The organism is Photorhabdus stackebrandtii (genome assembly GCF_011189495.1).
Classification (GTDB): domain Bacteria; phylum Pseudomonadota; class Gammaproteobacteria; order Enterobacterales; family Enterobacteriaceae; genus Photorhabdus; species Photorhabdus khanii.
Genome location: NZ_PUJV01000006.1, coordinates 57,672 through 220,994, shown reverse-complemented (window position 1 = coordinate 220,994; position 163,323 = coordinate 57,672). Strand labels below are relative to the sequence as shown.

The 163,323-nt window shown below is 43.8% G+C and carries 151 protein-coding genes, 1 tRNA gene, 1 other RNA gene, 7 pseudogenes and 1 riboswitch (1 of these 161 cut by a window edge); of the genes and pseudogenes, 79 read left to right on the top strand and 81 right to left on the bottom strand.

What is annotated here, in order from left to right; translation table 11 throughout:
• Nucleotides 1-306 precede the first annotated feature (306 nt).
• Nucleotides 307-978 (top strand): DedA family protein, encoded by a 672-nt coding sequence (locus tag C5470_RS07580; RefSeq protein WP_036842303.1) that lies wholly within the window; start codon nt 307-309, stop codon nt 976-978.
• 290 nt (nt 979-1,268) lie between these two features.
• On the top strand, nt 1,269-2,123 hold the full coding sequence (dkgA, locus tag C5470_RS07575; protein ID WP_166287360.1) for a 2,5-didehydrogluconate reductase DkgA: 855 nt from the start codon (nt 1,269-1,271) through the stop codon (nt 2,121-2,123).
• 108 nt (nt 2,124-2,231) lie between these two features.
• On the opposite strand, the gene ftsP is transcribed toward dkgA, so the two are convergent.
• The 7 genes from ftsP to nudF form a co-directional block, all read right to left on the bottom strand.
• Complete coding sequence (ftsP, locus tag C5470_RS07570; protein ID WP_036842299.1) at nt 2,232-3,653, bottom strand: cell division protein FtsP; 1,422 nt, start codon at nt 3,651-3,653, stop codon at nt 2,232-2,234.
• A gap of 380 nt (nt 3,654-4,033) precedes the next feature.
• Entirely contained in the window at nt 4,034-4,777 is a 744-nt protein-coding gene (locus C5470_RS07565) for a 1-acylglycerol-3-phosphate O-acyltransferase (protein WP_036842298.1), read from the bottom strand.
• Nucleotides 4,778-4,832: 55 nt separating this feature from the next.
• Nucleotides 4,833-7,094, bottom strand: a complete 2,262-nt coding sequence (gene parC / locus C5470_RS07560) for a DNA topoisomerase IV subunit A (RefSeq protein WP_036842296.1) — start codon at nt 7,092-7,094, stop codon at nt 4,833-4,835.
• Nucleotides 7,095-7,137: 43 nt separating this feature from the next.
• Nucleotides 7,138-9,033: a DNA topoisomerase IV subunit B gene (parE, locus tag C5470_RS07555; protein WP_036842295.1), complete on the bottom strand. Its 1,896-nt coding sequence runs from the start codon at nt 9,031-9,033 to the stop codon at nt 7,138-7,140.
• Between the two features lie 72 nt (nt 9,034-9,105).
• On the bottom strand, nt 9,106-9,714 hold the full coding sequence (gene yqiA, locus C5470_RS07550; RefSeq protein WP_036842294.1) for an esterase YqiA: 609 nt from the start codon (nt 9,712-9,714) through the stop codon (nt 9,106-9,108).
• A gap of 131 nt (nt 9,715-9,845) precedes the next feature.
• Entirely contained in the window at nt 9,846-10,685 is an 840-nt protein-coding gene (gene cpdA, locus C5470_RS07545) for a 3',5'-cyclic-AMP phosphodiesterase (RefSeq protein WP_166287357.1), read from the bottom strand.
• A 99-nt stretch (nt 10,686-10,784) separates the two neighbouring features.
• Entirely contained in the window at nt 10,785-11,426 is a 642-nt protein-coding gene (nudF, locus tag C5470_RS07540; RefSeq protein WP_166287354.1) for an ADP-ribose diphosphatase, read from the bottom strand.
• Nucleotides 11,427-11,643: 217 nt separating this feature from the next.
• Between nudF and tolC the strand changes: the two genes are divergently transcribed.
• The gene (gene tolC, locus C5470_RS07535; RefSeq protein ID WP_166287351.1) at nt 11,644-13,035 is read left to right on the top strand and encodes an outer membrane channel protein TolC; all 1,392 of its coding nucleotides are present in this window, start codon (nt 11,644-11,646) and stop codon (nt 13,033-13,035) included.
• A gap of 121 nt (nt 13,036-13,156) precedes the next feature.
• On the opposite strand, the gene C5470_RS07530 is transcribed toward tolC, so the two are convergent.
• A complete protein-coding gene (locus C5470_RS07530) occupies nt 13,157-13,558 on the bottom strand; it encodes a DUF2628 domain-containing protein (RefSeq protein ID WP_036842289.1) in 402 nt (133 codons plus the stop codon).
• A 431-nt stretch (nt 13,559-13,989) separates the two neighbouring features.
• Here C5470_RS07530 and C5470_RS07525 point away from each other — a divergent pair, with 431 nt between their 5' ends.
• The 3 genes from C5470_RS07525 (at nt 13,990) to C5470_RS07515 (ending at nt 16,463) form a co-directional block, all read left to right on the top strand.
• The gene (locus tag C5470_RS07525) at nt 13,990-14,703 is read left to right on the top strand and encodes a DUF1190 family protein (protein ID WP_166287348.1); all 714 of its coding nucleotides are present in this window, start codon (nt 13,990-13,992) and stop codon (nt 14,701-14,703) included.
• Between the two features lie 6 nt (nt 14,704-14,709).
• On the top strand, nt 14,710-15,870 hold the full coding sequence (locus C5470_RS07520) for a glutathionylspermidine synthase family protein (protein ID WP_152962581.1): 1,161 nt from the start codon (nt 14,710-14,712) through the stop codon (nt 15,868-15,870).
• A 113-nt stretch (nt 15,871-15,983) separates the two neighbouring features.
• Entirely contained in the window at nt 15,984-16,463 is a 480-nt protein-coding gene (locus C5470_RS07515) for an Hcp family type VI secretion system effector (RefSeq protein ID WP_021324148.1), read from the top strand.
• A 134-nt stretch (nt 16,464-16,597) separates the two neighbouring features.
• Here the strand turns inward: C5470_RS07515 and C5470_RS07510 are convergent, their stop codons facing one another.
• The 3 genes from C5470_RS07510 to C5470_RS07500 all read right to left on the bottom strand — a co-directional run bounded on the left by C5470_RS07510 (nt 16,598) and on the right by C5470_RS07500 (nt 18,108).
• Complete coding sequence (locus C5470_RS07510) at nt 16,598-16,963, bottom strand: hypothetical protein (RefSeq protein ID WP_166287345.1); 366 nt, start codon at nt 16,961-16,963, stop codon at nt 16,598-16,600.
• 206 nt (nt 16,964-17,169) lie between these two features.
• Entirely contained in the window at nt 17,170-17,517 is a 348-nt protein-coding gene (locus C5470_RS07505) for a hypothetical protein (protein ID WP_051477055.1), read from the bottom strand.
• Between the two features lie 66 nt (nt 17,518-17,583).
• Complete coding sequence (locus C5470_RS07500; protein ID WP_166287342.1) at nt 17,584-18,108, bottom strand: hypothetical protein; 525 nt, start codon at nt 18,106-18,108, stop codon at nt 17,584-17,586.
• An 81-nt stretch (nt 18,109-18,189) separates the two neighbouring features.
• Between C5470_RS07500 and C5470_RS07495 the strand changes: the two genes are divergently transcribed.
• Complete coding sequence (locus C5470_RS07495; RefSeq protein ID WP_152962584.1) at nt 18,190-18,435, top strand: CopG family ribbon-helix-helix protein; 246 nt, start codon at nt 18,190-18,192, stop codon at nt 18,433-18,435.
• Between the two features lie 106 nt (nt 18,436-18,541).
• On the opposite strand, the gene C5470_RS07490 is transcribed toward C5470_RS07495, so the two are convergent.
• The 3 genes from C5470_RS07490 to ribB all read right to left on the bottom strand — a co-directional run bounded on the left by C5470_RS07490 (nt 18,542) and on the right by ribB (nt 20,642).
• Entirely contained in the window at nt 18,542-18,775 is a 234-nt protein-coding gene (locus tag C5470_RS07490; protein WP_131601384.1) for a hypothetical protein, read from the bottom strand.
• A gap of 233 nt (nt 18,776-19,008) precedes the next feature.
• Nucleotides 19,009-19,794, bottom strand: a complete 786-nt coding sequence (ygiD, locus tag C5470_RS07485; protein WP_166287340.1) for a 4,5-DOPA-extradiol-dioxygenase — start codon at nt 19,792-19,794, stop codon at nt 19,009-19,011.
• A 194-nt stretch (nt 19,795-19,988) separates the two neighbouring features.
• Nucleotides 19,989-20,642 carry a 3,4-dihydroxy-2-butanone-4-phosphate synthase gene (ribB, locus tag C5470_RS07480; RefSeq protein ID WP_166287338.1) on the bottom strand — a complete coding sequence of 218 codons (654 nt, stop codon included), beginning with the start codon at nt 20,640-20,642 and terminating at the stop codon, nt 19,989-19,991.
• Nucleotides 20,643-20,795: 153 nt separating this feature from the next.
• Nucleotides 20,796-20,973, bottom strand: a riboswitch (FMN riboswitch).
• 135 nt (nt 20,974-21,108) lie between these two features.
• Here ribB and ubiK point away from each other — a divergent pair.
• The 5 genes and pseudogenes from ubiK to C5470_RS07455 all read left to right on the top strand — a co-directional run bounded on the left by ubiK (nt 21,109) and on the right by C5470_RS07455 (nt 23,567).
• Nucleotides 21,109-21,396, top strand: a complete 288-nt coding sequence (gene ubiK / locus C5470_RS07475) for a ubiquinone biosynthesis accessory factor UbiK (protein WP_152962587.1) — start codon at nt 21,109-21,111, stop codon at nt 21,394-21,396.
• 483 nt (nt 21,397-21,879) lie between these two features.
• Nucleotides 21,880-22,065: a hypothetical protein gene (locus C5470_RS07470; protein WP_036842267.1), complete on the top strand. Its 186-nt coding sequence runs from the start codon at nt 21,880-21,882 to the stop codon at nt 22,063-22,065.
• Nucleotides 22,066-22,067: 2 nt separating this feature from the next.
• Entirely contained in the window at nt 22,068-22,436 is a 369-nt protein-coding gene (locus C5470_RS22695) for a hypothetical protein (RefSeq protein WP_241826121.1), read from the top strand.
• A pseudogene (locus tag C5470_RS07460) lies at nt 22,321-23,291 on the top strand (type VI immunity family protein). Before C5470_RS22695 ends, C5470_RS07460 begins: the two are co-directional and overlap by 116 nt.
• Before the next feature lie 3 nt (nt 23,292-23,294).
• On the top strand, nt 23,295-23,567 hold the full coding sequence (locus tag C5470_RS07455) for a PAAR domain-containing protein (RefSeq protein WP_166287335.1): 273 nt from the start codon (nt 23,295-23,297) through the stop codon (nt 23,565-23,567).
• A 1,403-nt stretch (nt 23,568-24,970) separates the two neighbouring features.
• On the opposite strand, the gene hldE is transcribed toward C5470_RS07455, so the two are convergent.
• From hldE to C5470_RS07440, 3 genes are all read right to left on the bottom strand, one after another.
• The gene (gene hldE, locus C5470_RS07450) at nt 24,971-26,395 is read right to left on the bottom strand and encodes a bifunctional D-glycero-beta-D-manno-heptose-7-phosphate kinase/D-glycero-beta-D-manno-heptose 1-phosphate adenylyltransferase HldE (protein ID WP_166287332.1); all 1,425 of its coding nucleotides are present in this window, start codon (nt 26,393-26,395) and stop codon (nt 24,971-24,973) included.
• Between the two features lie 84 nt (nt 26,396-26,479).
• Nucleotides 26,480-29,323 carry a bifunctional [glutamate--ammonia ligase]-adenylyl-L-tyrosine phosphorylase/[glutamate--ammonia-ligase] adenylyltransferase gene (gene glnE / locus C5470_RS07445; protein ID WP_166287329.1) on the bottom strand — a complete coding sequence of 948 codons (2,844 nt, stop codon included), beginning with the start codon at nt 29,321-29,323 and terminating at the stop codon, nt 26,480-26,482.
• Between the two features lie 16 nt (nt 29,324-29,339).
• Entirely contained in the window at nt 29,340-30,290 is a 951-nt protein-coding gene (locus C5470_RS07440) for a CYTH domain-containing protein (RefSeq protein WP_207626922.1), read from the bottom strand.
• Nucleotides 30,291-30,557: 267 nt separating this feature from the next.
• Here C5470_RS07440 and C5470_RS07435 point away from each other — a divergent pair, with 267 nt between their 5' ends.
• Nucleotides 30,558-31,178: a TIGR04211 family SH3 domain-containing protein gene (locus C5470_RS07435; protein ID WP_166287326.1), complete on the top strand. Its 621-nt coding sequence runs from the start codon at nt 30,558-30,560 to the stop codon at nt 31,176-31,178.
• A gap of 14 nt (nt 31,179-31,192) precedes the next feature.
• On the top strand, nt 31,193-32,419 hold the full coding sequence (locus C5470_RS07430) for a multifunctional CCA addition/repair protein (protein ID WP_166287323.1): 1,227 nt from the start codon (nt 31,193-31,195) through the stop codon (nt 32,417-32,419).
• 93 nt (nt 32,420-32,512) lie between these two features.
• On the opposite strand, the gene bacA is transcribed toward C5470_RS07430, so the two are convergent.
• Together bacA and folB are read right to left on the bottom strand one after the other, a co-directional pair.
• On the bottom strand, nt 32,513-33,331 hold the full coding sequence (gene bacA / locus C5470_RS07425; RefSeq protein ID WP_132355347.1) for an undecaprenyl-diphosphate phosphatase: 819 nt from the start codon (nt 33,329-33,331) through the stop codon (nt 32,513-32,515).
• Between the two features lie 178 nt (nt 33,332-33,509).
• Entirely contained in the window at nt 33,510-33,860 is a 351-nt protein-coding gene (gene folB / locus C5470_RS07420; protein WP_166287372.1) for a bifunctional dihydroneopterin aldolase/7,8-dihydroneopterin epimerase, read from the bottom strand.
• 106 nt (nt 33,861-33,966) lie between these two features.
• On the opposite strand from folB, the gene plsY reads away from it, so the two are divergent.
• On the top strand, nt 33,967-34,623 hold the full coding sequence (plsY, locus tag C5470_RS07415) for a glycerol-3-phosphate 1-O-acyltransferase PlsY (RefSeq protein WP_166287320.1): 657 nt from the start codon (nt 33,967-33,969) through the stop codon (nt 34,621-34,623).
• A gap of 69 nt (nt 34,624-34,692) precedes the next feature.
• Here plsY and tsaD read toward each other — a convergent pair whose 3' ends face one another.
• On the bottom strand, nt 34,693-35,706 hold the full coding sequence (gene tsaD / locus C5470_RS07410; protein WP_166287317.1) for a tRNA (adenosine(37)-N6)-threonylcarbamoyltransferase complex transferase subunit TsaD: 1,014 nt from the start codon (nt 35,704-35,706) through the stop codon (nt 34,693-34,695).
• Between the two features lie 306 nt (nt 35,707-36,012).
• Between tsaD and rpsU the strand changes: the two genes are divergently transcribed.
• From rpsU to C5470_RS07380, 6 genes are all read left to right on the top strand, one after another.
• Nucleotides 36,013-36,228 carry a 30S ribosomal protein S21 gene (gene rpsU / locus C5470_RS07405; protein ID WP_001144069.1) on the top strand — a complete coding sequence of 72 codons (216 nt, stop codon included), beginning with the start codon at nt 36,013-36,015 and terminating at the stop codon, nt 36,226-36,228.
• Between the two features lie 121 nt (nt 36,229-36,349).
• Nucleotides 36,350-38,095 carry a DNA primase gene (gene dnaG / locus C5470_RS07400; protein ID WP_166287255.1) on the top strand — a complete coding sequence of 582 codons (1,746 nt, stop codon included), beginning with the start codon at nt 36,350-36,352 and terminating at the stop codon, nt 38,093-38,095.
• 170 nt (nt 38,096-38,265) lie between these two features.
• On the top strand, nt 38,266-40,113 hold the full coding sequence (rpoD, locus tag C5470_RS07395) for an RNA polymerase sigma factor RpoD (RefSeq protein WP_166287252.1): 1,848 nt from the start codon (nt 38,266-38,268) through the stop codon (nt 40,111-40,113).
• Between the two features lie 325 nt (nt 40,114-40,438).
• A tRNA-Ile gene (locus tag C5470_RS07390) sits at nt 40,439-40,515 on the top strand.
• Nucleotides 40,516-41,093: 578 nt separating this feature from the next.
• Nucleotides 41,094-41,294 carry a hypothetical protein gene (locus tag C5470_RS07385; RefSeq protein WP_166287249.1) on the top strand — a complete coding sequence of 67 codons (201 nt, stop codon included), beginning with the start codon at nt 41,094-41,096 and terminating at the stop codon, nt 41,292-41,294.
• A 30-nt stretch (nt 41,295-41,324) separates the two neighbouring features.
• A complete protein-coding gene (locus tag C5470_RS07380; RefSeq protein ID WP_166287246.1) occupies nt 41,325-41,645 on the top strand; it encodes a helix-turn-helix domain-containing protein in 321 nt (106 codons plus the stop codon).
• Between the two features lie 27 nt (nt 41,646-41,672).
• Here C5470_RS07380 and C5470_RS07375 read toward each other — a convergent pair.
• From C5470_RS07375 to dinQ (C5470_RS23595), 4 genes and pseudogenes are all read right to left on the bottom strand, one after another.
• Nucleotides 41,673-41,825, bottom strand: a pseudogene (locus C5470_RS07375) (transposase); the annotation flags it as partial.
• 12 nt (nt 41,826-41,837) lie between these two features.
• Nucleotides 41,838-42,863 (bottom strand): annotated as a pseudogene (locus C5470_RS07370) (IS630 family transposase).
• A gap of 55 nt (nt 42,864-42,918) precedes the next feature.
• Nucleotides 42,919-43,533: pseudogene (locus C5470_RS07365) on the bottom strand (IS5 family transposase); the annotation flags it as partial.
• Nucleotides 43,534-44,027: 494 nt separating this feature from the next.
• The gene (dinQ, locus tag C5470_RS23595; RefSeq protein ID WP_369293964.1) at nt 44,028-44,099 is read right to left on the bottom strand and encodes a damage-inducible type I toxin DinQ; all 72 of its coding nucleotides are present in this window, start codon (nt 44,097-44,099) and stop codon (nt 44,028-44,030) included.
• Here dinQ (C5470_RS23595) and C5470_RS07360 point away from each other — a divergent pair.
• Nucleotides 44,092-44,304: a hypothetical protein gene (locus C5470_RS07360; protein WP_132343608.1), complete on the top strand. Its 213-nt coding sequence runs from the start codon at nt 44,092-44,094 to the stop codon at nt 44,302-44,304. The genes dinQ (C5470_RS23595) and C5470_RS07360 overlap by 8 nt on opposite strands.
• Nucleotides 44,305-44,561: 257 nt before the next feature.
• On the opposite strand, the pseudogene C5470_RS07355 reads toward C5470_RS07360, so the two are convergent.
• From C5470_RS07355 to idi, 4 genes and pseudogenes are all read right to left on the bottom strand, one after another.
• Nucleotides 44,562-46,211, bottom strand: a pseudogene (locus C5470_RS07355) (hypothetical protein).
• A pseudogene (locus C5470_RS07350) lies at nt 46,211-46,626 on the bottom strand (baseplate complex protein); the annotation flags it as partial. The pseudogenes C5470_RS07350 and C5470_RS07355, both read right to left, overlap by 1 nt.
• Nucleotides 46,627-46,792: 166 nt before the next feature.
• A complete protein-coding gene (locus tag C5470_RS07345) occupies nt 46,793-47,737 on the bottom strand; it encodes an SAM-dependent methyltransferase (protein WP_166287243.1) in 945 nt (314 codons plus the stop codon).
• Nucleotides 47,738-47,872: 135 nt separating this feature from the next.
• Entirely contained in the window at nt 47,873-48,406 is a 534-nt protein-coding gene (gene idi / locus C5470_RS07340) for an isopentenyl-diphosphate Delta-isomerase (protein WP_166287240.1), read from the bottom strand.
• Between the two features lie 545 nt (nt 48,407-48,951).
• Here idi and C5470_RS07335 point away from each other — a divergent pair.
• Entirely contained in the window at nt 48,952-49,878 is a 927-nt protein-coding gene (locus C5470_RS07335; protein WP_242687831.1) for a VirK/YbjX family protein, read from the top strand.
• 59 nt (nt 49,879-49,937) lie between these two features.
• Here the strand turns inward: C5470_RS07335 and C5470_RS07330 are convergent, their stop codons facing one another.
• On the bottom strand, nt 49,938-50,537 hold the full coding sequence (locus C5470_RS07330) for a GNAT family N-acetyltransferase (protein ID WP_036842168.1): 600 nt from the start codon (nt 50,535-50,537) through the stop codon (nt 49,938-49,940).
• A gap of 259 nt (nt 50,538-50,796) precedes the next feature.
• Here C5470_RS07330 and C5470_RS07325 point away from each other — a divergent pair, with 259 nt between their 5' ends.
• Nucleotides 50,797-52,818: an NADPH-dependent 2,4-dienoyl-CoA reductase gene (locus C5470_RS07325; RefSeq protein WP_166287234.1), complete on the top strand. Its 2,022-nt coding sequence runs from the start codon at nt 50,797-50,799 to the stop codon at nt 52,816-52,818.
• A 132-nt stretch (nt 52,819-52,950) separates the two neighbouring features.
• Here C5470_RS07325 and sstT read toward each other — a convergent pair whose 3' ends face one another.
• A complete protein-coding gene (gene sstT / locus C5470_RS07320; RefSeq protein ID WP_166287231.1) occupies nt 52,951-54,198 on the bottom strand; it encodes a serine/threonine transporter SstT in 1,248 nt (415 codons plus the stop codon).
• 289 nt (nt 54,199-54,487) lie between these two features.
• The gene (locus tag C5470_RS07315) at nt 54,488-55,450 is read right to left on the bottom strand and encodes a TerC family protein (protein WP_166287228.1); all 963 of its coding nucleotides are present in this window, start codon (nt 55,448-55,450) and stop codon (nt 54,488-54,490) included.
• Between the two features lie 90 nt (nt 55,451-55,540).
• On the opposite strand from C5470_RS07315, the gene C5470_RS07310 reads away from it, so the two are divergent.
• From C5470_RS07310 to C5470_RS07285, 6 genes are all read left to right on the top strand, one after another.
• Entirely contained in the window at nt 55,541-55,699 is a 159-nt protein-coding gene (locus C5470_RS07310; protein ID WP_166287225.1) for a hypothetical protein, read from the top strand.
• Nucleotides 55,700-56,054: 355 nt separating this feature from the next.
• Nucleotides 56,055-56,726: a DedA family protein gene (locus tag C5470_RS07305; protein ID WP_166287222.1), complete on the top strand. Its 672-nt coding sequence runs from the start codon at nt 56,055-56,057 to the stop codon at nt 56,724-56,726.
• Nucleotides 56,727-56,918: 192 nt separating this feature from the next.
• A complete protein-coding gene (locus C5470_RS07300; RefSeq protein WP_166287219.1) occupies nt 56,919-57,224 on the top strand; it encodes an ElaB/YgaM/YqjD family protein in 306 nt (101 codons plus the stop codon).
• A gap of 1 nt (nt 57,225) precedes the next feature.
• The gene (locus C5470_RS07295) at nt 57,226-57,627 is read left to right on the top strand and encodes a phage holin family protein (RefSeq protein WP_166287216.1); all 402 of its coding nucleotides are present in this window, start codon (nt 57,226-57,228) and stop codon (nt 57,625-57,627) included.
• Nucleotides 57,620-57,892: a YqjK-like family protein gene (locus C5470_RS07290; RefSeq protein ID WP_166287213.1), complete on the top strand. Its 273-nt coding sequence runs from the start codon at nt 57,620-57,622 to the stop codon at nt 57,890-57,892. The genes C5470_RS07295 and C5470_RS07290 overlap by 8 nt, the downstream gene beginning before the upstream one ends.
• A 204-nt stretch (nt 57,893-58,096) precedes the next feature.
• Nucleotides 58,097-58,492 (top strand): DoxX family protein, encoded by a 396-nt coding sequence (locus C5470_RS07285; protein WP_166287210.1) that lies wholly within the window; start codon nt 58,097-58,099, stop codon nt 58,490-58,492.
• Between the two features lie 1,061 nt (nt 58,493-59,553).
• Here C5470_RS07285 and C5470_RS07280 read toward each other — a convergent pair.
• A complete protein-coding gene (locus C5470_RS07280) occupies nt 59,554-60,450 on the bottom strand; it encodes a LysR family transcriptional regulator (RefSeq protein WP_166287207.1) in 897 nt (298 codons plus the stop codon).
• Between the two features lie 110 nt (nt 60,451-60,560).
• Here C5470_RS07280 and C5470_RS07275 point away from each other — a divergent pair, with 110 nt between their 5' ends.
• A complete protein-coding gene (locus C5470_RS07275; protein ID WP_166287204.1) occupies nt 60,561-61,262 on the top strand; it encodes a pirin family protein in 702 nt (233 codons plus the stop codon).
• Between the two features lie 43 nt (nt 61,263-61,305).
• On the opposite strand, the gene rnpB is transcribed toward C5470_RS07275, so the two are convergent.
• Both rnpB and rsmI read right to left on the bottom strand, forming a co-directional pair.
• An RNA gene (gene rnpB / locus C5470_RS07270) (RNase P RNA component class A) lies at nt 61,306-61,681 on the bottom strand.
• Between the two features lie 77 nt (nt 61,682-61,758).
• The gene (rsmI, locus tag C5470_RS07265; RefSeq protein WP_166287201.1) at nt 61,759-62,625 is read right to left on the bottom strand and encodes a 16S rRNA (cytidine(1402)-2'-O)-methyltransferase; all 867 of its coding nucleotides are present in this window, start codon (nt 62,623-62,625) and stop codon (nt 61,759-61,761) included.
• A 63-nt stretch (nt 62,626-62,688) separates the two neighbouring features.
• On the opposite strand from rsmI, the gene C5470_RS07260 reads away from it, so the two are divergent.
• Genes C5470_RS07260 through dolP form a run of 4 tightly spaced genes read left to right on the top strand, consistent with a single transcriptional unit; the run spans nt 62,689 to nt 66,079 of the window.
• Nucleotides 62,689-64,437 carry a penicillin-binding protein activator gene (locus tag C5470_RS07260; RefSeq protein ID WP_166287198.1) on the top strand — a complete coding sequence of 583 codons (1,749 nt, stop codon included), beginning with the start codon at nt 62,689-62,691 and terminating at the stop codon, nt 64,435-64,437.
• 60 nt (nt 64,438-64,497) lie between these two features.
• A complete protein-coding gene (locus C5470_RS07255) occupies nt 64,498-64,878 on the top strand; it encodes a YraN family protein (RefSeq protein WP_036842150.1) in 381 nt (126 codons plus the stop codon).
• A gap of 24 nt (nt 64,879-64,902) precedes the next feature.
• The gene (diaA, locus tag C5470_RS07250) at nt 64,903-65,493 is read left to right on the top strand and encodes a DnaA initiator-associating protein DiaA (RefSeq protein WP_036842149.1); all 591 of its coding nucleotides are present in this window, start codon (nt 64,903-64,905) and stop codon (nt 65,491-65,493) included.
• A gap of 10 nt (nt 65,494-65,503) precedes the next feature.
• Complete coding sequence (gene dolP / locus C5470_RS07245) at nt 65,504-66,079, top strand: division/outer membrane stress-associated lipid-binding lipoprotein (RefSeq protein ID WP_166287195.1); 576 nt, start codon at nt 65,504-65,506, stop codon at nt 66,077-66,079.
• A gap of 143 nt (nt 66,080-66,222) precedes the next feature.
• Here the strand turns inward: dolP and mtgA are convergent, their stop codons facing one another.
• The 3 genes from mtgA to arcB form a co-directional block, all read right to left on the bottom strand.
• Complete coding sequence (gene mtgA, locus C5470_RS07240) at nt 66,223-66,948, bottom strand: monofunctional biosynthetic peptidoglycan transglycosylase (protein ID WP_166287192.1); 726 nt, start codon at nt 66,946-66,948, stop codon at nt 66,223-66,225.
• A 4-nt stretch (nt 66,949-66,952) separates the two neighbouring features.
• A complete protein-coding gene (gene elbB / locus C5470_RS07235) occupies nt 66,953-67,606 on the bottom strand; it encodes an isoprenoid biosynthesis glyoxalase ElbB (protein WP_166287189.1) in 654 nt (217 codons plus the stop codon).
• 236 nt (nt 67,607-67,842) lie between these two features.
• Complete coding sequence (gene arcB, locus C5470_RS07230; protein WP_166287186.1) at nt 67,843-70,185, bottom strand: aerobic respiration two-component sensor histidine kinase ArcB; 2,343 nt, start codon at nt 70,183-70,185, stop codon at nt 67,843-67,845.
• A 745-nt stretch (nt 70,186-70,930) separates the two neighbouring features.
• On the opposite strand from arcB, the gene gltB reads away from it, so the two are divergent.
• The 3 genes from gltB (at nt 70,931) to C5470_RS07215 (ending at nt 77,555) form a co-directional block, all read left to right on the top strand.
• Nucleotides 70,931-75,388, top strand: a complete 4,458-nt coding sequence (gene gltB / locus C5470_RS07225) for a glutamate synthase large subunit (RefSeq protein ID WP_166287183.1) — start codon at nt 70,931-70,933, stop codon at nt 75,386-75,388.
• 9 nt (nt 75,389-75,397) lie between these two features.
• A complete protein-coding gene (locus C5470_RS07220) occupies nt 75,398-76,816 on the top strand; it encodes a glutamate synthase small subunit (protein WP_166287180.1) in 1,419 nt (472 codons plus the stop codon).
• A gap of 226 nt (nt 76,817-77,042) precedes the next feature.
• Entirely contained in the window at nt 77,043-77,555 is a 513-nt protein-coding gene (locus tag C5470_RS07215) for a hypothetical protein (protein WP_166287177.1), read from the top strand.
• Between the two features lie 57 nt (nt 77,556-77,612).
• Here the strand turns inward: C5470_RS07215 and sspB are convergent, their stop codons facing one another.
• From sspB to zapE, 5 genes are all read right to left on the bottom strand, one after another.
• Entirely contained in the window at nt 77,613-78,119 is a 507-nt protein-coding gene (gene sspB / locus C5470_RS07210; RefSeq protein WP_166287174.1) for a ClpXP protease specificity-enhancing factor, read from the bottom strand.
• A gap of 3 nt (nt 78,120-78,122) precedes the next feature.
• Nucleotides 78,123-78,764 (bottom strand): stringent starvation protein SspA, encoded by a 642-nt coding sequence (sspA, locus tag C5470_RS07205; protein ID WP_021323579.1) that lies wholly within the window; start codon nt 78,762-78,764, stop codon nt 78,123-78,125.
• Nucleotides 78,765-79,055: 291 nt separating this feature from the next.
• Nucleotides 79,056-79,448, bottom strand: a complete 393-nt coding sequence (gene rpsI / locus C5470_RS07200; protein ID WP_012990148.1) for a 30S ribosomal protein S9 — start codon at nt 79,446-79,448, stop codon at nt 79,056-79,058.
• A 15-nt stretch (nt 79,449-79,463) separates the two neighbouring features.
• Complete coding sequence (rplM, locus tag C5470_RS07195) at nt 79,464-79,892, bottom strand: 50S ribosomal protein L13 (RefSeq protein ID WP_112878885.1); 429 nt, start codon at nt 79,890-79,892, stop codon at nt 79,464-79,466.
• A gap of 255 nt (nt 79,893-80,147) precedes the next feature.
• A complete protein-coding gene (gene zapE, locus C5470_RS07190; protein ID WP_166287171.1) occupies nt 80,148-81,278 on the bottom strand; it encodes a cell division protein ZapE in 1,131 nt (376 codons plus the stop codon).
• Nucleotides 81,279-81,498: 220 nt separating this feature from the next.
• On the opposite strand from zapE, the gene zapG reads away from it, so the two are divergent.
• From zapG to C5470_RS07170, 4 genes are all read left to right on the top strand, one after another.
• Nucleotides 81,499-81,903, top strand: coding sequence for a Z-ring associated protein ZapG (zapG, locus tag C5470_RS07185; protein ID WP_166287168.1), 405 nt, complete (start codon nt 81,499-81,501; stop codon nt 81,901-81,903).
• 241 nt (nt 81,904-82,144) lie between these two features.
• Complete coding sequence (gene degQ, locus C5470_RS07180; RefSeq protein ID WP_166287165.1) at nt 82,145-83,521, top strand: serine endoprotease DegQ; 1,377 nt, start codon at nt 82,145-82,147, stop codon at nt 83,519-83,521.
• Between the two features lie 1,376 nt (nt 83,522-84,897).
• On the top strand, nt 84,898-85,959 hold the full coding sequence (gene degS / locus C5470_RS07175; protein WP_036842132.1) for an outer membrane-stress sensor serine endopeptidase DegS: 1,062 nt from the start codon (nt 84,898-84,900) through the stop codon (nt 85,957-85,959).
• 130 nt (nt 85,960-86,089) lie between these two features.
• On the top strand, nt 86,090-87,007 hold the full coding sequence (locus C5470_RS07170; protein WP_166287162.1) for an Rpn family recombination-promoting nuclease/putative transposase: 918 nt from the start codon (nt 86,090-86,092) through the stop codon (nt 87,005-87,007).
• Between the two features lie 491 nt (nt 87,008-87,498).
• Here C5470_RS07170 and murA read toward each other — a convergent pair whose 3' ends face one another.
• From murA to mlaF, 7 genes are all read right to left on the bottom strand, one after another.
• Nucleotides 87,499-88,752, bottom strand: coding sequence for a UDP-N-acetylglucosamine 1-carboxyvinyltransferase (gene murA, locus C5470_RS07165; protein WP_166287159.1), 1,254 nt, complete (start codon nt 88,750-88,752; stop codon nt 87,499-87,501).
• Nucleotides 88,753-88,803: 51 nt separating this feature from the next.
• On the bottom strand, nt 88,804-89,058 hold the full coding sequence (gene ibaG / locus C5470_RS07160) for a BolA family iron metabolism protein IbaG (protein WP_036842129.1): 255 nt from the start codon (nt 89,056-89,058) through the stop codon (nt 88,804-88,806).
• A 141-nt stretch (nt 89,059-89,199) separates the two neighbouring features.
• Nucleotides 89,200-89,493 carry a lipid asymmetry maintenance protein MlaB gene (gene mlaB / locus C5470_RS07155; protein WP_166287156.1) on the bottom strand — a complete coding sequence of 98 codons (294 nt, stop codon included), beginning with the start codon at nt 89,491-89,493 and terminating at the stop codon, nt 89,200-89,202.
• Between the two features lies 1 nt (nt 89,494).
• Nucleotides 89,495-90,124, bottom strand: coding sequence for a phospholipid-binding protein MlaC (gene mlaC / locus C5470_RS07150; protein ID WP_166287153.1), 630 nt, complete (start codon nt 90,122-90,124; stop codon nt 89,495-89,497).
• 22 nt (nt 90,125-90,146) lie between these two features.
• Entirely contained in the window at nt 90,147-90,662 is a 516-nt protein-coding gene (gene mlaD, locus C5470_RS07145; protein ID WP_166287150.1) for an outer membrane lipid asymmetry maintenance protein MlaD, read from the bottom strand.
• Nucleotides 90,663-90,666: 4 nt separating this feature from the next.
• A complete protein-coding gene (mlaE, locus tag C5470_RS07140; RefSeq protein ID WP_166287369.1) occupies nt 90,667-91,449 on the bottom strand; it encodes a lipid asymmetry maintenance ABC transporter permease subunit MlaE in 783 nt (260 codons plus the stop codon).
• Between the two features lie 10 nt (nt 91,450-91,459).
• Nucleotides 91,460-92,263, bottom strand: a complete 804-nt coding sequence (gene mlaF / locus C5470_RS07135) for a phospholipid ABC transporter ATP-binding protein MlaF (protein ID WP_166287147.1) — start codon at nt 92,261-92,263, stop codon at nt 91,460-91,462.
• A gap of 228 nt (nt 92,264-92,491) precedes the next feature.
• On the opposite strand from mlaF, the gene C5470_RS07130 reads away from it, so the two are divergent.
• From C5470_RS07130 to rnk, 12 genes are all read left to right on the top strand, one after another.
• Complete coding sequence (locus tag C5470_RS07130; protein WP_166287144.1) at nt 92,492-93,466, top strand: calcium/sodium antiporter; 975 nt, start codon at nt 92,492-92,494, stop codon at nt 93,464-93,466.
• 23 nt (nt 93,467-93,489) lie between these two features.
• Nucleotides 93,490-94,458: an arabinose-5-phosphate isomerase KdsD gene (kdsD, locus tag C5470_RS07125; protein ID WP_166287141.1), complete on the top strand. Its 969-nt coding sequence runs from the start codon at nt 93,490-93,492 to the stop codon at nt 94,456-94,458.
• A 15-nt stretch (nt 94,459-94,473) separates the two neighbouring features.
• A complete protein-coding gene (gene kdsC, locus C5470_RS07120) occupies nt 94,474-95,037 on the top strand; it encodes a 3-deoxy-manno-octulosonate-8-phosphatase KdsC (RefSeq protein ID WP_166287138.1) in 564 nt (187 codons plus the stop codon).
• A 20-nt stretch (nt 95,038-95,057) separates the two neighbouring features.
• Nucleotides 95,058-95,636, top strand: a complete 579-nt coding sequence (lptC, locus tag C5470_RS07115) for an LPS export ABC transporter periplasmic protein LptC (protein ID WP_166287135.1) — start codon at nt 95,058-95,060, stop codon at nt 95,634-95,636.
• Entirely contained in the window at nt 95,617-96,150 is a 534-nt protein-coding gene (lptA, locus tag C5470_RS07110; RefSeq protein WP_166287132.1) for a lipopolysaccharide ABC transporter substrate-binding protein LptA, read from the top strand. The genes lptC and lptA overlap by 20 nt, the downstream gene beginning before the upstream one ends.
• A 6-nt stretch (nt 96,151-96,156) precedes the next feature.
• The gene (lptB, locus tag C5470_RS07105) at nt 96,157-96,882 is read left to right on the top strand and encodes an LPS export ABC transporter ATP-binding protein (RefSeq protein WP_166287129.1); all 726 of its coding nucleotides are present in this window, start codon (nt 96,157-96,159) and stop codon (nt 96,880-96,882) included.
• Between the two features lie 27 nt (nt 96,883-96,909).
• Complete coding sequence (rpoN, locus tag C5470_RS07100) at nt 96,910-98,349, top strand: RNA polymerase factor sigma-54 (protein ID WP_166287126.1); 1,440 nt, start codon at nt 96,910-96,912, stop codon at nt 98,347-98,349.
• 23 nt (nt 98,350-98,372) lie between these two features.
• Nucleotides 98,373-98,660: a ribosome hibernation promoting factor gene (gene hpf, locus C5470_RS07095; RefSeq protein ID WP_036842110.1), complete on the top strand. Its 288-nt coding sequence runs from the start codon at nt 98,373-98,375 to the stop codon at nt 98,658-98,660.
• 123 nt (nt 98,661-98,783) lie between these two features.
• A complete protein-coding gene (gene ptsN, locus C5470_RS07090) occupies nt 98,784-99,251 on the top strand; it encodes a PTS IIA-like nitrogen regulatory protein PtsN (protein WP_036837490.1) in 468 nt (155 codons plus the stop codon).
• Nucleotides 99,252-99,328: 77 nt separating this feature from the next.
• Nucleotides 99,329-100,180 (top strand): RNase adapter RapZ, encoded by an 852-nt coding sequence (gene rapZ, locus C5470_RS07085; RefSeq protein ID WP_021323560.1) that lies wholly within the window; start codon nt 99,329-99,331, stop codon nt 100,178-100,180.
• Nucleotides 100,180-100,452 carry a PTS phosphocarrier protein NPr gene (gene npr, locus C5470_RS07080; RefSeq protein ID WP_132355327.1) on the top strand — a complete coding sequence of 91 codons (273 nt, stop codon included), beginning with the start codon at nt 100,180-100,182 and terminating at the stop codon, nt 100,450-100,452. The genes rapZ and npr overlap by 1 nt, the downstream gene beginning before the upstream one ends.
• A 185-nt stretch (nt 100,453-100,637) precedes the next feature.
• Nucleotides 100,638-101,048, top strand: coding sequence for a nucleoside diphosphate kinase regulator (rnk, locus tag C5470_RS07075; protein ID WP_036842109.1), 411 nt, complete (start codon nt 100,638-100,640; stop codon nt 101,046-101,048).
• Nucleotides 101,049-101,215: 167 nt separating this feature from the next.
• On the opposite strand, the gene dinQ (C5470_RS23590) is transcribed toward rnk, so the two are convergent.
• The 3 genes and pseudogenes from dinQ (C5470_RS23590) to pmbA all read right to left on the bottom strand — a co-directional run bounded on the left by dinQ (C5470_RS23590) (nt 101,216) and on the right by pmbA (nt 104,064).
• A complete protein-coding gene (gene dinQ, locus C5470_RS23590) occupies nt 101,216-101,299 on the bottom strand; it encodes a damage-inducible type I toxin DinQ (protein WP_422631058.1) in 84 nt (27 codons plus the stop codon).
• Between the two features lie 452 nt (nt 101,300-101,751).
• Nucleotides 101,752-102,610, bottom strand: a pseudogene (locus tag C5470_RS07070) (hypothetical protein); the annotation flags it as partial.
• Between the two features lie 113 nt (nt 102,611-102,723).
• Nucleotides 102,724-104,064 carry a metalloprotease PmbA gene (gene pmbA / locus C5470_RS07065; RefSeq protein ID WP_166287123.1) on the bottom strand — a complete coding sequence of 447 codons (1,341 nt, stop codon included), beginning with the start codon at nt 104,062-104,064 and terminating at the stop codon, nt 102,724-102,726.
• 201 nt (nt 104,065-104,265) lie between these two features.
• Between pmbA and yjgA the strand changes: the two genes are divergently transcribed.
• A complete protein-coding gene (yjgA, locus tag C5470_RS07060; protein ID WP_166287120.1) occupies nt 104,266-104,805 on the top strand; it encodes a ribosome biogenesis factor YjgA in 540 nt (179 codons plus the stop codon).
• Between the two features lie 110 nt (nt 104,806-104,915).
• On the opposite strand, the gene tldD is transcribed toward yjgA, so the two are convergent.
• The 8 genes from tldD to mreB form a co-directional block, all read right to left on the bottom strand.
• Entirely contained in the window at nt 104,916-106,361 is a 1,446-nt protein-coding gene (gene tldD, locus C5470_RS07055) for a metalloprotease TldD (protein ID WP_166287117.1), read from the bottom strand.
• A 12-nt stretch (nt 106,362-106,373) separates the two neighbouring features.
• Nucleotides 106,374-107,225: a deaminated glutathione amidase gene (gene nit1 / locus C5470_RS07050; protein WP_166287114.1), complete on the bottom strand. Its 852-nt coding sequence runs from the start codon at nt 107,223-107,225 to the stop codon at nt 106,374-106,376.
• Nucleotides 107,222-111,028: an AsmA2 domain-containing protein YhdP gene (gene yhdP, locus C5470_RS07045; RefSeq protein ID WP_166287112.1), complete on the bottom strand. Its 3,807-nt coding sequence runs from the start codon at nt 111,026-111,028 to the stop codon at nt 107,222-107,224. The genes nit1 and yhdP overlap by 4 nt, the downstream gene beginning before the upstream one ends.
• A gap of 47 nt (nt 111,029-111,075) precedes the next feature.
• Complete coding sequence (rng, locus tag C5470_RS07040) at nt 111,076-112,545, bottom strand: ribonuclease G (RefSeq protein ID WP_166287110.1); 1,470 nt, start codon at nt 112,543-112,545, stop codon at nt 111,076-111,078.
• Nucleotides 112,542-113,129: a Maf family protein gene (locus C5470_RS07035; protein ID WP_166287108.1), complete on the bottom strand. Its 588-nt coding sequence runs from the start codon at nt 113,127-113,129 to the stop codon at nt 112,542-112,544. Before C5470_RS07035 ends, rng begins: the two co-directional genes overlap by 4 nt.
• Nucleotides 113,130-113,348: 219 nt before the next feature.
• Nucleotides 113,349-113,837 carry a rod shape-determining protein MreD gene (gene mreD / locus C5470_RS07030; protein ID WP_166287106.1) on the bottom strand — a complete coding sequence of 163 codons (489 nt, stop codon included), beginning with the start codon at nt 113,835-113,837 and terminating at the stop codon, nt 113,349-113,351.
• Nucleotides 113,837-114,871 carry a rod shape-determining protein MreC gene (mreC, locus tag C5470_RS07025; protein ID WP_166287104.1) on the bottom strand — a complete coding sequence of 345 codons (1,035 nt, stop codon included), beginning with the start codon at nt 114,869-114,871 and terminating at the stop codon, nt 113,837-113,839. Before mreC ends, mreD begins: the two co-directional genes overlap by 1 nt.
• 110 nt (nt 114,872-114,981) lie before the next feature.
• Nucleotides 114,982-116,025, bottom strand: coding sequence for a rod shape-determining protein MreB (mreB, locus tag C5470_RS07020; protein WP_036842097.1), 1,044 nt, complete (start codon nt 116,023-116,025; stop codon nt 114,982-114,984).
• 645 nt (nt 116,026-116,670) lie between these two features.
• Between mreB and acuI the strand changes: the two genes are divergently transcribed.
• From acuI to fis, 10 genes are all read left to right on the top strand, one after another.
• The gene (gene acuI, locus C5470_RS07015) at nt 116,671-117,648 is read left to right on the top strand and encodes an acrylyl-CoA reductase (NADPH) (protein ID WP_166287102.1); all 978 of its coding nucleotides are present in this window, start codon (nt 116,671-116,673) and stop codon (nt 117,646-117,648) included.
• A gap of 208 nt (nt 117,649-117,856) precedes the next feature.
• Nucleotides 117,857-118,309 (top strand): type II 3-dehydroquinate dehydratase, encoded by a 453-nt coding sequence (gene aroQ, locus C5470_RS07010; RefSeq protein ID WP_166287100.1) that lies wholly within the window; start codon nt 117,857-117,859, stop codon nt 118,307-118,309.
• 29 nt (nt 118,310-118,338) lie between these two features.
• Entirely contained in the window at nt 118,339-118,809 is a 471-nt protein-coding gene (gene accB, locus C5470_RS07005; protein WP_166287098.1) for an acetyl-CoA carboxylase biotin carboxyl carrier protein, read from the top strand.
• A 12-nt stretch (nt 118,810-118,821) separates the two neighbouring features.
• Nucleotides 118,822-120,171: an acetyl-CoA carboxylase biotin carboxylase subunit gene (accC, locus tag C5470_RS07000; protein ID WP_166287096.1), complete on the top strand. Its 1,350-nt coding sequence runs from the start codon at nt 118,822-118,824 to the stop codon at nt 120,169-120,171.
• A gap of 1,647 nt (nt 120,172-121,818) precedes the next feature.
• On the top strand, nt 121,819-121,959 hold the full coding sequence (locus tag C5470_RS22690) for a hypothetical protein (protein ID WP_242687830.1): 141 nt from the start codon (nt 121,819-121,821) through the stop codon (nt 121,957-121,959).
• A gap of 237 nt (nt 121,960-122,196) precedes the next feature.
• Nucleotides 122,197-122,439 (top strand): YhdT family protein, encoded by a 243-nt coding sequence (locus C5470_RS06990; RefSeq protein ID WP_036844437.1) that lies wholly within the window; start codon nt 122,197-122,199, stop codon nt 122,437-122,439.
• Entirely contained in the window at nt 122,429-123,874 is a 1,446-nt protein-coding gene (gene panF / locus C5470_RS06985) for a sodium/pantothenate symporter (protein WP_166287094.1), read from the top strand. The genes C5470_RS06990 and panF overlap by 11 nt, the downstream gene beginning before the upstream one ends.
• A gap of 41 nt (nt 123,875-123,915) precedes the next feature.
• Nucleotides 123,916-124,806 (top strand): 50S ribosomal protein L11 methyltransferase, encoded by an 891-nt coding sequence (gene prmA / locus C5470_RS06980; RefSeq protein ID WP_036844444.1) that lies wholly within the window; start codon nt 123,916-123,918, stop codon nt 124,804-124,806.
• 284 nt (nt 124,807-125,090) lie between these two features.
• Entirely contained in the window at nt 125,091-126,056 is a 966-nt protein-coding gene (dusB, locus tag C5470_RS06975; RefSeq protein ID WP_036844721.1) for a tRNA dihydrouridine synthase DusB, read from the top strand.
• A gap of 25 nt (nt 126,057-126,081) precedes the next feature.
• Nucleotides 126,082-126,378: a DNA-binding transcriptional regulator Fis gene (gene fis, locus C5470_RS06970; RefSeq protein ID WP_010847912.1), complete on the top strand. Its 297-nt coding sequence runs from the start codon at nt 126,082-126,084 to the stop codon at nt 126,376-126,378.
• A gap of 118 nt (nt 126,379-126,496) precedes the next feature.
• Here the strand turns inward: fis and C5470_RS06965 are convergent, their stop codons facing one another.
• Both C5470_RS06965 and C5470_RS06960 read right to left on the bottom strand, forming a co-directional pair.
• Complete coding sequence (locus tag C5470_RS06965; RefSeq protein WP_166287092.1) at nt 126,497-127,105, bottom strand: hypothetical protein; 609 nt, start codon at nt 127,103-127,105, stop codon at nt 126,497-126,499.
• A gap of 9 nt (nt 127,106-127,114) precedes the next feature.
• Nucleotides 127,115-127,726 carry a papain-like cysteine protease family protein gene (locus C5470_RS06960; protein ID WP_207626919.1) on the bottom strand — a complete coding sequence of 204 codons (612 nt, stop codon included), beginning with the start codon at nt 127,724-127,726 and terminating at the stop codon, nt 127,115-127,117.
• A 714-nt stretch (nt 127,727-128,440) separates the two neighbouring features.
• Between C5470_RS06960 and C5470_RS06955 the strand changes: the two genes are divergently transcribed.
• Nucleotides 128,441-128,614 carry a type II toxin-antitoxin system TacA family antitoxin gene (locus C5470_RS06955; protein ID WP_166287090.1) on the top strand — a complete coding sequence of 58 codons (174 nt, stop codon included), beginning with the start codon at nt 128,441-128,443 and terminating at the stop codon, nt 128,612-128,614.
• A gap of 57 nt (nt 128,615-128,671) precedes the next feature.
• Here the strand turns inward: C5470_RS06955 and livF are convergent, their stop codons facing one another.
• The 5 genes from livF to C5470_RS06930 form a co-directional block, all read right to left on the bottom strand.
• Entirely contained in the window at nt 128,672-129,373 is a 702-nt protein-coding gene (gene livF, locus C5470_RS06950) for a high-affinity branched-chain amino acid ABC transporter ATP-binding protein LivF (RefSeq protein ID WP_036844727.1), read from the bottom strand.
• 2 nt (nt 129,374-129,375) lie between these two features.
• Entirely contained in the window at nt 129,376-130,149 is a 774-nt protein-coding gene (gene livG / locus C5470_RS06945; protein WP_166287088.1) for a high-affinity branched-chain amino acid ABC transporter ATP-binding protein LivG, read from the bottom strand.
• The gene (locus C5470_RS06940; protein ID WP_166287086.1) at nt 130,146-131,432 is read right to left on the bottom strand and encodes a high-affinity branched-chain amino acid ABC transporter permease LivM; all 1,287 of its coding nucleotides are present in this window, start codon (nt 131,430-131,432) and stop codon (nt 130,146-130,148) included. The genes livG and C5470_RS06940 overlap by 4 nt, the downstream gene beginning before the upstream one ends.
• Entirely contained in the window at nt 131,429-132,355 is a 927-nt protein-coding gene (gene livH / locus C5470_RS06935) for a high-affinity branched-chain amino acid ABC transporter permease LivH (protein WP_036844460.1), read from the bottom strand. Before livH ends, C5470_RS06940 begins: the two co-directional genes overlap by 4 nt.
• Before the next feature lie 61 nt (nt 132,356-132,416).
• Nucleotides 132,417-133,529, bottom strand: coding sequence for a branched-chain amino acid ABC transporter substrate-binding protein (locus C5470_RS06930; RefSeq protein ID WP_036844463.1), 1,113 nt, complete (start codon nt 133,527-133,529; stop codon nt 132,417-132,419).
• A gap of 389 nt (nt 133,530-133,918) precedes the next feature.
• Between C5470_RS06930 and panM the strand changes: the two genes are divergently transcribed.
• On the top strand, nt 133,919-134,317 hold the full coding sequence (gene panM / locus C5470_RS06925) for an aspartate 1-decarboxylase autocleavage activator PanM (RefSeq protein WP_166287084.1): 399 nt from the start codon (nt 133,919-133,921) through the stop codon (nt 134,315-134,317).
• Here the strand turns inward: panM and C5470_RS06920 are convergent.
• The 5 genes from C5470_RS06920 to ftsY form a co-directional block, all read right to left on the bottom strand.
• On the bottom strand, nt 134,305-135,444 hold the full coding sequence (locus tag C5470_RS06920) for a glycerate kinase (RefSeq protein WP_166287082.1): 1,140 nt from the start codon (nt 135,442-135,444) through the stop codon (nt 134,305-134,307). The genes panM and C5470_RS06920 overlap by 13 nt on opposite strands.
• Before the next feature lie 109 nt (nt 135,445-135,553).
• Complete coding sequence (gene rpoH, locus C5470_RS06915) at nt 135,554-136,411, bottom strand: RNA polymerase sigma factor RpoH (protein ID WP_166287080.1); 858 nt, start codon at nt 136,409-136,411, stop codon at nt 135,554-135,556.
• A 247-nt stretch (nt 136,412-136,658) separates the two neighbouring features.
• Nucleotides 136,659-137,633 carry a permease-like cell division protein FtsX gene (gene ftsX, locus C5470_RS06910; protein ID WP_166287078.1) on the bottom strand — a complete coding sequence of 325 codons (975 nt, stop codon included), beginning with the start codon at nt 137,631-137,633 and terminating at the stop codon, nt 136,659-136,661.
• A complete protein-coding gene (gene ftsE, locus C5470_RS06905) occupies nt 137,626-138,291 on the bottom strand; it encodes a cell division ATP-binding protein FtsE (RefSeq protein ID WP_046975244.1) in 666 nt (221 codons plus the stop codon). Before ftsE ends, ftsX begins: the two co-directional genes overlap by 8 nt.
• A 5-nt stretch (nt 138,292-138,296) precedes the next feature.
• Nucleotides 138,297-139,517, bottom strand: coding sequence for a signal recognition particle-docking protein FtsY (ftsY, locus tag C5470_RS06900; protein ID WP_166287076.1), 1,221 nt, complete (start codon nt 139,515-139,517; stop codon nt 138,297-138,299).
• Nucleotides 139,518-139,745: 228 nt separating this feature from the next.
• Here ftsY and rsmD point away from each other — a divergent pair, with 228 nt between their 5' ends.
• Both rsmD and C5470_RS06890 read left to right on the top strand, forming a co-directional pair.
• On the top strand, nt 139,746-140,330 hold the full coding sequence (gene rsmD, locus C5470_RS06895) for a 16S rRNA (guanine(966)-N(2))-methyltransferase (RefSeq protein WP_166287074.1): 585 nt from the start codon (nt 139,746-139,748) through the stop codon (nt 140,328-140,330).
• A gap of 23 nt (nt 140,331-140,353) precedes the next feature.
• Nucleotides 140,354-140,617, top strand: a complete 264-nt coding sequence (locus tag C5470_RS06890) for a DUF1145 family protein (protein ID WP_166287072.1) — start codon at nt 140,354-140,356, stop codon at nt 140,615-140,617.
• 121 nt (nt 140,618-140,738) lie between these two features.
• Here the strand turns inward: C5470_RS06890 and C5470_RS06885 are convergent, their stop codons facing one another.
• The 3 genes from C5470_RS06885 to C5470_RS06880 all read right to left on the bottom strand — a co-directional run bounded on the left by C5470_RS06885 (nt 140,739) and on the right by C5470_RS06880 (nt 142,962).
• Nucleotides 140,739-141,929: an MFS transporter gene (locus C5470_RS06885; RefSeq protein ID WP_166287070.1), complete on the bottom strand. Its 1,191-nt coding sequence runs from the start codon at nt 141,927-141,929 to the stop codon at nt 140,739-140,741.
• Nucleotides 141,908-142,168, bottom strand: coding sequence for a hypothetical protein (locus tag C5470_RS22685; protein ID WP_242687829.1), 261 nt, complete (start codon nt 142,166-142,168; stop codon nt 141,908-141,910). The genes C5470_RS06885 and C5470_RS22685 overlap by 22 nt, the downstream gene beginning before the upstream one ends.
• 83 nt (nt 142,169-142,251) lie before the next feature.
• On the bottom strand, nt 142,252-142,962 hold the full coding sequence (locus tag C5470_RS06880; RefSeq protein WP_242687828.1) for a HesA/MoeB/ThiF family protein: 711 nt from the start codon (nt 142,960-142,962) through the stop codon (nt 142,252-142,254).
• A gap of 425 nt (nt 142,963-143,387) precedes the next feature.
• On the opposite strand from C5470_RS06880, the gene C5470_RS06875 reads away from it, so the two are divergent.
• Nucleotides 143,388-145,661 carry a zinc/cadmium/mercury/lead-transporting ATPase gene (locus C5470_RS06875; protein ID WP_166287068.1) on the top strand — a complete coding sequence of 758 codons (2,274 nt, stop codon included), beginning with the start codon at nt 143,388-143,390 and terminating at the stop codon, nt 145,659-145,661.
• A gap of 96 nt (nt 145,662-145,757) precedes the next feature.
• Here the strand turns inward: C5470_RS06875 and tusA are convergent, their stop codons facing one another.
• Entirely contained in the window at nt 145,758-146,012 is a 255-nt protein-coding gene (gene tusA, locus C5470_RS06870; RefSeq protein ID WP_166287066.1) for a sulfurtransferase TusA, read from the bottom strand.
• Between the two features lie 191 nt (nt 146,013-146,203).
• Between tusA and C5470_RS06865 the strand changes: the two genes are divergently transcribed.
• Both C5470_RS06865 and C5470_RS06860 read left to right on the top strand, forming a co-directional pair.
• A complete protein-coding gene (locus C5470_RS06865; protein WP_166287064.1) occupies nt 146,204-146,878 on the top strand; it encodes a 7-cyano-7-deazaguanine/7-aminomethyl-7-deazaguanine transporter in 675 nt (224 codons plus the stop codon).
• Nucleotides 146,879-147,126: 248 nt separating this feature from the next.
• Nucleotides 147,127-148,227, top strand: coding sequence for a glycerol dehydrogenase (locus C5470_RS06860; protein WP_152962675.1), 1,101 nt, complete (start codon nt 147,127-147,129; stop codon nt 148,225-148,227).
• A gap of 124 nt (nt 148,228-148,351) precedes the next feature.
• Here the strand turns inward: C5470_RS06860 and C5470_RS06855 are convergent, their stop codons facing one another.
• The 3 genes from C5470_RS06855 to C5470_RS06845 form a co-directional block, all read right to left on the bottom strand.
• Nucleotides 148,352-148,783 carry a DUF29 domain-containing protein gene (locus C5470_RS06855; RefSeq protein WP_036844492.1) on the bottom strand — a complete coding sequence of 144 codons (432 nt, stop codon included), beginning with the start codon at nt 148,781-148,783 and terminating at the stop codon, nt 148,352-148,354.
• 70 nt (nt 148,784-148,853) lie between these two features.
• Nucleotides 148,854-149,027, bottom strand: coding sequence for a hypothetical protein (locus C5470_RS06850; RefSeq protein WP_166287062.1), 174 nt, complete (start codon nt 149,025-149,027; stop codon nt 148,854-148,856).
• Nucleotides 149,005-149,436, bottom strand: a complete 432-nt coding sequence (locus C5470_RS06845) for a DUF29 domain-containing protein (protein WP_132355466.1) — start codon at nt 149,434-149,436, stop codon at nt 149,005-149,007. Before C5470_RS06845 ends, C5470_RS06850 begins: the two co-directional genes overlap by 23 nt.
• 553 nt (nt 149,437-149,989) lie before the next feature.
• Between C5470_RS06845 and glpT the strand changes: the two genes are divergently transcribed.
• Nucleotides 149,990-151,342 carry a glycerol-3-phosphate transporter gene (gene glpT, locus C5470_RS06840; RefSeq protein WP_166287060.1) on the top strand — a complete coding sequence of 451 codons (1,353 nt, stop codon included), beginning with the start codon at nt 149,990-149,992 and terminating at the stop codon, nt 151,340-151,342.
• A gap of 181 nt (nt 151,343-151,523) precedes the next feature.
• Complete coding sequence (gene glpQ / locus C5470_RS06835) at nt 151,524-152,600, top strand: glycerophosphodiester phosphodiesterase (RefSeq protein WP_166287058.1); 1,077 nt, start codon at nt 151,524-151,526, stop codon at nt 152,598-152,600.
• A gap of 41 nt (nt 152,601-152,641) precedes the next feature.
• On the opposite strand, the gene epmA is transcribed toward glpQ, so the two are convergent.
• Nucleotides 152,642-153,619, bottom strand: a complete 978-nt coding sequence (gene epmA / locus C5470_RS06830) for an elongation factor P--(R)-beta-lysine ligase (protein WP_166287056.1) — start codon at nt 153,617-153,619, stop codon at nt 152,642-152,644.
• Between the two features lie 1,911 nt (nt 153,620-155,530).
• Here epmA and frdA point away from each other — a divergent pair.
• From frdA to C5470_RS22450, 5 genes are all read left to right on the top strand, one after another.
• Nucleotides 155,531-157,324 (top strand): fumarate reductase (quinol) flavoprotein subunit, encoded by a 1,794-nt coding sequence (frdA, locus tag C5470_RS06825; protein ID WP_166287054.1) that lies wholly within the window; start codon nt 155,531-155,533, stop codon nt 157,322-157,324.
• Entirely contained in the window at nt 157,317-158,051 is a 735-nt protein-coding gene (locus C5470_RS06820; RefSeq protein WP_166287052.1) for a succinate dehydrogenase/fumarate reductase iron-sulfur subunit, read from the top strand. The genes frdA and C5470_RS06820 overlap by 8 nt, the downstream gene beginning before the upstream one ends.
• Nucleotides 158,052-158,067: 16 nt before the next feature.
• Nucleotides 158,068-158,460 (top strand): fumarate reductase subunit FrdC, encoded by a 393-nt coding sequence (gene frdC / locus C5470_RS06815; protein ID WP_166287050.1) that lies wholly within the window; start codon nt 158,068-158,070, stop codon nt 158,458-158,460.
• Nucleotides 158,461-158,480: 20 nt separating this feature from the next.
• Entirely contained in the window at nt 158,481-158,834 is a 354-nt protein-coding gene (gene frdD / locus C5470_RS06810) for a fumarate reductase subunit FrdD (RefSeq protein WP_166287048.1), read from the top strand.
• A gap of 328 nt (nt 158,835-159,162) precedes the next feature.
• The gene (locus C5470_RS22450; protein WP_207626918.1) at nt 159,163-159,339 is read left to right on the top strand and encodes a hypothetical protein; all 177 of its coding nucleotides are present in this window, start codon (nt 159,163-159,165) and stop codon (nt 159,337-159,339) included.
• Here the strand turns inward: C5470_RS22450 and mcf are convergent.
• Nucleotides 159,319-163,323, bottom strand: partial view of an insecticidal toxin MCF gene (gene mcf, locus C5470_RS06805; protein WP_207626917.1) — the 3' end only. 4,791 nt of this gene lie beyond the right edge of the window; only the last 4,005 of its 8,796 coding nucleotides appear in the window; its start codon lies beyond the right edge, outside the window — the gene reads right to left on this strand; the stop codon is at nt 159,319-159,321. The genes C5470_RS22450 and mcf overlap by 21 nt on opposite strands.

Sequence of the window (163,323 nt, the reverse complement as noted above, 5' to 3'; positions counted from 1 at the left end):
GCGGTAGCTCTGATATTATGGGTGATGTTTAGCCTGTTATTCGGACAAATAACAGGCACTAAAGAAGGGGAGCTGGATTCAATTTGACGCGTTGAAAAAATGACCTCAACCCTTTTGCGACACCCTCTAAAGAGGGTGTCGCAAAAGGCGAGGGTTTACGGCGGGTCTTGCTAAATTTATTAATGAACACCAACCATAAGTTTTCCCCAGCAAGAGATCAATCAAGCTATGCTCAAAATTTTGCGGTAAACTGACTTTTATAATGCAATTGCAATAAATTCACTTATAACAGTCACAGGATAAACAATGGAAGTACTAAACGAGATCATGCAAGCATTATGGCAGCATGATTTTTCCAAACTTGCCAACCCCGATGTTCTCTGGATTATCTATGGCATTCTGTTTGTAACACTGGTTCTGGAAAATGGTTTATTACCCGCCGCTTTTCTGCCCGGTGATACGCTATTAATCCTCGCCGGCGCGTTGATTGCCAAAGGGGTAATGAGTTTTATCCCAACCGTTTTCATACTGACAGCTGCGGCAAGTATCGGTTGCTGGCTCGGCTACCTTCAAGGACTATGGCTTGGTGATACAAAACGGGTTAAAGGTTGGCTGGCGCAACTTCCTATTCAGTACCGCCAACGGGCCAATATGCTGTTTTTCAAACATGGTCTGGCCGCTTTGTTGGTTGGCCGTTTTCTGGCTTTTGTCCGTACTCTGTTACCAACACTGGCAGGTATATCCGGACTCAACAGTAAACGTTTTCAAATTTTTAACTGGCTCAGTGGCTTACTATGGGTAGTCATCATGGTCGGTTTTGGTTATCTCCTCAATCAGATCCCGTTTATTAAAAACCACCAGGATCTGGTGATAAACATTTTGATCATTTTACCCATCGTGCTGTTGTTAAGTGGTTTAATCGCCTCTCTGCTGATGTACTGGTGCCACAGGAAAACCACCGCAGCAAAACGTAAATAAAAGTCATTATGGTTTACAAGCCGCAACAGGATTTTTATTCTTAACTTAATGCGTCAATATTATGTGAACTGCGGCCCAGTCAATGGGTGATATTCCTGGTGTCGCCGCTCCATAAAACCGGTCAATTCATGTATTGAGCCATATCTTAGTCAAAATGCATGGCTTAGATCACGCCTGTCGTATTACTTTCTTCAATTACCTTTAACATCAACTTAATATCAACCACCCTGCTATGAGGCTACGTTATTAATTTTAGCTGATATTTTAAATCTATCTTTTAGGAGGTAGTCATGGACAACCAACCAATCATCAGACTCGCTGATGGAAACCATATGCCACAATTGGGGCTTGGGTCATGGGCCGCAGATAATCAACAGGTAATTACCACAATCCATGCTGCTCTGGATATCGGTTATCGGGCAATTGACACCGCCGCTATTTACAATAATGAGGAAGGAGTAGGCAAAGCGCTACAAGAAACAGATATCCCCCGTGAAGATATCTTTGTCACAACCAAATTGTGGAATGACCGGCATGGTGATGTTCGCGCCGCGTTGACAGAAAGTCTGGAAAAATTGCAACTGGATTATATTGATCTTTATCTGATGCACTGGCCTGCACCACCACAAGATCAATATGTAGAAGCCTGGCAGCAATTTATTGAATTACAGAAAGAGGGGCTTATCCGCAGTATCGGGGTTTCTAACTTCCACACCGAGCATCTCCAACGGCTGATCAATGAAACTGGCGTTCATCCCGTGATTAATCAGGTCGAATTACACCCACTACTGCAACAACGCCAGCTTCATGCCTGGAATGCCACTCATAATATTGTTACCGAATCCTGGAGCCCGCTGGCACAAGGTGGTGAAGGCGTATTTGATAATCAATTGGTTCAACATCTGGCACAAAAGTACAGCAAGACACCAGCTCAGATAGTTATCCGCTGGCACATCGATAACGGTATGATTGTGATCCCAAAATCAACCACATTATCAAGACTCAGAGAGAATTTTGAAGTGTTCGACTTCAAATTGGACAAAGAAGATCTGACCACGATGACAACACTGGATATCGGCAAACGTCTGGGGCCAATCCCTGAGACATTCGTTGATTTCAGTGAATTCAGTCATCTCCTTGATTAATTGATTTCAATGATTAATGCTGAAAGGTGACTAAAAAATCCATATAGCGATAATAGACCATAAGAATTAAAACGTGCGCGGCATTAATACCGCGCACCAAATTTTGATTTACTGATTGGCAGGTATGGTCACTAACTGCCCCACAGAGCCGCGATCGGCCATTTCCAGGATCTGGCTGTAATACAGGAATGGGAAGTGTTCATAAGATGGCTGGTTCATATAAACCAGTAATTCCACGCGCCCATTAACCCAGACGGTATCCTTCCAACCATAATCCTGTGGCTGAGGTGTCTCACCATTGTGATTTATCACTTTAAACTGCACACCGCCAATATGGAACGGCTGTGGGAAGGTTGCATTTACGATCCAACGCTCCCATGTTCCCTGCTGGCTGGTAATATCTACCCGGTTCATATCCCACAACACACCATTAATTCCCGGCGTATTACCATCAAGATAAATTTCCCGGTTACGGATTACGTTAGAAACCGGCATAACATCATCGACCAGACGGGATGGCAAGGCATCTGTCACCAAAGATAACAAACCTGTCGGTTTAATGGTCAGAACTGTGCTGGAAATCAGCATAGTAGAGGGTTCAAACAACCCACGCAGCCTGTCAAGTATGCCGGCTGATTCACCCGCGGTAACAGAAACTTCATCCCCTTCAGACATATCAATCAATACTTCACGCCGTTCACCTGGCGCAAGGGACAGTTGCGGAACCGCTACCGGCGCAGGTAATAACCCCAAATCGGTGCCTATCATATAGAAAGGACGACCATCACTGATCTGTAGCTGATATCGGCGGGCATTGGATGCATTCAGTAAACGCAGACGGATCCAACCACGGGATACTTCAATAAAAGGATTTTGTACGCCATTAACCAACAATGTATTACCGATAAACCCACCACCCGCGACGGGTTGATACTCAGGAACACCAAAATTATCCAGCCGTTTATCCTGCAAAATAACCGGAAGGTCATTAACACCATAATGTTTTGGCAACGGCAAATGACGGCTGGTTTCATCTTCCACCAGCCACATTCCCGCCAAGCCATTATAAACATGCGGTGCCATCCGGTTAGGGGTATTGGCATGATACCAGCAAGTCGCCGCCTGCTGACGAATAGGCAACACCGGCGACCAGTCAGCCCCCGGAGAAATCTGACGGGCTACCCCACCAGTCAGCGTTCCCGGTAATTGCAATCCGCTGACGGTCATCGAAACCGGCTCCGCTAACCGATTACTGTATATCAGTTTGACGTCATCGTTTTTATGAACCCGGACAGTCGGACCAAGATATTGACCATTAATCCCCCACACACTGGTTTTATATTGTCCATCAAACGTCCAGTGGGCTTTTTGTAAAGTCAGAAATAGTGGCTGCCCACCACGAGATTCCAATAAAGGGGGAATCGGCAAGGCAGTTTGCTGATTTTTGCTGGCCCCAACCACAAAAGGAGCGGCTCCGATACACATTGCCAAGCCTGATGTCTGAATAAATTGGCGCCGACTAAATGACATATTTTCTCCGCAACAAGCCCAATTAAATTCCGGGTATTATGTGCCTCAGAAATACCTGAAATATTGCAATCATTCATCTGGAAGCTAATAACTCATTATTGAAGTTATTAAAGTTTATTATCCTTTTGATTGCATTTAACAAGAATATTATTTATCAAGCGCTCATCATAACGCGAATAGGCAGAGAATTAAACTATCTGAATGCATTACACGAATCTATCTCTGTAAGCGATCAGTACATATCATTTCTATCAATACATTGTGGACACGGACAACAGGCAAAAATCCTCACATACACCAGATATGTGAGGATTAAAGTACGTTCGCTTTTGTCAAGCCCACCCTTAATTACAAAAAAGACGGCAAACAAAAATAACCTATTATGAGTACTTACCCTGCTCCTTCATTGCAGCTAATTCCTCATCCAGCGCGTCTATTTTGTCTTTCATTATCTGATGACAATATTCTGCCAATTCACGCACCTGCTCTTTGGTATATCCGGAAGTATCAATGGGCGGCAACATTTCCACAATAACGGTGCCATTATCCCAGCGATTCAACTTAATATTGCCATTCGTGATGGAAGAGACACAAACCGGGACAATCGGCACTCCCGCAGAGATAGCGGCATGGAAAGCACCGGTTTTAAACGGCAGCAAGCCACGGCCACGGCTGCGCGTCCCTTCCGGAAACATCCAGACAGAAATATCGCGTTCTTGAATCTGCTCGACAACCTGGGTAATAGTGCCGTGTGCTTTAGCACGGTTATTTCGATCAATCAGAATATTACCTGTCAGCCAATAAAGCTGACCAAAAAACGGGATCAGCACCAGACTTTTTTTACCTACCGTCACCGTACCCGGCTGAACCGCATTGGACATGGTTATCATGTCATAGTTGTTCTGATGGTTGCCTATATAGATACTCGGACCATAATTTTTGGCGTCAGCAGGAATACGCTCAATTATTTTAATGCCAAATATTTTCGACAACCGACCAAACATATTACCAAATACCATGACATGGTCCGGATGACGGGGTCTGAATAAACAGTAAATACCACCGAGTACACACACCACAATCGAAAACAGGATAACAATAATGCCACGAATAATAGCTAACATAGCTGCCTCTTGTTTAACGGGCCTCACTCAAGCCCGTTAGTTTCATTTAATTCCACTATTTAGTTACACCGATCGCAGAGAGAGGTGTATCAACCTGAACCCGCTCAATACGTTGTAACCCACGAGGTAGAGATGTTCCTTTACGCCCACGCTCTGCACGGAATTTCTGTAAATCCTCAGGACGCAGAGTCAGTTTACGTTTACCAAAGTAAAGTGTAATTGACGATTGTGGCGGTAGTATCAATAACCAACTCAATAGATCATTTTCTGACGCTGACTGAACAGAGATGATCTTATTTCCTTTCCCTTTGGAAAGCTGAGGTAAATCCGCAACCGGAAACATTAACATCCGGCCTGCACTGGTGATTGCCAGCAGCATATCATCCTGCGCGTTATTTATTTCCAGCGGCGTCATGACGCCAGCCTTTTCCGGCAATGTAATCAGTGCCTTACCCGCCCGGTTTTTGGCTACCAGATCACTAAAAGTACAGATAAAACCGTAACCGGCATCAGATGCCATCAAAAATTTCTGTTCATCAGGTGCCATCAGTACATGTTCTACCGTCGCACCCGCGGGCAGGGTCAATTTCCCCGTCAGTGGCTCCCCTTGACCTCTGGCAGAAGGCATATCCCGCGGATCAAGCGAGTAGCTACGGCCCGTTGTATCAATAAAAACCACCGGCTGATTGCTCTTACCACGAGCCGCGCCACGGAAACTGTCGCCCGCTTTGTAATTCAGCCCGGCCGGATCGATCTCATGACCTTTCGCACTGCGCACCCAACCCATCTCTGACAGTACGATGGTCACTGGCTCACAAGGTGTGATGTCGTGCTCGCTCATGGCTTTGGCTTCATCACGCTCTCTCATTGGAGAACGACGTTCATCGCCATAAGTCGCCGCATCAGCAATAATCTCTTTCTTTAATAACGTGTTCAGCTTACGCTCAGAACCTAAAATTGCCTGTAACTTATCACGCTCTTTTGCCAATTCATCCTGTTCGCCACGGATTTTCACCTCTTCCAATTTAGCTAAGTGACGTAATTTCAGTTCCAGAATGGCTTCCGTCTGAGTCTCACTTAAACCAAAACGTTCCATTAACACCGGTTTTGGCTCATCCTCACTACGAATAATGTGGATGACCTCATCAATATTGAGAAACGCGATCAATAGACCTTCCAGCACATGCAGGCGTTTAAGGACTTTTTCCAGACGATGGTTCAAACGCTTACGTACCGTTTCCCGGCGAAATACCAGCCATTCGGAAAGGATCTCAACCAAACCTTTTACGGTCGGGCGGTTATCCAATCCGATCATATTCAGGTTGACGCGATAACTCTTTTCCAGATCGGTTGTCGCAAACAGGTGGTTCATTACCTGCTCCACATCCACCCGGTTTGTCCGGGGAACAATCACCAGACGGGTTGGATTTTCATGATCAGATTCATCACGTAAATCATCAACCATCGGCAATTTTTTAGCCCGCATCTGGTTGGCGATCTGTTCCAGTACTTTGGCACCAGAAACCTGATGTGGCAGCGCAGTGATCACCACATTGCCATCTTCTTTTGACCAAACTGCACGCATTCGTACCGAACCGCGGCCACTTTTATAAATTTTACGGATATCTTCATGCGACGTGATGATCTCCGCTTCGGTCGGATAATCAGGACCTTTAACATGTACCATCAGCTCATCAAGGGAGCTTTGTGGCTTATCCAGCAGCGTTATCAGTGCATTAACCACTTCACGCGCGTTATGAGGCGGGATATCTGTCGCCATCCCTACCGCAATACCGGTGGTACCATTCAGGAGAATATTGGGTAAACGCGCCGGCAGCATTTTCGGTTCCTGCAATGTGCCGTCAAAGTTCGGTACCCAGTCAACAGTGCCGTGCCCTAATTCCGTCAGCAGCAACTCTGCATATTTGGACAAACGGGATTCGGTATAACGCATCGCGGCGAAAGATTTAGGATCATCCGGCGCCCCCCAGTTCCCTTGTCCATCCACCAGTGGATAACGGTAAGAGAATGGCTGCGCCATCAGCACCATCGCTTCATAACAGGCACCATCACCATGTGGATGGTATTTACCCAATACATCACCTACAGTACGGGCGGATTTCTTAAATTTAGCGGTATTGTTCAGCCCAAGTTCTGACATGGCATAAACAATACGGCGCTGAACCGGTTTCAAACCATCACCGATAAAAGGCAGCGCCCTGTCCATGATGACGTACATGGAGTAGTTCAAATAGGCGTTTTCAGTAAACGAGTGGAGCGGCAAACGCTCCACACCATCGTGAGTTATCTCACTCATTCGTTAATTTCCTCAGAATCTTCTTTGACTATCCCTGTGGGCGTTACACTTCAATTTCCACAGTATCACCCTTATCTTGCAGCCAGTTACGGCGATCTTCTGAACGCTTCTTCGCCAGAAGCATATCCATCACAGAGAAGGTTTCCTGGTAGTTTTCATCATTGATAGTCAATTGCACCAGACGGCGGGTGTTCGGGTCTAACGTCGTTTCACGCAGTTGCAGTGGGTTCATCTCACCCAACCCTTTAAAGCGCTGTACGTTAGGCTTACCCCGTTTGCGGCTTAGGCGATCCAGCACCGCGATCTTTTCCTCTTCATCCAATGCGTAATACACTTCTTTGCCCAAATCGATACGATATAAAGGCGGCATTGCCATATAAACATGGCCATTCTTAACCAATGTTGGGAAGTGGCGGACAAACAATGCACACAACAGCGTCGCAATATGCAAGCCATCTGAGTCGGCATCCGCCAGAATACAGACTTTACCATAGCGTAACTGGCTGAGATCGTTGCTATCCGGGTCGATGCCAATAGCAACTGAGATATCATGGACTTCCTGTGACGCTAACACTTCATCCGAAGAGACTTCCCAGGTATTCAGAATTTTTCCTTTCAACGGCATGATCGCCTGATACTCACGATCACGGGCCTGTTTCGCCGAACCGCCCGCAGAATCCCCTTCCACCAAAAATAACTCGGTGAGATTCAGATCCTGTGATGTGCAGTCAGCTAATTTTCCCGGTAACGCAGGGCCACTGGTCAGTTTTTTACGCACCACCTTTTTCGCGGCGCGCATTCTGCGCTGTGCGCTGGCGATCGCCAATTCAGCCAATTGCTCTGCTTCCTGAACATTCTGGTTCAACCACAAGCTGAAAGCATCTTTGACGACACCAGAAACAAAGGCAGCGGATTTACGGGAAGAGAGACGTTCTTTCGTCTGACCGGCAAATTGCGGGTCCTGCATTTTTACAGACAGAACGTAAGCACAACGATCCCAGATATCATCGGCAGAAAGCTTCACACCGCGTGGCAGGATATTGCGGAATTCACAAAATTCACGCATGGCATCCAGTAACCCTTGACGCAGCCCGTTTACATGGGTACCGCCCTGCATCGTCGGGATCAGGTTCACATAACTCTCAGTCAGGAGATCCCCCCCTTCAGGCAACCAGAGCAGCGCCCAGTCAACCGCTTCAGTTTCACCGCTGAAAGTACCGACAAAAGCGGCTTGCGGCAATGTTATCAAGCCATTAACCGCCGCCATCAGATAGTCGGTCAGACCATCGGCATAACACCATTTTTGCTCGGTATCGTTGATTTTATCTTTAAAAACAATTTCCACCCCCGGACACAAAACCGCCTTCGCTTTCAGCAAATGCGTCAGACGAGAAACCGAGAAACGTGGGCTGTCAAAGAAACTTTCATCAGGCCAGAAGTGAACACTGGTACCGGTATTGCGTTTACCACAACTGCCGATCACCACCAGCTCCTGCACTTTATCGCCATTCTCAAAAGCGATTTGATAAACCTGGCTATCACGGCGGACGGTAACTTCAATCCGCTTAGACAAAGCGTTAACCACCGAGATCCCCACACCGTGAAGGCCCCCGGAAAACTGATAGTTTTTATTAGAAAATTTACCACCGGCATGTAAGCGGCTCAGGATCAATTCAACCGCTGAAACCCCTTCTTCCTGATGAATATCAACCGGCATACCACGGCCATCATCAATGATCTCCAGTGACTGATCGCTATGAAGGATCACTTCAATATGTTTAGCGTGACCCGCCAAAGCTTCATCCACGCTGTTATCGATCACTTCTTGTGCCAAATGGTTCGGACGAGTTGTATCAGTGTACATTCCCGGACGACGGCGAACCGGCTCCAGACCACTGAGAACTTCAATGGCATCTGCGTTGTAACTAGATTGAGTCATGTTGTAATTCTGTCGGTTGCTTCTTGATTAAAGGGCTAATCAGTTTTGTATACTGTTGATAATACCAGTCGTTCAAACATTTTTGGCAAGTTTTTTCTCGCCATCACTGGAAAACCCAAGAAAGTTGATGATTTGTGGGAAATAGTGCTCAAACCCGATAAAAGTGTGACTACCACCAGATTCAATAGTTTGCTTACATAATACAAGATAGGCAACGGCCTGACGATAATCCAGCACCTCGTCCCCGGTTTGCTGCAATAACCAGATAAGATCCGGTGACTCTAGCGGTTCAATATGCATGATTTTGAGATCATGGATATGGCGCTGTTCAAAAGTATACCGTTGATTGGTATAGGGGTTAATATTTTCCCCAAGATAATCCCGCAGTAACTCAAACGGGCGAACAGCCGGATTGACAACAACTGCGGGTAAACTGAAACATTGTGAAAGCCATATCGCCAGATAACCGCCGAGAGAAGAGCCAACAATCCCCAAATTATCCCCGGCACGTTCCACCACCAGATTTTCCAGCAGTTCAGCCGCTTCTTCAGGATACGGCGGTAACTGAGGCACCAACATGTCAATGTCAGGATGATGCTGATGCAGCCACTTTTTCAGGGCATTCGCTTTTGCAGATTGCGGGGAACTGTTAAAACCATGCAGATAGAGTAATGTTGGCATCAGGCTGTGTCCCTCAATTGTGCGTAAATACCACTGGCCGCTATGTTCCTATGCGATAAGCCACAAATGGTGAGGCTTGGCAGGCCCAATAAGCAGAGAGTAACACAGCGGCACAAGGAGACAAACACAACCTAGTATCCATCCGAATCTAAATCAGGGCAGAATTCATTGCTCTCCAGTCTATGGACCTGAGTTGTCAAACCAAATTCGCCACGGTCAGAAATAGATAATTCGAGATAACGCCATCCCGGCGCAACCGTATCAAGCGTAAAATTAGTGCAGTGTGGCTTGAATTGCACGCTTGTTGATGGTGTCGCCATCATACGAATGCCATTCCAGTCCATATCCACCTCCTGATGGATATGCCCGCAAAGCATCGCCTTAACCCGAAAATAACCTTGCAGGTACTCAGCCAAGATATGTGAATTACGCAAGCTATGCTGATCCAGCCAGATGCAACCCGATGGTAATGGATGATGATGAAGCAAGATCACCGTGTAACGCTCAGGATATATATCCAGGCACTTTTTCATCCATTCAAGCTGATATTCCGACAGCTCTCCGTGCGGAACACCTGCTACCTGACTATCAAGCATCAGGAGTTGCCAATGCTCACCGACCAAAATCTGTTTCGACGGAGAAACACCCGCGGCCGCCAGAGCATCCACCATAGCAGGCTGGTAATCATGATTACCGGGCAACCAGACACAAGGTGCCGGCAAACGGGCAATACCATCGGCAAAATGCCGATAGGCTTCCAGCGACTGATCCTGTGCCAAATCACCTGTCGCAACGATTAAATCAATATCAGCATTTTGTTTGAGGATGGCATCCAGCACCGCGTGGTAACTGCGATAAGTATTAATACCCAACAAAGTCTCTTCTTTGCCGGCAAAAAGATGCGTATCTGTTATTTGCAATATTTTGGCTGTGGTTCCTTCTACCACAGGCAGTTTAAACTGGCTTTCCAAATGGTTTCCTTGTCCTATAAATCATTGGCGAGCATCATAACCCGTTTTAACGCAAGAGATCTGCTGACTGGCACACACTTCCCTTTTCTCGGTTAAAAATCAGGAATTATCTGAATTCCACGCTTTTTTTAACTTTTCATGGTGCAATGCTAACCATTGTATCGCAATCACTGAAGCGGCATTATCAATAATTCCCTCTTCCATCCATTGATAAGCCTGCTCACGGCTGACCACATGCACCCGAATATCTTCATGTTCACCCGACAATCCATGAATACCGGCAGCTTTAGTGACATCAACTTCCCCCACCATCACAGAAATACGTTCAGTTGTTCCTCCAGGGCTGGAGAGGTAACTTAACACCGGTTTACAACGTTTAACTTCAATTCCCGCCTCTTCCATCGCTTCACGGCGCACCACACGCTCTACATCTTCGCCCTCTTCAATCATACCGGCAATAATTTCCAGCAACCACGGCGTTGCTTTAGTTTCTATCGCCGGAATTCGTATCTGTTCGATCAACACAACTTCATCGCGGCGTGGATCATAAGGCAACAGAGCCCCCGCATGTCCCCGTTCAAAAACTTCGCGACTGACCTCTTCGCTCCAACCACCAGCAAACAGACGATGACGGAAGCGGTAATTTGTCAATTTGAAGAATCCTTTGTACAAACTCTTTTTCGCGATAATTTCCACATCTTGTTTATTCAGCATGACTGGCATTGACAGCTTTTTATTCATAAAATTCTCCTGATATACTTCCTTACTTGCTAGCCACTAAATGATATTAATCAAGCAGAGTTAAAAAATTCACCTTTTGGTGGTGTAAAGTTAAGCTAAATTAAGGCAATATGGCACAAACGGCTACCTTCGACTGATAGCATACTCTGCTAGAATCAGTGATATTTCGTTTTTCATCAAGGCAACAAGCAAAATAGCTGCACAACAAGGAATGCAAATGAAGAAACTGCTCTCCCTTTTTATCGCTATGAGCCTAGCGGGATTTAGCTCTGTCAGTCAGGCTGAAGATCTTTTGCAGGTTTATAAGCAAGCAAAAGAAAGTAATCCTGAACTACGTAAATCAATGGCTGAGCGTAATGCGGCTTTTGAAAAAATTAATGAATCCCGTAGTCCATTATTACCTCAGTTGGGATTAAATACGGGATATACCTACAACAGTGGTTACCGCGATACACGTGACACAGAAAACAATGCCTTAAGCGCGACGCTTAAGCTGACTCAAACCATTTTTGATATGTCTAAATGGCGCCAGTTGAACTTACAAGAAAAAACGGCGGGTATTGCTGACGTTACCTACCAGAGCAGTGAACAAAAACTGATTTTGGATAGTGCAACGGCTTATTTCAAAGTACTGCGCGCTATTGATTCACTCTCTTACATTGAAGCGCAGAAAGCAGCTGTTTACCGCCAGTTGGATCAAATCACTCAGCGTTTTAATGTCGGTCTGGTCGCAATCACTGATGTCCAGAACGCCCGGGCTAACTACGACAGCGTGCTCGCTCAGGAAGTAGTCGGCCGCAATGATCTGGATAATGCATTAGAGGCTCTGCGTCAGGTAACCGGTACTTATTACCCTCAGTTATCTTCGCTGAATATTGACCGTTTCAAAACGCATAAACCAGAAGCCGTGGATATTCTGGTGAAAGAGGCGGAGAAACGTAATTTAAGCCTGTTATCTGCACGTTTAGGTCAGGATCTGGCTCGTGAGCAAATCAAAGCAGAACAAACCGGCCATATGCCAAAAATTGATCTAAGCGCCTCTACCGGCGTTTCAAACGTCCAGTCTCACGGCTCCGGCTATGAGCCAGGCAGAAAACCCGGCAATGCCTATAATGGCGAAAACAGTGTTGGTCTGACACTCAGTCTGCCAATTTACAGCGGCGGGGCAACCAGTTCCCGAGTTGAACAGGCACAATATGGTTTTGTCAGCGCCAGCGAACAGTTGGAAAGCACCTATCGCAATGTTGTACAGGTTGTCCGTTCCTCTTTTAACAACATATCTGCCTCCATCAGCAGTATCAACGCCTACAAGCAGGTTGTTGTTTCCGCGCAAAGCTCACTGGATGCAATGGAAGCCGGTTATCAGGTCGGTACACGTACCATTGTTGATGTGCTAAATGCGACGACAACGTTGTACGATGCCAAACAAAAACTGTCCAACGCTCGCTATGATTATCTGATTAATCAACTGAACATTCAGCACGCACTTGGCACGCTTAATGAGAACGATTTAGCAGCTCTGAATAATACGCTGGATAAACAGATCTCAACATCAGCCAGCAGTATTGTTCGGGAAACAGACGCACCAGTAACATCTGGCCGTAATTAATTCAGCCCTTCACCTTCACTAATTAACGGCCCGCCATAAAGCGGGCTGTTTTATTGCCTGCCAACGACAATCTACTCTGTAAGAAAATCTGATATTTACCTTAGTGCAGAAAATATATAAATCAGAAAAATCCTTCAAATGGGTTCCAACTCTGACTATTCACCTTTTCTTTTAGATAATAAGCATAGTTAGCGGTTATTCCCCATATTGCCGCGAAAGCACAGTTAATACTCATGCTAACAACTGGAGAGATCTCAATATTCAGAATACTTTCAATAATCCCTAATAGTATACCCACTACAACAGCGATACCGAATAAAGCCAGATTTTTACGCCATAAACCTAAAACAAAGAAGTAAATAAAACCAAAAAAGAAGGCGATAAAATTCATGTTCAACAAGATACGGCGTCCAAAAGATTCCGCTTTTATAGCAGCGCTATACTCAGATGCCTTAGGAGCACCATGTTGTTCAAAGAATGTAAAACGCGCTTGCCATTTTTTTGAATATTGACTTTTATCCATACTACTTAAGCTCCTTAATTAAAATAGAAAATACAACAATAATAATATAATAACAATTAGTGACTAATTTAAGATTATATTACCGAGATTATTTGCTGACGCTATAACAGCAGATAATATAATTAGTAGATTTATTTACTTCATAACGTTACCCGTTTAATTATCCTTAATTTACTAGAACTTATACGGGCAGGATTAATACCACAAAATGTCAATTACAGCACTGTTTTTTAAAATTCACATATCTATTTCACCACATTAAAACCAGATTTAACGGAATACCAGACAATCAATATCCAGCAACCGCTTTGTCAGACAAAAAATTAGGCTATCAATTCGAAGGTTTATGCTTTAATTTTGCTCATCTTTCCCCTATCCTTAGAGCTATTTCATTAAAGCATCACAGACACTTAAAATCTGGGTATACGACTATGACAATAAAGCGGACCAAAAATATTAATCACGACACATTCCGTAAAGCCTGGCGCAGTTATCGCCTTGCGCCTGTGGCAATGGCTGTCAGTGCGGTTTTCATGTTATCTGCCTGTGAACAGAGTGATGAAACCGTCTCTCTTTACATGAATGCAGATGATTGTTCTCAGGCAAACCCATCACAAAGTGAACAATGTAATCTGACTTACAACAACGCGTTGAAAGAAGCGGAAAAAACAGCGCCTAAATATGCGACCAAAGAAGACTGCATCGCTGAGTTTGGTGAAGCACAATGTACTCAGGCTCCGGCACAGGCGGGCCTTGGCAGCAGTGCATCGGATGGCTCCAGCACAGCTGCGAATAGCAATGCACAAGCCCAACCGCAGCAAAGTGGCAGCTTCTGGATGCCTCTGATGGCAGGTTTTATGATGGGGCGTCTGATGGGCGGCGGCGCAGCACCATCACAACCGCTGTTTAGCTCCAAATCTGCCACCAGCCCGGCAAACGGTAAATTTGTTGATGCGACAGGCAAAAGCTATGGCCCTGCTACTGCTGGTGGCCGTTCCATGACGGTTCCTAAAACCGCTATGGCGCCAAAACCCGCCACGACAACAACTGTCACCCGTGGCGGTTTCGGTGACTCTGTTGCAAAACAGTCAACCATGCAACGCAGTTCCTCTTCTGGCTCCACTTCACGTTCAATGGGGGGCTAATCACGGATGAAACGCATTGCTATTACTGAGCGCCCGGACTGGCGCGAGAAAGCGACAGAATATGGTTTTAATTTTCACACCATGCATGGCGAGCCATACTGGTGTGAAGATGCTTATTACCAGTTTTCTCTTGCTCAAATTGAAGAAATCGAGAATACCACTGCCGAGTTGCATCAGATGTGTTTGCAAGTGGTAGAAAAAGTCATCGACAGTGAAGAGCTGTTGACTAAATTCCAGATCCCAAAACATTGCTGGGATTTTGTCCGCAGTTCCTGGATTACCAGCCAGCCGTCACTCTATTCCCGGTTGGATTTGGCTTACGATGGTAAAAGCCCGGCAAAACTGTTGGAAAATAATGCCGATACGCCAACTTCACTGTATGAATCTGCTTTTTTCCAATGGATCTGGTTGGAAGATCAGATGAATACCGGTTTGTTGCCAGCACATGCCGATCAATTCAACAGCATGCAAGAGCAGTTGATTGAACGCTTTGCTCAGTTGCGTGATGAACATGGTTTTGGCTTACTGCACATGGCCTGCTGTCAAGATACGCAAGAAGATCGCGGTACCATTCAGTACTTACAGGATTGCGCGCTGGAAGCCGGTGTCCCGACTGAATTCTTGTTTATCGAAGAGATCGGTCTGGGTGAGAAAGGCCAGTTTACTGATCTGCAAGACCAGGTGATCAGCAATCTGTTCAAACTCTATCCTTGGGAGATGATGTTTCGTGAGATTTTCGCCACCAAACTGGAAGATGCCGGCGTTCGCTGGTTAGAACCTGCCTGGAAGAGCATTATCTCTAACAAAGCATTACTGCCAATGTTATGGAAGATGTTTCCGAATCATCCAAACCTGTTACCCGCTTATTTTGCTGATGATAACCATCCAGCAATGGACAGCTATGTTATTAAGCCACTGTTCTCACGGGAAGGGGCGAATATCCGTATCATTGAGAATGGTAAGGAAATTGCCAGTGCTGATGGTCCTTACGGTAAAGAAGGCATGATCGTTCAGCAATTCCATACACTGCCAAAATTCGGTGACAGTTATACGTTGATTGGTAGCTGGTTGGTCAATGATCAGCCTTGTGGTATTGGTTTGCGTGAAGACCGTGAACTGATAACCCAGGATTTATCCCGCTTCTATCCGCACATTATTTTGGATTAATATCCAGACAAGGGAGGAATAAGAAAGATCGTAAAATACCGCAAATTCCTCCCTTGAAAATCCGATGAAAAAACATTGTACCCTTACAAGCTTATAAAAAAAGGATAAATAATATGGCGAACACAATATATTTAACCATCACAGGTAAAAAGCAAGGGCTGATATCCAGCGGTTGTTCTACCTATGATTCTATCGGCAATAAATATCAAACTGGTCATGAAAATGAAATTTATGTCTACTCATTTGACCATGATATCAGCAGAGAACAAAATGTTAATCACTCACCTATCTCAATCACTAAGCCAATAGACAAATCCTCGCCGCTATTAGGCATAGCAATATCAGAAAACGAATCAATAAATTGCAGATTAGATTTTTACAGAACATCAAATAATGGTTCTCAAGAAAAATATTATTCAATTGAAATCATGCATGCATCGATAACCAATATATCTACCCATTATCCCAATTCACTTACCCATAATGATGCACAACCCTATGAGATTATATCCATTGCCTATGGAAATATAACTTGGAAACACCATATCGCAGGTACATCAGGATATAGCATATGGGATGAAAGGGTTAGTTGAAATTAATATTTTGGGGAGTAATCCCCAAATAATCCAAATCATTTTATTTCTTTTGAAAAGGCCAATACCAAACATTCTTGATTAAAAACATTAATTCCTTAATAATATCTGTTAATAACCAGAGCTTATTAAAGTCATTTAACACTTTCAGAAAAGGTCAATCCTAAGCAATTCTCTTTCTTTTCACTTCCAACTACAGGCGATTTTGACAGCATAAAAGCATCGTCATATATAGTTTCAGCGCCTTTTATATACCATATGTTATCATTATTTACTGTATAACCAGTTGATTTTATATAATTAACGATTTCATTATAGTTATTCGCCATACGTTTCAAATCACAAAAATAAACAGAGCTATATATAGGTGATGATTCATCATTCGGATAATATTCAAAAAAATAATCCAGAGAAATACGCGGGACTTCTTTTATTTTTTTATGCGTAAGCAGATGATATTTTAAGAAGTCATTTTCTTTATAAATAACATTAGGCATCATAAATAAACACTAATAAAAGTAAATATTATCACCGTTATTACCACTGTTAACTTATTCATAATTTCGACCCATAAAAATTTTATATCCATAATTAATTATAAAAAACCTTAATAAAACCACTATATTACATCCATCATAAAACACCATGTATAAAATAAAATCGCTCGTTAAAATTATAACTTATAAAACAAAAGAAATAATTAAAATTATTTAATCTCTTTTGAAAAGATCAATTCTAAACATTCCTTTTTATTAAAAATAACTTTATCCAAGATAAAATACACATCATCTTTTGAGCTATCTTTATATAACAACGAATTATTTCTTGATATAAAAAAACCATTTTCATTTATATAATGAACCAGTTCATTATAACTGGAGTTTATATCTTTTAAATCACAGAAATAAATGGTGCTTCTTTGTGGTGATGTTTCATCATTCGGCGAGTATTCGAAAACATAATTTTCTGATACACGGGGAGAGTTCCTTATCTCATTATAAGTTAATAAATTATATTTAAAAAAATCTTTCTCACTATAAAATACATTAGGCATTGATAAAAACCACCACCCCCAAAAGATAAGAACGAAGAAAAAAAATACGAAAAAAAAATAATGTTCTCACAACTTAACCTCATAAGAAGCTATTGGCTTTACATGACTTATAACAATATTTTTCTCATAAGAAGAAAAAGGTTTAATTGTATTTAAATAATATGGCAAATTCTTCTTATACGGAAAAGCATTGTTAGGGTACCTCTCCGGATCAGGAAAAACCCAAGGTCTTAACTCTTTATTCTTATACTTACCTACAGGACCGTAATAATCCCATATTTTATATGCATACTCTTTAGATTTGGGTTTTATTAAAGACATATAATCCCTTGGTTGCACTGATTTATAAAAACCCAATAAATTTGAAATTAAATCTTCACAACTAAACCCACTGTCAGTAATATTTGAAAAAACAAAATTTGACTGTAACTCTTCGAACTCTAACGATACACAATACATCATTGAAAATGCAATGGATTTTTTCACTTCAATAGGCAACCCTTTTTTTACCATCCATTGAGCATGAATTGATGATTTAAAAATGTATTTACTCATACCTTGAGCATAATTAACCAGAAAGTACCCTTTCATAAAAGGAGAACTACTTTTCTCAGCAAAGAATCTGACTATTATTGATGCCATAGTGGTCAATAACGATTATTGGAAGTTCTTATGTCCATATCAGCAAAACAGACGATTACCGCGCAGATACCTATCAAACTAGCTACAGCCATAAACGATTTAGCCAAAGAGTTAGACCGCTCAAAGTCGCGGATCATTAAAGAGGCTCTTACCTCAATGATTGAGGAACGTGAACGTCGCCACCAAATGATTTTGTCTGGCCTTACGGATGTCGATACAGGCCGTATTGTTAGCCATTCAGATGTTATTAATTTCACATCCAAGCTGAAAACATGATAAGCATGGAAGTTTATTGGACACTTAAAGCTCAAGATGATTTGGAACGTATCTACCTCAACAAAGCCTACATCCATTAATTTATGGCTGATATATCGGTCTTATATCAATCCGAGAATATCAGGTTTCTCCGTTGTTGATGCCAGCGCCAACAAGCTTGACCTCCCATAATAAGCACACCTCCCAACCAGCGATCCAGAGGAAAACTCTCTATCCAATCCCGCTTATTAGCCAGTAATTCCCGGCCAAACTGCGTCAGCATCAATGTTGAAGACGCAGAGTCAAAATATATTGCCGGTTCTGGTGCAAGGCACAGATTATCAATAATGACATCAAGCATAATATCGCCCAGCCACGGCAGAGGTTCATTATGCTCAGTGAGTTGCTGAAATAATTGCTTATTTGTATGAGGCTGTTCTGCCAGTCAGACAGAAAAGGGAAAGCCATACGGCATACCGTTTCAATGATCATGGGCGCAGCCCTTTCCGCGGACAAGGTGGCGATGATCTCGCCACCGGGGATCCTAACAAAAGGGTAAAAAACTTCAATCAATACAGCACAAAAATTGACTATTTAACCAACCCGTACAGATAACATACTCAATGACCCGGACACAATGCCATCGACAGGAATAGAAACCACCTCTTTTCTATCCCACGTTCCCATGACATACAGCAATGGCAAAAAGTGTTCAGGAGAGGGATTGGATAACTGACCATCTTCTCTGTCCAATGCATGAACCAAAGGATAAGGCTGCTCATTGCTGGCAAGGTTATCACGCACATAATGGTTAAATGTTTCTGCCCAAGGGTACGGTTCAGCATTAGGTTCCTGCCGCTTCATGGCACGAAGGTTGTGTACCACATTACCACTTCCCAGGATCAACACACCTTCATCTCGCAAAGTAGCCAGCTTTTTCCCTAATTCATAGTGATACGTCGCTGGCTTAGCGTCATCTATACTCAACTGCACCACAGGAATATTGGCCTGAGGATACATCTTAATCAGAATGCCCCAAGTCCCGTGATCTAATCCCCATTGATGGTGATCGGCATAAACCGCCACAGGTTCCAGTATTTCTTGCACTAAAGCGGCCAGCTCAGGTAATCCCTTTGCCGGATACTGAGTTTCATGCAATTCCTGTGGAAAGCCACGAAAATCATGGATAGTCTTCGGCTGAGTCATGGCAGTTACAACAGTGCCATTAGTGTACCAATGAGCAGAAATCACCAGAATCGCTCTGGGGACAGGCAACCTTTCGCCAAGCTCACGCCAGGCGTTGGTATAACGATTTTCTTCCAGTACATTCATTGGGCTGCCATGACCAACAAACAGAGCTGGCATTCTGGAAATATTCATACGACCTCCCATACCAAATATAGATAATTTTAATACTTGCAGAGAGATTACGCCTTTCAGACAGGCAAAACAGTGTGCCAATGGTGATGGATTTATTCAAAAAAACTGAAAACCACAGCTTGTGCAAACTGTGGTTTAGGTAAATATATGTGCGTTATAACCGATATTTCAGCCGATTATCAGATGATTACGTTTCAACTGGCTTTCTGATCTACTGCCTGACGATAAGCCACCAAATCTTCAATGGTTACCACCGGCATATTATGCAATTTCGCAAATTGGACCACTTCAGGAGTACGCGCCATTGAACCGTCATCATTGGTCAATTCACACAACACACCTGCTGGCTTGAAACCTGCCAAACTGACCAAATCAATTGTCGCTTCAGTATGTCCCTGACGGGCCAGGACACCACCAAGCTGTGCGCGCAGTGGAAAAACATGGCCCGGACGGTTCAAATCACTTGGCTTCGCATGATCCGCAATCGCTGCACGAATGGTTGTGATACGGTCAGCCGCAGAAACACCAGTTGTCACACCCTGAGCAGCCTCAATGGTTACAGTAAAAGCAGTCTGGAACGGACTGGAATTATTTTCCACCATCATGGGCAATTGCAATTGCCGGCGGCGGTCCTCTGTCAGGCACAAGCAGACAATACCGCTGCCATGACGGATAGTCAGTGCCATTTGCTCTACGGTCATCGTTTCGGCCGCAAAGATAATATCACCTTCATTTTCACGATCTTCATTATCCAGCACCATCACACCGCCGCCATCCCGTAAAGCGTCGATAGCGCGTTCAACACGTTCTGATGATGTGCCGTATTCAGAAAGTAGCGTCTGATTCATGGTAAAAAACCTCATTAAAATTTATGGATTACCAGAATCAGGGCAGTCTTGAGGAGTTCTCACTATGACACCACATCGTAACATTAATATTATTAATATAACGTTCGCATACCATAGCCGGAACAACAGGCGGGCAAAAAGCCCGACAGATGCCGTTATTCTCTCCCATCCGGACTATAACCGTCGGCTCCAGAATTACACTGGATCTGCTGACCTCCGATTTATCATAAAGATAACTACAAACGGAGCGCTCGCGGGCTTCACCTAGTCACCCGTAAGATGACCTGATGTTTACCGCCGGTGGGGACTTTCACCCCGCCCTGAGATAAGCCAGCAAACTATAACGCTAATATTTACCGGGGGCAATCAACAAAATCAGATGTGAAACCTGGCTCACAATGGTTTGTGGTTTTACCATCTGGTATTACACTATCGGAGATTATTTATGTCATAAAAAGGATTCATCATGCTCGATCCCAAAAAAATTGAACAAATTGCCCGCCAAATCCAGGATTCCTTACCAAAGGGAGTTAAAGAGTTTGGTGACGATATAGAGAAGAAATTACGGATGATTTTGCAATCCCAGCTTGGCAAACTTGATTTAGTTAACCGCGAAGAATTTGATATTCAAACTCAGGTTCTGCTGCGTACCCGTGAAAAATTAACGGCGATGGAGCAGCGTTTAAATGAATTAGAGGCGAAGCTTGAAGATAAGAATACGCCATATGGTAATAACTTAATAAAAGAAGAGTAATGGGCAAGTTAATTGCTAATTAACTTCGACACCATTTTATCTCATTGCCATTCAATTAAAGGTGATCGTTAAAACGGTCACCAAATTCAAATAGAAACACGCAAAGCATATATCGTCAGCCCAAATACACCTGATTGATATCTTGACGCTTCTGGGGTTTTAGATTTCTCCCGAATTAGGCGAAAATTTACGGCGACTTTTATTAATTCCATGCATTGAGAGCGATTAATTGGCTATTTTATGTGATGCGAATCACATTTTTGTCATGTTCATATGATAAATATCGTGATCTCATGGTCATAAAATACAGAGTGCGAAATGCTCTGTTATTCATTTCCTCTCGACTCAACGGGAAGTTGTTTATTGTTCTCTCAAATGCCACGTATTAAGTGACTGGGTTTTCCGCTTGCATTTTTTACTACGGAACAGGCTGGCACTGTCTTTGTATTCAGCGCCATCAGGTTGAAACACCGGCTCGGTAATATGAAGAAGCGTTTTGCTGCGCGATTAAAAAAACAAAACGTGATTACTCACTTAATGGCCGCTGTCGTCATTACCCCGTTTCAGAATTATGCAAGGGTTCAAATATGGATGGATCAGTCTTTACCTGTCGGATTGGCTCACTATCCCAAACAACCTTTCAGTGTTATGGAGTTTAAGGAGAAATAAGTATGGCAATATCCAACAGCGGCAAGATGTGCCCGGCCGTCACCTCAATTAACTGTACGATGGAAATCGGGATCTTTCCCGCCGATGAAGACCCCTGTTATCTGGCGGAAAAAGCTGAATATGCCCTGCGTCTGCCGGCAATGATTATCACTAAGCAGGGTGCCATCCGTTTTCTTAATCAAATCATTATGAGCGGGTTGATTAATATTGGCGAGTGTGAAATTGGCTACCGCCTGATAATTCACGGAGAAAATGATGAAAACTGTAGATTACTTTGCCCGGTTGAGATCACAACTGACCTCTTTTCTTTTTATCAATGGCGATGGACTGACCGTTTCCCGCCTGGGTCTCTCAATTACCCTGTTTTTTAAACAGGGTTACACGCAGGAGAAAAAACAGTGCGTTCTGGCCTGTTACCGCCGCTTTCGGGAGGAGTTTGGTACTCACCTGCGTTTTCACCGTCATGAGCTGAAAGGGTTAAAAAAATATTCACCGGAAAATATTGCCAAAGTGGAAGAGGGCATGACCCGATTTATGGCATGGCTGGACTTTCTGTGTGAACAGCTCGAACCCGACAGTGGAGACTGTGGTTACTGTTCGATCTTACCCAAAGATTACTATGACTATTTTCCCCTGGAGTACCAGTTAGCGCAACGCTACCCCTCCCTGCAAGTGAACTCGGCAGTGCATACAGCCAAATTACAGTATGAACATTCCATCCGTGGCATTAAAATTGGATCACTCTGCTGTCCAAACGCTTTGTAGGGAAATTGGGTGGGGAACATTGGATACGCGCAATGCTGGCCCGCTACACCGATGTGGTCATTAGCTCTTACCGCGATGGTCTGATGATACGCGCAGGGAAATATCCGGATCTGACCCCGCTGCCGGGCAGTGTCCCGGAGAGTTATTTTGCCATTAACCAGCTGATACGCCCGATACGGGTGAGTCCCCGTGAAGGGCATTCTCTGCATTTTTATGGTGCCGGTCATTTTACTACAGCGTCCACACTGGCCTGGTATGCCCGCTATGACCGTGGACCTTTGCATGTGACCCCACTGAGAGGCGGCAATCCTGCGCTAGTCAGCGGATTCTGGCGAACCGACAGCATTCCTGGCAAGCAATATTTCTTTGCTCAGGGCGCGATGGCTTTTGATGTTCAGGGCGCGGAGTCAGGCACAACGATTTGGCATTTAATACGCGAAGCGGAAAATACAACGGAGTAAATAATGCGAAGTATAGTAGAAGGAAAAAAAATTATCCTTAAAGGTGATACCACAACAACCGGAGGCGATGTTTTAAATGGTTCCGGCTTAGTCAACCAACAACTGGCGGTTGCCCGTAAAGGCGATCCGGTATTTTGTCCCGCCTGTAAACAAACCGGGGCTATTGCGGAAGGCTCCAATTTGTTCAATATACAGGGAATACCTGTTGCACTGGAGGGACACCGGGTTAATTGTGGTTGTTCGACCGGTGCCTGCCGATTAAAGGTGCGGTCATAAATATCACATTCTCAGGCCCTTAATTGAAATACCCATAAAACCAGAGCAGGTTTCAAACTGTGATTAAAAGCTATTGTTTTAATTTATGGTTTCTAATCGGTATAACGTTTTCACCGTTGTTTTTACCGCTTTTAACACCTGCTTTTTATTAAGTTTAATCATCATTAGCGATCGTGTTTTACGTTTAACAAATGCTAATCATATCCACTTTTTATCTTTACTGACGCTGTTTTACCCGCAGTTTTAATAAGTCACCACCCTTTATTTTGTCTTCATAAATCAATAAGTAAATAGCCTGATGAGATAAAAACATCCCTTGTTTTTTCTCGGATAATCCACCTCATTTTCAGAGCTTAAATCCTGCTGGATTAACCGTTTTATCCCTTTTTTATTACATTATTTTTTCAGTTTTCTTCATAAAATAACCGGCGAGAAAACGTTTTAATACCCGTTTATTCGGGTAATACTCTTCTCCATGCGGATTTATTTTAAACTCATTTTTAATGGCCAATGATTTTCGATTAAACTCAATTAACTCTCCTGCTGAAAAGTTTCATTGAGTTAAATCCGATTTTAATATTAAAGCCTTAATGCTTTTGTATTCGCGCTTTTAAATAATTATGGAAAATGGAATCCTGCCCTGAGTTTTATGATAGGCAGTGTTTAAACTGTTATTAAATGCTATTGTTTTAATTTATGGTTTTAATCGGCATAACGTTTTCACCGTTGTTTTTACCACTTTTAATACCTGATTTTTATGAAGTTTAATCATCATCGGATATTGTGTTTTCCCTTTTTTCATCACCGTCATATCGTTTACGATTAAGATTTACTGGCAATCCTGAGTGGTTTTCATCGGTTAATCCTTTTTATTTTTTCTCCATAAATCAACCAGTAAATAACCTGATGAGATAAAAATACCCTTGCTTTTTCTCGGATAATCCGCCCCATTTTCAGGGTTTAAATCCTGCCGGATTAACCATTTTATCCCTTTTTTATTACATTATTTTTTCAGTTTTCTTCATAAAATAACCGGCGAGAAAGCGTTTTAATCCCCGTTTATTCGGGTAATATTCTTCTCCATGCGGATTTCTTTTCAACTCGCTTTTAATGGTTAATGATTTTCGATTAAATGCCATTAACGCTCCTGCTGAAAAGTTTCATTGAGTTAAATCCGCCTTTGATATTAATGCTTTTATATTCGCGCTTTTAAATGATTATGGCAAATTAGGTAAATGTAAAATAAGTGGAGTATAAAATGGCTGCTAAATGAATTAAAAAACAAAGTAAAATCCCGCCCTGTACAAAACCATGCCGCTGGAGTGTCGCTAATTCTTCACTCCAATCGGCATACTCCTGCCAGTACCTTATTTCCCAGCAAACTCCGTTTTATAAAACATTATTCACTGCTTTTTAATCGCGTTAATGATATTGGTTGTTGAAATACCGTTTTCAAAGTTCAGCACTTTGACTTCACCACCCGCAGCCCAAACTTCTTCACTGCCAGCAATCTCTTCAAGCTTATAGTCTCCACCTTTCACCAATACATCCGGCAGAACATCCGTAATCAAACGGCGTGGTGTATCTTCTTCAAACGGAACAACCCAATCCACAGCCCCCAGCGCCGATAGCACTATCATTCGTTGTTCCAGTGGATTGACAGGACGGGTTTCACCTTTCAGCCGCTTAGTTGATGCATCACTGTTAACGGCGACAATCAACCGATCACCCAGTTTACGAGCATGTTCCAAATAAGAGACATGACCCGCATGTAGAATGTCGAAACAGCCATTAGTCATCACAATCTTTTCGCCACGCTGGCGAGCATAAGCCACTGCCTGCTTAAGCTGAAATTCACTCATAACACCAAAACCGGTTTCAGCACGGCCACGGACAGCATTCTCCAGTTCAACCGGCGAAACCGTTGAAGTCCCCAATTTGCCAACCACAACACCTGCGGCAGCGTTCGCCAGGAAACAGGCTTCATTCAGTGGCTTTCCAGCCGCCATCGCCGTTGCCAACACACCAATCACCGTATCGCCGGCACCAGTCACATCAAACACTTCCTGCGCCAGTGTTGGCAAATGCAGTGGCGGATGATCAACACTCAACAAACTCATCCCCTGTTCGGAACGGGTAATCAGTAATGCCTGAAGATCCAAGTCCTTAACCAGTTTAGTGCCCTTATCAATCAGTTCGTCGTTATCTTTGCAGTGGCCTACCACCGCTTCAAATTCAGACAAATTCGGCGTTAGCAAAGTTGCGCCACGATAGCGTTCAAAATCACTCCCTTTCGGATCGATTAACACCGGTACGTTGGCATCATTTGCCAGTTTGATCATCTTTTGAACCTGACTCAACGCGCCTTTAGCATAGTCAGACAGAACCAATGCGCCGATATGAGGTAACGCTTGTTCAATGCGCTCAAGTATCGGTTGCGCATCAACGTTATCGAAACCTTCTTCAAAATCCAGGCGGATTAACTGCTGGTTACGGGAAAGTATCCGCAGTTTGGTAATTGTCGGATGAGTCGGCACAGCAACAAAATTACAGCGCACTTTAAAACTACTCAGTTTTTCATCCAACGCACGCGCCGCATCATCAATCCCCGTCAAACCAACCAAATGTGAATTCGCCCCAAGGGCAGCAATATTCATAGCAACGTTAGCCGCCCCTCCCGGACGTTCTTCAATGGTATTGACTTTGACGACAGGTACCGGGGCTTCCGGTGAAATCCGGCTGGTTGGTCCATACCAATAGCGGTCTAACATCACATCTCCGACAACTAAAACTTCTGCACGGTGAAAATCCGGGAGTGTCACTTTCATCCTTTGCTCCAAATATCAGATATCAACAGGTGCCAAATATTACCATAAGCCAGTAAAATCCATGCACCAAACCGCTATAACCCGTTATTGTTCACCCAACCATTGTTGCCAGCTATGACCTATCTGTTCCTGCTGCTTACTGAAACAATTGGCTGATACCCGGCTGGAAAATTCCTGTAACGCCAAATGATGCAATTCATCACGCATGGAGACATAAGCCTGAGTCAACGCGGCAGCTTCATCTTCATCCATAATTCCATAAGTCGCCATTAACTCAAAAATCCGCACATTATCCGACCAACGCGTCAAGCGTTCATTTTCAGGGGCGTAACGCAGTACCAGATACTGAGCAATAAATTCGATATCCGTGATCCCGCCAGGATCGGCTTTAATATCAAATTGATCTGAATAGCGGTTTCCCAAATGTTTATGCATCTTTTCTCGCATTTCCCGAACTTGCTGACGTAATAAAGCCGGTTCTCGTCCTGTGCATAATGTCTGATGGCGTATCCGTTCAAAATCCTGATGCAAATTTTCATCACCAAATACCATCCGGGCGCGTACCAATGCCTGATGTTCCCAAGTCCACGCTTCATTCTGCTGATAATCAGCAAATGCTCCGATGGTACTGACTAACATTCCTGATTCGCCCGAAGGTCGCAGGCGGACATCGACGTCATACAACACACCAGAGGAAGTTCGGGCACTGAACAGATGCATAATGCGTTGGGCAAGACGCAAATAAAATTGCCGGGCATCAATCGATCGATCACCCTCGGTCATGACATCCATTGGGCAATCCAACAAGAAAACCAAATCAAGATCAGAACCGTAACCCAGTTCCCATCCCCCTAGTTTGCCATAACCAATCACAGCAAATCCCAACCCTTGCCGCTGATTCAGATGTGATGGAACACCATAACGTTTTGCCATTTGTCCCCACGCCTGTTGAACCACCGCCTCAATAATTGCCTCTGCCAAATAAGTGAGATGATCACTCACTTTCATCACCGGCAACACGCCGGTGATATCCTCCGCCGCAATTCTCAGTAATTGCGCCTGTTTAAACTGGCGAAGAGCCTCTAATTGCTGCTCTTCATCATCTTCCGGTATTCGCAACAAATATTGCCGCAGTTCATCTTTATAGGCATTCAGAGGCAGCGGCTTATACAGAAATTGGGGATCAAGCAGCTCATCCAGCAACAAGGGGTGACGGGCAAGCTGAGTAGCAATCATCGGTGAAGCCGCACACAGTCGGATAACGTGTGTCAGTACGGCTTCTGATTCCAACATCAGTTCCAGATAAGTTGTGCGGCTGACAATACTCAACAACAATGGAATAACTCGCTCCAACACTGTATTGGCATCTTGTCGCAAACAGATTTTTACCAACAAACGTGGCATCAGATGATCGAGTACATCACGTCCACGAGGGCCAATGGTTCTTTTTCCCACATCCTGACGGAATAGAGCAATGACGTGTAATATCTGCTGTGCAACCAATTCATCCAGATGCGGAGCCAGTATGATTAACTCTTCTTTTTCGAGATTTTCCAGCCATAAGCTCTTAAATGGCACATGACCAGCTTCTTCTTCATTATTATCACTGTCATCACCAATTAATTGCGTGAAAATAATCCGAACAGCGCCCATCCTGCTGTTCAATTCAATCATCAACTCATCCCAGCTTTCAAATCCCATTCCCCACGTCAACCGTGAACGGTTCAGTTCATCTTCTGGCAACGTCTGAGTTTGCTGATCGTTAATTGACTGTAAAAGATTTTCCAGCCGCCGTAAAAAGAGGTAACTGTCAGCGAGTTGTTCTACCTGTGATGACGGCAAAAGTTCCAGTTTTTCTATTTTTTGAAGCGTGGGTAACAGAGCCGGAGATTGCAGACACCATTCACGGCCACCCCGAATAAGCTGGAATACTTGAGTGATAAATTCAATTTCACGGATACCACCCGCACCCAGTTTGATATTGTCTTTCAAACCACGGCGACGAACTTCACGTTCAATCATCCCTTTCATGTTTCTCAGGGACTGAATCACACTGAAATCAATATAACGGCGGAAGATAAACGGCCTTAACATCCGGCGTAATTCTTCGCAATACGATTCACTACCCGCGCCCATAATTCGCGCTTTAACCATCGCATAACGTTCCCAGTCACGCCCCTGTTCCTGATAATAATCCTCCAATGCGGCAAAACTGAATACCAGTGGACCACTGTCACCAAATGGACGCAAACGCATATCAACCCGATAAACAAAACCATCTACCGTTTGCTGATCGAGCACTTTGATAAGACGCTGCCCCAGACGGGTAAAAAACTGAGCGTTGTCCATTTCACGGCGGCCACCGCGGGTAATACCATTTTCAGGATAGGCAAAAATCAGATCAATATCGGAAGAGAAATTCAGCTCGCCACCACCCAGTTTCCCCATGCCCAGAATTAACAGAGGTTGTGGTTCGCCCTGCTCATTGCAAGGGGTTCCCCAATCACGACAGCAACGCGGATACAACCCGTCGCGAGCGGCAATAATCAGCGTTTCAGCCAACATACTGAGCTGTTGCAATGTCTCCTGAGTCGTACTGGTGTGCAGCACCTGTGACCAGGCAATTCTGACGAGAATTTTGTTCCGGAACTGACGCAAAACCCGCATCAGGGTATTTTCATCCTCTGCGGATGAAAGTACCTGTTGCAACCATTCAGCGTATTGATGCCACTCCCGCGCTTGCGGTGGATTCTGGCGGATTTCAGTTAACCATTCAGGGTGAATTTTAAGGTTTTCAGCAACAAAATCACTCAGTGATAACACAGCCTGCTCATGAGGAGCAAAAGCTTCAACACACAAAGCCAGCTCCTGAAAATGCTTAGTCACACTCGGTAACTGAGCCAAAAGCGGGGTTGAAAGTGGCAACATAGAGAATTCCTGTTATTCAAGCGGAGAGATGGATCAACCATATAGTCAGCGCCAGCTTACATTGCAAATAGCCTGAGCTGTAACACAGCGTTTCAGCCGTTGTTTCCGCTGCTGATAATTTCTGGTTGATCGCCGCTAATTGACCATCCAACTGTTCCGGCCTGCTTGCCGGCTCATTGCAATATTCAAACGCCCGCTGAACTAAAGTCAATACTTGCTGCAAGCCATCCCGATTTTCTGACAAGCCAGTCAGCCAGCGCTCTTCCTGCTCTTGCCAATGAGCCAATATTGACGAAAGTACAGAAGGTAATGACTGCTGCATATCAATTTCTACCGGTACTTGAGGCAAAACTGTTTTTGGTTTTCCTTGGGCTAACTGATAGCCACGAGCAGCTTTACTTTTATTTCCCTGTCGCAAGCCGTCTGATTTTGCCAACTCAACGGCCAACACTAATACATCCGCTACAGTTCCTTGTTTCAGCTCCAATTCAAACTCACAAATGGGTTCTTTGCGGCCTGCCGCGATGATTTCTCCCTGATCGAGCACAACTTCAATCTCACTTTGCCCGTAAGTAACCACCCACTTCTCCCGCATAAAGTCAGTGCTGAATAACGCATTTAAACGGGATTGCAACGCTTCCACATCACAGTTTTCAGGCCAGATATGAGGTGGAAACAACGTCAACGCCAGTTCCGGCTTTAACAATGGCACATTATATTCCGGCCGTTGATGCAACCCGCCGATCACTTCCCCCGCTGTTTTGATTGTCATCTCATATTGATCATCAAAACCACGGATACGCAGCCCCATATCAAGACCGCGCAGTTGGTTATCCGCTGTTTCAAAATAGATATTGGTCAGTTTCTGAGGAGCAAAGTAGTGATGAGGTAATAACAATAATTGCTGACGAATGACAGGAATAGCCAGCGGTCTGGCGATAAGTTTTAATTCAATTTCTACACTCATTATCTGCACCATTGATGACAATTTTTGGTCATCATCTTACCGCGATTTCGCTTTTTTCTACGACTGCGTGAAAAAATTAAAATTTTCTCTTTGCTGAAAGTTATGATAGTAATTGATAAAACATGCTCTGTTAAACAAACAACCAGTAAGCCCCGTATTCGACCCGTTAAGATAGTTCCTATTTTGGTTTACTGTTTGCTCTAGCAAATTTAACTCTTTACTATCAAATTCTAAACTCACCATAGATAAAGAATAGTTGAAATCACAATGCGAAAATTACCTTTACTTCTTACGGCGCTATTAAGCCTAAGCTTTTCGCTTACTACCCAAGCGGAAGAAAAACGCTATGTATCTGATGAGTTATCTACCTACACGCACGCTGGACCAGGTAACAAATATCGCATCACCGGCACGCTGAATGCCGGTGATGAAGTCACATTGATAAGTGTCAACCGGGACAGTAATTACGCTCAGGTGAAAGATGATAAGGGCCGTATTGTCTGGCTGCCTGTTAACCAGCTCAGTGATAAACCAAGCTTGCGCACCCGCCTCCCGGAGATGGAGCAAGAAATCAAAATACTAACGGATAAGTTAGCCAATATAGACAATAGCTGGAATCAGCGCACTGCCGACATGCAACAAAACGTTTCAAACAGTAGTGACATTATTGCAAGGCTGAAAAAAGAAAATGAGCATTTAAAAAATAAACTGATTGTGGCAGAGAAAAAACTTGATGCTGCAAATCTGCAACTTGATGACAAACAACGTAATATCATTCTGCAATGGTTTATGTACGGCGGCGGTGTTGCAGGTGCGGGTTTAATTTTAGGGCTGTTACTACCACATATGGTTCCGCGCCGTAAACGTAATGACCGTTGGATGAATTGATAAGGAATATTCAGGTGAGAATCTATCTGGTTGGCGGCGCAGTACGCGACCGCCTACTAAACTTTCCTGTGAGAGAACGGGATTGGGTTGTTGTTGGTGGGACACCGGAAGAATTATTGTCTCAAGGATATCAGCAAGTTGGCAGAGATTTTCCGGTGTTCCTGCATCCCAAAAACCATGAAGAGTATGCGCTGGCACGCACTGAGAGGAAATCCGGCCCGGGATATACGGGTTTTACCTGTTACGCCGCACCAGATGTCACACTGGAAGATGATTTGTTGCGCCGTGATCTGACCATTAACGCGATTGCTCAAACATTCGAAGGCGAACTTGTCGATCCTTACCGAGGGGTTGATGACTTAAATAATCGTATCTTGCGCCATGTTTCCGATGCTTTCTCTGAAGATCCACTGAGAGTATTACGAGTAGCCCGCTTTGCGGCCCGTTTCGCCCATGTGGGATTTACCATCGCACCAGAAACATTAACGTTAATGTCAAAAATGACAACTAACGGAGAGTTATCAGCACTCACACCGGAACGTGTCTGGAAAGAGACAGAAAAAGCCCTTTCCACCCATTCACCACAAGTTTTTTTTCAGGTTTTGCGTGATTGTGGTGCATTGGCGGTATTGTTTCCTGAAATTGATAATCTGTTTGGCGTTCCCGCACCGGAGAAGTGGCATCCTGAGATTGATACCGGTATTCACACATTGATGGTACTGAAAGTTGTCGCTGATCTGACAGACGAAATAGATAGCCGTTTTGCTGCCTTATGCCATGATCTTGGCAAAGGACTGACACCGCCAGAACAGTGGCCTCATCATTATGGACATGGCCCCGCAGGCGCTAAATTAGTCGATCAATTATGCCAACGTCTGCGTGTTCCTCATTCCGCCCGTGATTTGGCAAAACTGGTCGCTCAATATCATGACTTAGTGCATACCATCGATCAATTGCGGCCAAAAACATTGCTTAAATTGTTTGATTCCATTGATGCATGGCGTAAACCTCAGCGAATAGATCAGTTAATTATCACCAGCGAAGCAGATGCACGGGGTCGTACCGGTTTTGAAAATACCCCCTATCCACAAGGTCATTATCTGCAACAGGCATTTAAGGTTGCCAGCCAGGTCCAGGTGAAAAGTATTGTAGACAACGGCTTACGTGGTGCGGATATTGGTGATGAGTTACGACGCCAGCGTCAGCAAGCATTGGCTGAATGGAAGCAACAACAAGATTAATACTGTTGTCTGAAAGATCAAATATTCTGTGCATCCCCTGATATCAAACGTTGAATGATATCCGAATTAAATCGATATCAGGGGAATCATTCACTACATAAATACCCAGTAAACAGCGGCGGCGACAATAAAGCGGTAGATAGCAAATGGGATGAAAGACATACGCTTAATCAATGCCAGGAAGGTTTTAATTGCAATCAATGCGACAATAAATGCAGTAATAAAACCAACAGCAAACATTGGGATATCAGAAGCAGTCAAAAAATGCAGGCTCTTATATAAATCCAGCCCGCTCGCCCCCATCATCATCGGTACAGCCAGAATAAACGAGAACTCTGATGCGGTATAACGGTTAACCCCCATCAGCATTCCACCCGAAATTGTCGCGCCTGAACGGGAGAATCCCGGCCACAATGCCAGACACTGGAAGCAACCAATCATAAAAGCCTGGCGATAAGTAATATCATCCAGCCCTTCTGCTTTCGGTGTCTTAGGTTTCAGAATTTCTGCGATAATCAGTAACACACCGCCAATAATTAAGGCGTACATAACGCTCTGTGGGTTAAACAGCGATTTAATAGTATCGTGGAACAGCAATCCAAGCGTTACCGCAGGTAACATCGCCAAAAGAATGTGGCTCAGTTTCAGCTTGCCGTTGGTTTTACCTTCGTGAGGAACTTCACCAAAGTGAATACCAATTAACCCAAACAAACGACGCCAAAATACCACTACCACGGCAAGAATCGATCCAAGCTGGATAATAACTTCAAATGTTTCCGCTTTATCGCCGGTAAATCCCAGTAAATGACCCACGATGATCATATGACCCGTTGAGGAAACAGGAAGAAACTCAGTCAGCCCTTCAACAACACCAAGAATAAATGCATGAAACAAGGTAGAAAGGTCAGTCATATAGCGAGATCGCACTCCATTAAACAAATCTCCAAAACAGGTAACACAGATGAATCCAGCTACCATTTTTCCATTGCCATTAATCAATTGACATAATTATCACGCCTGGCAATGACGCATGCCAGCCTATGCAAGAATAATGACAATAATATGACAACTGAATTCACTGCTGATCGGATTATTTTTTTCTCTCAATAATAACACCAACCTGACGGGCCTGTGCCACCGCCCCCGGCTTACTGACTTTTATCCGTACCCACGGCGAATTAAAACGGTTTAATAACAGATTGGTCACCTCTTCCGCCACTCTTTCAACCAGAGCAAAACTCTGACTTTCTACGTGGTTGATAACCGCTTCGCTAACTTTAGCGTAATCCAGGCAATGTTCGACATTATCGCTGGAAGATGCGCGTTTATTATCCCATCCCATTTCGATATCGAACACTAACTTCTGTTTAATGGTCTGTTCCCAGTCGTAAACACCAATGGTGGTAATGACCGTTAATTCCTCAATAAATACGATATCCATCACGTCGCTTTCCTGTTTTTCAACTTGTCGGATACCACTTCCGACTAAATATGCGTATTATCCATGACTAGGCTAAGAAAACGACCATTATTATTGGAGAGACATTATGAGTGCTATCGCGCTTGGTATGATTATCTTCGCGTATCTTTGCGGTTCAATCTCCAGCGCAATACTTATCTGTCGGCTGGCTGGGCTGCCGGATCCCCGCCAGCATGGCTCAGGTAACCCAGGAGCGACAAATGTATTACGGATTGGTGGCCGCAGTACTGCGGCAGTGGTACTGATTTGTGATGTTCTGAAAGGTATGGTCCCAGTCTGGCTGGCTTATCAGCTTAATGTTCCCCCTTTCTATCTGGGAATTACGGCAATAGCTGCTTGTCTCGGCCATATTTATCCGATCTTTTTCCATTTTAAAGGCGGTAAGGGAGTAGCAACGGCTTTTGGTGCGATTGCCGCAATTGGCTGGGATCTGATGGGTTTGATGACAGGTACCTGGCTGTTGACGGTATTATTGAGTGGTTATTCCTCTCTAGGCGCAATTGTCAGCGCCTTGATAGCACCTTTCTATGTCTGGTGGTTTAAACCTGAATTTACTTTTCCGGTTGCTATGCTCTGCTGTCTGGTATTACTCCGTCACCATGATAATATCCAGCGCCTATGGCGCGGCCAGGAAAGTCGTATCTGGAACAAGCTCAAAAAGAAAAAAGAGATGACTGAAGAAGAAAAAATTCAGGCAGAGAAAGAGCAAGAAAAAGAAGATTAACGACATCGCCAAATAAAAAACCAGCTACTGATTAAGTGACTGGTTTTTTATTTCCACTATATAAAAGATTTATAATGCAGGTAACTCAGACAGTGGCCAGCGGGCTTTAACCGTCACACCAAGAGAGTCACTTACTCCGCTTTTCAGGCGTATCATACCGGCAAGCGCAATCATGGCTCCGTTATCTGTACAGAATTCAGGACGCGCATAAAATACTTCGCCGCCCAATTTTGCCATGACCTCTTTCATCCTGGTACGCAACGTGAGGTTGGCGCTGACGCCACCTGCCATTACCAGCCGCTTGAACCCGGTCTGCTCAAGCGCCCTTTTACATTTAATCGCTAATGTATCAACAACCGCATCTTCAAAAGCACGGGCAATATCCGCTCTGGTTTGCTCATCATCACTGTTGCTGCGAATCGTATTAGACGCAAAAGTTTTTAGTCCTGAAAAACTGAAATCCAGCCCTGGGCGATCTGTCATCGGACGAGGAAACACAAAACGTCCGGCTTCCCCTTTCTGAGCCATCTTGGAGAGTAACGGACCTCCCGGATAATCCAGACCCAGTAATTTAGCGGTTTTATCAAATGCTTCACCCGCGGCATCATCTATCGATTCACCAAGCAGCTCATATTCACCGATACCGGTTACGCTAATAAGCTGAGTGTGACCACCGGACACCAGCAAAGCCACAAACGGGAATTCAGGGCTATTATCTTCCAGCATCGGAGCCAGTAAATGCCCTTCCATATGATGGACAGGAATCGCAGGAACATCCCAGGCAAATGCCAGAGAACGGCCAATAGTCGCCCCTACCAACAATGCGCCAACCAGACCAGGACCCGCGGTATAAGCCACCGCATCAATATCTTTACGGGTTAATTCTGCCTCTTCCAAAGCCGCCTGAATCAAGGGAACTGTTTTGCGGATATGGTCACGTGAAGCAAGTTCAGGCACAACACCGCCGTAATCAGCATGCAATTTAATCTGACTGTATAATTGATTTGCTAATAAACCGGCTTGATCGTCATAAATTGCAATTCCGGTTTCATCGCAAGACGTTTCTATACCTAAAACTCGCATTACACTACCTATATTCCACAGAAGGGAGCCAGTTTATCATTAATAAGATAATTTGCGCGGTTTACATGCTGACTATTTTTACTGTTTAGTCTATAATCAGCGCCCTACGTAAAATCCCTGTGTGGTTATCTTCAATATTACGGAACTGACTGGCAAATTTCGCTGTAAGTCACCATGGTAATGTTGTTGTTTCAATTTGCTGCGGCGCTTTACAAAGCCGTGTTCATTGAAGTAAAATTCCGCACCATTTTAAGATGGCTGGCATCCCACGCCAGCAAGACCGATTTCTATTGAGGTGAGAGGCACATGCCGGTAATTAAAGTACGTGAAAACGAGCCATTCGACGTAGCACTGCGTCGCTTTAAGCGTTCCTGCGAAAAAGCAGGTGTATTAGCAGAAGTTCGCCGTCGTGAATTCTATGAAAAACCAACGACTGAACGTAAACGCGCTAAAGCTTCTGCTGTAAAACGTCACGCTAAAAAGCTGGCTCGTGAAAACGCACGCCGCACTCGTCTGTACTAATCCTTGCGGTTGACCCGCATAGTGATTGAATTTGCAGACAACAGTAGTTGCAGATAAGGGCCGTGCTTTCCGAAAGGGAGCGCGGCTTATTGTCGTTCATCAACAGGCGTAAAAAGGGCTTATGGCTGGACGAATTCCGCGCGCATTTATCAATGATTTATTAGCTCGTACCGATATTATCGACCTGATCGATGTTCGTGTGCCACTTAAAAAACAGGGTAAAAATCACCACGCGTGCTGTCCGTTTCATAATGAAAAGACACCTTCGTTTACTGTTAATAGCGATAAGCAATTTTATCATTGCTTTGGTTGTGGCGCTCACGGCAACGCTATCGATTTTCTGATGAATTACGATAGACTGGAGTTTGTCGAATCTATTGAAGAATTGGCTGCTATGCACGGGCTGGAAGTCCCTTATGAAACAGGTTCCGGCAGCAGTCAGATAGAACGCCACCAAAGACAAAATCTTTATCAACTGATGGATAAGCTCAACAGCTTCTATCAGAATTCACTAAATAGCCCCGCTGCACAGCAAGCCCGGCAATATCTGGCTCAACGTGGACTTAGTGAAGAGATTATCCACCGTTTCTTGATTGGCTTCGCTCCCGCTGGCTGGGATAACGCTTTGAAACGGTTTGGCCGCAGCACGGAAGATCGTCAACAGTTAAATGATGCCGGTATGTTGGTGTCAAATGATAATGGCCGTACTTATGACCGTTTCCGTGAACGAGTCATGTTTCCGATCCGTGACCGCAGGGGGCGCGTGATTGCATTTGGTGGACGGGTTCTGGGGGATGCGATCCCAAAATACCTCAACTCACCAGAAACTGAAATTTTTCATAAAGGCCGCCAGCTATACGGCCTCTATGAAGCACAACAAAATCACAGTGAACTTTCACGGTTATTAGTGGTTGAAGGTTATATGGACGTGGTGGCTCTGGCGCAGTTTGGTATTGATTATGCCGTTGCCTCGTTAGGTACTTCGACGACATCGGAGCATATTCAGTTACTTTTCCGCGCTACTGACAGCATTATCTGTTGTTACGATGGCGACAGAGCGGGACGTGACGCAGCATGGCGAGCCTTGGAAACAGCGCTGCCTTATCTTAATGATGGTAGGCAGTTACGTTTTATGTTTTTGCCTGATGGCGAAGATCCTGATTCACTAGTTCGTAAAGAAGGCCGTGAAGCATTTGAACAAAGAATGGAACAATCTCACACATTGTCTGAATTTCTGTTCGAATCGTTACTACCACAAGTTGACTTGAGTAATCCTGAAGGGAAAACAAAACTCAGTTCACTTTCTGTACCATTGATTAACCAGATCCCGGGAGAAACGCTGCGTCTCTATATGAGGCAAGAACTTGGCAATATGTTAGGTATTCCCGATGCAGTACAGTTGGAACGTTTATTACCACAGCGTCTGGAAAGTGGGAATAATTATCAGATGCCGCAGCTAAAACCGACAACTATGCGTATACTTATAGGACTGTTAGTACAAAACCCACACTTAGCCGCTTTAGTTCCCCCGCTACAGGGAATTATGCAGGCCAAAATTGCAGGCTTGCCATTGTTTATGGAGCTTGTAGAGGTTTGTCTTACTCAGCCAGGGCTGACAACTGGGCAGTTGCTAGAGCAATATCGTGACAATAAATTTAGTAAACAACTTGAAAAATTAGCTGCATGGAACGATATACAAATAGAAGAAATAGCAGAAAATACATTTCGTGACGCGTTGGATCATCTCGTTGATTCAGCATTGGAAGAACGTTTAGACATTCTTATCGCCAGGGCAAGAACCGAAGGCCTGACACCGGAAGAACGCGAAGAAGTTCGCTTGATTAATGAATCCCGTGCCAGAAAGTAAACACTGAATTCACGGCTTAAGTGCCGCATTAGGTAGGGAAATAACCCTACATTTTGCCGCTATAAGTGGGCAGCGGCAATACAACGAAAACGCCCCTAAAAGTTATTGTTGGCAGATTAGTTTCGCCGACCGACACCAACCCAAATACTCTGAAGTGTGGATACCGTCTTATGGAGCAAAACCCGCAGTCACAGCTAAAGCTACTTGTCACCCGTGGTAAGGAGCAAGGCTATCTGACCTATGCTGAGGTCAATGACCATCTGCCGGAAGATATCGTCGATTCCGATCAGATCGAAGATATCATCCAGATGATCAATGACATGGGCATTCAGGTAATGGAAGAAGCACCTGATGCCGATGATCTGATGCTAGCAGAAACCACTAATGACACAGATGAAGACGCTGTGGAAGCTGCTGCGCAAGTCCTGTCTAGCGTTGAATCTGAAATCGGGCGTACCACCGACCCGGTACGTATGTACATGCGTGAAATGGGTACCGTTGAGCTATTGACCCGGGAAGGTGAAATTGACATTGCTAAACGCATTGAAGATGGCATCAATCAGGTGCAGTGCTCTGTTGCTGAATATCCTGAGGCAATCACCTATTTACTGGAACAGTATGATCGCGTAGAAGCAGGTGAAGCTCGTCTGTCAGATCTTATTACCGGTTTTGTTGACCCGAATGCAGAAGAAGACCTCGCGCCTACCGCCACTCACGTTGGTTCTGAGCTCCCACAGGAAGAACTTGATGATGATGAAGACGAAGATGAAGACAGTGATGACGATAGCGATAGTGATGATGACAACAGCATCGATCCGGAATTAGCTCGCCAGAAATTCCAGGAACTGCAAGAGCAGTATGAGATCACTCGTCAGGAAATTAAGAAAAATGGCCGTAACCATCCAAATACGGCTGCTGAAATCTTAATGCTCTCAGAAGTTTTCAAACAGTTCCGTCTGGTGCCAAAACAGTTTGATTATCTGGTCAACAACATGCGTTCTATGATGGATCGCGTTCGCCTTCAAGAACGCCAAATCATGAAAATGTGTGTTGAGCAGTGCAAAATGCCGAAGAAGAACTTCATCACTCTGTTCTCCGGTAATGAAACCAGTGACATTTGGTTCACTGCGGCAAAAGCAATGAACAAACCGTGGTCTGAAAAATTACTTGAAGTTGAAGAGGAAGTACAACGTAGTCTGAACAGACTTCGTCAGATTGAGGAAGAAACCGGTTTAACCATTGAGCAGGTGAAAGATATCAACCGTCGGATGTCCATCGGTGAAGCAAAAGCTCGCCGTGCGAAAAAAGAGATGGTTGAAGCCAACTTACGTTTGGTCATTTCAATCGCCAAAAAATATACCAACCGAGGCCTGCAATTCTTGGATCTAATCCAGGAAGGTAATATCGGTCTGATGAAAGCGGTTGATAAATTTGAATATCGTCGTGGTTACAAGTTCTCAACTTACGCTACATGGTGGATACGTCAAGCAATTACACGTTCAATCGCCGACCAGGCTCGTACCATTCGTATTCCCGTTCATATGATTGAGACAATCAACAAACTCAATCGTATTTCCCGTCAGATGTTGCAGGAAATGGGACGTGAACCAACACCGGAAGAACTGGCGGAACGGATGTTAATGCCGGAAGATAAGATCCGTAAGGTACTGAAAATCGCCAAAGAACCTATCTCAATGGAAACCCCGATTGGTGATGATGAAGATTCACATTTAGGTGATTTTATTGAAGATACAACGCTGGAACTGCCGCTGGATTCTGCAACTTCAGAAAGCCTGCGTTCAGCAACCCACGATGTTCTGGCTGGCCTGACTGCCCGTGAGGCAAAAGTGCTGCGCATGCGTTTCGGTATCGATATGAATACTGACCATACATTGGAAGAAGTCGGTAAACAGTTCGATGTCACCCGTGAACGTATCCGTCAAATCGAAGCGAAAGCATTACGTAAACTGCGTCACCCAAGCCGTTCTGAAGTGCTGCGTAGCTTCCTTGATGAATAATCAGTAATTTTTAATTCATGCTAACTGAAAAGCGTTTGCTTCGGCGAACGCTTTTGCTTTTTTATAAACGGAGATGATTAATATAATCACATATAAAAATATATTGATCATCGGAATAATAATATGACCCGATAACGCCAAAGATCTTATTAAAAATTAATCCAATGATTTATAAAAACGTTAAATAAGCCGTAAAAACAACCAATATATACCGCTATCCCCTTCTACTACTTAATAAAAACTTAATTTTGTATACAAAGTGATCATACGAGCTTACAAAGCTAGACCACGAGCAAAACTGTACGTATAATCTTTCCTATCCAACGGCCCCTTAGCTCAGTTGGTTAGAGCAGGCGACTCATAATCGCTTGGTCACTGGTTCAAGTCCAGTAGGGGCCACCAGATTTTAGCTGTGAAAACAGATAGATAGACCACTCAACAACGAGTGGTTTTTTTATGTCTTTTAGTCAGTGTCCCCTTTTTGTCCCCTGAGAAAATTTTCTTGTCCCTGTTGTGCCATTGTTCATACACAAGGAAGATTATTTTTTGACCGAATGAACCAAACGCGAAAAAAATTTCTGCCAATGAAAATATATTTACTTAACTTAATTGATTTCAATTTTCTAATAGCCACGAGACCGCGCTATTACTGTGTTTTGAAATTTCCTTCGGCTTATCTTCGTGATCTTACTTCTTACGTAAAATAGAAATATTCCCTTACTATCATTGCGTTAATCTTTCTGCTGTGATCCTTCCTGGATCTACAAACTGAAATTTCCTGAAAATCTTTTCAAACCTTTCAGTTTATGATTTCTCTCACACCGCCAATTCTGGCGCGGTTTGGCAGTTTGCCTTGTAGGATTTTAAAACTGAAAAAATTTTTTGATCCAAGGCGTGCAGGCGGGTGCGGTGTAGTGCCGTTTTCACCATAAGCTCGTTTATTTCGTGTCATAAGCGTAATAGGACGAGCTATCTGAGCCTTGGGTCAGATAATACAATCAGTTAAAGTAGTATCGCCATCGGCGAAATCCGATGGTCAAGGGGTCGCAGCCTTGGATTCATCAACACTGGTAAAGACTATTTACCAGTGTGCCTGCTATCGCACCTTCTATGGCGGTTCAGGCAGGGGAGGCTATGCCTCACCGGATTGGATGTTCTCCGGTACTGCGAACCCTGTTTGAATCGCCACCATCAAAGCGGTAAGCAGGAATATGAAAAAAGACTGGCGTACCGCCGATATTATCGCTGCAATACGTAAGAAGAATAAAACGCTGGCATCATTATCCAGAGAGCACGGTTTAAGCTCTTCAACATTAGCAAATGCTTTAACGCGGCCCTGGCCCAAAGGGGAATTGTTGATCGCTCAGGAAATTGGTGTAACCCCTGCTGAGATATGGCCCAGTCGGTATTTTGATGAAAATAAGCAGCCTATCAAACGAACCGTCCGAAATGATTTACCAAACAATTCTGATATCACATCAGTTATTTCTATATCCGAAAAAGTAACGACAACGTTTAAACCACTAAACTAGGGGCTGTTTACCTTTCGGGTACCTAATTTATTCAGCCCACATAGGCAGCAAGATGAGGATAAAACCCAGAGCTAGCATACTGGCGTAATTACGTTCCAACTTATCGTATCTTGTTGCTATTGCGCGAAAATGTTTAATTCTGGCAAACGCATTTTCCACCAAGTGGCGGTAACGATATATACCCAAGAAACTTCAAGATGCAGTTTTTAGCACCTGAAAATGGTCGTTAATTCTAGACATCAGCGAGTCCGCTATATCAGGTAGCGTTGTGGTGAAAAATTTGAATACTTTGTCTCGAAATTCATGTTTATTAGCGAAATAACGGTTATTTCGAACATGTTCATTCATGACCTTCCATAATCGCTCTATCGGGTTTAAATTTGGGCTGTATGGCGGAAGGTAATGTCACTCAATATTGCTAACATAAGCCCACTCCTTCACAAGATGAGCTTTGTTATAACCCGCCCCATCCACAATAAGATGAATTTTTTGATGATAGTCAGGATAAGACTTTCTTATTTCATTGAAAAAACAGCAAATGTTGTCATCATTGATGGTTTGATATTCCTGGAACACCGTACGACCAATGGCATTCAGGTTGAGGGCGCCCAATAGATTCAGACGAGTTCGGCTTCCCGTTGTTTTGACTGTTTTTTTCTCGCCTTTTCGCATCCAACCATAACCGAGTTTAGTGCCTTGAGTCGGGTGAACCGCGTCAAGAAAGAGGATGGGTTCGTCTTTCGCTGTGACTTTAAGATTTTCATAATATTCAATAAATTGTCTCTGTTTTTCTGCATCGAATTTATGAGGGACACCACACGGTTTTTTATAAGAAAACCCCTGACGGTGTAGCCATTTATTCATGCCTGGAATGCTAAAGGTAATATTCCAGAGCTGAGCAACATAGGCCACGATTTCATGTGTGTGATGGAAAAGATTTTGAGATAAGTGGTTGATTAAAAAATCAGTTTGTTCTTGAGAAAGTAAACTATCAGACCCCCCATTATCAGATTGAAGTTTCCCCTGATTGAGGTCATCACCGATATGGCGGTCAACGGTGGTCTGATGGAGTCGCAATGCCTGGGCTATCATCACAGAACTCCACCCTTCAGAAGCCAGAAGGATAGCTTTTATTCTGTCTCGTACTTGGCCATCACGAGTGGTGTCGTGAAGACGTTCAAGTTTGGTTTTTTGTTCTGATGTGATAAATATTTTCATGGCGAGAATAATGATCTCCATTTCGGATAAAATCAAGCACCTTCAATGATTACGGGTATAAACATTTATCAACACGCTTATCGGCTTTTCGACGGTTTTTCTTGTCGGGAATGACCGACGTTGCGCCTTGTTGTTTCACGGTAAGCCTGAAGGCTTCACTATCGTAACCCTTATCCGCAATCACAAAATCCGATGGCGGTGACTGCGACACAAGACTTTCACCATGAACGATGTCATGTGTTTGACCATTGGAAAGCTCAAAATGCACAGGTAAACCGTAGCTGTCCACGACCAAATGGATTTTGGTTGAACGTCCACCCCGACTTTTTCCTATCGATTCATTTTCTTTAGAAGCCGCGCCAGCACTGTGTTGATGAGCCCGCACAATACTGCCATCAATGAACAGCCACTCTGTGTCAGAATATTCAGATAACAATTTGAATATTAAATTAAAAATGTCTTTCTTTGCCCATTCGCTAAATCGTCGAAAGACGGTATTCTATTTCCCAAATTCGGGGGGTAAGTCACGCCAGGGACAGCCGGTTCTCATACGGTAAAGGATACCTTCAAAGGTCAGGCGATGTTCTTCTTTGTGATAAATAAGCCCACTTTGTTTCATGAATACAGCTAGCGTATTCCATAGGGTTTTTGATAACATGGTTCTCGGCATGATGGTAAGGCATGGTTGGTTTTTGGCGAAAGCAATTATACCCAATCATCATGCTGTTCAATAATTCCTCTCAAAACGTCAACAGCCCCTAATATAACACTCTGAATTATCAGTTTTTTATTACACTCATTGACCATTCTTTAATATCAGAATTGTATTCATAGCTCTATGAAGGTGTAAAAAAGCCCGCATGTTGCGGGCGAGATAATTTTATTTCAGACCATCAGAACACAAACCAGTAGCGCTGATTGATACCGCATTTAAGAAAGGTGTCCCAGTGTTATTATGTGTATGACTCGCGGTAAGCTGCAAATTGTTTAACCACATAAGACACTTAATTTATTAATTTTATTACATTAATCTGTTAATCACCCTCCCATACTACCAGAGCAATGAAGGGTAGAAATTATAAAACACAGTAGCTTGATCAAAAGCGGTAAATGTTAAAGGCCACCGGGAGGTTACCCCGATAGCCTTAGCTACGTTTCCGTTATCTATTTCAGAAATGCACGGATCAGCTCTAAAAGCGCGATTAACGCTTTGAGAACGATGATAGCAGTGTCAATAAATGCTTTCACCCGTTTGCTCCAGTTAGGAGCACGACTTAACCAGCCATTGCCTTTACGCTGCCTGTCCGGCTGGCCTTCATCTGTGTTAGCAGGAGAATATCGCGCTCTGACCGAGGCACTGAATCAGCACCACCTGTACTCAGCCAGGACTTACGAAAACTTGCGTCAGAGATACACAAGCCAGAGCGCTACCCCAAACTAACAGCCGTTGATTATAGGTTTATTTTCAGATGATTCAATCAATTAAAACAATGAGTAGATAAAAATAAAAAAACCAACCGGTGAGGTTGGTTTTTTTGCTTTTACCCTTGGATAGGGCGGTTTGTCTTTGTGCTATACGAGATTGGTAGCCTCGGTTCTAGCGCGACATTCTCCTGCTAACACAATCAGTCTACACCTTAAAAAAGGTGTTATCAACCTATGGCATAGCGTAAAGGACCTCACACAAATGGACAATATTCACCCAATCAGTGGCAAATATTTCTGTTTCAACCCATCCGATTTATAGGCCATATTCCTTATTGCGCTGGCGTTTTCCGGCGTGCCTGTGTTGTGGTGCATATGCGCGGCGGTCAGTTCAGCTAATTCCTTAACCACATCCAGCGTCTCTAACATCAAGGTCATGACGTTGATTTGCTGGCTGCCCACCCAAACCACTGGCGCGACGATTTCTTGCCTGGCTCCGGCGATACTCTGCTTAAGCAAGCCAATTTTCTCTATCAGATTTTGTCCGATTTCGATATTGGCCTCTTTCCCTACACTGGTAACGAAATTCGATGATGTCGCCATACTATAGTCACCGTCTGCGATTTGCTGAACAGCGCCCGCCAACAGCGTAGACGTGCCCAAAACCGTGGTTTTATCCGTGGCCTGAATCGTGGTTTCCCGTGCAACTACGGTACGTGTTTCCGTGTCTGCCCTGACTTCACGGTGCATAGACGATTCATTAATGGTCTGGTCAGTCTGACGAATCCAATCCCCTTCCTGAGTCACCCTCTGCGAGACTTCCGCCCGCTGCTGCTGCAATTGCTCGCCTGGCCTGATATCCGGTAAGGTGTTGCCCTGGCTTAATGTCTGCCGGATAAAGGGCTTGTCCGGCCTGCCTGCCTCAAAAACGATTTCAACCACCGTTCCGACTGGCGGATATTGAAACATACCCGATTCACTGCCCGCCATCGGCAAAGGCAGCGGGACAGCGTGGTAAACAGGAACGGCAGTATCGCTACCGTCATCAGCCAATAATTGCACATCAACGGCATAGCGCGGTCGGAATGGATCGGAAATATCACCGCAGACCGTGCTTTCGGTGTGTGCCTCAATACGGGCGAATTTGGGTAAGTGCAACCCTGCCGATAATTCGGGGTAGGCGGCATCAATCTGGCGCGGCATGGGCGTTCTGGTCTGAGACTGACCGGTCAGTTCGTTGACGGCTTCCCATGTAATGACTATGTTTTCATTGTTCAGATTGACCTTGTTCAGCCGGTGCTGATTGATCACTACGCCTGGGCGCAACGATGGGATCATGGGAATGGTCATGGCATTGCCCGCCGTCTGGCGCTGGCTAAATTCATTGGGGATCTTTACCGGTTTTCCAATAAATATCGAATGCGCCCAACTGCCGACATAAACCGAGCCATCCGGCAACTAATACCAGATATAATCCTCAATCGAAAAAACCTGCCCAAAATTAGCCAGCAACTGATAGCTGGTACCACGATGGGTAAAATACGGGATGGGTATATCAGTATAAGGGGCAGCCGGCAATGTGAAGATGAGTCCGCTGTGCTCCTGCAACCAGCCAACAATCTGGTTCAGTGTTGGATGCTGAAATGAACACGGCCACAATCGGTCAAACACACCAACCAGTTCACGCACAAAAAGACACTGATAACCGTTCTGAGCTGGCTGTGAGCGCTCCACATAGCCCGTGAACCAGCGCAACACTAAATCCGTGTAACCGACATCCAGCCGCACGAGTTTTCCGGTATAGTCCGTTGTCGTTTCCGCCGTGATAAAGCCACGACCACAGGATGACAGTTCCAGCATAATATTGGCGTCAGCCAGGTGAATTTCATCACCGGAAAGATAGAGCCAGTTAATCAGTGTCATTATCTAGCGGGTCCTATTTTGTCATTAATCGGTTTCAATACTTTTCTTTTTCAAACCAGCTTAATTTTTCCGGCTCTTCTTCTGCTGCAGCTGCGCCCTGTGCTGTTTGCTTTTTAGCCTGAATATTATCAGCAGTACGGGCATCATGTTTTTCAACAACAGATAAATGTTCACGCAAAGTAAATGTGACCTGCCATGCCTGTTTACCGTCGATTTTGCTGGCATCAAGGGTATGGGTGAATGTCCCGATACGAAAATTGATGGCCTGTGCGGTGAGGTTGGCGACACGGTAGCGTTCTAGGTTGCCGCCGTCTTTCGCTTCCGCCAGGGCAAACAGACGTGACAGCATTTTTTGTTCAGTAAAGGGAATGATCCCCGTAATGTGCAACGCTTTAGGCTTAATCGCTTGGTCACTGGTTCAAGTCCAGTAGGATCCACCAGATTTTAGCTGTGAAATCAGCGCATTAGGCCACTCTATGACGAGTGGCTTTTTTGTTTCTAGTAGTCAGTGGCGACAAAATGGCGGCAGAAATTTTCTTAACAGATTTACTATTCAATCCAAAAAGCAAACAAGCTGCTTGTTAAAGTTTCTGTGCGATAACGCTATAGACCGACACATAGTTTTTCACCAACGCGATTGAAAAATTTTCAGCCATCACACGCAGCTCCTCCAAAGTACCACTCACACCTTCCGGAAAGTTCCGCTCGATATTAGCCTTAATATCCAGAAACCAATGCACTGTATCAATATTGGACGGCAACACCCTCATATCCTTGATAGTGAAACCACTTCTCTCCAGCACTTGTCTGAAATAAGCAGGTGTTTTGCGATTACTACAGGCAAGGCGATCGATGATGTCGGGAATATCCGATTTATAGCTATCCAGTTCCACATTATAGAGGTTGTCAGAAATAATCACCCGGCCACCAACCCGTACACGTTTGAACAGCGCGTTCATGGCTTTTTCATACAATGAGTTAGGAAAATGTGAAATAACACCACGGATAATCACCAAGTCATAAAGTTCCTGTGGGTCAGGCAACAGATCAATATCCTGCGCATTACACAGGTACAGATTAATACGCTCGGCCAACCCATGTTCTGCGTGAAACTTGGCACAATACCTCAACTGTTGATCGCTGATATTCACTCCGTCCAAGCACGCGCACTCAGGAAAATATTCAGCCAGATATTTCAGGATATAGCCCCAGCCACAACCGATATCCAGTATTCGCCGAACCGATGGCCGCTCGATTCTTGTCTCCAAACCAGCCAACAGCAGTTGACGATCAAAATAACGAATACCTGATTCACCCAACGAAATGGGTGGCTTTGAGGCAGGATCATCGTAAATACCAGACTGGAATAACAGCGTATCGCCAATCGCTTTACGCCAGCGTTCAGGATCTTCGCAATAAGCCTGTACCACTTTGTTTTCGTAGTCGTTGGTATTTTCCCCCCGAATGATGTGATAAGGAGGAGCAGACTCAACACCAGTGTAAAACACACTATTAAAACTACTCATGAGGTTTTCCTTGTTAAATGGTTTTAAAAGGTGCCGCAACCTTATTTTTCAGGATTTGCAGCATATTGGTAAATTTCAATGAGGCATTCATATCTAATAATTAAATTCTGTGATTATCGATAAATTACATTACCATCAGAGCTGCCTTTGCCAATCCTTAATGTCTTGATTCGAAAGACCATCAATGATTTTTTTAAACCAAACTGTATACTCCCCAGGGGCCTTATTAATTAAATCCCTCAATTTCAATGGATTAACCCATTTGTAATCGGATACCTCGTCAGCATTAATTATCGGTTCTTTATCAAATTGACCGATAAAAACATGATCGTATTCGTATTCAATCAGAGTATTAGGAAGTGAGGCATAATAAATAAATGACAAAATTTTTTTCAATGGACAATCAAAGCCCATCTCTTCACCAAGACGCCGATGTGCTGCGGTATCCAGTGCTTCGCCAACCCGAGGATGGCCGCAACAACTGTTGGTCCAAAGCCCAGCCGAATGATATTTTGTTGCTGCCCGCTTTTGCAGTAGTAAATTTCCTTTTTTATCAAAAATAAATATAGAAAAGGCCCGGTGTAACATACCTTTCTGGTGAACATTCATTTTCCCCGCTGAACCAATGGGATTGTCATATTTATCAACAAGAATAAGCATTTCATCCATTATTAATGGCCTTTCTATGAAGTAAACTAAAACATAAATATTAATCAATCATAAAATCGAAATACATACCCTGCAAGTGTCAAATTAATTTCATAATAAAATGATATAAATAATAAAATACGAAATCATCCAACCATCTTATTATGATGTTAATAACAAGCATCAAATAGATAACATTAATTTCCCTAATAATAAAATTAAACTAATTCCAAAACGAACATATCCAATATGATTTATTTACAACTAATATTAGCCTGCTGAATTCGTTACAGAGCATGTATCACACTAATCCATAGCCGCTCCTTTTATATTCTTTAGCATACTTTTACAGCTAAAAAACGTCACAGAAAACTAAATAAATAATAAACAAACAAGAAAAATATCATTAATTGCTAAAATTTTATTAAAAAATCATTATTTTTTATCTTAAAAAACAAAAAGAGACATCTGTTGAAGTACCGTTTAATACCAAAAGAGTATACTCGGAGAGTTTAAATCATCTTCCCTCCCGTGTTTTTTAGAACTAGATTAAAGAAATGGAATATATGTATCAACCCGCCAACTCAGGTATTCGACTGTTCACAGATTTAGTCGGAAAAAAAATCAGCCCCAGTCCCCACTGGTATTCTGCACAGAATCGCACTAAGTTTGCTTTGCGTAGCGCTCTGATGCCAATATCGACGCTAAAATTATTAAACCAGATAGTTAATACACCGTTTTATCTGGATATTTTGAAGAAACAACCTTGTTTGCCTTCTAAACTACATCGTCCTTATCTGAGTATTAACTTCAACAAAGGGCAAACGTTGCGCGCAATAAATGAACATTATCAGTTGTTATTTGCCGGGCTAAATAAGTCTATTGTGAATAAAATATTTTGTTCTAATGCATATCCATTAGCCGTTATCAATGGTAAGAGTGGAACTTATACTATTTTTGTAGATTCCATGGACTGTTTTAATAAAGAGGGCGAGCTTACCTTATTTATTGGAACAGAAGATAACAAGACTCTGGCAAGATGTGCCTTTACACTACTAACGATTGCCGGCAAAAAAACACTATTTATTGGTGGGCTACAAGGTTCTAAAGAAGATACGACCCTTGAAATTATCCGTAATGCCACGAAAGATTGTTATGGATTATTTCCAAAACGTTTACTGCTTGAATCTGTTTGCCGTTTTGCTGCCCATTTTGGTTGTCAGCAAATTCTGGCTGCCAGCAATGATACACACATCTATAAAAGCCTGCGCTATTGGCATAAAAAGAAAGACAAATTAGTTGCTGATTACGATTCTTTCTGGGAATCATTAGGTGGAGCAAGGGGAAAAAATAAAGATTTCCATCTGCCATTAGCCATTGCAAGAAAATCTCTTGAAGATATCGCCAGTAAGAAACGAGCTGAATATCGTCGCCGTTATCAATTACTGGATGAACTGGATAATGGAATACGGGATTCTCTGCCTTCAAATTAAATCAGGATTCAGAATCAGGCCACCACTCAGTGTGGTATAGCCTGATCTTAAAATGGCTTCTATCTTGGTTTAATCATTTGCCATTCAAGATGGCTTTTAACCGCAGACCATTCACAATTGATAATGCTATAAACACAAGTATCCCTGACACTACCATCTTTAGATAAAGTATGACTCCGCAAAACTCCATCAAGTTTCGCACCCAGCCGTTCTATCGCTTTGCGGCTCTGATGATTAAGAAAATGAGTACGAAATTCTACGGCGATGCAACCCAATTCCTCAAAAGCATATTTTAATAGCAGATACTTCGCTTCTGTATTGATATGTGTCCGCTGGACATAACGCGCATACCAGGTAGAACCGATTTCCATCCGGCGGGCATGAGAATCAATATTCATATAAGTAGTCATTCCAACTGCTTTGCCTGTCCGGTGGTCAACAACAGCAAAAGGCAGCATGGTGCCTCTCTCATACAAAAATAAACGGCGATCAATCTCTTTACTCAGATCAGCCGGTGAAGGAATGTTGGTGTACCACAATCTATGTAGCTCACCCTCTTCAATTGCCCGTACAAATTCATCATGCCGCTGGTGCGTCAAAGGTTCAAGAATAACCCCTTTCCCTTCCAGAGTTACCCATTCAGTCATCTGTTTTTTCATAATACTCGTTGGCGTTAATAAATAAGTTAAGAATAGAAGACACTATCCTATCCTCCCACCCCCTTTGCTTATCAACTTTATGACTGAGAGAGATTTTATGATACACATCACATTCGTTTAACATTTTTTTCCCAATTAACCTTATTCCGTCTAGATTTGAACCACCATCTCATCCGACCACCTGATGTTTTTACCTCATGGTTTCGGACACAATAACAATAATCTGGTTATGATTGACAAACACCCGACGGAGATTGCAATGAGCCACTACCCTCACCTGTTCACCCCTTTAGACCTGGGGTTCACCACACTGAAAAACCGCATTCTGATGGGATCAATGCACACCGGGTTAGAAGAACATCCCGATCGCGCCCAAAGACTTGCCCGCTTTTATGCTGAACGGGCAGCCGGAGGCGTGGCATTGATTGTCACAGGCGGTATTTCCCCAAATAAACAAGGTGTTATAGGAAAAGGCACAGCATTTCTGGTAGATGAAAAAGACCTTATCCATCATAAAGTTATTACAGATGCGGTTCATCAAGCTGGTGGAAAAATTGCAATGCAAATCCTGCATACCGGCCGTTACAGCTATCAGCCGAATCTTGTCGCCCCTACTGCCATTCAGGCCCCGATTAACCCATTTATGCCCCGTGAAATGACAGAAGAAGACATTCAGCAAACTATTGCTGACTTCGCTCACTGTGCACAACTGGCACAAAAAGCAGGTTATGACGGTGTGGAAATCATGGGCTCTGAGGGTTATCTGATTAACCAATTTCTGACTACCCGAACCAACCACCGCCAGGATAAATGGGGTGGAAGTTTTGAAAATCGAACTCGTTTTGCCGTGGAGATTGTCAAAGCGGTCCGCCAGGCAACTGGACGGGAATTTATTCTGATTTACCGGCTTTCAATGCTGGATTTAGTCGAAGAGGGTTCTGATTGGCAGGAAATCGAACAATTAGCCGTCGCCATTGAGCAAGCAGGAGCATCTATTATCAATACAGGTATCGGCTGGCATGAGGCACGAATTCCAACTATTGCCACAATGGTTCCCCGCGCCGGATTCAGTTGGGTAACACAAAAGCTGATGGGGAAAGTTTCAATCCCATTGATCACAACAAATAGGATTAATGATCCAAAAATTGCAGAGAAAGCACTGGCACAAGGTTGCGCAGATATGGTTTCCATGGCGCGGCCTTTTCTGGCAGACGCTGAATTCGTTCTGAAAGCCCAACAAGGACGAGCTGATGAAATAAACACCTGTATTGGCTGTAATCAGGCATGTCTGGATCAAATTTTTGTCGGTGAAATAGCCTCCTGTCTGGTTAATCCCCGTGCCTGTCACGAAACAGAAATGACAGCTGAACCGATTACCGTGCCGAAAAAACTGGCTGTTATCGGTGCAGGACCTGCTGGATTATCATTTGCCGTGACGGCTGCTAGCCGTGGTCATCACGTCACACTGTTTGAACGTCATGGGCAGATTGGCGGGCAATTCAATATTGCCAAACAGATCCCCGGTAAAGAAGAGTTTCATGAAACATTACGTTATTTTCAGCGTCAATTAGAAATCCATCATGTTGATGTGCGGTTGAACCAGACCGCAACGGCAGAAATACTCTCAGATTTCGATGAAGTGATCATCGCCAGTGGCATTGTACCCCGACAACTCACTATTGATGGTATTCACCACGAAAAAGTACTGAGCTACTTAGATGTACTCAGGGATAAGAAAAATATCGGTCAGAGTGTGGCTATCATTGGCGCAGGGGGAATTGGTTTTGATACCGCAGAATATCTGAGTCAACCAGAAAAAAGCACTAGCCTTGATCGTACCGCTTTCAGCGAAGAGTGGGGCATTGACCAGAATCTGATACATCGTGGTGGTTTATCTCCTGAAGGCCCGAAACCAGAACCATCCCCCCGAAAAATTTATCTGTTACAACGTAAACCGACTAAAGTTGGCGAAGGATTAGGTAAAACAACAGGTTGGGTACACAGAACCAGTCTGCACATGCGCGGCGTGAAAATGCTCAATAATATGCAATATCTGAAAATAGATGATCAGGGATTACATATCAGCTGTAATGGGGAACAGAGCTGTCTTGCCGTAGATAACGTCGTTATTTGTGCCGGACAAGAGCCACTGAGAGAATTGTATCAGCCGTTACAACAAGCAGGAAAAATCGTACATCTTATTGGTGGCGCAGATATTGCTGCTGAACTGGATGCCCGACGGGCTATCAATCAAGGCACCCGGTTAGGGCTTAAGATCTGATAATAAATAATGGCAGTCACAAGCAAACCGTAAAGATGCATAAACACTTAAACCGCGCCATTCCTGGCGCGGATGTTTTATTCTTCTTACCTATTACTACCTTTTTAACTTCAACTGTAAAACTTCAGTCAATCAATTACGCCGAGTTAGCTGATCCGATGCCAGACGGTCATCCTCAGCCTGACAAACAGCGGCGGTGAACAATACATCGGTAGAAGAATTCAAGCTGGTTTCTGCCGAATCCTGCAATACACCGATAACCAAACCTACTGCCACAACCTGCATAGCAATTTCATTGGAAATACCGAACATACTACAGGCCAGAGGGATCAACAGTAAGGAACCGCCCGCTATACCAGAAGAACCACATGCACAAATGGCAGAAACCACGCTTAACAACAATGCCGTAGGCAAGTCAACAGGTATCCCAAGCGTATTTACCGCAGCCAAAGTCAACACCGGGACAGTCACCGCAGCGCCCTCCATATTGATCGTTGCCCCTAACGGGATGGAAACAGAATAAGTATCTTCATGCAAATTCATACGGCGGCACATAGCCATATTCACCGGAATATTCGCAGCCGAACTACGGGTGAAAAATGCTGTCACACCACTTTCACGCAAGCAATCAAATACCAGTGGATAAGGGTTACGACGAATTTTCCAGTAAACGATCAGCGGGTTTACAACGAATGCAATAACCAGCATACAACCCAGTAACACAACCAGCAGTTGGGCATATCCCAGCAAAGTATTAAAACCGGTTTCTGCGATAGTTGAAGACACCAAGCCGAAGATACCAACAGGCGCACAACGGATGACTACCCGAACAACCTGAGTAACCGCTTCTGACATATCATGAATCAGAGACTTAGTTGAATCTTTCGCGTGACGCAGTACGATACCCAAACCAATCGCCCAGGCAAGAATACCGACATAATTACCATTCAGTAACGCATTCACCGGATTATCGACAACATTAATCAATATCCCTTTCATCACCTCCATAATGTTTTCAGGAGGAGACATCTGAGCATTATTTACAACCAGCACCAGTTGTGACGGAAACATAGAGCTACCGACCACGGCAACTAAAGCGGCGGAAAAAGTACCCAGAATATAGAGAACAAGAATTGGACGTATATTGGTTTTCTGGCCTTCTTTATGGTTAGCAATAGAAGACATAACCAGAACCCATACCAATACCGGGGCTATCGCTTTCAAGGCACCAACGAACAACGTCCCAAGCAAGCTGACTGACTTAGCAGCCGAAGGCGCCAACCACGCTAATAGTATCCCTGCAATTAAACCTACCAAAATCTGTTTAACCAGGCTCCCTTGTGCAATGTAATGCACGAAACCACGCTTTTGTTTTTCCATAACTGACCCATTTTATTAACAATTCTGCTGAACCTGTATTTTCTGTGTTTGCTGCCTCAGTATAGGGAAACCAAGAATGGTGGAAAGCAGAAACAGTTAAAATATACAACCTTGTCAGCACTTATTAACAACACATTCACATTTATGTGATCAAAATGGCAATTTATACATTTACAAAGCACAATTATTTGTTTTTATGTTTAACCATTTTTCAGTAAGTTAAGACCAGAAAAAACCCTATATTCCTGTTCAGGAAAATAGGGTTATCTGTTAAAAAATAGTTACCTGATTACTGGATTTCTTTAGCTTTATACTTATTTACCCAAACATTAATAATCATTGTTATTGTCAAAATACTCGCAATAGTCCCCAGAGAAACGCCCATAGGAATATGATAAACATCCATTAACAGCATCTTAATACCGATAAATACCAGAATGACTGACAAACCATATTTCAGCATTGTGAATTTCTCTGCTACACCTGCCAGCAGGAAATACATTGCACGTAATCCTAAGATAGCGAAAAGGTTAGAGGTCAAAACAATAAAAGGATCTGTCGTTACTGCAAAAATAGCAGGAATGCTGTCTACAGCAAAAATAACATCGCTGATTTCAATCATAATCAAAACCAGAATCAATGGCGTCGCATATAACAAACCATTTTTTCTAATAAAAAAACGTTCTCCGTGCAGATTATCCGTCATACGAATATGCGATCTTAACCAACGAACAAAAGGTTTATCACCTACCGGAGCATTATCCTCTTTTGCCAACGCTATCTTAACGCCGGTAACCAACAGAAAGATGCCAAACAAATAGAGTATCCAACTAAATTGAGAAACCAGCCAGCTCCCAGCAAAGATCATCACAGAACGCAGCACAATTGCGCCTAAGACACCGTAAATAAGCACCCGGCGTTGCAAATTTGCCGGAATGGCAAAATAACTGAACAGCATCAGCCAGACAAACACGTTATCAACAGCAAGTGCTTTTTCAAGTAAATAACCCGTAAGAAAAGCCATTGCCTGATTATTGGCAACAGCTTCCCCCACAGTTTCTCTGAAATACCACCATAATCCTAATGCAAATAAAAGCGACAGACTTACCCAAATTACGCTCCAGACAGCAGCTTGACGAAATGACATTGCCTGCTCTTTCTTACGCCCTTGTAAAAGCAGATCCAGTAACAGCATAATCGTAATTAAAACGGCGAAACTTCCCCATAAGACAGGGCTACCCACTGAGTTCATTTTCTTTCTCTACATAAATAAAAACGGCTGAAGTCTCAGAAGACGCCAGCCGTTGCTATATTTCTTCCCCACTCAATGGAGATGAATGTATTGCAAGCAACCCTCGCCTTCTGGCAAGGTCTCACTTACAACACAGAAAATGTACCACAAGGTATCAGTTCAAGGTTGCCCGGCTACCGGATGCTATTGCACCGTAATGACGATAAACCGGCAAGGAAGTTACTCCCCTTTGCTGTGGGTGAAAAGTAAATCAAATTTACGCAAGAATCAATCTACCATTGAAAAAATATTGGTTCATAAACAGTCGCCAATAAACGGTAAATAAAACAGCGACAGAATAGCGATTCATTTAAATTAAAAATCTAATAAACTGATCTCATTGGACCAATTTACTATTCCATTCCTTTCAATGTTCAATTGATCACCAAAATTTTCTGTTTAGTCACTCTTGATTTTGTTACAGTGTCGCAGGCCGCGCCATTTGCCTCTTTCAACGGATTGAAAAGGCATTATAATCGGCCAAATAACTAAAACAGGATGCAATTTAATCAGTTTAGCCCCGTGCTTTCAGGATGAACGAACAAAGGCATTTTAGGAATACCAGATGGAAATAGTAAAAGAACTTATATATGCACTTTGGCACCAGGATTATGAAACTCTGGCCAATCCATCCCTATCATGGGCCATTTATATCATGCTATTCTTGATCCTCTTCCTTGAAAATGGCCTGCTTCCCGCTGCATTTTTACCTGGAGACAGCTTGCTTATATTGGTTGGCGTATTAATTGCCAAAGGTGCAATGAGTTTCCCTGTAACGCTTGTTATATTGACCACTGGAGCAAGCTTAGGTTGCTGGGTTGGGTATCTTCAGGGGAAATGGTTAGGAAATACCAGGATAGTACAAGGTTGGCTTTCCCACCTCCCAGCTCATTATCACCAGAGAGCTTACAATCTTTTTCACCGCCACGGCCTATCTGCTTTACTTATTGGCCGTTTCCTCGCATTTATAAGAACCCTGCTACCAACACTTGCGGGCCTGACGGGTCTGCAAAATAGTCGTTTCCAGTTTTTTAACTGGCTCAGCGGTTTCCTGTGGGTCATTATCCTGACCTCTTTGGGCTATGCACTCGGTAAGACCCCCATTTTTCGTCAGTACGAAGATCTGGTTATGAATTTCCTGATATTACTACCACTTGCTTTACTAATTATTGGTTTTAGCGGTAGTTTGTTAGTTGTATTACGTAAAAAAACGTGCCAATCCCCTCAAAAAAAGTAATTTCTTCTGAAAATTTCTTAAATCTCCTTCTGCCGCAAACAAAAGTATCGTTTGCGGCATAATAGTGAAATAACGCTAATGTTTTTCATTCACCTTCCAAAATATAAGCTATATTTAAGGATAGTCTTTTCCAGCCTCTGGAAAATCGACTAACTAAGTCAAATATACACACCTACATAAGGAGTCATTTACATGGTACAGAACAAAACCGCTGAAGACTTACGCATTGAATTAAAATCCCTCTCTAAAACACTAGAGGAAGTGATCAAAAATTCTGGTGATAAATCCGATATCGAACTGGAAAAAATTCGTAGCAAAATAGAAAGCGTACTCCAAGAAACCCGCATGAAACTTGGCACTGTCAGTGACAAAGTCGTTATGCAAACTAAAGAGATGGCCCGTCATGTTGATGATTACGTTCACGACAAACCGTGGACAAGTATCGGCATCGGTGCAGTAGCAGCTGTCGTATTAGGTGTACTATTGGCTAAACGCTAATATGAACCACCCATCCAAATCTCAAGGCCCCGGTAAAGGGGTCCTTGATTCTCTTCAACGCATTGCCATCATCGTTATCGGGATGGTAGAAACCCGCTTACAACTGATCGTTGTAGAACTGGAAAAGGAAAAGGCAACGCTAATACAACTGATATTAATGACCGGTCTGACATTGCTGTTTACCGCTTTTGGCCTAATGTGCCTGCTTGCTCTGATTTTTTGGGCTGTCGATCCAGCCTGGCGTCTTACTGCATTAGCCATCACCACAGGCACTTTGCTGATCCTGGCGCTCATTGGCCTGATATGGACCATCAGGAAATCCCGTAATTCCACATTACTCAACGCAACCCGCGAGCAATTAAAGATTGATAGAGAGATGCTGGAGGATCACAGTAATGAGTAAACAGAGCCAAAAAAGAAAACTGAAAAAACAGCAATTACTCAAAAGTATCCTGTTACAACGGCTGATACTTTCTAACGATGCTCAGCACTGGCGAAATATCACTGAGCCTTATGACAAAGGCTGGCAAAAGCTTTTGTCATTAAAACCTTATCTGCTACTCGGAGCCAGTACCCTCTCTTTATATGGTCTTCGTCACCCAGTGAAATTCTATCGCTGGACCCGCCGAGTCATTGGTGCATTGAAGATACTGAAAAGGAAGAAGTAATAATTCTTCATAATATATCTTATTGATTATCAACTACATTACTTACATTCAAAAACTTTGTATAAAATTGTTAATAATCCTTGCTTACAACTAAGCTCTCCTCTCTTTAGTATACATTCCATTCGTTAATGATTAGCAAATTGTGCTATTTCAAGTTAGTACCGACTAATCATCACTACCTTACCTGTATCCCTGGAGTTGTTAATGAAAAAATTTGAAGATAGAACCTTGCTATTAGCCCGTATTTTAATGTCAATCCTGTTTATCGTTGCAGGTTATGGAAAATTAGGCGATGCCTATGTTGGCACTCAACAATATATGGAAGCAATGAGGATTCCTGGCTTTTTATTACCTCTGACTATCTTGCTTGAACTGGGTGGCGGCCTGGCCGTTCTGTTCGGTTTCTTAACCCGTACAACCGCACTATTTACCTTTGGTTTCTGTATTCTGACTGCCTTGCTTTTCCACAGCAATTTTGCCGAAGGCATGAACCAGACTATGTTTCTAAAAAACCTGACTATCGGCGGTGGCTACCTGTTACTGGCTATCATCGGTCCAGGTAAATTCAGTATTGACCGCTTGATGAATAAAAACTGGTAATATACTGTTGTTGCTGTTCTGAATCTGAGAAATAACAGTTTTAGGTAAAGAGTAAAACCATCAAACTCCCACTTTGCTCAATTATCCTATTAGATAACGATCTCATATTAAGTTTCAATATAAATAGCTGACCGGAAAATCTAGCAGATTTTTCGGTTTTTTTTATTTAATCAATAGAGCCAACTTTTATTAAAGCATCGTAGCTCCGATAAAACATTAATGACAGCACTAAAAAGCGCAATCAATTCATATAATAGCAAAATATATTTTCATAGAATTCATCATCAATGATTTTATACATTTTTTACCCTTTAATATAACCAGATAAAAATTTCATTTATCTTATAGTTAAAGATCTAAAAGCAGTTTAAGCAGTTTAAGCAGTTTAAGCAGTTTAAGCAGTTTAAGCAGTTTAAGCAGTTTAAGCAGTTTAAGCAGTTTAAGCAGTTTAAGCAGTTTAAGCAGTTTAAGCAGTTTAAGCAGTTTAACATACAGGATATATAATATAAAACCAATTCAGCACTTAGTGATAATCAAGTTAAAAAATAACATTAAAATTTCAATACATTTCTAAATAAACCCAATAAAAACATTATTTAATGCATTTTCTCACAAAACAAATCGAAATAAAAAAGTATTTTCAACTGGAGTTAAAATCATTCATTAAAATATCCAAAAACACATATTTAACATTATTAACAAATAAAAAAATTAAAATGTATATTATCATTTATCCATTATTTTACACCATTAAAAAACTGAGAAATAAAAACATAAAAAATTGATTTTATTAAAAATAACATTTAATCCATTAAAGCAGAATAATCATTAACAACAACACAAACTTTTCATTGTTAAACCTTACAATCATCTTTTATCCTTAATTATTCAACACTCTATTTAATCCAATGATCTTAATGAATGCCATCACATTAATACATTTAATCCCACATCATCTATATAATAATAAAATAATATCATTCTGGCTTGGTAAGAATATTCTCACTGTAGATAACAAAGCCGGAAGATCATGGCGGATTTTTCCGGCTTTTTCATCTATCTTAGCGGTTAGCAAACAATTTAGGGATTTCCCGCAAACACCAGGATTTAGCTTCCCCCATACTATCTCGTCGCCATGCCATAATGACATTTGTCTCGTGGCTGTATTCAGAGCTAATCACCCGTAAACGACCAGCCGCAATATCTTGCTCCACCATAGGATAAGGCATCGTGGCAACCCCTAACCCGGCCAAAAGAGCCCGACGTTTATCTTCCAGCGAACTCACCGTTAGACGTTGCTGCTTATCTAATAACTGAACCGTCAATACCGGGCGCTCCCTTGCTGTATCTGCCACAGCAATACCACGATACTTCACCCTCGTTACATCAGACAAAGGCTCCGGCTCTTGATGAATAGGATGATCAGGGCTGGCAACATAGACATTGGTAATGCTGTAAAGCTGACGTGAATTCACTTCTGCCGATGCGCGGAAATGCATATCTGGCGCAATAACAATATCCGCCCGGCCTGTTTCCAACCGCTCCCATGCACCAGCTAAAACCTCAGTCAATAAAGAGAGCTGGGTATTCGATTTCTGAGCAAGTTTACCCACCAATGGGAACAATGAAGAAGCAGGGACCAGTGCCTCACAAACGATTGTCAGGTAAGTTTCCCAACCTCGCGCTAATGCCTCTGCGTCAGCGGTTAATTTATCCGCAGCTTCAAGCAATTGACGTCCACGCTCAAGCAACATTCGGCCAACGTTGGTGAATTTAGTCCTGTGACCCGAACGGTCAAACAGCACCACATCCAGCTCCTCTTCCAGCTTTTGCATCGTATAGCTAAGTGCAGAAGGAACACGGCCAAGCTCATCAGCTGCCGCTGCAAAACTTCCCCGCCGGTCAATTGCATCCATGACCCGTAGAGATTCCAGTGTAAGCGCTCGTTCTTTGCTCATATTTTTCTCAATCAGGAAATTTGAATATGGTGACCAGATTAACTGGCTAACATTTCGCCGTCCAGATAATTACTATCGTTAGTGTGTGTTTTTTGGAGGTAACCGCCATCATGATTATAAATAGAACAGCAAAGCAATGTGGAAAAGCTGACTATGGTTGGCTACAGGCTCGTTATACATTTTCATTTGGTCACTATTTTGATCCAAAGTTTTTAGGTTATGGCGCTCTGCGTGTACTGAATCAGGAAGTTATCGCACCAAAAGCCGCTTTTCAGCCTAAATCTTATCCACATGTGGATATACTGAACATTATTCTGCGAGGTGAAGCAGAATATCGTGACAGTGAAGGCAATCATGTCAGAGCTTGCAAGGGAGAATGTTTACTGTTTTCTACCCGTCAAGGCATCAGCTATAGCGAACATAATATCAGTGCGAATAAGCCACTGACCCGCTTACAACTTTGGCTAAATGCCTTTCCTCAGCAGGAAAGCTTACCGTTGCAACGGATGGCATTACCAGAGCAACCATTGACTATGCTTGCCTCTCCAACCGCAGAAGATGGCAGTATGCAATTACGCCAGCAAGTGTGGGTTAATCATATTTCTCTTAATAAGAGCCAATCTCACCATCTACAATTGAAAGGAAAAAATGCTTATCTGCAATCCTTGAACGGCAATATAAAAATAAAAGGCAATTCGAAGGATAACGCGTTGATTAAATGTGGAGATGGCGCTTTTATTCATGAAGAAGATTATCTGGTTTTAAAAGCAGATACTGAATTTCAAGGGTTGTTAATTGATCTAGCCGCCTGAGAAAATGAAAACCCCATCAAGGCTAAACCTGATGGGGCTAAATTGGTGAAGTTAACCGATAAGCCGGGTTCTGTCGTGGACAATCATTCATCTAGGCCAGCACTTGCGCACTGGCTCAAGCAGCCTACCCGGGTTCGATACGGGCCGTACCTAGTGAACCCCTATTTGGCCTTGCTCCGGGTGGAGTTTACCGTGCCACGGACTGTTACCAGCCGCGCGGTGCGCTCTTACCGCACCCTTTCACCCTTACCTGATCCTGCATAAGCAGGCCATCGGCGGTTTGCTCTCTGTTGCACTAGTCGTGGGCTTTCGCCCCCCAGACGTTATCTGGCACCCTGCCCTGTGGAGCCCGGACTTTCCTCTCCCCTACCTCTCGTCCAAAAGGACGGTGATAAAGCAGCGACTGTCTAGTCAACTCCGCGGCGGATTATAAGAGGTTTAACAAACGATGTATAGGCGTATACTCATTATCTGCCTTGTTTATCAACAATTGTTGTTATTCGTCATGCTCTCCCAGAGCATGACGATAAAGCGCGTTTTTCTTCACACCATGGATCTCTGCCGCCAAAGCAGCCGCTTTTTTCAACGGCAATTCTTGCTGAAGGAGCGCCAATGTTCTTAATGCCTCTGGCGGTAAAGTATCGTTATCCGGTTTTTTATAACCTTCAACAATCAATACCATTTCACCACGGCGACGGGTTTCATCTTCCTTAACCCATGCCAAAAGTTCACCTGTCGGCATCCCCTGAATTGATTCCCAAGTTTTTGTTAATTCCCGTGCCAGAACGACATAACGTTTAGTTCCCCACACGTCAACCATATCTTCTAAACTATCGATGAGGCGATGAGTGGATTCATAAAAAATTAACGTCCGCGGCTCCTGCTCCAAAGCCCGTAAGGTATCTTTCCGGCTTTTACTTTTAGCTGGCAAGAACCCTTCGTAACAGAAACGATCTGATGGCAGACCAGCGGCAGACAATGCGGTTATCGCCGCACAAGGCCCAGGCAGAGGAACAACATGAATACCCGCTTCACGACAACGGCGAACCACATGATAGCCAGGATCATTAATCAGTGGCGTTCCCGCATCAGAGACTAATGCAATACTCTGCCCCTGCTGAAGTTTTGTAATTAATTGATCTGCTTTCTGCTGTTCATTATGATCATGAAGTGCGAACATGCGCGCATTAATGGCAAAATGTTGAAGCAACAAGCCGGTATGTCGCGTATCTTCGGCCGCAATCAGATCGACATGCTCAAGAACTTCAAGCGCACGCTGAGTGATATCACCCAGGTTTCCAATGGGGGTTGGCACAACATATAGCGTGGATGTCGTAACCACTGCTCGATTGGGTTGATTCATTGTTTCATCCGAATGACCGATTTAAAATTGAGCATCTTTGAAAAAAACATCGCTGGATACAGTATGCTTTCCTCAATTTTTGTGCGTATCAAAACTGGTTTAGTCTGTTCAGCTATGCTGGCAGTTATGATCATCGCAGGGTGTACCGTGCCTGACCAACAGGGACAGCAACCTTTGCAAACTCAGGACAAAGTCAGTACAGAAATCGCCCGTTATCAATCCATCATTGATGCCGCTAATGGCGAACCTTCTCTGGATGTCATCCGTGCTTATATCGCTCAGGAACCACTTCTGAAAGACAATGCCGCTCATCAAAAAAATATTGATGATACCTGGCAAATGCTAACCCGTCTTTCACCACAAAATCGCAGTGGGTTGGTCATCAACGCTGATGAAAATATTCTGCAAGGCTGGCTGGACTTACTCAGTACCTATCAGGATAACAAACAGGACTCTGACAAACTACAAGCAGCTGTCCTTGACTGGAAAATTCGTTATCCACAAAACCCAGCCGCGCAGTCACTCCCAACCCAGTTACAACCAGCCGCCATCCAATCTCAAGGCACTGACATCCGTATTGCACTGTTCCTGCCATTAAGCGGCCAGGCAAAAGTATTCGGCGAAGCAATTCGTCAGGGTTTTCTTGATGCTCAGGCTGGTTTGCCAACCCCATCTCTGCCAACAGAAAACCCGGCAAATTTATTATCTACAGCAACCAACGATAACAACACGTCAGATACAATGGTTTCTGCCGATGCCTTGCCAAATGCAGCGGCTCCTGTTGAATCAACAACACTAGCCGTTCAGCCAGTGCCCGTCATCGCCAATGTGCCGGTTAACACACAACAGGTCAAAATCTATGATACGGCAAGCCAGCCACTGGAAAATTTATTGATTCAGGCTGAACAAGATGGCGTGAATTTGGTTGTCGGGCCGTTATTGAAACCAGATGTGGTTAAACTGGTTCAGATGAATACTTCATTAAACATGCTGGTGCTGAACGAGTTAGATAATGCACAGCCCCGGCCCAATATCTGTTATTTCTCTTTATCACCAGAGGATGAAGCGAAAAATGCCGCGGAGCATATTTGGCAGCAACAGAAACAGAATCCTCTGATACTCGTTCCCCGGGGTACTTTTGGTGACCGGATTGCCAAGGCATTTGCACAGGAATGGCAAAAACAAGGTGGGCATACCGTTCTGCAACAAACCTTTGGTTCTTCCACCGAACTGAAACAGTTAATTAATAGAGGTACAGGTATTCGCCTGACAGGAACAGCCATTAGTGCAACAAACAATCAACCTGTATCAACCACTATTGGTGATCTGGAAATTCCCCAGATAAATACAGATGTTGTTCCTACTTCTGCCGGCGGCTCAGTGGACGCGGTTTATATTGTTTCCACTTTGGATGAACTGACTCTGATTAAGCCGATGATTGATATGGCAATCAGTTCCCGTAATAAACCAGCCCTTTATGCAAGTTCTCGCAGTAATCAGGCTGGTGCCGGTCCTGATTTCCGTCTGGAAATGGAAGGAATGCAATTCAGCGATATTCCATTAATCGCTGGCGCTAACCTGCCACTGATGCAACAAGCAGCCGGTAAATTTGCCAATGATTACTCTTTGATGCGCCTTTACGCTATGGGTATTGATGCCTGGTCATTAGCAAATCAGTTCAGTCAGGTTCAACTTCAAAGTGATTTCCATCTCAATGGTGCTTCGGGGATGCTGTCTGTTCAGGATAACTGCGCGATTTTTAGGCAACTCTCTTGGATGCAATATTCTCAGGGACAAATCACTGCCATTTAATTAAGCATTAATTGCCGCTTGTTATCAGGCGGCAATTAAATTCAAATAACGCTTTTCAGGATGAAAATAAAAAAGCCGACAAGTTATTTGCTGGGACGTAACTACGAAACACAGGCAAAGTTGTTTTTGCAAAAACAGGGGCTAACTTTTATCGCTGCGAATGTGAAAGTTCATGGTGGTGAAATTGACCTGATAATGAAAGACAAACAAACCTGGGTTTTTATTGAAGTCCGTTTTCGCAAACAAGGGCAATATGGCGATGCACTGGCGACCGTGACCCGCAGCAAGCGTAGAAAATTATTGCACGCTGCCGCAGTATGGCTGTTTCAACGAGGTGAGTGTTTTGAAACCACTTCTTGTCGCTTTGATATTTGTGCTATTACTGGTCAACAATTTGTGTGGTTGCCAAATGCTTTCAATCAAGATGAGTTCGCTCGCTAAAATGATACTGGGTAGGTTATAAACGTGCTGGATAGAATTAAAGTCTGTTTTACAGAAAGTATTCAAACTCAGATTGCAGCCGCAGAAGCATTACCTGATGCTATCTCCCGGGCCGCAATAATGATGGTTCAGTCATTGCTGAATGGTAACAAAATCCTTTGCTGTGGTAATGGCGGCTCTGCTGCAACTGCCCAGCGGTTTGCTGCCAATATGATCAACCGGTTTGAAACTGAACGCCCGAGTCTGCCTGCATTGTCACTTAACGCAGACAATGTGGTGATAACAGCGATTTCAAGTAGTAAACAACATGATGAAATTTACGCTAAACAGGTACGGGCATTAGGTCAGCCAGGCGATGTGTTATTGGCTATTTCCACTCATGGAAATAGCCGGGATATTGTTAAAGCCGTTGAAGCGGCTGTAACCCGCGATATGACGATTGTCGCGCTTACCGGCTATGATGGTGGTGAACTTGCTGGCTTGTTAGGGCCACAAGATGTGGAGATTCGTATACCATCTCATCGCAGCACCCGAATTCAGGAAGTTCATATGCTGACAGTTAACTGCCTATGTGACTTAATCGATAATACACTCTTTCCCCACCAGGATGACTAAGGAACCAATAATGCGATTTTTTCCCCTATTAGCTACGGTTTGTGCCGCAGTCATGTTACAAGGATGTATTGGTGCAGCCGTGGTAGGTTCTGCCGCTGTAGCGACTAAAAGCGCAACCGACCCCCGTACTATTGGTCAACAGGTTGACGATGGTACGCTGGAAGCACGTGTCAGTAATGCACTTAACAAAGATAAGCAGATCAAAGAGCGTATCCGTGTTATTACCACCGCCTATCAAGGGAAAGTTTTGCTGACAGGCCAAAGCCCGGACTCAAGCCTTACAGACCGTGCAAAACAGATAGCGTCCCGTGTTGATGGAACTCATGTTGTGTACAATGAAATTCGTCAGGGGAAACCTGTTGAATTAAGTACGGCTTCTAAAGATACCTGGATTACCACTAAAGTACGCTCAAAAATTCTGGCTAGTGACTCAGTTAAGTCTTCCAACATAAAAGTCGTTACAGAAAACGGTGAGGTCTTTTTGCTGGGTATTCTGACTAAACAAGAAGGTAACGCCGCAGCGAAAATTGCCAGCGAAACTGACGGTGTTAAGCGGGTAACAACTGCGTTTACTTATCTGAATTAAGCATATTACTGAGGGTGATAACACTATAAATTTACCCTGAATATATTAAGCCGCGTCATTCTTTGACGCGGGCGCTTTCCTTTTTTACTTACTATCCAATGCCAAATATCCAACGTCAAACCGGGGGACTTTCCATTCTTCCCTCAATAACTTTTCAATAACTCGTTTTCCTTAAGGTAATTCACCCCGCCCAACAACCGCATTTGTCGCAAAATCCATTGTTGACGCTGTAAAACATACGCCGAAGGAGCGTTAACTTTATAACGGTGCGGGTTAGGCAATACAGCAGCGAGTAAAGCAGCTTCTGATGCAGTCAATTTACTGGCTGATTTATGAAAATAGTGTCTGGATGCCTCTTCAACACCAAAAATACCCTCACCAAATTCTACAATATTAAGATAAACCGTCAAAATTCGGCTTTTTGACCATGCCAATTCAATGGCAAAGGTCATTCCAGCTTCCAGCCCTTTTCTCAACCAGCTACGTCCATCCCACAAAAATAAATTTTTGGCCGTTTGCTGAGAAATCGTTGAAGCGCCCCTCAACCTGCCAGAGTTATTTTGATGATGCTCAAGGGCATTTTCAATAGCGTCAAAGTCAAATCCCCAATGCTGTGAAAATTTTTGATCCTCAGCCGCAATAACAGCCAATGCAATATTTGGGGATATTTGTTCATGCCCTACCCAAGCAGAACGGGATACGTAAGAAAAATTAACTGATAGCCAAGCGTTAATTTGGCGCTCAACCATAATCATAGAAAATGGCACTGGCAAAAATGAAAACGCAACAACAGAAACTATCCATAAGATAATAACTGAGATTACGATTTTTTTAAGCCAGCACCATAAAAATTGCACAGGATTTCTCATCCAGTTACTCAGTCATTTCCAATACTTTTCTGACAAGTTTATCAATTCCCTCCTCTGCCTGAGAAATAGATTCAGCAAGCATATAGGCTGGAGTTGTAACAATTTTGTTTTCCAAATCAACAACAATATCATTTACCTTGCAAACTATATGGATCCCTCCCATTTCCTCCACCTGAGCAGCAGTTTCAGGATCATTACCAATCGTTAGTTTCACCGGTGTATTAAGTAGTTTTGGCAACATAACCGGTGCAATACACATAAACCCCATAGGTTTATGTTGTTTATGCATAGCCCTCACTAAACTTAATAAATCTTTATTTATTTCGCAATCAACTGTCTTAGCAGCAAAGTCACATAAATTCTTTGCAACACCAAATCCCCCAGGAATGATCAGGGCATCAAACTCATCTGCATTTGCTTGTGACAAAGACTTGATTTTTCCCCTTGAAATACGGGCTGACTCCTGTAGAACGTTACGTTCTCCGTCTGTTTCTTCACCGCTAATATGATTAATAACATGAAGTTGTGGCGCATCAGGTGCCAAAAAGCTCGTTTTAACACCTAAACGATCTAAAGAAAGCATAGTTAATACTGATTCATGAATTTCACTACCATCGAATACACCACATCCACTTAAGACAACCGCAACTGATTTCATAGCTCACTCCATTTGTAGTAGATTATTGCTTAACCCTTTAGGGGGTTAAACACCAATCTTCATCACAGATTTTAATGAATCTTGTAACAAAAAATCTTATCTTTGCTATGTTGGTACTTGTATGATGTACGGAGAATTCCCCATTTACTCGCCGCAACAAAGATGCATCAGATAGGCGGGTAAAAAGTTTTCCCTGGTGTTGGCGCAGTATTCGCGCACCCCAACCTCGGTTGGGGTTATTTTTTTTCAGCGCCTGCCAACCATTCCCCTAAAATTTCCGTATCGTTTCTCCATTCTTGCTTTAACTCATCAACCCATTCCTGAACATTGTCCCACCATGCAGGTAAATCAGGTGATTGAATCTGTTGAGCCAGTTGTTGTAAATGAAGTAATCCAACCGACCCCGCCGCACCTTTTATCTTATGTGCTTCCTCCGTGATGCCTTTCTGGTCTTTAGCTGTCATATTCGATTCCAGCACAGACAGGTACCCCGGCATCATCTTCTCAAATACATTCAGGCTATCGCGAATCAACTGAGGTCCAACCAGTTCGATGTATTGATTAAGCATTTTTGTATCAAGTAAATCTTCATCTTTCATCAATCCTGACTCCTCTTCTTCTGGCTTCATATGATGCACAGACTGTTCTCCCCAGAATTGTTCAATAATGGCCGTTAAGGCATTCACAGACAGCGGTTTACTCAGCACGCCATTCATGCCCGCATCCAGATATTCTTTTTTGTCCTTTAAGACATTTGCCGTCAGCGCAATAAGTGGGGGCAGATCCTTTTTGGCATATCGCTTACGTAATTCCCGGGCGATGTCTAATCCGGTCATATCAGGCAACTGAATATCAAGTAATACCAGATCGAACTCCCCTGGCTTGAACACTTCCAGAGCATCCTTACCATTCATAACGACTTCTACGCTGTTACCCAATTTTTCCAGTACTGAACGAGCAACGATCACATTCAGCTCAATATCTTCTACCAGCAAAATATGCAAAGCCGGAAGTGGGCAATCTTCTGTATCTTCTCTGCATGGCAGACTCTCTTCCATAGCAGGAGCAATAATAGAGAGTGTAAATCGAGAACCTTGTCCCGGCTCACTTTCCACCAAAATATTGCCGCCCATACTTTGCGCTAAACGTTTGGATACAGCCAGTCCAATACCTGTTCCCGTTGCCGGACAACCACCATGACTGCCTTTCACCTGATAATACATCGCAAAGATCTTCTCTTGCTCATCAAGTGGAATACCAATCCCCGTATCCGTGACTTCAAACAACAAACGCTCACCCTTTTCATACCAGATTCGAACATTAATCTCGCCTTTTTGAGTAAATTTCACTGCATTGCCAATCAAGTTCCACAGAATTTGGCGCAAGCGAGTACCATCTGTCATGATTCTGGCAGGTAATGGCAGCTCGGGTTCCATCACAAATTTAATCCCTTTCGGCTGTACCAGCAGCCCAGAGAGGTTTTCCAGATCGGACATAAAACCGGTAAAGTCAATTGGCTGATTATCAAGCTGGACTTTACGCCGCTCAATTTTGTCCATTTCAATAATGTCATTGAAAATATTGCCAAGCGTGATAGCACTGACATGTATCGTTTTCAGATATTTATTTTGTTCAGAGGTCAGTTCAGTATCAAGTAGAATACGGCTCAAACCAACAATGCCATTTAAAGGAGTACGAAGCTCATGGCTAATCGTTGAGATAAAAGTCGTCTTATCCCTACTTGCATTCTCCAAAGCGTCCTGATAACGCTTACGCTCCGTTATATCGCGCCCAAATCCCATAAGCCCGTGTCTTTTTCCTACCCGATCATAAAAAGGGACTTTCCGCAGTTCAAAACAGGCTTTTCGTCCATCGGGATAAACCAGCCATTGTTCATAAGTTAGGGCAACATTATGACGGAACACTTTTTCATCCGTTTTCATCACCTTGCGGGCAACTTCTTTATCATAAACATCATTTGGTGTTAGCCCGACAAGTTGTTTCTGGCTTTTACCCGTCAGCAATTCCATCGCCCGGTTACAACCAGAGAACTCATTATCTTCATTACGGTAATAGACCAAATCAGGAGAAGCATCGAGAAAAGACTTCAGTAATATAGATTGCTGTTCCAATTCAATCTGGGTCTGCTCACGGTGCTTCATCTCTTCTTTTAGTTTATCCAGCAATATCAGATGCGCCTGTTCAGCTTTTTCTCTTTCTGAGATTTCCTGATTCAGCTTAATAATATTGTCTTTTAATTGCTGATTAAGTTCCCGATCACGCTGACGCATCACTTCTAATTTTTCAACTAATTTGGATAATCGTTGGCGGGATTCTTCAAGCTGTTCAACAACAACCGAAAGGAAATAGACTGCCCAGGGAGTAATTAACAAACCAAAGAAAATTGAGCGAACTAAATCAATACTTTGCACTCCTCCCTGAAGCAGAAAAGTGACGACCATCTGCACACTCATAGCAAGAACAACTAACGCAGATGCAAGCAGTAATGAGAAGCGTACTAGCCCCAATTTCATCATTAAATCAACATAATATTGGGCCAGGCCCCTAAGCAGCTTCATTTCATAAAGACTCCCGTTAAATATGACCAATCCGAATCATACCGTAAAAAGTCCGCTACTTCGTTGAAGGAATACAGAAATTGTTGATCGAGTAAAACAATAGTATTATTTAATAGTTTTGATGAGGACTTCCCAAACATTATTCTGGCTTTTTACCCCTGCCGGTCTTTTCGCACAATCTAAGCATGAATAAATAATCAAATTCATTGACAAAATAAGCATAAAATTCTTTTTCACTCTTTTAATAACCACAAAAAGATAAAACTTTATTCTTATAAAAAAATAAAAATATATATTAATTCCATTTAGTTTATATTTGTCGGAACTTAAATCCAAAAAATAAACATTTAACAGTATATACAAAACAGATATTACACTAATATTAGTGATATAACTCACATTAAAATTCTAACATGATCTATATCACACAACTTTCATATTAATTTTTTTATTTATAAATCATATGATTAACTCTATTTTTTGCCTGTATTTACCTTATCCCAGCTATATTTGACCTGATCTGCATTTCTCGTTAACTTGAGAAGTCACTAGAAATCATCCGTCAGATCCTCATCTGCACCATAATTATGCAGTGACACAATACCATTTCAGTACCGCCTGTTCATAGTCAATAGACAGGTGGCAGTTGATTGAGGGCGCAATTCAGACGCCTGTAAAAATATTCATCTCACAAATTTCTGTGAGTTTCTGTGAGAGTCGGACAGAACCTGGGGAGGTTCACACTATGCTGTATAACAAATCTCAAGAAAAGGATAACTGTGGCTTTGGACTGATAGCCCATATTGAAGGGGAGCCAAGCCACAAAGTAGTCCGTACCGCTATCCATGCACTGGCACGAATGCAACATCGTGGCGCAATTCTGGCAGATGGTAAAACCGGCGATGGTTGCGGTTTATTGCTGCAAAAACCCGACCGTTTTTTTCGGATGGTCGCACAAGAGCACGAATGGCGTTTAGCCCGCAATTATGCAGTCGGTATGCTATTTCTCAGCCAGGATCCTCAGATTGCCCAAAACTGCCGGGAAATAGTCGAACAGGAGCTGCAAAATGAAACGCTGTCAGTCGTTGGCTGGCGTGAAGTACCGACCAACAGTGATATTCTCGGCGAAATAGCCCTTTCCAGCCTCCCCCGTATCGAACAGATTTTTGTTAATGCTCCTGCTGGCTGGCGTGCCCGTGATTTAGAACGCCGTTTATTCGTTGCCCGCCGCCGGATAGAAAAACGCATCAGCGACAGTGATTTTTATGTTTGTAGTTTGTCCAATCTGGTGACCATCTATAAAGGGCTGTGCATGGCGGCAGATTTACCCCGTTTCTATCCTGATCTGGCTGATTTACGATTAGAATCAGCAATCTGCCTGTTCCATCAGCGTTTCTCAACCAATACCGTACCACGTTGGCCATTGGCACAGCCTTTCCGCTATCTCGCTCATAATGGTGAAATAAATACCATTACCGGCAACCGCCAGTGGGCACGGGCAAGAGCCTATAAATTCAAAACCCCGCTTATCCCTGATCTGCAATCTGCGGCTCCTTTTGTCAACGAAACAGGATCAGACTCCAGCTCGCTGGATAACATGCTGGAGCTGTTTCTCAATGGCGGAATGGATTTAATCCGTGCTATGCGGTTGCTGGTCCCGCCGGCATGGCAGAACAATCCTGATATGGATGAGGATCTGCGCGCTTTCTTTGATTTCAACTCTATGCACATGGAACCCTGGGATGGTCCTGCCGGTATCGTCATGTCAGATGGCCGCTATGCTGCCTGTAATCTGGATCGTAATGGCTTACGCCCGGCACGTTATGTCATTACTAAAGATAAGCTGATCACTTGTGCTTCCGAAGTCGGCATCTGGGATTATCAGCCTGACGAAGTCGTAGAAAAGGGACGAGTCGGCCCCGGCGAACTCATGGTGATTGATACCCGCCAAGGCCGTATCCTTCATGCAGAAGAAACAGACAATGACCTGAAAAGCCGCCATCCCTATAAAGAATGGATGGATAAAAACGTCAAGCGCCTGATCCCATTTGAAGAATTACTGGAAGATCGGGCGGGTCACCGGGATCTGAACGATCAATCACTGGCGGTTTATCAAAAACAATTTGCCTACAGTAATGAAGAACTGGATCAAATTATCCGGGTCTTGGGAGAGAATGGTCAGGAAGCGACGGGATCAATGGGTGATGATACGCCGTTTGCTGTACTTTCCAGCCGTCCACGGATTATTTATGACTATTTCCGTCAGCAATTCGCTCAAGTCACTAACCCGCCAATTGATCCACTACGCGAAGCGCATGTTATGTCTCTCACCACCTGCATTGGACGGGAGATGAACGTATTTTGTGAAGCTGAGGGACAGGCGCATCGGTTAAGTTTTAAATCCCCTATTCTGCTCTACTCTGATTTTCATCAATTAACAACACAGCAAAGTCCGCACTATCGTGCAGAACACGTAGACTTAACTTTCAATCCGCAGGAAACTCATCTGCAAAATGCGCTGTTTGCATTGTGTGACCAGGCTGAACAGCTCGCCAGAGATGGTGCAGTATTGCTGGTATTATCTGACCGCAATATTACGCCGGAGAAGTTACCCATACCGGCTCCTATGGCTGTCGGGGCCATTCAGCACCGTTTGGTGGAAAAAAACCTGCGCTGCGATACCAACCTGATAGTAGAAACTGCGAGTGCCCGTGATCCACATCATTTCACTGTGCTGCTGGGATTTGGTGCAACCGCTATCTATCCCTATCTGGCTTACGAATCACTGGCCAAAATGGTCGATAATGGCACGATTAATAAACCCTATGCTGATGTCATGCTCAACTACCGCAATGGCATTAATAAAGGGCTATATAAAATCATGTCGAAAATGGGCATCTCGACTATCGCCTCCTATCGTTGCTCTAAACTGTTTGAAGCTGTCGGCTTACATTCTGAATTAACTGAGCTTTGCTTCAATGGTGTTGTCAGCCGGATTGGCGGTGCTAACTTCAGCGATTTTGAGCAGGATCTGCGAAACTTATCCAAACGCGCATGGCTTCCCCGCCATCCAGTTGATCAGGGAGGGTTACTGAAATATGTACATAACGGCGAATACCACGCTTATAACCCAGATGTCATCAGCACTCTGCAATCTGCAGTTCACAGTGGCGAATACAACGATTATTTGAAATATAGCCGCTTGGTTAATCAGCGCCCTGTGACCACAATCCGTGATTTGCTGGCGATAAAAACAAAAGATGAACCTATCCCCATTGAAGAAGTAGAACCCGCCGAAGCGCTGTTTAAACGCTTTGATACCGCCGCAATGTCGATTGGAGCATTAAGCCCTGAAGCACATGAAGCTCTGGCAGAAGCAATGAATACGCTGGGTGGCTTTTCCAACTCCGGTGAAGGCGGAGAAGATCCCGCACGTTATGGTACAAAAAAAGTTTCCCGTATCAAGCAAGTTGCTTCCGGCCGGTTCGGTGTAACACCTGCCTATCTGGTCAACGCTGATGTGATTCAGGTTAAAGTGGCCCAAGGTGCTAAACCTGGAGAAGGCGGGCAATTACCGGGTGATAAGGTCACACCGTATATTGCAAAACTACGTTATTCCGTACCAGGCGTAACACTTATTTCTCCACCACCGCATCACGATATTTATTCTATTGAAGATCTGGCTCAGTTGATTTTCGATCTAAAGCAGATCAATCCCAATGCGCTGATCTCAGTAAAACTGGTTTCAGAGCCAGGCGTTGGTACGGTTGCAACGGGTGTTGCCAAGGCTTATGCCGATTTAATTACTATCGCAGGTTACGATGGCGGTACTGGCGCCAGTCCATTGTCATCAGTGAAGTATGCCGGATGCCCCTGGGAATTGGGATTAGTGGAAACTCAACAGGCTCTGGTTGCCAACGGATTGCGCCATAAGATCCGTTTACAGGTAGATGGCGGGTTGAAAACCGGCGTGGACATTATCAAAGCAGCCATTCTTGGTGCTGAAAGTTTCGGTTTCGGCACCGGCCCCATGGTTGCCCTTGGGTGCAAATATCTGCGTATCTGCCACCTGAATAACTGTGCGACCGGTGTTGCAACGCAAGATGAGAAATTACGCCGCGACCATTACCACGGATTGCCTGAGCGGGTAATAAATTACTTCCATTTTATCGCCCGTGAAACCAGAGAGATCATGGCGGAATTAGGGATCAGAAATCTGACTGATTTAATAGGCCGAACTGAACTGTTGGAAGTATTGGAAGGTATTTCAGCAAAACAGAGCAAATTAAATCTTGAGCCGCTATTGGCAACAGCTGAACCACATCAAGGTAAAACGTTATATTGCACTGAAAATAACCTGCCATTTGATAATGGCACATTGAATAAAAATTTATTGGTTCAAGCCTCCAGTTATATTGAAAGCCAACAAAGTAAAACTTTCTATTTTGATATCCGTAATACCGATCGTTCAGTTGGGGCTTCTCTTTCCGGCTTTATCGCTACCCGATATGGTAATCAGGGCGTCGCAGCTGCCCCAATAAAAATTCATTTCAATGGTACTGCCGGTCAAAGTTTTGGTGTCTGGAATGCTGGCGGTCTGGAGCTGACACTTATCGGTGATGCCAATGATTATGTTGGTAAAGGTATGGCCGGTGGTCGCATCGTAATACACCCCCCTGTCGGTTCTGCCTTTAAAAGCCATCAGGCAACCATCATTGGCAACACATGCCTGTATGGAGCGACCGGCGGCAAGCTGTACGCCGCTGGACGGGCCGGAGAACGCTTCGCTGTTCGTAATTCAGGTGCTATTACGGTTGTAGAAGGTATCGGAGATAATGGCTGTGAATATATGACAGGCGGTATCGTCTGCATTCTCGGACGCACCGGAATCAACTTTGGTGCAGGTATGACCGGCGGTTTTGCCTATGTTCTGGATGAAAATGATGATTTCCGTAAACGGGTTAACCCAGAGCTGGTAGAAGTACTGGCAGTAGAGACCTTAGCTATCCACGAAGAACATTTGAGAGGACTTATCACTGAACACGTTCTCCTGACCGGTTCCCAGCGCGGGGAAGATATTCTTGCTAACTGGCAACAGTGGTTGAGCAAATTTGCGCTTGTGAAACCAAAATCCAGTGATGTGAAAGCCCTGCTGGGACATCGTAGTCGTTCTTCCGCAGAGTTGCGAATTCAAGCGCAATAAGGAGCCCAGATGAGCCAGAATGTCTATCAGTTTATCGACTTACAACGCGTCGATCCGCCTAAAAAACCACTGAAGATCCGCAAAATAGAATTTGTGGAAATCTATGAGTCGTTTTCAGCAATTCAGGCACAAACACAGGCAGATCGCTGCCTTGCCTGCGGTAATCCGTATTGCGAATGGAAATGCCCTGTCCATAACTACATACCCAATTGGCTTAAACTTGCCAATGAAGGGCGTATCATGGAAGCCGCTGATTTATCCCATCAGACAAACAGCCTGCCGGAAGTTTGTGGTCGCGTTTGTCCACAGGATCGCCTCTGTGAAGGCGCCTGTACCCTAAATGATGAGTTTGGTGCAGTCACTATTGGTAATATCGAACGCTATATCAACGATAAAGCGATTGCTATGGGCTGGAAGCCCGATATGTCACAAGTTCAGCCAACGGGCAAACAGGTTGCGATTATTGGTGCAGGCCCCGCAGGGCTGGCCTGTGCTGATGTATTAGCCCGTAATGGTGTAAAAGCAGTCGTTTTTGATCGCCACCCGGAAATAGGCGGATTACTCACTTTTGGCATACCTGCGTTTAAACTGGAAAAAGAAGTGATGATACGCCGGCGTAAAATTTTCTCTGAGATGGGAATTGAATTCCGGCTCAATACTGAAATAGGCAAAGATATCGCCCTATCTGAACTGACAGAGCAGTTTGATGCAATATTTCTTGGTGTAGGAACCTATCACTCAATGCGCGGGGGACTGGCAAATGAAGATGCTGATGGCGTTTATGATGCACTGCCATTTCTGATTGCCAATACCCGGCACTTGATGGGGTATCCCCCTCAGCAATCACAGCCTTTCATTGATATGCAGAATAAACGAGTCGTGGTGCTCGGTGGTGGCGATACAGCGATGGATTGCGTCAGAACGTCTATTCGCCAAAAAGCGGCTTCTGTTACCTGTGCTTATCGCCGTGACGAAGTTAACATGCCAGGCTCCCGCCGCGAAGTGAAAAATGCCAGGGAAGAAGGTGTAGAATTTCTGTTTAATCTGCAACCTCTCAGCATTGAAATCAACAGTTCAGGTCAAGTTTGTGGCATAAAAATGGTACGGACCCAATTAGGTAAACCTGATGAAAATGGACGCCGCCAGGCTGAAATTATCACCGGCTCCGAACATCTGCTCAAAGCTGATGCCGTGATTATGGCATTTGGTTTTAAACCACATACAATGAATTGGTTAAATAACCATCAAATAGCGCGGGATAAACAGGGGCGTATCGTTGCTCCTGAGTTCTCAGACATGCCGTTCCAGACCAGCAATCCTCAGATATTTGCTGGCGGAGACGCCGTTCGTGGTTCAGATTTGGTTGTAACTGCAATTGCCGAAGGGCGTAAAGCTGCACAAGGCATCCTTGATTACCTCAATATCTAATAAACAAAGGGAGCTTTCCAGCTCCCAAACCTTCCTATTACCAGCTCAATAATTTATATTAGCTGGACTATTTTTATATAAAGAGCGAATGTATTTAATGAACATTCCGTACTTACTTCTGTCATAATTAACATTTTGGTGTATTTCATCTTATCAGAGTGGATTTTACCAACTACCTAGCTAAGATAGCACTATGCTTATTCAACCATAAATTCTGGAAATATTAATGAAATTAATTAAAACTATGATTTTGTTATTTTTGGCATTGCTTACTGGTACTAGTCTTCCGGTGCTTGCGTTGTCACGACATGTTACACCCGATAATATTAATAAAGAGATTATCAATAGAGGTATCAACTCTGTCGTTGCAGAATTAGGGGAAACAGGAGCCAGACAAGAGATCACTCACAAAATTACTACTGGTGACCATGACTGGATAAAACTGGCTTTTAAATTAACGCAAAGTATACATCTGGATTTTTCCAAAGAGATACGTTACGCATTATCTATGGCATTAATTAATAATCCCGTTGATGTCCTTACTACTGCCGATAAAGAAAACAATATATCATTGGCTGATATCTGTACAATCCCGCCAGAACTTGAGACCAGAGAGAATAAAATAGAATTTATCAATCAAGTCAGAAAGAGCTTAGGGGCCATCACAGACTACGAAGCTAAAAACAGAGTAGAAGAATGTTTCTGGGAGTTAGAGAAAGCCTACAATGTGGAATTTTAATCAATAAATTTGAAAAAAATAAGGAGGCAAATCGCCCCCTTTTTAGCGCTTATTTTACTACTTTACTACCCGTAAAGCAGGACGCCCTCTTGTCGGTTTTGGTGGCTCATCATCGGGTGAAGTTCCACTATTATCTTCAGCATCATGGAGGGTATCCGTAACTAATACCAAGTTATCTGCCGCAGAAGCGTCAGCTTTATCATGCCCTGAAAACTCAAAAAGATATTCATCTTTATAAGCTGCTTCAGGCTCAAACATCATTCCTGTCCCATTTTCACGGCTATAAATAGCGAGAACCGCCGCCATTGGTACATTAATCTGACGGGGCATACCGCCAAAACGGGCATTGAAGCGTACTTCATCATTGGTTAACTCAAGATTACCAACAGCTCTCGGCGCTATATTCAGCACAATTTGCCCATCACGGGCATATTCCATTGGTACATTTACTCCACGTAAAGTCACGTCTACAGCCAGATATGGAGTCATATCATTATCTAGTAACCACTCGTAGTGAGCACGCAACAAATAAGGGCGACGAGGAGACATTTGAGACAGCTCCATAAATCAGTTCCTGGATTGCAAGCGCATTTCACGTTCAGCTTCGGTTAATGAAGCCAGGAATGCATCACGTTCAAAGACACGCTGCATGTAAATTTGTAAATCTTTGGTACCAGAACTTGGTAACTCTATACCCAGTTCAGGTAAACGCCATAGCAAAGGGGCAAGATAGCAATCAACCAAACTAAATTCTTCACTCATAAAGAAGGGCATTTCTTTAAATATTGGCGCCACTGCCAGCAATTCTTCTGCTAATCGTTTACGGGCAGCATTGGCTTCCTGAGAATTACCTTTCTCAATAGTGTGCATCAGGGAATACCAGTCTTTCTCAATACGGTGCATCATCAAACGACTGGAACCACGGGCAACCGGATACACTGGCATTAATGGCGGATGAGGAAAGCGCTCATCAAGATATTCCATAATGATGCGGGAGTCATACAGCGTCAGCTCACGGTCAACCAAAGTCGGAACTGTCTGATAAGGGTTCAGATCGATAAGGTCCTGTGGCAAATTACCTGCCTCAACCTGTTCAACTTCAACACTGACACCTTTTTCCGCCAGTACAATTCGCACTTGATGGCTAAAAATGTCGGCCGGGCCTGAAAACAGAGTCATTACCGAACGTTTGTTGGCAGCGACAGCCATGAAAACCTCCAAGTTTATCTAAAAAAGGAATGAATAGTCCCACGCTATAACGACTATTCCTACTCATTCATTCTCACCCCTTATGTTCCTGCGCCGCAACGGTGAATACGGAATGCGCTACTCGACACAATGGCCTATCGTTCAGATAGTAGGCAGATAAATGGATGAGGCAAAAATTGGCACTAGTTTACCAGATTTTGTACATTTTGGGGGAAGTGTATAGATAATTAAGTAAAAAACCCGCCATAAAGACGGGTTTGAACATTAAGTAATTGCCATAGAGACAAAAAATTAACGTTTGGAGAACTGTGGACGGCGACGTGCTTTACGCAGACCAACTTTCTTACGTTCAACTTCACGAGCATCGCGGGTAACGAAGCCAGCTTTACGAAGATCAGAACGCAGAGTTTCGTCGTATGCCATCAGTGCACGGGTGATACCGTGACGGATTGCGCCTGCCTGACCAGAAATACCACCACCTTTAACGGTGATGTACAGATCCAGTTTACCCAACATATCAACCAGCTCGAGTGGCTGACGAACAACCATGCGTGCTGTTTCGCGGCCAAAGTAAACTTCGAGGCTACGTTGATTGATGACGATGTTACCGCTACCTGGCTTAATAAAGACACGTGCGGAAGAGCTTTTGCGGCGACCAGTGCCGTAGTATTGATTTTCAGCCATTGCCTATGATCCCGATTAAATGTCCAGAACTTGCGGTTGCTGTGCCGCATGGTTGTGCTCGCTACCTGCATAAACTTTCAGTTTACGGTACATCGCACGACCCAGTGGCCCTTTTGGCAGCATGCCTTTAACCGCGATTTCAATTACACGCTCAGGACGGCGGGCAATCATCTCTTCAAAGGTCGCTTGCTTGATACCACCGATGTGACCAGTGTGGTGATAGTAGATTTTATCAGAACGCTTGTTACCGGTTACTGCAACTTTTTCTGCGTTAACGATGATGATGTAATCACCAGTATCAACGTGCGGAGTGTATTCCGCTTTATGCTTGCCGCGTAGACGACTAGCCACTTCAGTTGCAAGACGGCCTAAAGTTTTGCCATCTGCGTCAACAACATACCAGTCGCGTTTTACGGTTTCTGGTTTAGCTGTAAAAGTTTTCATTAAAGCTTACCCAATAATAAGTTACACGTTGGTGAACACTCAAGGTTCAGAAACTGCTGAGGTTCACACGACTCTTGTCCAGCAAACCTACCCCTTCGAATAGCCTATGCCGGCACTATGCAAGTTTTTTGGGAAAAAAAACATTGCTGTAACGTGGGGTCGCAAGATTATAGAGAAGTCAAAAATAAAAATCGACCCCAATTTGAATTATTTAAACCCAGCTTTAAATCCGAAATATACAGGATAAGCACAAAATTAAGGCAAATGAGGTAATTTCAGATACTCTTCGCTTTGCATTTCCTGTAAACGGGACAAGCAACGCTGGTATTCGAAAGTCAGCAAAACCCCTTGGTAAATCTGTTCCATCGGTACCGCGGCATTAATTATCAGTTTTACCCGACGCTCGTAGAATTCATCAACCAGCGCCAGGAAACGTCGGGCGGCATTTTCATTTCCGGACATTATCGCCGGAACCTGATATAACAAAACGGTGTGATAAAGTTTTGATAAAACAATGTAGTCCATCTGACTACGGGCATCTTCACACAAAACTTTAAATCCAATTGCCAATACACCATCGGCGCTACGAATTACCGGCATCTGCCGATGATTAATTTCCAACACCGGGGCTTGCTCACTGCTTTTACCCGCCAAACGGATAAATATTCGATCCATAGCCCGTTCATTATCTTCATTCAGCGGTGTGAAATAGAGATGAGCCTGTGTCAAAGTACGCAGCCGGTAATCAATACCTGAATCCACATTCATCACGTCACAATATTTTTTAATCTGCTCAATCGCAGGTAAAAAACGAGCTCGCTGTAAACCATTACGGTAGAGCTCATCAGGAGGAATATTGGACGTTGCAATTAACGTGATCCCCCTGACAAACAGAGCTTCCAACAATGTACCCAGGATCATGGCATCCGTAATATCAGAAACAAAGAATTCATCAAAGCAGAGCACATCGGTTTCTGCTTTAAAACCATCCGCCACAATATCCAGCGGATCCTCATGCCCTTGCAACTCCTTTAATTCTTCATGCACCCGCAGCATAAAGCGATGAAAATGCAAACGCAGTTTTCTTTCACCCGGCAAACTCTGGTAAAACATATCCATTAACCACGTTTTCCCTCTGCCAACACCACCCCACATATAGAGCCCTTGAACAGGTATACAGGTCGTTGCAGCCTGCTTGCCTAATAGTTTACTCAGGCGCCATTTCAAGCTTTTTCGCTTCGCTGGATTGCCGGGAGAAGTATTAATCAAGGCATAGTGAATAACATCCAATTGAGCGACAACATGACGTTGGACATCATCTGGCTGGTATTCCCCCCTAGAAAGGGCTTTCTGATAGAATGACGAAGGGATAATCAATGATGGCATGACAAAAAAATCCTTAAAAAATAATTTCCCGTTTTTTATCGTTTTTATGATTCGGATTGACCTTATCACCGGATCAATTGTCTACAATAAGGTTCAGAATAAGGTCTACAAACAATATGTAAATCATGATCAATATTCCACTCTAACTAGATTAACGGTTATAGTGACGATAATTAAGTGAAACATTCTGCTGAACAACGATGTTGATGAAGGAGTAGCTATGACTTGGGAGTATGCACTGATTGGATTAGTAGTTGGTTTTGTTATCGGAGCGCTAGTCATGCGCTTTGGTAACACTAAGCTGCGCCAGCAGGGAGCCTTACAAACTGAACTGGAGAATAATAAATTAGAACTGGAAGAGTATCGTAAAGAATTAGTCGGCCATTTTGCCCACAGTGCAGAATTACTCGATAATATGGCCCGCGATTATCGTCAGTTGTATCAGCATATGGTCAAAAGCTCTCACGAGCTGATGCCAAATATGCCAGTACAAGAAAACCCATTCAATTATCGACTGACTGAATCAGAAGCAGATAACGATCAGGCTCCGGTTAAAATGCCACCAAAAGATTACTCTGATGGCGCTTCCGGCCTGTTCCGTCCGGTTAATGAAAAAAGCCAGTAACTATTTCTGCTGTGGCATGTTTTGTGCCACAGCATTAATTCCAAATTTGAGCGCTACTCTTTCACCTGCAAAAAGTTTTGTTTTTTATTCTTCAATCATGTAAATACCTGTAAAAAAGTGTGCCAGACCTGTTTGCCAGATGAACTTTATTTAATAATTAATAGTCATAGAGTAATCATGGCAATTTGCCCGAATTAACTTATTAGCCTTCTGGCTTAGGCATACAAGAGAACGAAATCAGATGAAAAGAAAAAACTTATTCCTTAGTGCGTTAGCAATCAGTATCGGGTTATCCGTAGCTTCCGTTCCTGCTATCAGTAGCGCTGCTTTACCTGCTGCTATTGCCGGTCAGACGTTGCCAAGCCTTGCTCCAATGCTTGAAAAAGTATTGCCAGCGGTTGTCAGCGTGCATGTTTCCGGTACTCAGGTACAACAGGAGCAGAGTATACCTGAAGAGTTCAGGTTCTTCTTTGGCCCGAATCTGCCAATGGGCCGTGAAAGCACCCGCCCATTTCAGGGGCTTGGCTCAGGTGTCATTATTGACGCTGATAAAGGTTATATATTAACCAATAATCACGTTATTGAGAATGCGGATAAAATCCGAGTGCAATTAAACGATGGACGTGAATATGAAGCTAAACTGTTAGGTCGCGACGCTCAAACTGATATCGCCTTGCTGCAACTGAAAGATGCCAAGAACTTAACGGCAATTAAAATAGCCGATTCCGATAAGCTCCGGGTTGGTGATTTTGCTGTCGCGGTGGGTAATCCGTTCGGTCTTGGTCAAACTGCGACTTCAGGAATTATCTCGGCGTTAGGACGCAGCGGTCTGAATCTCGAAGGGCTGGAAAATTTTATCCAAACCGACGCCTCGATTAACCGAGGTAACTCCGGTGGTGCACTGGTTAATTTGAATGGCGAGTTGATTGGTATCAACACGGCAATTCTGGCTCCAGGCGGCGGTAACATCGGTATCGGCTTTGCCATCCCAAGTAATATGGTAAAAACCCTGAGTGAGCAGCTTATCGCTCATGGCGAAGTCAAACGCGGTATTCTCGGTATTAAAGGTACTGAAATGAACGCCGATATCGCCAAGGCATTCAATATTGATGCCCAACGCGGTGCATTTGTCAGTGAAGTATTGCCAAAATCTGCGGCAGCGAAAGCAGGCATTAAATCCGGTGATATTCTGGTGTCTGTTGATGGTAAGAAGATCAATAGCTTTGCTGAGCTGAAAGCCAAAATTGGTACAACTGTGCCAGGTAAAGAAATTAAAATTGGCTTATTGCGTAAAGGCAAACCAATGGAAGTTTCCGTTATTCTGGAAAACAGTGAAGGTCAAACCACCAAAGCTGGAAACTTAACGCTTGCCCTGCAAGGCGCAACTCTGAGCAATGGCGAAGTGAAAGGCACTCTCGGTGTGAAAATCGATAGTGTCATGCAAAACTCACCTGCGGCGATGTCTGGTTTACAGAAAAGTGACCTGATTGTTGGGATCAATAATGAACGGGTACAGAACATTAACGAACTGCGCAAAGTTATTGATTCTAAACCTCCGGTAATAGCGCTGAATATTCTTCGCGGTGACGAGAGTATCTATCTGTTACTGAGAAATTAAGACTTTTAGGTTGAAAAACGCTATCTAGCTCCAGCATAAGACACTGTATAATGCAGTGTCTTATGCAAAAGGAGTTTGCGATCGTCAAAAAAATGAAAGTGAACAATGTGAAAAATATGATAAGCCTGTAAGACGATTATCATTCCGAAGGCTTTCCTATTTTCTTAATTAAAAATTCATTTAACGAAACTGCGGAATTCTCCCCCTAAACGCGGAAGTTAAAAGAATTGGGGTTGGATGTAATAAGAAAGTACCTCCAACCTTATCGCGATTTTCTGGCATTTAATACATCTCATTCCCCATTATCAGGATTAAACAACCAGACGTTGATCACATTTCATACCATCCATTCAGACAGATAAATAATCTCTTGTGAAAAACATGAATAACATAATCCGCAAATAAATGATTTAACTGAATACGAACTAGATTATTTTCGGCGTTATTATGTTGCATTTATCATGCAACACATTAAACACACCCATTTAAACTTGTTTTATATTATTTTATCCAGCCCAATAACATTACCTTTCTATGGTATAAAAATCATTTCTATTTTTATACCGTTAATGTGATTTAACGCTTAAATACCCATTTAATCATTATAACCTTTCTGACTGATTAATTCTCGATAATTTTCACTATTGTAAGTGTAATAAATCGTTATTAAATTAATTTACCGTTCGATTTAAACAGATATAGGAGGATGGCGTTAAGTGAAAATCATATGAAGATCCTATTTTAATAAATAAACGATTTTATTTTGACAACAAAAACCTTTTTAAAATGATATTCACTAAATGCACATGCCATTTATTACTCTAAAATAGCCATTTTATTAAAAACAATACAAAAACCATAAAATGGTAAAAAACCGCCAAGTGTACAGTAAATCTATTGCTAAAAAATTTTTATTTAAAACGGTGCTTTAAACAATAAAATGAATAGAATCCCGCCCTGTGCAGTTAATCTCATATTCTCGTTTAACTTTATCACCTTATTAATAAAATTAAAACCCACTTTCCCTAATGTTTTCTCTTCCAATGCCAGTATCGCATCGGATTTTGTATCCACTTTAAAAAATCCTTAATCAATTATTTTTACCTTTATTGATTAAAGTTTTTACCTGTTTTTTCATGATACGCTTACCATCTTTTTCAGATTTTAAAACCAAGCTGACAGACAAAATAATGGCTTTTCTCAACTGCTAGTTTTATCACTTTAAGATAAAGCATATCTAATCTTACCTTAATGAAAACTCAGCAGTGATAGTCGGGGTGCTAAAAGTCAGCAACCTGAGATACAGCGTAATGCTGTGTTTGTTAATTTCGTATGTTATCCTACAGTTATTCATTAACTCACACTGAATAATATCCATGTTTGCCAAGTTACTGCGTTCTGCTTTTTTGGGATTACTTGTCGCTGTCATTTTGCTAATTACCGTTCCATCACTGCGCCCTACCGGGCTGGTATCCGCAATGTTCAGCAATCATAATGATGAAGTTCCATTCAGCTTTAATCAAGGTGTCCGCAAGGCAGCACCCGCAGTAGTTAATGTCTATAGCAGCAATATGGGCAGTTTTTCTCATGAAGGCAGAGAAAACCATACCCTCGGTTCCGGCGTCATCATGAGTGATAAAGGTTATATTCTCACTAATAAACACGTCATTAATAATGCAGGGCAAATTATTGTTGCATTACAAGATGGTCATTTTTATGAAGCCCTGGTCATAGGTTCTGACAGTTTAACGGATCTTGCAGTCCTGAAAATTGATGCCGAGAATCTGCCTGTCATTACTATCAATCCAGATAGAGTGGCCCATGTGGGGGATATCGTTCTGGCTATTGGTAACCCTTACAATTTAGGTCAAACTATTACCCAAGGGATTATTAGTGCTACCGGCCGCGTTGGATTAAGCCCTACCCGACGTCAAAACTTTCTCCAGACAGATGCTTCCATTAATCAAGGTAACTCCGGCGGTGCGTTGATTAATACCCTTGGTGAACTGGTGGGTATCAACACATTATCATTTGATAAAAGTGAAAACGGTGAAACACCAGAGGGGTTGGGTTTTGCTATTCCTACTGAACTCGCCACAAAGATTATGCAGAAACTGATTCGTGACGGACGGGTTATCCGGGGCTTTATCGGCATAACGTCACAGGAACTCCCACATATTCGTTCTTATAACGGCAATATTAATCAGATTCAGGGGCTACGGGTATTCCAGGTTACCCCAAATGGACCCGCCCAAACAGCTGGTATTAAGGTTGGTGATATCATTATCAATGTAAATAACAAACCTGCTATTTCTGCGGTTGAAACAATGGATCAAGTGGCTGAAATACGCCCAGGCAGCGTTGTTCCTGTAACTTTATTACGCAATGGGAAGATGCTGTCACTGCAAGTGACGATTGCAGAATTTGATGAATATTAATTAACCTGAACTTCGCTTAAGAAGGAAATTAAAGAATCTGAGATACGATCAAAGTTTTTGTCAAAGAAAATCCAAGACATCTCAGTCCGCTTGGTTTTTTGCTTAATATTCCTTCAATATAAAAGAAAGTATGCTACTATTCGCCGATGAAGAAAAAAATACACCAACGCCACATGACGCTGTTTTTAAACAGTTTTTAAGTCATATTGATACCGCCAGAGACTTTTTGGAGATTCATTTGCCTGCGACATTACGGGCAGTTTGTGATCTGGATACATTGCGGCTGGAATCAGGGTCGTTTATTGAAGACAATCTGCGGGCGCATTATTCCGACATTTTGTATTCATTGAAAACGGCGCAGGGTGACGGTTACGTGTATTGCGTGATCGAGCACCAAAGTTCCCCGGACAAAATGATAGCATTCCGGTTAATGCGCTACAGTATTTCAGCAATGCAACGGCATCTGGAGCAGGGACATAAAAAATTACCGCTGGTTATTCCGGTGTTGTTCTATCACGGAAAAATACAGCCGTATCCGTGGAGCACCCATTGGCTCGACTGCTTCGATGCTCCGGCCCTGGCGAAGGAGATCTATTCCGGCGCATTCCCACTGGTAGATGTGACGGTAATCCCGGATGATAAGATCCTGACGCACAAACGGGTTGCACTACTGGAAATGGTGCAAAAACATATCCGGCAGCGTGATATGGCGGAACTGCTGCAAGAATTGGTTACGCTGCTGACGTATGATTACTATACGGATGAGCAGCTAAAAAGCGTGCTAAACTACTTATTACAGGCGGGAGATACCGCCGATCCAGAGGGTTTTATCCGGCGACTGGCAGAACAGTCCCCGAAGTATGAGGAGGTACTGATGACTATAGCGCAGAAACTGGAGCAGAAAGGACGTCAGGAGGGACGTCAGGAAGGGCGCCAAGAGGCAACTTTAAAAATTGCTCATGCATTGCTAAATAGCGGAATCGACCGTGAAACGGTGATGAAAACCACCGGTCTGAGCGAGAACGAACTTGAGCAAATACGCCACTAACTTGTGCTGAAAGTTCTTAATTCGTATTCAACGATGCCTGTTAAGAGAGGATCTTACGGTGACTGTCAGACCAGTCACCGAAGTATGAGTATCGACCGTGAAACAGTGATGAAAATTACCGGGCTGAGCCAAAGTGAACTTGAACAAATGTCCGACAAACTTACTGTTGATACGTTATCGGCATAAAAATGCGTGAGTAAATGCACGAAACTCATAGAAGCGGCACATTTACATTCCAAGCGATAAGATGGAGTCTGAATCTACGTGCTTCTGAAATCTCTGTTCTTAAGCAGAGCTGAGATTAATTACTCAGTAAAATTTTCAATCACGGTCGTTAATGATGGGTAGATCGTAATAGCACATAAATGTTTTTTATCGGCTTGAGCCATGCACCCTACGGATACACTTTACTTCTCTACCCATCATCAACCTGGTTTTTTAAGCTACACCGCTTCCTGTTTCTAAATAAAGAAACAAAATCACTTTTCCGCTTATTTCACTCGTTCAATATCCGCACCAAGCCCGCGCAGTTTATCTTCGATATGTTCATAACCACGGTCAATATGATAGATACGGTCAACAACCGTCACCCCTTCCGCAACGCAACCCGCCAGAACCAGACTCGCAGATGCGCGTAAATCAGTCGCCATTACTTGAGCACCAGACAACTTTTTGACACCATGACAAAGCACGGTATTGCTTTCAATTTCCGCATGAGCCCCCATACGGATTAATTCAGGGATATGCATGAAACGGTTTTCGAAAATAGTTTCAGTGATCATACCAACCCCTTCAGCAACCAAATTCAGCAAGCTGAACTGGGCTTGCATATCTGTCGGAAAACCGGGATGGGGAGCAGTACGTAATGTCACAGCTTTGGGCCGTTTACCGTGCATATCAAGGCTTATCCAATCTTTACCAATTTCAATATCAGCACCCGCCTCACGCAATTTAGCCAATACTGCATCCAGCGTATCAGGCTGAGCATGACGGCAAACAACCTTACCACCGGATATCGCAGCCGCAATTAGAAATGTACCTGTCTCAATACGATCAGGTAATACTCGGTATACACCACCACCAAGACGTTCTACGCCTTCAATGATGATATGATCAGTACCCGCCCCTGTAATTTTTGCCCCCAAGGTATTGAGAAAATTGGCGGTATCTTCAATTTCAGGTTCGCGTGCCGCATTCTCAATAATCGTTGTCCCTTCTGCCAATGTTGCCGCAGTCATAATCGTGACTGTCGCCCCGACACTGACTTTATCCATCACAATGCAGGCCCCTTTCAGACGACCATTAACGGAAGCTTTAACGTAGCCCTCTTCCAGAACAATTTCAGCACCTAGCTGTTCCAGGCCACTGATATGCAGATCAACCGGACGTGCGCCGATAGCACAGCCACCAGGCAAAGAAACTTGCCCCTGACCAAAACGCGCGACCAAAGGGCCTAACGCCCAAATGGAGGCACGCATCGTTTTTACCAGATCGTAAGGCGCGCAATATTGATTCACACTGCGGGCATCCACAAAGACAGAACCATTACGTTCAATTTTGGTCCCAAGGCAATTCAATAATTTGATAGTAGTATCAATATCTTTCAGTTCTGGAACATTTTGCAATTCAACAGGCTCTTCAGCCAACAACGCGGCGAACAGGATTGGCAGTGCAGCATTTTTTGCCCCGGAAATAGAAACCTCACCCGACAGACGAGTTGGTCCCTTCACACGAAATTTATCCATCTGTGATGACTCTCTTAATATAATTTGCTGTTCGCAGCGAGGCAAACAGCATTAAAAACCGTTGAGCTTACGATCCCGTTTCCAATCATCCGGTGTATAGGCTTTAATTGACAGAGCATGAATACGATTGTCAGCAATGTATTCCATCAAAGGCGCATAAACGGCTTGCTGCTGTTTTACCCGGCTCATGCCGGCAAACATTTCACCAACCACAATAACCTGGAAATGGCTGCCATCTCCGTTAACGATGACTTCATCCAGTGCTAATTTATCCATCAGCACGTGTTTAATCTCATTAGTATCCATAATTGCTCAATTCTGTAGTTAGAAATAATAGACCGTCGTCCATCCTAATAGAATCCGACTTATTCTTAAACTATGAAAACGCCCTTGTAACATTTCTGCTTACAAGGGCGCTGATTATACAGATAATTATAAGATTATCGGCTAGCTATCAATGATAATTTCTTGCAGATCGTAAAGTGTAATCAAGGTACTAAGCCGTTCACTGACGCCGGAAAAGAGCAATTTAACCCCTTCCTTTTGCATATGATGTTTAAAACGGACTAAAAGAGCCAACCCGGTAGAATCCACATGCTCAAGCTGTGACACATTGATACAGTCGATATCGGCCATTAACTTTTCTTTTTGCTGCCAGAGAGGAAGCAAAGTGTCACGATCCAAAATACCTTTGAGGATCAATATCTGCCCTGTTTTTTCCCAGCTCAGACTCTCATTCATCTTACTTGTTCTCTTCCAGCGTGATTGGCTGACGAGCGCTGATTTCAAGTTGCTTAGTCAAACCATCAATACCTTGCTGACGTAAGATAGAAGCCCACTCACTCTGCTTAGTTGTAATCATACTGACGCCTTCTGCAATCATATCGTACGCCTGCCAGTAACCTGTTTTACTGTTTTTACGCCACTGAAAATCAAGGCGAACGGGCGGACGACCATTCGAATCAATGATAGTGACACGAATCGCAACGATATTGTTGTCTCCTAATGGTTTTTCAGGATCAATCTGATAAGTTTGATTGTGGTACATTGCCAGAGCCTGCCCATAAACCTGCTCAAGGTAAGATTCAAATGCAGTAAAATAAGCCTCGCGTTGCGCCGGCGTCGAATCTTTATAGTAGCTCCCCAGAACTAATGCCCCTGCATATTTAATATGTACATAGGGCAGTAATTCTTCTTTCACCACCTGGCGCAAATAATCTGGATTTTGACGAATTTGTGATTGACTATTCTTCAAACGGGTAAAAGTCTTTTCTGCCGCATCCTGCATCAACTTGTAAGGGTTCGTCTGATCAACGGCGCTAGCGAATGGCGCTACCACCAACAGCGCCACCATTAATAATCTCTTCAACATAATTGGTTCCTCTTAATGATATTCAATTGCGGGTTGGTGCTGGAGTATGTTCTGCTCCACTCAGGGAGTTATCGCCCCCCTTATACAAGAACTGACCAATCAGATCCTCAAGTACCATCGCTGATTTGGTATCCTGCACACGATCCCCCTCTTTCAGGATGCTGGTTCCCATATCTGGATCTTCAAACCCCATATTCAGAGCAATATATTGTTCACCCAATAGACCAGAAGTGCGGATGGAAAGAGAACTGGTATCAGGGATACGGTCATATTGCTTCATGATATCCAGTGCCACCTGCGGTGTATAAGTTTTTTCATCAAGAGAGATATTTGCAACACGACCAATCACCACTCCACCAATTTTTACCGGTGAACGCACTTTAAGACCACCGATATTGTCAAAAGTTGCGTACAAACGGTAAGTCGGTTGGTTACCGACCGATTTAATATCTGCCACTTTCAGGCATAAAAAGACAATTGCAACCAGTGCAATCAAGATAAAAAACCCAACCCAAACTTCAATTTTCTTGCTTTGCATTGACTTAATTCCCAAACATGAGTGCTGTCAGCACAAAATCCAAACCTAAAACGGCTAACGACGCATGAACTACCGTTCTGGTCGTTGCCCGGCTGATCCCTTCTGAGGTGGGGATCGCATCATAACCATTAAATAAAGCAATCCAGGTCACGGTAATGGCGAAAACGACACTTTTAATAAAACAGTTAAGTAAATCTTTCTGCCACTCTATAGCAGACTGCATTGCAGACCAGAAAAAACCGCTGTCGATCCCTTTCCAATCAACACCAACCACCGCACCGCCCCAAATACCTACAGCCACAAAAATCAAGGATAATAACGGCATACTGATAAACCCAGCCCAAAAACGGGGTGCTATCACACGCCGTAATGGATCTACCGCCATCATCTCCAGACTGGAAATTTGTTCCGTGGCTTTCATCAACCCTATTTCGGCGGTTAGCGCTGATCCTGCACGGCCGGCAAACAACAGTGCAGTGACAACCGGACCCAGTTCACGTAACAGAGACAGCGCCACCATCATGCCAAGACTGGCTTCTGCGCTGTATGTTGTCAGTATCAGATACCCCTGTAAACCGAGCACCATGCCAATAAACAACCCTGAAACCATGATAATCAACAATGACCGAACACCCACGCTGTAAAGCTGTTGTCGAAGTAATGGCCATTGTCTGGCAGGTTCTGGCTTGCCAATTATCGCGCTAAAAAGCATAAAACCTGCACGGCCAAAAGAGGCAAATACCTCAATGGCCCGCCTGCCAAGTGCCGCCAGCGCCTGTGTGAACATTAACATTCCATTATCCTAATAACTCAGTTTTATAATCCCCTGCCGGGAAACGGAAAGGTACCGGGCCGTCAGCAATACCATCAAGAAATTGCCGTACCCGCCGATCAGAATTAGACTGCAACTGTTGAGCCGTACCCTCTGCAATAATCTGTTGTTCAGCCATAATATAAGCGTAATCTGCAATGCTCAGAACTTCCGGCACATCGTGGGAAACAACCACACAGGTCACACCAAGCGCCTTATTCAGTTCATCAATAAGTTTCACCAAAACCCCCATCGTAATCGGGTCCTGACCAACAAAAGGTTCATCAAACATAATCAGATCAGGATCAAGTGCAATGGCACGAGCCAGAGCAGCACGCCTTGCCATACCACCGGAAAGTTCAGAAGGCATCAAATTCGCGGCGCCACGTAACCCAACTGCCTCCAATTTCATCATGACCGTCGTCTGTATAATTTCTTCAGGCAGATTCGTATGTTCACGCAGCGGAAAAGCGACGTTCTCAAAAACATTCAGATCAGTGAATAATGCCCCGGACTGAAACAACATACTCATCTTCTTACGGGCAGCATACAAACGAGAGCGGGATAAAGCAGGAATATTATCGCCATCAAACCAGATCTCTCCCCGTTCAGGACGCAACTGACCGCCAATCAACCGTAATAGTGTTGTTTTCCCTATCCCAGAGGGCCCCATAATTGCAGTGACTTTTCCTTTGGGTACCGCCAGATTAATATCAGCAAAAATCGGACGGTTACCACGGGTAAAATACATGCCACGGATCTCGATAAGATTTGCTGTTTGTTGGCTCATTATTGATAGACCTTAACGGTTAATAAATTGGCTTTATATTTGGTTCATATATTAATCACATATACTACAAAAAAGCGGGAGAATTTTCGCTACCAAAGTTGTGACAAATTTTACTTTTCCATCCTCCGCCGTCAGAATATACCCCATCTAATTGAACAAACAATTTTTGTTTAAGAAATCAACCAACGTTAATATTAAATTCGGAATATACCTTACAAAGGACGCTTCATGCTTCTGACCTTTTTACTCTTAATTACCGGGTTGATTCTACTGGTATATGGTTCCGATAGATTAGTATATGGTGCTGCAATTTTTGCCCGTACTCTGGGACTGCCTCCCTTTATTATTGGCGTTACCATTGTTGGCATTGGAACATCTCTGCCCGAATTAATGGTTTCAGTTACTGCCATGCTGGACGGCCAACCCGATATGGCTGTTGGTAATGTTATTGGCTCCAACATTACCAATCTGCTGCTGATAACCGGTGCCGCCGCATTTATTCGTCCTATGGAAGTAAAATCAGATATGCTACGGCAGGAGCTGCCTTTAATGCTGCTGATCACCGCTTTCTGTGGTTATTTGATGAGTGATAACTATCTCAGCCGGATGGACGGATTAGTATTACTGGCTTCTGCCATTGCGTATATATTACTGATGATAAAAATGGCTGCTCTGCCACGCTGTGCCAACGCTGATATTTACACACAAGAGCAGGTTTCTGAATTACCGCGGGAAGGCAATAAACGCATTGCCCTGCTTTGGATACTATTAGGATTGATTATTTTACCTATGGCGACTCGTATGGTTATTGATAATGCAACTGTTATTGCCCGCATTTATGGTATTAGTGAGTTAGTTATCGGGCTGACTGTGCTTGCGGTCGGCACCAGCCTGCCAGAACTGGCAACCTCTATTGCAGCCGCGTTCAAAGGAGAAGACGATATTGCATTCGGGAATATTATAGGTTCGAATATATTCAATATATCAATTGTTTTGGGCCTTCCCGCATTACTCTCACCAGCAACCATTTCCCCAGAATCTTTCCACCGTGATTTTTGGGTCATGATGATAGCCAGCACAATATTTGCAGCATTTTGTCTGGGTCGTAAACATCGATTAAACCGATTTAAAGGTGTCCTGTTATTAAGTTGCTTTATCGCTTATTTTATTGTGCTGTTTATTTTCAATTACAGCATTGAATAAACACGAATTAGTAGGAAAAAGAAATGTCCAGGATTGATTTTCAGCAAGCGGGTAAGAAAGTATTACAGATAGAACGTGATGGGTTGGCAGAACTTGAACGATATATCAATGAAGATTTTGCCCACACCTGTGAACTGATGTTCAACTGCGAAGGTAAAGTTATTGTCATGGGGATGGGCAAATCCGGCCATATCGGGTGTAAAATTGCCGCAACTTTCGCCAGTACCGGTACACCATCCTTTTTTGTTCATCCGGGGGAAGCCAGCCACGGCGATCTCGGTATGGTTACACCTAAAGATATCGTTTTGGCCATCTCAAATTCGGGTGAATCCAATGAAATTCTGTCATTGATCCCCGCAATGAAACGCCAAAAAATTCCCCTTATCTGCATGACTAACAATTACAACAGCAGCATGGGCAAAGCCGCGGATATTCACCTGTGTATCAAAGTCCCGCAGGAAGCCTGTCCGTTAGGTTTAGCGCCAACAACCAGTACCACTGCAACATTGGTTATGGGTGATGCTTTAGCGGTTGCATTGCTCCAGGCGCGCGGCTTTACCGCTGAAGACTTCGCATTATCACACCCAGGTGGCACACTTGGGCGCAAACTCCTGCTGCTGGTGAGTGATTTAATGAATACAGGCGATGATATCCCAAGGGTGAATCGTGATGCCTCTTTACGTGAAGCACTCATCGAAATCACCCGCCAAAAACTGGGTATGACCGTCGTTTGCGATGAAAATATGTATATTGATGGTATTTTTACCGATGGTGACTTACGGCGAGTGTTTGATATGGGGCTTGATTTGTATAATGTCAAAATTTCAGATGTTATGACCGCCGGCGGTATCCGTATCAAACCGAATGCCCTTGCCGTTGATGCATTGAACTTAATGCAGTCACACCATATCACTTCCTTACTGGTTACCGAGGAAAATAAATTGCTGGGTGTATTACATATGCATGACCTGCTACAAGCGGGTGTAGTTTAACCTGAGAACATATTAATGAACCAATTAGTTTATCTGGACACCTGTTATGGCCCAGTTAATAAAGACATTATTGAAAAAGCCAATAGAATCCGTCTGCTCATTTGCGACGTTGACGGTGTGATGTCTGATGGCCTGATATATATGGGTAATAACGGCGAAGAACTGAAAACGTTTAATGTTCGTGATGGTTACGGGATTCGCTGCCTAATTACTTCAGGAATCGAAGTCGCTATTATTACCGGCCGTAAGGCAAAACTGCTGGAAGATCGAGCAAACACACTGGGCATTACACATCTTTACCAGGGACAAAGTGATAAGGTTTTGGCGTATAGAGAACTGTTAGATAAACTGGGGCTAACACCAGAACAGGTTGCTTACATCGGTGATGATCTGATTGACTGGCCAGTCATGGAACAAGTGGGCTTATCTGTCGCTGTGGCAGATGCGCATCCACTGTTATTACCAAAAGCGCATTATGTCACCCAAATTGCAGGAGGACACGGCGCGGTAAGAGAACTTTGTGATTTGGTGCTTTTCGCTCAGAATAAGCTGGAAGAGGCCAAAGGATTATCAATATAGTAGGTTGAAGCGAAACGAGAATGGATAAAATCAAATCCTGGCTGGCTATAATACTAGCGTTAATCACCCTGGCGTTAATTGGCTGGAACTTATCTGATTCAGACGAGACTAACTCATCTTCCGCTACAGATAACAGTCAGCCAACATACCAAAGTCAGGAAACCATAACTTTTGTCTATGATCCTACTGGTAAGCTGACGTACAAACTGGTCGCTGATGACGTCCAGAATTATGCTGAATCAAAACTTACCTGGTTTACTAAGCCGGTATTAATTACATATGACTCAAATGCCATTGCTACATGGACAGTTCGTGCTAACAAAGCCAAACTGACCAACGACAGAATGCTCTATCTTTACGGAGATGTGCAGGTTGACAGCTTGACTGATACGGCACAATTACAGCGTATTACCACAGAAAATGCTATCGTCAATCTGGTCACTCAGGATGTTTCATCTGACGATCAGGTCACACTGATTGGCGTAGGGTTGAAATCCGTCGGTATGAAAATGCGTGGCAATCTGCGGAACAAAACCGCTGAACTGATTGAAAAGGTTAACACCTACTATGAAATCCAACATGAACAACAGAATCTGTAATACTCTTATTGCCTGTGCCATTTTTACAGTCAGTCTTCCGGCTCTGGCACTGAAAGATGACACCCAGAAACCAATTTCTATTGATTCTGCTAAGCAATCCCTTGACATGACCGGGAACACTGCCACATTTACAGAAAATGTGATCGTTAAACAGGGCTCTATTGATATCCACGCCGACAAAGTTGTTGTGACTCGCCCTGATGGCGATTCTAAGAAAATGGTTATTGAGGCATTTGGTAATCCAGTAACTTTCTATCAGCTACAGGACAACGGCAAACCAATCAAAGGCCGCGGCGCCAAAATGCGTTACGAAATGGATAAAGAACTGGTTACTCTCACTGGCAACGCCTATCTGGAACAGTTAGACAGCAATATAAAAGGCGACCGTATCACTTACCTAGTCCCAACCCAGCAAATGGAAGCGTTCAGTGACAAAGGTAAACGAGTGACAACCGTTTTGTTACCTTCTCAATTACAAGAAGAAAGCCCTGCGGTTAACAACAAGAGTAAATAACGAGATATGGCAATACTAAACGCAGAAAACCTAGCAAAAGCTTACAAAGGCCGTAAGGTCGTTGAAAATGTCAGCTTAAACGTGAACTCCGGTGAAATTGTTGGTCTGCTTGGTCCGAACGGTGCAGGGAAAACCACGACTTTTTATATGGTTGTAGGTATTGTTTCACGGGATGCCGGGACAATTACCATTGATAGCGAAGATATCAGCCTGCTGCCGCTTCACGAACGGGCGCGCCGTGGTATTGGCTATTTACCTCAGGAAGCTTCTATTTTTCGTCGTCTGAGCGTATTCGACAATCTGATGGCTGTATTGGAGATCCGTCAGGATCTGACTCAGGAGCAACGGAAGGAACGTGCCGCAGAGCTGATGGAAGAGTTCCATATCAGCCACCTACGTGACAATCTTGGTCAATCACTTTCCGGCGGTGAGCGTCGCCGCGTAGAGATTGCCCGCGCGCTGGCAGCCAACCCTAAATTTATTTTGCTGGATGAACCTTTCGCCGGCGTAGATCCAATCTCAGTTATCGATATCAAAAAGATTATTCAACATTTGAGAGATTATGGGTTAGGCGTCCTGATCACAGACCATAACGTCCGTGAAACATTGGATGTATGTGAGCGCGCTTACATTGTCAGTCAAGGGCAGCTGATTGCTCACGGCACACCGCATGATATTCTCAATAATGAACAGGTGAAGCGCGTTTATTTAGGCGAAGGTTTCCGGCTCTAATTCAGCCAGGAGAATTGATTTAACGCTATGAAGCAAAGTTTGCAACTCAGGCTCAGTCAGCAACTGGCGATGACACCACAGCTCCAACAAGCCATTCGTTTGTTGCAACTTTCTACGCTTGAACTTCAACAGGAAATACAGCAAGCGTTAGAAATGAATCCTTTGCTTGAGCAGGATGAAGATCATCAAGAAATCAGTCATCAGGAATCTCCTGACAACGAAACCGACGTTATGGATACGCTTGATGCCCTACAACAAAAAGATATGCCAGATGAGTTGCCACTGGATGCCAGCTGGGATGAAATTTACACCGCGGGTACGCCTTCCGGTACACGTAATGACTATAGTGACGACGACTTGCCACTTTACCAAGGTGAAACAGTCCAAACCCTGCAAGACTATTTAATGTGGCAAGCAGAGCTGACCCCTTTCACAGAAACAGATGCAGCAATTGCTACATCAATTATTGATGCCGTAGATGATACAGGCTACCTTACTGTACCACTGGAGGAGATCCTCGCCAGCATTGGCGACGATCAACTGACTCTGGCAGAAGTGGAAACCGTGCTCAAACGGATACAACATTTTGATCCCATAGGTGTCGCTGCCCGTGATCTGAAAGATTGTCTACTGATCCAGCTATCCATGTTTCCACCAGAAACACCTTATCTGAAAGAGGCGAAACTGATCGTCTGCGAACATCTGGAGTTACTGGGTAATCGGGATTTTCGCAATTTAATCCGCTTAAGTCGCTTAAAAGAAGATACACTGAAAGAAGTGATTGATTTAATTCAGTCACTTGAACCAAGACCTGGCCTGGCGGTAAACACAGGTGAATCAGAGTATGTCATCCCTGATGTGCTGGTTCGAAAAGAGAGTGAACACTGGCAAGTAGAATTAAATACAGATAGCATTCCCCGTTTACACATTAATCAGCAGTATGCGGAACTTGGGCAACATACACACAATGAAAATGATAGTCAGTTTATCCGCAATAACCTACAGGAAGCTAAATGGCTTATCAAAAGCCTGGAAAGCCGAAATGATACTCTACTGAAAGTTACGCGCTGCATTGTAGAGCAGCAACAGGAATTTTTTGAACATGGCGAAGAACATATGAAGCCCATGGTTTTGGCAGATATTGCCTTCCAGGTTGATATGCATGAATCTACCATTTCCAGGGTGACTACCCAGAAATTCCTGCACAGCCCACGTGGCATTTTCGAATTGAAGTATTTTTTCTCCAGCCATGTTAATACAGAAAGTGGAGGCGAAGCCTCTTCAACTGCAATACGGGCTTTGGTGAAAAAACTGGTAGCAGCGGAGAACTCCGCCAAACCATTAAGTGACAGCAAACTGACGAGCATGCTAGCCGATCAAGGCATTATGGTTGCCCGACGGACTGTCGCAAAATATCGAGAGTCGTTATCCATTCCGCCATCAAACCAACGTAAGCGTTTGGTTTGAAATGAACAGAGAAGGAAGACAATATGCAACTCAAAATAACTGGTCACCATATTGAAATTACTGATGCATTACGCGACATTATCACTGCAAAATGCAGCAAACTGGATCAATATTTCGACAGGATCAACCTGATTCAGGTAATCCTCCGTGTGGAAAAGGTACAACAAATCGCCGAAGCCACGATACATATTAACGGAGGCGAGTTGCACGCATCCTCAGAACATGAAGATATGTATGCAGCAATTGATGGACTGGTCGATAAACTAGCTCGTCAGTTAACCAAACATAAAGATAAACTGAGACAACATTAACAGTTATTTAACAATAGCTGTAGTAAAAACAGCGGAGTCTTGCTGTAAAACAGTGCACAAATACCGGATGCCACAGATAACCTATGGCATCCGGTATCAATAAGCACCTAAGCGAATAGAAAAATGAATAACCAAGCAGATTTACTACTAAGCTCTGTACTTTCCCTCGAATGTACACGCAATAATGTACATTGTTCGAGCAAAAAACGGGCTTTAGAGATTATCAGTGAGCTGGCATCTAAACGGCTTAAATTACCCGAGAATATCGTATTTGAAGCAATATTAACCAGAGAAAAAGTAGGCACTACTGGAATTGGCAGTGGTATTGCTATCCCTCACGGTAAGCTGGATGAAGAAAGCTCAGATCAAGCTGTTGGCGTTTTCCTCAATCTGGAGCAACCCATTGCTTTCGATGCCATTGATAATCAACCAGTCGATTTGCTGTTTGCTTTACTGGTTCCAAACGATCAATGCCAGACACACTTACACACATTGTCATTAATTGCCAAACGCCTTGCAGATAAAAATCTCTGCCGTCGTTTAAGATCGGCACAAAGTGATGAAGAACTTTACGCAATTATCACTGAATAGCTGTTGCAATGAATGGAAAGCAACAGATAACAGTGGCTCATAATAATAACCACTGAGAAATTAAGGGGAGTCGTCTCATGGTGCTGATGATAGTCAGTGGCCGTTCCGGTTCGGGTAAATCCGTTGCCTTGCGCGCACTGGAAGATATGGGTTTTTATTGTGTAGACAACTTGCCGGTAGTGTTGCTGCCGGAATTAGCAAATACACTGGCTGACCGCGATATTTCTGCTGCTGTCAGTATTGATGTAAGAAACATGCCGGAATCCCCCGAAGTTTTCGAAGAAGCCCTGACTAAACTACCAGCCAGTTTCTCACCGCAATTACTGTTTCTTGATGCTGACCGTAATACGCTAATCCGCCGTTACAGCGATACCCGCCGTCTCCATCCACTATCAAGCAAAAACCTTTCTCTGGAAAGCGCAATTGATCAAGAAAGCGATCTGCTGGAGCCACTTCGTTCAAGAGCAGATCTAATTATTGACACTTCTGAAATGTCAGTCCATGAACTGGCTGAGATGCTAAGGACCCGTCTGCTGGGTAAACGGGAACGTGAGCTGACAATGGTCTTTGAATCTTTCGGCTTCAAACATGGTATTCCAATTGATGCCGACTATGTTTTTGACGTACGTTTCCTACCAAACCCACACTGGGACCCAAAACTGCGACCAATGACAGGTCTTGATCGTCCCGTCGCCGCTTTTCTCGACCGCCATACGGAAGTGCATAACTTCATCTATCAGACCCGCAGTTATCTTGAACTTTGGCTACCCATGCTTGAAACCAATAACCGCAGTTATCTGACCGTGGCTATTGGCTGCACCGGTGGTAAACACCGTTCTGTTTACGTGGCAGAGCAGTTGGCCGACTATTTCCGCTCCCGTGGCAAAAACGTACAGTCGCGCCACCGTACTCTTGAAAAGCGGAAATAATGACGGTCAAGCAGAAGCTTGAAATCAAAAACCGGCTGGGAATGCACGCCCGGCCAGCAATGAAGCTGTATGATCTGGTACAGCTCTTTGAATCTCATGTCGTCTTGCGCAATGATAGCCATGTTGAAGCTGAAGCCAGCAGCGTGATTGCTATGCTAATGCTGGATTCAGAAAAAGGCAGCTATATTGAAGTTGAAGCCAGTGGCCCAGATGAAGCACAGGCTCTTGCCGCTATCATTAATCTATTTGATTCAGGATTTGACGAAGAATAACGCCCTCCACTCCTCTGGCTTATCATGTTCTTAACTGCTTTCATTAGCAACACAAAACAGTTCGTGATCATGATCTCTTTCTTTTCCAGTAAGAACAGCCTACTATCAGGTTAATCATTTTAAATAACACCCCCTCCTCACGGTGCGGGGTGTTATTTTGTGTTGGATTCCATTTGGAGTGTGGTATGACTAAACCAGCAATTATCATCAACGAATTAGACGCAGAACGTTTAGATTCCCTGTTGGAACAGCCAGCGTTTGCAGATACTAGTATCGCTGACGCTTTGAATGAGGAGCTGGATCGTGCAGAGATTGTACCTCCAGCAGAAATTCCATCAGATGTTGTGACTATGAATAGCCGGGTTCGTTTCCTTGATCTGACAAGCAGTGAAGAGCGAGTGCGCACTCTGGTTTACCCTGCGTCACTGCAAGACAGTTCAGACCAGCTTTCTGTTATGGCTCCTCTGGGAGCTGCATTATTGGGCCTTCGTATCGGCGATGAAATCAGTTGGAAATTGCCAAATGGCGAAGAAACCCGGGTCAAAGTATTAGAATTACTTTATCAACCAGAAGCTGCCGGTGAATATCACAGATAAAACCCTATTAAATCAATACAAAAAACCACTATCTCACAAGTGGTTTTTTGTCTTTGATAGCCAAATGGCGACAGGAATTTTATATCTTCAAGGAGGTTGGATAATACTTTCTACTACAAGTGGTACAAGTCCAGATAACTATCCTATTCACTCAGTTTTATTAGGTTTCATTCCTTAACAACTAATTTCAGCTCTAAAAGCGCGATTAACGCTTTGAGAACGATGATAGCAGTGTCAATAAATGCTTTCACCCGTTTGCTCCAGTTAGGAGCACGACTTAACCAGCCATTGCCTTTACGCTGCCTGTCCGGCTGGCTTCCATCAAATCAGTTAAGGAATATCGCGCTCTGACCGAGGCACTGAAGCAGCACCACCTGTTCTTCAGCCAGGACTTACGAAAACTTGCGTCAGAGATACACAGGCCAGAACGCTACCCCAAACTAACAGCCGTTGATTATAGGTTTATTTTCAGATGATTCAATCAATTAAAATGATGAGTTGGTAAAAACAAAAAAACCAACTGGTGAGGTTGGCTTTTTTGTTTTTACCCATACAGGGCGGGGGTATCTTTTGTGCTATTACCGAGATTAGTAGCCTCAGTCCTAGCGCGATATTCCTTAACTGACGTAACCAGTCTAATACCTATAGCATAAAATATCAACCTAGGGTACAGCGTAAAGGACCTCACACAAATGGACGATATTCACCCAATCACTGGAGAATATTTCTGTTTCAGCCCATCCGATTTATAGGCCGTGTTCCTTATCGTGCTGGCGTTCTCCGGCATACCTGTGTTTGTAGTGCGTATGCGCGGCTGTCAGTTCATTAACCACATCCAGCGTTTCTAACATCAATGTCATGATATTGATTTGCTGGCTGCCCACCCAAACCACTGGCGCGACGATTTCTTGCCTGGCTCCGGCGATACTCTGCTTAAGCAAGCCGATTTTCTCTATCAGCGTTTGTCCGATTTCGATATTGGCCTCTTTCCCTACACTGGCAACGAAATTTGATGATATCGCCATACTATAGTCACCGTCTGCGATTCGCTGAACAGCACCCGCCAATGGCGTAGACGTGCCCAAAACCGTGGTTTTATCCGTAGCCTGAATCGTGGTTTCCCGCGCGACTACCGTGCGTGTTTCCGTGTCTGCCCTGACTTCACGGTGCATGGATGATTCGTTAATGGTCTGGTCAGTTTGACGAATCCAGCTACCGTCCTGTGTCACTCTCTGCGAGACTTCCGCCCGCTGCTGCAATTGCTCGCCCGGCTTGATATTCGGTAAAGTATTGCCCTGGCTTAATGTCTGCCGGATAAAGGGCTTGTCCGGCCTGCCTGCCTCAAAAACGATTTCAACCACCGTTCCGACTGGCGGATATTGGAACATACCGGATTCACTGCCCGCCATCGGTAAAGGCAGCGGGACAGCGTGGTAAACAGGAACAGCGGCATCCTTACCATCATCATCCAATAATTGCACATCAACGGCATAGCGTGGCCGGAATGGATCAGAAATATCGCCGCTGGCCGTGCTTTCAGTGTGTACCTCAATGCGGGCAAATATTCACAGGATTAGAATGACTTTACCAACCAGAAACTGCCGGTGAGCTCCACCGTTAATTCAGCCAGCCCATTTCAATAAGGCTGGTCACTGTAACCGAATCTGAGTATCCCTTATTGACCAGCGATACTCATTTCTGGCAGTAATACCGAACCACATTGGATATTACTGCGAGTTTCAATATCATTCCCAATAGTGACCATATTGGCCCACATCTCTTTCAGATTACCTGCAATAGTAATCTCGCTGACAGGATACTGAATCTCACCATTTTCTACCCAGAAACCGGCGGCACCACGGGAATAGTCACCAGTTACTGCACTAACACCCTGCCCCATCAGTTCAGTAACCACTAATCCCGTTCCCATCTGACGCAGTAAACCAGTAAAATCTTCACCTTGCCCTGCAATGCACCAATTATGGATCCCACCAGCATGGCCTGTACTTACCATTCCCAATTTACGGGCAGAATAATTTGTCAGAAGCCAGGTCTGTAATACACCATCTTTAATAATATCCCTGTTACTGGTGCACACACCTTCGCTATCAAATGGAGAAGATGCCAGCCCTGCCAGCAAATGTGGACGCTCTTCAATCGTCAGCCATGATGGCAGGATTTGTTTGCCCAGATGATCAAGCAGGAAAGAGGATTTCCGATAAATACTGCTACCACTAATAGCACCCACCAAATGACCGAAAAGACCTGTTGCAACTTCCGCAGCAAACAGCACAGGTGCTCTCATAGTCGGTAATTTACGTGGAGATAAACGGGATAACACACGGCGAGCACACTCATGCCCAACCCACTCTGGCGATTTTAAATCTTCAATACGACGACTAATGGTATACGCATAATCCCGTTCCATATCGCCATTAAATTCAGCAATCACACAGCTCGACATCGAATGACGGCTAGAACAATAACTTTGCAACATACCGTGACTGTTGCCAAACACCCGGATACCATAATGGCTGTTGAAACTACCGCCCTCAGTATTGGTAATACGTTTATCTGATTGTAATGCCGTTTGTTCCGCGCAGGCCGCCAGTTCAATTGCTTTATCAGTATCCAATTCTGTTGGGTGGAACAAATCAAGATCCGGCGCATCAAACGCCAGTAACGCTTTATCCGCCGGACCAGCACAGGGATCCTGAGAAGTATAACGGGCAATATCGATCGCAGCCTGAACAGTACGGGCAATAGCACCCGGACTTAAATCTGTTGATGAAGCACTCCCTTTACGTTGCTGATGGTATACGGTGATCCCTAGCGCACCATCACTATTAAATTCTACATTTTCTATTTCACCAAAGCGGGTACTGACACCAATACCCGTTGTTTTATTAACAGCAACTTCCGCAGCATCACAACCCGCTGTTGCCAGTTCTAATGCTTGTGAAACTGCATTTTCCAGTTGTTTGCGTTGTTCCGCAATTTGATCAGTGATTTTCATTAATTACCCGTAATTTGATGAATAAAGGGAAAATCTGTCAGGAAAATAGAACCATTTTATCCACAAAAGTAATGCCGAGTGGTAATCAGGCGTTTTTCCCAGTTACAATACCCAATATTAGGATGTTAACACCCACCGGGCTACAGGTCATGCTCCAAAAATCAACCTGTCAGATCCGGCCTTTTTAAAAGGAAAACCACCATGGCAAAGCAGCCTGAAGATTGGCTCAATGATTATCCTGCTGAAGAGGAAGAAGAAGAAATAATTTGGGTCAGTAAAAGCGAAATTAAACGTGATGCAGAAGCATTGAAAAAGCTGGGTGCAGAATTAGTTGATCTCAGCAAAAATGCGCTTGAACGTATTCCGTTGGATGAGGATCTGCTGGCAGCCATTGAACTTGCACAGAAGATAAAAAGAGAAGGACGCCGTCGCCAATTACAATTAATTGGTAAAATGCTGCGTGCCCGGGATGTCGAACCAATTACCACTGCAATTGATAAACTGAAAAATCGTCACAATCAGCAAATCGTTCTGTTTCATAAGCTGGAAGAATTACGTGATAAATTGATTGATGGCAATGATGATGTTATTGATGAAGTGGTGGAATTATTCCCACAAACCGATCGCCAGCAATTGCGCACACTTATTCGCAATGCTAAAAAAGAAAAGGCAGCTAATAAGCCACCTAAATCTTATCGTCAGATTTTCCAGTATCTTAAAGATATGGCCGAATCAGCGTGACTATCTAAAACATACAAGACACTAATTCTGTTAGGGGAAAATTTTAAAGCCAAGTTCCCCTTCCAGTTCCTCTTCCGCGTCTTCAAACAAGAGTATTAACCAGCCAAAAATCAGGCTGTTCCTCCAACGGTCAAGTTGTCCAGCTTCAAAGTAGGCTGACCAACACCAACCGGTACGCTCTGGCCCTCTTTGCCACAAACCCCAACACCTTTATCCAGCTCAAGATCGTTTCCTACCATAGAGATCTGCTGCATAGCCTCAATACCGGAACCGATAAGGGTCGCACCTTTCACCGGCTTGGTAATCTTGCCGTTCTCAATCAGATACGCTTCAGATGTCGAGAATACGAATTTACCGGAAGTGATATCCACTTGGCCGCCACCAAAATTTGGCGCATATAAACCATTTTCTACACTACCGATGATCTCTTCCGGTGTGGAATGACCCGCCAGTAAATAGGTGTTAGTCATACGAGGCATAGGCAGATGGGCATACGATTCACGGCGGCCATTGCCCGTCGGCGCAACCCCCATCAGACGTGCATTCATTTTGTCCTGCATGTAACCTTTAAGAATGCCATTCTCAATCAATACATTGTATTGCCCAGGAACACCTTCATCATCAATTGCCAATGAGCCACGGCGACCTTTTATCGTGCCATCATCAACCACCGTACAAAGTTCAGAAGCGACTTTCTCACCAACCTGACCAGAGAATACGGAAGTACCACGGCGGTTAAAATCGCCTTCCAGGCCATGACCAACAGCTTCATGCAGTAACACACCCGGCCAACCCGCACCCAGAACAACCGGCATAGTACCCGCCGGTGCAGCAACAGCAGAAAGATTTACCAGCGCCATACGAACTGCTTCACGCGCAAATTGTTCTGCACGGATCTGATCACTCATCATTTCCAGAAAATATTCATAACCATAACGGCCACCACCGCCGCTGGTACCATGTTCACGTTTACCATTATCTTCCACCAGCACCGTGACAGATAAGCGAACAAGAGGACGAATATCAGCAGCTAAAGTCCCATCAGTTGCCGCAACCAATACCCGTTCGTAGACCCCTGTCAGGCTGGCATTCACTTCCTGTACTCTCGGATCTTCGGCACGAGCGACTTGATCCACTCGATGCAATAACGCAATCTTCTCTTCACGGGAGAAACTTCGCAGCGGATCGATTGCCGCATAAAGTTGAGAACAAGCCACTTCGCCGAAGGTATGGATTTTACCATTTCCTGTTTCATGGACGATGCTGCGGGCAGCCTGTGCGCTTTGCTGTAACGCATTCAATGTGATCTGGTCTGCATAAGCAAAACCGGTTTTTTCACCACTGATAGCCCTAACACCAACGCCCTGATCAATATTATAGGAGCCATCCTTAATAATCCGATCTTCCAGCACCCAAGATTCATGATAACTGGACTGAAAATAGAGATCGGCATAATCCAGCCGACGTTCAGCCAATTGACTAAGTACTGAAAACAGATCTTGATGGCTTAATTTATTTACAGCCAGTAGATGTTCACTGACAGAAGTTAAACTCATAATTGATACTCTTTAATTTGCTTTATTCTTTTCAATCAGGGAAGTCAACTGTGGCTGGAAGCGGTTATGTTTCACCACTTTCATCTGCTCACGCATAATCTTCAGGCTTTCCGCCCTGACATTCAGTTGTAATGCACTGACTGCATCTGGGTTTTTCTTAATCACTTTCCCCCAGCCGTCTACCACCATTGAGTGGCCCCATGTTTGACGAGTTCCATGTACACCAACCTGAGCGGGTGCCAACAGAATACACTGATTTTCAATAGCACGGGCCCGTAACAGTGGCTCCCAATGTGCTTTTCCTGTTAACCGGGTAAATGCCGCAGGAACAGATATCAACTCAGCGCCTTGCTCACGCAATGCCTGAAACAACCCTGGGAAACGCAGATCATAACATATGGTCATACCAAGACGACCAACAGGTGTATCCACAACGGTAATATGTTCCCCACGCTGGAAAACAGACGATTCGTTATATGATCCATGTTCATCATCAATATTGACGTCAAACATATGGATTTTATCGTAACGTGCGCGGATCTCACCCTGATCATCAAACAACAGACTGCTGCTGGTGATCCGTTCAGGATTTTCACGGCTGATAAGCGGCATAGAACCAATTAATAACCAGACACCATAACGACGAGCGATCTCACTGACAGCTTGCTGCAAAGGCCCTTTTCCCTGCTGTTCTGCATGATTACGATAACTGACAGCATTAGCAAACAACAATGCATTTTCCGGGGTCATCACAAGCTTGATAGTATTCGGCAACTGTTTAATTTGTTGTTCAATTTGCGCCAAATTATGTTTGATATTCTCACCGCTACATAGCTGCAAGAGTGCAACATTGACGTTTCTCATGTTCCTCTATTCTCCTTAAGCTGACGCAGGACTTCATCAATTTTCGGTTGTTCAAGATTACCGGTAATCCGGTAACGAATAACCGATATCTTATTCCATAATGGCCCCAAGACCTTGGTTGCCGCAAATAATGCGGCGCCTGCTACCGGATTGATAACAAAAGCCGTTGCTACACCGACAGTAGCAGAAATTTCTGGTGTGACGATGGCTTCTATATTGATCTGTTGGCGAACAAGATCGATCTCTCCCTTCGCTATCACATCAGCAATCAGTCCATCGATCCGTAAATTTTTAGTCTTGAGTATCCCATTTTTTACTGAAACATCACCACGAATTGAGTCAAATTCAAAATCCTGACTAAAAGTATCACTGAAATCGAGCTGCAATTTACGCAACAGAGCATCAAAACTGATCAATTTTAGCAACTGACCGGCACTTCCCCCTCCCAATTTTTCAATAGCACCTTGACCTAAATCGATTTTAAGATTGCCATTCAGTATCTGTAAATCGGGTTTCCACGGTGTATCCAACCAGCTAAAATCAAAACGGAAGTTAAATGGCGACTTAACAATTGGCACGACGATACCAAGGTAAGATGCCATCTCATCAAACTTTTCACCGGAGAATTGTCCCATAAGATGAGTATTATTCTCTCCAGCACTTTCCTGCCAACGACCAGCCAAATTGAGTTTACTGACGCTGTTTTCCACCATTCCATCTCTTAATACAAGCGAATGACCTTCGGGTATCAAGGAACCAGACACTTTCCCAAGTTTCAACCCCATAATCCAGCACTCAGAACAGACAATATCTAATGAAGGCCATTGGTTCAGCAAATAACGCTGAGTTGTACCTGTTTGAGATTGCTTAGATAAATCTGATTCAGGTTGCTGAGAGCTATATTGCAGAGGGTTATAGTAAAGACGGCTCAAATTCAGCTGCCATGGGCCACTATTAGGAATATTAAGCTTACCGTTAATTTCCTGACTATTAGCACTAATTTGCGCTCCCCAGGGCTGTTGTTCTACCTCTAACGATAACTGATTCCAACGCTGTCCCCCCACATCCAGTGACGGAAGTGCCACACGCAGATGCTGTGGCAAGAGTGTCTTTCCTGAAAATGAAGAACTTGAAGTCAAAGGCGCAATTAGCCCTAACCACTCTTCTCCCTCAATTGCCGGAAGATTCAATTCCAATAACGATTTTTCAGGTAAGTCAGGAACTTTATCACTGTTACTTTGTAAAATTCCCCGTGACAGTTGAGTACTTTTCTCTGCCAAACGCCATTGAGTATTAAACGCATACTGCTTACCTAAAGTCCCTTTTACTCGCAGCTGATCCATATCACCATCAGCCAAAATATGAAGCGCTTTCAGTTTACGCAATTCATCTGCTTTCAAGACAGATAAATGGCTATCTACTTGTGACAAGTCAGCGTCGATTTTCACATCATATTGGGCCTTACCCTGAAACGGTAAACTAATACCCACTTTCCCTTCCCAGTCAACAGAACCAGAAAGCGTTTTGGCTACTGCTGGTGGTAGTTCAGGTAATTTCGCAGCAGCCCAATGAGCATTCAAACCAACATCTACCCGATAGTTTTTTGATAACTTCTTGGTAGAGAAATTAGCAGTGACAGGCTGTCCAAACCATTGCATTGATAATTTGTCACTTTGTAAGTTACCATTATCAAAGCGGAACCGACCACTGACATTTTTCATTTCGCTGCCCAGCGGCTTAATCAACAAACGGTTATCTTTTAAAGTGACCTCACCACTGGCATCCACATTGCCGCCATTGAGTGGAATATCCAAATGCAAATTACCCGCAACCTGACCACCAATCTGTAACGTATTAAGCGTTTCACCAACAGAATCCGCTAACGGACTACGGGTAAAATATTCATGAATATCTTTACCATCCCCCAGAATATTGGCATCAAGTAACAATTTCTTTCTACTATAATCAGAAATTACCGCTGAAACATTATTCGCTTTCACTTTGCCAAGCGCAGTTTGTGCAGCCAGCATCCATAAACCGTTATTATGGAAATTAAGATCAATATTAAGATCCAGCAGCGCCGGCCAATCTGGTTGATATTGGAAAGTAGCATGACGCAATGGGGCGAAAACCTGAAACTGACCATTATTCTTTACAAATGGGAAATCTTTGGGATTGCCTTGAAAAACAAAAGTTGCGTTTTCTATTTGCCCTTTAATAATTGAAGCGGTCAGATAGTCAGTCAGAGATGTCCCCATCAAAGGCTCAGGAAAATATCTCCAAGCATCACCCGCATTATAAACCCGAACTCCCGCCAGAATACTCAGCGCCGGAGGCTGCTCTTTTGGTTGTTGATAACGAAAATCACCATTGACCCACAATGATTTCGCCTGCAAGTCCAACCCCTGACTCCAAAGTTGTAAACCTCGCTTATCCTGCTGCCAGAATATTTCTCCATGACTTTGGGATATCTCAAGCGGTGCTAGGAACACATCCCGATAATCAGCTACGCTATTTTTCAATCCAAAGCTAAATTCGCCTTGCTGCAAGCTGCCGTTGAGAGAACCAGAGAAATTATCAATAGAAGGCAGCGCCTGCCAGCGCTGCCAACTCACATTCTGCCATTGCATATTCATTCGGAAATCATCTGCAATTTCCGGTGTAATATCGAGAGCAAGATGATTTACCAACCCTTGCGGCTGGCGATGTTCCCAATCTCTTACCAAGTCAGGGGTCAAAAAAGAGAAAGTGGGTAAGATGCTGCTCAACCGTTCAAGTTGAAGATTTTTCGCCCGGATACGCCAGTGATCTTTACCCTCATACTTCTTCGCTTCCGGTAGATAGAGCACGGATGCTTTTCCTGATGGCCATTGCTGACCGTCAGTAGCCAGGCTTGCCAATTCAGGTGCATCAAACAACCAACCATTATCCTGACGGCGCATCCGTAACACCAGATCACTGACAGAAAGACGGTGAAATTTGTCAGCAACTTTCCAGTTAGCTTCTCCCTGCCGTAATTGCAATTGACCGCCATCAATTCGCCCATCTTTCAGCATAATCCAGCTAGACAAACTAAATTCAGCCTCTTTCAGTCCGGTATTATCCTGCAACCAATGACTCAACCATGGATGCATATCAACATTATCTGCCTGCAAATAAATAGTACCGTTATCCAATACGCCATGAGTGTCACGCAAATCAAACTTAACCTGGACATTTCCACGCTGATTATTGATAGAAGAAAGGCTAATTTCCCCCTGAGCACGATGACGGTTATTTTTATTCAGCCAGGTTAATTGTGGTAATAACAGATCAGCCCGTTCGCCGGAGGGGGTAAGAAAAGTAACGCGGCTATCTTGCAGATTAAAATGATCAAATTGTTCGAGAAACAGATTAGAAAGCGTATCTGATTGGGAAAACATATTATCGCTTTGATTATCAAACAACGGTTGATGGTAATCCACCTGTAATTGATAAAAAGTCAGATCACGAAAATTCCAGCTCATTCTCAGCAAAGATAACCAGATATCCAATGCAACTGTGATTTTTTTTGCTTTCACATCTGCACTGGCAGTTTTCACATTGATATCACGTAATTCAAGAACAGGCCCGAAGGATTCCCATTTTCCTGCAATATATCCAACATCAACAGGTACACCGGCAATTGACTCAACTTTAGCGAGCAATTGCGGGCGATAACCATTAATATGCGGTAGTAGAAAACGTAACCCACTGACAAGCAAAGCCATAATAATAATGACTATTGCGGCTGTCGCTAATAATACTCCCGGCAGTCGCCTCACACGCATCTCCTTGGTTGCCAGCGCTGTTATGCCAGCAAACCAGACAATTACATCATAACTACGTCAAACTGCTCCTGACTGTAGAGCTGTTCTGTCTGAACTTTTACCTGCTTACCGACAAAAATCTCCACTTCCGCCAGTGCATGAGATTCTTCCCCTCTCAGTGCTTCAACCACTGCCGGTGAGGCATAAATAAGGAAGCGATCTGCATCAACTGCCCGGTGAACACGCACAATTTCACGCATAATTTCATAACAGACAGTTTCAACAGATTTTACAGTCCCCCTTCCATTACAGGTAGGACAGTCGTCGCAGAGTATATGCTCGATACTCTCACGGGTCCGCTTACGCGTCATCTCCACCAGCCCGAGTTGTGAAAAACCATTAATCGTTGTTTTAACACGATCTTTACTCAGGGCTTGTTCAAGAGAAGCTAATACCCGTCGGCGGTGATCTTCACTACTCATATCAATAAAATCAATAATGATAATCCCCCCCAAATTACGTAGCCTTAATTGCCTGGCAATAGCCTGCGTCGCTTCAATATTAGTATTAAAGATAGTCTCTTCCAGATTACGGTGCCCGACAAATGCACCAGTATTAATATCAATTGTGGTCATCGCTTCTGTTTGGTCAATAATCAGATAACCACCTGATTTCAATTCAACTTTACGATCGAGTGCCCGTTGGATCTCATTTTCTACATCAAACAGATCGAAAATAGGTTGATTACCACTATAAAGTTCCAATTTGGCGGTCATTTTAGGAATATATTCACTAATAAATTCCTGTAACTGATTAAACGTCAGACGAGAATCCACACGAATACGATCAAGGGCTGCTCCGGCGAAATCGCGCAAAATACGATGGGCCAGAGCCAATTCGCCATAAAGTTTATTTTTAGTGATATTACGCTTTTTACGCTCTATCACCTTACTCCATAATCGTTTCAAGAAAGCCGCATCCTGAGCTAATTCTTCGTCACCAACTCCCTCAGCAGCCGTTCTGATAATGAAACCACCATGCTCATCACAATAGTCAGCAACAATATTTTTCAAGCGATTACGCTCTTCTTCACTTTCGATACGTTGTGAAACCCCAACATGAGAAGCGCCGGGCATAAACACAAGATAGCGGGAAGGTAATGTAATATCCGTAGTTAACCGGGCTCCTTTGGTACCAAGTGGATCTTTCACTACCTGAACCATCAAATCTTGCCCCTGACGAACCAATTCAGCAATATCTCTGACATGGAAGTTCTTGCGTTCTTCGCCGGCAATACATTCCGTGTGGGGCATAATGTCTGAAGCGTGAAGAAAAGCCGCTTTTTCCAGCCCAATATCAACAAAAGCCGCCTGCATTCCTGGTAACACCCGGCTTACACGACCTTTGTAAATATTGCCGACAATCCCCCTTTTGACTTCCCTTTCAATATGGATTTCCTGCAAAATCCCACCATCAATGTAGGCAACGCGCGTTTCTGATGGTGTTATATTGACTAATAACTCTGCTGTCATGTGTTCCTCTTTCCATCAACTAACGCAAAAAACTTTGTGATTAATTCATGCGTTTCCACTAATGGCAGACCAACCACTGAGTGATAACTCCCATTCAGCGTTTTGACAAAGCAACCTGCTTTTCCCTGAATACCATAAGCACCCGCTTTATCCATTGGTTCACCAGTCGCTACATACTCCAAAATTTCCTGCGTAGATAATTGGCGAAAGGCCACATCTGTAACAACTATATCACTTAAAGTACTCTGACTATCTGATAAAGCAATCGCGGTAATTACCTGATGACACTGCCCGGAAAGTGCACTAAGCATTTCAACGGCATGTTGTTCACTACGGGGTTTTTCCAAAATCCTATCATTCAATATAACAATAGTATCCGCTCCCAACACTGGAAAATCCTCTGGCGCAATAACAACCCCCGCCAGAGATTTATCTTTTGCTAATCGGCTGACATATTGACGCGGAGTTTCACCCTCTTGCCATTGCTCCTTTACCTGAGGAGAAAGAATTTCAAATTTAAAGTCCAATAATTCAACCAGCTCACGCCGCCTTGGTGAACCGGAAGCCAAATAGAGGGTTTTCATGATGATATTGTCCTTACTACTTATCTCATTAGGGCTTTATTATTTGCCGTTCTTATAATAAAGAGCGAACGAAACGAATCATCCTTACATACTATATGTACGTTTCGGGTTATGTACGCTGTCCGTATCCACGATTTATCGGCAAGAATAGCCTGCTTCAATAACGTCTACCGGAATAAGCTCTTAGTCAGCAGGACATTAAAAACCGCGATCCAACCACTAATGCACATTAAATTGACGACGGATTTTTCGCATTAACAGAAATAACCACGGCCAAAGAATACCGTTGACCAAACTGTTCCAGAATATTTCTGGATGAAAAGCGACATTTGATAACAAAAATTCTGCCCAAAAAACACTGAGATCCATCAGCACCGATAAAGCAACGACGACCAAAGCCTGCTGCCAAAGTGCCATATTACGGAATAACTGAAACTTAAATGATACCAAATAGCTAACAAGACTATAAGCTAAGGCGTTAACCCCCAGTGTTGCCCCCTGAATCAAATCTATGATGATCCCTAATACAAAGCCCGTACCAACACTGACCCTGTGAGGTAATGCCATCACCCAGTAAATGAGTAATAGTGCTGACCAGGTAGGCCGGTACATATAAATTTGCTCCGGCCACGGCATAATTTGCAGCACCATTGCAATCAAGAAAGATAACCAAATGATCCAACGCCCATGACTCCGGTATTGATTCATTAACGATTTCCCGCATTTATAAATTTAGCAGATGTTACTGCCGGTTCAGAATTTTCCACTCTTCCTGTCATTTTAGTTATTTCATTAGAAACAGAAGACGGTGCCGGCGGCCCCATTTCGTTTGCATGTGGCAATACCTGAGGCATCATCTGCATTAAGCGCTCGTTAGCTACACGATACACTTCTGATGGAGGCAATGGTTCAGATGGGTTATTGTCCGCCCCCCACAATAACAACAAATAACGCAAACGTTGTAATTCTGCGGTCGGCCGAGCCTGAATCACAGTATAGGCCCGTTGATTATCGACTTTAACTGACGATACCACAGCGACTGGATAACCCTCCGGGAAACGGCCACCTAACCCAGAAGTGACCAGCACATCCCCAACCCGAATATCGGTATTACTTGGTAATGACTCAAATTGCAAATCATCAGCACAGCCTGCACCTGCAACAATAGCCCTGATATCATTACGTAAAACCTGGATTGGCAAAGCATGGGTCGTATCACAAATCAGTAATACCCGGCTGGTAAACTGGCTGACAGCAACAACCTGACCAACAATGCCTTTATCACTGATAACAGGTTGCCCTTCATAAACGCCTTCTCTTGAGCCCTTATCAATGACCACCTGATCACTATAAGGATTAGCCTTACCGGAAATCACCTGTGTCACCATCATGTGTTCATCCTGACGCAGAGGTGATCCCAACAGTTCACGCAAGCGGGAATTTTCCTGTTTAAGTTGCCCTAACAGCAGCATCTCACTATTTTTAATCAATAATTCTTGGCGTAAGGCACGATTTTCCAATTGGAGTTGTTCACGGGAGGCAAGCGTTTCTGACACACTATCAAGTAATTGACGCGGGCCATTGGCAAGAAAATAAAATGGACTGACCACCGTATCCATATAGTTACGGACTTTCCTGAGAGCATCAAGGCGGCTGTCTGCCACAACCAGAGTAATGGCAACAATAACAGCAAAGAAAAGTCGTAATTGCAGGGAAGGCCCCCTGCTAAAAATTGGCTTCATAAGCTGTGCTATTCCAAACTGTGCTGTTTCATAAACAATGGAATTCCCAGACAGCAATAGCAAGGAGGTCTGATCTACCCGTCATCCCTCCCTCACTTGCAAGTTAATACTCACTCCTCACTGAAGAGCTCACCACCATGCATATCGATCATTTCAAGCGCTTTTCCACCACCACGGGCAACACATGTCAACGGATCTTCCGCAACAATGACCGGAATACCGGTTTCCTCTATCAGTAAGCGATCCAGATTACGCAATAGTGCGCCACCACCGGTCAGGATCATGCCACGTTCTGAAATATCGGAAGCCAATTCTGGCGGGCACTGTTCAAGAGCGACCATGACAGCACTGACAATACCCGTTAACGGTTCTTGCAAAGCTTCAAGAATCTCGTTGGAGTTAAGGGTAAAACCACGCGGTACACCTTCAGCCAAATTACGACCACGAACTTCAATCTCCAGCATTTCATCGCCAGGATAGGCTGAACCGATAGTATGTTTAATTCGTTCAGAAGTCGCTTCACCAATTAGCGAACCATAATTACGGCGGACATAGTTGATAATAGCCTCATCAAAACGGTCACCACCAATGCGTACAGATGATGAATAAACAACGCCATTCAGAGAGATAACCGCGACTTCTGTAGTACCGCCGCCGATATCCACAACCATTGAACCTGTTGCTTCAGAAACAGGCAGGCCGGCGCCGATAGCCGCCGCCATCGGCTCTTCAATCAAAAACACTTCGCGGGCGCCGGCGCTGAGCGCAGATTCACGGATTGCCCGGCGTTCAACCTGAGTTGCTCCGACTGGCACACAAACCAAAACTCGCGGGCTTGGGCGCATAAAACTGTTGCTATGAACTTGTTTAATAAAGTGTTGCAGCATTTTTTCTGTAACATAAAAATCGGCAATCACACCATCTTTCATCGGACGAATCGCCGCGATATTACCTGGTGTACGACCCAGCATTTGCTTTGCTTCCTGCCCAACGGCAGCAACACTTTTCGATGAACCTGCACGATCCTGACGGATTGCGACTACAGAAGGTTCATTCAATACAATACCCTGACCTTTGACATAAATAAGGGTATTGGCGGTACCCAAGTCAATAGACAAGTCGTTGGAAAACATGCCACGAAATTTTTTAAACATAGCGAAAGGATAATCCTGCAAGCTGGGGACGGAACAAAACCCGTCTACTCTACCAACCACATGAAGCAGCGACAAGGCGCATAAGCACCTGCTTCAATAAAAAAGTGGCTACGTTATTCATATCAACAATGCAATATTCTACGTTACTTTTTCCAAACGGAGCAGAAAAAAACTGCATAAAAATGGGTTAATTTTACCAATTGTTCCATAACGAAGTGCAGGAACCATCCGGTTTTGCATAATTCAGCGTTATAGTGCCACCCTTACCGTCACAACCGATCCGCTTATCTCTATTTCGACCAGTAGCTATTCCTGTAAGTTCACATACGATCGACACTTCTGCTCACTATTTCCGATAGTTAACTGTAAGTATCAGTCTGTGTAGTGAACAAGTTAATGATGTAATAAATTGTGACTAAAATACAGTATCTCCTGCTATAAAATAATAAAAGAACAGAACTTTCTGAAATAGCTTGCAATATACTGATACTGAAATCTAACACTAACATCATAGGAAAAACACGAACAGATTCTGTTCTATAATCCATCAACACTTTATTTTTTCTTATATTCTTTATGTAAACTGCCAATTTTTATCTATTCTTATTTAATAACAGAATGACTTACAGAGAACGGAACCATCTAATGAAAGCTCTGCTACTTAAGCAACAACAGAATCAACTATCAGCGTCCATTGAAGAAATTGATGATTCTCACCTTCCCATGGGAGACGTTACCGTCGATATTCACTGGTCAACCTTAAACTATAAAGATGCATTAGCAATCACAGGTAAAGGGAAAATTATCCGCCAATTCCCAATGATACCGGGTATCGATTTCTCTGGAATTGTGCACAGTACAGAAGATCCTCGTTTTCATATCGGTCAGCATGTGCTGTTAACCGGCTGGGGTGTAGGAGAAAATCATTGGGGTGGCCTGGCAGAACAAGCCAGAGTTTCAGCAGAGTGGCTGACACCCTTACCAACCGGTTTGAATAGCAGACAGGCAATGATCATCGGTACTGCCGGCTTTACCGCAATGCTGTGTGTTATCGCGCTGGAACAAGGGGGCGTTAAGCCAGAAAGTGGTGATGTTATTGTAACTGGTGCCAGCGGTGGTGTAGGAAGTACTGCGATAGCACTTCTTTCACAGCTTGGCTATTCTGTTGTTGCCGTTAGCGGCAGACAGGAAAATCACGAATACTTGTTATCCCTTGGAGCAAAAAAAGTTCTGCCACGTAATGAGCTTAATCAACCCCCCCGCCCGTTGGAAAAACAACTTTGGGCTGGAGCGATTGATACTGTAGGCGGTAATGTACTGGCAACAATACTGGCCCAAACTCACTATAACGGTACCGTTGCAGCCTGTGGACTCGCCGGTAGTGCAAATCTGCCAACAACAGTCATGCCATTTATTTTACGGAACGTACGTTTGCAAGGCGTAGAATCTGTCACGGTTCCATCCACCAGGCGATCTGCTGTGTGGCAACGCTTGCAAAAATTGCTACCTGCTTCTTTTTACCAACAGGCAACGACTGAGATAACACTGGACCAAACCGTGGCATACGCAAATAAATTGATAGCTAACCAGGTTACAGGACGTACATTGGTAAGAATTCGTTAAGAATTGTGACTAGCCTCTAAAGTACGATGGCTTTATTCTTGACATTTTCTCTGATAAGACCAGTATTTAGCTGCTAAATGCTACGATATCATTATAATGTCGGGCTTTATCGCCGAAATGAACTTGTGGCTGTTATAAAAAGATGACAAATCGTTAATATAGGATTATGTTGGGCAATTATTGACAAATTGCCGGAGATACCAGCACAATGGCGGACAAATTTCACATTTTACTCCTTAACGGCCCTAACCTGAATATGTTAGGAACCAGGGAGCCTGACATCTATGGCAACTTAACGCTTGATGATATCGTCAGCAAATTGTCTGAAGAGGCCTATCAATCAGGGGTTAAATTCAGTCACCTGCAATCCAATGCAGAGTTTGAGCTGATAAATAGAATTCATTCTGCACAGGGTAATGCTGATTTTATTTTAATTAACCCTGCTGCATTCACGCATACCAGCGTGGCACTGCGTGATGCATTGCTGACGGTGAAGATCCCATTTATTGAGATCCACCTCTCCAATGTTCACGCGCGCGAGCCATTTCGTCATCACTCATATCTTTCAGATCTTGCTGTTGGTGTAATCTGCGGTTTAGGGGTAGATGGCTATAGCTTTGCATTACAGGCAGCGGTAAACCGCTTGTTAAAAGTCAACTAAATGAAACAAAAGAGTACGGAATCACACTCATGGATATTCGTAAGATAAAAAAACTGATCGAGCTGGTTGAAGAATCTGGCATTTCTGAACTGGAAATTTCTGAAGGGGAAGAGTCAGTGCGCATCAGCCGCGCATTAGCCCCCCAGAATTTTCCGGCAGCTCAACAATATATTCCCGTTCAAGCTCAACAACCTGCTCTGGCTAACGCTGTTGCTCTTTCCCAGACGCTGCCAGAAACGATCAGCGACAGATCGGCTACAATTGACGGTCACGTTGTTCGTTCTCCACTGGTAGGTACTTTCTATCGTACACCTAGCCCGGATGCGAAACCGTTTATCGAAATCGGTCAACATGTCAATGTAGGTGATACCCTCTGCATCGTTGAATCAATGAAAATGATGAACCAAATCGAAGCGGACAAAGCCGGTGTGGTTAAAGCGATTCTTGTGGAAAACGGTCAAGCCGTTGAATTTGACGAGCCATTGGTCGTCATCGAATAACGAGGCGCTCCCATGCTTGATAAAATTGTAATTGCTAACCGTGGTGAAATCGCTCTGCGTATCCTACGAGCTTGTAAAGAGTTAGGGATAAAAACTGTTGCGGTCCATTCATCTGCGGATCGTGACTTAAAACACGTGCTGTTGGCAGACGAAACTATCTGTATTGGTCCGGCAACTTCTGCAAAAAGCTATCTGAACATCCCAGCGATTATTTCTGCGGCAGAGATCACCGGTGCAGTAGCTATTCACCCTGGCTACGGTTTCCTGTCTGAAAACGCAGATTTTGCTGAACAAGTTGAACGTTCCGGCTTTATTTTTATTGGCCCAAAAGCAGAAACCATCCGCCTGATGGGCGATAAAGTTTCCGCTATCAATGCGATGAAAAAAGCAGGCGTTCCTTGTGTACCTGGCTCTGATGGCCCGTTAACTGATGACACAGAGAAAAACAAAGCCATTGCTAAACGCATCGGCTATCCTGTGATCATTAAAGCATCTGGTGGTGGCGGTGGTCGCGGTATGCGCGTCGTCCGCAGTGATAAAGATCTGGAACAATCAATCAATATGACTCGTGCGGAAGCAAAAGCGGCTTTCAATAACGATATGGTTTACATGGAAAAATTCCTTGAAAACCCGCGTCATATTGAAATCCAGGTACTGGCCGATGGTCAGGGTCAAGCCATTTATTTGGCTGAACGTGATTGCTCTATGCAACGCCGTCACCAGAAAGTCGTTGAAGAAGCCCCGGCTCCAGGTATCACACCAGAAATGCGTCGCAGCATTGGTGAACGCTGCTCCAACGCATGTATTGAAATTGGCTATCGCGGTGCCGGTACTTTCGAATTCCTGTATGAAAACGGCGAATTCTATTTCATTGAGATGAACACCCGTATTCAGGTCGAGCATCCAGTGACAGAAATGATTACTGGTGTTGATCTAATTAAAGAGCAATTGCGGATTGCCGCCGGTATGCCACTTTCAATTAAACAGAAAGACGTTGTTGTTCGTGGTCACGCCATCGAATGTCGTATCAATGCCGAAGATCCGAACACTTTCCTGCCAAGCCCAGGTAAAATTACCCGCTTCCACTCAGCGGGTGGATTTGGCGTACGTTGGGAATCGCATATTTATGCCGGTTATACCGTACCACCTTACTATGATTCCATGATTGGTAAGTTGATTACTTACGGTGAAAATCGCGATAACGCTATTGCCCGTATGAAAAATGCATTGGCAGAACTGATCGTTGATGGCATCAAGACAAATATCGAGCTTCAACAGACGATTATGAACGATGAAAACTTCCAGAATGGTGGCACCAATATTCACTATCTGGAGAAAAAACTAGGATTACAGGAAACGTAAAACTGGTTTAATAACATCAATATATCTTTAAGGAGCGTTTAAACGCTCCTTAAATTGCTGGTTTTTAGCACCGGGTTTTCATCAATAATAAAACGAAAAAGTTTATACTGGCAGTTTGCATGGGCATTAAACGCCTTTTCATTGTATTTTATTATTATCGGATGGATTTTAACGCTGTTTTACTGTCTTTTAACCTTGAGGTTGATTACTTTTTATTGACTCCGCAAAGCCCGACTCACTCAGGTTAAATCATATGGATTATCCTTTTTCATGCCATCTAAAAACAAAGGATTATAGAAACTTTCACTCATTCACGTAAGATTAAATATACCTTATCTGAAAGTAATTAAATAGCAGTTAAGAAAAACCATTTTTTATCTGTCCGCGTGGTTTTAAAATCTGGAAAAAAAGGCAAGCGTATCATGAAAAAACAGGTGAAAACTTTAATCAATAAAGATAAAAACAAATGATTAAGGATTTTTTAAAGCGGGTAAAAAACTCGATGCTATTATTAATATTGGAAGAGAAAATACCGTAAAAATGGGTTTTAGATGACAAAACAACAGCGTTAATCCAATAACAAGGGTATGAGATTATATCAAAACATTTAACAGGATTAAGCAAATTTGCTCAAATAAACGATTTTGCATGGCTGTAAAGAATTTACGTAAAATCAGAGATAACCATTAAAGAAAACAGATAAACCTTTAAGCTAATTGGATTAACAATGAAAAAATAATAAAAAAGTTTATTTAGTCACATTAAAAATAGTTAAAAAAATGGGTGTTAATCTTAATATCGTTAACGTACCTATTACCCTCTCCGATTTTAAACCCAGAAAATTAAATACAATAAAATGAAAAACGAAAAAACTCAATTTCGGCTTAATAAAAATGGTGAGATTAACTATGGATTAGGAAATGGAAAAAACCATTAGGTTTAAAAAAACTGCTCAGTGAAAACCATTTATTAAATGAGAATCGTTTTACTCACGATCACCTTTTTAACATGATTCATTTTTTCTTTTCACTTGTATTTCCCTTTTTAGGCAATCGAAAACGCCTTTTTATCGGTGATTAACTTCACTATTCTTCAGCTATAGGGTTAAAACAATACTCCCATTAATGCCAGATTTAAAAAAGGTACAAAGTGACTAAAAATGGCCTATTCTCAGCAATTATCTTATAAATGTTCTTTTAACTCGAATAAATAGCAATCCAAAATCTGGATATTAATTTCATTTACGTGAGTTGTACTCGCGGTAGTATATAAACCAAAATTCTATACCACCAATAGTCACTCCCATCGTTCCTACTTTTAAACAAAGCAAGAAGTCTTCTTAAGTAAAAGCAAAATCTCCTTTGACCTCTGTATATTTAAATAAACTAGGATTAATTTCGAACTCCAGCCGCCAGTTATTCATTTACCTATAACATTTATACTAGTACTACAGCCGTACTTACTTTTTTCAACAGAAAAGACACGCATAGAAAAGCTTAATTCATGCGGTTTCTCAGCGTTGTGAGCATCACGGAAAATGCAACTTTCTGGTATCTACGGCTGTAGTACTAGGCTCGCTCTACTACTGTAGTCCGAAACAGGTCATCTACATCACCACACGCGAAGACTACGCACCATTCTACAAGGATGAGCAAGTACTTCGAGCTGGATACGTTCTACGCAGAGTACGCGAAACCCATCGAGGAACGCCGCCTGCCCATGATCCAGAAGAAGGACGAAAGTGCTATCAAGGTGTACCAGCGCTGGCAAAAGCTGAACAAGAAGTGATTCTCGCGCATCAGGTCCAGTGGGAGAGAAGCTATAAAACGCGACATTTAGCCTTCACCAGTTTTTAACTCATCAACCAAGAAAGTCTGTGTAAACAGATTCTCTTTTTTTGTCCATTGCTATTTTTAAACAAAACTCAGGCTATTAACTACATATCACATTTTTCCTGAATAAATCCGCATCTTGCCGTACAATTCCTCCTTTCCCATCTTATTTATTTAATTACCGGAAGAACGAATGGACAGACGATTTGTTCAATCCCATAAAGAAGCACGCTGGGCTGTGTTCCTGACACTTGCTTATCTCATTGGCTGGCTGATAACAGCCTATTTACCCAGTGATGCCCCGGGTGTCACGGGCTTACCTCGTTGGTTTGAAATGGCATGTCTGCTACTACCCGTAGTATTTATCATCCTCTGCTGGTTAATGGTGAAGTTTATTTTCAAAGAAGTCCCGCTGGAGGATGAGAATGCAAAGTGACGTTATCTTACCTCTGCTAGGCTATCTTGTGCTGGTATTTCTTCTGTCAATCTACGCTTACCGGCACCGCCAGAAAGGCACCTTCCTGACTGAGTATTTCCTGGGTAACCGTTCAATGGGCGGCTTTGTACTGGCAATGACTATTACCGCCACCTATATCAGTGCCAGCTCATTTATTGGCGGGCCAGGAGCAGCCTATAAATATGGTCTGGGATGGGTATTACTGTCGCTGATTCAGTTACCGGCAATATGGCTTTCCCTTGGTGTGTTGGGTAAGAAATTTGCCATTCTTGCTCGTCGCTATAATGCCGTCACCCTCAATGACATGTTGTATGCCCGTTATGGCAGTCGTCTCCTGGTTTGGTTTGCCAGCCTGAGTCTTTTAGTCGCTTTTGTCGGCGCGATGACCGTTCAGTTTATTGGCGGTGCACGCCTGCTGGAAACTGCCGCAGGTATCCCTTATGGCACCGGATTAATGATTTTCGGTGTCTCTATCGCGCTCTATACCGCATTTGGCGGCTTCAGAGCGAGTGTCCTCAATGATGCCCTGCAAGGGCTGGTCATGCTGTCAGGCACCGTTTTGCTGTTGATAGCGATTATCTATAAAACAGGTGGTTTGGCGGAAGCGGTTGCCACATTACGGAAGATCAATCCTGAACTCGTTTCCCCGCAAGGAGCGGACCATATCCTTAGCTGGCCTTTCATGGCATCATTCTGGGTATTGGTCTGTTTTGGTGTCATTGGGCTACCACATACCGCCGTTCGTTGTATCTCCTACCGCGACAGCAAAGCTGTCCACCAAGGGATTATCATCGGTACCATCGCCATGACTATCCTTATGTTTGGTATGCATCTGGCAGGAGCCCTTGGCCGGGCAATTATTCCTGATCTGGCCATTCCCGATCAAGTCATCCCAACATTGATGATCACCGTCTTGCCTCCATTCGCTGCCGGAATCTTTCTGGCCGCACCAATGGCAGCAATTATGTCAACGATTAATGCACAATTGTTACAATCTTCTGCGACAATCGTGAAAGATCTCTATCTAAACCTGTTTCCACAACAAATCGTACAGGAGAAAAAACTGGCCCGGATTTCCAGTCTTTCAACCCTGGTTATTGGTTTGTTACTACTTTTAGCGGCCTGGCACCCACCAGAGATGATTATCTGGTTGAATCTACTGGCTTTCGGTGGCTTACAGGCCGTATTCCTATGGCCATTAGTGCTGGGACTGTACTGGGAAAAAGCCAATGCATATGGCGCTGTCAGTTCGATGATTACAGGGGCAGCAAGTTACACTCTGCTCGCCAGTTCCGATGTTTATCTATTAGACTTCCATCCGATCGTACCATCACTGCTACTCAGCCTGTTGGCTTTCGGGATTGGTAATACCATCGGCCACCGGTTGCCACAATGGGTGGCCAAGGTTTATTAAGCGGGTCGTTTTAACCTATTTTTTAATTAAAGAGAATTTTTATGCCTTGGATACAACTTCGATTAAATACCACAGGACAGCTGGCAGAATCCCTGGGGGATAATCTAATGGAAAGTGGAGCAGTATCAGTCACCTTTCAGGACAGCCACGATAACCCTGTATTCGAACCTCTGCCAGGCGAGACCCGTTTATGGGGAGATACAGATGTTATCGGACTTTATGATGCTGAAACGGATATGAAAGCCGTTATCAGCCAGCTCGAACAAGTTCCTCAGTTAGGTCAAGGATTTATTCATAAGATCGAGCAATTGGAAGACAAAGACTGGGAACGTGAATGGATGGATAACTTCCACCCAATGCGCTTTGGTAACCGCTTGTGGGTCTGCCCAAGCTGGCGTGACGTTCCTGATCCAGATGCCGTTAACGTCATGCTGGACCCTGGACTGGCTTTTGGTACAGGCACCCACCCAACCACATCGTTATGCCTGCAATGGTTGGACAGCCTCAATCTGGAGGGTAAAACCCTCATTGATTTTGGTTGTGGCTCCGGCATATTGGCAATTGCAGCGCTAAAACTCGGTGCCGCACACGCTATCGGCATAGATATCGATCCGCAAGCCATTCAGGCCAGCCGCGATAACGCAGAACGTAATGGCGTTCTAGGGCGTTTAACGCTATATTTGGCGAAAGATCAGCCAAACGATCTTGAATCTGATATAGTAATTGCTAATATTCTGGCAGGCCCTCTACGTGAACTTGCTCCTATAATCGGTGCATTACCAAAATCGGGTGGCCTGTTAGGTTTATCGGGTATTTTAGCAAGTCAGGCAGAAAGTGTTATTCAAGCCTATACTGATAAATTCATGATCGACCCTGTTGCGGAGCAGGAAGAATGGTGTCGGATATCTGGGGTAAGAATAGTAACAAATTAAGATTATTTTATCTTTGTTATGATGGCGAGAGTAATTTTTGATCATTCACTGATGATAATCCGTGCTATCAGCAAACTGGCTGATAGAAAAATCTTGAGTGATAAACTTTACCGATAACGTATAACACCATGTTATTTATGAATAATTATATTTATCTCAGAAGGATAGCTGGAAAAAAGTTGTAACAAATGTCGATTTGCTCAAAGTTTGGCCTTTCATATTTTGCGAAAAATGCGTAATATACGCGCCCTTGCAGTCACAGTATGGCCACTCTTTCTTCGTCTATGCGTATCGGACAATACCAGCTGAAAAACTGTCTTATTGCGGCCCCAATGGCTGGCATAACTGACCGTCCGTTTCGGTCACTATGTTACGAAATGGGTGCAGGTATGACAGTATCGGAAATGCTATCTTCCAACCCACAGGTCTGGAAGACAGACAAATCCCGGCTACGTATGGTTCACAGTGACGAACTGGGAATTCGTTCTGTGCAAATTGCCGGCAATGATCCTGATGAAATGGCAGCAGCAGCGAAGATTAACGTCGCTAATGGTGCTCAGATTATTGATATCAACATGGGGTGCCCAGCCAAGAAAGTGAATCGTAAGCTGGCAGGTTCGGCTTTATTGCGTTACCCGGAATGGGTCGAAAAGATCCTATCCGCGGTTGTAAACGCAGTAGATGTTCCTGTTACGCTGAAAATCCGCACTGGATGGTCGCCAGAAGAACGAAATTGTGTAAAGATTGCCCAATTGGCCGAGCATTGTGGTATTCAGGCTCTGACGATTCACGGCAGGACTCGCTCCTGTTTGTTTAACGGAGAAGCAGAGTACGACAATATTCGGACAGTTAAGCAGACTGTTGCCATCCCGGTTATTGCCAATGGTGACATAACTGACCCGCTTAAGGCCAGAGCAGTGCTTGAATACACTGGGGCTGATGCCCTGATGATAGGCCGCGCTGCTCAGGGAAGACCCTGGATCTTCCGGGAAATCCAGCATTATCTGGAAACAGGGGAATTGCTGCCACCGATGCCGATTGGCGAGGTGCAGCATTTAATGAACGAGCATATACGGGAATTGCACGACTTTTATGGTCCAGGCAAGGGAGCCCGTATCGCACGTAAGCATGTATCCTGGTATCTCCGGGAACATGCTCCTGATGACCAGTTCCGGCGCACATTCAACACCATAGAGGATGCCAGCGAACAGCTGGAGGTGTTGAAGGCATATTTCGAAAATTTTGCGTAATATAAAGAAAAGAGCTGACAGAACTATGTTCGAACAACGCGTAAATTCTGACGTACTAACCGTTGCTACTGTAAATTCACAAGATCAGGTTACTCAAAAACCTTTGCGTGACTCAGTTAAACAAGCACTGAAGAACTATTTTGCTCAACTAAATGGTCAAGATGTTAATGACCTGTATGAGTTGGTACTGGCTGAGGTGGAGCAGCCATTGTTGGACATGGTGATGCAATACACCCGTGGCAACCAAACACGTGCTGCCCTGATGATGGGCATCAACCGTGGCACACTGCGTAAGAAATTGAAAAAATATGGCATGAACTAGTAACTATCAATTAGTTCATCAAAAAAGGCACTTTACCTTTTGGTAAAGTACCTTTTTTGCCTAATCAAGAAAAGTAATGTCACATTTTAGGGGCCTTACGCGAAAAAATGCAGATTATTTAGTTGCCCAGCAATTCTGAATCATCTGCATCAAGTCTCTCTTTTGCCTGTTTTGCAGCAATATGAAGCAGCTTTATTATTTCCACCTCATCATACAATCTCATACCGGCCAGATTCGCTGGTGTTGGTTCTGTTGGAATAACCGCATCACTAAGCCCTTTATCTATCGCATGAAGCCACATTGATACAAAGTGTAACCCAGAAACTAACAGCATTCTGAGTTCATACATTTTTCCCTCGTGCCTGGTAGAGCATTCTGCCAAACGTAGAGCATTAACCGCAGACGAAGCGATAGGGCCTTCGTTTAAAGACGAAAATTTAAGTTCACCCTCAACCTCTCTTAATTCCAGATCAGCAATTGTTTTACCATCCGATAAAATAAAGTAGCGCCAATTACCTGGAATAGCATTATTCAAAACTTCACCATTGACCAGGTTTTCAATACCCAGCGAATAGCAACGATAAGGATCTGAGATAATCAGGCTGTTCGGATCTACGTTTGAAAAAGGACTTGTTGGCCTATTCTGAGCTGTTTGTAATGCTTCTCGAAGCACAGGAATGATAACATCTACTCCACCCAGAGGCGCCTCAGGATATAAAATTTTCATGATGCATCCCTAGTTTCTTCGAGTGAGATAAGTATGAGTCCAGTTCCCACCACCATTGTATGAGACAGGAAATAAACTAAATGATTGGATAGAGTTACCATATATAGAATCCACAACGGATATATTTCCAGTCACGGAGTTGTAGCCAATAACAGCCAGAAAATGAGCACCGCCTCCATACCAGGCACAACGCAAACAGATCGGACGCCCGACATCAATTTGGGCTTTAATTTCTGACATATTCATCAAATTAGTATAAAAACTTGCCAGGCTTCTTGTATACATAAGAGCCTGATCTAAATAGCCGTAAACATTACATGGACCTGGAAAACTACAACATGTACTCCTTTTAAGTTGCTTATCAGCTACATTACACTGCGTCCAGAAACCTGTGTTGAAATAAAGCCCAACAGATACAGACACAGCTGCCCAGCACCAATTACTCTGAATTTGCCACTGCATGTTAAACTGTAATTCTCTAAAAAAAATGATAGATTCTGATGAAGAACCCAAATTCCCTAGCGGTATTGGCGTGATATGCTTTCCAGATAAACATTTCGGAAAGATATTTTTTGAATCTGAATCACGACTTGCTACACACATATCTTTAGAACGTGACATAATCAGTTCTCCATAATTCTTATTTATCTAAATATCCATTAAATATTCAGATAATTCAGGATAATGACCAGATTGTTAATGAGTGAGCTAAGTAGTTTGCTCACTTCAATTTGTCACTTATAAAGTATAGCACAATATATTTAAATGTTTTTTCACTCAAAAACCGCAAATCAAGCTATATTTTTCTTTCAGAAAGAGATTAATTTGTTATTTTTAATCAGATTTTATAGTGAAACTTTATTTTATCCACATATTTTTTCAAATATAGATATTTATTTAAATAAGATATTATTAATCTGTCAAATAATTGCCGTTCATCCAGAATTATTCCAATATCCAATTATTTCGTAATTGATGTGTTATTCTCTGACTTTATTAGTATTAAACAATTAATTACAGCCAACACTAAACAACCACCTACTAAAGTAGGTGGTTGTTTAGTTAATAATTAACTGATATATAAGCCAAGAATTAAATAATTTATTGGCCGAAAGGTCATTCTCTTATAGAAAAATTAGATCACATGCAATTCAAACAGAGAAGATCCTTCTAATTCGCTTTTCATTACATTGAGTACATATCTTTAATTTCAGGCATTGACAGCATATTTTCAGGAGGGAATACGACTAAGAGGTCGAAGATAATTTAAGCTTGTCTATAGTGATTAGCCATACTATATTGTATATCCAATAGATATACAGGAGTAATTTACTTATGTCCAAAACAGCCTCTATTAATATGCGCGTCGAAAATATCCTGCTAGATCAGCGTCTTTTCTATTTAAATGAAGAAGATTTCAAAACATTTGAAGCGGCACTAATTGCCCCAATCCCAGATAATACCAGGCTTAAAGCATTATTAATGGAGCCATCACCTTGGGAGAAATAACCTTTCCGGCACTGCTTACCAATGCACATGACACTCGCCTTTAGGCTGAGAAAGATATTACCCTCCCAAATACGCACTCCTCACGGCTTCATTAACCAATAACGCCGCACCGCTGTCTTCGAGTACGATCTTGCCGTTTTCCAAGACATATCCCCGGTCAGCCAGTTTTAGCGCCTGATTTGCATTCTGCTCAACCAAAAAGATTGTCATCCCTTCTTCCCGCAACTGCTGAATGGTATCGAAAATCTGTATGATAATTATCGGTGCCAATCCCAGTGAAGGTTCATCCAGCAATAATAACTGTGGCTGGCTCATCAAAGCGCGACCAATCGCCAACATTTGCTGTTCACCACCAGACATCGTTCCAGCCCGCTGATTTCGCCTTTCCTGTAACCGGGGAAATAAATCATAAACCCGTTCAATGCGCTGCTGATACTGAGTTTTATCAGCAAAAAAGCCGCCCATTGCCAAATTTTCTTCCACTGTCATTCGGGCAAAAACTCTGCGCCCTTCCGGAACAATTGCAATGTCCTCACGCATAATACGTGCAGTCGGCCATTGCGTGATATCTTTGCCGCGAAAAATAATAGCGCCCTCAGTCGCTCTGGGTTCACTACATAACGTATTGAGTAGCGTCGTTTTTCCTGCGCCGTTTGCACCTATCAGAGTGACAATTTCTCCCTGTTGAATATTCAGACTCACCTGATGCAGCGCCTGAATTTCGCCATAGTGGGCAGATACCTGTTTGAATTCCAACATCATTAATATACCTCTCCCAAATATGCCCGAATAACGTCCGGGTTGTTACGAATCTCTTCTGGTCTCCCTTGCGCTAAAGGTGTCCCCTGATTAACCACATAAATACGATCAGAAATCCCCATCACCAGTTTCATATCGTGCTCAATCAGCAACACAGAAACCTGATGATATTTTCTCAGTTCAGCAATTAAGACATTAAGTTCTGCTGTCTCTTTCGGGTTCAGACCCGCAGCAGGTTCATCCAGCATCAAAACTTCCGGACGTGTTACCATACAGCGGGCAATCTCCAGACGGCGCTGTTGACCATAGGCCAAATTACCCGCCTGTCGGTTTGCCAGTGGTAACAAACCAATCCGCTCCAGCCAAATGACGGCTCGATCTACAGCCTCAGATTCCGCACGGCGGAATGCCGGCATTTTGAAAAGCCCGGAAAAAAGACCACTTTTCAGATGCTGATGCTGCGCTACTAATAGATTTTCAATCACTGTCATCTCACGGAACAATCGCACATGCTGAAATGTTCTGACAACGCCCATACGGGCAATAGCCTGCCCGGATAACCCTTCCAGATGTTTTTCCCGCAATTTTATTGTGCCGCAGGTCGGACGGTAAAATCCTGTCAGGCAATTAAAAATCGTGGTTTTCCCTGCGCCATTAGGCCCAATAAGAGAGACAATTTCGCTTTGATTTAATATCAGGGCAATATTGTTAACTGCCAGCAAACCACCGAAGAGCATGGTCAGACCGGAAACCTGCAATAATGGTGTTGCACTCATACCTGTTCTCCTCCCTGAGGCTGGCTTTCCTGCTGTTTAAATTTAACATTATGGCGTTTCATCGGTAGCAATCCTTGCGGACGCCAAACCATCATCAGCACCATCATGGCCCCCAGCAGCAACATACTATAAGCATTCAAATCACGCATCATCTCACGGGAAACCACCAGCAGAATGGCCGCGAGAATTACCGCTGTCTGCGAACCCATTCCACCCAGTACCACAATCGCCAGCACGAAAGCAGATTCAACAAAGGTGAAGGATTCCGGGCTGATGAAACCCTGCCGGGCAGCAAACAAGGTTCCGGCAAAACCGGCAAATGCAGCACTGATAGTAAACGCGGCTAGTTTAATACGGGTTGGACTCAGCCCAAGAGAGCGACAGGCAATTTCATCTTCACGCAGTGCTTCCCACGCGCGACCTAATGGCATACGCAGTAACCGATTGATAATCAATACGGTCAGTATCACCAATAACAATGTGACCAAATAGAGAAAAACAACTCGGTCACTTGGATCATATTTCAGACCAAAGAAGTTATGGAAAGTATCCCAACCGCCCTCTTTCACGCCGCGGTTAAATTCCAGCCCAAAGAAAGTGGGTTTTGGAATCTGGCTGATACCATTCGGGCCACCCGTTATTTCGGTATTATTCAATAGCAGAATGCGAACAATCTCGCCAAAACCGAGTGTGACAATGGCCAGATAGTCACCTCTCAATCGCAATACCGGAAAACCTAACAACAGCCCCGATAAAGCAGCCGTTAATCCCGCCAACGGCAAGCTCTGCCAAAATCCTAACCCGTAATAGTGGCTTAGTAAGGCATAGGTATAAGCGCCGATAGCATAAAAACCTGCATATCCAAGCACCAGCAACCCGGACAAACCAACGACTACATTCAACCCCAGCCCCAACATGACATAAATTAATGTCAGCGTAGCGATATCGACACTGCCACGGGAGACAATAAATGGCCAGACAATCGCGGCAACAATAATCAATGCCGCCAGTAACTTTTGTCCTTTAGTTGAACCATCGAAATCCGGCAACGTCCAGCTTTTAACTGGCACTTTCTTCATCGTCTTCTGAATAACCGGACGCAATAGCTGGAACAGGAAAACAACCGTACAGCCGATGCCAATCCATAGCCATCGGACTTTATCGGCACGGTAAACAACCAGCTTCGTGCCATCCAGTGACAGCTGCATCCCCATCATAAAAACAGCCAGCACAAATAAAGCGGCTGAGGCAATAATGGCATTAATCCAATTGGCATGTTTCATACTTTTTCTACCTCTGGGCGACCTAAAATCCCGGTAGGCATAAACAACAACACAACGATAAGCAGAGCAAAAGAAACAGCATCTTTATATTCTGTGCTCAAATAAGCAGAAGTCAGGGCTTCAGAAACGCCTAGGATCAAACCGCCAATCATTGCCCCCGGAATGCTACCAATGCCCCCCAATACGGCGGCGGTGAAAGCTTTCATTCCTGCCATAAAACCGATATACGGATTTATCACACCGTAAAACTGCCCCAGCAGAACACCGGCTACCGCTGCCATTGCAGCGCCAATAACAAAGGTCAAAGAAATAACTTTGTCAGTATTGATCCCCAGCAAACCGGCCATTTTCAGATCTTCCGCGCAAGCGCGGCAAGCACGCCCCATACGGGAATAGCGGATAAACATCGTCAGTACCAGCATGGCAAGGAATGTCACTACCCAAATAATCAGTTGCATCGCAGTAATACTGGCAGAAAATCCATCACTTTCGCTCAATACCCACTGCCCGGAAATCAGCCCCGGCAATGCCAGATCACGGGAACCCTGTGACAAGCTGACATAATTTTGCAGGAAAATAGACATCCCAATTGCAGAAATCAGCGCAATCAGGCGCTTGGAATGGCGAACGGGTTTGTAAGCCACCCGTTCAATACTCCAACCATAAGCGCTGGCAATCACAATTGATGTTAAAAAAGCAGCAGTAATCAGCAACCAGCCCAGATCAATTCCCATCATCATCAGAGCAGCAATCACAATAAAGGAGACATAACTGCCAATCATATAAACTTCACCATGAGCAAAGTTAATCATCCCGATAATGCCGTAAACCATCGTATAGCCAATGGCAATCAATGCATAAGTGCTACCCAGGGTAACCCCGTTTAACATCTGCTGTAAAAAATAGAGAAATTGCTCTGACATACCTTGTACCTCTGGAATAGCAGCCCCTGTCAAGCAGGGGCTGACGGCCATTCGGATGGCTTTACTTCACAGAAGTAGAAGAACCGTCTGCATGCCATTCAAAAATGCCGAACTCGAACCCTTTCAGGTCGCCAGCCTGATTCCAGCTCAGTGTTCCCATCACGGTATCGACCGGATTAGTTTTCAGATCTTTCACCAAATCAGCAGGTTCCATGCTGCCGGTACGGCTCATTGCCGTTGTCAGAGATTGCAGGGCGGCATAGGTTGTCCAGACGAATGGGCCCGTTGGATCCTCTTTCTTAGTTTTGATTGCATCAACGATAGCTTTGTTTGCCGGAACTTGATCGTACCGTTTAGGCAGTGTTACGAACATGCCTTCAGAAGCAGCCCCGGCAATATTAGACAACGAAGAGTTACCAACGCCTTCCGGTCCCATAAAACGGATATTCAAACCCGCTTGTTTAGCCTGGCGCAGAATTTGTCCCATTTCAGGGTAGTAACCGCCGAAATAGACAAAATCCACATTTTCTTTTTTCAGGCGGGCAACCAGCACTGAGAAATCTTTATCACCAGCAGTAACACCTTCAAACAATACCGTATTGACTCCCACCTTTTTCAGTGTATTGAGAACAGAACGAGCCAATCCTTCACCGTATTGCTGTTTATCGTGAACAATTGCCAGCCGTTGAGGTTTGATCTTTTCAACAATATATTTCGCTGCCGTTGGGCCCTGATCAGAATCCAGCCCAGTGGTACGCAGAATCATTTGGTAGCCACGAGTTGTCAGATCAGCATTAGTTGCCGCGGGCGTAATCATAATCACACCTTCATCTTCATAGATATCAGATGCTGGTTGAGTCGATGAAGAGCAAAGATGACCGATAACATAACGAATGTTGTCATTAATCACTTTGTTAGCAACTGCAACAGCCTGTTTTGGATCACAGGCATCATCATATTCAACGCCCACCAGCTTATCGCCATTAATGCCACCTTTAGCATTAATATCCGCAATCGCCTGACGTGCGCCAGTGAATTCCATATCTCCATACTGAGCAACCGGACCGGACATCGCCCCTACAATCGCTACTTTAATCTCTTTTGCCCACAGTGAATAACTCATCACCATGGCAATACAACCGGTTAATAATGCCTTACCTGTTACGATTTTCATTTATTTATCCCCGTATTGTTATTGGTCTGATTGATTGTATTTGCCTTTAAGATCTTTCATTATCTGGCTGGAAATCATGACCGTTTGTGATTAATGATTAGATAAAGTGATTTTTATTAATAAGATTTTATTTTTCATGTTATTAAAATAGCATTTCATGCTTAAAATCAAATTGACAAGGTAGCAAAAAGCATCAAATACAGAATAAAATACCGCCAGAGCGGGTTGTAATTTAGACTATTTATAGTGTGATATTCTGGTTAAATATTAGTAAAGCAATCTTTAACTCGAAAGATCGATCGCGTTAAAAACATTTTTTCCAGTAACGTATAAAAATGGTCACACAACATTCTGACTGTTTATTCATCTACAATGGATATGGAAAAACCATGAAGTTAACTATTGAACAACTGACTGTTTTATCAGCACAAGATATGATTGATTTGGGGAAAATCTGGCCTCAGCAAACGCCAGAACAATGGCAAGCCCATCTAAAAAACAGCAATAAACTGCTTGCTGCCCGTTTTAATGACAGATTGTTGGCCGCAGTAAAAATCACTCTCAGTAATCAATCCGGCCTGCTTGAAGATTTATGTGTTCGTGAAATAACACGTCGCCGGGGTGTGGGTTTATATCTGATAAATGAAATAAAGGCCCGACATCCTACTGTTAAACAGTGGAAGCTAAGTCTCAAGGGGTTCCCTGATGCCAATGAACCAGCGTTAAAAGGTTTTATGAACGCCAGTGGTTTTCGTTATGACACCACTTCAAACTACTATTTGGGCTGACTCATCTTCCAGACGGCAGCCACATTGCGGGCTGTCACCCGCAAATTCTCACGCCCGCAAGCAAGAGCATCAGAAAGAGAACAAACGCCGGGCATAATTGAGAAAACAGCATCCAATCCATGCTCATGAACGACGTTATAGTCCTGACTCATACCGCCAACCAATGCAATGGTTGGAATAGCATACTTTTTAGCGATACGGGCAACGCCGATGGGTGTTTTACCGTAAATAGTCTGGCTATCCATCCGGCCTTCCCCAGTAATAACCAAATCAGCACCTTGTACCACTTTCTCCAGTTCCAACGTGGAGATAACAATATCAATTCCCGGTTGTAATTTCGCTTTAAGCCAACCCAGTAAAGGCGCTCCCATACCACCGGCGGCTCCTGTACCAGGTACATCAATGACCTTCATTTTTGTCAGGAATTCAATTTTTTCACCGTAATGACGCAAAGCAGCATCCAATTCTTTCACCCTCTCTGGGGTCGCCCCTTTTTGTGGTCCGAAAACAGCAGATGCACCAAACTCACCACACAACGGGTTAGCCACATCACAGGCGACGATAATTTCAGTCTGACTCAAACGAGTATCCAAACCAGAAAGATCGATTTCAGCGAGCTGACTCAACACGCCCCCGCCGACCCTCAGCTCTTCACCACAATCATCAAGCAGACGAGCACCCAGTGCCTGCATCATACCGGCACCACCATCATTAGTCGCACTACCACCGATACCGAGGATTATCTTACTGACACCTTTATCTAAAGCAGCCAGTATCAGCTCTCCGGTACCATACGTCGTGGTTATCAGCGGATTACGCTTTTCCATCGGAACCAGATGTAAGCCAGAAGCCGCCGCCATTTCAATAACAGCGGTTTTTCCATCACCCAGCACGCCAAAAAAACTATCCACCGGCTGATTTAACGGGCCGGTAACAGGCAAATGGATAACTTGCCCATCGGTGGCTGCTACCATTGATTCGACCGTACCTTCACCACCATCTGCCATCGGCAGTTTAATGTATTCAGCTTGTGGATAGATTTCACGAAATCCCTGTTCTATCGCTTCAGCAACCTGCAAGGCACCAAGGCTCTCTTTAAATGAATCAGGTGCAATAACAATTTTCATCGGATTAGTTTGGTTGTAATACTCTGAAAGAAGGAATAAAAAAGGCGATAAATCATTATCGCCCTTTTAACTTATTAATCGTGAATGTGTTAACGCAAAATCACTTTATTTACGCTTCAATTGCTACACGCAGTTTTTTCATGGCATTCTTTTCAAGCTGACGTACACGCTCCGCAGAAACACCATATTTATCAGCCAGCTCTTGCAGGGTAGATTTGCTATCATCATCCAACCAGCGGCAACGGATAATATCCTGACTGCGCTCATCTAAGCCTTCTATCGCTACCGACAATTTATCAGCGGCATGGTTTTCCCAGTTATCCTCTTCAATGCCATCTGCAAAATCAGAAGCTTTATCCTGAAGATACAGAACTGGGGCAACCGGCAAACCTTCCTGACTATCATCATCAGCAGACATATCAAACGCCATATCCTGCGCTGACATACGAGATTCCATCTCACGCACATCTTTACTGGTCACACCAAGTTCTTTGGCGACCATTTCCACTTCGTCCTGATTAAACCAACCTAAACGCTGTTTAGTTTTGCGCAGATTGAAGAACAACTTGCGCTGCGCTTTGGTTGTTGCAACTTTAACAATACGCCAATTACGCAGTACATATTCGTGGATTTCAGCTTTAATCCAGTGAACAGCAAAAGAAACCAGACGCACCCCCACTTCTGGGTTGAAACGACGTACTGCTTTCATCAAGCCAATGTTCCCTTCCTGAATTAAATCCGCCTGGGGCAAGCCATAACCAGCATAACTGCGAGCGACATGAACAACGAAGCGCAGATGAGACAGAATCAGCTGCTTAGCTGCATCCAGATCTCCCTGGTAATGCAGCCTTTCAGCCAGTTCCTTCTCTTCCTCTGCTGTCAGCATCGGGTAGGTATTAGAGGCGCGAATATAGCCCTCCAGACTTCCTTGAGGAACTAACGCTAAGGTTTGCATTTCTTTGGCCATTCAAATCCTCTCAAAATTAAGACTCAAATCGTTAGTACAGATTACATCAGTGTTTATAAACCAATGCTCAACATACAGCGTACAGTCTATCACCAGAATGTGCATATTCAAGTTACAGATGCGTAGGGGTGTAATAATTTCAGGACAGATAACATCCACCGTGGAATCACAGAACAAAAAATAACAGATTGTTTTATATTTATGCAAGTAACTTTATTTGTACCAGCCATAACAAACATTAATTTAATTATTCTGGTGTAAAGTGGCGTAAATGCTGGGTTGTCGCTAACCAGGCAGCTACCCAACCAATCATCGCGGAGATCAAAACTAACAACAGGGATTCATCCCATGAAAGCCCATGTAAATTAAACGTGGTACCAAATACACTGGCAACCTGTGTGACAACATCAGAGAGCTTCCATACCAACAGGGCAGAGAGTATCAATGATAACATCGCACCAAGCCCCCCTAACAAAGCACCGCCATTAAGGAATGGACGCAAAATGAAACCATCAGTCGCACCAATCAGCTTCATCACGTTAATCGTGTCACGATGACTGAAAATACTGAGACGCACGCTGTTACCAATGACCAAAAACAATGCCACCACCATCAGAATACCAATCACTGCCGCAATCTGACCGACAAGCCCCGTCAACGCCGCCAAACGAGCAAACCAGCTATCATCCATCCGAACGTCTTCAATACCCTTGACCTGAGAAACCCGGTCACGCAACGTAGTCAGCGTCTGTGAGCTCTGAAAATCGATTTTCGGTGTAATAATAGCGACCGCGGGTAGTGGATTCTCTTCCAGCATATCCAGCGCACCACCAAAACCAGACCAAGAGCGGAACTCTGTCATCGCTTCCTGACGTGAGAGATAATTAACATTATCCACACCATCAAGTGCTTTCAATTCACTTATTAATTGCTGGGCGCTGTTATCATCCAGTGATTTATCGAGATATACAGTCAATTGAGGGGTGGGATACCATTTTTCCGCCGCCTGGCTGACATTCTTCCAGACAATGTAACAAACGCTTGGTAATGTCAGCGATATCGCAATAACCATAATCGTCAACAGAGTTGCCAGTGGCTGACGCAACATATCTGTCAGTACATTCATCCAAGCATAGCGCCACTGCTCACGCCATCCCCCTTGCAGAGCTTTACTTTTCGATCTTGTTACTTTCCCCGCTGCTTTACGCGCATTTTTAACCATGATGCTCTCCCGCCATACGGCCCTGACTCAGAGTCAGAATACGATATTTCCGTCGTTCAATCAGTGCCATATCATGGGTCGCCATCAGTACCGTTACCCCTACCCGATTAAACTCTTCAAACAGCCGTAAAATGCCCTCTGACAATTCACCATCAAGATTACCTGTCGGTTCATCCGCCAACAAAACAGTTGGCTTATTCACAACTGCCCGGGCAATACCAACACGTTGCTGTTCACCACCCGAAAGCTGAATCGGAAAATTTTTCGCTTTGTCCAGCAGACCCACTTTATCTAATGCCGCAGAAGTCCGGCGACGGATATCCTCAGAACTCGCACCCGAAATAATCAGTGGCATTGCCACATTATCGTATACCGTCCTATCCAACAGCAGATGATGATCCTGGAAAATCATACCAATCTGGCGACGCAGGAAAGGCACCTCACGACTCTTTAACCGGCTGATATCATGACCTGAAAACCAGATATGTCCGGCACTAGGTCGCTCAATGCCACAGATAAGTTTCAGCAAGGTACTTTTACCTGCCCCTGAGTGACCAATTAGAAATGCCATTTCCGCAGGGCGCAAATGAAAATTCACCCCTTGCAGGGCTTGCCGTCCCCCCAGATAAGCTTTACTGACCTGTTCAAAGCGAATCATGGTAATTAATCCTCTCGGGCAAAAAGTGCCTCTATAAAATCGTCTGCCTTAAATGGCCGCAGATCTTCAATTCCTTCACCGACACCAATATAACGGATAGGAATTTCAAACTGATCAGCAATGGCGAAAATCACCCCGCCTTTGGCAGTTCCATCCAGTTTTGTCAGTGAGATACCTGTCAGCCCGACGGCTTCATGGAACAATTTAGCCTGACTTATCGCATTCTGACCGGTGCTGGCATCCAATGTCAGCATAATTTCATGTGGCGCATCTTCGTCCAGTTTTTTCATCACTCGGACAATTTTCTTCAACTCTTCCATTAGGTGAGATTTATTTTGCAAACGACCTGCGGTATCTGCAATCAGTACATCGACGCCCTTAGCTTTAGCTGACTGGATAGCATCGAAAATCACGGAAGCGGGATCAGCACCAGTATGCTGCGCCACCACCGAAATATGGTTGCGATCCCCCCATACTTGTAACTGTTCAACCGCAGCTGCCCGGAAAGTATCCCCAGCTGCCAACATGACCGATTTACCTTGCGCCTGAAACTGGCGTGCTAACTTACCAATTGTTGTCGTTTTACCAACACCATTAACACCAACCATTAGAATGACATACGGTGCTTTTCCTTCGATATCCAGTGGTTTATCAACTTTAGCCAGAATGCCAGACATTTCTTCTTTCAATTTGGCATACAATGCTTCCGCATCTTTTAACTCTTTACGGCTGGCCTGATCTGTCAGGCTGCCAATGATTTTGCGGGTAGTATCAACACCAACATCAGCAATCAATAACTGCTCTTCCAATTCATCAAACAGATCATCATCGATCTTTTTACCACTGAACAGACTGAGAAAACCGGAACCCAGATTCTGACGAGTTTTACCCAAACTGCGTTTCAAACGAGTGAAAAAGCCCTCTTTAGTGGGACGCTCTTGCTCTTTTGATATAGCTGGCTTTGACTGTTCAGTTTGTACCTGTTGTACAGTTAATCTTTCGGCTTCTTCAACAAGACGTTGTTGTTCCGCCTGTTCCACAGCTAATCTTGCAGCCTCTTCAGCAAGACGCTGTTGTTCCGTTTGCTCTGCCGCCAATTTTGCAGCTTCCTCAGCAAGGCGTTGTTGTTCCGCCTGCTCTGCCGCCAATTGTTCTTCTTTTTGCTGTTCTTCCTGACGGCCACGCCCGAACCAGGAGAAAAAGCCTCTTTTTTTCTCTTTTGCCATTAGCCACTACACTCCTCAAGGTTAAATCATGGCGTTATAACAGTGAATAATAACGAAATTAGACGCAGTCTAACATTTTCGTAGTAACGCAACACATATCAATCATGGATTTCATGGTAAATTAATGCCAGCAAGTCTTAACGCGTATTTCCTTTATCTGGCATTTTTCAAAATATGTCTTCGGTTATGCAGCACTATCTGATGACTAATTATTAAGTTATGTAAATTATGGCAAAAAAACCACAACGGCAATCTATGGGACAAATCCGCATTATTGGTGGAAAATGGCGAGGCCGGAAATTACCTGTACCGGAAAGCCCCGGGTTACGTCCAACCACCGATCGCGTCAGAGAAACCCTGTTTAACTGGCTGGCTCCTGTTATTCAGGAAGCACGCTGCTTGGATTGCTATGCGGGAAGCGGAGCGCTCGGATTAGAGGCACTTTCCCGTTATGCAGCACAGGCTACGCTTATCGAATATGAACGTAATGTCGCAAAACAACTTTCCACTAATCTAGCTCTGCTTGGCGCTCAAAATGCCGAAGTCATTAACGACAGTGCGTTAAACTATTTATCTCCACCGGGAACACCCTATAATGTCGTTTTCCTTGATCCACCTTTCCGTAAAGGAATGCTTGCTGAAACAATAAAATTGTTGGAAGGACAGAATTGGCTGGCAGATGAAAGTTGGATTTATGTTGAGGCTGAATCTGAATCAACGGCGACTGATGTGCCTGTTAACTGGCAACTTCATCGTGAAAAAGTTGCCGGGCAAGTCGCATACCGGCTCTATATCCGCTACTTACCCGCATAATTATTATCCTGGAGCATACTTTGATGTTTATTCAACTGGGCAAACTGTTAATGGTCTGTGTTTGGGGATTTTTGGTATTTAACTTAATCCACCCATTTCCAAAACCGTTAAAGTATTTTATGGATGTCGCCATGATTTTCATGGTGGTAATGCATGCATTTCAGATGCTGCTTCTGAAATCCGGTCAACCCAAAGACCAAAAACTCTCTGGCTTGATGCAAACCAAAATTTTCTTTTTTGGTGTCTTTGAGCTATTGGCAATGCAGAAAAAACAGCTAAAAAAATAAACCAATTAGCGGGAAATGCTCACTTGTAGTAACAGGCAAACTGGAGAAAATAAAGCAAGCATAGATGCCGCCATTCGTTCATAGCTACCCGCTTATCTTAATTCTGTATTGGAAGGGATCCTTAGTGTGTTTGCCTGAGCGATAATTTCAGGCTAAACACATAAAGATAAATAACTATTGAAGACAAAATAATGAGTGAATATGACATTATTTGCCATCCAAAAGTTTCCGTAAGATATGCAACCACCGGAAAAAGTATCAAAACGATTAAGCGTGCAAATGTCGATAATAAAGAGTCAAATGTTGACCTCAAACTGGCATCAAAATAGCCATGATAAACGGCTCTCAGCCCCATTGTTAGATATTGATTACTACCAAACATAAAAATTAAAGCTACAGGTATTAAGTATGGATAATTCTCCCCTCCTAACAGGCATATTCCGGTGGAAACAAACATCAAAAGGAAGCCAAACCAAATCAGTTTTTTATTGTCACTGATTTTACTGATGATCCATCCTGCGACAGATTGAGCCATAAGAATAAAAACAAATAATATTCCATATGACAAAGAACCTTTAACTCCACCAGAAAACCCATAAAAAGCATAGGGTTGCCAATATTGGAGTAATATTTGAAAATACACTATATTTGAAACAACAGCGAAAAATACGAATAAGAAGTCTTTACTTCCTTTAATTAAAAGAGAATATATTTCCTTTATATCATTTATTAACCCTGATTTTTTCCCATCTACTGATTTAACCTTTGATTCAGGAAGCAAAAAGGAAAAAAACATCAATATAAAACTACCGAATCCGGCAAAAATCCATATCCATCGTGAATCTACATCACCTATCGCAGCGCCAATCATAGCGGCAATAGCCATAGACATATAATGATATTTACCGTTAATTCCCAGTATTCGATGAGTGTCTTTACCACCCTCTGATTGATATACATCAATCAAGTATGAGTTATATGTTCCACCTATTATCGTCAAAGAGATCGCATTAAAAAATTCGGCCAGATAAAAACCATACAAATTGGATGAAACTCCCGTTAAAACCAACCAAGCTCCACCAAAAAAAACAGAAATCGCTATCGCATATTTTCTACTAATCCTGTCAGCAAGATAAGACGTTGGTATATCCAATATAAAAAAAACGCTGGCCTGCATGGTTTTCATTAAACCAAGATCGACAAGAGATACGCCTTTGCTTAAAAGATAAATCGATGAAGTAGCACCAATGAGCATCCTCAAAGAATTAAAAATAACAGAATATGTTATTATTATTTTGGTTGAAGACCACATATATTACACCTTTCATTTTTAGGTATTTCTTGTGTTTCTATTTTTATTTTACGAGAGTGAATTCCAATTCTTCTATTCTTGCTAAGTATTTCACCATACCCTCCTAAGAATTTCATAACATCCCCAAAAGCATATGAAGCAGCTACCCCATTGACACTGGGGAAAGTGGCTGCTTTGAAATCAGAATTTATTGTTGTCAAATTATCTTGTAGCTCATCATCACAAACGTAATCAGGCACTATCTTAGAACAATTGAAGCAAACTGTTTCTCCTGGAATGACAAAAGGGCCTATAACAGATATATCATTTATATACCCAACATTTAAATAAGGTTGTTTTTTTCAAAGCAATAATCATTAACCCACCTAATCAGTTCAAATGGAGTATCAGCGGACACAATGAAAAGGTCAGATTTTTCTATTTTAGACAAATCATCCTTATGTTTTATCTCTAAATTCACCTTCTTTACATTTAGCTCTGAATTTCGTTTTAATAACTCTCTCTCTAATATGTCAATTTTAAGAGAATTTACATCTTCTTCCGAAAATAAAACTTGCCGAGTTAAATTATTTATCTCAATTATATCACTATCAACTATAGATATAGTACCAACTCCAGAGGTCGCCAGAAGATATGAAATATGATTTCCTATTCCCCCACACCCTATAATGGTAACGTTTGATTTACTTATTTTTTCCTGAACTTCTTTAGAGTTAGCACCTAAGTAATGATAATAGAGTACGTTTCTACTATACCTATCATCAGAATCAAAATATGAAGAACTCATCAGTGAATTTTTCTCTCTAAAAAGAGAAAGGGAAAAATTTATGTCATCCTCACTTACATCACTAACGTTATTCTTTATGTATTCATAGAGGTTATCACTATCCGTTTCTTTTTTTAGAAAAGAAGCGATTTTAACTAAAGATTCAAATCGCTTCTTCTGTAGTATGAGTACTTGATTAGAACCTACACCAAAAATTCCACCAGATTCAAACCTTCCAGCTTGAATATATCTAGCAATCTTAACCATAAACAACCCTCTATTTATATGCTGGGTACTATGCCATAGAAATAATCTTCTACGGCATACAACATAATCATTATTAACGTAACTAGTTAGAAGCGATACTGATCATTTTTCCCCTCCCGAAACAAGAATGTTGATAAATTTCATTAACAAATCAATAACAATTCATTTATTCACATAATAAAAAACAAGTCAACAAAAATATTATCAAAGATAAGAACTATAACTGTACTTACCTTTCTCAACATAAAGACACACTCACAAAAGAACCTTGCATCATGAAACCGATATTGCAGATGAAAATCAGTATCAATGATAGGTCGCACAATTTACCAATGTATTTTCTCTTTTTTATTTGACTCTGGAGTAGACTCCAAAGTGTAGAGTTTAGCCATTATCGTTGAATTAACTCTGCTAAGGGGGAGCCCATGCACTCAAACAAAAATAACACTCACCAACATAGCCACCAGCATGGAAGCTGTTGTGGTTCTACTGCCTGCACAGATCAGGTAAAAATCGTTAGTAAGCATTCACATAATCATGAACATGGTGAGTCTCATTCACATGAGCACAACCATTCCCATGATACACAAGAGATACAAGCGCCTGAGCTTTTGGCAAATCAGCGTTTTAGTTGGGTTGTTAATGGCATGGATTGTCCTAGCTGTGCGCGCAAAATTGAAACGGCAGTCAGTAAAATTCCAGAAGTGAAGCAAGCTAAGGTTCTATTTGCAACTGAAAAACTGGTCGTGGATGCCGATACAGATATACGTTCAGCAGTTATCAAAGCCGTTAATCAGGCTGGATTTAACCTATACAACCCAGACTCAAACCAGAAGGCACCAAAAAGCAGCCGCTGGAAAGAATTTGCACCGATCATCATTCTTTCCTTGATGATGCTGACAAGCTGGGGAATCTCCAGCGTCAATGCCCCACTTGGCCGCATTGCTTTTATTATCACCACCATAATTGGATTGGTACCCATTATCAGCAAAGCCTGGCAACTAATACGATCTGGCACACCATTCGCTATTGAAACACTGATGAGCGTTGCGGCAATCGGTGCGCTATTTATTGATGCCACCGCCGAAGCGGCAATGGTACTGCTGCTGTTTATGCTTGGTGAAATGCTGGAATCCTACGCCGCCGGCCGTGCACGTCGGGGAGTTAGCGCCTTGATGGCTCTGGTTCCAGAAGAAGCGCTGCTGGTAAAAAATGGTGAGAAAAAAACTGTCCCAGTCGCAGACCTTCGCCCCGGCGACATTATTGAGGTTGCACCAGGCGGACGTTTACCGACTGACGCTGAATTACTCAGTTCATTCGCCAGCTTTGATGAAAGTGCTCTGACAGGTGAATCCATTCCGGTTGAACGAATACAGGGAGAAAAAGTCCCGGCAGGTTGTCTGTCTGTGGATCGTTCAGTACAGATGAAAGTGCTGTCCGAACAGGGTAACAATGCCATTGACCGCATCCTGCAACTGATTGAAGAAGCAGAAGAACGCCGCGCACCGATTGAACGCTTTATTGATCGTTTCAGCCGGATTTACACGCCGCTGATTATGCTGTTCTCTGCGTTGGTTATCATCATTCCACCTACTGTATTCAGCCAACCGTGGGAAACCTGGATTTACCGTGGTCTTACTTTGCTGCTGATTGGTTGCCCTTGTGCTCTGGTGATTTCCACACCAGCCGCAATCACCTCAGCACTTGCAGCCGCAACCCGCCGGGGTGCATTGATTAAAGGTGGTGCGGCACTGGAACAACTGGGCCGAATCACAACCATCGCCTTTGATAAGACGGGCACACTGACAGCCGGTAAACCACAAGTTACTGATGTACAACCAGTAGAAAATATCAACGAATCTCAGCTATTAGCTCTGGCTTCCGCAGTAGAAAGTGGCTCCCATCACCCACTGGCCAAAGCTATTCTGCAACATACAGAAAGTAAAAACGTTAACGTTACTGAAGCTGATCATCGTAAAGCACTGGCAGGCATTGGTGTTGAAGGCCAGTTAGACGGCAAACGCATTCTTGTCAGTGCGCCCGGAAAACTGCCAGAGAGCACTTTATCCGATCGTTGGAAACAAAGAATTGCTCAATTAGAAGATCACGGGAAAACCGTTGTTGCCGTGATGCATGACGGGCAATTTACCGGCCTTATCGCTATGCAGGATACATTGCGTCAGGATGCGATAGATGCCATTCGTTTACTGAAAGATCAGGGTATAAAATCAGTGATGCTGACAGGTGATAACCCACGTGCTGCAACCGCCATTGCGAGTCAGTTAGGAATAGATTTCCGCGCTGGATTAATGCCGGAAGATAAAGTCAAAGCTGTTATGAAGCTGAATAAAGATCACAGCACAATGATGGTCGGTGACGGCATTAATGACGCACCCGCAATGAAAGCTTCCAGTATCGGGGTGGCAATGGGAAGTGGTACTGATGTTGCGCTGGAAACCGCAGATGCAGCATTGACTCACAACCGTCTGACCGGTTTGTCAGAAATAATCGCGCTTTCCCGCGCCACTCACAATAATATCCGCCAGAACATTGCTATTGCGCTGGGGCTAAAAGGGATTTTCCTTGTCACGAGTCTGTTAGGTATTACTGGCCTGTGGATGGCAGTACTGGCAGACTCTGGCGCTACTGCTCTTGTGACTGCAAACGCTGTCAGGTTACTGAGAATTAAAGCGAAATAATGAAATTTGTCTCGCCATACAGTGAAGGTGGATTACATTTTTGTCGTTCGGATTTTGCATCAACAAATGAATCCCCTTTTACATCTATAGGTATATTCACAGTTGCCCCTCTTTTTTTCGCACCAAATAGCGATAAGGTGTTTGTTCTATTTCTTGCGCAACAAGCTGATGCTCCATAAAACGGCAGAAACCGGGAATATCACGCGTGGTTGCCGGATCATCAGCAAGAATTAATAACATCTGCCCTGCTTCCATATGACGTACGGTTTTCCGTACCATCATCACAGGTTCAGGACAACGAAGTCCTTGTGTATCAAGAGTCTTATCAGGATTGGCAAAAATATCTGGCATAACTATCTCTGTCTCTGTAATTTCAGGCCATTTATGAAAGTCGATTATATTATAAAAAAGCCATCAAAAATTAACTTTACAGGCAGACATTTTGATTTTTCAGGCAACAGACGTATCATACGAAGCGCCGTCAGCTAAAGTGGCAGATATTTCATTGGGTTCCCTCACCCCATTATCCAAAAAGGTATAATATGCTTTTATTAACTACAACTACGCAGCAGCGAACTACTGCTTTGATTTGGCTTTCGTTATTTCATATCCTGATCATTATTTCCAGTAATTATCTGGTGCAATTACCTGTCTCTATTTTTGGTTTTCATACCACCTGGGGAGCTTTTACTTTCCCATTTATCTTTCTTGCAACAGATTTGACTGTTCGTATCTACGGCGCATCACTGGCAAGGCGAATCATTACTACTGTCATGATCCCTGCATTACTGATCTCTTATATTATTTCAGCTCTCTTCTTCCAAGGAGCGTGGCAAAAGTTTACAGCTTTGTCTGAATTCAATCTATTTGTTGCCCGTATCGCTTGTGCCAGCTTTATGGCCTATTCACTTGGACAAATACTGGATGTATACGTCTTTAACCGCCTGCGCCAAAAACGTAACTGGTGGGTCGCTCCCGCCGTCGCTATGTTCTTTGGCAATCTGCTTGATACTCTTGCCTTCTTCTTTATCGCCTTCTACCGCAGTACCGATGCCTTCATGGCCGCTAACTGGGTCGAAATTGGGTTAGTGGATTACTGTTTTAAGCTATTAATATGCTTGCTCTTTTTCCTTCCAGCTTACGGCGTTTCACTGAACCTGATTCTGAAGTATTTTTTCGCTTACCCGGCTGGCAATGCTCATATCCAGGTACGCTGATTTTCATCTGCCCGGCAGATACCGGGCATAGATCAAAAAAATGCATATTTCCCGCGATAAAACGGGTATAACAACTTTATTTATCCATAATCAACCATTACTTTTTATCATACGATGTTAGTCTGTTAAGTAATTAAGTACTTTTTTCATCCGAAGCCAATTTCCTGGTCTGTCACATTCTGCTCCCTGTTTGTCAGGAAGATTTATATAGCAAACAGACATTAAGTTTCCACAAAAGGAGTATTTTTATGTTGAAAGTTATTCAATCTCCAGCCAAATATATTCAGGGGCCTGATGCCCTGCTCCATATTGGTAAATACACAAAAACTATCGCCGACCATGTTTTTGTTATTATCGGTAACTCTGCTATGAAATTAGTGGGAGATACTGTTTATAGCAGCCTGGAAGAATCTGATGTTACCAGCCATTTTGAAGTGTTTGGCGGTGAATGTAGCCGTAGTGAAATTCAGCGCCTGTCTGACATGCTTAAAAAGCATGAATGCCAGGCTGTTATTGGCATCGGTGGCGGTAAAGTACAAGATACCGCAAAAGTAGTTGCTCACGAATCCAAATTACCTCTTCTGATTGCACCAACTATCGCCTCTACTAACGCCCCAGCCAGCGCTCTCTCTGTTGTTTATACCGATGACGGCGAATATGAGGACTATCTGTTTTTCCCAACCAATCCAGATATTGTACTGATTGATACCAGTATTATTGCTAAAGCCCCAACCCGCTTCCTGATTGCCGGCATTGGCGACGCACTGGCAACTTACTTCGAAGCACGCGTCTGCCATGCCGGCCATAAGCCTAGAATGACCGGTGGTGGAATATCCCGCACGGCGATGGCTCTTTCCCATCTCTGTTACGAAACTTTAGTAGAAGAAGGTTATAAAGCAAAACTGGCTGTTGAGGTAGGAGTCAGTACACCTGCAGTGGAAAATGTTATCGAAGCCATTACTTATTTGAGTGGTCTGGGCTTTGAAAATACGGGTGTCGCTGCCGCTCATTCCGTACACAACGGCTTTACTGTATTGGAGGAATGCCACCATATGTATCACGGCGAAAAAGTCGCTTTCGGGGTATTGGTTCAACTAGTGCTGGAGAATAGCCCAAATGAAGAATTGGATACTTTACTTGATTTCTGCGTGCAGATCGGTCTACCGATTACGTTAGATCAACTTGGCGTGAAAGATGGTGAAAAACTGAAAGAGAAAGTGATGGCAGTGGCGCAAGCCAGTTGTGTTGAAGGTGAAACCATTCACAACATGCCTTTTGAAGTGACACCGGAAAAAGTGTATGCCGCTATTCTTACTGCTGACCGCATGGGGCGTGACTGGCTGTATTAAACCAGAAAAGAGCGGGGAAACTTCCCGCTCTTATTTTGTTCGGACAACCGGAGTTCGGAATGAAAAAGCTGATAAATAACGCACTGACCAAAACCAGTGCGTCAGATAGACAAATGCGTCGACGTTATTCAGGCCAAAAATTCTCATCCAATATTTGCTCAAATGTCCAAAGGCAGGTTACAGGAAATACATTCTGATTAATCATCGTCTCCTTTTCTGCTAATCGACGAGCAGCAATGTAGGCTTTTTCCAAATGCTCATCCAACTTATTTCTCAGACTGGGAGATTCTTTCAAACATTCAGTAGCCTTATCCCTCTGCTCCTCAATAGTCAATTCCCAGCTACGCCCCCGGCGATTTGCCTGATATTTCCATTTCAACAAGTGTGCGAGTAAAATCTCCAGCCGGGACCGTAGTTCTCTGCGCTCACTTCGCCCCATCGCTTCTATTTCCTCAAGAAGATTTTCAGTATCCAGTTGCTCAAGATGACCAGAACGAAGCAAACTTGCCTGCTCCTGCGTCCAGCCATAAAAGTCACTGTCATAACGTGTTGTCATGATTCCTCCATTGGCATACCAGCTATACAATTGTGTAGCTGATTTAGTCTGTCAAATTATAACCACACCGTCAAAGTAATATATCATCGTTAAAATCGATTAACGGCTCATTTCCTATATATTGCAGTGGAAAAATCAACACCGAAGTTTCCTTCATCTGGAATAATGCATAAAACGCACTGACCAAAGCCAGTGCGTCAAGATAAACAAATGCGTCGGCGTTATTCAGGCCAAAAATTCTCATCCATGATTTGCTCAAACGTCCAGGGGCAAGTTTCAGGGAATACACTGCGTCTAATATTAGTTTCCCGCTCTGCGGCAATAATGGCATCACCATAAGCATCAGAGAAAATTTCACTAAGTTCTGATCTTAGGCTAGGATTTTTTTTAAGACGGCGAGCTATTTTCCTTCGTTGCTCTTCAATCGTCAATTTCCAACTTCTGCCTTGCCGTTCAGACTGAAATTGCCATTTTAGAAGGTGGAGAAACAGCACTTCAAGACGAGATTCCAGCTCGTTTCTTTGGCTATTTCCCATACTTTCTATTTCCTCCGAAAGGTTTTCCGTGTCCAATTGACTCAAATTGCCGGAACGAAGCAAACTTGCCTGCTCCTGCGTCCAGCCATAAAAGTCACTGTCATAACGTGTTGTCATGGTTCCTCCATAGGCATATGATCAGCTATACAAATCGTGTAGCTGATTAGTCTGTCAAATTATAGCTACATCGTCAAAACAGTATATTCATCGTTTAAATCGATTAACGGCTCATTTCCTATGATGACATCCATTTATCTGTCATAGGAAAACTGCCCATCATGAACAACTGCTTTCCAACCAGGTTACCTAGCTAATAATGTTCTTATTCTTAAATAGAATATGTACAAAAACTGGGGTTTTTGTTTGATAAAGAACAAAAACGAACTAAAAACGCTCACCAACAATTAAATAAAGCTCGTTATTGTGACGATAGTCACAATTTCATTGGTAAAGTACATTTTAAAAAGTTAACAAATCACTCAAAATCATCGCCAGGGCAAAACGATTTTAACAACTGAGTCTTGTCTCACAGATAGGTTGGGTTATTTCAACTATCATAATTTTCGTTATGGAAAATAATCACTTACAAAACCGCTCACTTTTCCATCCGGTGGCATTAGTCAACCGGTGAGTTGTACACATAACCAAAAAAAGCCATCGGAGGCAAAATATGTTAAGTATTCTCAAGCCGGCGCTTCATAAGCCCCGGCTGCCAACAAAACAGATAGATCCACTCTATCGCCGCCTACGCTGGCAAATTTTTATGGGGATTTTCCTTGGTTATGCCGCTTACTATTTGGTGAGAAAGAACTTTGCACTCGCAATGCCTTATCTGGTTGAACAAGGTTTTTCCAAAGGTGATCTTGGTTTCGCACTATCAGGGATCTCCATCGCATACGGCTTCTCCAAATTCATCATGGGCTCCATATCCGACCGTTCTAACCCGCGGATCTTTTTGCCTGCCGGTCTGATTCTCGCGGCGGCTGTCATGCTGTTTATGGGCTTCGTACCTTGGGCGACTTCCAGTATTGCTGTTATGTTTGTGTTGCTATTCATGTGTGGTTGGTTCCAAGGTATGGGTTGGCCTCCCTGCGGCCGTACTATGGTACATTGGTGGTCACAGAAAGAACGTGGCAGGATCGTTTCCGTTTGGAACTGTGCGCATAATGTCGGTGGTGGTTTACCTCCACTGCTGTTCCTGTTAGGCATGGCGTGGTTTAATGACTGGAAAGCCGCACTTTATATGCCGGCTTTCGCCGCAATTCTCGTTGCACTGATCGCTTTTGCCTTAATGCGTGACACACCTCAATCTTGTGGCTTGCCATCAATTGAAGAGTATAAAAACGACTACCCATCTGATTACACAGAGAAAAACGAAGAAGAATTAACAGCCAGGCAGATTTTCATGCAGTATGTATTACCGAACAAACTACTGTGGATGGTCGCTATGGCTAACGTGTTCGTTTATTTGCTGCGTTACGGCGTTCTCGATTGGTCACCAACCTATTTGCGTGAGGTCAAGCATTTCGCACTGGATAAATCTTCATGGGCTTACTTCTTGTACGAATATGCCGGTATCCCAGGTACACTACTGTGTGGCTGGATGTCAGACAAAATATTTAAAGGTAACCGTGGTGCAACAGGCGTATTCTTTATGACACTAGTCACTATCGCAACTGTCATATTCTGGCTGAATCCAGCCGGTAATCCAACTGTAGACATGGCTTGTATGTTGATTATCGGCTTCCTTATCTACGGTCCAGTTATGCTGACGGGTCTGCACGCCCTTGAGCTGGCGCCGAAGAAAGCTGCCGGTACAGCCGCCGGTTTCACCGGCTTATTTGGTTACTTAGGTGGCTCCGTTGCGGCGAGTGCTGTCGTCGGCTACACCGTTGAATTCTTCGGCTGGGACAGCGGTTTTATGGTAATGATTGGTGGTAGTATCCTAGCCGTTATTCTATTACTGATTGTCATGATCACAGAAAACAAACATAAGCAGGAATTAGCCCGTCAGTATGGTTAACCATTGTCACTAAACTGTGATATATCACTGCTAATATAATAAGCCGCGACATTATTTATGCCGCGGCTTTTTTCAATTTTTAAACTAAGAGATTATGCAGTAAGCGTTATTCATATAACAAGACAAACAGCTCAATTAGGATTGATTTTTATCTCATCGCTAAAACGGAGAAAAAACACATATGCAAACTCCAATAAAAACAATAGTTACGGGCATGATTCTGGCATCATCTATGTCGGGCATCGCTCAGGCAGCAGATAAGATTATTATCGCTCATCGGGGCGCAAGCGGATATTTGCCAGAACACACCCTACCTGCAAAAGCTATGGCTTATGCCGAAGGTGCTGATTATCTGGAACAAGACTTGGTTATGACTAAAGATAACGAGCTGGTGGTATTACATGATTATTACCTTGATCGTGTGACTGACGTTGCGAATAAGTTTCCCAACCGAGCCCGTCAGGACGGACGTTACTATGCCATTGATTTTACCCTGCCTGAAATCAAATCACTGAAATTCACAGAAGGCTTTGATATCAAAAATAACCAGCAGGTACAAAGCTATGCCAACCGTTTCCCAATGTGGAAATCTGATTTTCGAATCCACACTTTTCAGGAAGAGATTGAGTTTGTTCAAGGGTTGAATAAATCAACGGGTAAAAATATCGGTATCTACTCTGAAATCAAAGCACCGTGGTTCCATCGGCAAGAGGGCAAAGATATTTCCACTCAGGTGCTGGCAGTATTGAAAGAATATGGTTACACCAAGAAAAGCGATAAAGTTTATCTGCAATGTTTTGATGCCAAGGAACTCAAACGCATTAAAAACGAGCTTGAACCTAAACTAGGCATGGATCTGAAATTGATTCAACTTATCGCCTATACCGACTGGAATGAAACCTATGAACAAAAACCAAACGGCAAATGGGTAAATTACAGCTACGATTGGATGTTCAAACCGGGTGCAATGAAAGAAGTGGCACAATATGCCGATGGTATTGGCCCTGATTACCATATGATTATATCGGAAGATTCCACACCAACTAACATTAAGTTAACCGGTATAGTGAAAGACGCTCACGCTAACAATATGGAAGTCCATCCATACACCATTCGGGTTGATGCACTGCCTAAATATGCCACCAACGGCGATCAGCTTTTCGATATTATTTATAACCAGGCGGGTGTAGACGGCGTATTTACCGATTTTCCTGATTTGGGTGTAAAATTCCTACAAAAACAGCATCAACATAAGTGAGATAGATGCAAGCAGGGCGTCTTAATCAACGCCCTGTTGTTTTATGCCTTATTTACCGAAAAGGCAATGACATCACTGAGCCTTTCTGCACCTAAAGCCAGCATCACCAGACGATCAACACCAAGCGCCACACCGGCACACTCAGGTATCCCCTGTTTCAGGGCGCCAATCAAGTTTTCATCAATCGGCCGGACAGGTAAACCCAGTTCTGCACGTTTACGGTTATCCTGCTCAAAACGCTGACGTTGTTCATCGCCATCAGTGAGCTCACGGAAACCATTCGCCAGTTCAACGCCTTTGAAATAGACTTCAAAACGCTCTGCAACCCGATGATCTTCTTTACTGATTTCCGCCAGAGAAGCTTGAGAAGCAGGAAAATGGTAGATAAAAGTTGGCCTTTCAGTACCAATATGCGGCTCAACACCGACGGTAAACAAAAGCTGCAACAAGATATCCCGATCTTCCTCTGTATCAGCAATATTACTCAGATCCAATTTAGCGGCTACCTCACGCAATTTTTCTTTCTCTGCGGACAACGGATCAATATCCAGATAACGCAGAAAAGCCTGCTGATAAGAGAGTGACTCTGCACTTTCACAGTCCAGAATCTGCTGAAGTAGGTCATCAACCTCATTGATCAGACGATACATATCATAGTGAGGCCGATACCACTCCAGCATGGTAAATTCAGGATTATGATAACGACCCGCTTCTTCGTTACGGAAGCAACGGCTGATCTGATAAATAGGGCCACTTCCCGCCGCCAGCAGGCGTTTCATGTGAAATTCCGCACTTGTCATCAGATATAGAGTCATACCATCTGCGGCGCCTGGACCAACAAACTCTGTCTGAAAAGAAAACAATTGAATATCAGTCACTGTAGACTGCCCCATCGCAGGCGTTTCAACTTCCAGTATCCCGCGTTCTGCGAAAAAGCGCCGTATTTCCGCTAAAATAGCCGCCCGTTTCAACAAGTTGGCGATAGGTGCACTTGGCTGCCAGTTTGCTGTTTCGCTCATGTAAATGACTCCAAAAATAAAACAAAACATGCAGTCTACCTGCATCACACATATCAGACAAATTATTACCGTCTGACCATCCCAGAACAATTTAGCTTGTCCTACCTCAAGACTACAGAAAATTTGCTACAGCCGGATATATCATGATTAGCTATCTGCCGAAATATTACCGTCAAATAAATACTAAAGTCGTGATCGATTTTGCTTAATCACGACAACACTGATTCCAGCCAAAATCATATCTATTCAGACAGTGTTATCAATTTAAATTGGCAAAACACGTCTATATCAGCCTTATCCGGCTTAATATAATTAAGACCACTTATGTTAATCCGACTCAAATAGAGCCCATTGTCTGCCTGTAATGCGATAGTGTGATCTGATAGTGCCATCATATCCTCCGTTTAAATATAATTAATTACTTATAGAATACCATTTAAACCTCATATCGACTCTCTATGCCCATAGAAATAACACGCCCTTGTTGAATATAAACTACTACTATTAAACAATAAAATGTATTCTCTCTTTATTATGGAAGACATAGCCAATTATCACTTATAATTATTAAACAACCCTAAGCAATCATCATATTTAAATTAAAAGTAAGATATTATAAAGAAACTGAAAAATAATTTAAGATGATAATTATAATATAACCAGCAACACTAATAATACATTACCAATCAAATTATTATAAAACATAATTAATATTTTATCTGGTGTATTAAATAAGATTCCAAAATAGTGCTACATCTTATACCACTAATAATTCTATATATAACAATAGGTTGAAGATGGATGTGTGTAGCAGAATTATGAAACGTTATTTAAATGACTACTCCTATTTTCATTGATCCGACTCAGATACCTTCTATTATCTGCACACAAAGATATTACATTATCATCGATATACTCTAAAGTAAAAATAGAATAAACATCAACATCTGATTTTGTCGTTACAATATAATCGACACCCGCCAGAGAGATCCGGATTAAATAAGATCCATTACTTACACAAAGTACTATTTTATTGAAGATAAGTTGTGTTGCAGAATATTTTGTGTAAATATCAATAATATATTTATTAGCTTCTTGGATTCACATAATAAAGTCAACTCCTTCCCCCTCGATAAAATTAGCTTAAACAGTATCCATTCTCTGCCTGTAATGCAATAGTAATATTTGGTAATGCCATAGCATCTCCTATTTAATATATTTTCACTCTTAAATTAAATTGTATTCACCATTAAAACATTATTTAAATATCAGTTATCACTATACCTGTTAAAATAAAACCCCTTAGATAAATATAGATCATAAAAATAAAATGGCAAACTGTATTTATATATTCATTTTGATTGATAGATTACTTGAAATTTAATTATAGCATTCATTTATTAAATAAATAGAAGTGATTTTTATATTTAAATTAACCGACAATAAATTATAAAAAAATAAAAAATAATTTAAAATGATTAATCACAATATCATCAAAAAAAATAAAATTTTTAAATCCTGTTGCATTTAAATAATTTCTAATATCGCCCAAAAACACCAGAAACATAAAAATCTCATTACATAGCACTGATGCCCAGTTCCACTATGTGTCCTCTATTCTCTTTAGATAATAGCAACATCGATCAGTGTCAAATAAAATAACTAATTACTGACCCAGATCAAATTTTGGTGTTCAAATCCAACAAAATACCCTTTCATATCAAATTTCCTTCACTTGTAATTCGCTATACTTAATTTCATACAGAAAGTAACAAATTGTTATCCTTAATCATCAACTAACAGATTTTATCTACAGAATTTTTCTATATGAAAAATAATAACAAAAAAATTTAGGAAAGTTACAACGATTTTGCTTACTAATTAATTTAACTTAAACAATGGAGAAGCACAGTGCAAATCTTTAATGCCGATCTCGCTATTATCGGAGCCGGAGGTGCAGGCCTACGTGCCGCAATTGCCGCCGCTGAGGCTAATCCTCAGATGAAGATTGCTCTGATCTCAAAAGTTTACCCAATGCGTAGCCACACTGTGGCTGCGGAAGGGGGATCAGCAGCAGTCACCCAAGCTCACGACTCCTACGATTTCCATTTCAATGACACGGTATCTGGCGGTGACTGGCTGTGTGAACAAGATGTTGTTGAATACTTTGTCAAACATTGTCCGACAGAAATGATCCAACTGGAGCAATGGGGCTGTCCGTGGAGCCGTAGAGAAGATGGCTCTGTCAACGTGCGTCGTTTTGGTGGTATGAAGATAGAGCGCACTTGGTTTGCTGCGGATAAAACTGGCTTCCACATATTACATACGCTATTCCAAACCTCCCTTAAATATCCTCAAATTCAACGTTTTGATGAGCATTTTGTCCTCGATGTTCTGGTAGATGAAGGACAAGCGCGTGGCCTGGTTGCGCTGAATATGATGGAAGGTACCAAAATTCAGATCAGGGCTAATGCCGTTATTATGGCAACCGGTGGCGCAGGCCGTGTATACCGTTACAATACCAACGGCGGTATCGTGACTGGTGATGGTATGGGCATAGCATTCCGTCATGGCGTCCCACTGCGTGATATGGAATTTGTTCAGTATCATCCAACCGGCCTACCAGGATCCGGTATCCTGATGACCGAAGGTTGCCGTGGTGAAGGCGGGATTCTGGTCAACAAAAACGGTTACCGCTATTTACAAGATTATGGCCTCGGCCCTGAAACCCCACTGGGTAAACCTGAAAACAAATATATGGAATTGGGTCCCCGTGACAAAGTTTCTCAGGCTTTTTGGCATGAATGGCGGGCCGGTCGTACCATTTCCACTCAGCGTGGCGACATAGTTTATCTGGATCTGCGCCATCTGGGTGAGAAGAAATTACTCGAGCGTCTGCCCTTTATCTGTGAACTAGCAAAAGCGTATGTAGGTGTTGACCCAGTTAAAGAGCCAATTCCGGTCCGCCCTACCGCACACTACACTATGGGTGGTATTGAAACTGACCAGAAATGTGAAACCCGCATTAAAGGTCTGTTCGCTGTCGGTGAATGTTCCTCTGTCGGTCTGCATGGTGCAAACCGTCTTGGATCCAATTCTCTGGCTGAACTGGTGGTCTTTGGCCGTCTGGCTGGTGAAGAAGCGGTTAAACATGTTCAACAAGCCAAACCTGTCAATAACAACCGCGCATTGGATGCCCAGGCAAGTGATGTAGCAACGCGTTTGAATAACTTGCTAAAACAGGAAGGAACGGAAAGTTGGTCGAAGATCCGTGATGAAATGGGTATCTCTATGGAGGAAGGATGCGGTATCTACCGTACCCCTGAACTCATGCAGAAAACGGTTGATAAAATTGCTGAGCTGAAAGATCGCTTCAAACACGTGAAAATCACTGATAACACAAGTGTTTTCAACACTGATCTGCTGTACACCATTGAGCTTGGCTTTGGTCTGGATGTAGCCGAATGTATGATTCACTCTGCGATAAACCGTAAAGAGTCCCGTGGCGCACATCAACGTTTGGATACAGGTTGTACCGAACGCGATGATGAAAATTTCCTGAAACATACGCTAGCTTTCTATAACTCTGAAAATGCACCTCGTCTGGAATACAGTGACGTAAAAATTACCAAATCCATTCCAGCGAAACGAGTATACGGCGGTGAAGCTGCGGCACAAGAAAAAAAGGAGCAGACGAATGGTTGAGATGAAAACGCTGAGAATGGAGGTTATGCGTTACAACCCGGAAAATGACGCTGAACCCCATTTTATCACCTATGAGGTCCCTTACGATGAGCAGACTTCGTTGCTTGATGCGTTAGGTTATATTAAAGACAATCTGGCCCCCGACCTCTCTTACCGCTGGTCCTGCCGGATGGCTATCTGTGGCTCTTGCGGCATGATGGTTAACCGTGTGCCGAAACTGGCCTGTAAAACCTTCCTGCGTGATTATTCACAAGATATGAAAGTTGAAGCGCTGGCTAACTTTCCTATTGAGCGTGACTTGGTAGTAGATATGACTCACTTTATTGAAAGTCTGGAAGCTATCAAACCATACATTATCGGGAATGATCGTAAACCTTCTGAAGGTCCGAACATTCAGACTCCGGCACAGATGGCAAAATATCATCAGTTTTCCGGTTGTATCAACTGTGGCCTTTGCTATGCCGCTTGCCCTCAGTTTGGTTTAAACCCCGAGTTTATCGGACCAGCAGCAATTACTCTGGCTCACCGTTACAATCTTGACAATCGTGACCACGGTAAGAAAGAACGTATGCCACAACTTAACAGCCAGAATGGGGTATGGAGCTGTACTTTCGTCGGCTATTGTTCTGAGGTCTGCCCAAAACACGTTGATCCGGCTGCCGCTATTCAACAAGGCAAGATCGAAAGTGCAAAAGACTTCATGATCGCCATGCTGAAACCACAATAAGGGGAGAAATAGCGCAATGACTACCAAACGTAAACCTTATGTTCGCGGCATGGCTCCCAACTGGTGGCAGAAACTGGGCTTTTATCGCTTCTATATTCTGCGTGAAAGTACTGCGATTACGACTGTGTGGTTCAGTATCTTGCTGATATACGGTGTATTCGCTCTAAAAGGTGGTACACACAGCTGGGATGGATTCGTCACGTTCTTGCAAAACCCAGTTATTCTGCTGATTAACATCGTCACTCTACTGGGCGCTTTGCTACACACCAAAACGTGGTTCGAACTGGCGCCAAAAGCAGCTAACGTAGTGATAAAAGGTGAAAAAATGGGACCTGAACCCGTGATCAAGCTGTTATGGGCCGTCACTATTATCGTCACCGTCATTATCTTAGGCATAGCCTTACTTTAACCCCAACTAAGGAGGATCTGATGAATCAAATACCTAAACGTTCCGATGAACCGATTTTCTGGGGATTATTTGGTGCCGGGGGTATGTGGGGCGCAATTGTGGCTCCAGCCATTATCTTACTGGTAGCCATCCTTTTACCACTGGGAGTCGCACCGGAAGCGTTAAGCTATGAACGAACTCTGACTTTCTGTCAAAGCTTGATTGGTCGTGTTTTTTTATTACTAATGATTATTCTGCCGCTATGGTGCGGTTTACACCGTATTCATCACGGTATGCATGACCTGAAAATCCATATCCCGGCAGGAAAATGGGTTTTCTACGGCCTGGCAGCGATCCTGAGTATTGTCGCTATCATCGCTGTTTTCACCCTGTAATTAAGCAGTAACGAACTTAAAGTTATAACGACACTCCACTTTGATCAATGTTGTCGAAAACCCCTCCTCGCCCCCTTTTCACGCCGAGAAATATCTTTAAAGGCCGGTCCATCCGGTCTTTAACCTATTAATTCTTACTTCCATCTCTGGAGTGAATTTAACCGATTTTCACATTTGATTGACCCTCTTCCTAATGAGAAATAGGATTACCACTTCACAGAAATATACCTAAACCGCAATGACACTCGTCAGGGTTTACCTTCTCTCCGTGAGCTATTGAATAATTCGACCGGAACCTGAAGACAGGAAGGACTTTGCGCCCCTCCTGTTGTTCCTCTTGCTAGCTCAAGACAATGAAGGCACCCGTACCGCCTACCGGCCTGACGGTTTTGCGACAAGTGCTCGCAAACGCCATCACCCCACTCAACTTAGCCAAGCTAGAGCCCTCCGTGACCAAGGCGGCGGAATCCGCCGCTATTACCGGCTACTGGATGGCCCAGGATAGTTCGAACAAGCCATCCTTGGCCGCTCCCACCCTGGCAAAGCTCTTGACCAAGTAATCAACTCTGATCACCGACAAAGAACCTTCCAGCTTGATTTGCAGATGCCGGTGTGTCACTGCCTGGCTACCGAACACCTTGCGCATCACCAAGACCGTGCCATTGGCTAAGTCGGTCAGCATCAGGTCATCCTTGTGGCGGCTGACGAGGATTTTTTCCGCATCGATCCCCAGCATGATCAAGCGGTCCACAACTTGGCCCAGGTCATCGTTGTCAATGACAACCATGCGGTAATGCGACCACACCGCCTGGCTGAGGCGATAGGTATCGCTATCGGCACCGCCATGCAGCACCACATTGTCGACACCGACGATCAACGGTGGGGTCAGATCGTCCTCGCCCCCGCCCTGAAGTAACAGCGACGAACCAATGCGCTCGACACCGGTGTAATGATTCAGCTTCTGCATACCGGTGGCCTTAACCCAATACAGCACCTGGTCCGTTGGGTTGTACACATACGCCCCCTTCTTTTCGGCAGCGATTCCGACAAAACGCAGGTTGCCCGTGGTAGGGATGCCACCACTGGAGAACACCTGGCCACTGTCGATATCGAACCAGCCTTGCATATCATCACCTTGCAAGGTCAGCACGCCTTTAGCTCGCCACTGACCAGCAACCTCAGCAAGTGCCTGTGGCAGACGAGCGAGGTTATCCTGTTTCCAACCTTTGTCAACGGCAACCAACTGCAATTTGCCGTCATTGGTTCGCAGCAGGATCTCGCCCTTGACGGTGACCAGGCGCAGCCCGGCATCAACTTGATCCGCCGCCTTGAGATGCAATTCAGGCGCCAGCTCACTGGCAGCGGGAAGCTGCGCCGAGATTTCAAGCACTTCATCGGTACCGAACGCGGCAACCAGCGCATCGGCAGTCATAGGCGTCTGACGATACAACTTGCCGCTGGCGGGTTCGAACAGTCGTGCGCCGGAACCGTCCGCTTCAAAGCCCAGAAATTGCAGACGCTTGTCTTGCAGGAGAGCCGAAGCCACAACCACCTGACCGTTGTGGTACCACACCGGCAGCACGTTCTTGCCATCGGCGCCCTTGACTCCGAACACAGCCAAGGTGGCACTGCTGCCGGTGACACTAGTCAGGTCTTTCCACCAGGTGCTGTGCTCCTTGAGCCAATGTTCGCTGACAGCTTCGTAGCTAAAATGCCCCGTTGCCTCGATCCGCGCCACACGCCCGTCCTCAGTCATCGCGACCAGATGACCGTTCAAATTGATCACGTTGGTCAAGGCTGGCGTGGTGACCCGCAATGCGCTCGGCTGGTTGGCATCGAGTACCGCCTGCCCCGGTCCTTCCTGGCGGAACAGGGCCTTTTGCTCCTTGCTGTAGAAGAAAAACACTTCCTTACCACCGAGCTGCGGCATGCTCCCCGCCAACACCAAGTCGGCCGGGATCTGCCAGGCACTGCGGGTCTGCTCATGCTCTTTGAAGCGCTGGGTTTGATCCGACGGTGGCGCCAAATTCGGTTTGATTAGCGTACCGTCGCTGGTGCGTATCCAGTAGCGATGCGGCACACCTGCCGCATCCACGCCGAACACCGTGACCAGAGCCGCACTGGTCGGCTGGATCAGCCGTGCCCCCAGCGTATACATCAGGGTCTCACGCTGGGTGCTATTGCTCCTGTAACCCTGAAGTATGACCTTAAACTCATCACCATGCCGACCGGTGCGGGCTGAAAGCTGGAGCAGCGCATCATCACCCACCGCACTAACCAACTCCATTCGGTCACCGAGGATCCGATAGCTCAGCTCAGCCTCTCTTTCCTTTAGTTGATAACGGCGCGCCAGGTAGACCGCATCCCCCTCCTGCCATAGCCGACTGATCTTGCCCGCATTCTGGTTGAACCACGGCTCAAACTGCGCGTCGACCTGCCCGGTGGCGATGTCTACCCGCCACGCCACCACGTTGTCAGCATCGTAGAAATAGGCATAGTCGCCCATCACCGCACCCAGTTGGGCATGTCTGGCCTGCTCTTGACTGGTGTCGGTGAACAGCATACGGCCCTTGGTCACATCGTAGAAAGCTCGGCCAACATCATGTCCGTTGTGGCTGTAGTTCTCCACCACCACGTATTGTCCATGCAGCTGATGCGCCTTAGCCAAATCACTCAGGTGTTGCTCGATTTGTTGGCCGGGCACCTGCCACTTGCTTGCATCTTCGCTTACCACCTGAGCTGTCAAGCTAGCGAGATCGACTTCGCGCACCTCACCCTTGCCGTTGACCACTAATATCTGCCCGTTATGAGCCAAGTCGAGCTCTACCACAACCCCGCCGACCACCAGCTGGTTCTTCGACACGCTGATACTGTCACTGGTGAGCTGGCTGCTGTCGATGACCCAGCGTGACAACGCATTGGCAACATCGCTTGTGAGCTTAACCCGGCTGCCTTCGTTGAGGCCAATCAGATATTCTCCGCCCGCCCCCTTGATCTCGTAACGCAGAAAACCGTGCAGCTCCTTGGGCAGCTCAGGCACCACCAGTTGCCGGTTGCGCTGATCGAGCACCACCTCGATCGGGGTGTCGACGTACTCATGATGAATCCTGCGAATCGTCTCCTCACCCGGAAAGATGTAAAAGTCGTAGTCGAACCGCTTGTCTTCCTCGAGCCTGCGGATCACATCGAAGCCAGTGTCGTGGCGTGTAGTGGCGCCGGGGAGCAGCATGTATTCGTAGCTGATGTAGGACTTGGGCGTACCCGGCAGGATCACAACATTACTGTCGCTGTGTTCTAGGGTCCGGAAGAGGTCCTTGTAACCAATGCCACTACGTACCTCGATCGCCTGGCTACGGTCGTGGACCATTCGCGGAAAGTCACCAACCCAGAAGAAATAATTGATTTTCCCCGAACCGGTAGAACCAGAATGGGTGCGGTAGATGTACTGGCTGTCAAAGCCTATCTGGTTCTTGCGCAGGTCGAAGCTCTTGATCACCGCCCCGGCAAGGGGCACCAGCGCCTTGTTCTTGTCGTCATAACGATAGCCGTTGCCTTTATACGCCTTGTCAACCATGTCGAAATAACGACCTACCGCTTTGGCATCCTCGGCGACCGCGCCAAAGGCCTGTGCCAGTGCCGTAAAGCCCACCGCGAGCCCGCCAAGGATTACCCCGGCCCCACCGAGTACTGCTCCGGCTGTCGAAGCACCGACCAATCCGGCCCCCACCCCGGCTGCACCGGTGACGAAGCTAGCCGAGTCGAACGCCAGCTGGGTACCGAACACCGCCTTCTGCACATCGTTCTCTGCGTGGGCCAGCTCATAGGCATCCAAACCGACCATGGCTCCTCCAAACAACACACCAGCGCCTTCGTTGACGGTGTGGCCCAAGCTCAAAGCAAAGTCCTTGAGCGAGGTCTCGGCAGCCACCACTTCGCCGCGCAGCGCCGTTCGCACCAGCGCAGTAACTTTGGCCACATCCTGCAGGCCGCCATGAGCCATCTGAACAAAGTTGAGGTAGCTGTGGACCTTAAGCACGGTGGCTAGATCAGGAGAAACCTCTCCGTTTGCCGCATCGTGACGACTCTTGTCAGAAAACCACTGGATCAGCGTCTGTACCGCAAACCCAGCGTTCAACCCATCCACCGGCGCAGCCTCTCCAACTCCGCCGCGAGGCCGCATCTGGCCGTGCTCTAAGGTAAAATGCTCATTCAGCACACTCATGTGCTCATTGACGAAGCGCCGGAATTCAACAAAAGTGCTATCGTTGGTGGGCAGCCAGCGGGTCTGCTCAGGTTGGTCACGGTTGATGAACTGGACCTGGTAGAGACCTTTCCCCTTATCTTCGGTTGTAGCGATGATGGGTAGCCAGCGGCTGTCCAGTTGGTGCGCTTGCGCCAGCCGGATACTAGCGGCTTCAAACCGTGCACCCCATTGCTCGGCATCAAAGGTATTCAGCGCGGTACTCAGCCGTAAGTCTTCCGTGACCCG

Coding starts and splice junctions, on each gene's coding strand:
- C5470_RS07300 (WP_166287219.1), top strand. CDS start 56,919: ATGGTACAGAACAAAACCGCTGAAGACTTACGCATTGAATTAAAATCC.
- dkgA (WP_166287360.1), top strand. CDS start 1,269: ATGGACAACCAACCAATCATCAGACTCGCTGATGGAAACCATATGCCA.
- C5470_RS07345 (WP_166287243.1), bottom strand. CDS start 47,737: ATGAGTAGTTTTAATAGTGTGTTTTACACTGGTGTTGAGTCTGCTCCT.
- C5470_RS07380 (WP_166287246.1), top strand. CDS start 41,325: ATGAAAAAAGACTGGCGTACCGCCGATATTATCGCTGCAATACGTAAG.
- ftsY (WP_166287076.1), bottom strand. CDS start 139,517: ATGGCAAAAGAGAAAAAAAGAGGCTTTTTCTCCTGGTTCGGGCGTGGC.
- mlaB (WP_166287156.1), bottom strand. CDS start 89,493: ATGAATGAGAGTCTGAGCTGGGAAAAAACAGGGCAGATATTGATCCTC.
- mtgA (WP_166287192.1), bottom strand. CDS start 66,948: ATGAGAAATCCTGTGCAATTTTTATGGTGCTGGCTTAAAAAAATCGTA.
- zapE (WP_166287171.1), bottom strand. CDS start 81,278: ATGCCATCATTGATTATCCCTTCGTCATTCTATCAGAAAGCCCTTTCT.
- sspA (WP_021323579.1), bottom strand. CDS start 78,764: ATGGCTGTCGCTGCCAACAAACGTTCGGTAATGACTCTGTTTTCAGGC.
- livG (WP_166287088.1), bottom strand. CDS start 130,149: ATGAGTGCAACACCATTATTGCAGGTTTCCGGTCTGACCATGCTCTTC.
- C5470_RS07530 (WP_036842289.1), bottom strand. CDS start 13,558: ATGGATAAAAGTCAATATTCAAAAAAATGGCAAGCGCGTTTTACATTC.
- ftsE (WP_046975244.1), bottom strand. CDS start 138,291: ATGATTCGCTTTGAACAGGTCAGTAAAGCTTATCTGGGGGGACGGCAA.
- rpoH (WP_166287080.1), bottom strand. CDS start 136,411: ATGGCCAAAGAAATGCAAACCTTAGCGTTAGTTCCTCAAGGAAGTCTG.
- C5470_RS07220 (WP_166287180.1), top strand. CDS start 75,398: ATGAGCCAGAATGTCTATCAGTTTATCGACTTACAACGCGTCGATCCG.
- C5470_RS06875 (WP_166287068.1), top strand. CDS start 143,388: ATGCACTCAAACAAAAATAACACTCACCAACATAGCCACCAGCATGGA.
- nit1 (WP_166287114.1), bottom strand. CDS start 107,225: ATGAGAAACGTCAATGTTGCACTCTTGCAGCTATGTAGCGGTGAGAAT.
- ubiK (WP_152962587.1), top strand. CDS start 21,109: ATGCTCGATCCCAAAAAAATTGAACAAATTGCCCGCCAAATCCAGGAT.
- C5470_RS07500 (WP_166287342.1), bottom strand. CDS start 18,108: ATGAAAGGGTACTTTCTGGTTAATTATGCTCAAGGTATGAGTAAATAC.
- ribB (WP_166287338.1), bottom strand. CDS start 20,642: ATGAATCAGACGCTACTTTCTGAATACGGCACATCATCAGAACGTGTT.
- plsY (WP_166287320.1), top strand. CDS start 33,967: ATGAGTGCTATCGCGCTTGGTATGATTATCTTCGCGTATCTTTGCGGT.
- C5470_RS07130 (WP_166287144.1), top strand. CDS start 92,492: ATGCTTCTGACCTTTTTACTCTTAATTACCGGGTTGATTCTACTGGTA.
- C5470_RS07490 (WP_131601384.1), bottom strand. CDS start 18,775: ATGCTTGATGTCATTATTGATAATCTGTGCCTTGCACCAGAACCGGCA.
- panM (WP_166287084.1), top strand. CDS start 133,919: ATGAAGTTAACTATTGAACAACTGACTGTTTTATCAGCACAAGATATG.
- rng (WP_166287110.1), bottom strand. CDS start 112,545: ATGACAGCAGAGTTATTAGTCAATATAACACCATCAGAAACGCGCGTT.
- C5470_RS06860 (WP_152962675.1), top strand. CDS start 147,127: ATGTTGAAAGTTATTCAATCTCCAGCCAAATATATTCAGGGGCCTGAT.
- frdC (WP_166287050.1), top strand. CDS start 158,068: ATGACTACCAAACGTAAACCTTATGTTCGCGGCATGGCTCCCAACTGG.
- acuI (WP_166287102.1), top strand. CDS start 116,671: ATGAAAGCTCTGCTACTTAAGCAACAACAGAATCAACTATCAGCGTCC.
- ibaG (WP_036842129.1), bottom strand. CDS start 89,058: ATGGATACTAATGAGATTAAACACGTGCTGATGGATAAATTAGCACTG.
- C5470_RS06845 (WP_132355466.1), bottom strand. CDS start 149,436: ATGACAACACGTTATGACAGTGACTTTTATGGCTGGACGCAGGAGCAG.
- rplM (WP_112878885.1), bottom strand. CDS start 79,892: ATGAAAACTTTTACAGCTAAACCAGAAACCGTAAAACGCGACTGGTAT.
- mlaC (WP_166287153.1), bottom strand. CDS start 90,124: ATGTTGAAGAGATTATTAATGGTGGCGCTGTTGGTGGTAGCGCCATTC.
- tolC (WP_166287351.1), top strand. CDS start 11,644: ATGAAGAAACTGCTCTCCCTTTTTATCGCTATGAGCCTAGCGGGATTT.
- rnk (WP_036842109.1), top strand. CDS start 100,638: ATGACTAAACCAGCAATTATCATCAACGAATTAGACGCAGAACGTTTA.
- C5470_RS07275 (WP_166287204.1), top strand. CDS start 60,561: ATGATTATAAATAGAACAGCAAAGCAATGTGGAAAAGCTGACTATGGT.
- C5470_RS07285 (WP_166287210.1), top strand. CDS start 58,097: ATGAAAAAATTTGAAGATAGAACCTTGCTATTAGCCCGTATTTTAATG.
- gltB (WP_166287183.1), top strand. CDS start 70,931: ATGCTGTATAACAAATCTCAAGAAAAGGATAACTGTGGCTTTGGACTG.
- C5470_RS07505 (WP_051477055.1), bottom strand. CDS start 17,517: ATGCCTAATGTATTTTATAGTGAGAAAGATTTTTTTAAATATAATTTA.
- C5470_RS07565 (WP_036842298.1), bottom strand. CDS start 4,777: ATGTTAGCTATTATTCGTGGCATTATTGTTATCCTGTTTTCGATTGTG.
- C5470_RS07295 (WP_166287216.1), top strand. CDS start 57,226: ATGAACCACCCATCCAAATCTCAAGGCCCCGGTAAAGGGGTCCTTGAT.
- dolP (WP_166287195.1), top strand. CDS start 65,504: ATGCGATTTTTTCCCCTATTAGCTACGGTTTGTGCCGCAGTCATGTTA.
- rpsU (WP_001144069.1), top strand. CDS start 36,013: ATGCCGGTAATTAAAGTACGTGAAAACGAGCCATTCGACGTAGCACTG.
- C5470_RS07280 (WP_166287207.1), bottom strand. CDS start 60,450: ATGAGCAAAGAACGAGCGCTTACACTGGAATCTCTACGGGTCATGGAT.
- glnE (WP_166287329.1), bottom strand. CDS start 29,323: ATGTTGCCACTTTCAACCCCGCTTTTGGCTCAGTTACCGAGTGTGACT.
- murA (WP_166287159.1), bottom strand. CDS start 88,752: ATGGATAAATTTCGTGTGAAGGGACCAACTCGTCTGTCGGGTGAGGTT.
- C5470_RS07325 (WP_166287234.1), top strand. CDS start 50,797: ATGAGCCACTACCCTCACCTGTTCACCCCTTTAGACCTGGGGTTCACC.
- epmA (WP_166287056.1), bottom strand. CDS start 153,619: ATGAGCGAAACAGCAAACTGGCAGCCAAGTGCACCTATCGCCAACTTG.
- folB (WP_166287372.1), bottom strand. CDS start 33,860: ATGGATATCGTATTTATTGAGGAATTAACGGTCATTACCACCATTGGT.
- C5470_RS07255 (WP_036842150.1), top strand. CDS start 64,498: ATGAAAATAAAAAAGCCGACAAGTTATTTGCTGGGACGTAACTACGAA.
- C5470_RS07260 (WP_166287198.1), top strand. CDS start 62,689: ATGCTTTCCTCAATTTTTGTGCGTATCAAAACTGGTTTAGTCTGTTCA.
- ptsN (WP_036837490.1), top strand. CDS start 98,784: ATGAATAACCAAGCAGATTTACTACTAAGCTCTGTACTTTCCCTCGAA.
- npr (WP_132355327.1), top strand. CDS start 100,180: ATGACGGTCAAGCAGAAGCTTGAAATCAAAAACCGGCTGGGAATGCAC.
- C5470_RS07035 (WP_166287108.1), bottom strand. CDS start 113,129: ATGAAAACCCTCTATTTGGCTTCCGGTTCACCAAGGCGGCGTGAGCTG.
- dusB (WP_036844721.1), top strand. CDS start 125,091: ATGCGTATCGGACAATACCAGCTGAAAAACTGTCTTATTGCGGCCCCA.
- arcB (WP_166287186.1), bottom strand. CDS start 70,185: ATGAAGCTGCTTAGGGGCCTGGCCCAATATTATGTTGATTTAATGATG.
- C5470_RS07515 (WP_021324148.1), top strand. CDS start 15,984: ATGGCGAACACAATATATTTAACCATCACAGGTAAAAAGCAAGGGCTG.
- glpT (WP_166287060.1), top strand. CDS start 149,990: ATGTTAAGTATTCTCAAGCCGGCGCTTCATAAGCCCCGGCTGCCAACA.
- C5470_RS07435 (WP_166287326.1), top strand. CDS start 30,558: ATGCGAAAATTACCTTTACTTCTTACGGCGCTATTAAGCCTAAGCTTT.
- yqiA (WP_036842294.1), bottom strand. CDS start 9,714: ATGCCAACATTACTCTATCTGCATGGTTTTAACAGTTCCCCGCAATCT.
- sstT (WP_166287231.1), bottom strand. CDS start 54,198: ATGGAAAAACAAAAGCGTGGTTTCGTGCATTACATTGCACAAGGGAGC.
- mlaF (WP_166287147.1), bottom strand. CDS start 92,263: ATGAGCCAACAAACAGCAAATCTTATCGAGATCCGTGGCATGTATTTT.
- C5470_RS22695 (WP_241826121.1), top strand. CDS start 22,068: ATGGCAATATCCAACAGCGGCAAGATGTGCCCGGCCGTCACCTCAATT.
- parC (WP_036842296.1), bottom strand. CDS start 7,094: ATGAGTGAGATAACTCACGATGGTGTGGAGCGTTTGCCGCTCCACTCG.
- rpoN (WP_166287126.1), top strand. CDS start 96,910: ATGAAGCAAAGTTTGCAACTCAGGCTCAGTCAGCAACTGGCGATGACA.
- accB (WP_166287098.1), top strand. CDS start 118,339: ATGGATATTCGTAAGATAAAAAAACTGATCGAGCTGGTTGAAGAATCT.
- degQ (WP_166287165.1), top strand. CDS start 82,145: ATGAAAAGAAAAAACTTATTCCTTAGTGCGTTAGCAATCAGTATCGGG.
- dnaG (WP_166287255.1), top strand. CDS start 36,350: ATGGCTGGACGAATTCCGCGCGCATTTATCAATGATTTATTAGCTCGT.
- mreB (WP_036842097.1), bottom strand. CDS start 116,025: ATGTTTAAAAAATTTCGTGGCATGTTTTCCAACGACTTGTCTATTGAC.
- frdD (WP_166287048.1), top strand. CDS start 158,481: ATGAATCAAATACCTAAACGTTCCGATGAACCGATTTTCTGGGGATTA.
- rsmI (WP_166287201.1), bottom strand. CDS start 62,625: ATGAATCAACCCAATCGAGCAGTGGTTACGACATCCACGCTATATGTT.
- C5470_RS06865 (WP_166287064.1), top strand. CDS start 146,204: ATGCTTTTATTAACTACAACTACGCAGCAGCGAACTACTGCTTTGATT.
- C5470_RS06960 (WP_207626919.1), bottom strand. CDS start 127,726: ATGTCACGTTCTAAAGATATGTGTGTAGCAAGTCGTGATTCAGATTCA.
- nudF (WP_166287354.1), bottom strand. CDS start 11,426: ATGAATAAAAAGCTGTCAATGCCAGTCATGCTGAATAAACAAGATGTG.
- C5470_RS06920 (WP_166287082.1), bottom strand. CDS start 135,444: ATGAAAATTGTTATTGCACCTGATTCATTTAAAGAGAGCCTTGGTGCC.
- rpoD (WP_166287252.1), top strand. CDS start 38,266: ATGGAGCAAAACCCGCAGTCACAGCTAAAGCTACTTGTCACCCGTGGT.
- livF (WP_036844727.1), bottom strand. CDS start 129,373: ATGTTGGAATTCAAACAGGTATCTGCCCACTATGGCGAAATTCAGGCG.
- C5470_RS06990 (WP_036844437.1), top strand. CDS start 122,197: ATGGACAGACGATTTGTTCAATCCCATAAAGAAGCACGCTGGGCTGTG.
- C5470_RS06850 (WP_166287062.1), bottom strand. CDS start 149,027: ATGAGAATTTTTGGCCTGAATAACGCCGACGCATTTGTTTATCTTGAC.
- C5470_RS07495 (WP_152962584.1), top strand. CDS start 18,190: ATGTCCATATCAGCAAAACAGACGATTACCGCGCAGATACCTATCAAA.
- C5470_RS06890 (WP_166287072.1), top strand. CDS start 140,354: ATGTTTATTCAACTGGGCAAACTGTTAATGGTCTGTGTTTGGGGATTT.
- prmA (WP_036844444.1), top strand. CDS start 123,916: ATGCCTTGGATACAACTTCGATTAAATACCACAGGACAGCTGGCAGAA.
- C5470_RS06955 (WP_166287090.1), top strand. CDS start 128,441: ATGTCCAAAACAGCCTCTATTAATATGCGCGTCGAAAATATCCTGCTA.
- hpf (WP_036842110.1), top strand. CDS start 98,373: ATGCAACTCAAAATAACTGGTCACCATATTGAAATTACTGATGCATTA.
- mreD (WP_166287106.1), bottom strand. CDS start 113,837: ATGAATCAATACCGGAGTCATGGGCGTTGGATCATTTGGTTATCTTTC.
- elbB (WP_166287189.1), bottom strand. CDS start 67,606: ATGAAATCAGTTGCGGTTGTCTTAAGTGGATGTGGTGTATTCGATGGT.
- C5470_RS22690 (WP_242687830.1), top strand. CDS start 121,819: ATGAGCAAGTACTTCGAGCTGGATACGTTCTACGCAGAGTACGCGAAA.
- ygiD (WP_166287340.1), bottom strand. CDS start 19,794: ATGAATATTTCCAGAATGCCAGCTCTGTTTGTTGGTCATGGCAGCCCA.
- rpsI (WP_012990148.1), bottom strand. CDS start 79,448: ATGGCTGAAAATCAATACTACGGCACTGGTCGCCGCAAAAGCTCTTCC.
- accC (WP_166287096.1), top strand. CDS start 118,822: ATGCTTGATAAAATTGTAATTGCTAACCGTGGTGAAATCGCTCTGCGT.
- ftsP (WP_036842299.1), bottom strand. CDS start 3,653: ATGTCATTTAGTCGGCGCCAATTTATTCAGACATCAGGCTTGGCAATG.
- livH (WP_036844460.1), bottom strand. CDS start 132,355: ATGTCAGAGCAATTTCTCTATTTTTTACAGCAGATGTTAAACGGGGTT.
- rsmD (WP_166287074.1), top strand. CDS start 139,746: ATGGCAAAAAAACCACAACGGCAATCTATGGGACAAATCCGCATTATT.
- lptA (WP_166287132.1), top strand. CDS start 95,617: ATGAACAACAGAATCTGTAATACTCTTATTGCCTGTGCCATTTTTACA.
- C5470_RS07580 (WP_036842303.1), top strand. CDS start 307: ATGGAAGTACTAAACGAGATCATGCAAGCATTATGGCAGCATGATTTT.
- C5470_RS07335 (WP_242687831.1), top strand. CDS start 48,952: ATGTATCAACCCGCCAACTCAGGTATTCGACTGTTCACAGATTTAGTC.
- tldD (WP_166287117.1), bottom strand. CDS start 106,361: ATGAGTTTAACTTCTGTCAGTGAACATCTACTGGCTGTAAATAAATTA.
- mreC (WP_166287104.1), bottom strand. CDS start 114,871: ATGAAGCCAATTTTTAGCAGGGGGCCTTCCCTGCAATTACGACTTTTC.
- C5470_RS07170 (WP_166287162.1), top strand. CDS start 86,090: ATGCTACTATTCGCCGATGAAGAAAAAAATACACCAACGCCACATGAC.
- mlaD (WP_166287150.1), bottom strand. CDS start 90,662: ATGCAAAGCAAGAAAATTGAAGTTTGGGTTGGGTTTTTTATCTTGATT.
- C5470_RS07315 (WP_166287228.1), bottom strand. CDS start 55,450: ATGAACTCAGTGGGTAGCCCTGTCTTATGGGGAAGTTTCGCCGTTTTA.
- hldE (WP_166287332.1), bottom strand. CDS start 26,395: ATGAAAGTGACACTCCCGGATTTTCACCGTGCAGAAGTTTTAGTTGTC.
- C5470_RS07330 (WP_036842168.1), bottom strand. CDS start 50,537: ATGAAAAAACAGATGACTGAATGGGTAACTCTGGAAGGGAAAGGGGTT.
- panF (WP_166287094.1), top strand. CDS start 122,429: ATGCAAAGTGACGTTATCTTACCTCTGCTAGGCTATCTTGTGCTGGTA.
- C5470_RS07520 (WP_152962581.1), top strand. CDS start 14,710: ATGAAACGCATTGCTATTACTGAGCGCCCGGACTGGCGCGAGAAAGCG.
- C5470_RS07290 (WP_166287213.1), top strand. CDS start 57,620: ATGAGTAAACAGAGCCAAAAAAGAAAACTGAAAAAACAGCAATTACTC.
- kdsC (WP_166287138.1), top strand. CDS start 94,474: ATGAACCAATTAGTTTATCTGGACACCTGTTATGGCCCAGTTAATAAA.
- aroQ (WP_166287100.1), top strand. CDS start 117,857: ATGGCGGACAAATTTCACATTTTACTCCTTAACGGCCCTAACCTGAAT.
- yjgA (WP_166287120.1), top strand. CDS start 104,266: ATGGCAAAGCAGCCTGAAGATTGGCTCAATGATTATCCTGCTGAAGAG.
- tusA (WP_166287066.1), bottom strand. CDS start 146,012: ATGCCAGATATTTTTGCCAATCCTGATAAGACTCTTGATACACAAGGA.
- C5470_RS06940 (WP_166287086.1), bottom strand. CDS start 131,432: ATGAAACATGCCAATTGGATTAATGCCATTATTGCCTCAGCCGCTTTA.
- degS (WP_036842132.1), top strand. CDS start 84,898: ATGTTTGCCAAGTTACTGCGTTCTGCTTTTTTGGGATTACTTGTCGCT.
- lptC (WP_166287135.1), top strand. CDS start 95,058: ATGGATAAAATCAAATCCTGGCTGGCTATAATACTAGCGTTAATCACC.
- C5470_RS06930 (WP_036844463.1), bottom strand. CDS start 133,529: ATGAAAATCGTAACAGGTAAGGCATTATTAACCGGTTGTATTGCCATG.
- glpQ (WP_166287058.1), top strand. CDS start 151,524: ATGCAAACTCCAATAAAAACAATAGTTACGGGCATGATTCTGGCATCA.
- C5470_RS07455 (WP_166287335.1), top strand. CDS start 23,295: ATGCGAAGTATAGTAGAAGGAAAAAAAATTATCCTTAAAGGTGATACC.
- fis (WP_010847912.1), top strand. CDS start 126,082: ATGTTCGAACAACGCGTAAATTCTGACGTACTAACCGTTGCTACTGTA.
- C5470_RS07510 (WP_166287345.1), bottom strand. CDS start 16,963: ATGATGCCTAATGTTATTTATAAAGAAAATGACTTCTTAAAATATCAT.
- C5470_RS07215 (WP_166287177.1), top strand. CDS start 77,043: ATGAAATTAATTAAAACTATGATTTTGTTATTTTTGGCATTGCTTACT.
- parE (WP_036842295.1), bottom strand. CDS start 9,033: ATGACTCAATCTAGTTACAACGCAGATGCCATTGAAGTTCTCAGTGGT.
- tsaD (WP_166287317.1), bottom strand. CDS start 35,706: ATGCGAGTTTTAGGTATAGAAACGTCTTGCGATGAAACCGGAATTGCA.
- C5470_RS06820 (WP_166287052.1), top strand. CDS start 157,317: ATGGTTGAGATGAAAACGCTGAGAATGGAGGTTATGCGTTACAACCCG.
- lptB (WP_166287129.1), top strand. CDS start 96,157: ATGGCAATACTAAACGCAGAAAACCTAGCAAAAGCTTACAAAGGCCGT.
- zapG (WP_166287168.1), top strand. CDS start 81,499: ATGACTTGGGAGTATGCACTGATTGGATTAGTAGTTGGTTTTGTTATC.
- rapZ (WP_021323560.1), top strand. CDS start 99,329: ATGGTGCTGATGATAGTCAGTGGCCGTTCCGGTTCGGGTAAATCCGTT.
- idi (WP_166287240.1), bottom strand. CDS start 48,406: ATGGATGAAATGCTTATTCTTGTTGATAAATATGACAATCCCATTGGT.
- kdsD (WP_166287141.1), top strand. CDS start 93,490: ATGTCCAGGATTGATTTTCAGCAAGCGGGTAAGAAAGTATTACAGATA.
- sspB (WP_166287174.1), bottom strand. CDS start 78,119: ATGGAGCTGTCTCAAATGTCTCCTCGTCGCCCTTATTTGTTGCGTGCT.
- bacA (WP_132355347.1), bottom strand. CDS start 33,331: ATGACTGACCTTTCTACCTTGTTTCATGCATTTATTCTTGGTGTTGTT.
- ftsX (WP_166287078.1), bottom strand. CDS start 137,633: ATGGTTAAAAATGCGCGTAAAGCAGCGGGGAAAGTAACAAGATCGAAA.
- C5470_RS07525 (WP_166287348.1), top strand. CDS start 13,990: ATGACAATAAAGCGGACCAAAAATATTAATCACGACACATTCCGTAAA.
- C5470_RS07470 (WP_036842267.1), top strand. CDS start 21,880: ATGAAGAAGCGTTTTGCTGCGCGATTAAAAAAACAAAACGTGATTACT.
- C5470_RS06965 (WP_166287092.1), bottom strand. CDS start 127,105: ATGAAAATTTTATATCCTGAGGCGCCTCTGGGTGGAGTAGATGTTATC.
- mlaE (WP_166287369.1), bottom strand. CDS start 91,449: ATGTTCACACAGGCGCTGGCGGCACTTGGCAGGCGGGCCATTGAGGTA.
- C5470_RS07305 (WP_166287222.1), top strand. CDS start 56,055: ATGGAAATAGTAAAAGAACTTATATATGCACTTTGGCACCAGGATTAT.
- C5470_RS06880 (WP_242687828.1), bottom strand. CDS start 142,962: ATGGTTAAGATTGCTAGATATATTCAAGCTGGAAGGTTTGAATCTGGT.
- C5470_RS06885 (WP_166287070.1), bottom strand. CDS start 141,929: ATGTGGTCTTCAACCAAAATAATAATAACATATTCTGTTATTTTTAAT.
- pmbA (WP_166287123.1), bottom strand. CDS start 104,064: ATGAAAATCACTGATCAAATTGCGGAACAACGCAAACAACTGGAAAAT.
- C5470_RS06855 (WP_036844492.1), bottom strand. CDS start 148,783: ATGACAACACGTTATGACAGTGACTTTTATGGCTGGACGCAGGAGCAG.
- C5470_RS07440 (WP_207626922.1), bottom strand. CDS start 30,290: ATGAGTGTAGAAATTGAATTAAAACTTATCGCCAGACCGCTGGCTATT.